The organism is Amycolatopsis sp. DSM 110486 (assembly GCF_019468465.1).
Classification (GTDB): domain Bacteria; phylum Actinomycetota; class Actinomycetes; order Mycobacteriales; family Pseudonocardiaceae; genus Amycolatopsis.
On record NZ_CP080519.1, the window covers coordinates 7185704 to 7413128 of the forward strand.

Annotated in this window: 215 protein-coding genes, 1 tRNA gene and 1 pseudogene (2 of these 217 cut by a window edge); 114 read left to right on the plus strand and 103 right to left on the minus strand. The window is 71.0% G+C overall.

The genetic code is table 11. The features are described from left to right. Window positions 1-168, plus strand: partial view of a helix-turn-helix domain-containing protein gene (locus tag K1T34_RS34855; RefSeq protein WP_220238970.1) — the end only. Its footprint begins 282 nt before the window's first position; the window shows 168 of its 450 coding nt (coding positions 283-450); its start codon lies beyond the left edge, outside the window; its stop codon occupies window positions 166-168. A 19-nt stretch (window positions 169-187) separates the two neighbouring features. Here the strand turns inward: K1T34_RS34855 and K1T34_RS34860 are convergent, their stop codons facing one another. Further along, complete coding sequence (locus tag K1T34_RS34860; protein ID WP_220238971.1) at window positions 188-1576, minus strand: SdrD B-like domain-containing protein; 1389 nt, start codon at window positions 1574-1576, stop codon at window positions 188-190. A 245-nt stretch (window positions 1577-1821) separates the two neighbouring features. Between K1T34_RS34860 and boxC the strand changes: the two genes are divergently transcribed. From boxC to fdxA, 4 genes are read left to right on the plus strand one after another with little or no spacing between them, the layout of a single operon-like run. Next, the gene (gene boxC / locus K1T34_RS34865; protein ID WP_220238972.1) at window positions 1822-3531 is read left to right on the plus strand and encodes a 2,3-epoxybenzoyl-CoA dihydrolase; all 1710 of its coding nucleotides are present in this window, start codon (window positions 1822-1824) and stop codon (window positions 3529-3531) included. A 2-nt stretch (window positions 3532-3533) separates the two neighbouring features. Next, a complete protein-coding gene (boxB, locus tag K1T34_RS34870) occupies window positions 3534-4955 on the plus strand; it encodes a benzoyl-CoA 2,3-epoxidase subunit BoxB (RefSeq protein WP_220238973.1) in 1422 nt (473 codons plus the stop codon). 22 nt (window positions 4956-4977) lie between these two features. Continuing rightward, window positions 4978-5985: an NAD(P)/FAD-dependent oxidoreductase gene (locus K1T34_RS34875; protein ID WP_220238974.1), complete on the plus strand. Its 1008-nt coding sequence runs from the start codon at window positions 4978-4980 to the stop codon at window positions 5983-5985. A 21-nt stretch (window positions 5986-6006) separates the two neighbouring features. Continuing rightward, entirely contained in the window at window positions 6007-6348 is a 342-nt protein-coding gene (fdxA, locus tag K1T34_RS34880) for a ferredoxin (protein WP_220238975.1), read from the plus strand. A gap of 1 nt (window position 6349) precedes the next feature. Here fdxA and K1T34_RS34885 read toward each other — a convergent pair whose 3' ends face one another. Together K1T34_RS34885 and K1T34_RS34890 are read right to left on the minus strand one after the other, a co-directional pair. Further along, on the minus strand, window positions 6350-7195 hold the full coding sequence (locus K1T34_RS34885) for a PaaX family transcriptional regulator C-terminal domain-containing protein (protein WP_370643443.1): 846 nt from the start codon (window positions 7193-7195) through the stop codon (window positions 6350-6352). A 162-nt stretch (window positions 7196-7357) separates the two neighbouring features. Beyond that, complete coding sequence (locus tag K1T34_RS34890) at window positions 7358-8209, minus strand: sigma-70 family RNA polymerase sigma factor (protein ID WP_220238976.1); 852 nt, start codon at window positions 8207-8209, stop codon at window positions 7358-7360. 180 nt (window positions 8210-8389) lie between these two features. On the opposite strand from K1T34_RS34890, the gene K1T34_RS34895 reads away from it, so the two are divergent. The 4 genes from K1T34_RS34895 to glgC all read left to right on the plus strand — a co-directional run bounded on the left by K1T34_RS34895 (window position 8390) and on the right by glgC (window position 12323). Continuing rightward, complete coding sequence (locus K1T34_RS34895; RefSeq protein WP_220247567.1) at window positions 8390-9175, plus strand: putative protein N(5)-glutamine methyltransferase; 786 nt, start codon at window positions 8390-8392, stop codon at window positions 9173-9175. A 61-nt stretch (window positions 9176-9236) separates the two neighbouring features. Next, window positions 9237-9881 carry a hypothetical protein gene (locus tag K1T34_RS34900; RefSeq protein ID WP_220238977.1) on the plus strand — a complete coding sequence of 215 codons (645 nt, stop codon included), beginning with the start codon at window positions 9237-9239 and terminating at the stop codon, window positions 9879-9881. Between the two features lie 70 nt (window positions 9882-9951). Then, the gene (gene glgA, locus K1T34_RS34905) at window positions 9952-11109 is read left to right on the plus strand and encodes a glycogen synthase (RefSeq protein WP_220238978.1); all 1158 of its coding nucleotides are present in this window, start codon (window positions 9952-9954) and stop codon (window positions 11107-11109) included. Next, the gene (gene glgC, locus K1T34_RS34910) at window positions 11106-12323 is read left to right on the plus strand and encodes a glucose-1-phosphate adenylyltransferase (protein WP_220238979.1); all 1218 of its coding nucleotides are present in this window, start codon (window positions 11106-11108) and stop codon (window positions 12321-12323) included. The genes glgA and glgC overlap by 4 nt, the downstream gene beginning before the upstream one ends. Here glgC and K1T34_RS34915 read toward each other — a convergent pair. Both K1T34_RS34915 and K1T34_RS34920 read right to left on the minus strand, forming a co-directional pair. Then, on the minus strand, window positions 12320-13399 hold the full coding sequence (locus K1T34_RS34915) for an LLM class flavin-dependent oxidoreductase (protein ID WP_220238980.1): 1080 nt from the start codon (window positions 13397-13399) through the stop codon (window positions 12320-12322). The two genes, glgC and K1T34_RS34915, sit on opposite strands and share 4 nt — an antisense overlap. Window positions 13400-13465: 66 nt before the next feature. After that, window positions 13466-13774 (minus strand): hypothetical protein, encoded by a 309-nt coding sequence (locus tag K1T34_RS34920; protein WP_220247880.1) that lies wholly within the window; start codon window positions 13772-13774, stop codon window positions 13466-13468. 218 nt (window positions 13775-13992) lie between these two features. On the opposite strand from K1T34_RS34920, the gene K1T34_RS34925 reads away from it, so the two are divergent. Next, window positions 13993-14772: an SGNH/GDSL hydrolase family protein gene (locus K1T34_RS34925; RefSeq protein WP_255637769.1), complete on the plus strand. Its 780-nt coding sequence runs from the start codon at window positions 13993-13995 to the stop codon at window positions 14770-14772. Window positions 14773-14779: 7 nt separating this feature from the next. Here the strand turns inward: K1T34_RS34925 and K1T34_RS34930 are convergent, their stop codons facing one another. Next, a complete protein-coding gene (locus K1T34_RS34930) occupies window positions 14780-15586 on the minus strand; it encodes an SAM-dependent methyltransferase (protein WP_255637770.1) in 807 nt (268 codons plus the stop codon). Window positions 15587-15779: 193 nt separating this feature from the next. Between K1T34_RS34930 and K1T34_RS34935 the strand changes: the two genes are divergently transcribed. Continuing rightward, a complete protein-coding gene (locus K1T34_RS34935; RefSeq protein WP_220238981.1) occupies window positions 15780-16514 on the plus strand; it encodes a GntR family transcriptional regulator in 735 nt (244 codons plus the stop codon). After that, on the plus strand, window positions 16511-17257 hold the full coding sequence (locus K1T34_RS34940) for a sulfite exporter TauE/SafE family protein (RefSeq protein WP_220238982.1): 747 nt from the start codon (window positions 16511-16513) through the stop codon (window positions 17255-17257). The genes K1T34_RS34935 and K1T34_RS34940 overlap by 4 nt, the downstream gene beginning before the upstream one ends. A 52-nt stretch (window positions 17258-17309) precedes the next feature. Here K1T34_RS34940 and K1T34_RS34945 read toward each other — a convergent pair whose 3' ends face one another. Genes K1T34_RS34945 through K1T34_RS34975 form a run of 7 tightly spaced genes read right to left on the minus strand, consistent with a single transcriptional unit; the run spans window position 17310 to window position 27646 of the window. Continuing rightward, window positions 17310-19172, minus strand: coding sequence for a sialidase family protein (locus K1T34_RS34945; RefSeq protein WP_220238983.1), 1863 nt, complete (start codon window positions 19170-19172; stop codon window positions 17310-17312). Window positions 19173-19191: 19 nt separating this feature from the next. Beyond that, window positions 19192-21198, minus strand: coding sequence for a beta-galactosidase (locus tag K1T34_RS34950; RefSeq protein WP_220238984.1), 2007 nt, complete (start codon window positions 21196-21198; stop codon window positions 19192-19194). Then, the gene (locus tag K1T34_RS34955; protein WP_220238985.1) at window positions 21199-22128 is read right to left on the minus strand and encodes a dihydrodipicolinate synthase family protein; all 930 of its coding nucleotides are present in this window, start codon (window positions 22126-22128) and stop codon (window positions 21199-21201) included. Continuing rightward, on the minus strand, window positions 22125-23090 hold the full coding sequence (locus K1T34_RS34960) for an ABC transporter ATP-binding protein (protein WP_220238986.1): 966 nt from the start codon (window positions 23088-23090) through the stop codon (window positions 22125-22127). Before K1T34_RS34960 ends, K1T34_RS34955 begins: the two co-directional genes overlap by 4 nt. Beyond that, a complete protein-coding gene (locus K1T34_RS34965; protein ID WP_220238987.1) occupies window positions 23087-25054 on the minus strand; it encodes a dipeptide/oligopeptide/nickel ABC transporter permease/ATP-binding protein in 1968 nt (655 codons plus the stop codon). Before K1T34_RS34965 ends, K1T34_RS34960 begins: the two co-directional genes overlap by 4 nt. Further along, window positions 25054-26013 carry an ABC transporter permease gene (locus tag K1T34_RS34970; protein WP_220238988.1) on the minus strand — a complete coding sequence of 320 codons (960 nt, stop codon included), beginning with the start codon at window positions 26011-26013 and terminating at the stop codon, window positions 25054-25056. The genes K1T34_RS34965 and K1T34_RS34970 overlap by 1 nt, the downstream gene beginning before the upstream one ends. Before the next feature lie 19 nt (window positions 26014-26032). Continuing rightward, window positions 26033-27646 carry an ABC transporter substrate-binding protein gene (locus K1T34_RS34975; protein ID WP_220238989.1) on the minus strand — a complete coding sequence of 538 codons (1614 nt, stop codon included), beginning with the start codon at window positions 27644-27646 and terminating at the stop codon, window positions 26033-26035. Between the two features lie 225 nt (window positions 27647-27871). Between K1T34_RS34975 and K1T34_RS34980 the strand changes: the two genes are divergently transcribed. The 5 genes from K1T34_RS34980 (at window position 27872) to K1T34_RS35000 (ending at window position 31941) form a co-directional block, all read left to right on the plus strand. Next, entirely contained in the window at window positions 27872-28609 is a 738-nt protein-coding gene (locus K1T34_RS34980) for a FadR/GntR family transcriptional regulator (RefSeq protein ID WP_220238990.1), read from the plus strand. 136 nt (window positions 28610-28745) lie between these two features. Then, window positions 28746-29297, plus strand: a complete 552-nt coding sequence (locus tag K1T34_RS34985; protein ID WP_255637772.1) for a GNAT family N-acetyltransferase — start codon at window positions 28746-28748, stop codon at window positions 29295-29297. 40 nt (window positions 29298-29337) lie between these two features. Next, on the plus strand, window positions 29338-30327 hold the full coding sequence (locus K1T34_RS34990) for a hypothetical protein (RefSeq protein ID WP_220238991.1): 990 nt from the start codon (window positions 29338-29340) through the stop codon (window positions 30325-30327). Between the two features lie 38 nt (window positions 30328-30365). Further along, window positions 30366-31073, plus strand: a complete 708-nt coding sequence (locus K1T34_RS34995; RefSeq protein ID WP_220238992.1) for a histidine phosphatase family protein — start codon at window positions 30366-30368, stop codon at window positions 31071-31073. Between the two features lie 73 nt (window positions 31074-31146). Continuing rightward, entirely contained in the window at window positions 31147-31941 is a 795-nt protein-coding gene (locus tag K1T34_RS35000) for an SDR family NAD(P)-dependent oxidoreductase (RefSeq protein ID WP_220238993.1), read from the plus strand. A 7-nt stretch (window positions 31942-31948) separates the two neighbouring features. On the opposite strand, the gene K1T34_RS35005 is transcribed toward K1T34_RS35000, so the two are convergent. Next, complete coding sequence (locus K1T34_RS35005) at window positions 31949-32176, minus strand: three-helix bundle dimerization domain-containing protein (RefSeq protein WP_220238994.1); 228 nt, start codon at window positions 32174-32176, stop codon at window positions 31949-31951. A 175-nt stretch (window positions 32177-32351) separates the two neighbouring features. Between K1T34_RS35005 and K1T34_RS35010 the strand changes: the two genes are divergently transcribed. Together K1T34_RS35010 and K1T34_RS35015 are read left to right on the plus strand one after the other, a co-directional pair. After that, complete coding sequence (locus K1T34_RS35010; RefSeq protein WP_220238995.1) at window positions 32352-33086, plus strand: sugar phosphate isomerase/epimerase; 735 nt, start codon at window positions 32352-32354, stop codon at window positions 33084-33086. Beyond that, window positions 33083-34186: a Gfo/Idh/MocA family protein gene (locus tag K1T34_RS35015; RefSeq protein ID WP_220238996.1), complete on the plus strand. Its 1104-nt coding sequence runs from the start codon at window positions 33083-33085 to the stop codon at window positions 34184-34186. The genes K1T34_RS35010 and K1T34_RS35015 overlap by 4 nt, the downstream gene beginning before the upstream one ends. Window positions 34187-34241: 55 nt before the next feature. Here the strand turns inward: K1T34_RS35015 and K1T34_RS35020 are convergent, their stop codons facing one another. Further along, complete coding sequence (locus K1T34_RS35020) at window positions 34242-34835, minus strand: TetR/AcrR family transcriptional regulator (protein WP_220238997.1); 594 nt, start codon at window positions 34833-34835, stop codon at window positions 34242-34244. Between the two features lie 384 nt (window positions 34836-35219). On the opposite strand from K1T34_RS35020, the gene K1T34_RS35025 reads away from it, so the two are divergent. Beyond that, entirely contained in the window at window positions 35220-36416 is a 1197-nt protein-coding gene (locus tag K1T34_RS35025; protein WP_220238998.1) for an MFS transporter, read from the plus strand. Between the two features lie 6 nt (window positions 36417-36422). Here the strand turns inward: K1T34_RS35025 and K1T34_RS35030 are convergent, their stop codons facing one another. The 3 genes from K1T34_RS35030 to K1T34_RS35040 are packed head-to-tail and all read right to left on the minus strand — an operon-like array spanning window position 36423 to window position 39039. Beyond that, window positions 36423-36914 carry a GerMN domain-containing protein gene (locus K1T34_RS35030; protein WP_220238999.1) on the minus strand — a complete coding sequence of 164 codons (492 nt, stop codon included), beginning with the start codon at window positions 36912-36914 and terminating at the stop codon, window positions 36423-36425. Beyond that, window positions 36911-38347, minus strand: coding sequence for a HAMP domain-containing sensor histidine kinase (locus K1T34_RS35035; RefSeq protein WP_220239000.1), 1437 nt, complete (start codon window positions 38345-38347; stop codon window positions 36911-36913). Before K1T34_RS35035 ends, K1T34_RS35030 begins: the two co-directional genes overlap by 4 nt. After that, window positions 38344-39039 carry a response regulator transcription factor gene (locus tag K1T34_RS35040; RefSeq protein WP_220239001.1) on the minus strand — a complete coding sequence of 232 codons (696 nt, stop codon included), beginning with the start codon at window positions 39037-39039 and terminating at the stop codon, window positions 38344-38346. Before K1T34_RS35040 ends, K1T34_RS35035 begins: the two co-directional genes overlap by 4 nt. Window positions 39040-39262: 223 nt before the next feature. On the opposite strand from K1T34_RS35040, the gene K1T34_RS35045 reads away from it, so the two are divergent. Further along, window positions 39263-39802, plus strand: coding sequence for a D-alanyl-D-alanine carboxypeptidase (locus K1T34_RS35045; RefSeq protein WP_220239002.1), 540 nt, complete (start codon window positions 39263-39265; stop codon window positions 39800-39802). On the opposite strand, the gene K1T34_RS35050 is transcribed toward K1T34_RS35045, so the two are convergent. Then, a complete protein-coding gene (locus tag K1T34_RS35050) occupies window positions 39786-40277 on the minus strand; it encodes an emopamil-binding family protein (protein WP_220239003.1) in 492 nt (163 codons plus the stop codon). The genes K1T34_RS35045 and K1T34_RS35050 overlap by 17 nt on opposite strands. A 53-nt stretch (window positions 40278-40330) precedes the next feature. On the opposite strand from K1T34_RS35050, the gene K1T34_RS35055 reads away from it, so the two are divergent. Continuing rightward, entirely contained in the window at window positions 40331-41143 is an 813-nt protein-coding gene (locus K1T34_RS35055) for a DUF1295 domain-containing protein (RefSeq protein WP_220239004.1), read from the plus strand. 890 nt (window positions 41144-42033) lie between these two features. Here K1T34_RS35055 and K1T34_RS35060 read toward each other — a convergent pair. The 3 genes from K1T34_RS35060 to K1T34_RS35070 form a co-directional block, all read right to left on the minus strand. Next, window positions 42034-42558 carry a DUF6069 family protein gene (locus tag K1T34_RS35060; protein WP_220239005.1) on the minus strand — a complete coding sequence of 175 codons (525 nt, stop codon included), beginning with the start codon at window positions 42556-42558 and terminating at the stop codon, window positions 42034-42036. A 44-nt stretch (window positions 42559-42602) separates the two neighbouring features. Next, on the minus strand, window positions 42603-43193 hold the full coding sequence (locus K1T34_RS35065) for an HdeD family acid-resistance protein (RefSeq protein ID WP_220239006.1): 591 nt from the start codon (window positions 43191-43193) through the stop codon (window positions 42603-42605). A 109-nt stretch (window positions 43194-43302) separates the two neighbouring features. Continuing rightward, on the minus strand, window positions 43303-44439 hold the full coding sequence (locus K1T34_RS35070; protein ID WP_220239007.1) for a cytochrome P450: 1137 nt from the start codon (window positions 44437-44439) through the stop codon (window positions 43303-43305). A gap of 91 nt (window positions 44440-44530) precedes the next feature. On the opposite strand from K1T34_RS35070, the gene K1T34_RS35075 reads away from it, so the two are divergent. After that, on the plus strand, window positions 44531-45583 hold the full coding sequence (locus K1T34_RS35075; RefSeq protein ID WP_220239008.1) for a TetR/AcrR family transcriptional regulator: 1053 nt from the start codon (window positions 44531-44533) through the stop codon (window positions 45581-45583). Window positions 45584-45642: 59 nt separating this feature from the next. On the opposite strand, the gene K1T34_RS35080 is transcribed toward K1T34_RS35075, so the two are convergent. From K1T34_RS35080 to K1T34_RS35095, 4 genes are all read right to left on the minus strand, one after another. Next, window positions 45643-48939 (minus strand): S8 family serine peptidase, encoded by a 3297-nt coding sequence (locus K1T34_RS35080; protein WP_255637773.1) that lies wholly within the window; start codon window positions 48937-48939, stop codon window positions 45643-45645. A gap of 355 nt (window positions 48940-49294) precedes the next feature. Beyond that, on the minus strand, window positions 49295-50515 hold the full coding sequence (locus K1T34_RS35085) for an MFS transporter (protein WP_220239010.1): 1221 nt from the start codon (window positions 50513-50515) through the stop codon (window positions 49295-49297). Further along, a complete protein-coding gene (locus tag K1T34_RS35090; RefSeq protein WP_220239011.1) occupies window positions 50512-51156 on the minus strand; it encodes a GntR family transcriptional regulator in 645 nt (214 codons plus the stop codon). Before K1T34_RS35090 ends, K1T34_RS35085 begins: the two co-directional genes overlap by 4 nt. A gap of 55 nt (window positions 51157-51211) precedes the next feature. After that, the gene (locus tag K1T34_RS35095; RefSeq protein WP_220239012.1) at window positions 51212-53542 is read right to left on the minus strand and encodes a glycoside hydrolase family 2 protein; all 2331 of its coding nucleotides are present in this window, start codon (window positions 53540-53542) and stop codon (window positions 51212-51214) included. A 265-nt stretch (window positions 53543-53807) separates the two neighbouring features. On the opposite strand from K1T34_RS35095, the gene K1T34_RS35100 reads away from it, so the two are divergent. The 6 genes from K1T34_RS35100 to K1T34_RS35125 all read left to right on the plus strand — a co-directional run bounded on the left by K1T34_RS35100 (window position 53808) and on the right by K1T34_RS35125 (window position 62428). Further along, entirely contained in the window at window positions 53808-57863 is a 4056-nt protein-coding gene (locus K1T34_RS35100) for a carboxypeptidase regulatory-like domain-containing protein (protein ID WP_220239013.1), read from the plus strand. 95 nt (window positions 57864-57958) lie between these two features. Further along, window positions 57959-59122 carry an FAD-binding oxidoreductase gene (locus K1T34_RS35105; RefSeq protein ID WP_220239014.1) on the plus strand — a complete coding sequence of 388 codons (1164 nt, stop codon included), beginning with the start codon at window positions 57959-57961 and terminating at the stop codon, window positions 59120-59122. Then, window positions 59119-59397, plus strand: a complete 279-nt coding sequence (locus K1T34_RS35110) for a (2Fe-2S)-binding protein (protein WP_220239015.1) — start codon at window positions 59119-59121, stop codon at window positions 59395-59397. The genes K1T34_RS35105 and K1T34_RS35110 overlap by 4 nt, the downstream gene beginning before the upstream one ends. Next, complete coding sequence (locus K1T34_RS35115) at window positions 59381-60760, plus strand: FAD/NAD(P)-binding oxidoreductase (protein ID WP_220239016.1); 1380 nt, start codon at window positions 59381-59383, stop codon at window positions 60758-60760. Before K1T34_RS35110 ends, K1T34_RS35115 begins: the two co-directional genes overlap by 17 nt. Then, on the plus strand, window positions 60753-62018 hold the full coding sequence (locus K1T34_RS35120) for an aconitase X catalytic domain-containing protein (RefSeq protein ID WP_255637774.1): 1266 nt from the start codon (window positions 60753-60755) through the stop codon (window positions 62016-62018). The genes K1T34_RS35115 and K1T34_RS35120 overlap by 8 nt, the downstream gene beginning before the upstream one ends. After that, window positions 62006-62428: an aconitase X swivel domain-containing protein gene (locus tag K1T34_RS35125; RefSeq protein ID WP_220239017.1), complete on the plus strand. Its 423-nt coding sequence runs from the start codon at window positions 62006-62008 to the stop codon at window positions 62426-62428. The genes K1T34_RS35120 and K1T34_RS35125 overlap by 13 nt, the downstream gene beginning before the upstream one ends. Here K1T34_RS35125 and K1T34_RS35130 read toward each other — a convergent pair. The 4 genes from K1T34_RS35130 to K1T34_RS35145 form a co-directional block, all read right to left on the minus strand. After that, a complete protein-coding gene (locus K1T34_RS35130; RefSeq protein WP_220239018.1) occupies window positions 62388-63260 on the minus strand; it encodes a helix-turn-helix domain-containing protein in 873 nt (290 codons plus the stop codon). The two genes, K1T34_RS35125 and K1T34_RS35130, sit on opposite strands and share 41 nt — an antisense overlap. Before the next feature lie 10 nt (window positions 63261-63270). Further along, on the minus strand, window positions 63271-64251 hold the full coding sequence (locus tag K1T34_RS35135; protein ID WP_220239019.1) for a zinc-binding dehydrogenase: 981 nt from the start codon (window positions 64249-64251) through the stop codon (window positions 63271-63273). Between the two features lie 143 nt (window positions 64252-64394). Further along, entirely contained in the window at window positions 64395-65621 is a 1227-nt protein-coding gene (locus K1T34_RS35140; RefSeq protein ID WP_220239020.1) for an amidohydrolase family protein, read from the minus strand. A 28-nt stretch (window positions 65622-65649) separates the two neighbouring features. Next, entirely contained in the window at window positions 65650-67056 is a 1407-nt protein-coding gene (locus K1T34_RS35145) for an MFS transporter (protein ID WP_220239021.1), read from the minus strand. A 137-nt stretch (window positions 67057-67193) separates the two neighbouring features. On the opposite strand from K1T34_RS35145, the gene K1T34_RS35150 reads away from it, so the two are divergent. Genes K1T34_RS35150 through K1T34_RS35165 form a run of 4 tightly spaced genes read left to right on the plus strand, consistent with a single transcriptional unit; the run spans window position 67194 to window position 70671 of the window. Then, window positions 67194-68102, plus strand: coding sequence for a dihydrodipicolinate synthase family protein (locus K1T34_RS35150; RefSeq protein ID WP_220239022.1), 909 nt, complete (start codon window positions 67194-67196; stop codon window positions 68100-68102). Between the two features lie 3 nt (window positions 68103-68105). Continuing rightward, a complete protein-coding gene (locus tag K1T34_RS35155) occupies window positions 68106-69107 on the plus strand; it encodes a proline racemase family protein (RefSeq protein WP_220239023.1) in 1002 nt (333 codons plus the stop codon). After that, window positions 69104-70000, plus strand: a complete 897-nt coding sequence (locus K1T34_RS35160) for an ornithine cyclodeaminase family protein (RefSeq protein WP_255637775.1) — start codon at window positions 69104-69106, stop codon at window positions 69998-70000. The genes K1T34_RS35155 and K1T34_RS35160 overlap by 4 nt, the downstream gene beginning before the upstream one ends. Next, window positions 69997-70671, plus strand: a complete 675-nt coding sequence (locus K1T34_RS35165; protein ID WP_255637776.1) for a GntR family transcriptional regulator — start codon at window positions 69997-69999, stop codon at window positions 70669-70671. Before K1T34_RS35160 ends, K1T34_RS35165 begins: the two co-directional genes overlap by 4 nt. 109 nt (window positions 70672-70780) lie before the next feature. On the opposite strand, the gene K1T34_RS35170 is transcribed toward K1T34_RS35165, so the two are convergent. Next, entirely contained in the window at window positions 70781-71677 is an 897-nt protein-coding gene (locus tag K1T34_RS35170; protein ID WP_255637777.1) for an oxaloacetate decarboxylase, read from the minus strand. A gap of 103 nt (window positions 71678-71780) precedes the next feature. On the opposite strand from K1T34_RS35170, the gene K1T34_RS35175 reads away from it, so the two are divergent. The 4 genes from K1T34_RS35175 to K1T34_RS35190 all read left to right on the plus strand — a co-directional run bounded on the left by K1T34_RS35175 (window position 71781) and on the right by K1T34_RS35190 (window position 77172). Beyond that, window positions 71781-72446 (plus strand): GntR family transcriptional regulator, encoded by a 666-nt coding sequence (locus K1T34_RS35175; RefSeq protein ID WP_220239025.1) that lies wholly within the window; start codon window positions 71781-71783, stop codon window positions 72444-72446. A 143-nt stretch (window positions 72447-72589) separates the two neighbouring features. Further along, entirely contained in the window at window positions 72590-74680 is a 2091-nt protein-coding gene (locus tag K1T34_RS35180) for a hydantoinase/oxoprolinase family protein (protein ID WP_220247574.1), read from the plus strand. 3 nt (window positions 74681-74683) lie between these two features. Further along, window positions 74684-76561, plus strand: a complete 1878-nt coding sequence (locus K1T34_RS35185; RefSeq protein WP_220239026.1) for a hydantoinase B/oxoprolinase family protein — start codon at window positions 74684-74686, stop codon at window positions 76559-76561. Beyond that, window positions 76558-77172: an isochorismatase family protein gene (locus K1T34_RS35190; RefSeq protein WP_220239027.1), complete on the plus strand. Its 615-nt coding sequence runs from the start codon at window positions 76558-76560 to the stop codon at window positions 77170-77172. Before K1T34_RS35185 ends, K1T34_RS35190 begins: the two co-directional genes overlap by 4 nt. 66 nt (window positions 77173-77238) lie before the next feature. Here the strand turns inward: K1T34_RS35190 and K1T34_RS35195 are convergent, their stop codons facing one another. The 6 genes from K1T34_RS35195 to K1T34_RS35220 form a co-directional block, all read right to left on the minus strand. After that, on the minus strand, window positions 77239-77433 hold the full coding sequence (locus K1T34_RS35195) for an antitoxin (protein WP_220239028.1): 195 nt from the start codon (window positions 77431-77433) through the stop codon (window positions 77239-77241). Between the two features lie 114 nt (window positions 77434-77547). Next, the gene (locus tag K1T34_RS35200; protein WP_220239029.1) at window positions 77548-77847 is read right to left on the minus strand and encodes a putative quinol monooxygenase; all 300 of its coding nucleotides are present in this window, start codon (window positions 77845-77847) and stop codon (window positions 77548-77550) included. Window positions 77848-77896: 49 nt separating this feature from the next. Beyond that, window positions 77897-78163, minus strand: a complete 267-nt coding sequence (locus K1T34_RS35205; protein WP_220239030.1) for a hypothetical protein — start codon at window positions 78161-78163, stop codon at window positions 77897-77899. Between the two features lie 94 nt (window positions 78164-78257). Next, a complete protein-coding gene (locus K1T34_RS35210) occupies window positions 78258-78491 on the minus strand; it encodes a non-oxidative hydroxyarylic acid decarboxylases subunit D (RefSeq protein ID WP_220239031.1) in 234 nt (77 codons plus the stop codon). 23 nt (window positions 78492-78514) lie between these two features. Further along, on the minus strand, window positions 78515-79936 hold the full coding sequence (locus tag K1T34_RS35215) for a non-oxidative hydroxyarylic acid decarboxylases subunit C (protein ID WP_220239032.1): 1422 nt from the start codon (window positions 79934-79936) through the stop codon (window positions 78515-78517). Beyond that, window positions 79906-80511, minus strand: coding sequence for a non-oxidative hydroxyarylic acid decarboxylases subunit B (locus K1T34_RS35220; protein ID WP_220239033.1), 606 nt, complete (start codon window positions 80509-80511; stop codon window positions 79906-79908). The genes K1T34_RS35215 and K1T34_RS35220 overlap by 31 nt, the downstream gene beginning before the upstream one ends. Window positions 80512-80589: 78 nt before the next feature. Here K1T34_RS35220 and K1T34_RS35225 point away from each other — a divergent pair, with 78 nt between their 5' ends. Continuing rightward, window positions 80590-80997: a MarR family winged helix-turn-helix transcriptional regulator gene (locus K1T34_RS35225; RefSeq protein WP_220239034.1), complete on the plus strand. Its 408-nt coding sequence runs from the start codon at window positions 80590-80592 to the stop codon at window positions 80995-80997. Between the two features lie 45 nt (window positions 80998-81042). Beyond that, entirely contained in the window at window positions 81043-82137 is a 1095-nt protein-coding gene (locus K1T34_RS35230; RefSeq protein ID WP_220239035.1) for a CaiB/BaiF CoA-transferase family protein, read from the plus strand. Here the strand turns inward: K1T34_RS35230 and K1T34_RS35235 are convergent. After that, a complete protein-coding gene (locus tag K1T34_RS35235) occupies window positions 82115-82339 on the minus strand; it encodes a hypothetical protein (protein ID WP_220239036.1) in 225 nt (74 codons plus the stop codon). The two genes, K1T34_RS35230 and K1T34_RS35235, sit on opposite strands and share 23 nt — an antisense overlap. A 476-nt stretch (window positions 82340-82815) precedes the next feature. Here K1T34_RS35235 and K1T34_RS35240 point away from each other — a divergent pair, with 476 nt between their 5' ends. Then, window positions 82816-83085: a hypothetical protein gene (locus K1T34_RS35240; RefSeq protein WP_220239037.1), complete on the plus strand. Its 270-nt coding sequence runs from the start codon at window positions 82816-82818 to the stop codon at window positions 83083-83085. Between the two features lie 229 nt (window positions 83086-83314). On the opposite strand, the gene K1T34_RS35245 is transcribed toward K1T34_RS35240, so the two are convergent. Continuing rightward, window positions 83315-84250: a LysR family transcriptional regulator gene (locus K1T34_RS35245; RefSeq protein ID WP_220239038.1), complete on the minus strand. Its 936-nt coding sequence runs from the start codon at window positions 84248-84250 to the stop codon at window positions 83315-83317. Between the two features lie 192 nt (window positions 84251-84442). Between K1T34_RS35245 and K1T34_RS35250 the strand changes: the two genes are divergently transcribed. Beyond that, entirely contained in the window at window positions 84443-85687 is a 1245-nt protein-coding gene (locus K1T34_RS35250; protein WP_220239039.1) for an MFS transporter, read from the plus strand. A 10-nt stretch (window positions 85688-85697) separates the two neighbouring features. Next, on the plus strand, window positions 85698-86090 hold the full coding sequence (locus K1T34_RS35255) for a PPOX class F420-dependent oxidoreductase (protein WP_220239040.1): 393 nt from the start codon (window positions 85698-85700) through the stop codon (window positions 86088-86090). A 3-nt stretch (window positions 86091-86093) separates the two neighbouring features. Here K1T34_RS35255 and K1T34_RS35260 read toward each other — a convergent pair whose 3' ends face one another. The 14 genes from K1T34_RS35260 to K1T34_RS35325 form a co-directional block, all read right to left on the minus strand. Further along, the gene (locus K1T34_RS35260; protein ID WP_220239041.1) at window positions 86094-87311 is read right to left on the minus strand and encodes a cytochrome P450; all 1218 of its coding nucleotides are present in this window, start codon (window positions 87309-87311) and stop codon (window positions 86094-86096) included. 248 nt (window positions 87312-87559) lie between these two features. Beyond that, on the minus strand, window positions 87560-89119 hold the full coding sequence (locus K1T34_RS35265; protein ID WP_220239042.1) for a metallophosphoesterase family protein: 1560 nt from the start codon (window positions 89117-89119) through the stop codon (window positions 87560-87562). Window positions 89120-89291: 172 nt separating this feature from the next. Continuing rightward, window positions 89292-89828, minus strand: coding sequence for an HD domain-containing protein (locus tag K1T34_RS35270; protein WP_220239043.1), 537 nt, complete (start codon window positions 89826-89828; stop codon window positions 89292-89294). Beyond that, window positions 89825-90646 carry an inositol monophosphatase family protein gene (locus K1T34_RS35275; RefSeq protein WP_220239044.1) on the minus strand — a complete coding sequence of 274 codons (822 nt, stop codon included), beginning with the start codon at window positions 90644-90646 and terminating at the stop codon, window positions 89825-89827. Before K1T34_RS35275 ends, K1T34_RS35270 begins: the two co-directional genes overlap by 4 nt. A gap of 76 nt (window positions 90647-90722) precedes the next feature. Continuing rightward, entirely contained in the window at window positions 90723-91928 is a 1206-nt protein-coding gene (locus K1T34_RS35280; protein WP_220239045.1) for an alpha-D-ribose 1-methylphosphonate 5-triphosphate diphosphatase, read from the minus strand. Between the two features lie 34 nt (window positions 91929-91962). Beyond that, window positions 91963-92700, minus strand: coding sequence for an ATP-binding cassette domain-containing protein (locus K1T34_RS35285; protein ID WP_220239046.1), 738 nt, complete (start codon window positions 92698-92700; stop codon window positions 91963-91965). A gap of 5 nt (window positions 92701-92705) precedes the next feature. Beyond that, entirely contained in the window at window positions 92706-94523 is a 1818-nt protein-coding gene (locus K1T34_RS35290; protein WP_220239047.1) for an alpha-D-ribose 1-methylphosphonate 5-phosphate C-P-lyase PhnJ, read from the minus strand. Then, a complete protein-coding gene (locus tag K1T34_RS35295; protein WP_220239049.1) occupies window positions 94523-95632 on the minus strand; it encodes a carbon-phosphorus lyase complex subunit PhnI in 1110 nt (369 codons plus the stop codon). Before K1T34_RS35295 ends, K1T34_RS35290 begins: the two co-directional genes overlap by 1 nt. Next, entirely contained in the window at window positions 95632-96225 is a 594-nt protein-coding gene (gene phnH / locus K1T34_RS35300; RefSeq protein WP_220239050.1) for a phosphonate C-P lyase system protein PhnH, read from the minus strand. Before phnH ends, K1T34_RS35295 begins: the two co-directional genes overlap by 1 nt. Then, window positions 96222-96656: a phosphonate C-P lyase system protein PhnG gene (gene phnG, locus K1T34_RS35305; protein ID WP_220239051.1), complete on the minus strand. Its 435-nt coding sequence runs from the start codon at window positions 96654-96656 to the stop codon at window positions 96222-96224. Before phnG ends, phnH begins: the two co-directional genes overlap by 4 nt. Further along, window positions 96649-97398, minus strand: a complete 750-nt coding sequence (locus tag K1T34_RS35310) for a GntR family transcriptional regulator (protein ID WP_255637778.1) — start codon at window positions 97396-97398, stop codon at window positions 96649-96651. Before K1T34_RS35310 ends, phnG begins: the two co-directional genes overlap by 8 nt. A 98-nt stretch (window positions 97399-97496) precedes the next feature. Then, window positions 97497-99143, minus strand: a complete 1647-nt coding sequence (gene phnE, locus K1T34_RS35315; RefSeq protein ID WP_220239053.1) for a phosphonate ABC transporter, permease protein PhnE — start codon at window positions 99141-99143, stop codon at window positions 97497-97499. Then, window positions 99140-99928: a phosphonate ABC transporter ATP-binding protein gene (gene phnC, locus K1T34_RS35320; protein ID WP_220239054.1), complete on the minus strand. Its 789-nt coding sequence runs from the start codon at window positions 99926-99928 to the stop codon at window positions 99140-99142. Before phnC ends, phnE begins: the two co-directional genes overlap by 4 nt. Then, complete coding sequence (locus K1T34_RS35325; RefSeq protein WP_220239055.1) at window positions 99925-100884, minus strand: phosphate/phosphite/phosphonate ABC transporter substrate-binding protein; 960 nt, start codon at window positions 100882-100884, stop codon at window positions 99925-99927. Before K1T34_RS35325 ends, phnC begins: the two co-directional genes overlap by 4 nt. Window positions 100885-101435: 551 nt before the next feature. Here K1T34_RS35325 and eno point away from each other — a divergent pair. The 3 genes from eno to K1T34_RS35340 all read left to right on the plus strand — a co-directional run bounded on the left by eno (window position 101436) and on the right by K1T34_RS35340 (window position 104274). Continuing rightward, window positions 101436-102713, plus strand: a complete 1278-nt coding sequence (gene eno / locus K1T34_RS35330) for a phosphopyruvate hydratase (RefSeq protein WP_220239056.1) — start codon at window positions 101436-101438, stop codon at window positions 102711-102713. A 139-nt stretch (window positions 102714-102852) separates the two neighbouring features. After that, entirely contained in the window at window positions 102853-103368 is a 516-nt protein-coding gene (locus tag K1T34_RS35335) for a PadR family transcriptional regulator (RefSeq protein ID WP_220239057.1), read from the plus strand. A gap of 6 nt (window positions 103369-103374) precedes the next feature. Then, window positions 103375-104274 carry a LysR family transcriptional regulator gene (locus K1T34_RS35340; RefSeq protein ID WP_220239058.1) on the plus strand — a complete coding sequence of 300 codons (900 nt, stop codon included), beginning with the start codon at window positions 103375-103377 and terminating at the stop codon, window positions 104272-104274. Window positions 104275-104289: 15 nt separating this feature from the next. Here K1T34_RS35340 and K1T34_RS35345 read toward each other — a convergent pair whose 3' ends face one another. Both K1T34_RS35345 and K1T34_RS35350 read right to left on the minus strand, forming a co-directional pair. Beyond that, on the minus strand, window positions 104290-105033 hold the full coding sequence (locus tag K1T34_RS35345; protein WP_255637779.1) for a trypsin-like serine protease: 744 nt from the start codon (window positions 105031-105033) through the stop codon (window positions 104290-104292). 211 nt (window positions 105034-105244) lie between these two features. Continuing rightward, window positions 105245-106495 (minus strand): hypothetical protein, encoded by a 1251-nt coding sequence (locus K1T34_RS35350; RefSeq protein WP_255637780.1) that lies wholly within the window; start codon window positions 106493-106495, stop codon window positions 105245-105247. Window positions 106496-106782: 287 nt separating this feature from the next. Between K1T34_RS35350 and K1T34_RS35355 the strand changes: the two genes are divergently transcribed. The 4 genes from K1T34_RS35355 to K1T34_RS35370 are packed head-to-tail and all read left to right on the plus strand — an operon-like array spanning window position 106783 to window position 112494. After that, the gene (locus K1T34_RS35355; protein WP_220239060.1) at window positions 106783-107727 is read left to right on the plus strand and encodes an ABC transporter permease; all 945 of its coding nucleotides are present in this window, start codon (window positions 106783-106785) and stop codon (window positions 107725-107727) included. After that, window positions 107727-108596 carry an ABC transporter permease gene (locus K1T34_RS35360; protein WP_220239062.1) on the plus strand — a complete coding sequence of 290 codons (870 nt, stop codon included), beginning with the start codon at window positions 107727-107729 and terminating at the stop codon, window positions 108594-108596. The genes K1T34_RS35355 and K1T34_RS35360 overlap by 1 nt, the downstream gene beginning before the upstream one ends. A gap of 5 nt (window positions 108597-108601) precedes the next feature. Continuing rightward, entirely contained in the window at window positions 108602-110665 is a 2064-nt protein-coding gene (locus K1T34_RS35365) for an ABC transporter ATP-binding protein (RefSeq protein ID WP_220239064.1), read from the plus strand. After that, on the plus strand, window positions 110662-112494 hold the full coding sequence (locus K1T34_RS35370; protein WP_220239065.1) for an ABC transporter substrate-binding protein: 1833 nt from the start codon (window positions 110662-110664) through the stop codon (window positions 112492-112494). Before K1T34_RS35365 ends, K1T34_RS35370 begins: the two co-directional genes overlap by 4 nt. Window positions 112495-112573: 79 nt before the next feature. Here the strand turns inward: K1T34_RS35370 and K1T34_RS35375 are convergent, their stop codons facing one another. Next, window positions 112574-112774 (minus strand): hypothetical protein, encoded by a 201-nt coding sequence (locus K1T34_RS35375; RefSeq protein ID WP_220239066.1) that lies wholly within the window; start codon window positions 112772-112774, stop codon window positions 112574-112576. Between the two features lie 466 nt (window positions 112775-113240). Between K1T34_RS35375 and K1T34_RS35380 the strand changes: the two genes are divergently transcribed. From K1T34_RS35380 to K1T34_RS54770, 3 genes are all read left to right on the plus strand, one after another. Next, window positions 113241-114329, plus strand: a complete 1089-nt coding sequence (locus K1T34_RS35380; protein WP_220239067.1) for an MFS transporter — start codon at window positions 113241-113243, stop codon at window positions 114327-114329. Between the two features lie 68 nt (window positions 114330-114397). Next, entirely contained in the window at window positions 114398-114754 is a 357-nt protein-coding gene (locus tag K1T34_RS35385) for a YrdB family protein (RefSeq protein ID WP_220239068.1), read from the plus strand. Window positions 114755-114903: 149 nt separating this feature from the next. Further along, a complete protein-coding gene (locus tag K1T34_RS54770) occupies window positions 114904-115851 on the plus strand; it encodes a cold-shock protein (protein ID WP_220239069.1) in 948 nt (315 codons plus the stop codon). 228 nt (window positions 115852-116079) lie between these two features. On the opposite strand, the gene K1T34_RS35395 is transcribed toward K1T34_RS54770, so the two are convergent. From K1T34_RS35395 to K1T34_RS35420, 6 genes are all read right to left on the minus strand, one after another. After that, a protein-coding gene (locus K1T34_RS35395; RefSeq protein WP_370643449.1) for an IS5 family transposase occupies window positions 116080-116921 on the minus strand; the annotation gives its coding sequence in 2 pieces (ribosomal slippage) (window positions 116080-116585 and window positions 116585-116921; 843 coding nt in all). A 70-nt stretch (window positions 116922-116991) separates the two neighbouring features. Further along, complete coding sequence (locus tag K1T34_RS35400; RefSeq protein ID WP_220239071.1) at window positions 116992-117378, minus strand: Imm1 family immunity protein; 387 nt, start codon at window positions 117376-117378, stop codon at window positions 116992-116994. A 97-nt stretch (window positions 117379-117475) separates the two neighbouring features. Continuing rightward, complete coding sequence (locus K1T34_RS35405; protein ID WP_220239072.1) at window positions 117476-118705, minus strand: RNA polymerase sigma factor; 1230 nt, start codon at window positions 118703-118705, stop codon at window positions 117476-117478. Then, entirely contained in the window at window positions 118705-119100 is a 396-nt protein-coding gene (locus K1T34_RS35410; RefSeq protein WP_220239073.1) for a YciI family protein, read from the minus strand. Before K1T34_RS35410 ends, K1T34_RS35405 begins: the two co-directional genes overlap by 1 nt. An 86-nt stretch (window positions 119101-119186) precedes the next feature. Then, window positions 119187-119660, minus strand: a complete 474-nt coding sequence (locus K1T34_RS35415) for a DUF664 domain-containing protein (protein ID WP_220239074.1) — start codon at window positions 119658-119660, stop codon at window positions 119187-119189. Between the two features lie 47 nt (window positions 119661-119707). Next, on the minus strand, window positions 119708-120574 hold the full coding sequence (locus K1T34_RS35420; protein WP_220239075.1) for an oxidoreductase: 867 nt from the start codon (window positions 120572-120574) through the stop codon (window positions 119708-119710). A gap of 165 nt (window positions 120575-120739) precedes the next feature. On the opposite strand from K1T34_RS35420, the gene K1T34_RS35425 reads away from it, so the two are divergent. The 3 genes from K1T34_RS35425 to K1T34_RS35435 all read left to right on the plus strand — a co-directional run bounded on the left by K1T34_RS35425 (window position 120740) and on the right by K1T34_RS35435 (window position 122507). After that, window positions 120740-121546, plus strand: coding sequence for a helix-turn-helix transcriptional regulator (locus K1T34_RS35425; protein WP_255637783.1), 807 nt, complete (start codon window positions 120740-120742; stop codon window positions 121544-121546). Between the two features lie 69 nt (window positions 121547-121615). After that, entirely contained in the window at window positions 121616-121945 is a 330-nt protein-coding gene (locus K1T34_RS35430) for a hypothetical protein (protein ID WP_220239077.1), read from the plus strand. 118 nt (window positions 121946-122063) lie between these two features. After that, entirely contained in the window at window positions 122064-122507 is a 444-nt protein-coding gene (locus K1T34_RS35435) for a nuclear transport factor 2 family protein (RefSeq protein WP_220239078.1), read from the plus strand. Between the two features lie 2 nt (window positions 122508-122509). Here the strand turns inward: K1T34_RS35435 and K1T34_RS35440 are convergent, their stop codons facing one another. The 4 genes from K1T34_RS35440 to K1T34_RS35455 are packed head-to-tail and all read right to left on the minus strand — an operon-like array spanning window position 122510 to window position 126400. Further along, window positions 122510-123502 (minus strand): LLM class flavin-dependent oxidoreductase, encoded by a 993-nt coding sequence (locus K1T34_RS35440; protein WP_220239079.1) that lies wholly within the window; start codon window positions 123500-123502, stop codon window positions 122510-122512. A gap of 48 nt (window positions 123503-123550) precedes the next feature. Next, window positions 123551-124795 (minus strand): MFS transporter, encoded by a 1245-nt coding sequence (locus tag K1T34_RS35445; RefSeq protein WP_220239080.1) that lies wholly within the window; start codon window positions 124793-124795, stop codon window positions 123551-123553. Window positions 124796-124798: 3 nt separating this feature from the next. Further along, window positions 124799-125575: a GntR family transcriptional regulator gene (locus K1T34_RS35450; protein ID WP_220239081.1), complete on the minus strand. Its 777-nt coding sequence runs from the start codon at window positions 125573-125575 to the stop codon at window positions 124799-124801. 3 nt (window positions 125576-125578) lie between these two features. Next, window positions 125579-126400: a creatininase family protein gene (locus K1T34_RS35455; RefSeq protein WP_220239082.1), complete on the minus strand. Its 822-nt coding sequence runs from the start codon at window positions 126398-126400 to the stop codon at window positions 125579-125581. Between the two features lie 93 nt (window positions 126401-126493). Between K1T34_RS35455 and K1T34_RS35460 the strand changes: the two genes are divergently transcribed. From K1T34_RS35460 to K1T34_RS35480, 5 genes are all read left to right on the plus strand, one after another. Next, window positions 126494-127726 carry an NRAMP family divalent metal transporter gene (locus K1T34_RS35460; protein ID WP_220239083.1) on the plus strand — a complete coding sequence of 411 codons (1233 nt, stop codon included), beginning with the start codon at window positions 126494-126496 and terminating at the stop codon, window positions 127724-127726. Between the two features lie 28 nt (window positions 127727-127754). Further along, window positions 127755-128519 (plus strand): putative hydro-lyase, encoded by a 765-nt coding sequence (locus tag K1T34_RS35465; RefSeq protein WP_220247576.1) that lies wholly within the window; start codon window positions 127755-127757, stop codon window positions 128517-128519. 82 nt (window positions 128520-128601) lie between these two features. After that, window positions 128602-130539, plus strand: a complete 1938-nt coding sequence (locus K1T34_RS35470; RefSeq protein WP_220239084.1) for a prolyl oligopeptidase family serine peptidase — start codon at window positions 128602-128604, stop codon at window positions 130537-130539. Between the two features lie 221 nt (window positions 130540-130760). Further along, window positions 130761-132113 carry an MFS transporter gene (locus K1T34_RS35475; protein WP_220239085.1) on the plus strand — a complete coding sequence of 451 codons (1353 nt, stop codon included), beginning with the start codon at window positions 130761-130763 and terminating at the stop codon, window positions 132111-132113. Further along, window positions 132110-132874: an N-acyl homoserine lactonase family protein gene (locus K1T34_RS35480; protein WP_220239086.1), complete on the plus strand. Its 765-nt coding sequence runs from the start codon at window positions 132110-132112 to the stop codon at window positions 132872-132874. The genes K1T34_RS35475 and K1T34_RS35480 overlap by 4 nt, the downstream gene beginning before the upstream one ends. Window positions 132875-132879: 5 nt before the next feature. On the opposite strand, the gene K1T34_RS35485 is transcribed toward K1T34_RS35480, so the two are convergent. Then, the gene (locus K1T34_RS35485) at window positions 132880-133536 is read right to left on the minus strand and encodes a TetR/AcrR family transcriptional regulator (RefSeq protein WP_220239087.1); all 657 of its coding nucleotides are present in this window, start codon (window positions 133534-133536) and stop codon (window positions 132880-132882) included. Between the two features lie 157 nt (window positions 133537-133693). On the opposite strand from K1T34_RS35485, the gene K1T34_RS35490 reads away from it, so the two are divergent. Both K1T34_RS35490 and K1T34_RS35495 read left to right on the plus strand, forming a co-directional pair. Further along, window positions 133694-134563, plus strand: a complete 870-nt coding sequence (locus K1T34_RS35490) for a shikimate dehydrogenase (RefSeq protein WP_370643852.1) — start codon at window positions 133694-133696, stop codon at window positions 134561-134563. Next, window positions 134550-136361: a bifunctional sugar phosphate isomerase/epimerase/4-hydroxyphenylpyruvate dioxygenase family protein gene (locus tag K1T34_RS35495; RefSeq protein ID WP_220239088.1), complete on the plus strand. Its 1812-nt coding sequence runs from the start codon at window positions 134550-134552 to the stop codon at window positions 136359-136361. The genes K1T34_RS35490 and K1T34_RS35495 overlap by 14 nt, the downstream gene beginning before the upstream one ends. A 6-nt stretch (window positions 136362-136367) precedes the next feature. Here the strand turns inward: K1T34_RS35495 and K1T34_RS35500 are convergent, their stop codons facing one another. After that, a complete protein-coding gene (locus K1T34_RS35500; RefSeq protein ID WP_220239089.1) occupies window positions 136368-137540 on the minus strand; it encodes a citrate/2-methylcitrate synthase in 1173 nt (390 codons plus the stop codon). Between the two features lie 193 nt (window positions 137541-137733). On the opposite strand from K1T34_RS35500, the gene K1T34_RS35505 reads away from it, so the two are divergent. The 6 genes from K1T34_RS35505 (at window position 137734) to K1T34_RS35530 (ending at window position 143675) form a co-directional block, all read left to right on the plus strand. Beyond that, on the plus strand, window positions 137734-138804 hold the full coding sequence (locus tag K1T34_RS35505) for an isocitrate/isopropylmalate dehydrogenase family protein (RefSeq protein ID WP_255637786.1): 1071 nt from the start codon (window positions 137734-137736) through the stop codon (window positions 138802-138804). Window positions 138805-138838: 34 nt separating this feature from the next. After that, complete coding sequence (locus tag K1T34_RS35510; protein ID WP_220239091.1) at window positions 138839-140170, plus strand: MFS transporter; 1332 nt, start codon at window positions 138839-138841, stop codon at window positions 140168-140170. Beyond that, window positions 140167-140910: an MBL fold metallo-hydrolase gene (locus K1T34_RS35515; RefSeq protein WP_220239092.1), complete on the plus strand. Its 744-nt coding sequence runs from the start codon at window positions 140167-140169 to the stop codon at window positions 140908-140910. The genes K1T34_RS35510 and K1T34_RS35515 overlap by 4 nt, the downstream gene beginning before the upstream one ends. Continuing rightward, window positions 140907-141944: an Ldh family oxidoreductase gene (locus K1T34_RS35520; RefSeq protein WP_220239093.1), complete on the plus strand. Its 1038-nt coding sequence runs from the start codon at window positions 140907-140909 to the stop codon at window positions 141942-141944. Before K1T34_RS35515 ends, K1T34_RS35520 begins: the two co-directional genes overlap by 4 nt. 5 nt (window positions 141945-141949) lie before the next feature. After that, the gene (locus K1T34_RS35525) at window positions 141950-142783 is read left to right on the plus strand and encodes an amidohydrolase (protein ID WP_220239094.1); all 834 of its coding nucleotides are present in this window, start codon (window positions 141950-141952) and stop codon (window positions 142781-142783) included. A 94-nt stretch (window positions 142784-142877) separates the two neighbouring features. After that, complete coding sequence (locus K1T34_RS35530) at window positions 142878-143675, plus strand: thioesterase family protein (protein WP_220239095.1); 798 nt, start codon at window positions 142878-142880, stop codon at window positions 143673-143675. 112 nt (window positions 143676-143787) lie between these two features. Here K1T34_RS35530 and K1T34_RS35535 read toward each other — a convergent pair whose 3' ends face one another. From K1T34_RS35535 to K1T34_RS35545, 3 genes are read right to left on the minus strand one after another with little or no spacing between them, the layout of a single operon-like run. Continuing rightward, window positions 143788-144975: an NAD(P)/FAD-dependent oxidoreductase gene (locus K1T34_RS35535; protein WP_220239096.1), complete on the minus strand. Its 1188-nt coding sequence runs from the start codon at window positions 144973-144975 to the stop codon at window positions 143788-143790. 17 nt (window positions 144976-144992) lie between these two features. Next, window positions 144993-145928 (minus strand): alpha/beta fold hydrolase, encoded by a 936-nt coding sequence (locus K1T34_RS35540; RefSeq protein ID WP_220239097.1) that lies wholly within the window; start codon window positions 145926-145928, stop codon window positions 144993-144995. Window positions 145929-145942: 14 nt separating this feature from the next. Continuing rightward, window positions 145943-146902: an ABC transporter substrate-binding protein gene (locus K1T34_RS35545; RefSeq protein ID WP_220239098.1), complete on the minus strand. Its 960-nt coding sequence runs from the start codon at window positions 146900-146902 to the stop codon at window positions 145943-145945. A 234-nt stretch (window positions 146903-147136) separates the two neighbouring features. On the opposite strand from K1T34_RS35545, the gene K1T34_RS35550 reads away from it, so the two are divergent. The 3 genes from K1T34_RS35550 to K1T34_RS35560 are packed head-to-tail and all read left to right on the plus strand — an operon-like array spanning window position 147137 to window position 149482. Continuing rightward, window positions 147137-147964: an ABC transporter ATP-binding protein gene (locus K1T34_RS35550; protein ID WP_255637787.1), complete on the plus strand. Its 828-nt coding sequence runs from the start codon at window positions 147137-147139 to the stop codon at window positions 147962-147964. Further along, window positions 147961-148728: an ABC transporter permease gene (locus K1T34_RS35555; RefSeq protein ID WP_220239100.1), complete on the plus strand. Its 768-nt coding sequence runs from the start codon at window positions 147961-147963 to the stop codon at window positions 148726-148728. The genes K1T34_RS35550 and K1T34_RS35555 overlap by 4 nt, the downstream gene beginning before the upstream one ends. Beyond that, a complete protein-coding gene (locus K1T34_RS35560; protein WP_220239101.1) occupies window positions 148718-149482 on the plus strand; it encodes an ABC transporter permease in 765 nt (254 codons plus the stop codon). Before K1T34_RS35555 ends, K1T34_RS35560 begins: the two co-directional genes overlap by 11 nt. 77 nt (window positions 149483-149559) lie before the next feature. Here the strand turns inward: K1T34_RS35560 and K1T34_RS35565 are convergent, their stop codons facing one another. Further along, window positions 149560-150111 (minus strand): MarR family winged helix-turn-helix transcriptional regulator, encoded by a 552-nt coding sequence (locus K1T34_RS35565; RefSeq protein WP_220239102.1) that lies wholly within the window; start codon window positions 150109-150111, stop codon window positions 149560-149562. A gap of 64 nt (window positions 150112-150175) precedes the next feature. After that, entirely contained in the window at window positions 150176-150712 is a 537-nt protein-coding gene (locus tag K1T34_RS35570) for a MarR family winged helix-turn-helix transcriptional regulator (RefSeq protein ID WP_220239103.1), read from the minus strand. Between the two features lie 121 nt (window positions 150713-150833). Between K1T34_RS35570 and K1T34_RS35575 the strand changes: the two genes are divergently transcribed. Both K1T34_RS35575 and K1T34_RS35580 read left to right on the plus strand, forming a co-directional pair. Beyond that, window positions 150834-151397, plus strand: a complete 564-nt coding sequence (locus K1T34_RS35575) for a flavin reductase family protein (protein ID WP_220239104.1) — start codon at window positions 150834-150836, stop codon at window positions 151395-151397. Beyond that, window positions 151394-152872, plus strand: a complete 1479-nt coding sequence (locus K1T34_RS35580) for a 4-hydroxyphenylacetate 3-hydroxylase family protein (protein ID WP_220239105.1) — start codon at window positions 151394-151396, stop codon at window positions 152870-152872. The genes K1T34_RS35575 and K1T34_RS35580 overlap by 4 nt, the downstream gene beginning before the upstream one ends. A 178-nt stretch (window positions 152873-153050) precedes the next feature. On the opposite strand, the gene K1T34_RS35585 is transcribed toward K1T34_RS35580, so the two are convergent. Genes K1T34_RS35585 through K1T34_RS35605 form a run of 5 tightly spaced genes read right to left on the minus strand, consistent with a single transcriptional unit; the run spans window position 153051 to window position 157194 of the window. Then, entirely contained in the window at window positions 153051-153398 is a 348-nt protein-coding gene (locus tag K1T34_RS35585; protein ID WP_220239106.1) for a cupin domain-containing protein, read from the minus strand. Between the two features lie 28 nt (window positions 153399-153426). Next, window positions 153427-154065: a DUF2848 family protein gene (locus K1T34_RS35590; protein ID WP_220239107.1), complete on the minus strand. Its 639-nt coding sequence runs from the start codon at window positions 154063-154065 to the stop codon at window positions 153427-153429. Next, window positions 154062-154871 carry a carbon-nitrogen family hydrolase gene (locus tag K1T34_RS35595; protein ID WP_220239108.1) on the minus strand — a complete coding sequence of 270 codons (810 nt, stop codon included), beginning with the start codon at window positions 154869-154871 and terminating at the stop codon, window positions 154062-154064. Before K1T34_RS35595 ends, K1T34_RS35590 begins: the two co-directional genes overlap by 4 nt. Next, window positions 154868-155803, minus strand: a complete 936-nt coding sequence (locus K1T34_RS35600) for an ABC transporter substrate-binding protein (RefSeq protein WP_220239109.1) — start codon at window positions 155801-155803, stop codon at window positions 154868-154870. The genes K1T34_RS35595 and K1T34_RS35600 overlap by 4 nt, the downstream gene beginning before the upstream one ends. A gap of 32 nt (window positions 155804-155835) precedes the next feature. Continuing rightward, on the minus strand, window positions 155836-157194 hold the full coding sequence (locus K1T34_RS35605; protein WP_220239110.1) for an MFS transporter: 1359 nt from the start codon (window positions 157192-157194) through the stop codon (window positions 155836-155838). 355 nt (window positions 157195-157549) lie between these two features. Between K1T34_RS35605 and K1T34_RS35610 the strand changes: the two genes are divergently transcribed. Further along, window positions 157550-159091, plus strand: a complete 1542-nt coding sequence (locus K1T34_RS35610) for a UbiD family decarboxylase (protein ID WP_220239111.1) — start codon at window positions 157550-157552, stop codon at window positions 159089-159091. Between the two features lie 39 nt (window positions 159092-159130). Here K1T34_RS35610 and K1T34_RS35615 read toward each other — a convergent pair whose 3' ends face one another. After that, a complete protein-coding gene (locus K1T34_RS35615) occupies window positions 159131-159424 on the minus strand; it encodes a putative quinol monooxygenase (RefSeq protein WP_220239112.1) in 294 nt (97 codons plus the stop codon). A gap of 366 nt (window positions 159425-159790) precedes the next feature. On the opposite strand from K1T34_RS35615, the gene K1T34_RS35620 reads away from it, so the two are divergent. Next, window positions 159791-163078 carry an error-prone DNA polymerase gene (locus tag K1T34_RS35620; RefSeq protein ID WP_220247578.1) on the plus strand — a complete coding sequence of 1096 codons (3288 nt, stop codon included), beginning with the start codon at window positions 159791-159793 and terminating at the stop codon, window positions 163076-163078. Window positions 163079-163092: 14 nt separating this feature from the next. Here K1T34_RS35620 and K1T34_RS35625 read toward each other — a convergent pair whose 3' ends face one another. Further along, window positions 163093-164007: a M20/M25/M40 family metallo-hydrolase gene (locus tag K1T34_RS35625; protein WP_255637789.1), complete on the minus strand. Its 915-nt coding sequence runs from the start codon at window positions 164005-164007 to the stop codon at window positions 163093-163095. Between the two features lie 258 nt (window positions 164008-164265). Continuing rightward, complete coding sequence (locus K1T34_RS35630) at window positions 164266-164931, minus strand: nitroreductase (RefSeq protein ID WP_220239113.1); 666 nt, start codon at window positions 164929-164931, stop codon at window positions 164266-164268. 127 nt (window positions 164932-165058) lie between these two features. Between K1T34_RS35630 and K1T34_RS35635 the strand changes: the two genes are divergently transcribed. Further along, window positions 165059-165361, plus strand: coding sequence for a hypothetical protein (locus tag K1T34_RS35635; protein WP_220239114.1), 303 nt, complete (start codon window positions 165059-165061; stop codon window positions 165359-165361). A gap of 6 nt (window positions 165362-165367) precedes the next feature. Here K1T34_RS35635 and K1T34_RS35640 read toward each other — a convergent pair whose 3' ends face one another. Together K1T34_RS35640 and K1T34_RS35645 are read right to left on the minus strand one after the other, a co-directional pair. Beyond that, window positions 165368-166759 carry an MmgE/PrpD family protein gene (locus tag K1T34_RS35640; RefSeq protein WP_220239115.1) on the minus strand — a complete coding sequence of 464 codons (1392 nt, stop codon included), beginning with the start codon at window positions 166757-166759 and terminating at the stop codon, window positions 165368-165370. Between the two features lie 52 nt (window positions 166760-166811). Then, window positions 166812-167543, minus strand: coding sequence for a FadR/GntR family transcriptional regulator (locus tag K1T34_RS35645; protein ID WP_220239116.1), 732 nt, complete (start codon window positions 167541-167543; stop codon window positions 166812-166814). A gap of 170 nt (window positions 167544-167713) precedes the next feature. Here K1T34_RS35645 and K1T34_RS35650 point away from each other — a divergent pair, with 170 nt between their 5' ends. The 7 genes from K1T34_RS35650 to K1T34_RS35680 are packed head-to-tail and all read left to right on the plus strand — an operon-like array spanning window position 167714 to window position 176581. Beyond that, window positions 167714-168238, plus strand: coding sequence for a MaoC family dehydratase (locus tag K1T34_RS35650; RefSeq protein WP_354872803.1), 525 nt, complete (start codon window positions 167714-167716; stop codon window positions 168236-168238). Next, the gene (locus K1T34_RS35655; protein ID WP_220239118.1) at window positions 168235-169467 is read left to right on the plus strand and encodes a CaiB/BaiF CoA-transferase family protein; all 1233 of its coding nucleotides are present in this window, start codon (window positions 168235-168237) and stop codon (window positions 169465-169467) included. The genes K1T34_RS35650 and K1T34_RS35655 overlap by 4 nt, the downstream gene beginning before the upstream one ends. After that, a complete protein-coding gene (locus K1T34_RS35660; RefSeq protein ID WP_220239119.1) occupies window positions 169452-170618 on the plus strand; it encodes an acyl-CoA dehydrogenase family protein in 1167 nt (388 codons plus the stop codon). Before K1T34_RS35655 ends, K1T34_RS35660 begins: the two co-directional genes overlap by 16 nt. Then, window positions 170612-171466 (plus strand): CoA ester lyase, encoded by an 855-nt coding sequence (locus K1T34_RS35665; RefSeq protein ID WP_220239120.1) that lies wholly within the window; start codon window positions 170612-170614, stop codon window positions 171464-171466. Before K1T34_RS35660 ends, K1T34_RS35665 begins: the two co-directional genes overlap by 7 nt. Next, on the plus strand, window positions 171463-173574 hold the full coding sequence (locus tag K1T34_RS35670; RefSeq protein ID WP_220239121.1) for a hydantoinase/oxoprolinase family protein: 2112 nt from the start codon (window positions 171463-171465) through the stop codon (window positions 173572-173574). Before K1T34_RS35665 ends, K1T34_RS35670 begins: the two co-directional genes overlap by 4 nt. Next, on the plus strand, window positions 173571-175385 hold the full coding sequence (locus K1T34_RS35675; RefSeq protein WP_220239122.1) for a hydantoinase B/oxoprolinase family protein: 1815 nt from the start codon (window positions 173571-173573) through the stop codon (window positions 175383-175385). Before K1T34_RS35670 ends, K1T34_RS35675 begins: the two co-directional genes overlap by 4 nt. A 2-nt stretch (window positions 175386-175387) precedes the next feature. Continuing rightward, window positions 175388-176581, plus strand: a complete 1194-nt coding sequence (locus K1T34_RS35680; protein ID WP_220239123.1) for an amidase — start codon at window positions 175388-175390, stop codon at window positions 176579-176581. 181 nt (window positions 176582-176762) lie between these two features. Here K1T34_RS35680 and K1T34_RS35685 read toward each other — a convergent pair whose 3' ends face one another. Beyond that, window positions 176763-177053, minus strand: coding sequence for a hypothetical protein (locus K1T34_RS35685; RefSeq protein ID WP_220239124.1), 291 nt, complete (start codon window positions 177051-177053; stop codon window positions 176763-176765). 122 nt (window positions 177054-177175) lie between these two features. Between K1T34_RS35685 and K1T34_RS35690 the strand changes: the two genes are divergently transcribed. Then, entirely contained in the window at window positions 177176-177571 is a 396-nt protein-coding gene (locus K1T34_RS35690; protein WP_220239125.1) for a hypothetical protein, read from the plus strand. On the opposite strand, the gene K1T34_RS35695 is transcribed toward K1T34_RS35690, so the two are convergent. The 3 genes and pseudogenes from K1T34_RS35695 to K1T34_RS35705 all read right to left on the minus strand — a co-directional run bounded on the left by K1T34_RS35695 (window position 177572) and on the right by K1T34_RS35705 (window position 181130). Continuing rightward, window positions 177572-179191 carry an ABC-F family ATP-binding cassette domain-containing protein gene (locus tag K1T34_RS35695; protein WP_220239126.1) on the minus strand — a complete coding sequence of 540 codons (1620 nt, stop codon included), beginning with the start codon at window positions 179189-179191 and terminating at the stop codon, window positions 177572-177574. Between the two features lie 87 nt (window positions 179192-179278). Beyond that, window positions 179279-180312 (minus strand): annotated as a pseudogene (locus tag K1T34_RS35700) (catalase); the annotation flags it as partial. Window positions 180313-180467: 155 nt separating this feature from the next. Next, window positions 180468-181130 carry a FadR/GntR family transcriptional regulator gene (locus tag K1T34_RS35705; RefSeq protein WP_220239127.1) on the minus strand — a complete coding sequence of 221 codons (663 nt, stop codon included), beginning with the start codon at window positions 181128-181130 and terminating at the stop codon, window positions 180468-180470. 148 nt (window positions 181131-181278) lie between these two features. Between K1T34_RS35705 and K1T34_RS35710 the strand changes: the two genes are divergently transcribed. The 3 genes from K1T34_RS35710 to K1T34_RS35720 are packed head-to-tail and all read left to right on the plus strand — an operon-like array spanning window position 181279 to window position 184268. Next, window positions 181279-182214 carry a fumarylacetoacetate hydrolase family protein gene (locus K1T34_RS35710; RefSeq protein ID WP_220239128.1) on the plus strand — a complete coding sequence of 312 codons (936 nt, stop codon included), beginning with the start codon at window positions 181279-181281 and terminating at the stop codon, window positions 182212-182214. Window positions 182215-182236: 22 nt separating this feature from the next. After that, entirely contained in the window at window positions 182237-182998 is a 762-nt protein-coding gene (locus K1T34_RS35715) for an alpha/beta fold hydrolase (protein ID WP_220239129.1), read from the plus strand. 40 nt (window positions 182999-183038) lie between these two features. Beyond that, entirely contained in the window at window positions 183039-184268 is a 1230-nt protein-coding gene (locus K1T34_RS35720) for an amidohydrolase family protein (protein WP_255637790.1), read from the plus strand. A 48-nt stretch (window positions 184269-184316) separates the two neighbouring features. Here the strand turns inward: K1T34_RS35720 and K1T34_RS35725 are convergent, their stop codons facing one another. Both K1T34_RS35725 and K1T34_RS35730 read right to left on the minus strand, forming a co-directional pair. Next, the gene (locus K1T34_RS35725; protein ID WP_220239130.1) at window positions 184317-185375 is read right to left on the minus strand and encodes a phenylacetaldoxime dehydratase family protein; all 1059 of its coding nucleotides are present in this window, start codon (window positions 185373-185375) and stop codon (window positions 184317-184319) included. A gap of 240 nt (window positions 185376-185615) precedes the next feature. Beyond that, window positions 185616-186323, minus strand: a complete 708-nt coding sequence (locus K1T34_RS35730; protein WP_220239131.1) for an SDR family oxidoreductase — start codon at window positions 186321-186323, stop codon at window positions 185616-185618. Between the two features lie 82 nt (window positions 186324-186405). Between K1T34_RS35730 and K1T34_RS35735 the strand changes: the two genes are divergently transcribed. Then, window positions 186406-186867: a helix-turn-helix domain-containing protein gene (locus K1T34_RS35735; RefSeq protein WP_255637791.1), complete on the plus strand. Its 462-nt coding sequence runs from the start codon at window positions 186406-186408 to the stop codon at window positions 186865-186867. A 4-nt stretch (window positions 186868-186871) separates the two neighbouring features. Here the strand turns inward: K1T34_RS35735 and K1T34_RS35740 are convergent, their stop codons facing one another. From K1T34_RS35740 to K1T34_RS35755, 4 genes are all read right to left on the minus strand, one after another. Then, window positions 186872-187750 carry an SDR family oxidoreductase gene (locus K1T34_RS35740; RefSeq protein WP_220239132.1) on the minus strand — a complete coding sequence of 293 codons (879 nt, stop codon included), beginning with the start codon at window positions 187748-187750 and terminating at the stop codon, window positions 186872-186874. 78 nt (window positions 187751-187828) lie between these two features. Beyond that, a complete protein-coding gene (locus tag K1T34_RS35745) occupies window positions 187829-188314 on the minus strand; it encodes a hypothetical protein (RefSeq protein WP_220239133.1) in 486 nt (161 codons plus the stop codon). Window positions 188315-188409: 95 nt separating this feature from the next. After that, window positions 188410-189624, minus strand: a complete 1215-nt coding sequence (locus K1T34_RS35750; RefSeq protein WP_255637792.1) for an alginate lyase family protein — start codon at window positions 189622-189624, stop codon at window positions 188410-188412. A gap of 138 nt (window positions 189625-189762) precedes the next feature. Next, on the minus strand, window positions 189763-190251 hold the full coding sequence (locus tag K1T34_RS35755; RefSeq protein WP_220239134.1) for a MarR family winged helix-turn-helix transcriptional regulator: 489 nt from the start codon (window positions 190249-190251) through the stop codon (window positions 189763-189765). 120 nt (window positions 190252-190371) lie between these two features. Here K1T34_RS35755 and K1T34_RS35760 point away from each other — a divergent pair, with 120 nt between their 5' ends. Continuing rightward, window positions 190372-191112, plus strand: a complete 741-nt coding sequence (locus K1T34_RS35760; RefSeq protein WP_220239135.1) for an SDR family NAD(P)-dependent oxidoreductase — start codon at window positions 190372-190374, stop codon at window positions 191110-191112. Next, window positions 191109-191981, plus strand: coding sequence for a TIGR03620 family F420-dependent LLM class oxidoreductase (locus K1T34_RS35765; protein ID WP_220239136.1), 873 nt, complete (start codon window positions 191109-191111; stop codon window positions 191979-191981). The genes K1T34_RS35760 and K1T34_RS35765 overlap by 4 nt, the downstream gene beginning before the upstream one ends. Here K1T34_RS35765 and K1T34_RS35770 read toward each other — a convergent pair. Beyond that, window positions 191966-193021 carry an alkene reductase gene (locus K1T34_RS35770; RefSeq protein WP_255637794.1) on the minus strand — a complete coding sequence of 352 codons (1056 nt, stop codon included), beginning with the start codon at window positions 193019-193021 and terminating at the stop codon, window positions 191966-191968. The genes K1T34_RS35765 and K1T34_RS35770 overlap by 16 nt on opposite strands. A 118-nt stretch (window positions 193022-193139) precedes the next feature. On the opposite strand from K1T34_RS35770, the gene K1T34_RS35775 reads away from it, so the two are divergent. The 4 genes from K1T34_RS35775 (at window position 193140) to K1T34_RS35790 (ending at window position 196877) form a co-directional block, all read left to right on the plus strand. Then, window positions 193140-193769 (plus strand): transcriptional regulator, encoded by a 630-nt coding sequence (locus tag K1T34_RS35775; RefSeq protein WP_220239138.1) that lies wholly within the window; start codon window positions 193140-193142, stop codon window positions 193767-193769. Further along, window positions 193753-194886: an aminotransferase class I/II-fold pyridoxal phosphate-dependent enzyme gene (locus K1T34_RS35780; RefSeq protein ID WP_220239139.1), complete on the plus strand. Its 1134-nt coding sequence runs from the start codon at window positions 193753-193755 to the stop codon at window positions 194884-194886. Before K1T34_RS35775 ends, K1T34_RS35780 begins: the two co-directional genes overlap by 17 nt. Continuing rightward, window positions 194883-195815, plus strand: coding sequence for an ornithine cyclodeaminase family protein (locus tag K1T34_RS35785; RefSeq protein ID WP_220239140.1), 933 nt, complete (start codon window positions 194883-194885; stop codon window positions 195813-195815). The genes K1T34_RS35780 and K1T34_RS35785 overlap by 4 nt, the downstream gene beginning before the upstream one ends. A gap of 108 nt (window positions 195816-195923) precedes the next feature. Beyond that, window positions 195924-196877 carry an alpha/beta hydrolase gene (locus K1T34_RS35790; RefSeq protein WP_220239141.1) on the plus strand — a complete coding sequence of 318 codons (954 nt, stop codon included), beginning with the start codon at window positions 195924-195926 and terminating at the stop codon, window positions 196875-196877. An 86-nt stretch (window positions 196878-196963) separates the two neighbouring features. Here K1T34_RS35790 and K1T34_RS35795 read toward each other — a convergent pair whose 3' ends face one another. The 6 genes from K1T34_RS35795 to K1T34_RS35820 all read right to left on the minus strand — a co-directional run bounded on the left by K1T34_RS35795 (window position 196964) and on the right by K1T34_RS35820 (window position 200922). Next, window positions 196964-197266 carry a helix-turn-helix domain-containing protein gene (locus K1T34_RS35795; RefSeq protein ID WP_220239142.1) on the minus strand — a complete coding sequence of 101 codons (303 nt, stop codon included), beginning with the start codon at window positions 197264-197266 and terminating at the stop codon, window positions 196964-196966. Beyond that, the gene (locus K1T34_RS35800; protein WP_220239143.1) at window positions 197239-198528 is read right to left on the minus strand and encodes a hypothetical protein; all 1290 of its coding nucleotides are present in this window, start codon (window positions 198526-198528) and stop codon (window positions 197239-197241) included. Before K1T34_RS35800 ends, K1T34_RS35795 begins: the two co-directional genes overlap by 28 nt. Window positions 198529-198582: 54 nt before the next feature. After that, the gene (locus tag K1T34_RS35805) at window positions 198583-199038 is read right to left on the minus strand and encodes an HNH endonuclease (protein ID WP_220239144.1); all 456 of its coding nucleotides are present in this window, start codon (window positions 199036-199038) and stop codon (window positions 198583-198585) included. Window positions 199039-199073: 35 nt separating this feature from the next. Next, window positions 199074-199147 (minus strand) — tRNA-Cys (locus K1T34_RS35810). Between the two features lie 439 nt (window positions 199148-199586). Then, the gene (locus K1T34_RS35815; RefSeq protein ID WP_220239145.1) at window positions 199587-199952 is read right to left on the minus strand and encodes a hypothetical protein; all 366 of its coding nucleotides are present in this window, start codon (window positions 199950-199952) and stop codon (window positions 199587-199589) included. 115 nt (window positions 199953-200067) lie between these two features. After that, window positions 200068-200922: a LysR family transcriptional regulator gene (locus K1T34_RS35820; RefSeq protein WP_220239146.1), complete on the minus strand. Its 855-nt coding sequence runs from the start codon at window positions 200920-200922 to the stop codon at window positions 200068-200070. A 69-nt stretch (window positions 200923-200991) separates the two neighbouring features. On the opposite strand from K1T34_RS35820, the gene K1T34_RS35825 reads away from it, so the two are divergent. Beyond that, entirely contained in the window at window positions 200992-201990 is a 999-nt protein-coding gene (locus tag K1T34_RS35825; protein WP_255637795.1) for a DMT family transporter, read from the plus strand. Continuing rightward, entirely contained in the window at window positions 201875-202885 is a 1011-nt protein-coding gene (locus K1T34_RS35830; protein ID WP_255638816.1) for an FUSC family protein, read from the plus strand. Before K1T34_RS35825 ends, K1T34_RS35830 begins: the two co-directional genes overlap by 116 nt. Here K1T34_RS35830 and K1T34_RS35835 read toward each other — a convergent pair. Together K1T34_RS35835 and K1T34_RS35840 are read right to left on the minus strand one after the other, a co-directional pair. After that, window positions 202882-203298 (minus strand): Fur family transcriptional regulator, encoded by a 417-nt coding sequence (locus K1T34_RS35835; protein WP_220239148.1) that lies wholly within the window; start codon window positions 203296-203298, stop codon window positions 202882-202884. The two genes, K1T34_RS35830 and K1T34_RS35835, sit on opposite strands and share 4 nt — an antisense overlap. Before the next feature lie 76 nt (window positions 203299-203374). Continuing rightward, entirely contained in the window at window positions 203375-204208 is an 834-nt protein-coding gene (locus K1T34_RS35840; RefSeq protein ID WP_255637796.1) for an IclR family transcriptional regulator C-terminal domain-containing protein, read from the minus strand. A gap of 248 nt (window positions 204209-204456) precedes the next feature. Here K1T34_RS35840 and K1T34_RS35845 point away from each other — a divergent pair, with 248 nt between their 5' ends. The 14 genes from K1T34_RS35845 (at window position 204457) to K1T34_RS35910 (ending at window position 222490) form a co-directional block, all read left to right on the plus strand. After that, a complete protein-coding gene (locus tag K1T34_RS35845) occupies window positions 204457-206571 on the plus strand; it encodes an acetate--CoA ligase family protein (protein WP_220239149.1) in 2115 nt (704 codons plus the stop codon). 154 nt (window positions 206572-206725) lie between these two features. Next, the gene (locus K1T34_RS35850) at window positions 206726-207712 is read left to right on the plus strand and encodes a cyclase family protein (RefSeq protein ID WP_220239150.1); all 987 of its coding nucleotides are present in this window, start codon (window positions 206726-206728) and stop codon (window positions 207710-207712) included. A 29-nt stretch (window positions 207713-207741) separates the two neighbouring features. Continuing rightward, window positions 207742-208527 (plus strand): ABC transporter ATP-binding protein, encoded by a 786-nt coding sequence (locus K1T34_RS35855; RefSeq protein ID WP_220239151.1) that lies wholly within the window; start codon window positions 207742-207744, stop codon window positions 208525-208527. A gap of 63 nt (window positions 208528-208590) precedes the next feature. After that, the gene (locus K1T34_RS35860) at window positions 208591-209403 is read left to right on the plus strand and encodes an ABC transporter permease (protein WP_220239152.1); all 813 of its coding nucleotides are present in this window, start codon (window positions 208591-208593) and stop codon (window positions 209401-209403) included. 54 nt (window positions 209404-209457) lie between these two features. Continuing rightward, complete coding sequence (locus K1T34_RS35865; protein WP_220239153.1) at window positions 209458-210618, plus strand: ABC transporter substrate-binding protein; 1161 nt, start codon at window positions 209458-209460, stop codon at window positions 210616-210618. An 84-nt stretch (window positions 210619-210702) separates the two neighbouring features. After that, window positions 210703-211863, plus strand: a complete 1161-nt coding sequence (locus tag K1T34_RS35870) for an ABC transporter substrate-binding protein (protein WP_220239154.1) — start codon at window positions 210703-210705, stop codon at window positions 211861-211863. Continuing rightward, window positions 211860-213473 carry a thiamine pyrophosphate-binding protein gene (locus K1T34_RS35875; protein WP_220239155.1) on the plus strand — a complete coding sequence of 538 codons (1614 nt, stop codon included), beginning with the start codon at window positions 211860-211862 and terminating at the stop codon, window positions 213471-213473. The genes K1T34_RS35870 and K1T34_RS35875 overlap by 4 nt, the downstream gene beginning before the upstream one ends. A gap of 99 nt (window positions 213474-213572) precedes the next feature. Beyond that, window positions 213573-214439 carry a hypothetical protein gene (locus K1T34_RS35880; RefSeq protein WP_220239156.1) on the plus strand — a complete coding sequence of 289 codons (867 nt, stop codon included), beginning with the start codon at window positions 213573-213575 and terminating at the stop codon, window positions 214437-214439. Further along, the gene (locus K1T34_RS35885) at window positions 214436-215248 is read left to right on the plus strand and encodes a DeoR/GlpR family DNA-binding transcription regulator (RefSeq protein ID WP_220239157.1); all 813 of its coding nucleotides are present in this window, start codon (window positions 214436-214438) and stop codon (window positions 215246-215248) included. The genes K1T34_RS35880 and K1T34_RS35885 overlap by 4 nt, the downstream gene beginning before the upstream one ends. Then, a complete protein-coding gene (locus K1T34_RS35890; protein ID WP_220239158.1) occupies window positions 215245-216312 on the plus strand; it encodes a tartrate dehydrogenase in 1068 nt (355 codons plus the stop codon). The genes K1T34_RS35885 and K1T34_RS35890 overlap by 4 nt, the downstream gene beginning before the upstream one ends. Window positions 216313-216341: 29 nt before the next feature. Further along, window positions 216342-217757, plus strand: a complete 1416-nt coding sequence (locus K1T34_RS35895; RefSeq protein ID WP_220239159.1) for an aldehyde dehydrogenase family protein — start codon at window positions 216342-216344, stop codon at window positions 217755-217757. A 29-nt stretch (window positions 217758-217786) separates the two neighbouring features. Then, complete coding sequence (locus K1T34_RS54515) at window positions 217787-219907, plus strand: acetate--CoA ligase family protein (protein ID WP_220239160.1); 2121 nt, start codon at window positions 217787-217789, stop codon at window positions 219905-219907. Next, window positions 219907-221598 carry a CoA-transferase gene (locus tag K1T34_RS35905; protein ID WP_220239161.1) on the plus strand — a complete coding sequence of 564 codons (1692 nt, stop codon included), beginning with the start codon at window positions 219907-219909 and terminating at the stop codon, window positions 221596-221598. The genes K1T34_RS54515 and K1T34_RS35905 overlap by 1 nt, the downstream gene beginning before the upstream one ends. Window positions 221599-221659: 61 nt before the next feature. Further along, window positions 221660-222490: an enoyl-CoA hydratase-related protein gene (locus tag K1T34_RS35910; RefSeq protein ID WP_220239162.1), complete on the plus strand. Its 831-nt coding sequence runs from the start codon at window positions 221660-221662 to the stop codon at window positions 222488-222490. A gap of 47 nt (window positions 222491-222537) precedes the next feature. On the opposite strand, the gene K1T34_RS35915 is transcribed toward K1T34_RS35910, so the two are convergent. After that, the gene (locus K1T34_RS35915; RefSeq protein WP_220239163.1) at window positions 222538-223284 is read right to left on the minus strand and encodes an SDR family NAD(P)-dependent oxidoreductase; all 747 of its coding nucleotides are present in this window, start codon (window positions 223282-223284) and stop codon (window positions 222538-222540) included. Between the two features lie 208 nt (window positions 223285-223492). Here K1T34_RS35915 and K1T34_RS35920 point away from each other — a divergent pair, with 208 nt between their 5' ends. The 4 genes in view from K1T34_RS35920 to K1T34_RS35935 are tightly spaced (at most 28 nt apart) and all read left to right on the plus strand, a layout consistent with a single transcriptional unit that may run on beyond the window. Beyond that, the gene (locus K1T34_RS35920; RefSeq protein ID WP_255638818.1) at window positions 223493-224680 is read left to right on the plus strand and encodes an ABC transporter substrate-binding protein; all 1188 of its coding nucleotides are present in this window, start codon (window positions 223493-223495) and stop codon (window positions 224678-224680) included. A 28-nt stretch (window positions 224681-224708) separates the two neighbouring features. Next, complete coding sequence (locus K1T34_RS35925) at window positions 224709-225587, plus strand: branched-chain amino acid ABC transporter permease (RefSeq protein ID WP_220239165.1); 879 nt, start codon at window positions 224709-224711, stop codon at window positions 225585-225587. A gap of 23 nt (window positions 225588-225610) precedes the next feature. After that, window positions 225611-227320 carry a branched-chain amino acid ABC transporter ATP-binding protein/permease gene (locus tag K1T34_RS35930; RefSeq protein WP_220239166.1) on the plus strand — a complete coding sequence of 570 codons (1710 nt, stop codon included), beginning with the start codon at window positions 225611-225613 and terminating at the stop codon, window positions 227318-227320. After that, on the plus strand, window positions 227307-227425 hold the 5' end (the start) of the coding sequence (locus tag K1T34_RS35935) for an ABC transporter ATP-binding protein (RefSeq protein ID WP_220239167.1). 586 nt of this gene lie beyond the right edge of the window; only the first 119 of its 705 coding nucleotides appear in the window; the start codon lies at window positions 227307-227309; the stop codon falls past the right edge of the window. Before K1T34_RS35930 ends, K1T34_RS35935 begins: the two co-directional genes overlap by 14 nt.

A 227425-nucleotide genomic window follows, 5' to 3' on the forward strand; every position in this document is an offset into this window, starting at 1 on the left:
ATCCTCATGCGCTGGGGCGACGACCACCTGCCGACCCCCGACGGCCCCCCGCTCGTGCTGCGCCACTCCTGCGGCGAACCCGTCGCGCCGCGCCTGTCCTGCACCCACTGCGGCGACGAGATCACCACGGCGAACGTGACGCCCGAACCGGGCCCGGGCTACCACTGACCCAGGCCCGGTCGGGAGCTCAGCCGCGGGTGAAGATCTGGGACCACTCCCAGCCGCAGCTCTGGCACGTTCCGGCCTGGACCTGGAAGCTGCCCGCGTAGGCCGGAACCCAGCCGTCAGCCACCTTCAGGAAGTAGCGGCCGGCGGGCACGGACCCGAACGAGACGTGGCCGTCGGCGTCGGTGGTCCCCGTCGCGGTGGTCTGGCCCGACAGGATGTCCACCAGGCTCACGGCGGTGTCCGCGATCGCTTCGCCGGGATCTTGGGTGGAATTCGTGTTGTCGTCGTGGTAGATCCAGCCGCTGGTGGTGCCCAGTGCACCCGGTACTCGCGCCCACAGCCGAACTTCCGGGTTGCTGTCGGGGTTTCCGAGTTCGGGACCGAAGTCGCAGTCGACGGCGAACCCGCCGTACTGGTCCGCGAGAGGCGGAACGGTGCCGGTCTCGGTGAAGGTCCGGGTCTCACCGGGTGCGAACGTCAGCGAGGCCGGATACACGAGGTCGGTCCACGATTGCCAACCCGTGAGCTGGTACTGGCTGCCGCCGATGCGGTCACAGTTCCCGCTGATCCCGGACAACGGCTGGGATCCGGTATTGGTCAGCGTGAAGGTCACCTGCGCCTGGTCGCCAGGTGCATAGGCGTCGCGATCCACCGACGCGCTCGCCGTGAGCTGGTCCGACAGCGGCCGTACCGCGCGCAGCTCGACGTTCTGGTCGCCGCCGGCGACGTCGATGCCGCCGTTGGGGTCGGCGAGCAGCCAGCCGTCGGGCAATGTCGTCGAGAACAGTTGGTAGTAGCGCGCGGGCAGGTCGGCGAAGGTGAAGCTGCCATCATCGCCCGTCACGGTGTCGAGCGTGGTGTCGCCGTAAATCCTCACCGGTGCTGCGGCGAGCCCCTCACCCGGGTCGAACGTGCCGTTGCCGTTGCCGTCGCCGTAAACGACACCGTGTACGGAGCCCGTGGTGGTAGTCGGGTCGACGAACGGCACGCTCAGGTGCGCGGACTGCACATCCCACGAAGCGATGCTGCTGCTGGTGATGTCGAACTCCGGCGAAGCGCCGCCCCAGCTGTAGACGGTCGCGGTGACCGCGAGGGTTCGGGTCTCGCCCGGGGCGAGTGTCGTGCCGGGGTAGCCGAAGTCGCCCCAGCTGTTCACTGACGCGTAGGAGCCCGCCATCTGGTCGGTGTAGAGGGTGATTGCTGTCAGCGGGTCGGCCGAGCCGTTGTGCACGGTCACCGTGATCGGGAACGGCTTTCCGACCAGGTGCACGCCCTCGTCGACGGAAGCCGTGATCACCAGCTTCGCCGGGTCGGCCGAGGCCGTGGGCGTCACGAGGGCACCGAGGGTCAGCGCGGCGGTCAGTCCGGCGAGCAGCCGGAAGACCCCGCGCGGGGATCTGAGGATCAAGAAGGTTTCCCCCTGGAAACAAGGCCGTCCGTGGGCGTCCCCCGACGCACGCTTGCCGGGCCGGCGTGGTTGCGCAGTTGCGACTGCGATCAAGGGAGAAAGTAGCGCCGCCGGGGAGGGTCGGGCCAGGGGATTTGCCCGGACGGAGCAGCGTCACCCAACGCGAGATCTTCTACAGAAGCTTGACGAATATGGCGAGTTGTGTAGAAACTACTCCCCCGACCCCGAGTGAGGAGGCGTTCGCCATGACGGTTGTCGCGCAGGGTGGTGAGGTGGAGGTCCCCGTCGCGCAAGAAGGCGTGAGTTTCGACCGGCGGCCGGAGGGGTATCGGCATTGGCGGCTGCGCGTCGACGGGGCCGTGGCGTGGCTGGAGCTCGACGTGGCCGAGGACGGGGGGCTGGTGCCCGGCTACGAGCTCAAGCTGAACTCCTACGACCTCGGTGTGGACATCGAGCTTTACGACGCCACGCAACGACTTCGCTTCGAGCACCCGCGGGTCCGGACGGTCGTGGTGACGAGCGGCAAGGACGGTGTGTTCTGCGCCGGCGCGAACATCCGGATGCTGGCGGCGTCGGAGCACGCGTGGAAGGTGAACTTCTGCAAGTTCACCAACGAGACGCGCAACGGCATGGAGGACGCGACCGAGAACTCCGGCCAGACGTACCTCGCGGCCGTGAACGGGGCGTGCGCGGGCGGCGGGTACGAGCTGGCTCTCGCGTGTGACAAAATCATCCTCATCGACGACAATTCGTCGACTGTCGCGTTGCCCGAGGTGCCGCTGCTGGGCGTGCTGCCCGGCACGGGCGGGCTTACGCGAGTGGTCGACAAGCGCGGCGTGCGCAAGGACCGCGCCGACGTGTTCGCCACGCGAAGTGACGGTGTGAAAGGGAAGACGGCCGTCGACTGGAAGCTCGTCGACGAGCTGGCTCCGCGCCGCGAATTCCTCCGGACAGTCGAGAAGCGGGCGCTGGAGCTGGCGGAGAACAGCACACGGCCCGCCGACGCCCACGGCATCGAACTGACGCCGCTCGACCGCAGCGCGACGGAGTCGGGCCTGACCTACCCGCACGTCACCGCCGTGTTCGACCGCCCGGCCGGCACCGTCGAGATCACCGTGCACGGACCGGAAGCAGCAGCGCCCGAGACCACCCGGGAGATCCACGAGCAGGGCGCCGAAAACTGGCTGCTGGCCGTCACCCGCGAGCTCGACGACCTCATCCTCCGCCTGCGCACCAACGAATCGAGCCTCGGCACCTGGCTTCTGCGCACGAGCGGCGACGCCGAAAAGGTCTTGGCCCACGAGCGCGCCGCCCTCGGCCGATCCGGCGAAGACTGGCTGTGCAACGAAATCCGCCACTACACCAAGCGCGTCCTCAAGCGGCTCGACGTCACCAGCCGCAGTCTCATCGCGCTCATCGAGCCGGGCAGCTGCTTCGCCGGCGTGCTGCTGGAGCTCGCGCTGGCTGCCGACCGCCAGTACATTCTGGACGGTCCGCCCCTCGACAATGAGCACAGCCTCCAACGCGCCGCGATCACCTTGTCGGAAGCCAACTTCGGCACCTTCCCCATGGGCAACGGCCTCTCCCGCCTGGAATCCCGCTTCTACGGCGAACAAGACCACCTCGACTGGCTCCGCAAGGAGCTGGGCAGCGCGCTGACGCCCCAGGAGACCGTCGAGCTCGGCCTCGTCACCGACGCCCCCGACGACATCGACTGGGAAGACGAGATCCGCATCGTCGTGGAGGGTCGCGCGGCGCTGAGCCCCGACTCCCTCACGGGCATGGAAGCGAACCACCGGTTCGTCGGCCCCGAAACTCTGGAGACGAAGATCTTCGGCCGCCTCACCGCGTGGCAGAACTGGATCTTCACCCGCCCGAACGCCTCGGGCCCCGAAGGCGCGTTGCGCCGCTACGGCACGGGCCAGAAGGCGGCCTTCGACCGGAAGCGAGTCTGACCGTGCCCGAGAAGATCGACTACTCCAGCAAGATCCCCAACAACGTCGGCCTCGCCGACGACCGTCGGCTGCAGCGCGCGCTGGAGGGCTGGCAGCCTAAGTTCCTCAACTGGTGGGGCGAGATGGGCCCGACCCTGGAGACGCAGGGCGTGTACCTGCGCACCGCCGTGAGCGTGGGCCGCGAGGGCTGGGCCCACTTCGGGCACGTCAACGTCCCGGACTACCGCTGGGGCATCTTCCTCGCCGAGCGCGACCCCGACCGGCGCATCGCGTTCGGCGAGCACGCGGGAAACGAGGTGTGGCAGCAGGTTCCGGGGGAGTATCGCGCGGATCTGCAACGCCTGATCGTGATCCAGGGTGACACGGAACCGGCGTCGGTCGAGCAGCAGCGGCTGCTGGGCCTCACCGCGCCCAGCCTGTACGACCTGCGGAACCTGTTCCAGGTCAACGTCGAAGAAGGCCGCCACCTCTGGGCCATGGTCTACCTGCTGCACGCCTACTTCGGCCGCGAAGGCCGGGAGGAAGCCGAGGGCCTGCTGTTCCGCAACTCCGGCAGCCCCGACACGCCGCGCATCCTCGGCGCGTTCAACGAGGAAACTGCCGACTGGCTCGCGTTCTACATGTTCACCTACTTCACCGACCGCGACGGCAAATACCAGCTCGGCACGCTCAAGGAATCTTCCTTCGACCCGCTCTCGCGCACCTGCGAGTTCATGCTGAAGGAGGAAGCGCACCACATGTTCGTCGGCACCACCGGCATCGACCGTGTGGTGACCCGCAGCGCCGAGCTGATCCGCGAGCACGACACGCTCGACATTGCGCCGGCCGGCGGCATCCCGCTCGACATCATCCAGCGCTACCTCAACTTCCACTACACCGTCTCGCTCGACCTGTTCGGCAGTGAAACCTCGACCAACGCGGCGAACTACTACACCGCCGGCCTCAAGGGCCGCTGGCACGAGACGCGCCGCAAGGACGACCACCAGCTCACCGGTGACAGCACGTTCCTCGACCGCCCGCGCGCCGACGGCACGTGGGACACCGAAGAAGTGCAGACGCTGCTCGCGCTCAACCTCGACCTGCGCGGCGAGTACATCGCCGACTGCCGAAACGGCCTCAACCGCTGGAACAAGATCGTCGCCGACGCGGGCATCGACTTCCGCTTCGCCTTGCCGCACCCGGGGTTCAACCGCCAGGTCGGCCTCAACGCCGGGCACCACATCACGCCCGACGGCACCATCGTCGACGAGGCCACGTGGGAAGCCAACCGCCGCAACTGGCTGCCGACGGCCGAGGACCTCGCGTTCGTCCGCTCGCTCATGCACCCCGTGTACGAGCGCGGGAAGATCGCGAGCTGGGTCGCGCCGCCGGGCAACGGGATCAACGGTCAGCCGTTCGAGTACGAGTACGTCCACCTTCCCTGAGGCACCCACCGAGGAGCGCAGAATGTCCACTCCGGACACTCCGCCAGTCGTCAGCGCCGACGTGCTCGTGGTCGGGGCCGGACCCACCGGCCTCTACGCCGCCTACTACGCCGGCTTCCGCGGCCTGTCGGTCGCCGTCGTCGACTCGCTGCCCGAGCCGGGCGGGCAGATCATCGCGATGTACCCGGAGAAGCAGATCTTCGACGTCGCCGGGTTCCCGTCCGTCCGCGGGCGCGACCTGGTCGAGCGCCTGCTGGAGCAGGCCGCGCCGTTCGGGCCGCGGTACCTGCTCGGCAACCGCGCCGACGTGCTGGAGCGCGGCCCGGGCACGTTCGCCGTGACCACGCACCTCGGCACGCGGATCGAGGCGCGCGCGGTGATCGTGACCGGCGGCATCGGCACCTTCACCCCGCGCCCGCTCGTCCCGGCGGCCGCGTTCGAGGGCAACGGCCTGGCCTACTTCGTGCGCCACCTCGACGACTACGCGGGCACCGACGTGGTGATCGTCGGCGGCGGTGACTCGGCGTTCGACTGGGCCCTCGCGCTTCACCCGGTCGCGAAGTCGGTGAAGCTCGTGCACCGGCGCGAAACCTTTCGCGCACATCCGGCGACCGTCGCGGCGGTGCGGGAGCTCGGCGTGGAGCTGGTCGTCAACGCGGAAGTCTCGCGGGTGCTCGGCGGGCAGGAAGTCGCCGGCGTCGAGCTCAAGAGCGGTGAAGGCGCGCGGACGCTGCGGTGCGGGCGGATCGTCGCCGCACTGGGGTTCACCGCCAACCTCGGGCCGCTGCTGCGGTGGGGCATCGACGTCGAGAACCGGCGCCACATCCCGGTCGACGCGGCCATGACCACCTCCGTCCCCGGCATCTTCGCCGCGGGCGACATCAACGACTACCCCGGCAAAGTGCGGCTCATCGCCGTCGGCTTCGGCGAAGCCGCGACGGCCGTGAACAACGCCGCGCACCACCTCGACCCCGCCGCGCCGGTGTTCCCCGGCCACTCCACCGACGAGCGCGTCCCCGCTCGCGTCTGAAAACCGTTGGGAGAGAAGAACATGCCGTACGTCATCGCCGAACCGTGCATCGACATCACCGACCGCTCCTGCATGGAGGAGTGCCCCGTCGACTGCATCTACGAAGGCGAGCGCAAGCTCTACATCAACCCGTACGAGTGCATCGACTGCGGCAACTGCGAACCCGCCTGCCCGGTCGAGGCGATCTCGCAGGACCGGCACGTACCCGACGAGTACGCCGTCTTCGCCGAGGACAACCGCCGCTTCTTCACCGAAGCGTTGCCCGGCCGCGACGCGCCCATCGGCCAGCCCGGCGGCGCGATGTCGTTCGGCCCGGCCGGCGCGGACACGGCGCTGGTCGCGGAGTACGACCCGCGCGCCTGAGCTAGCCGCCGTTCTCGACGAAAGAGTCCCAGTGCTGCTGTGCCTCGTCGCGCCATTCGGCGTGGCGGGTGTGGAACAGCTCGGCCGCCTGCGTGCCGCTCCAGCGGTCGGGCAGGAGGTTTCGCGGCAGGTCGGGGTCGAGGAACGGGAAGCGGCGCCACTCGTGCACCAGGCGGGTCTGCGCGAGGAGCACGGCCTCGCCCGAGCGCGGCGCGAGGCCGGTGAACTCGTCGATGAAGCGCTCGTAGTGGTGTTCGAGCTCGCGCAGGTCCCAGGCACGGGCGACCATCTGCTGTTCGTCGCCGATCTCGGCGTAGCTCGCGACGAACGACATGGCCTGCCCGCCGTCGGTGAGTTCCGCGACGAGCCGGGCGGCCTCGGGTTCCGCGCCGACGTTCGGGCTGATCCACACGCCCGGCGCGGGCGAGCCGAAGCCCGCCCAGCTCAGCCGGGTGCGCATGCGGTGGCGCAGGTCGCGCTGGGATTCGGGCACCGACACGAGCAGCACCAGCCACCTGCGGTCCCACTCGCCGGTCTGCCGGCCGAAGCCGTAGATCCGCTCGGCGCCTTCGCTCAGCAGGCGGCGTCCCGGCGGGGTCAGCAGCCAGCGCACGCGTCGGCCCGCTCGCTCGGACTTCAGCCAGCCCTCGCCGGAAGCGCGGGCGAGCGCCTGGCGGGCGGACTTCTCCTCGACCTTGAACAACGCGAGGGCATCGACCAGCGACGACGTCCAGACCGGCTCCTGGCGAGGCAGCACGTACTCGCCGAGCACTGTCATGAGCAGCGACCGCGCACTGGTGTGCGCCAGTTCGCGCCGCCGTGTGACGGTGGGCCGGGTGGCCGCCACCTGCGGATCACCGCCTTCCGGGAGAAAAACTGGTACAAGCGTCTGCTCAGATTACCCGGTTGACGGTGCCCGAGTACGCGACCCGGGGGAGAACGGTTGCTCTCCTCGCAAGGCCTCCTGCCTGAACTTCCCCGGACGTTTTCGCATCGATCGCCGCGCGATTCAGAGCATTGAGATTTCCAGTTCCGCCAGCCGCTCCGGCTCGGTGACGATGTCGACCTCGGTGATCACGCCGCCCGCGATCGTGAACGCCATCGCCACCCGCAGCCGGCCCAGCGGCGCCGCGATGATGCCCGGCCGGCCGCCGACAAGCGCGGGCCGCGAGACGGCAGCGCGGTCGGCGAACCGGCCGGCGCCCGCGGCGATGTTCTCGGCCCCGCGCACGAGCTTGGCGACGTCGCCGTCGGCGCGCAGCACGGCGTCCGGATCGAGCAGGGCCACGAGCGCGGCGAAGTCGCCGCCGCGCGAAGCCGCGAGGAACGCGCAGACGACCTCGCGCTTGCGGGCCAGGTCCGCTTCGGCCCCGGCCGGAGTGCCGCGGACGCGGCGGCGCGCCCGGCTCGCGAGCTGGCGCGCGGCGGCCGGGGCGCGGTCGACGATCGGGGCGACCTCGTCGAACGACAGGCCGAAGATGTCGTGCAGCACGAACGCCAGGCGCTCGGCGGGTGAGAGCGTGTCGAGGACGACGAGCAGCGCCAGGCCGACCGAGTCGGCCATCACGGCCTCGGTTTCGGGGTCGGTGGTGTCGGCGCCGTCCGGGAGCTGCTCGCCGACGGGCTCCTCGCGGCGGGACTGCCGGGAGCGCAGCACGTCGAGGCAGACCCGGCTGACGACCGTGGTGAGCCAGCCGCCGAGATTGGTCACGGCGGCGGAGTCGGCACGGCTGAGCCGCAACCAGGCCTCTTGGACGGCGTCGTCGGCTTCGGCCAGGGAGCCGAGCATGCGGTAGGCGACCGCCCTGAGGTGGGTGCGATGGGTTTCGAACTGCTCGGCCAGCTCGTTCACGGTCGACATCCTCCTCCGGGTGGGGTGGTCGTCAGGTTGACGTCCGGGGGAGGACAGATGTGACCGGGCGGTCGCTGGCGCGGGGACGGCACGCCGGACGGACGAGGGTCACTAGTGTGGAGGCTTCGGATCGGGGTGGGGAGCGGCCCGGTCGGGTTCTTCGTGCGGTGGAAAGGCTTTTGATTGTCTGTGGCCGGGGATGTCGAGTCGGTGGTCGCGCGGTTGAGGGCGGCGGGTTGTGTGTTCGCCGAGGAGGAGGCGCGCGTGCTCGGCGAGGCGGCGGCGGGGGACGCCGCGACACTGGAGACGTTGGTGCGGCGGCGCGTCGAGGGGGAGCCGCTGGAGTACGTGGTCGGCTGGGCGGAGTTCGCCGGGCGGCGGTTCGCGGTGGCCGAGGGCGTGTTCGTGCCGCGGCACCGCACGGAGCTGCTCGTGCGGCTGGCGGCGGGGTTCGCGCGGCCGGGCGGGGTGGTGCTCGACCTGTGCTGCGGGTCCGGCGCGCTCGGGGCGACGGTGGCGGCCGAGGTACCCGGTGTCGAACTCCACGCAGCGGATGTCGATCCGGTCGCGGTGCGGTGTGCGCGTTCGAACATCGACGGTGAGGTTTACGAAGGTGACCTGTTCGAACCCGTACCCGAGCGGTTGCGGGGCCGCGTCGAGGTGCTGATTTCGAACGTGCCGTACGTGCCCAGTGGCGAGGTCGAGCTGCTGCCGCCGGAGGCGCGGGAGCACGAGCCGCTCGTGGCGCTGGACGGGGGAGCCGACGGGCTCGACGTGCTGCGGCGCGTGGTCGCGGAGGCACCGCAGTGGCTGGCGCCCGGTGGCCGCGTGCTGTTCGAGACGAGCGAGCGGCAGGCGGAGTCGGCCGTCGCGGCGTTGGGGCAGGTGGGGCTGCGCGCGTGGGTCGAGAAGTCGGAAGACCTCGGGGCGACGGTGGTCGTCGGCGAGCGGAAGCCGTTGCTGCACAAGGAGTAATCGTGGTTCGCCGAGCGGCGGCCCGGGTAGTTGGCCGGGACCGCGAGAGTGAGGGGCCCCGATGAAGGTCTACGCCGACCGCCCGGTCCGCCGCACCGCGCAGGTGCTCAGCGACGTGTTCGCGGTCGGGCTGCTCGCGTTCGCGGTGTGGCTGGCCGTGCGCGTGTACGACGAGGTCATGCGCCTGCGCGCGCCGGGCGACGGGCTCGTCGACGCGGGTTCGGGGCTGCGCGCCTCGTTCGACGCGGCCGCAGACAAGGCCGGCCAGGTGCCGTTGATCGGCCACCCGCTCGCCGACGCGCTGCACTCCGGCTCGGCCGCGGGCACCGAACTCGCCGACGCGGGCCGTTGGCAGATCACGGCCGTCGAAGACCTCGCGTGGTGGCTCGCGGTGCTGGTCGTCTCCGTGCCGCTGGTGTTCCTGCTGGTCTCGTGGCTGCCGCTGCGGTGGCGCTTCACGCGCGGCGCGACGGCCGCGGCCCGGCTGCGCCGCCAGGGCGCCGAAGGACTCGACCTGCTCGCCCTGCGCGCGCTCGTCACGCGGCCCCTGCCGCGCAAGGTCCGGGCCGGTGACCTCACCACGGGCTGGCGCGAACACGATCCCGACGTCGTCGCCGAACTCGCCGCCCGCGAACTGGCCCACCACGGGCTGCGGTTGCCCGCTGTCGAACGCGTCGGCCCGGTCACCGGGACGAGAACTCGATGAGTCGATCACGACACGGATTGGTCGCTTCCCCGTACTGCACTTCCCGGCCCGTGCCGTTTAGGGTCGGGGCATGAAGGTCGGCCTGCTCACCCGGGAGTACCCGCCGGACGTCTATGGCGGAGCGGGGGTGCACGTCGAGTTCCTCGCCCGCGAACTGCGGTCGCTGGTCGACCTGGACGTGCACTGCTGGGGACCGGACCGAGACGACGGAGCCCACGGCCACCGCGACCTCCACGGTTACTCCCAGACCGCGTTCGCGACCATGGACATCGCCGTGTCGATGGCCGACGCGCTGGTCGGGCACGACCTCGCCCACAGCCACACCTGGTACGCGAACCTCGGTGGCCACCTCGCGAAGCTCGCCCACGGCATGCCGCACGTGATCACCGCGCACTCGCTCGAACCGCTGCGCCCGTGGAAGGCCGAGCAGCTCGGCGGCGGCTACCGCGTGTCCTCGTGGATCGAGAAGGACGCGTACGAGGCGGCCGACGCGATCATCGCCGTGAGCGCGGGCATGCGCGAAGACGTGCTCACCGCGTACCCGGCGGTCGACCCGGCGCGGGTGCACGTGGTGCACAACGGCATCGACACCACGCTCTACCGGCCCGACCCGGGCCGTGATGTGCTGGCCAAGCACGGCATCGACCCGGACCGGCCGTACGCGCTGTTCGTCGGGCGCATCACGCGGCAGAAGGGCGTGCCGCACCTCGTGCGCGCCGGCTCCGAGCTCGCCGAGGACGTGCAGCTGGTGCTCTGCGCCGGCGGCGCCGACACCCCGGAGCTCGACGCCGAGTTCCGCGGTCTCGTCGCCGAGCTGCAGGAGAAGCGCACCGGCGTGCACTGGATCCCCGAGATGCTGCCGCGTCCCGAGGTCGTGCAGCTGCTGACGCACGCGACGGTGTTCGTCTGCCCGTCGGTGTACGAGCCGCTGGGCATCGTGAACCTCGAGGCGATGGCGTGCGGCACGGCGGTGGTGGCCAGTGACGTCGGCGGGATCCCCGAGGTCGTCGACGACGGCGCGACGGGACTGCTCGTGCACTACGACGAGAACGACACCGCGGCGTTCGAAGCGGGGCTGGCGCGGCGGATCAACGAGCTGGTCGCGGATCCCGCCCGGGCCGCCGCACTGGGTCTGGCCGGGCGCGACCGCGCCGTGGGAGAGTTCGGCTGGGCGGCGATCGCCGCGAGGACGGTCGCGATCTACGAGGCGTGCGGGAGGGTTTCGTGATCGACGGATCGGATGTCCTGGGGATCGTGCTGGCCGGTGGCGAAGGCAAGCGGCTCATGCCGCTCACGGCCGACCGGGCCAAACCCGCGGTGCCCTTCGGCGGGGTGCACCGCCTGATCGACTTCGTGCTCTCGAACCTCGTCCACGGCGGAATCCGGCGGATCTGCGTGCTCACGCAGTACAAGTCGCACTCGCTCGACCGCCACATCTCCACCACGTGGCGGCTCTCGTCGCTGACCGGCGAGTACGTGACGCCGGTGCCCGCGCAGCAGCGGCTGGGCCCGCGGTGGTTCCAGGGCAGCGCCGACGCGATCCACCAGAGCCTCAACCTGGTCTACGACGAGTCGCCCGCCTACATCGCCGTGTTCGGCGCCGACAACATCTACCGCATGGACCCGCGCCAGATGATCGACGAGCACATCGCGTCGGGCGCCGGCGTGACCGTGGCGGGGATCCGCGTGCCGCGCGCGGAGGCGAGCGCGTTCGGCGTGATCCAGACCGGCGACGGCACGAAGATCGACGCGTTCCTCGAGAAGCCCGCGGACCCGCCCGGTCTCCCGGACTCGCCCGACGAGGCGTACGTGTCGATGGGCAACTACGTGTTCACCACGCAGGTGATGCTCGACGCGCTGCACGCGGACTCGAGGAACGTCGGGTCCAAACACGACATGGGCCGCGACATCATCCCCGCGCTCGTGGACAAGGGTCAGGCGGCCGTCTACGACTTCAGCGGCAACGTCGTCCCCGGCGAGAGCGAGCGCGACCACGGGTACTGGCGCGACGTCGGGACCATCGACAGCTACTACGACGCCCACACCGACCTGATCTCGACGTACCCGATCTTCAACCTCTACAACCGCAAGTGGCCGATCCTCTCCTACCCGGGCCAGCGCGCCGCGGCGAAGTTCGTGGAGGGCGGCAGCGCCGGGCAGTCGATCATCAGCAACGGCTGCATCATCTCCGGCGCGCAGGTCGTGGATTCCGTGCTCTCGCCGGACGTCGTCGTCGAAAACGGCGCGGTCGTCCAGGGCTCGGTGATCCTGGACGGCGCCCGCGTGGGCCGCGGCGCCGTGGTGCGCCGGGCCATCCTCGACAAGAACGTGGTCGTCCCGCCGGGCGCCCACATCGGCGTCGACCTGGCCCGCGACCGCGAGCACTACCACGTGAGCTCGGGCGGGATCGTGGTGCTGGGCAAGGGAGAATCGGCGATCTAGCTCCGGCGCGCCGCGGCCACCAGGGACTGGTGCGTCGGGGCGTCCGGGACGTTCGCCGGGCAGTTCTTGGCGAACTCCGCACGCAGCACCGGGACCACTTGCTCGCCGAGGATGTCGATCTGCTCCAGCACTGCCTTGTGCGGCAGGCCCATGCCGTCGACGGCGAAGAGCTGGCGCTGGTAGTCGCCGGCGTAGTCGCGGAACGCGAGGGTGCGCTCGATGACCTGCTGTGGGCTGCCGACCGACAGCGGGGTCTGGTCCATCGTGTCCTCGAGCGACGGGCCGCCGCCGTAGATGGGGGAGTGGTCGAAGTACGGGCGGAACTCGCGGATCGCGTCCTGGGAGTTCGGGCGCATGAAGGTCTGCCCGCCGAGGCCGACGATGGCGTCGGCGGCCGTGCCGTGGCCGTAGTGCTCGAAGCGGGTGCGGTAGAGCTCGATCATCCGCCGCGTGTGGTCGGCGGGCCAAAAGATGTTGTTGTGGAAGAAACCGTCGCCGTAGTAGGCGGCCTGTTCGGCGATCTGCGGGCTGCGGATGGAGCCGTGCCAGACGAACGGCGGCACGCCGTCGAGCGGGCGCGGGGTGGAGGTGAAGCCTTGCAGCGGGGTGCGGAACTTGCCTTCCCAGTCCACCGGCTCCTCGCGCCAGAGCCGGCGCAGCAGGGCGTAGTTCTCCACCGCGAGCGCGATCCCGTCGCGGATGTCCTTGCCGAACCACGGGTACACGGGCCCGGTGTTGCCGCGGCCCATCATGAGGTCGACACGGCCGTCGGCGAGGTGCTGGAGCATCGCGTAGTCCTCGGCGAGCTTCACCGGGTCGTTGGTGGTGATGAGCGTCGTGGAGGTCGAAAGCAGGATGCGGCTGGTCTGCGCGGCGATGAACCCGAGCACGGTCGTGGGCGACGAGGGCACGAACGGCGGGTTGTGGTGCTCACCCATCGCGAACACGTCGAGCCCGGCCTGTTCCGCGCGCACGGCGGTCTCGACCATTCGCTTGAGCCGCTCGTGCTCGCTGGGAGTCCGCCCCGACACCGGGTCGCGCGCCACGTCGCCCACCGTGAAGATCCCGAACTGCATGACGCCTCCCGCTCCCGAAGTTGATGCATCAACTGAACCGGGAGCGGGAGGCGGGTATTCCGTCCGTCAGTGCTTGCGCTTCTCGGCGTCGTCCTGCAGGTCGAACTGCTCCTTGCGGACGTCACCCTTCACGGTTTCCTCGCCGCGGGTGCCCGAGCCGGCGTCGGCCACCGAGCGCCCTTCACGAGCCATCGCCGCGTCCTGCGTGCTGCGGCCGGCCGCAGTGTCCATTTTGTCCCGACCAGCGTTCACATCCGGTGCGGTGCGCGGCATCGGCAGGCCGTAGTGGCGGTACAGGTCGGCGCTCTCCGTGGACGACAGGTGCCCGTCGGCGTCGATCCGCGGCGCCTCCGACTTTTCGCTGCTGATCTCCACCGTCGGACGTGTCGTCGATCACGGCAACTCTCCGTTGTGCCGGTGGGTTACCCCGGAAAGAAAACGTTTAGTGCACTTCGTTGGGGTAACGCGCGGGCACAGTGGCTGCCCGAACGATCGCGGACCGCAGCCGAACCTCACCTGATCAGGTAACAACTGTCCGGTGTGGAGCGATTGAGGCGCAGACGCTCCCGTTCCCCTGAAAGGTCCCCTCGAAGATGCGCAAAGCCACCTTCGCCAGACTCGGCGCAGTGCTGACCCTGATCGGCCTCGGTATCGGCATGTCCACGGTGGTCACCTCCGCCGACGCCGCCCAGGAAAGCACCTGGTGTACCCGCAAGGACAACGTCGCCATCGTCGGCACCTCGGCCGACACGGGTTACGGCACCACCGGCTACCAGTCCACCACGGACACCTGGTTCCCCACCACCTACGGCTGGACGACCAAGTTCGCCAACGACGTCCACTCCGAGTGGCAGACGAACGTGCAGAACTACTCGCACAACGGTGCCCTCGCCGCCGACTACCTGACCGGCGGCCGCTGGGCGGGCACCACCGGCGCGATCGCCGACATGGCCGCCAAGCAGCCCGACCTGGTCCTCGTCGACCTCGGCGGCAACGACCTGTGGGCGCAGAACGACCCGGCCAAGTTCCAGGCTGACCTGAACAACGTCATCGACGGCATCCGCGCCGCGCGGCCGGGCGTCGACATCCTCATGTCGATCTACGCCCAGCTCAAGTGGACGCCGAACCCGTACGGCGGCAACACCCAGAAGTACACCTGGGACCAGTACGCGTCGGTGATCTACCAGACGGCGGTCGCGAAGGGCACGGCGCTCGTGGACCTGCGCCAGTACATCCCGCCGGCCGGCTCGGCGAACCTGCCCAACCCCAGCCCGTGGACGTCGGACAACATCCACCTCAACGACGCGGGCAACCTCGCCGAGTACGGCATGTGGTGGGGCTGGACCGCGAGCCTGGGCAGCATCTGCGGCTGAGGTTCCGCTAAACGGTCGCGTGGGCCAGCACGAACAGCTCCGCGGGACGCAGGGCGTCGGGGCGCGGCCACACGTCGTGGTCGCGCTGGTGGACGTGCCGGACGGTGCCGAAGCCGTTGTCCCGCAGCAGGTCAGTGAGCTCGCCGGGGGAGAAGTGGCTGCGCCAGGGTTCGCCGGCTCGCTCGGCGACCTGGGAGACGGCGTCGGCGTAGTGCGCGCCGGCGTCGTCCCGCAGCTGCGCGGGGAGCACGTAGTCGGCGACGAGCTGCGTGCCCGGGGCGAGGCCGGCGACGGCGCGCAGCGTGCGGGTGATGGCGGCTTCGGTGAGGTACATCGTGACGCCGAGCCAGCTGACGAGCGTCGGGCGGGCGAGGTCGAAGCCGTGCTTGACGAGGGCTTCGACGAGGTCGCCGGTCGCGAGGTCCAGCGGGACGAAGGTGCGGTTCGCGGGTTCGGGGAGGTCCGCGTTCGTCAGCTGCGCGAGTTTCCACTCCTGCGTCCGCGGGAGGTCCACTTCGAACACGTGGGTGTGCGGCGCGCGGTAGGCGGAGGTGTCGAGGCCGGCGCCGAGGACCACGCTCTGGGTCGCTCGCTGTGCTTCGGCGTAGCGGCTGCGGCAGAGCACCTGGGTGCGGCCGCCCGCGAGGATCGGGTCTTCGCGGTGGTCGCGGTGGTAGGCGAGGAGCTGGTCGCCGTAGTCGCCGAGCAGGGGCGCGGCGAGCTCGTCGGTGAAGATCCTGGGCTCGGCGTCGACGATCAGGTGCGCGGCGCGAGCGGCAGCCGCGGTGAGGGCCGTGAAGCTGGGTTCGGTCACGGGGACGACCCTAGCCCGCAATTGTGCAAGGATAGCACAGATAGATCTTTTTCGCAAGTGCCACTGGGTTGCGATCCGGCGGCGGTGGCGGAACCCGGCGATCTGGGACCTTTTCCGCTGGTCACCGGGTTTACGCAGGTCAGGGTGGGTGGCGTAACCCTGGCGTAATGCGGATCCGGGTACGGTCGCGCAGGTGGAAACTTCGTCGCCCCGGCCCCGCGCCGAGCGGGCCCGGCAGGTCGCCGACGTCCTGCGCCAGCGCATCACCGCGGGCGCCTTCGACGACGGCCCGCTGCCCGACGAGCACGCTCTCGGCACCCAGTTCGGCGCAACGCGCAACGCCGTGCGCGAGGCCCTCGGCCTGCTTCGCGCCGAAGGCCTCGTGGAGCGGCGCCAGGGCGTCGGAACGCTTGTGGTGCACCCGAAGTACGGCCACGGCCTCGACCGGCTCGCCGGCCTCGCCGAGGCCCTCGACGGCTACGGCGACGTCGTGAACGAGGTCCGTTCCGTCGGCATCGTCACGCCCCCGCCGGCGATCGCCGAACGGCTCGGGCTGGTTCCCGGCGCGCCCGCCGTCCACCTGGAACGCCTGCGCCGCCTCGGCGGAGCGCCGCTCTCGCTGGACACCACCTACCTGACCGCCGACATCGGCGTCCCGCTGCTCGACCACGACCTCGCGGGCCGCGACCTGTTCGCCCTCATCGAGGAAACCAGCGGCCGCCGCCTCGGCCGGGCCGACGTCGTGGTCCACGCCGTGACCGCCGGCCCCGACACCGCTGCGTTGCTGGGCATCGCGCCCGGCACGGCCGTCTTCGCCCTCGACCGCCTGACGCACCTCGACGACGGCCGCCCCGTGGACGCCGAAACCCTCCACATCCGCGCCGACCGGCTCACTTTGCGCGCGACGCTGCACCGCGGGCCGGCATGACGAGCGTGACCACCGATGTTCTGCTCGCACTTTTCGGCCTGGTGGGCGGGATCGGCATCACGGCGATCGGGCCCGGGGGTGTGCTGCCGACGATCGCGTTGTTCCTGTTGACGCCGCTCGCGCCGGCGCAGGTGGCGGGGACGGCGATCGTCACGCATGTGGCGACGGGGGTGGCCGGGAGTGCGGCGTATGTGCGGTCCGGGCAGTTGCGGGAGCGGCACACGAGGAGGGTCGCGGGGCTGCTGGCGGGGGTCGCGGTGGTGGGGACGCCGGTCGGCGTTTTGCTGAACTCGCTGGTGTCCGCGCGGTGGTTCGGGGTGGTGCTCGGGGTGTTCGCCGTCGTGGTGGCGGCGTTGGTGGTGTTGCGGCGGCCGGTGGCAGGGCGGGAGCCGGCGACGGGCTCGATCCTCGCGATCGGGGCCGGGGTGGCGGTCGCGGCGGGGCTGGTAGGGGTGGGTGGGCCCATGCTGACCGTGCCGGTGCTCGTGGTGGTGGGGTTGCCGATGCTGGAGGCGCTCGCGGCGGCACAGGTGCAGTCGGTGGTGATCGCGACGGCCGGGGCGGTCGGGTATCTCCTGCCTGGCTCCATCGACTGGCGGCTGGCGGCCGTCGTCGGGGTGCCGGAACTGGCGGGGGTGGTCATCGGCTGGAAGATCGCGCACGCGTTGCCGACGAAACGGCTGCGGATCGCGCTCGTCGTCGCGTTGGTGGCCGTGGCGCCCTACCTGGTGCTGCACGGCTGAAGGGCACCTTGAGAGAAGTCCCTCAAGGTGTCCTTCAACCAAGAAAACAAACTCATCGCACCCGGTCGAACGGCAGCTGCACCACCGGACCCGGCCACACCGGCCGGCCGGCCGCGACGGCGTCCACTTCGGACTCCGGCAGTGCCCGGCGGTAGAGCCGCGCGTCGTCGAGGGAGCCGGCGAAGTGCATGGCGCCGTCGAGGCGTTCGCCCAGCTGGAGCTGGAACGAGACGGTCTCGCTGACCGAACCGGGCGAGTCCGGGCCGGACGCGGCGAGCACGCCGTCGACCCAGATCTCGAGCTGGCCGCCGGTGCGTTCGAGGGCGAGGTGGTGCCGCTGCTGGTCGTCGTAGGCCTGCGTGGTGGTCACCGACTTGCTGCCCGCCGCGGTCGTCATCATGGCGATGAGCCGGTGCGACGCGGGTTCACCGCGCAGCCACAGCTGCGGTGCCGTGGTGCCCATGCCGCCGAGCCACAGCAACGCCTGCGGGTCCTTGGAAGCGCCGTAGTTGAACGACGTCGTGAAGGTGAAGTCACCCGACCCGGGCAGCTGGGTGGGCGAGAAAGGCACCCGCACGAAGTCGTCGACGCCGTCGAGCTGCAGCGCGCCGTGGGACGCCGAAGCGCCGCCGAGCACGTACGCGACGGCGCCCGGCCGGGAGACGTCCGGGGTCGTCGGGCCGGCGGAACGCTGCCACCCCAGGTAGTTCTCGTCGAAGCGCGCGAAGCGGATCTCGTCGCGGGCGTCGACCGCGCCGCCCTCGTACATCAGGCCGATCTTCGCGTCGCGCTCAGCCGGGCCGCTCAGCTGAACGAGGTCGGAGTAGCCGGACCAGTCGCCAGTCACCCGGGTGCCCTGCTCGGCGTCCTCCCAGGTGCGGCCGTTGTCGTAGGACGAGCGGATCATCATCCAGCGCCGCCGGTCGGTGTCCGACGGCGAGGCGAACAGGATCCGCTCCCCGCCCGGACGCTGCAGGCGCAGCAGGGAACCCTGCACCATCGGCGTCACCAGGTCGGGGATGGTGGTGAAGTGCCTGCTGAACGTCTGGCCACCGTCGCGGCTCAGGGCGTAGTCGCGGTTGCCGACGTCGGTACCGCCCTGTTCGCGGCCGCCGGCGTAGATCGTGCCGTCCGGCAGTTCGACGACGCTGACCTCGGAAGGCTTCTGCGCATACGTGCCGCCCACCGGGTGCGGGTAGCTGTCGACGGCGCCGACGTGCCAGCTGCGCCCGGAGTCGTCGCTGTAGATCAGGGCGGCGTAGTTCTCGATGGAATTGGTGCCGTCACTGCGTTCCGCGTTCACGCCGAACACCAGCCGGCCCGCGTGGCGGCCCTTCGTGAGCTGGATGCCGTGCACCGGACCCGAGGCGTACCACGAGTCCCACGCCGGCAGCTTCGCTTGCGCGCTGATGTCCACCGGCGCCGACCACGTCAGGCCGTCGTCGTCGCTGTACTGCGAGTGCGGCGTCCGCGGACACGGCACATCGCAGGCCTTGTCGTCGTCGCGGCCCTTGTTGTACGTGGTGATCAACACGATCCGGCCCGTTCGACTGTCCACAATGGGCACCGGATTGCCGTGCGTGTCACCACCGCCGGGGTTGACGACCTGCAGCGGCGACCACGTCTGCCCGCCGTCGGTGGAGCGCTTGAGCACGAGGTCGATGTCGCCGGTGTCGCCGCAGTTGTCGCGCCGGCCCTCGGCGAAGGCGAGCAGGGTGCCGTGCGTGCTGCGGACGATGGCGGGAATGCGGAAACAGGCATAGCCGGTCTCCTGGTGCGGGTTGAAGAGCACCTGCTGGTCGAACTGCGGAACCGCGAGCTGCGATTGGACGGGCGCCGCCTGTGCGGCTGCCGGTACGAACACGCCGGACACCAGCACCGCGAACGCGAGTGCCCAGCGGATGATCGGTCTCATGTCCCGTTCTTCCCTTCGGCTAAGTGAAACTCCCCAGTAGAACGGCCACCCCACGCGGGGCCAGGAGCGCCGCTTCCGTCGGACGGCCGGGATCGGTGAGCAGATCGGGCGCGGGCGAGGGCAGCGTGACCGTGACCGCCTCGGCGCCGTGGTTGAGCAGGAACAGGTACTGGCTGTCTTCACCGCGCCGCACCACGGCCTGGACGCCCTCGGGCAGGCCGGGCAGCACGGGCGAAACCCCGGCCTCGGCGGTGATCCGGTCGAACAACGCGCGCATCGCGGCGGCGTCGGGCCGGGTGGCGAGGTACCAGGCGACGCCGGCGCCGAAGGCGTTCCGCGTCACGGCCGGGCGGCCCGCGAGCTCCCCTGGGCCGAAGGTCGCCACCACGGCCGCGCCCTCGGTCTCCACCCACTCCGACCAGACGGTGGCGGAAGCCTTCTTGGGGGAAGCGCTGTCGAGCGACAGCCCGATCGAGCCGCCCTCGGGCAGCGGCCAGAACTCGTCGACCCTCAGGCCCAGCACGGCACGCAACGGTGCCGGGTACCCGCCCAGGTACGCGCGGTCGTTCTCGTCGACGATGCCGGAGAAGAACGACACCACCAGGTGCCCGCCACCGGCCACATAGGACCGAAGGTTCTCCGCGACGCCGGCGTCCATCAGATACAGGTTCGGCACCACCACGAGCTTGTACCCGGACAGTTCCCGGGTCGGGCGCACGACGTCACACGTCACGTTGGCATCGAAGAGCGGCGCGTAGTGGGCCAGGTGCGCGTCGAGCTGCCGCAGGTCGTCCGACGGGTGCGAGTCGAGCTCGAGGGCCCACCAGCTGTTCCAGTCGTGCAGGATCGCGACGTCGGCTTTCACCCGGCTGCCCGCGAGCTGCGGCACCGACGCCAGTTCACGGCCGAGGTCGGCCACTTCGCGGTAAGTGCGCGTGTCCCGCCCGCCGTGCGGCACCATCGCGGAGTGGAACTTCTCGGCGCCGCCGGCCGTCTGGCGCCACTGGAAGAACAGCACGGCGTCGGCCCCGCGTGCCACGGCCTGCCAGCTGCCCAGCCGCATCGAGCCCGGCGGTTTGGGGCCGTTGCGCGTGCGCCAGTTCACCGCGCTCGGCGCCTGCTCCAGCAGCAGCCACGGCTGTCCGTCCTTGGTGGACCGAACGAGGTCGTACGCGAACGCTGCTTCGACGTGCCCGCGCGGATCGTAGGGATCGGGATAGGAGTCGAGGCTCACCACGTCTTCGTGCGGCGTCCAGGAATGCCAGTCGAGCGCTTTCTGCACCAGGCCCACGAAGTTGGTCGTCACCGGCACGTCCGGCGTCACCCGCGAGAGCACCTCGCGCTCGGTGAGGTAGCAGCCGAGCGACGCGTCGGAGGAGAAGCGGTGGTAGTCCAGCTGCTGCGCGGGGTTCGGGAACGTCGGTGCCACGCGCGGCGGCTCGATCTCGGCCCAGTCGTCGTAACGCTGCGACCAGAACGTGGTGCTCCATGCCGCGTTGAGCGCCTCGACGCTCTGGTATCGCTCGCGCAGCCAGTCGCGGAACGCGGCGGCCGAGACCTCGCAGTAGCACGCGCGGATGTGGCAGCCGAACTCGTTGCCGATGTGCCACATCTTCAGCGCCGGGTGCCCGGCGTAGCGCGTGGCCACCTGCTCGACCAGCCGCGCCGCGTGCTCGCGGTACACCGGGCTCGACGGGCAGAACTGCTGTCGTGCCCCCGCCGAAAGCCGGGTCCCGTCCACGCGCACCGGCAGGATCTCGGGATACCGGTGGGAAAGCCACGGCGGCGGTGATGCCGTCATGGTGGCCAGGCACGCGTCCACACCACCGGCCGCGAGCTTGTCCAGCACCGTGTCGAACCAGCCGAAGTCGTACTCGCCCGGCCGCGGTTCCACCTGCGCCCACGAGAAGATCCCGACCGTGACCATCGAGACGGACGCCTCGGCCATGAGCTTCAAGTCCTCGTCCCACACCTCGGGGGACCAGTGCTCCGGGTTGTAGTCGCCGCCGTAGTAGACGCGGTCCATCTAGAGCAGCCCCGCTTCCGCCAGTTTCTCCTTGATGCGAAGCAGCTCGTCGGCGTTGAGCGGCAGCTGCGGCGGCGCCATCACGGCGTTGTCGATGAACCCGCGCATCTTCATCGACGCCTTGAACGCACCCAGCGCCGCCGAGCCGCGCCCCATCCGGCTCGGCGGCGCGACGTCGGTGATGGTGAACAGCGAGAGCAAGCGGTCCTGCTCGCGCCGGGCCGCGTGGGGGTTGCCGGAGCGGACGTGGTCGTAGATCAGCACGTAGCCGACCGGGTCGACGTTACCGAGCCCGGGCACCGCGCCGTCCGCGCCCAGTGCGAGCGCGGAGTCCACGAGCAGCTCCGAGCCGGTGAACACGGCGAAGGTGTCGAGGCCGCGTTCGCGCCGCTCCTTGAGCATGAAACGGAAGCCGGCCTCGTCGCCGCTGGAGTCTTTCAGACCGGCGATCACGCCGTCGGCCGCGAGGCTCAGCACGAGCTCGCGGTCGAGCTTCGTGTGCACGGCCACCGGGATGTCGTAGGCGAAGATCGGCAGCGCCGTCTTCTCGTGCAGCAGCCGGAAGTGGCGGTCGATCTCGGCCACGTGCGTGCGGGTGTAGTACGGCGCGGTGACCACGATGGCGTCGGCGCCCGCCTCCTCGGCGGTCTTGACGTGTTCGGCCACGCGCAAGGTCGTCATGTCGATACAGCCGGCCAGCACCGGCACGCGGCCGGCGACCTGGTCCACGGCCGTCTCGATCGTCACGCGGCGCTGCGCGTCGGGCAGGAAGGCGACCTCGCTGGACGAGCCGAGCACGAAGATGCCGTGGACGCCGGCGTCGAGCTGGAACTCGACGTGGCGCCGCAGCGACTCGGTGTCCACGGTGAAGTCGTCGTTGAACGGCGTGCACAGCGGGGGGATGATGCCGGCGAACTTCGTCGCGGTCATGAGGCGTTCACTCCGGTGGTGATCTCTGGGTGGATGCAGCGGTAGCTGTGCCCGGCGGCCTCGGTGAGCGGCGGCAGGGCGAGAGCGCACTCGTCGGTGGCCTTCGGGCAGCGGGTGTGGAACGCGCAGCCGCTCGGCGGCGCGGTCGCCGAGGGCACGGGTCCACTGAGGACGATCGGTTCGACCGGGTGCAGCAGGCTCGGCGTGGCCGAGAACAGCGCCCGTGTGTACGGGTGCCGCGCTTCGCCGGGCAGGTCCTCGGCGGCGGCCTCTTCGACGATCCGGCCGAGGTACATCGTCACGATCCGGTCGCTCATGCGCCGCACGGTCTGGATGTCGTGTGAAACGAAGACCATCGCGAGGCCGAGCCGCTCTCGCAGGTTGATGAGCAGGTTGAGGATCTGGGCGCGCACCGACACGTCGAGTGCCGACGTCGGTTCGTCGGCCACGAGCAGCGCCGGCCGCAGCGCCAGCGCCCGCGCGATGGCCACGCGTTGACGTTGCCCGCCCGAAAGCTGCGCCGGCAACGCGTCGGCGACGCTGCTCGGCAGCCCGACCAGGCCCATCAGCTCCCGCACGCGCTCGACGCGTTCGGCGGGCGTGTCCACGTGGTGCACGTCGAGCGGGTCGCGCAGGATCTTCGCGACGGGTAGGCGCCGGTTGAGCGCCGTGGCCGGGTCCTGGAAGACCAAACCGACCTGCCGGCCGAGCTCGGCCGGGCGCATCCCCGACAGCGGTTTGCCGCCGTAGCGGACGGTGCCGTGTGTCGGTGTCTGCAGCCCGACGAGCACCTTGGCGAGCGTGGACTTGCCGCAGCCGGACTCGCCGACCACGCCCACCGTCTCGCCCGCGGCGATCTCCAGGTTCGCGTCGGTGAGCGCGTAGACGTTGTCGCGCCCGAACAGGCTCGCCGCGCGGACGCGGTGCACCACGTGCACGCCGTCGACTTCGACGAGGGTCATACCTGCGCTCCTTCCACGACAGCCGGGGTCGTGCGTTCGGCGGGGTAGTGGCAGGCGACGAGGTGCCCGTTGCCCTCGCGCTCGGGGGCCACCTCGAAGCAGTGGCCGCGCGCGGCCGGGCAGCGGTCGGCGAACCGGCAGCCGGGCGGGAAGTCCGCCGGGGCGGGCACGACGCCCTTGATCTGGGTCAGCGTGGCCTCGTTCTCCTCCAGCGACAGCACGGCCGACAGCAGCCCGCGCGTGTAGTGGTGCCGCGGCGAGCCCACGACCTCGGCCGTGGCGCCCGTCTCGGCCACCTGCCCGCCGTACATCACCACCACGCGGTCGGCGACGTCGGAGACCAGTGCCAGGTCGTGCGACACCAGGATGAGCGCGAAGCCGAGCTCTTCCTGCAGGCGCAGCAACAGTTTGATGATCTGCGCCTGCACGGTCACGTCGAGCGCCGTGGTCGGCTCGTCGGCCACGATCAGCTGGGGGCTGCGCGACAGGGCCATGGCGATCAGCACGCGCTGGCGTTGCCCGCCGGACAGCTCGTGCGGGTAGGACCGCAGCGTGCGGCCGGGATCCAGGTTCACCAGCTTTAGCAGCTCCTGCGGCGTGCGAGTGCCGCCACGGCGGGTGAACTGCTTGAGCTGCGCGCGGATCGTCATTGCCGGGTTCAGGGAGCTCAGCGCGTCCTGGTAGATCATCGAGATGTCGTGGCCGAGGTGGCGCCGGCGCGGGCCCGCCTTCATGGTGAGCAGGTCCTCGCCCTCGAACAGAACCTCGCCTGAGAGCCGCGCGGCCGCCGGCTGCAGGCCCATGATCGACAGCGCGGTGAGCGACTTGCCGCAGCCCGACTCGCCGATCAGCCCCAGCACCTCGCCCGACCGCACGGTGAAGGACACGCCGTCGACTACGTTCACGCCGTTGTGGCGGTCGGGGAAGCTGATTGCGAGGTCCTTCACCTCCAGCACGGCCCTGCGCCCGGTGAGATCACGTGCCTTCGCCGCCAGCCGTTCCCCGGCTTCGAGCAGGCCCGCGAGCGGCAGCACCGGCGCGGTGTTCTCGGCCGCCTTCTCCGCCTCGATCTTCTTGGCGACCTCGCCGGCTTTCGCGTTGCGGGCAGAAGGCGCGGCCCACGCGTCGGAGATGCCTTCGGACAGGATGTTGAGCGCCAGCACCGTGATCAGGATCAGCAAGCCGGGGAACAGCGTGGCCCACCAGCCGCCGGTCAGCACGAGGTCCTTGCCGTCCGAGAGCACGGAACCCCACGACGGGTTCGGCGGCTGGATGCCCGCGCCGATGAACGACAGCGACGCCTCGAACACGATCGCGTCGGCCACCGTCACCGTGCAGTACACGAGGATCGGCGCAGCGCAGTTGACCGCGACGTGCCGGGCGAGGATGAACAGCCGTTTGGCGCCGATCACGCGCTCGGCGTCCACGTAGTCCTCGCCGTACTGCGCGAGCACGTTGGCCCGCACCACCCGCGCGACCGGGGCCATGTTGAGGAACCCGATCGCGAGGATCAGCACGAGGATGCCGCGGCCGAACACGGCCACCAGCACCGCGGCGAGCGCGATGCCGGGGAACGCCATGATCACGTCCATCACGCGCATCACCACGGCGTCGGTCCTGCGCCCGGACGTCGCGGCGAACGAGCCGATCACCACGCCCGCGATGAGCGCGAGCACCGTGGCGCCGAGGCCGATCGCGAGCGACCAGCGCGTGCCGGCCACCAGGCGCGAGAAGATGTCGCGGCCCGACTGGTCGGTGCCGAACCAGTGCTCGGCGCTCGGGCCGCCCGTGTCGGTGCTCAGGGCGTCGGGGTTGTGCGTGGCCAGCAGCGTGCCGAAGATCGCGACCAGCGCGAGCACCACGAGCAGGCTCAGCGCGAGCCAGGACGTGGGCGGGAGTTTCCGGAACCGCACGCCGGGCCGCGAGAGCCGGTCGGTGAGGTTCGCGTGCAGGACGGGGCGCATCAGGAGTGGCTCCGCAGTCTCGGGTTGGCGATGAGGTAGAGCACGTCGACGATGAGGTTCACGAGCACGAAGCCCACGGCGATGGTGATCACGAAGCCCTGGACCTTCGCCGTGTCGCCGTCCTGCACGGCCTGGATCATGTTCTGGCCCATGCCGGGTAGCGCGAACATCGTCTCGATCACCACCGCGCCGCCGAGCAGGTAGCCGACGCGCAGGCCGAGCACGGTGAGCGGGTTGACCAGCGCGTTGCGCAGCACGTTGCGGCCCACCACGACCACGGGCGGCAGGCCGCCGCCGCGGGCCGTGCGCACGTAGTCCTTGTCCAGCTCCTCGACCATCGACGTGCGGATCACGCGCGTGAGCTGCGCGGCGACCGGCAGTGACAGCGAGATCGCCGGCAGCGTGAGCGAGTTGAGCCAGCCCGAGACCGAGTCGGCCGGGCTCACGTAACCGCTGGTGGGGAACAGGCCCTTGCCCACGGCGAGCCACTGCACCAGCAGCAGCGCGATCCAGAACGCCGGCGCCGCGACGCCCGCCAGCGTGACCACCCGGATCAGGTGGTCGGGCCAGCGGCCGCGGAACAGCGCCGACGTCACGCCGAGCACGACCGACAGCACGAGCGCGATGACCAGGCCGAACAGCGTGAGCTGCACGGTGAGCGGGAGCGCCGTCGCGATGGTCTGGCCCACCGGCTCCTTGGTGATCACACTGGTGCCGAAGTCGCCTTGCAGCAGGTGCCACACGAAGTGCACGTACTGCAGGGGCAGGGAATCGAGCAGCCCGTTGGCCTGGCGGAACTGGTCGAGCTGCGCCTCGGTCGCGTTCGCCCCGTTGAACGCGGCGAGCGCCGGGTCCACGGGGGAGAACTGCATCACGATGAACACGAACAGGATCACGCCGAGCAGCAGCGGGATCAGGGCGAGGATGCGAGAGGCCAGCATCCGCACGACGACGATCACGGTGGGTGGTCCTCCCGCGTCAGACCGGCTTGGCCTGGTTGAGGTAGATGCCGGGGTAGCCCTGCGCGTGCACGCCGGTGATCGCCTTCGGGTCCCATGCCGTGCCGAGCTGGGTGAACACGATCGGGTAGATCACGGCCTGCTCGGAGATCAGGTCCAGCAGCTGCTTGTACAGCCCGTTGCGCTTGGTCTCGTCCGGCTCCGCGGCCGCCTGGTCCTGCAGCCCGAGCAGGGCCTGGGTGTCGGCGTTGTTCCAGCGCGCGTACTTCGTCATCATCAGCGACTGCGCGTCGTAGTAGTAGCGGATGAGCAGGTCGGGGTCGTTGCCGAACTGCATCGGGTTGTTCGTGGTGGACACCACCTGGAAGTCGTTGCCGTTGTCCAGCTTGGAGAACAGCGCCTTGGTGTCCTGGGAGTCCAAAGTGGTCTCGACGCCGATCGCGTCCCAGCCCTCCTTGATCACCTTCACGCAGTCGAGCACCAGCGAGGTGTTGGTGGTGGACAAGGAGATCTTCAGGTTGCTGACGCCGGCCTCGGCCAGCAGCTGCTTCGCCTTCGCCGGGTCGTAGGCGAAGCTCTGCGACGCCGGCTGCGACTGCGGCAGCTTCGGATTGATGAACGACGTGCCCGCGGTGCCGGTGCCGCGCAGGCCGATGTCGATCATCTTCTTCTTGTCGATGGCGTAGTGCAGCGCCTGGCGCACGCGCTTGTCGCCGAAGGGTGCGTGGGCGGTGTTGAACATCAGGTACAGGTTGTTGCCGCCGTCGGCGAACTCGACGGTGCGCCCGGCCTTGCGCAGCTGGTCGGCGTTGGCGGCGGGAATGTTCTCCACGATCTGTGCATCGGGCTTCGCGCCGGAGATCGCGGCCACGCGCGGGGCGGAGTCCACAATGGACTTCCATAGCATCTTCTGGTACGCGGCGGGGCGGGGACCGTTGTAGTCGGCGAACTTCTCGAACGAGGTGTGCGACAGCGGCGCCTGCTCGGTGACCTTGTACGGGCCGGAACCCACGACCTTGCCGCCGACGGCGAGCGGCCAGTTGTTCTCGTACACGTGCTTCGGGAGGATCTTGCAGATCTGGATCCGCTGCAGCGCGTACGGGAAGGGGAACTTCAGCACGAACTCGACGGTGTGGTCGTCGACCTTCCTGACTTCTTTCAGCCACTGGGCGAAGAAGCTGTGGATCAGCACGTTCTCCTTCGCGTCCAGGGCGCGGGCGTAGGTGAACACCACGTCGTCGGCGGTCACGGGCTGGCCGTCGTGCCACTTGGCGCCGTCGCGCAGCTCGAACTTGATGCTGGTGCCGCTCACGTCGGCCGGCAGTGCCTTCGCGAGGCCGGGGAACGGGGCGCGCGTGACGGGGTCGCCTTCGACGAGCGATTCGTAGCTGTGCAGGATGGCGGCCATGGAGAACGCCGAGGCGGTCTGTAACGGGTCCCAGGACTGGTTGTTGCCGTAGCCGATCACTGCGGTGAGGGAATCGGTGGAGCTGCCCGTCTTGTTCGTCGACGCGGGGCCGCCGCACGCGGCCAGCGTCGAGGAGAAGGCGGCGGTGGCGCCCACGAGGCCCGCGTAGCGCAGCAGCGTGCGCCGGTCGAACGCGGGGCCGGTCCCCATGGCGGTTCGGGACATCGATGTCTCCTGACTGTGTGTTTCGCCCACCAGAAGTCATGAGAAGTAGGACGTGGGACGTCCTATGACTTCGCCGAACCCTAGAACTCAGCCGGGTACCGGTCAAGGGGACGGCGCGTTTTCGCCACCGGGCCGGGATCTACCGGGGATTCGATGAGGTATGACGTAGGATGTCCTCCGATGGCGACGTGCCAGCGAACGAAAGAAACATCCGGGGAGACTGTTTTGGCGCGCCCGCAACGCAGTGAAGAGATCACCAAGCGGATCATCGACCTGATCATCGACCGCGACCTCCCACCGGGCGCGCCGATGCCCACCGAACTCAGCCTGATGGAAGACATCGGCGTGAGCCGCAACTCGATCCGGGAGGCGATCAAGGCGCTGCAGGCGCTCGGCATCGTCGAGATCCGCCACGGCTACGGCACCTTCGTCGGCTCGGCCGGCTCCGAGGCCCTGCAGACGTGGCTGCTGTTCCGCACGCGCACCCGCGGCGCCAGCGACGCCGGGCGCCTGCGCGACCTGCTCGAGGTCCGCGAGATGATCGAGACGGAGCTGACCCGGCGGGTCGCGTCGGAGCACCGCCCCGAGCTGATCGCCGAGCTGGAGGCCTGCGTCGCGCGGATGCGCCGCAAGGGGCCGGATGCCGCGGTCGCAGACCGGGAGTTCCACGACCTCATCTGCGCGGAAGCAGGCTTCGACCTGGCGAGAGAACTCACAGGGCTGTTCTGGGACGTCTACCGCGCGGCCGAGGGCGAGCTCGGCGGACCGGTGTCCTCGGCGGCGAGCACGGCGAAGCGGCACCAGGTGATCGTCGACGCCCTGGTCTCGCGCGACGGCGACGCCGCGGCGGAGGCCGTGCACCGGCACTTCGACGAGGTGCGCAAGCGCGCGAAGGCCGGCCGTTACGGCGGGTTCGGCGAGGCGCGGCCGGCCGAGGCGGATTCCGCGGCGGCGACTTCGTAGCGCGGTTCGCGGCGGTGCCATGGCGTCCGCTGGGTGCTCACGCACCTCGTCGAGAGTCCGGCCGGCACGCCGACATCCTTCCGGAACTGATCGACGGCGCGACCGGGCGTTGATCGGTTCGTAGACTGGGCGGCCGATGAGGAGGTGCGCCCTGGACGCAGTCGAGGTCGAGATGCTGCCGCAGTCCGCCGCGGCCGACGAGGTGCCGGCAGCCGAGGTCGCCGCACTGGTGAACGCCGTCTACTCGACCGCCGAGGCCGGCCTGTGGGCGGGCGACGCGGACCGGACGAGCGCGGCCGAGGTGGCCGGGCTCGTCGCGGCCGGCGAGATCGCCGTGGCGCGCCAGGCGGGCCACGTGGTCGGTTGCGTGCGCGTGCGGACGGTCGCCGACGGCGTGGGCGAGTTCGGCCTGCTGGCCGCCGCGCCGCAGCAGCAGGGCGCGGGCATCGGGCGTGAGCTGGTGCGGTTCGCCGAAGACCGCTGCCGTGCGCTGGGCCGGCGGCGGATGCAGCTCGAGCTGCTGGTGCCGCGGTCGTTCACGCACCCGTCGAAGGAGTTCCTCGCCGCCTGGTACACGCGGCTGGGCTACCGCATCGAGGAGAAGTCGACGATCGAGGAGGCCCACCCGCACCTCGCGCCGCTGCTGGCGACGCAGTGCGACTTCCTCGTGTACCGCAAGGACCTCTGAACGCTTCGTCGTGACACGTTGTGTGGCCTTCGGACACTTCGTGGGGACGCTGCCGCAGTTCGCGGACGCGGGAGAGGCGTTTCGGTGGCAGCGCGGCGAGCTCGCGGGGCAGTTGCGCCGGATCAGTGGCGGTGAGACGGGCAAGCGCTTGCAGTGGTTCGTGCCCGTGGTCAAGGAGCTCAAGAGCTCCGGCGCGGTGCGGGTGGTCAAGGACGGTGACTGGACCGGCTACGACGACACCGACCGCCTCGTGGCCCGGCGGCTGGAGCCCGGGCAGATTCCGTTGCACATCGCGGACGACGCGCTGGCGGAGTTCGAGCTGCTGCGTGCTTCCGGCACTCCCGCGACGGCGGAGGAGCCGTTGCAGGTGGGCGTGCCGGGGTACCTCGACATGGCGTTGTTCATCTTCGGTCCGCTCGGGGTGTTCAAGCACGCGCGCGCGTTCCTGCGGGCCGCGGACGCGCAGATCTCGCGGGTGCGGGCCGCGGAGGGCGACCGGGTGGTGTTCCAGCTGGAGCTGCCGCTCGCGTTGATCGCCGTGACCGCCGCGCCGCCGCCGCTGCGCCGGCTGGTCGCCGAGCTGATGGCGTTCCTGGTGACCCGCCCGGCGGCCCGGGCGCCGGAGGGCACGCGGTTCGGCGTGCACCTGTGCTTCGGCGACCTCGGCCACCGCGCTCTGCGGCAGCCTCGCTCGGCCGCGCCGATGGTGGCTCTCGCCAACGCGGTGGTGCGGCGCCGGCCCGCCGGCCGTCCGCTGGACTTCGTGCACCTGCCGATGTCCGGCGGTGACGAGCCGCCGCCGACCTCCGCCGCGTTCTACGCGCCGCTGCGCCGCCTGCGTGCGGGATCGGCCGTCGTGGTCGCGCGGATCGCGCACGAGCGGCAGGACGAGCAGGCCCAGCTGACGGTGCGCGACCACGTCGAGACGGCGCTGGGCCGGCTGGTGGACCTCGCCACGTCGTGCGGCCTGGGACGGCGCTCGCCCGCGGAGGCGGAGGGAGCCGTGGCCCGGATGCGGTCGTTGCTGTGAGGGTGTGACCACGCGTCCGTCCGGGGTATTGAGGACCTGTGACGACACGACTGGACTGGGTCGGCCTGCTGCGCCACGGGCAGAGCACCGGCAACGTCGCGCGCGAGGCCGCCGAGGCCGCGGGCCGCGAGGTCATCGACATCGCCGAGCGCGACGCCGACGTGCCGCTGAGCGAGCTGGGCCTGCGCCAAGCGCGGGCGGCGGGGGAGTGGCTCGCGGGTGAGCCGCCGCAGCTCGTGGTGGCCTCGCCTTACCGGCGCGCCCTGGACACGGCCCGCGTCGCCCTCGACGTGGCCGCCGCCGGGGGCGTGGAGGTCCCCGGCGGCCTGCGCGCCGACGAGCGCCTGCGCGACCGCGAACTCGGCGTCCTCGACCTGCTCACCAGCCGCGGCGTCGCCGAACGTTGGCCCGACGAACTACGCCGCAAGCAGCGCCTCGGCAAGTTCTACTACCGTCCACCCGGCGGCGAGTCCTGGGCTGACGTCGTCCTGCGCGTTCGCTCGCTGCTCGCCGACCTGAGCGCCGAGACACCGGGCCTGCGCGTGCTGTTCGTGGCGCACGAGGTGACGGTGTTCGCACTGCGCTACGTGCTGGAAGGCGTGCCCGAGCCGGACCTCCTGGCCGCAGCCGCCCGCACCGACATCCCCAACGCGTCGGTCAGCACCTGGGAACGCGGCCACGACGGCGGCTTCCGGATGACGGTTGCGCAGGACGTCGGGCACCTCGTCGACGTGCCGCTGGTGTGAGTGACACCCAGCGAGCGCGTGCCCGGCGCGGGATGATGGCACACCAAGATCATCGGCAACCGGAAGGGAAATCATGAAGCTCGACCTCGACGGCAGGACGGCGCTCGTCACCGGGTCCACGCAGGGGATCGGCGCGGCGATCGCCGCGGGGCTCGCGAAGGCGGGTGCGCGCGTGGTGGTGAACGGGCGCGGCGACGCGGGCGTCGCGCAGGCGATCGGGGAGCTCGAGAACCAGGTGCCGGGGGGCGAGTTCGTGGCCGGGGCCGGCGACGTGACCACCGACGAAGGCGCGCGCCAAGTCCTCGACCGTGCGGGGCGCGTCGACGTCCTCGTGAACAACCTCGGCATCTTCGGCGCGCAGGAGCCGCTGGAGATCACCGACGACGAGTGGCGGCGCTACTTCGAGGTCAACGTGCTCGCGGCCGTGCGGCTGACGCGCCTGACGCTGCCCGCGATGACCGAGCAGGGCTGGGGCCGCGTGCTCAACATCGCGAGCGACTCGGCCGTCGTGATCCCCGCCGAGATGATCCACTACGGCATGTCGAAGACGGCGCTGCTGGGCGTGTCGCGCGGCTTCGCCAAAGCGGCGGCGGGGACGGGCGTCACGGTCAACTCCGTGATCGCCGGTCCCACGCACACCGGAGGCGTCGAGGACTTCGTTTACCAGCTCGTGGACGAGAACCTGCCGTGGGAGCAGGCGCAACGGGAGTTCATGAAGACCCACCGCCCCCAGTCGTTGCTGCAGCGGCTGATCGAGCCGGAGGAGATCGCGAACCTCGTGGTGTACCTGAGCTCACCGCTCGCCTCCGCCACCACCGGCGGCGCCCTCCGCGTCGACGGCGGCTACGTCGACTCGATCCTTCCGTAAGGCCCCGTCAGCGCCCTCGGGGCTCACCGAGCCGGTCGCGCACCTGGCGCTCGACGAGCACGGGCAGGAAGCTGCGCACGCCGGCGTCGTCGAAGTGCTGCCGCTGTGCGGTGATCGTGCGGTTGATCTCGGGTTCGCGCGCGCTGCCGTACTCGTCGACGAGCCGTGACTTCAGCGCGGAGAAGCTCTCCTCTTCGCCCTTCACCATCAAGTCGTCCATGCCCTGGTGGGTCATCGCGTCCCTTTCCGTGGTTTCGGCCCTTCCTGACTGCTGCCCGCCACGGGCCCTCCTCAAACGGCGGGCGAACGTGTGGACCTGTCGCAAACGCCTGGTGTCAATTTCGACCACCTGGTAGAAATTCAGGCGACGCGGCGCCCCTGGCGCCGAACCGCGAAGCCAAGGAGCTGGAATGGGCAAGCCTTCCGTGCAGCTGTACTCGGTCCGCGACGCGTTCGCGGCCGACCCGGCGGACACCCTGCGGCGCCTCGCCGCGATCGGGTTCACCCAGGTCGAGCCGTACGGTGTCGTCGAGAACGTGGCCGCGCTCGGCGCCGGTCTGCCGGCCAACGGGCTGACCGCCCCGACGGCCCACGCGAAGCTCATCGGCGAGGACCAGCACGCCGTGTTCGCCGCGGCGAAGCAGCTCGGCATCGCCGTGGTCATCGACCCGCTCGTGAAGCCCGAGCAGTGGCAGAACGCCGCGGACATCACGGCCACCGCGGAAGCGCTCAACGCCGCCGCGAAGGTCGCCGAGGAGCACGGCGTGCAGGTCGGCTACCACAACCACTGGTGGGAGCTGGAGTCGCGGATCGACGGCCGCCACGCGTTCGAGGTGTTCGCCGACCAGCTCGACCCGGCCGTCGCGCTGGAGGTCGACGCCTACTGGGCCACGGCGGGCGGGGCGAACGCGCCCGAGCTGCTCGCCCGGCTCGGCTCCCGGGTGCACGCCATCCACGTGAAGGACGGCGCGCTCGCCACCGACGCGGCCGGTCAGGTCCCGGCGGGCCAGGGCAGCGTCCCGCTCCCCGAGGTTCTCGCCGCGGCGCCCGACGCGTTGCGCGTGGTGGAGTTCGACCGTTACGACGGCGACATCTTCGAAGGCATCGCCGCCAGCTTCGCTTACCTCACCGAGGGCGCGAAGTGACCAGCGGCCCCGTCGGCGTCGGCCTGATCGGCGCGGGGGTCATCAGCGACACCTACCTCGAGAACCTCACGGGCTTCCCCGACGTGCGGGTGCTCTCCGTCGCCGACCTGGATGTGGCCCGCGCGCAGGCGCAGGCGGCGAAACACGGTGTGCCGCACGGGGAAACCGTCGCGGAGCTGCTGGCGAACCCCGAGATCGAGCTGGTCGTGAACCTCACGATCCCGGCCGCGCACGTCGAGGTCGGCCTCGCGGCGCTGGAGGCGGGCAAGAGCGTGTGGGCAGAGAAACCGCTCGCGCTCGACCGCCAGACGGGCCGCAAACTGCTCGATCGCGCGCGGGAGAAGGGTTTGCGCGTGGCGAGCGCGCCGGACACCGTGCTCGGCGCCGGCCTGCAGACGGCACGGCGCGCGATCGAGGCCGGCCGCATCGGCGAACCGCGCACGGCGCTGGCGCTGTTCCAGACGCCGGGACCGGAGAGCTGGCACCCGGCGCCGGAGTTCCTGTTCCAGCACGGCGGCGGCCCGCTGCTGGACATGGGGCCGTACTACCTCACGCAGCTCGTGCAGCTGTTCGGCCCGATCCGCAAGGTGACCGGCGCCGGCGGCCGCGCGCGGGACACGCGCGTGATCGGCTCGGGTCCGCGCGCCGGCACGGAGTTCGCGGTGACCGTGCCGACCACGGTGACCGCGCTCGTCGAGTTCACCCGCGGCGGCAGCGCGCAGATCGTGCTGAGCTTCGATTCCGCCTTGGCGCGCACGGGTTTCGTCGAGGTGTCGGGCGCGCTCGGCACCGCGGTACTGCCGGACCCGAACCGCTTCGACGGCCCGACGAAGCTGCACCTGCTGGGTGCCGCCGAGCCGGAAGCGCTTGCGCCGCAAGGACACGCCGCCTCGCGCGGCACGGGCGCGCTGGAGCTCGCCCGCGCGATCCGGGCCGGGGTGCCGGAACGCGCGTCGGGGGAGCTGGCCTACCACGTGCTCGACGCGATGCTCGCCATCGACGAGTCGATCACACGCGGCCAGTCCGTTGAGGTGGCCAGCACCGTCGAGGTCCCGCCCGCCCTGCCGGGCGGCTGGGACCCCTACGCCCGCACGCTCTAGCGGGCCGGCGGTCCGTGAAGGGCACTTCGGGGGAGGTGCCCTTCACGGACCATGGTCAGTCCTCGAGGGGCACGGTCAGCAAGGTGTGCAGGTAGAACCGCAAGGAGCCGACGAGGTCGACGTCGCCGGGGGTGGTGAGCCATTGGACCTGCAGCCCGTCCATGAGCGCGATGAACGTGAGCGCCGCGAAGTCCGGGTCCACGCCCTCGCGAAGCTCGCCCGTCGTGGCCAGCAGCCGGAACGAGCCGATCACGCTTTCGCGCGCCTGCCGGTAGTGCTCCACGAAGTACTCGTGCGCCGGATGGTCGGGCGCCACGGCCTCGGCCGCCAGCCGCGAGTACAGGTCGACGATGCCCGGGTGGCGCACGTTGTGCTCGGCCAGCGCGACGAAGTGCCGCAGCACCTCCAGCCCGGGCGGCACAGTCAGCTGCTCGCGCTCGGAGTCCTCGGCGTCACGGCGTTCGAGCACGGCGGCGAGCAGCGCTTCCTTGGTGGGGAAGTAGTACAACAGCCCGGCGTGGCTGATGCCGACACGCTTCGCGATCTCCCGCAGCGACGAACCGTGGTAGCCGGCCTCGCCGTACACCACGGCGGCCGCGGAAATGATGTCCTCGCGGCGGATCCGGCCCTTCAGGTAACCCCCGGTCACGGGAGCGTGCTCGGTTCGGCGGGTCGCATGCTGCAATTCTGCCCCGGCTCCGCCGGGGCGGCGAGATCGCCTCTGAGCCGGCTTCCGGATGGGGCGGTCGGATCGGCCGGGGGCCGATCGCACCGCCCCATCCGGAAGCCGGCGCGATCTCGCGCTGTGGTCGCCTCGGCAGGTGCGCGACCAGGGCGAGTGGGCAGGTGGTGGGTGAGCAGGGGTGCGCGAGCCGGGGGTGATCGAGCAGGTGGTGCGCGAGCCGGGGTGAGTGGGCAGGGGCGAGTGAGCAAGTTCGATCGTTTGGCGTGATCGTTCGAACAAAAGGATTGTGCGTTGCCGAGGTCGCTGTGCGACCATGCGAGTGCCGAACCCGAGGAGGATCCGACTGCGATGACCGAATCGTCCCCGTCTGCAGGGTTGCCGCGCGGTGCGCGCGTCGCGACGTGGAGCTTCTTCGCGCTCAACGGGTTCGCCGTCGGCATGTGGGTGGTCCACATCCCGGTCGTCGAGCGCGCCACGGGCATCTCGCACACCACGCTCGGCGCGCTCCTGCTGGTGCTCGGCGGCGCGGCCTTCGTCGGGATGCAGGTGTCCGGCCCGCTCGCCGACCGCTTCGGCCACCGCCGCGTGGTGCCCGCGGCCGGCGTGCTGCTGGGCTTCGCGCTCTTCCTGCCCGGGCTGGCCACCAGCTGGTGGGCGCTCGGGCTTTCTCTGGTGGTCTTCGGTTTCTTCAACGGCTCCCTCGACGTGGCGATGAACGCCCAGGCCGTGGTCGTCGAACGCGCCTATCCGCGTCCGATCATGGCGGCGTTCCACGCGATGTGGTCGATCGGTGGCGCGCTCGCCGCCGTGGTCGGGGCGGCGGTGCTGGGCACGGGCATTCCCACGGCCGTCACGCTCGGCGCCACCGGCGCGTTGTGCGTCGTCGCTTCGCTGGCCGCGGGTCGGCTCCTGCTCGACTCCGGTCGTCCCGAGCCCGTCGAAACCGGCCCCGCGCCGGTCACACCGAGCCGGACCCCCTCGCGCGTGGTCTGGCTGCTCGGCGCGCTCGCGTTCGCGCTGATGCTCGCCGAGGGCGTCGCGAACGACTGGGCCGCGCTGCACCTGCAGGACGTGCTGGGTACGTCGGCGAGCACCGCCGCGCTCGCGTACGGCTCCTTCGCCGTGGCGATGACCGTCGGCCGCTTCGCCACCGACCGGGTCGCCGCGCTGGCCGGGCCGGTCGCGGTGGTGCGGTACGGCTCGGCGCTCGCGGCCGTCGGCCTCGCCACCGCGTCGCTGTCGCCCTGGGTGCCGCTCGCGCTGGTCGGCTGGGCGATCTTCGGCCTGGGTCTCGCGGGCGGCGTGCCGCAGCTGTTCACCGCGGCCGGCAACCTCGACACGCGGGCGTCGGGTGCGCTGATGGCGCGGGTCGTCGGACTCGGCTACGTCGGGCTGCTCGCCGGCCCCGCCCTCATCGGCGGGCTCACGCGGTGGATGCCGCTGAACGTCGCGTTCGCCGTGCCGTTCGCGCTCTGCGTGGCCGCGGTGGTGGCGGCGCCGGTGATCGCGCCGCGGCAGGTCCGCGAACCGGCCGAAGTCGGCTGACGGCGCTCAGCCGCAGCGTTCGCCACTGCGGACGTTGCCCCCGCCGACGAGCGTGAACACGCTGCCGTCCGGGGCGTCACGCAGGTGCAGCGTGCACACGATCTGCGACACGGCCAAGGAAGACAGCGCCTGCACGTCGGTGGCCAGCTGCACGGTGACTTCCGATGCGGAGATCATCACGGCGGCCGGCAGGGCGGTCTGCGGGACCTCGGTGGTGAAGCCGGACGCCTTCTCTGTGGACGTCGGACCTTGTACCAGCGCGTCGATCAGCGCGGAATCGGTCTGGTCCAGACCGGGGCGCTGGACCCGGACGACCGCGCCGTCGGCCACGAGGTAGATCGAGCTGATCGCCGGCGTGCCCGGCGCGGTGGACGGCGGGCCGCTCGGCGCCTCGTCGCCGGAGATCGCGCCGCTCGGCTGCACACCGCACGCGGTGGCGGCCAGCGCGACCAGCACGAGTGCCACGTACCCGAACGACCTGGTGGCGCGCCGGATCACGCCTCACCGCCCGGGTTCAGCGGGAGCCGCAGCGTGAAGATCGCACCGCCTTGCGGACGGTTGGCGGCGGTGAGCTCGCCGCCGTGCAGCTTGGCGTTCTCCCACGCGATCGCGAGCCCGAGTCCGCTGCCCTCGGAGCGGCTGCGCGCGGTGTCGGCCTTGTAGAAGCGGTCGAACACGTGGGGGAGCACCTCCTCTTTCAGCCCCGGGCCCTCGTCGGTGACCTCGATGATGAGCGATTCCTCCGCCGTGCTCAACCTCAGCCGGACGGGCGGCGCTCCGTGGCGCAGCGCGTTGCCGACGAGGTTCGCGACGACCACGTCGAGCCGGCGCGGGTCGAGCCGCGCGCGGACACCCGGCGGCAGCTCCGTGGCCACCTCGCCGACCCAGCCGCGGGCGCGCAGGGTGACGCCGATCGCCTCGGCGACGTCCACCTCGTCGAGCGCGAGCGACGCGGACCCGGAGTCGAAGCGGGTGACCTCGATGAGGTCGTTGACCAGCCGCGTGAGGTTGTGGGTCTCCTGGCTCACCAGCCGCACCGCGCGCCCGGCGATCTCGGGCAGGCCGGCGACCTCGGACTCCAGCACCTCGGTGACCGCGGTCATCGCGGCGAGCGGGGTGCGCAGCTCGTGGGACACGTCGGCGACGAACCGCCGCGCGTCCGACTCCATCCGTTCCAGCTCGCCGACGTGGTGCTGCAGCGACTCCGCGGTGGTGTTGAACGTCTTGCCGACCTCGGCGAGCTCGTCGGTGCCGTGGATGGTCAGGCGCGTGTCCAGGTCGCCTTCGCCGAGGCGGTGCGCCGCGCGACGCAGCTCGCGCACCGGCCCGAGCACGCTGCGGGCGGCCGCGAGCGCCAGCAGCAGCGCCAGGACCACCGCGCCGGTGCCGGTCAGCCACGCGCTGCGGGCCAGCGTGGCGATGCTCTCGCTCTCGGCGTCCAAGGGCTGCAGCACGAAGACCTCGATCCCGGACGGAACCGTCTCGTGTGACCTGCTGGTCGTGAGCCGCAGCTGAGTGCCGATCAGCAGCCGGGTTTCGCCGCCGACGTCCACGCGCTGCCAGGCGATCGAGCCCCGCCCGACGATCTCCTTGACCTCGTCCGTGATCACGGACGCGGGCAGATCACCGCCGGAGACGCCGCCGGCGGTCACGAGCGCGTTGCCGGTCCGTCCGGCGATCTCGCCGGCGACTTGGTCGAGCTGGCCCTCCGACGGCTGGTCCACGGGCAGCGGGTAGAGCAGCTGGATGCGGCTGCTCAGCTCCCGCACCGCGTTGTCCTGCGTGTTCGTCAGGATGGTGTTGCGCGCCGTCCGGTACCCGAACCCGGCGACGGCGATGGTCGTGAGCACGCTCAGCAGCACGAACGCGAGCAGCAGCCGCGTGCGCAGGCCCCAGCCGGGCCAGAGCTTCCGGAACCGGGCGCCGGTCACAGCGGCCCGAAGCGGTACCCGAAACCGCGCAGGGTCTGCACGTACACCGGGGCCGCGGCGTCGTCCTCGATCTTCGCGCGCAGCCGCTGCACGCACGCGTCGACGAGCCGCGAATCACCGAGGTAACCCTGGTCCCACACGGATTCCAGCAGCTGCTGGCGGCTGAGCACCCGGCCCGGCGACGCGGACAGCTCCAGCAGCAGCCGCATCTCCGTGGGCGCGAGGCTGACAGGCCGGCCGTGCTTGCTCACGACGAGCCCGTCGCGGTCGATGGTGAGGTCGCCGTGGCGCTCGACCTCGGGTTTCGGCGTGCCCGCCTGGCGCTGCTCGCCGCCGGTGCGCCGCAGCACGGCCTTGATCCGGGCCTCGAGCACGCGCGGCTGGGCGGGCTTCACCACGTAGTCGTCGGCCCCGGCCTCGAGCCCGGCGACCACGTCGATGTCGTCGTTGCGCGCGGTGAGCATGATGATCGGCAGGTCACCGGTCGCGCGGATGCGCCGGCACACCTCGAACCCGTCCATCCCGGGCAGCATCAGGTCGAGCACGACGACATCGGCCGGGCCCGCGCTCAGCCGCGCGAGCCCTTCCTCGCCGCTTTCCACCGCGTCGACGGTGTGACCCTGGTAGGTCAGGGCGATCTGCAGGCCGTCTCGCACGGCCTGGTCGTCTTCGATCAACAGCACCCGGGGCATGTCTCCCACTATCGCAGCGCACTTCCGGGCCCGCCCGTCCGGATTCCCCGGACAGTCCACAGCGGACACCTCCCGAGAGGATCCGCGTCCGGTCTCATCGCGGGGTGCGCGGAATGTCATGGTTGCGTAACAGCCTCGCCCGTGCGGAGCTGTTACAAAACTGTCGGGGTCCGCGTACACGACTTCGACCGTCGGCGCACACGGGGCCGCGACCGTGGACACCATGACCGAACTGCTCCGCTCCCGTGCCTACGCCGTGGCTACCCGGTTGGTGGCCGTGCTGCTGCTGCCGGTGGCTTTCGTGCGTTCGCCCCACCACGCCCGCCGGCTCGCCTGCCAGTGGGCGCTCGCGCTGCGCTACCCGGCGGAGGACCTCGCGGGCCTCACGGCCGCGGCGCGCGAGGCGTTCGTGGCGGCGCGCACCGACGCGTTCTGGCGCGACGGGCAGCTGATCGGCCTCACCTCCGGCCACCGCGACGCCGCCCGGCAGCACGCGATGTTCACCGCCGAGGTCCGGCGCACGGGTTCCGCGTGGGCGGCCCGCCGGCTCGTGCTGCCGCCCGAGCAGTCGGCCCACGTCGGCGGCTTCGCGCTCGACGTGCGGCCCACGGAAGGCGCGCAGTGGCTGGAACGCCACGGCGCGGCGTACCACCTGCACCGCCGCTACGACAACGAGTGGTGGCACTTCGAGTACCACGCCGACACGCTGCCGATCCGCCTGCCGCACCCGGGCGCGGCCGTATTGGTCAGAACCGCCGGGTGAACGGCATCGGCTTGCGCATGCGGATCAGCAGGAGCAGGGGCACGAGCACGTACCAGATGTTGAAGGCCAGGAACTTGACCGGGTTGCCCGTGCGCATCGCCGGGTCGCCGAAGAACTCCACACCGAACACGACGACGCCGGTGAGCGTGACGATCATCGTCGCGTAGATCACGGCGAACAGCTGGATCCAGTTCTTGCCGGCGAGCAGGCACACGACGAGCACGACGTAGAACGGCATGTACACGAACGCCGAGAGCCCCGTGACGATCCGCATCCAGTCCGGCGGGTGCATGAAGAGGATGTCGGCGTCGTGGGCGTACCAGTAGTTGGAGTTCACGAAGAAGTTGTCCGACGGGCCCGAGAAGTCGACGCCCACGGTCGGCAGCAGGTCGCTGATGAGCGAGGTGATCGTGAACGCGGCGAACACGATCGCGAAGAAGATGTCGATCCCGCGTCGGCGCAGCGGCAGGTTCATAGGATGATCCTAAGCGGGCGGCTCGGGCGGTACTCGGGCAGTAGAGTGCGGGCATGAACGCGTTCCAGGTCTGCCTCTGCGTCTTCGCGGGCGTCTGCGCCCTGTGCTGGGTGCTCTCGGTGATCACGCGCGAGTACTCGTGGGTGGACCGGATCTGGTCCCTGGTGCCCGTGGCGTACGTCGCGATCTTCGCCGCCTTCGCAGGCTTCGCCGACGCGCGCCTCGACGTGATGTTCGTCTTGGTGCTTCTCTGGGGTTTGCGCCTCACCTTCAACTTCGCCCGCAAGGGCGGCTACGCCCGCGGCGGCGAGGACTACCGCTGGGTGGTGCTGCGCGGGAAGATGGCGCCCTGGCAGTTTCAGGTCTTCAACTTCTTCTTCATCACGATCTACCAGAACGCCATTCTGCTGCTGATCGCGCTGCCGGCGTGGACGGTTTTGGAGTATCGGTCGCCGTTCGGTGTGGGTGATGTGATCGTGGCGGTGATCTTCGTCGCGTGCCTGGCGGGGGAGACGGTCGCGGATCAGCAGCAGTGGAACTTCCACCAGTGGAAGAAGCGCGAGCAGGACGCCGGGCGGGTGCCTTCGCCGCGATTCCTGCAGAGTGGTCTGTTCCGCTTCTCGCGGCACCCGAACTTCTTCTTCGAGCAGGCCCAGTGGTGGCTGGTGTTCGTGTTCGGCGCCGTGGCCTTCGGCGGAATCCCCTGGACGATCGCGGGCGCGGTCCTGCTGACGCTGCTGTTCGTGGGATCGACGATCTTCACGGAGACCATCACGCGGGGGCGGTACCCGGAGTACGCGGAATATCAGCAGCGGACTTCGGCTGTTGTGCCGTGGATTCCTCGGAGCCGGGTTCCGGTGGGCTGAGTTTCACGCGCTTCGTCGGGAGCATCGCACTTCGCGTTCTTGCAACTGGTCGCGGTCGGCAGGGTTTCAGGTAGAGCTCGTTGATCCGCCGTTCGGTGGCGCAGTGCCGGATGGCGTGTTCGCGGAGCCGCAGTTCCGCACCCTTGGTCGCCAGGTCGTGCTCGGCGGTCTGCCGCCGCGGTGCCGTGAGTACCGGCGCCAAGGCGCCGCCGGTGCCGACCTCGGTCGTTCTGACGGTGTGGATGCCGTCGAGTCGAGCGCGATCGGCGTCTGTGCGAGTGGCCGCGTTTCCGGAAACGGGAGGCTCAGGCGAATGACGCCGTGACGAATGTCCTCAGTAGACACTCACGCCGTAAACGAAACCGCCAACCCGCCACCACCCGTTTGTGGTGCGCCCACAGGGCGGACCGTCACCTGCGGCTGGTTCCGGTCAGGAGCCCGGCGCGGCGGAGTGGTGGGCCGAGAGGAAGGTCGCGGCGAAGGCAGCGGCGTAACCGAAGAAGGCGGCGTCCCCACCACAGTGAACGTTGCGGTGGCCACGCGGCCGTCGGTGCAGGGGAAGGTGGCCGTGTAGGTGCCGGGGCGGGTGGTGGCGGTGCCGGTGCCGCCGGCGCGGCCCCAGTTGCCGCCGGTGGTCCACTTGAGTGGGGCGGCGAAGCCGGGCGAGGTGACGGGGCCGGAGGGGCTGCAGCCGTTGCCTTGGGCGGCATACGTTTCCGCGTGCATTTCGCCGCCTGGCGCCACTTCCGAGGGCCACAGGGACCAGCCGACGTCACCTGGTGCCGTGAGAGATGCGCTCAACAGGGCCGCGCCCGTGAGAAATTCCGTGAACATGTCGTCCTCCCCGAGACTGTGTGCGGAACACGTTCGGGGAGGACGGGTGGTTGCCTCTAGCGGTCGTAGAAGTTCGACGGTGGTTCGTTCCACTGCTGCGTCGGGGCGTCAGGGCGCGGGGAGCGCTTGCGCCGGTGCAAAGTGCGTGCGTTGGCCGCCATGCTGTTCACCACGATGGCGATCACCAAGCCGATCACGAGGTTGATCGCGGCCGTCGCGTATTTGGCGCTCGTTTCGACCGTCAACGTCAGCGGCAGGACCACCGCGATGAGCGTCACGAGCACCATGATCCAGCCGAAGAACTGGCTGGGCGCGGGCGTCGCGACGCTCAGCAGGTGCATGAGGCCCGTGGCGAGCAGGGCGGCAAAAGCGGCGGCGAGCGCATACGCGGTGGTGCTGGCGCTGCCCCACGCGCCCTCGCCTTTGGGGGCGAGCACGGGGACGTCGAAGATGCCGCGGGCGATGAGCAGGCCGACGATGGCGACGAGCGCCGCCACCACCGCCGTGGCGACGCCGCCCGCCCACAGCCGCGCCGCGTCGATGCCGGGTCGGGCGTCCTGGTCGTACGGGTTCTGCGCCATCACGGATCCCTCCGTCAACGAAGCTGTCCCACTCGATTGTCGTCCTAAGCGGGCTCGTTCGCCTGGTCGAGTTTCGCGACGCGCCGCAAGCGGAAGGACAGGACGACGAGCATGATCCCGTACAGCAACGCGTAGATGCCCACGAGCAAGGCGATTCCGAACGCCCCCGCGATCGGGTGGATCAGCACCAGCACCCCCGCGATCACGGACACCGCGCCGGCCACGATGAGGAACGCCTCGCCCGTGATCTGCTTGCGCAGGCGGATCGCGGCGACGATCTCGGCGACGCCCGTGACCACCGCCCACGCCCCGACGAGCGTCGCCAGCACGAGGATGGTCGCGCCGGGCCACACCAGCGCGATCACCCCCGCGACGAGCCCGAGCAGACCCAGCAACGCGTACGCGAACCGGTGCGCGCCGTCGCCCGGGCGGAACGCCTGCATGAACGCACCCACAGCGTCCACGAGCGCGTAAATACCGAAAACGAGTGCCAGCGCCAGCACGGTGACGCCCGGCCAGATCAGCGCGATCACGCCGAACACCACCGCCAGCACACCGCGCACGAGAACCAGCGGCCACGTCTGCCGCGGGTCCATCACGAGACCACCGACCCCAGCAGAGATGTGTGCGGACATGCTTGCCTCCCGAGCACGATGCTGACCTGGGAAAACGTTAGCAGCGCAGGAAGATCCAAGCACCGCTTCGTTGTTCACCCGATCGGTGACGAAGTGTCCGAAGAGGACGTCAGAAGCTCACCGGCAGCCCGGCGAGCCGCCACGTGCCGGGGTCGGGCGCGCGCCGCACGTCGCCCAGGCTCAGCGCGGGAAAGCGCTCCAGCAACCCCCGCAACGCCACCTCCGCCTCCACGCGCGCGAGCGCCGCACCGAGGCAGAAGTGCGGGCCGTACGCGAACCCGAGGTGCCCGCCCTCTGTCCGCCGCACGTCGAGGCGGTCGGGATCGGTGAACACGCGCGGGTCGCGGTTCGCCGACGCGATCGCGGCCGACACGGGCTCGCCGGCCCGGATCGCCACGCCGTGCAGGGAAAGGTCCTCGGTGGCCTGCCGGGGAATCGTCAGCAGCTGAGGTCCGCACCACCGCATCAGCTCCTCGATCGCCGTCGGCCACAGTCCGGGTTCCGCGCGCAGCACGGCGAGCTGGTCCGGATGGGTGAGCAGGGCCTCGACGGCGTTGGCGACGAAGTTCGCCGGCGTCTGCCCCGCGAGCACGAGCTGCCAGACGAGGGTCACGAGCTCGGGTTCGGTGAGGCCTTCGGTCCCGGCCAGCAGTTCGAGGAACTCGCTCGCCGGCGGCGTGGTGAGGCCGCGCGCGCCGTCGATGATGCCGGGCACCGCGGCGGCGAAGCTCTCGCCCGAGCCGGCGACCACGTTCTGGCCGTAGCTGTGCCAGCGCGGCCGATCCGCCTCGGGCACGCCGACGAGCTCGCAGATCACCTCCATCGGCAACGGCTGCGCGAACCCGGTCAGCAGGTCGGCGCGCTCGGCGGGGAGGCCGTCGAGCAGCTCGTCGACGATCGGCTCGATCCGCGGCCGGAAGTCCGCCGCACGGCGCGCCGTGAACGCGGGGGAGACGAGGCCGCGCAGCCGCCGGTGCTCCGCGCCTTCCATCTCCTGCATCGTCCGCAGGTACGGCCGGCAGTGCTCGGGCACGTCGAGCGCCTGGTAGCTGCCCGGGCCGAGCGCGAAGCGCGGGTCGGTGAGCATCGCCCGCGCGTCGGCGAGGCGGGTGACGACCCACAGCGGGCCGAAGCCGGGGCCGACGAGCTTGGCCACGGGGCCGTGCTCGCGGGCGGCGCCGTAGACGGCGAACGGGTCGCGGTGGACCGCGGGGTCGGTCAGGTCGATCTCGGGGACGTCGGTCACGGGCACTCCTCATTCTGGATGGTGAAATCAGATGGTCTCATCATATGTACCCGAGCGCTATCGTGACCAGCAAGGGAGCACGAGGAGGACGATGGCCCGGCTGACCAGAGCGGAGGCTCAGGAGCTCAACCGCGCGAAGGTGCTCGTCGCCGCGCGCGACGAGTTCACCGAGCGCGGCTTCCGCGAAGCGAAGATCGACGTGATCGCCGAACGCGCCGAGCTCACCCGCGGCGCCGTCTACTCGAACTTCCCCGGCAAACGCGCGCTGTACTTCGCCGTGCTCGCGGAGGAGGCCGAGCGCGTCGCCGCCGAGCCCCCGGCTTCGGACCCCGCCCTCACGACCGCGGAGGCCCTGGGCGCCCTCGCCCGCGCCTGGGTCTCCCGCCTGCCGCTCGCCACCGACCGCGGCCCACGTCTCGGCGTGGACCTGGGGCCGGAGATCCTCGCCGACGAGCTCACCCACCGCCCGTACGCCCAGCTCTTGCGCTTCGAAGCCGTGGTCCTCGGCCTGGCCCTCGAACGGCTCGCCCCGTCCGCGGGCCGCCTCGTCCGCGTCGCCGAACTCGCGCTGACCACGTTGCACGGCGCCACCGGCCTCGCCGCGGCCGCGCCGGGCTTCGGCGAACCGTTCAACGTCGTGCGCGCGTGCGAAGCCCTGCCCGCCCTGGGGCTGGCCGACACGTGGCCCGCGGTCCCGCCGATCGTGGCGCACGCGCAGCCGGTGGACGAACCTTGGGTTCCGCCCGCGGCCTTCGACTCACTGCGGTCGCGGCCGGCCGAGCTGTCCGGTGACGGCGTCGTCGCGATCCTCGGCCTGCACCGGCTTTCCGCCGCGGAGGAGGCCGTCCGCGCCGCACCTGCGGACGCTGCTGTGACAGTCGCCGTGGTGACGGGTTCGGCGCCGGAGCTGGCGCCGTTGACGCACCTCGCGCTGGCGGAGCTGCGTGGTCACCTGCGCCGGGCTTTCCCGGCTTCGGCGTGGCCGCGCCTGCAGGTGCTGCGCGACGACTCCGGCGCGATCGCGTCGGCGGCCGGGGTTTCGGCGGTGAGCGATGCGACCGAAACGGCCGTGCGTATCACCTCGAGCCGCGTCGTGCGTCGCGCCGAAGGCTTCGGCGCCTGCCACGCCGCGGCGACGGGCTGAAAGAAAACCGGGCCGCCAGTCCGAAAAGGACTGACGGCCCGGTCGTCCGGAAATGACACTCAGCCGATCTTGTAGCTGTACGGCAGCGTCGCGATCACTTCACCGGTGCCGACCTGCGGGAGGCCCGTCACGCCGGTCGGGAGGGTCGGCACGGTCACCAGGTTGAGGTGACCGGTCACCGACGCGCCGCGCTTGCCCGAGGGCGTGATCGTCACGGTGACGGTCACCGTCTGGCCCGGCTGGACGAGCAGCGGCGTGCCGCCCGTGCCGTTGGGGTCGACGGACTGGTCGTACGGGTCGCCGGTGGACGAGCTCACCGCGGCGTCGAAGCCCGCCGTCTTGATCGACGCCGTGTAAGACGCGTGACCGGCCGGGGCGCCCGACGGGCCGAACGGGCCCATCTCCTGGACGCTGGCGAACCAGATGCCCTTCGTGACGTAGCCCTGCTTCTCGCCGATCGTCGCGACGGACACCGTGCTGCCGGCCTGCGCGGCCTTCAGGTCACCGAGCACGTCGATGCCCGCGGCCGAGCCCTGCAGCTCCACCTGAGCCGGCACCGACGACGACGTCGCGACGGTGAACTTGCTCGTGTCCGGCGGGATCGAGTAGATCGGCGCGTTGGCGCCGACCTCGGGCAGATCGACGTCGGTCGAGCCCTGGATGGGCTGCGGCTGCAGGGTCTGCTGCGCGTTGGTCCGCGCGTCCACGCCGATCGCGATCGGCTCGACGCCCGTGTTGCGCACCGTCACCGGCACCTTGACGGCCTGGCCGGCGGCCAGCTTCTTCGAGGCCGAGTTCGGCAGCGCGGGAGCGCTCACCACGACCTGGTCGAAGCCCACCGTGCCGGTGAACGGCTGGTCGATCTGCTTGCCCGTCACCGGGTTCTGCACCACGACCACGAAGTGCCAGCGGCCCGCCAGCGGGTTCGCGTCCGTGAGCTGCAACGTGGTGCCCTGCGACAGCTGGTTCGCGGAGCTGAGGAACACGTTGCTGTTCACGTCGGCGAGCTCACCGTTCGGGTCCACGAGCACACCGTCGATGACGGTGCCCGGGTCCTGCAGCTTCACCGCGACGTCGAGGTCCTTCTTGCCCTTGGGCACGTCGAACTCGTACGAGAACGTCTGCGCCGGCGAGACGGCCCGCGCGTTGCCGCCCGTGATCGTGCCGCCGAAGGAACCCTTGCCGTTCTTGGTCGGGACCAGTGCGCGCAGCACGGCGGACACGGTGGTCTGGTGGCCGTCGGAGCTGCCGAACGTGATCGAGTAGTCCGCGTCGCCGCCCGTCGCAGGGGTCTGCAGCGAAACCTTGACCGGCTTGGTCTGGCCCGGCTTCAGCGTCAGTACGCCCGGCGAGACCTGGCCGTACGGAATCGCCCGCTGAGTGGAGGTGGCGAGCTGGATGTTGCCGGTGTAGCCGGTCGGGCCACCCGCCGAGTACAGCACCGCGGTCCACGTGCCCGCGACCGGGCGCGTGACGTCCACGTTGGCGTAGTTCGCCGTGGCCGCGCCACCCTGCGGACGGCTGTTGGCCACGAACGTGCCGTCCGGCGCCAGCAGCGACACGCGCACGACCGGGGTCACCGACTGGCCGTTCACGGTCTTCGGGCTGCCCTGCCACGCCATCCGCGCGAGCAGGCGCTGCGCACCGGCGGGCACGGAGAACGTGACCTTCTTGTACGCCCAGTCCGTGCCGTTGTAGTACGGGAACGTCGGCAGCTTCGTCGAGTCGAACGCGGTGGTCTGCGTCTGCGCCGAAAGCGGCGCGAGCGAGCGCGTGCCCGCCGTGACCGTCAGCGGCTTGGTGCCGACGTTGGTCACGTTGACCGTGGCCTTCTGCGTGCTGCCCGGCGCGCCTTCCAGCGTGAGCTGGTCGGCGGACAGGGCGATGTTCGACGAGACACCCGCCGGGGCACCGGAAGTGCCGGGCGAGGTCAGTGCCGCCTCCACGGCCGCGCGCGCGTCGAGCAGGCCGGAGCCCTGCTCGTCGGCGGGCAGGCCGAGGTCACGCGTGGTGCCGGTGATGAACTGCTTCACCTGCGCGGGCGTCGGCGACGCGCCGTGGTGCGTGCCGCGGTAGGCCTGGATCACCAGCGCGGCGACACCCGCGGTGAGCGGGGCCGACTCGCTGGTGCCACCGAAGGATTCGAGGTCCGTCGGCTGCGGCACGGTCTGGAAGTTGCGGCATTCGGCATACGCGGGCGCGCAGTCGGCCCAGTTGCCCTCACCCGGGGCGACCAGGTCGATGGTGCGCCCGTTCTGCGTGATGCCCGACGACGACAGCGCGGAGATGTTGTCGCTCGTCCACTTCCCGTTGGAGAACGGGAAAGCCGCGTAGGTGGTCTGCGCGTAGAGCCGGTTGTCCGTGGTCGCGCCGGCGGAGATCACCAGCGGGTCGGTGGCCGGGCTGCCGATGGTCGACGTGATGCCCGCGTCGCCGCTGGAGGCGGTGACGGTGACGCCCGCGGCCACGGCCTCGTCGTTGAACACCTGGAACAGGTTGCGCGAGCTCGCGTCCGGGTACTGGTTCAGACCCAGCGACTCGTTGATCACGTCGACGTGGTCCACGGTCACCGCGTAGTCGATCGCCTGCAGCACCGCGGAGTTCGTGGCGGTGGAGCCGAACACGTTGAGCCCCACCAGGCTCGCGCCCGGCGAAACGCCCTTCACCACGATGTTGCAGCCCGCGGGCAGCGGGTGCTTCTCGTTCACGAACTTCGACAGGTCGTGCACCACCACGCCCTGCGCGGCGATGGACGACGCGTCGCCGAACGCCTCGGCGCCCGAGTCGGTCGTGGCGGGACCGTCGCCGGAGAAGTCCTGGTAGTCGGAGAAGACGTGCGAACCGTCGGGACGGATGAAGTCCGCGTAGTTCGGGTCCATGTTGTCCGCGAGGAACGCGACCTTCACGCCCGAGCCGTCGGCGAGGTCCGAAGCGGCCTTGGACCCGTCGGTGCTGTACGCGTGGATCGAGGTCAGCGCCTCGGGCTCCAGCAACGGCTTCGCCGGGTCGGTCGGGCAGATCGCGTTCGGGTCCTGGTTCTGCGCCGTGCCGCCACCGGCCTTGGGCGCGCCGGCGTCCGCGTTCTTGCCCGCGGGGTTCGCGTCGGGCAGCGTTACTTTGCTGTCCGGCAGCACCTGTGCCACGGCCGGGTCGGCCGCCAGCTGCGCTGCCTGGTCCGGCGTCACCGTGGCGGAGAACGCGTTGCCCAGCGCGAAGTGCTTGACCTTGGCCGGCGCCGTGCCGGCCAGCTTGGCCAGCACCGACTCCTGCTGCTGGGTCGCCTTGGCCCGCCGGGTTCCCGAAGCCGCCTTGGTGGCCGGCGCGTCGGGCAGCTGGTCCTTGAGGACCACGATCACCGATTGCGGTGCGCTGCTCGCCTGAGCGGTGGGCGCGGCGACGGCGGCCTGACTGCCGAGCTGGGTGACCCCGGCCAGTGCCAGACCGCCTGTCGCGGCTATTACGAGCGCGCGAACGGATCGCGAGGAACGCCGCATGTGCAGCTCCCACTTCCTTCTCGAAGGGTTCGAAAGTTACCGGCCCCGACGAAATCGAGCACAGTCGTGCCGGCCCGATTTCCCATGCCGGAGAACTATTTCGCGCACATCGACGATCCACAAGCGACAATAGTGGTGAAGAAATCGACGCAAATGGGACACCATTTCCGGAATGCCCGGAATCGCTGTCCCATTTGTCGGTGAAGCGAATTCCCGCTCAGGTCACAGGAAGGTGACTACGGGAGTTTCGGGCAACGGTCAGTGTCCCCGCGAACGCCACCACGGCGAGGCATCCGAGCAACATCGGGTAGCTCGCGAACCCGCTGAGCGCCGCGAGCAGCGATGGCAACAGGAAGCCGATGTAGGCCAGCGCGTAGTAGACCCCGGTCAGCTGGGCGATTTCCTCGGGCCGCGCGAGCCGTTGCAGCTCCAGCAGTCCGGACACCACGACGATGCCGTACGCGGTCCCGAGCACCACGGCCGTGAGCAGCGCGAGCCACGGCGAACGCAGATCCGCGGCGACGGCGGCGAGGACCAGACCAGTGCACATCACGGCCATTCCGGTGAGCACCGCGCGGGCGCTGGTGGTCCGGTCCACGCGTTTGGCGATCGGCTGGATCCCGACGCCCGCGCCGATCGCGCACACCGTCAGCAGCGTTGAGTAGGCGAGTGACCACGAACCGAGTTTGTCCTGCACGAGTTGCGGCATGATCGCGTACGCGACGCCGCACGAGCCGAAGATCCACGGCGCCATCGGCAGGATGATCCGGCGAAACCGCGGGTGCCGGGTCGTCACGGGCAGCCGGCTCAGCGCCGGCTTGCGGCTTTCGAGGCCGAGCGTTTCCGGGCTGCGCGGGATGAACGGCAGGGCGAGCAGCGCCAGTCCGATGTGGACCGCGAAGGGCAGCACCATCGGCCACGGCCCCCACTGCGCCAGCACCCCGGCCGCGCCGGGTCCGATGCCGAGCCCGAGCGTGAGGCACAGGGCCGCGCGCCGGGTGCCGAGGTCGGCCGCGCCGCGCGGGTCGGCGTCGGCGAGCTCCTTGATCCACGTGGAGCCCACGGCCATCGCGGCCGCCACGGCCACGCCGGTCAGGAACCGGCCCGCGGCGATCCAGCCGGCGCCTTCCGGGCCGAGCGCGATGAGCACGCTCGCGAGCAGCGACAGCACGGTGCCGGCGAGCATCACGGGCCGGCGACCGTAGCGATTGGACAGTCCACCCGAGAGCAGCAAGCCGGGCACCAGCCCGACCACGTACGCGCCCAGCAGCGCGTCGACGGTGAAGGTGGAGTAGCCGGCTTCCTTGTACATCACCAGGAGCGGCGTGAACTGGTTGCCGCCCCAGCCGACCACGAACACCGCCGCGGCGGCGCCGAACCAGGCCGGGCGCGCGGTGGCAGCCTGGGGGAGCGGGGTGCTTTCGGCTGTGGCGGTCATCGGCGGTGCACCAGGTCCAGATGGGCGCGCAGCGCCGGGCCGAACGCGTCGCCGTCGGCGCGCTCGATGATGCCGAGCAGGTCCTCGTGTTCACGCAGCACCACGGGCAGCACATCCGGGATCGGGCGCAGGGCGTGCACGTTCATCCGGCGCTGCCGGTCGGCGAGCGTGGCGTAGAAGTCGAGCAGCAACGCGTTGCCGCCGGCCGCGACGATGGTGCGGTGGAACAGTTCGTCGGCTTCGGCGAACCCGTGCAGGTCACCGGATTCGGCGTGGCCGCGCTGGGTGTCCAGCACCCCGCGCAGCTGCCCCAGCGCGTCCGGGATGAGGTCGGGCCGGCGCACGAGGCGGCGCACGGCCGCGCCCTCCACGGCCTCCCGCGCGTCGAGCACGTCCTCGGCCTCGCCAGGCGGCACGGGCACCACCACGGCGCCGCGCTTCGGGATCAGGTTGAGGAACCCCTCGACCTGCAGGCGCAGGAACGCCTCGCGCACGGGCGTGCGGCTCACCCCGAGCCGCTCGGCGATCTCCCCTTCGCTGAACAGGTGCCCACCGGGGAGTTCGCCCGTGAGGACGAGCTCCTTCGTGAGCCGGTACGCGCGGTCGGCAGCGCCGGGCGCGGTGTACTTGGCAGGTGTCACGCCAACGAAGCTAGCATGCGTCCAAGCTTGTATCTAACGACTTGTGACCTGGGGCTCACTCGATCCAGCGCAGCACGGGAGCCGACGTCAGCGCACCCGGCTGGAGCGTGGCCCCGGTCTCGATGGTGAACGTCGCCGACTCGCCGGGCAGCAGCGTCACGAGGGCGAAGTCCACGGTCGCGTCGGCGGCGAGGCGGTCGGGGAACAGGCAGACGTCGCGCATGAGCGTGTCGGCGATGACGGTGACCTCGTAGCCGCCGTCGAAGCCGGTGACGGACTGCGTGAACTCGGCCTGGGGGTAGGCGATGTCCTTGTCTTCGGCGAAGAACCAGAACGCGCGCTCGTCGCCGGCGTCGGCCACGAGGAACTCGCGCGCCGGGTCGCCGGCCGCGAACTCGGGTCCCAGCGCGGTGCCGGGCGCGACCGGGGCCGACGCCAGCTCCTCGCCGGTCACGGACATCCGCCGCACGTCGACCGTCTCCGGCGCGAAGCCGAGCGCGAAGACCGTGAGGCCTTCGGGGCGCGGCTGGATCGTGAGCAGTTCGTCGGCGTAGACCTCGCGCAGCGTGTACCACAGCGGCTTCGGCCGGCCGGCGCCGTCGACCGCGGCCCACGACGTGACGGGCCAGCAGTCGTTGAGCTGCCACACGATCGCGCCCATGCAGCGCGGCGCGTGCGAGCGGTAGTGCTCCACGGCCAGGCGGATCGCGCGCGCCTGGTTGACCTGGTTGAGGAAGTGCCAGTCGTCGAACGTCTTCGGCTCGGCGAAGTGCGGGGCGAGCCCACGGGCGAGCTTTCCGTTGCCGTCGAAGGCTTTCTGGTGGTGCAGCACACCGGGGGAGTCGGCGGCGAGCGGCTCGTCGTGCACGGCCTCGGTGAGCGTCGCGAACGTCGGCGGCGCCTGCCAGCCGAACTCGGACACGAACCGCGGCACGGTGTCGCGGTAGCCGAGGTAGTCACGCTCGTTCCACATGTCCCACACGTGCTGGCAGCCGTAGTCGGGGTCCAGCGCGTCGCGCTCCGGCGAGAGCGCCCACGGGCTGCCCGGCACGTACGGCCGCGTCGGGTCCAGCTCGCCGACGACCGTCGGCAGCAGCTTCTCGTAGAACGTCGCGCCCCACGGCTGCCCGGCGAGGCGCTCCTGCCAGTCCCAGTGGAACCAGCCGAGGTAGTTTTCGTTGTTGCCGCACCACAGCACCAGCGACGGGTGCGGCGCGAGGCGGACCACGTTCTCGCGCGCCTCGGCCTCGACCTCGTCGGCCAGCACGTCCTCGGGATACGGCATGCAGGCGAACAGGAAGTCCTGCCACACGAGCACGCCTTCGCGGTCGCACTCGGCGTAGAACTCGTCGCTTTCGAAGATCCCGCCGCCCCACACGCGCAGGAGGTCGATGTTCACGTCCTTCGCCTGCTCGATGCGGCGGGCGTAGCGCTGCGCGTCGACGCGGTGGGGGAAGCAGTCGTCGGGGATCCAGTTGGCGCCGCGGACGAACAGCGGCGTGCCGTTGACCGACAGGGTGAACGCGCCGTCGGTGGTGTCGAGCGCGACGGTGCGGAAGCCGATCTCGCGGGTCCAGGTGTCGAGCACGGTGCCGTCGGCGGCCTCGAGGGTCACCTCCAGCGGGTACAGCGGCTGCTCGCCGAGCGTGTGCGGCCACCAGAGCTCAGGCGACGGCACGCGCGCGGTGTCGCCGGCCGCCTCGACGCCGGCCACGCGGATGCGCACGGTGCCTTCGCCCTCGACCTCGGTGTGGACGGTGACCACGCCGTCGGTGCCGTCGACCGTGATCACCGGCCGGACCGACGCGAGCCGGCCGGTGGTGACCTCGAGGCGCGCCGGGCGCCAGAGGCCGGCGGTGACGAGCGACGGGCCCCAGTCCCAGCCGAAGTTGCAGGCCATCTTGCGGATGAAGTTCGACGGCTCGCCGTCGTTGGTGCGCGGCAGCGGGTGGGCCTCGGCGCGTGCACGGGCGTAGCGCACGGCGGAGGCGAAGGTGACCGACAGCTCGTTGCCCTCGGGCCGCAGCTCACCGGCCGGGAAGCGGTAGGAGCGGTGCATGTTCTCGGTCTCGCCGAGCACGCGGCCGTTGAGCTCGATCTTGGCGACGGTGTCGAGGCCGTCGAACGCGAGCGCGGCCGCGCCAGGGGCGTCCGGACGGTCGAACTCGGTCTCGTAGCGCCAGTCCGTGAGCCCGATCCACTGCACGAGGTCCTCGTTGCGGTCGAGGTACGGGTCGGGGATCAGTCCGGCGGCGAGCAGGTCGGTGTGCACCGAGCCGGGTACGGTCGCCGGAACCCCGGCGCGCAGCGTCTCCACGAGCTCGGCGGGCACCTCGCCCAGGTCGCCGGTCGCCCGCACCGTCCACCGCGTCAGGTCCATCCGCATGCCTCGCCGTCCTCTCTCCGGGCCCGTTCGCGCGATCATGCCCTGTCTCGTCGTTGTCCACCGTCACGAGGGACCGCGAACGCGCTGCTCCTTATGGTCTGAACCATTGGTCTCTTCGCCGCGCGGAGGTCCCGGACACCGGGAAAACCCTGATCCTGTCTGGCTTTCTGTCCGTTCGGACGTGATCGTTCACGCCGGGAGCGCTGACAGAATCCGCGACGTCGGGTGAGCAGCCGACCGCGGTTCGTCAGCGAAAGGGACGCGCATGTCGTTCGCCAAAGCGGCACTGAAGATCCTCCTCACGTTCCTCCTGGCGGTGGTCGCGTTCACCGTGGTGCCCGCCGCGGCTCAGGGCGCGCCGGCCGCCGCTGTAGCGCCGGTGGCGCCGGTCGTCGGGCGCAAGGCGTGCCCGGAACAGCCGAAACCCGGTGAGGTCACGTGCTTCGCGCTGTTCCGCGGCGACGCGCACGGGATGCAGCGCGCCGCGGCGCCGCAGGGCTACGGCCCGGCGGACCTCGCCGGCGCGTACGAGCTCCCGACGGCCACGGGCGGCGACGGGATGACGGTCGCGATCGTCGACGCCTACGACACTCCCGACGCGGAAGCGGAGATGGGCGTGTACCGCGCGCAGTTCGGCCTGCCCCCGTGCACGGTCGCGAACGGCTGCTTCACGCGCGTGGACCAGCGCGGCGGCCAGGACTTCCCGGCCGGGAACACGGGCTGGCAGCAGGAGACGATGCTCGACCTCGACATGGTCTCGGCCGTCTGCCCGCGCTGCCACATCCTGCTCGTCGAGGCCGACGACTCGTTGGTGCCGAACATGGGCGCCGCGGTGAACCAAGCCGTCGCGATGGGCGCGAAGTTCGTGTCCAACAGCTACGGCGCCGACGAGGACCCAGCCGAGCTCGACCTCGACGAGGCCTACTACGACCACCCCGGCGTCGTGGTCACCGCGAGCTCGGGCGACTACGGCTACGGGCCGCAGTTCCCCGCCGCCTCGCCGCACGTGACGTCGGTCGGCGGCACCTCGCTCTACCGCGACGCGAACGCCCGCGGCTGGCGTGAGACGGTGTGGTCCGGCACCGGCAGCGGCTGTTCCGCGTACGAGCAGAAGCCTCCGGCGCAGACGGATTCCGGCTGTGCCAACCGGACCATCGCCGACGTCTCGGCGGTCGCGGACCTCGCCACCGGCGTCGCGGTGTTCGTGCACGGCGCGTGGGGTCTCGCGGGTGGCACGAGCGCGTCGTCGCCGATCGTCGCGGCGGCCTACGCGCTGGCCGGCACTCCCGCGGCGGGCACCTACCCGAACGCGCTGCCGTACCGCTCCGGCGCGACCTTCAACGACGTCACCGAAGGCGCCAACGGCACCTGCGCCCCGGCGTACCTCTGCACGGCCGGCCCCGGCTTCGACGGGCCGACGGGCCTGGGCACGCCGCGCGGGATCTCGGCCTTCACGCCCGGCGCGACCGGCCTCGTCTCCGGCACGGTCCGTGACGCCGCGGGCGCGCCGCTGGCCGGTGCGCAGGTGAAGGCGGGTGACCTCGCCACGACGGTGGACGCCGAGGGCCACTACACGCTGGGCGTGCCCGTGGGCACCTACGCCGTGACCGCGGGCAAGTTCTCCTACCGCGACACCACTGTCGACGGCGTGACCGTCGAGGCCGGCAAAACCGCGACCGCCGACTTCACGCTGGCGTCCGTGCCTTCCGTGCAGCTGAGCGGGACCGTGCGCGACGGCAGTGGCCACGGCTGGCCGGTGGCCGCGCACGTCCAGGTCGCCGGGCAGTCGACCACGACCGTGCGGACGGATCCGCTCACCGGGCGGTACTCGATGACCGTGCCCGAGGACGCGACCTACTCCGTGCAGGTCGACCCGGACTACCCCGGATACCTGCCCGGCTCCGCTTCTGTGCCGGTCGGCGACACCGCCGCCACGCACGACGCTGTCGTGACCGTCGACCCCGTGACCTGCGGCGCGCCCGGCTACGCCAACCGCTTCACGGGCGACACGCAGGACTTCGAGGCGCCCTCGACGTGGCAGGTGGTGAACAACCTCGGCGACGGCGCGGCCACGTGGGCGTTCGACAACCCCGCCGGCCGCGACAACTACACCGGCGGCAGCGGCGCGTTCGCCACCGTGGACAGCAACTCGATCGGCGGCGACCAGGACACGTCGCTGGTCAGCCCCGTCGTCGACCTGAGCGGCACGGCGAACCCGACCGTGCGGTTCGCCAGCGACTACCAGGGCACGCAGGGTCAGCAGGCGGCCGTGGACTTCACGACCGACGGCGGCGCCACCTGGACCACCGTGTGGCAGCACGGCAGCGACACCTTGGCCGGGCCGTCGACGCAGGTCGTGCCGCTGCCGGGCGCGGCGGGCAAGAAGGCCGTGCAGGTCCGCTTCCACTACCGCGACCAGCTGTTCGGCTTCTGGTGGCAGGTCGACGACGTGCTGATCGGCGACCACGCGTGCGACGTCGTGCCCGGTGGGCTCGTCAGCGGCACGGTGCACGACCACGTGACCGGCGCCGCGCTCGGCGGGGCGTCGGTGGACAGCGTCGACCGGCCCGGCGAGGGGGCGACGACGCAGGCCGACGGTTCGTACTGGTTCTTCTCCAGCGTCACCGGCAGCCACCCGGTCACCGCGTCGGCCACGAACTTCGTGCCGGGCACGCAGAAGACCGTGGTGGCGCCCGACGCCGCGACCCCGGCCGACTTCCTGCTCGACGCCGGCCAGCTCGAGGTGACCAGCGCGGCCGTGAGCAAAACCGTGGCGTGGCAAGGGACGGCGACCGCGAACGTCAAGGTGCGCAACACCGGCACGGCACCCGTGGACGTGCGGCTGAACCCGTCGTCCGGCGCGTTCACCCCGGCCGTGGTGCACTCGGCGCCGCTGCAGCGGATCAAGGGCGACTTCAGCACGGGACCGTTGCTGGGACACGTGAAGCAGGCCGCGCCCGCCGAGACCCTGGCGGCCGGTGACGCGTGGCAGACCGTGGCCGACTACCCGACGAAGATCATGGACAACGGCGTGGCGACCGTGAACGGGAAGGTGTACTCCTTCACCGGCCTCAACGGCGCGGAGCTGACGACCAAGAACTTCGTCTACGACCCGGGCACGCTCGCGTGGACGCCGATCGCCGACCTCGCGACTCCGCGGGAAACCCCCGCGGTGGCGGCTGTCGGCACGAAGATCTACGTGACCGGCGGCTGGGCCGACGGCAGCATCCCCGTGACGAACACCGACATCTACGACACCGTCACCGACACGTGGACCACGGGCGCGCCGATGCCCACGGCCACCTCCGCGATGGGCGTCGCAGTGGCCGGCGGGCGGATCTACGTGGTCGGCGGCTGCGACGGCGGCAACTGCGGTGTCACGCGGGTGCAGGTCTACGACCCGGCCGTGGACAAGTGGTCGGCGGGCCCGGCGCTGCCCGCGCCGATCGGCTGGACCAACTGCGGCACCATCGCGGGCTCGATCTATTGCGCCGGCGGTGTCAGCGGCCTGGACAACCTGAAGACCGCGTACAAGCTCGACGTCGAGAAGGGCAAGTGGTCGCGCGTCGCCGACCTGCCGGTGCAGATGTGGGGCTCGGCCTCGACCGTCGCGAATGGACAGTTGCTGCTCTCGGGCGGCATCGCCGACGGTGAGCTCACCAACGCCGGCTACGCGTACGACCCGGCGTCCAACCAGTGGTCGGCGCTGCCGAACTCGAACGAGACGCTGTTCCGCGGCGGCAGCACTTGCGGGTTCTACCGCATCGGCGGCTCGGCGAACGCGAGCTTCAACCCGACCAGTCACGACCTGCTGCTGCCGGGTTACGGCGAATGCGGGGAGTACGTGTCGATCCCGTGGCTGTCGACCACGCCGTCGGTGACCACGATCGCGCCGGGCAAGACGACGACCTTCACGGTGACACTCGACGCGAACGTCTCGGCGATCACGCAGCCGGGCACGTACACGGCGCAGCTGGTCGTCGGGGCGCAGGTGCCGAAGGCGGTGGCCGCGATCCCCGTGTCGTTCACGGTGAAGCCGCCGGCCACCTGGAGCAAGCTGACCGGCACCGTCACGGGCGCGCACTGCGGGGCGACGGCCGGTCCGCTCGCCGCGGTGACCGTGCAGGTCGACAGCTGGGCGGCGAGCTACACGCTCAAGACCGACGCCTCGGGCCACTACACGCTGTGGCTCGACCGCCGGAACAACCCGCTCACGCTCATCGCGGCACGCGACGGCTGGCAGCCGCAGACGCGCAGCGTCAAACTGGTCAAGGGACAGGCGGTGACCGCGGACTTCGTCCTCAAGCCGGCCGGCTGCTGAGCTTCGGCGGCGGGGCCGGGGTGACGGCCGGTCCCGCCGCCGGGGTGTGGGGAACAGCACGTCCCGACGTTGTGCAATGTGACATACTACTGGCCATGGTGGCGACGGGAAGGTCCCCCGACGTGGTCGTCGTGGGCGCCGGAGTGGTCGGGGCGGCGTGCGCTTACTACTGCGCGGCCGCGGGCCTGCGCGTCGCGGTGCTCGACCGCGGCGGTGTCGCCGGCGGGACGACCAGCGGCGGCGAGGGCAACATCCTCGTGTCGGACAAGGAGCTCGGGCCGGAGCTCGACCTGGCGCTGCTGTCGATCCGGCTGTGGGCCCGGCTGGGGGAGGAGCTCGGACCCGCTTCGCTGGAGCTGGAACACAAGGGTGGCGTGGTCGTGGCGCAGTCCGCGGACGCCGCCCGGGGCTTGGCGGAGCTGGCGGCGGAGCAGCGCGCGCGGGGTGTTTCGGTCGACGACCTGACACCGGCCGAGGTCGCCGAGCTGGAGCCGAACCTGACGCCGGACGTCGCTTCCGGCGCGTATTACCCGCAGGACAAGCAGGTGCAGCCGATGCTCGCGGCTGCTTCGCTGCTGCGTCAAGCGCGTCGGCTCGGTGCCGAACTGCACCCGGGGGTCGAGGTCCGGGCGTTCCGGCGCCGGGCCGACGGTTCGGTCGGCGGGGTGCTCACGTCGGCCGGCGAGTTCTCCGCGCCGTGGGTGGTGAACGCCGCGGGCACGTGGGGCGGGGACGTCTCGAAGCTCGCGGGTGCCCCGATCCCGGTGCTGCCGCGGCGCGGGTTCGTGCTGGTCACCGAACCGCTGCCGCGCGTGATCCGGCACAAGGTCTACACGGCCGACTACGTCGCCAACGTCTCGAGCGGCGACGCCGGGCTGGAAACTTCGGTGGTCGTCGAGGGCACGCAGGCCGGCACGGTGCTCATCGGTGCGAGCCGTGAACGCGTCGGGTTCGACCGGCAGTTCTCGCTGCCCGTGGTGCGCAAGCTGGCGGCACAGGCGATCGGTGTTTTCCCGTTCCTCGCCGACGTTTCCCTGCTGCGCAGCTACCTCGGCTTCCGGCCGTACTGCCCGGACCACCTCCCGGTGATCGGCGAGGATCCGCGGCTGCCGGGGTTGGTGCACGCGTGTGGTCACGAAGGGGCGGGTATCGGTTTGGCCGCGGCGACGGGACACCTGATCGCGCAGGTGGCGACGGGTGTGGAGCCGGAGCTGGACTTGACGCCGTTCCGGGCGGACCGGTTCGAGGAGGTCGCGTGAGCGAGCGCGTGAAGTTTTCCTTCCGGGGCCAGGAGATCGTGGCGGAAGCCGGGCAGAGCGTGGGCGCCGCGTTGATCGCCGCCGGCCACCGGTCCTGGCGGACGACGCGCCGCGATGGCGCGCCGCGCGGGGTGTTCTGCGGGATCGGCGTGTGTTTCGACTGCCTGGTCGTCGTGAACGGCAAGCCGGGGCGGCGCGCGTGCCTGACCGAGGTGCTGCCGGGTGACGTCATCGAACCGCAGGAAGGAGCGGGCCGTGGTGAGCTTTCCTGCTGAGGCGGCGGAGATCGCGGTCCTCGGGGCCGGCCCGGCCGGGCTCGCCGCGGCGGTGACAGCCGCGTCGGCCGGCGCGCGAGTGACGCTGGTCGACGCCGGCGCGCGCGTGGGCGGGCAGTTCTGGCGTCACTGCGAAGGCGACGAAGGTGTGGGCCACCACGACTGGCCGACGCTCGTGCGGCTGCGCACGGGACTGTCCCGAGTGGACGTTCGAGCGCGGCACGCGATCTGGCACGTCGAGCGTACGGACAGCGGCTTCACGGTGCACACCGACCGCGGTGAGGTCTCCAGCCGTACGGTGATCGTGGCGACGGGCGCGTACGACCGGCAGGTGCCGTTTCCCGGCTGGACGCTGCCGGGCGTCTACACCGCCGGTGGTGTGCAGGCGCTGCTCAAGGGCCACGGCGTGCGCGCGGGGAGCCGGGTCGTGGTGGCGGGGACGGGTCCGTTCCTGCTGCCCGTCGCCGCCGGGCTGGTCGAGGCGAGCGCCGAGGTGGCGGGGGTGTTCGAGGCCGGTTCGCCCGCCGGGTTCGCCCGGTCGCCGCTGTCCGTACTGGCCAACGCCGGCAAGCTCGCCGAAGGCGCCGGGTACCTGAAAACGCTGCTGCGCCAACGAGTTCCGTACCGCACGCGCACCGCGGTCGTCGCCGCCCAGGGCACGGACGGGGTCGAGAGCGTGACGGTCGCGTCGCTCGATCGGCAGTGGCGGATCGTGGCGGGCAGCGAGCGGACGGTCGCGTGCGACACCGTCGCCGTCGGCTACGGCTTCACGCCCCAGCTGGAGCTCCCGTTGCAGCTGGGCTGCGAAACCCGCCTCGGCGCGGACGGCAGTCTCGTCGCCGTCGCCGACGACCAGCAGCGCGCCACCACGCCTGGTGTCTACCTCGCCGGTGAGGTTTGCGGAGTCGGCGGATCGGCGCTGTCGCTGGTGGAGGGTGAGCTGGCCGGCCTGCACGCGGCACTCACCACGGTAGGCGCCGAGCCGAACCGGGACACCGTCGCGCGCTTGCTGCGGCAGCGAAAGTCGTTGCGCGCCTTCGCGAACGCGATGCACGCGGCCCACCCCGTGCGACCCGGGTGGCAGACGTGGCTCGACACCGGGACACAGGTGTGCCGCTGCGAAGAGGTGTCCGTCGGCACCGTTCGCAGCGCGGTCAAGGACTTGGGCGCCACGGACGCGCGGACGGTGAAGCTGCTCGCCCGGCCGGGGATGGGTCTGTGCCAGGGCCGAGTCTGCGGCTATGCGACGGCCTGCCTCGTCGCCGCCGAATGCGGCCGTGAACCGACGGCCGCCGACCTCGCCGGGGTCGCGGCGCGGCCGATCGCCCAGCCCGTGACGCTCGGGGACCTCGCGCGTGGCTGACCTCGAACTGTCCGAAGAGGACAACGCGATGCTCGCCGGCGAGCACGGCGAGGCGGCGACACTGTGCCTGCGCATGGTCATCGCGCTCGCGCAGGTCCGGGGCGCCACGCGGCTGCTGACGGTCGAGTCCGCCCACGTCGACGGCTGCCTCTACCACGGCCAGGCCGGCCTGGACTTCGTCGAACGGCTGGGAGAGCTCGGCGGCCGCGTCGCCGTGCCGACCACGCTCAACGTCGGCTCCCTCGACCTGCGCCACCCCGACCTCGTGCGCGCCGATGCCGAAACGACCGCCAACGCGCGCCGCCTGATGGCTGGTTACACCGCGCTGGGCTGCGCGCCGACGTGGACCTGCGCGCCGTACCAGCTCACGCACCGCCCGGCGTTCGGCACGCACGTGGCGTGGGCGGAGTCCAACGCGATCGTGTTCGCCAACTCCGTGCTCGGCGCCCGCACCGACCGCTACGGCGATTTCCTCGACATCGGCGCCGCCATCACCGGCCGCGTGCCCGACGCGGGCCTGCACCGGGACGACAACCGCCGCGCGACGATCCGGCTCGACTGCGCGGCCCTGTCCCGGCGGCTGCTCGGCGAGGACGCGGCGTGGGGCGTGCTCGGCCACCTCGCGGGCCGGCTCGCGGGCAGCGGGGTGCCGGTGCTGACCGGCGTGCCCTCGACCGTCACGGAGGACCAGCTGAAGGCGTTCGGCGCCGCCGCGGCGTCGAGTGGGGGAGTGGGGCTGTTCCACGTAGTCGGCGTGACGCCGGAGGCGCCGGATCTCGCGGCCGTCGCGTCGCCGAACCTCGTGACGCACGCGGTGGACGCGGACCAGGTGCGCGCCATCCGCGACGAGCTGACCACCGCCCACGGCACGGACCTCGACGCGCTGTGCCTGGGCACGCCGCACTTCTCGCTCACGGAGTTCGAGCGCCTGGCCGCTCTGCTCGCAGACGGCGGGCCGTTCCACCACGCCGTGCGCGCCTACGTGACCACGAGCCGCGCCGTGCTCGCGGAAGCCGATCGGCTCGGTTACGCGGAAACCGTGCGCTCCGCCGGGGCGCGCATCGTCGTCGACACCTGCACCTACATCACGCCGATCCTCGACGCCGGCCTGCGCACGGCGATGACGAACTCCGGCAAATGGGCGTGGTACGCGCCCGGCAACATCGGCGTGGACGTGGCCCTCGGCTCGCTCGCCGAATGCGTCGCGTCGGCGCGGGCCGGCCGGATCGTGCGGGACGAGGCGCTGTGGGCGAGCTGACCGGACGCACCGTGTTCCCCGGCGAAGCCACCGGCGAGCCGCTCGTGCTCGACGCGCCCCTGTCGTTCTGGGGCGGCACGGACCTGTCCGGCCGCATCGTCGACGAACACCACCCCCAGCGCGGCGCCACCCTCACCGGCCGCGTCCTCGTGCTGCCGCGGGCGCGTGGCTCCAGCTCTTCGTCGTCGGTCCTGGCCGAGCAGATCCGCAGCGGCACCGCGCCCGCCGCCCTCGTCCTCACCGAACCCGACGCCATCCTCATGCTCGGCGCCTGGGTCGCGGCCGAGCTGTACGACCTGCGGTTGCCGATCGTCGTTCTCACCTCGCAGGACTACGCGCGGCTCGCGGTCTGTCGCGGCGCGGTGGACGTCAGTGCGGGTCCGGAAACCGCGACGATCCGACTCGGCTGATGGACGCCGTGCGGAGGTGACGCACCGCGGCTTCCGACGCCGAGCCCGGTTCCGCTGTGTAGAGCGTGAGGAACTGGTCCGCGTCGTCCAGCACGCCGAGCAGTTCGTACGTCAGGGTGAACCGGCCCGCCACCGGATGGTTGAAGCTCTTGGCTCCGTAGGTGTGCTGGTGCACGTCGTGGTCGGCCCACCGGTCGCGGAAGTCCTCGCTCGTGGCCGACAGGTCCCTGATCAGGTCCGCCAGCAGCGGGTCGGCGGGGTAGCGGCCCTGGTAGAGGCGCAGGTGCGCGACGGCCTCGGTCGCGCTGCCCGCCCAGTCCACCAGCACGCTGCGCGCCGCCGGGTCGGTGAAGAGGAACCGCACCATGTTGCGTGACGGTCCGGGCAGGGCTTCCCAGTCCGTGTACAGCGCGCGGGCCGGCCGGTTCGCGGCGAGCACGTCCATCCGGCGGCCGAGGACCATCGCCGGGAGCGGCTCGTGGGCATCGAGGATCCGGTGCACCGACGGCCGCACCCGCTGGGGCGGAACCGAGCGCCGCGCCGGGCGAGTGCTCCCGGGGCGCACCAGCGCGAACAGGTGCGCCCGCTCCGTGGCGTTCAGCCGCAGCGCGCGGGCCACCGCGTCGAGCACCGAATCGGACGGGTTGATCCGGCGGCCGCGCTCCAGCCGCACGTAGTAGTCCACGTTCACCCCGGCCAGCCGCGCGACCTCCTCGCGCCGCAGGCCGGGGACACGGCGAACGCCGGCACCCGGACCCAGCCCGGCCTCGGCCGGGGTGACCCGGGCGCGGCGCGAGCGCAGGAACTCGCTCAGCTCGTCGTCCCGCTCCATGCGCCCGAGCCTAGAGCGAAGCGAGAACCAGCCGCCCGCTTACCTCCCGGGCGTCGATCCGCCGGTGCGCTTCGCGGGCCTCGGCGAACGGCAGCGTCGTCACGGGCAGGCTGATCTTCCCCTCGGTGAACAGTGGCAGCACCGCCCGCGCCGCAGGCACGGCCGGTGAGGTGTCGGCGGCCAGGTAGCCGCCCACGTTGAACCCGACGACGCCGATGTTGCCGCCCCACACCGCATTCGAGTCGAGCGCTGCGCCGTGCTCACCGCCCGCGTTGCCGACCGCGAGCAGCCGGCCCATCGGAGCGAGCATGCCGACCGAGGCCCGCCGCACGTCGCCGCCCACCGGATCGACGATCACGGTGAACCGCTCGTCTCCCAGCGCCTCGGTGAACTCACCGGAGAGGACCACCCGGTCGAACCCGAGCGCGAGCGCCGCGTCGATTTGCTCGGCCCGGCGCACGGTGCCGACCACCTCGTTCGCCCCGAGCAGCCGCGCCACCTCGGGGTAGACCGACGACAGTCCGCCGAGCGCGCCGTGCACCAGCACCTTGCTGCCGACCGGCGGGCGCACCGCCTCGGTGAGGGACAGGTACGCCGTGACCGTGTTCGCGAACCCTGCGACGGCCTGTTCGCGGCTCACACCCGTGCCCGCCAGCGGCACCACCAGGTCGGCGGGCGCGACGGTGACCTCCGCGTATCCGCCCATCCGCGGCAGGGTCAGCGTCGCCACCTCGTCGCCGACAGCGAACCGGTCGACGCCCGGGCCCACGGCGCGCACGGTGCCCGCCACCTCGAGCCCGGGCACCACCGGTGGTCGTGGCGCGTAGTCGTAGTCGGCCAGTTCGCCGCGACGGATGATCGCATCGACCAGCCCGACGGCCGAGTGGGACACGGTGATACTGAGTTCACCAGGCCCCGGGACGGGCTCGGGGACCTCGGCCGGCTCGATGACGCCGGGGTCGCCGTACGCGGTGATGAACATGGCCTTCATGGGTGCGTTCCTCCTGGTGTGGCTGGGATCCACGACCGAGGCTAATGACGCGCGAGGCCCGATCCGGCGCCCAGAGGGGACCTGTCAGGCCCCCTCTGGCCCGGAATTCCACGGCCCGGTCCGGACCAGGCCCGAACCGTCGGTCAGCGCTGGACGCGCACCACCCCGTCCTGCACCACGGCCGCGAGCCCGGTCGACGGGTTCGCCAGCACGTCGAGGTCCTCCAACGGGTTCGCCCGCGCGAGCACGACGTCACCCCGGGCGCCGGGCGCGAGTGTGCCCACCGTGCCGACCTGGCGCAGCAGCTCGGCCGCGACCGTGGTGGCCGAGCGCAGCACCGCGGCCGGCTTCTGCACCTTGGCGCGCAATGCGAACTCCTCCGACTGCCGTGCCTGCATCGCGCCCAGCAGGTCACTGCCGTAGGCGATGCGGACACCGGCGGAGTCGGCGAGCTGCAACGCCTGGTAGCCGTTTTCCGTCACCCGCACGACCTTTTCGTACTGCTCCGCCGTGAAACCGAGCTCGCGGCTCTGCTCCAGCAAGGCCTGGTAGGTGATCAGCGTGGGCACGTAGAACGCGTCGTGGGCGAGGAACAGGTCGACCGACGTCGCGTCGAGGAGGTTGCCGTGTTCGATCGTGCGGACGCCGAGGCGCAGCCCGCGGTTCACGGCGTCGGCGGTGTAGGCATGGCCCGCCGTGTAGAGGTTCGCCGCGGCCGCCTCCTCGACGATCGCAGTCACCTCCTCGTCGGAGAACTGCAGGGAATCCACGCGGTCGGTCGGGCTCGCGCAGCCGCCGGACAGCATGATCTTCAGGTGGTACGCGCCGCGGCGGATCTCGTCGCGCGCGGCGCGGCGAACCTCATCGACGCCGTCGCACACCCGGCCGAGCACCGGGATCGCGTAGTGCTGGTCGTGCACGTCGCGCCCCGCCGGCCGCAGGTCACCGTGCCCGCCGGTCTGGGACAGGGCCTTGCCGCCGAAGAAGATGCGCGGACCGGTGAACAGGCCTTCGGCCACGGCGGCGGCGATCCCGAAGTCCGCGCCCCCGACATCGCGGACGCTCGTGAAGCCGCGCGCCAGCATGTCCTTCAGCAGGTGCGATGCCTGCGCGGCCACGTACGCGGGCGACTCGTCGGCCACCGTGCCGAGCGCCGCGCTCACGGCGTTCACGTGCACGTGGCAGTCGATGAGCCCCGGCACGGCGAACAGCCCCGTGCCGTCCAGCTCGCCGGCCCCGACCGGACCGCCGGGATCGGCTTCGACAGCCGTGATCCGGCCGCCGGTGATGCGGACGACCTGCTCGCCGGTCACCTGCTCGGACTCGGGATCGACGACACTGACCTGCCGGACGCTGAGGTCGGCGGACATGCGGGCACCTCCAGAGGGTTCGCGGGGTTCAGCCACGTCCGATCGTCTCCTGCCCGATCGTTTCGAGCGAGCGGCCGGTGGTGCGCTGGCCGAACACGGCCACCACCCCGGCGCCGATCACGAGCAGGACCAGCAGCATGGTGAACACACCGCCGAACCCGACGTTGCTGTAGGAGAAACCGATCACGATCGGCGCGATGATGCCGCCGATCCGCCCGACCGCCGACGCGACGCCGAGGCCGGTGGTGCGGATCATCGTCGGATAGATCTCGGACGTGTAGGAGTACTCGAGCGCCGCGTTGCCGTTCATGAAGAACGACAGCACGATGCCCCAGATCAGGATCTGCGTGCTGTTGCCCGCGAAGGCCAGCCCCAGAGCGCCGAGCGCACCGCCCGCCAGGTAGATCACGATCGTCCACTTGCGCTCGATGCGCTCGCTCACGAACGCGGCCGAGTAGTAGCCGGGGATCTGCGCGAGGTAGATGAGGATGGAGAACAGGAAGCTCTTCGAGATGTCGAAGCCCTGCTTCACCAGCAGCGACGGGATCCAGGTGAAGAAGCCGTAGTAGGTGAAGATGGCGACGAACCAGTAGACCCACGACGTGATCGTGGTCTTGCGCAACCCGGTCGACACCAGCGCGCGCAGGTTCGACGCGATCGTGCCCGAGGACACCTGCACGTCTTCGTCCTGTGTGGACGGTACCGGGGGCGGCAGCGGGCCGACGCGGGCGCTCACCTGGCGCTCGATGTCGGAGACCACCAGCTCGGCCTCTGCGACCCGGCCGTGGACGTGCAGGAACCGCGGCGACTCCGGCAGCGAGCGGCGCCACCACAGCAGCATCACGATCGGCACGGCCGTGAGCACCTGGACCCAGCGCCAGCCGTGAGGCACGTCGCTGACCACGAAGTAACCGAGCAGGCTCGCGAACACGTAGCCGAACGCGAAGAACCCGGCCAGGGAACCGATGTAGCGCCCGCGCACGCGCGAGGGCACGAACTCCGACAGGTAGGGCGCGATGATCGCGCTCTCCGCGCCGGTGCCCATGCCCGCCACGACACGCGCGACGAACAGCACCGCGAAGTTCGGCGCGGCGGCCGCGACGAGGCTCGCGGCCGCGTAGAGGATGAGCGCGCTGACCATCACCGCGCGCCGGCCGATCTTGTCGCCGAGCACCCCGGCGCCGAACGCGCCGAAGAGGAATCCGATCAGCAGGCTGCTGCCCAGGATGCCGGTGGCTCCGCTGGACAGCCCCCATTCGGCGGTGACGGAGGGGAGGATGAAGGCGACGATCGCGCCATCCATCGCGTCGAAGGTGTAGCCGAGGCCGCCCGCGAAGAGAAGCTTGTAGTGGAACCGGGAGATCGGCAGGCGTTCGAGCCGGGCCGCCAGCACGTGCGACGTGAGCTTCGGGGGCGCGCCGGTCGTTTCTGACATGGAGCCTCCCACGATGGGGGACGAGGTCAGGCCACTGTACAATGTCACATGACACATGGCACGATGAATTTCCGACCGAGTTTCGGGCTCGGCTCCGGTCGACGGCGCTGAGTAACATCGACTTCGTGGAGGGCTTGATGACGGGGCGCGAAAAGCCGTGGCACGGCGTGCTGGTGGCGGCGGCACTCCCCTTGCGGGAGACCGAACCGGGTGCGCTGACGGTCGATTTCGACGCGTACGCCGAGCACGTCGCGTGGCTGGCCGAGAGCGGTTGTGACGGGGTCACGCCCAACGGTTCGCTGGGGGAGTACCAGACGCTGAGCGTCGAAGAGCGCACGCGAGTGGTCCGCACGGCCGTCGAAGCGGCGCCCGAGGGCTTCACGGTGATGCCGGGTGTCGCGGCGTACGGCGCGACGGAAGCGCGGCGCTGGGCCGAGAGCGCGGCGGAGGCGGGCTGCCCCGCGGTGATGCTGCTGCCGCCCAACTCCTACCGGGCCGACGAGCGCGCGGTGGTCGAGCACTACCGCGAGGTCGCGAAGGCGGGCGTGCCGATCGTCGCGTACAACAACCCGTTCGACACCAAGGTCGACCTCGTGCCGGAGCTGCTGGCCGAGTTGCACGCCGAGGGCCTGATCGTGGGCGTGAAGGAGTTCTCGGGCGACGTGCGGCGGCCGTACCGGATCGCCGAGCTGGCACCGGAGCTCGACGTGCTGTGCGGCGCCGACGACGTACTGCTGGAGCTGGCGATCGCCGGTGCGCCCGGCTGGGTCGCGGGTTACCCCAACGCGTTCCCGAAGGCCACCAGCGAGCTGTGGGCCGCCGCGTCGGCCGGCGACCTGGACAAGGCCGTTCCGCTCTACCGGCTGCTGCACCCGTTGCTGCGCTGGGATTCGCTCACGGAGTTCGTGCAGGCGATCAAGCTGAGCATGGACATCGCGGGCCGCTACGGCGGGCCGTGCCGTCCGCCGCGGGTGCCGCTCACGCCCGAGCAGGAGAAGGCCGTCCGCCAGGCCACCGAACGAGCGCTCGAGGAAGGGCTTTCCTAGACCATGCGTGCCAAGCGGCTGTTCCACGCGGTCGACTCCCACACCGAGGGGATGCCGACCCGCGTGATCACGGGTGGGGTCGGCGTCGTGCCAGGTGCCACGATGTTCGAGCGACGGCAGTACTTCGTCGAGCACCTCGACCACATCCGGCAGCTGCTGATGAACGAGCCGCGCGGGCATTCGGCGATGAGCGGCGCGATCCTGCAGCCGCCGACGCGTCCGGACGCCGATTGGGGCGTGCTGTTCATCGAGGTGTCGGGCTGCCTGCCGATGTGCGGGCACGGCACCATCGGCGTCGCGACGGTGCTGGTCGAGACGGGCATGGTCGAGGTCGTCGAGCCGGTCACCACGATCCGGCTCGACACCCCGGCCGGGCTCGTCATCGCCGAGGTCGCGGTCGAGGACGGCGCGGCGCGGTCGGTGACGATCCGCAACGTGCCGTCGTTCTCGGTCGGCCTCGACCGCAAGGTGGCCGTGCCGGGGCTCGGCCGGGTGCGCTACGACCTGGCTTTCGGCGGCAACTTCTACGCGATCGTCGAGCTCGAGGAGCTCGGGCTTCCCTTCGATCACGCGGAGAAGCAGAAGCTGCTTGACGCGGGACTGTCCATCATGGACGCGATCAACTCCCAGGATCTGCCCGTGCACCCGGAGAATCCCGCGATTTCCGGGTGCCACCACGTGTATCTCGCCGCGCCCGGTTCCGACGCGCGGGTTTCGCGCCACGCCATGGCCATCCACCCGGGCTGGTTCGACCGTTCGCCGTGCGGCACCGGCACGAGCGCGCGGATGGCGCAGCTGCACGCGCGCGGCGAGCTGGCGCTGCACACTGACTTCCGAAACGAGTCGTTCATCGGCACGCACTTCATCGGCCGGCTGGTGGAGGAGACGACGGTGGGCACGGTGGGCGCCGTCGTCCCGACCATCACCGGCCGGGCGTGGCTTACCGGCACGGCGCAGTACTTCCTCGACCCCGACGACCCGTTCCCGGCGGGGTTCGAACTGTGATCGAGGTACTGGCCGCGCGGCCGTCGATGCCCGCGGCGATCGCGGCGTTGCGTGCCGCGTTGGCCGACGGCCTCGACCCTTCGGCGGACCCGGCCCGGGCCGTCGTTCCGGTGCCGAGCGGGCAGTTCCTGCTGATGCCGGCGTTCTGGGGATCGTTCGCCGGGGTGAAGGTGGCGACGGTAGCGCCCGGAAATCCCGCCCGTGACCTGCCGCGGATCCAGGGCGAGTATCTGCTGCTGGACGGGGCGACGTTGACGCCGCTGGCCTTGCTCGACGGGGTCGCGGTGACGTCTGTGCGGACGGCGGCGGTGTCGGCGCTGGCCGTGGACTGCCTGGCGGCGCCGGACGCGTCGCGGCTGGTGGTGTTCGGGACCGGACCGCAGGCGGCGAGCCACCTCGAGGCGCTGCGGGAGGTCCGGCCGGTGCGCGACGTCGTGGTGGTGGGGCGTTCGGCCGCGCGCACTGAGGCTTTCGCGATGGCTTGGGGCGCGCGGGTCGGCACCGCGGCGGACGTGGCTTCGGCGGACCTGGTGGCGTGCTGCACTACTTCGTCGACGCCCTTGTTCGACGGCGCCTTGGTTCCGGACGGGGCGACGGTGGTGGCGGTCGGTTCGCACGAACCGCACATCCGCGAGGTCGATGCCGGGCTGATGGGCCGCGCCACGGTGGTCGTCGAAGCGGTGGACACCGCCCTGCGGGAGGCCGGCGACGTCGTCCTGGCGGTTTCCGAAGGGACACTGGCGCCGGACGCGCTGGTGCCGCTGTCCGATGTGGTCCGCGGGACGGCGCTGCCCCAGCCGGGGCCCCGGCTGTTCAAGAGCGTGGGAATGGCGTGGGAGGATCTGGTGGTCGCCGCCACCACCTACGAGGCCGCCCGGGGAGAGTCACGTTGACCAGCCAGGAGCACCTCACGCTGACGCTGCCCACCTTCGGCGTCCAGCGGAACCTGCGCGACCAGATCACGCAGACGCTGCGCGCCGCCGTCATCTCCGGCGAGCTGCGCCCCGGCGTGGTGTACTCGGCGCCCAGCCTCGCCACGCAGTTCGGCGTCTCCGCGACGCCCGTGCGCGAGGCGATGCTCGACCTCGTCAAAGAGGGCTTGATCGACACGGTGCGCAACAAGGGTTTCCGCGTCACCGAACCGTCCGAAAAGGACCTCGACGACCTCAGTGAGCTGCGTGCCCTCATCGAGGTGCCCACCGTCCGTCGGCTCGCCGAGACGGGCGTCGACCCCGCCGTGATCGCCGAGCTGCGCCCGCTGGCCACCGGCATCGAACACGCGGCCGCCGCGCACGACCTCATCGCCCACGTCGCCACGGACATGCAGTTCCACCTGCGTCTGCTCGAACAGGCGGGCAACCCGCACCTGGTCGAGACCGTCCGCTCCCTGCGCTCCCGCTCCCGCATCTACGGCCTCCGCAGCCTCGCCGACCGCGACGAGCTCGTCCCTTCGTCCCACGAACACGCGGAACTCCTGGACCTCATCGAAGCCCGCGACGCGGACGGCGCGGAAGCCTTGATGAGAAGCCACATCCGGCACGTGCGGGGGATTTGGGCCGAGTGAACGTCAGTACCGCCAGGTGATGGCGTCCGGGCCGACGGGCTCGAGGTGACCGGTACCCACCTGGACACGTTCGAGCCCGGCAAGCCCGGTCACCGCACGGAAACCCTGATCACTCCCCGGAAAACCGCTGCTCCAGCTCATTCACCTCGGGCAGCCCGATGAGCGTCGTGAACTCGTCGAACGTCGGCACGCCCGGCAGGGCGGCCGTGGGGGTGCCGTCGCGGTGGATGACGTCCAGCAGGGAGCGGATGCCGGCCGTCGCGGCGAGCAGGGTGCCGATCGGGTAGAGCACGAGGGAGAAGCCGAGTTCCGTGATGCGCGAGAGCGGCAGCGGCGGCGTCCGGCCGCCTTCGGCCCAGTTGAACACCAAGGGCGCCACGCCGCGCAGCTCCGTGGCCACGCGCTCGATGCTCTCCTCGCTCGTCGGCGCTTCCACGAACAGCACGTCGGCGCCCGCGTCGGCGTAGGCCTTGGCGCGGCCGAGGGCGTCGTCGAGACCGTGGACGGCGGCGGCGTCCGTGCGGGCGATGAGGACGAAGTCCGGGTCGCGCCGGGCGGCGGCGGCCGCGGCGATCTTGCCGACCATCTCCTCGCGCGAGATCACGGCCTTGCCCGACATGTGGCCGCACTTCTTCGGCATCACCTGGTCTTCGAGGTGGATCGCCGCGACGCCGGCCTGTTCATACGCCCGGACGGTGCGCACCACGTTGATCGCGTTGCCGTAGCCGGTGTCGGCGTCCGCGATCACGGGCACGTCGACCGCCGAGACGATGCGCGTCGCGTTGTCGATCATCTCCGCGGCGGAGAGCAGGCCGACGTCAGGGCGTCCGATGAGCGACGCGGTGGTGCCGAAGCCCGTCATGTACACGACGTCGAACCCGGCCTGCTCCACCAGCCGGGCCGAAAGCGCGTCGTACGCCCCGGGCGCGACCAGCGGCGGGCCCGCGGCCAGCAGCTCGCGCAGGCGCTTGCGCGGGGTTCCGGCGGTACCGAGCAGATTTCCCACGGAATTCCTCCTTGTATACATCCAGAGCAAAACTACGCCCAACGTCTTGCGTCGAACAAGACTCCAGCCTAGATTGCACACAATCTGCGAGACGAGGTGACGGGTGACACAAACAGCGACCTCAACCACGCGCACGGTGGACGCCCTGCGCGAGCTCATCCTGCGAGGCGACTTCCCAGCCGGTTCGCGGCTCGGTGAGGTCGAGCTGGCCGTCCGGCTCGGCGTGAGCCGGACCCCGGTCCGCGAGGCGCTGACCCGCCTCGCAGCCGAAGGACTCGTGGAGCTCGTCCCCAACCGCGGGGCCCGCGTGAGTCAGTGGAGCGTCGAAGAGCTGGAAGGGATCTTCGACCTGCGCACGCAGCTTGAACCCCAGCTCACCGCGCTCGCCGCCCCGAACGCGAGCGACGCGGACCTCGCGGCGCTCGACGAGCTCGCCGCGCACATGGTGGAGGTCGGACACCCCGGACCCGGGCAGGACCTCGACGCGCTGGTGCCCCTCAACCGCGAGTTCCACGCCAAGCTCGTGGCGCTCGCCGGGCACCCGGCGCTCGCCGGAGCGCTCGCGACCGCCGTCCACGCGCCGGTCGTGCTGCGCAACTTCCACACCTACGACGAACAGTCCCTGCGGCGCAGCCTCGCGCACCACGTCGAGATCGTCGCCGCCCTGCGCGCCGGCGACCCCGACTGGGCACGGGCAGTGATGACCGCCCACATCCGCAACGCCCGCACCGTGATGGTCCGGGCCGCCAAAGATCAGGAGAACCGTTGACTCATCTCCTCGGCCACACCACGACGGCCAGCTCGTCCCCCCAACAGCAACCACAGCGCGAGATCGCGCCGGCGTCTCGCTCAGGCGGTGCGATCGGCCCCCGGCCGATCCGACCGCCTGAGCGAGACGCCGGCTCCCAGGCGATCTCGCACGCCTCGGCGGAGCCGAGGCCAAATTACAGACTCGGTGTCGACGTCGGCGGCACCTTTACCGACGTGCTGCTGGTCGAGGAGACGACCGGCGGCACCTGGCGGGCGAAGACCCCGTCCACCCCCGCGGACCAGTCGGTCGGCGTCCGCAACGGCATCGCGAAGGTGTGCGCCGACGCGGGCATCGCGCTGAGCGAGGTCGCGCAGGTGCTGCACGGCACGACCGTGGCCACCAACGCCATCCTCGAAGGCAAGGGTGCCCGCGTGGGGCTCGTGACCACGCGCGGGTTCCGCCAGGTGCTGCAGATCGCGCGCTCCTACGTCCCGGGCGGGCTCGCCGGCTGGATCATCTGGCCAAAGCCGGAACCCTTGGCGGCGCTGGAGAACACCGTCGAGGTCGACGAGCGCATCGCCAGCGACGGCGGGGTGATCCGCCAGCTCGACGAGGCCGACGTGCGGGCCCAGCTGGAGAAGCTGCGCGGCCGCGGGATCCAGGCGCTCGCTGTGTCGCTGATCAACTCCTTCGCCGACTCCGCGCACGAGCGCCGCGTGGCCCGGATCGCCGCCGAAGTGCTGCCCGGCGTGCCGGTGTCGCTGTCGTCGGACGTGCTGCCCGAGCTGCGCGAGTACGAGCGCACGGTCACCACCGTCGCCAACGGCTACGTGCAGCCGCAGGTGAAGAAGTACGTCGAGACGCTGGCGAGTGAGCTCGCCGGCAGCGGCGTGGCCGGCGAGCTGGCCATCCTGCGCAGCGACGGTGGCCTTTCGGGGGCCGACGCCGCTGTCGCCGCCCCCGTGACGATGCTGCTGTCCGGCCCCGCCGGCGGCGTGACCGGCGCGGTGTGGGTGGCCGAGCAGTGCGGCCACCGCGACCTCATCACGTTCGACATGGGCGGCACGTCCACCGACGTCGCGCTCGTGCAGGACCTCAACCCGCGCATCGGCCGCGAGACGCAGGTCGGTGACCTCACCGTTCGGGCGTCCAGTGTGGACGTTCGTACGGTCGGCGCCGGCGGCGGATCCATCGCCCACGTACCGGAACTGACGAAGGCGCTGCGCGTCGGCCCGCAGTCGGCGGGTGCCGACCCCGGCCCCGCCGCGTACGGCAAGGGCGGCACGGAGCCGACGGTGACCGACGCCAACGTGGTCCTCGGCTACCTGCCCGCACAGCTGGCCGGCGGCGAGATCACGCTCGACGTCGAAGCCGCCCGCACGGCCGTCGCCAAGGTGGCCGGCGCGATGGGCCTGCCGAGCGTCGAGGCCGCGGCGGCCGGGATCATCGACATCGTCAACGAGAACATGCTCGGTGGCCTGCGGCTCGTCTCAGTGCAGCAGGGTTTCGACCCGCGCGACTTCGCGCTCGTCGCGTTCGGCGGCGCGGGTCCCTTGCACGCCAACGCCCTCGGCAAGCTCACCGGCGCGTGGCCCGTGATCGTGCCGCCGTCACCCGGCGTGCTGTGCGCGCTCGGCGACGCGACCACGAGCCTGCGGGACGTGTCGGCCCGCACCGTACTGCGCCGCTTCGCCGACCTCACCGGCGCCGAGCTCGTGCAGATCCTGCGCGAGCTGGGCGACGAGGCCGGTGGCCGGCTCGTGGAGCAGGGGCTCGACCGCGCCGACCAGACGCTCGGTTTCCAGGTCGACGTGCGCTACCACGGCCAGGGTTTCGAGATCCCGGTCGAGGTCGACCCGGCGTCGCTGGACACCCCCGACACCGCGCTCGACCTGCTGGCCAAGCACTTCGACGCCGAGCACGACCGGCTGTTCTCCTTCCTGCTCAACGTGGACCACGAGCTGGTCAACGCCCGCGCCACCGTCACCGGCCCGCGCCCGTCGGTGGCGGCCGTGACGCTGGCCGAGGGCACCGGCGACCCGGTGGCCGCGCTGGTGGACACGCACCCGATCCACGTGTCGGGCAAACAGCTCGAGGCGAAGGTCTACGACCGCGCGAAGCTCCTGGCCGGTGACGTCGTCGCCGGGCCCGCGATCGTGACCGAAATGGACTCCACGACCCTCGTGCTGCCCGAGCACGCCGCCACCGTGCACGCGTCGGGCAGCCTGCTGATCACCCCGCTGGAGGGCTGAACCTTGGCTGAGATCATCGAGACCGCCACCGGTGCGATCACCAGGTCCGAAGTGGACCCGGTCACCCTCGACCTCATCGAGAACGGGCTGCGCAACGCCCGTTACGAGATGGACGAGGTGCTCTTCCGCACCGCGCTGTCGCCCGGCATCCGCGAGCAGCACGACGAGTTCCCGCTCATCGGCGACCCGAGCGGCAAGATGGTGGTCGGCCAGTTCGGACTGTCCATCCCGGACTTCCTCGAGGGCTTCGACGACACCATCGAAGAGGGCGACGTGCTCATGACGTCGGACCCGTACGCGTGCGGGGCGGCGATCAGCCACGCCAACGACTGGCTGATCGTGATGCCGATCTACCACGAGGGCCGGCTCGTGGGCTGGGCCTCGATGTTCGGGCACATGTCCGACGTCGGTGGCAAGACCCCGTCCTCGATGCCCACCGACGCGCGCACGATCTACGAAGAGGGCGTGGTCGTCCCGCCGTTCAAGCTCTACCGCAAGGGAAAGCTGAACGAGGACGCCCTGCGGATCATCCTCAACCAGGTCCGCATGCCGGACTGGAACCGCGCCGACCTCAATGGGCTCGTCGCCGCCTGCCGCACGGCGTCGCGCCGCGTGGTGGAGATGTGCGACCGGTTCGGCACGGCGACCTACCTGTCCGCTTTGGACGCTCTGCTGCAGCGCAACTACGACGCGATGAAGATCCTGCTGCAGACGGTGTTCGAAGACGGCAGGACGATCAGCTTCACCGACTACATCTGCGACGACGGTGTGGGTTTCGGCCCCTACGAGCTGAAACTTTCCCTCACCCGCACCGGCGAGAAGGTGCACCTGGACTTCACGGGCAGCTCGCCGCAGGCCGCGGGGCCGATCAACTACTACATCAACGAGAACCTCACCCGGATGTTCTTCGGGATCTACATGATCACCGTGGCCGACCCGCAGATCCTGTGGAACGACGGGTTCTACCCGCTGGTCGACGTGACCATTCCGGACGGTTCCTACTGGAAGCCGAAACATCCCGCGTCGCTCAACGGCCGCAACCACGGCATCGGCCGCGTGTTCGACCTGTTCGGTGGCCTGCTCGGCCAGACGAACCCGGCGCTGCTCAACGCGGCGGGCTTCTCGTCCAGCCCGCACTTCATGTACTCCGGCAACTACTCGAGCGGTGAGCGCAAGGGCGAGTGGTTCCAGCTGTACTCGATCGGCTTCGGCGGCATCCCCGGCCGGCCGCTGGGCGACGGGCCCGACGGGCACTCGCTGTGGCCGAGCTTCGTCAACATCCCTTGTGAGTACCTGGAGTCCTACTACCCGCTGCGCATCGAACGCTGGGAGACCGTCGCCGACACCGGCGGCGCGGGCCTGCACCGCGGCGGCAACGGCGTGGACGTGACGTACGTGTTCGAGGAGCCCGGCACGATCGCGATCCACGACGACCGCTGGCTCACCTACCCGTGGGGCGTCAACGGCGGCGCACCCGGCGCTCGCGGGACCAAGTGGATCGACCGCGCGGACGGCACGAAGGAAGTGCTGCCCAGCAAGTGCCACGACGTTCCGGTGCACACCGGCGACGTGCTGCACTTCGTCACGTGGGGTGGCGGCGGCTGGGGCGACCCGCTGGAGCGCGACCCCGCGCTGGTGGGCCTGGAGGTCGAACGCGGTCTCGTGACGCCGGACGGCGCCCGCGGCTACGGTGTGGTCGTGGCGGCGGACGGCACTGTGGACACCGACGCGACGAAGACGTTGCGCGATCAGCTGCGCGCGTCGCGGCCGGCGGAGCTGCCCGTGTTCGACATGGGTCCGCCGATCGAGGAGCTGCTGGCCAACTGCGAGGCGGAGACCGGCCTGCCGGCGCCGCAGCGCCCGGTCTGGTCGGCGACATGAACGGGCCGCACGGGTCCGCGTTCTCCGGCCGGCTCGGCTGGGGAGCGCGGCCCGCGCTGCTCGTGATCGACCTCGTGCGCGCGTACACCGAGCCCGGCGGGCCGTTCGAGCTTCCCAGCCCAGGGCCTGCGGTCGAGGCGACCCGCGCGTTGCTCGAGGCCGCCCGCACGGCCGGACACCCGGTCGTGTGGACGTCGGTGGCCTACACGCGCGGCCTCGCCGACGGCGGGCTGTTCGTGGAGAAAGTCCCGGCGCTCAAGGCATTCGAGGCAGGTGCCGAGGGCGGCTGGGGCGAGATCGGCCCGCTGAAGCCCGAGCCGGGGGAAGTCGTGGTGGTCAAGCAGTACGCGTCGGCGTTCTTCGGCACCTCGCTGGCGTCCACTTTGCACGCGTCCGGTGTGGACACTCTGGTCGTCACCGGGGTCTCGACGTCCGGGTGCGTGCGAGCGTCCGCAATGGACGCGCTGAACCACGGGTTCCGGCCCCAAGTCGTGCGGCAGGCGTGCGCGGACCGAACGGAAGCCGTGCACGACAACAATCTGGTGGACCTCGACGCGAAGTATGCCGACGTCGTGGACCTCGACGAAGCGTTGGAGAACCTCAGGAAATAACCACGAGGGGCCTCCCCGGCCGGCTCGGGATACCGGCGGGGAGACCCCTCTTTGGTGCGGCCGCGACTACTTCTGCTGCTCGTCGCCGCCGAAGCGTTCCTTCAGCTTGTCGGCACCCTTCTGGATCTGGTCGCCGTGCTTGCCGCCGGTCTTTTCGTCGGCGACGTCGGCGGCCTTGTCCACGCCCTGGTCGACCTTGTCCGGGTGCTGGCCCGCGAACTCCTGCAGCTTCTCCTTGGCCTTGTCGAACATGCCGGCCATCTCTCGCTCCCTTCCGTCGTGCCGAATTCCGGTGAACGTTTCGAGGAGTACCCAGCAGCTCACCGGGTCAGCCTCATTGTCCCCTCATCGGGTGAGATGGGAGCGGGAGGTTTTTCAGTTGAAGCGGCCGGCTCCGTCGATGTAGGACACCTTGTCGACGGTGATCCCGCCCTCGAGCAGCTCGTCGGCCCGCGCGACCAGGCCGCGCAGCGCGTCGTTGCCACTGTGGACCTTCAACGCGTCGAGGTCGGCGAACATCTCGTAGAAGACGAACTCGTCCTCACGCTTGTTCAGCAGGTAGAGCAGGGTGCCCTCTTCCTGCCGAGCCGCGTCGACGAGCCCGCGCAGCAGCTGCTCCACCTCCGCCTCCTTGCCCGCTTTGGGACGGATGTAGGCGATCTGCGCGACTGTCATTCCTGACCTCCAAGACGAGGGTGTTCCCGGCTCTCCCAACCTACTGGGTTCAGGGTGCGACGGTGCTGTGGTGTTGGAAGGGCCATTGCGCCACCGGACGCGCGAGCAGCTCCTCCGGCGGGTCGGGCAGCCGCGGGGGAACGGCGTTCCAGCGCGCGATGACCACAACGCGGTCCTGTCCGCCCAGGTAGACGTCGGCACCGGCGAAATGCTCCGTGGCCGTGAGTTCCGGCACGGCGGTGGCCTCGACCCAGGACAGCAGGTCTTGCTGGCGGCCCGGCGCTGCGCGGACTTCCCACATCAGTGTGTCGCTCATGGCCGCGACTCTACTGTGCCGATCGTTACCAATCCGACCGCAGCCACGGCCGAATGGCTTCGCAGCAACGGCTACGTGCCGCGTGGGGGTCGACCTACTTTGGCCGGATCAGTAACGGCGGCACCGCGGGCACGTCAGTGGCGGCGGCGATGTCCTGCGCGGTCAGGCGGAACGCTTCGGGGTAGTGCGCACGCTGGGTGCGGCGGGCCGGTTCCGTGCTGCGCCAGGTGTAGCGGCAGCGCGCGCACTGGTGGACGGTCCACACCCCGGCGACGGGGGAGTCGGCGAGCTTCGCGACATCGGGGTGGTCACAACGGGGGCAGGTCACGGGCGAGGCTCCTTCCGGGGCGGTCATCGGGCGGCCAGCTTGCGCAGTTTGTCCACCCACGCGGCGGTTTCCGGCAGGTCCTTCACCGGCTGGCTGAAGTGGCCGCGCTCGTCCGGGGCGACGGGGGTGGTCGCGTCGATGATCATCTTGTGGGTGATGCCCGCCGGGTCGGCCGCCGGATCGAGGGCGACCACGGGCAGGTTCGGCAGCACCAGCACGTCGCCGGCGGGGTTGACCTTCGTGGACACCGCCCACATGACCCGGGGCAGGTCGAACGGGTCGACGTCCTCGTCGACCACGATCACGGTCTTCAGGTACCCGAGGCCGTGCGGCGTGGTCATGGCGCGCATGCCGACGGTTTTCGCGAAGCCGCCGTAGCGCGACTTCGTGGAGATGATCGCCAGCAGGCCGTGGGTGTACATGGCGTTCACCGCCCGCACCTCGGGGAACTCCGCCGTGAGCTGCTGGTGGACCGGCACGCAGGTGTTGGCGGCCATGAGGAAGTCGATCTCGGTCCACGGCATCCCGAGGTAGAGCGACTCGAACACCGGGTGCGTGCGGTAGGAGATCCGGTCGATCCGGATCACGGGCATGCTGCGCCCGCCGGAGTAGTGGCCGGTGAACTCGCCGAACGGGCCCTCCAGCTCGCGGCGCCGGCCGACGATCACGCCCTCCAGCACCACTTCCGCGCCCCACGGCACGTCGAGGCCGGTCAGCGGCGCGGCGGTGACGGGGGCGGGGGCACCGCGCAGGGCGCCGGCCAGCTCGTACTCGTTCTGGTCGTAGGCCAGGGGAGTGGCGGCGACGATGGGGATCACCGGGTCGTTGCCCAGCGCGATCGCCACCGGCAGGTCCTCGCCCGCGCGCTCGGCCTTGGCCAGCTGGAGCGCGATGTCGTGCATCGGCACGGGCTGGATGCCCAGCTCGGCGGGGCCTTTCACCTGCAGGCGGTAGATGCCGACGTTCTGCTTGCCGTCGTTGCCGGGGTCCTCGGGATCGCGCGAGACGACGGCGGCCTTGTCGAGGTAGAAGCCGCCGTCGCCGTCGTTGAGGCGGAACAGGGGCAGCACGGAGAACAGGTCGACGTCGTCGCCTTCGAGCACGTTTTCGGCCCACGGCGGGTCTTCGCGGCGCTCCACGGGCACGGGGAAGGTCTCCCAGCGGCGGATGAACTCGGCGACCTGGTCCTTCACGCCCGTGTCGGCGGGCAGACCCAGCGCGAGCGCGTGGTTGGCCCAGGAACCGTGGACGTTGAGGGCGACCCGGGCGTCGGTGAAGCCTTCGAGGTTGTCGAAATACAACGCGGGGGCGGCGTCGCCGAGCTTCGGCGCGGCGTTGGCGGCCGCGGCGAGGTCGGGCTCGGGGGAGACCTGCTCGGTCACCCGGACCAGCTGGCCTTCTTTGTCGAGCGTGGTCAGGAACGACCTGAGGTCGTCGTGGGGCATGGGTCCTCCTGCGGGTTCAGCCCGGTCCAGCGGCGGGCCGCGGGCGCGGACAGGCCGAACTGGTCGAGCACGCGCGCGACGACGTGGTCGAGCACGTCGTCGAGCGACTGCGGGTGGTTGTAGAAGGCCGGCATCGGCGGCACCATGACCGCGCCCATGCGGGTGAGCGCGAGCATGTTCTCCAGGTGGATCTCCGAAAGCGGCGTCTCGCGCGGGACCAGCACGAGCTTGCGCCGCTCCTTGAGCACCACGTCGGCGGCGCGGCCCAGTAGGCCGTCGGCGTAGCCGGTGCGGATGCCGGCGAGGGTTTTCATGCTGCACGGCACCACGATCATGCCGTCGGTGCGGAACGAGCCCGACGAGATCGAGGCCGCCTGGTCCTCGGGCGAGTGCACGACGTCGGCCAGTTCACCGACTTCGCGCGCGGACAGCGAGGTCTCCAGGTGGATGGTGGTGCGCGCCCAGCGGCTGAGCACAAGGTGCGTCTCCACGTCCGGCATCGCGCGCAGCACCTCGAGCAGCCGGATGCCGAACGGGGCGCCGGTCGCGCCCGTCATGCCGACGATCAGCCGCACGGCGGCACCTCCTCCGGGGTGTCGTTCACTGGATAAGTTCGTATACGAACCGTTCGCATTCATACTAACATGGCGATCATGACGAGCCGGATGGACGAGTCGGTCTTCCACGCGCTGCGGCGCGCGATGCAGGAGCACGGGGCCCGTTGGCAGGCGACGCTGCCGGGGCTCACGAAGCCGCAGTACGCCGTGCTGGTGGCGATCTCGGAGACGCCGGGGCTCGACCAGGCGTCGGCCGGGCAGCGGGCGGCCACGGACAAGGCGACGCTCGCGAACCTGCTGCTGCGCCTGGAAGAACGCGGGTTGATCACGCGCACCGTGGGTGCCGATCGGCGCCGCCGCGAGCTGCGGCTCACACCGGCGGGGGAGGAGCTGCTCGCCACGGCGATGCCTGTCGTCGATCGGGTGAACGAGTCGATGCTCGCGCCGCTCGACGACGAGGAACGGCGCCAGCTCGTGGCGCTGCTCACCAAATTGGCGCTGTGAGGCCCGGTAGGGTCGGGCGATCGGCACCGGAGCTGAGGAGGGCACGTGGCGGGACCGCTGAGCGGACTGAAGGTCGTGGAGCTGGCCGGGATCGGCCCGGGCCCGCACGCGTGCATGGTGCTCGCCGACCTGGGGGCCGACGTCGTGCGCGTGGAGCGTCCGTCTGGCTCGCTCGACCTCACCGGCGGCAAGGCGGACCCGTTGCTGCGCGGCCGGCGTTCCGTCGCGGCCGACCTGAAGACACCCGAAGGCCGTGACCTCGTGCTGCGGCTCGCCGCGAAGGCCGACGTGCTCGTGGAGGGCCTGCGTCCCGGCGTGACCGAACGCCTCGGCGTCGGCCCGGCCGACTGCCACGCGCTCAACCCGCGGCTGGTGTACGGCCGGATGACCGGCTGGGGCCAGGAGGGCCCGCTGGCGCAGCGCGCCGGGCACGACATCAACTACATCGGGCTCGTCGGCGTGCTCAACGCGATCGGCCGCGCGGGCGAGCGGCCGGTGCCGCCGCTCAACCTCGTGGGCGACTTCGGCGGCGGATCGATGTTCCTGCTCGTCGGCGTGCTTTCCGCGCTGTGGGAACGGGAGCGCACGGGCCTGGGCCAGGTCGTGGACGCCGCGATGGTCGACGGCACGAGCGTGCTCGCGCTGATGGTGTGGTCGTTGCGAGGCCTCGGCGTGTGGTCCGACGAGCGCGGCGTGAACCTGCTCGACGGCGGCGCGCCCTTCTACGACACCTACGTGTGCGCGGACGGCCGCTACGTCGCCGTCGGCGCACTGGAGCCGCAGTTCTACGCGGCACTGCTCGCCGGGCTCGGCCTGGAATCCGCGGATCTGCCGCCGCAGCTGGAGAAAACGAGCTGGCCGACGCTGCGGGCCGAGTTCACCAAGGCGTTCCTCTCGCGCACGCGCGACGAGTGGGCCGAGGTGTTCGGCGGCGTCGACGCGTGCGTCACCCCGGTGCTGGAGCCGGACGAGGTCGCGGCGCACCCGCACATCGCGGCGCGCGCCGGCCTGGTCGAGCTCGACGGGGTGCTGCAGCCCGCTCCCGCGCCGCGGTTTTCGCGGACGGCACCGGATCTGCCGTCTTCGCCGCCGAAGCCGGGCGCCGACACGGAAGCGGTCATCGCCGACTGGGGCGTGTGACGGGCACCGGTTCCTCGCTGCGTCGCGGGGCGAGCGCCGGCACGGCCACCGCGACCACGGCGCCGCACGCGCCGACGAAGACGAACACCGCCGGGTAGCCCAGCGACAGGGAGATCTGGCCGACCAGCAGCGGGCCGAACGCGAGCGTCTGGTTCAGCGCGGCCACGAGGCAGCCGAAGATCACGATCGCGGCGAGGGCCACTCTCCGTTGGTAGTGCGTCCAGGGGAGGTGGCCGAGCCGGGCGGGCCGCGGCACGTCAGTCCCTTTCGGACATCAGTGCGAAGCGGCCGCGGGTGGTGCCGCTTCGGTTACCGCGGTACCGCCCCGCCGAGGGTGGTGGCGGGGCGGTACCTGATCGGGCGCGGTGGGGTCACCAATCGGCGCCGGAGACCACCTCGGCGGGCGGCACGGTCTCGGCACCGAGCGCGCACGCCAGGGCGGCGAGCTCGGCGGTCTGGACGGCCGGCGGGTTCACCAGTCGGCCTTGGGGGCGAGGGAAACAGAGTTCGTCGTCACGGGACAGGCTCCTTTGCTCGATCGGCGGAAGGGGGCACGAGCGGGGAGAGGGGAAGTCTCGGAGTGGGCAGTGCCGGAGTGGGCAGTGCCGGAGTGGGAGAGGCCTCGGAAAGGGAAGTCTCCCCGTGGGAGGTTTCGGAGCGGCAGGTGGAGACAGTGGAATGGCCGCGTACGCGCCCCTTGGTGCCGCCCGCGGTCACCGGTCGGCCCCCTCGGCCGGCCGGGTCCGCCACGAGCAGCACCCCGGGATCGGGCACCGCGCCCAGACCCCGCACGGCGGCGGCCGGCGGCCGCGACGCCCCGGGACCGAGAACGAGGACGTCGCGGACGCCCTCGAGGAGTCCGTCGTCGGACCGCGGGCTGTGCCCGGGGTGCGCCATTCGCCCTGGCGCTCCGACCGGATCCGTGCGGCCGATTTCCCGGCTGCGTGAGCCCGCCATCCGGGCCGTCGGCGCGCCCTGGCCCGTGTCGCCAATTTCGCGCACGGCGGCTCGGAGCGCCTCGTCGGCGGCCCCCGGCAGGCAGCGCAGGGTTGCCGCGGAAGGGGTCGCGCACACCCACGCGGAGGACTCGGGAGTCCTCGGGTGAACGGACGTGGCGGCCATGATCACGAAGCGTAGGGAGCCGGGTGGTGGTGAACAACGCCATCGCGCGGCGGGATCATTGCACGCGGCGTAACGGTCGCGACATGCGTTTGCCGTGGGTGCGGGCGATGCGCGCGAGGGTCTGCACGCTGCCGGCGACGGTGGAGCTGCGGTGCCATGCCAGGAAGATCGTGCGGCCGGAGAACGACGGGTCGTCGATGGGGATGCGGGTGATGCGGGGGTGCTGGTGGTCGTTCATGCCCTCCGGCACCACCGACACGCCGATTCCCGCGCCGACCATGGACTCGACGACGAACAGGTCGTTGCCCTCCACCGTGATCCGCGGGACGAAGCCGGCCCGCGCGCACGCGTTGACCATGTGCGTGCGGCTGCTCGAACCCGGTTCCATGGCGACGAACGGCCGCTCGCTCACCTCCCGCAGCGACACGCGCTTGCGCCCGGCGAGGTCGTCGCCGACGGGGACGGCCAGCAGCAGCGACTCGGTGAACAGCGGCTCCACCACGAGGTCCGACTCGGTCGGCGCCACCGACGAGAAGGCGGCGTCGGCGTCGCCGCGCAGCAGCGTCTCGACGACGCCGGTGGCCGGGCTTTGCGTGCAGCGCAGGCGCAGCTCGGGCCGTTCGGCGAGCAGGTCGGCCAGTACGCCCGGCACGAACCCCAGCCCCAGCGAGTACGTGTGCGCGATCCGCAGGAGCCGTTGCGGCTCGCCGGCGTCCGCGAGCGCCGCACCGACCGCGTCGGACCGCGCGCGCAGCACGGCGTGCGCTTCGCGCACCAGCACGTGGCCCGCCGGCAGCATCCGCACGCGGCGGCCGTCCTGCTCCACGAGCCGGATCTCCAGCTTCCGCTCCAGCGCGCGGATCCCGCGCTGGACCGTCGCCACGCTCACGCCGAGCTCCACGGCGGTCTGCCCGAAGTGCTCGGTGTCGGCGAAGCTCAGCAGCAGCTCCAGGTCCGCGAAAGTGACCTTGCCGGCGCGTCCGTCGTCCACCCGTCCGATTATCCGCCGAGGGTCGAGGTGACGGATGTCGCTGCGAATGTCACCTTTCCGGCCTGGTCGTGCGGGATGTCGTTCCACCAGCCGCGATGCAAGTGCCGGATGGCGCGAGAGAGGGGTCCGAAAGTACCGTTGCCGCTGCCCCGATGGTCATTTCGGCGGCCCGGTCCCGCTATCGTCATCCGGATGCGGGGGCTGGGGGCGGATTTCCGACGGTTGTGGTGGGCGTTCACCGCGAGCGAGACGGGTTCGGCCATCGGCTACGGCGCGATGCCCCTCGTGGCGGTGCTGATCCTGCACGCGTCCGCCGCAGAGGTGTCCCTGCTCGCCGCGATCCCCGGCCTCGCCGGCGCGCTGATCTCCCTGCCGATCGGCGGGTTCGTGGAGTTCCGGCGGAAACGGCCGGTGATGATCACCGCCGACGTCGTGCGGTTCGTCGCCCTCGCGAGCGTGCCGGTGGCGATCGGGCTCGGCGCGGTGTCGCTGGCTCAGCTGTACGTGGTCGGTGTCGTGCAGACGGTCGCGCTCGTCGCCTTCACCGCTGCCAGCGGAGCGCACCTACGGGCACTGGTCACCGCGCGCCAGCGCGCCGAAGCCGCCAGCCGCTTCGAAGCCGCGAGTTGGACGGTGAACTCCGCCGGGCCACCCGTCGGCGGAGTGCTGGTCTCCCTGACCGGCCCGGCCGTGACGATGCTGGTCGACGCCGTCTCCTACCTCGCGTCCGCACTGGGCGTGCGCTCGCTGCGCAGCCCCGAGCCACCGCCGCCCGCGCGCACCACGTCGGCGCACGTCGGTCGCGACCTGCTCGAGGGCTGGCGCTACCTGCTGCACAGCCGCGAACTCGCGCTTCTGTTCGGCAACGCGCTGCTCTTCGGCTCCGCCGTGCTCGCCATCTCGCCGCTGGAGACCGTGTTCATGCTCGACGACCTGGGCTTCCGTCCGTGGCAGTACGGCCTCGTCATCGGCCTGCCCTGCCTGGGCGGCGTCCTGGGTGCCCGCCTCGCACCCCGCCTGGCGGCGCGCTTCGGCACGCGCCGGGTGCTGGTCTGGGCCGGGATCGCCCGCACGCCATGGGTGTTGGCCATCCCGTTCGTGGGGCCCGGCCTCGGCGGCGTGCTCGCGTTCCTGGCGATCGACACCCTGCTGCTGCTCGGCGCCGGGGTGTTCAACCCGCTGTTCAGCGCCCACCGCATGACGTTGACGCGCGAGGACATGATGGCGCGAGTCCTCGCCGGCTGGTCCGCCGGCAGCCGCCTGGTCCGGCCGCTGTTCATCGTCGCCGCGGGCCTCCTCGCGAGCGCCACGGACGTCCGGGTCGCGATCGCCGCCGCGGGTGTCCTTTGTGTCCTCAGTGTCCCGTTGCTCCTGGTCCCCGGAACCCGCGAAACCAGCACGGAACCTGACTCGATTACCCCCGCGACCGGCGGCTAGCGTGAGACCCATGGATCTCCCCGCCGGTCTTCTCGCTCTGCTGGAACAGCCGAGCCTCTGCTTCATCGCCACGACCATGCCCGACGGCTCGCCGCAGCTGACGCAGACGTGGGTGGACACCGACGGCAAGCACATCCTCGTCAACACGGTCGAGGGTTTCCGCAAGGTGCGCAACATCGAGCGCGACCCGCGGGTGGCGCTGAACATCGCGGACGCGACGCACCCGTTCCGCTACTTCACCGTCCGCGGGCGCGTGCTGGAGGCGACCACCGAAGGCGCCGCCGAGCACATCGACAAGCTCGCGCTCCGCTACACCGGGCAGCCCTACGCGTGGTACGGCGGGCGCGACCAGGTGCGGCTGTTGCTGCGTATCGAGGCCGAGCACATCGGGTCGATGGGCTGAAGCTCAGAACAGCCGCACCGGCAAGGACTCGTGCCCGTTGGTGATGAACGACGCCAGCGGGCGCAAGTCCTCGGCGGGAACGGCCAGCGCCAGCTCCGGAAACCGCGCGAACAGCGCGGGCAGCGCGATTTCTGCCTCCATCCGAGCCAGCGGCGCGCCCAGGCAGTAGTGCGCGCCGTGGCCGAACGCCAGCGACGACTTGTTCGCCCGCGTCACATCGAAAACCCCGGCGTCGGGGCCGTGGCACGCTTCATCGCGCCCGGACGGGCCGAACGAGGCCAGGATCGGGTCCCCGGCGTGGATCGTGGTGCCGGCGACGTCGATGTCGGCCAGGGCGTAGCGCAGGGGCAGGTGGGAGACGGGCGACTGCCAGCGCAGGCTTTCGTCGATCACGTCGGACCAGCCGCGGTCGCCGTCGAGCACGAGGCGCAGCTGCGCGGGGTGCGTGAGCAGCGCGGCCACGGACTGGTCGAGGAGATTGACCGTGGTCTCGTGCCCGGCCGTGATCACCAGCATCAGCGAGTCGAGCAGTTCCGCGTCTGTCAGGGCGGAGCCGTCGTCGTCGCGCGCGGAGATGAGGACGGTGGCCAGGTCGTCGCCGGGCTCGGCTCGGCGCGTCTCCACGAGGTCGCCCAGCAGTTCGTACAGCCGCGCGACGTTGGCGGTCGCCTCCTCAGCCGTGGCCGACGTCGCGAACAGTCCCGCCACGCCCTCGCGCAACCCCGGCCGTGACTCCTCCGGCACGCCCACGAGCCGGCAGATCACCTCGATCGGCAGCGAGTAGCAGTAGTTCTCGCGCAGGTCGGTGTGCGCGGGCCCGGCGGCGAGGCCGTCGAGCAGGTCCGCGGTGAGCTCCTCGATCCGCGGCCGCATGCCCTCGATGCGCCGCGGTGCGAACGCCTGCGACACCAGCGAACGCAGCCGGCGGTGCTCGCTGCCGTAGGCGGTGAACATGTTCTGCACCGAAACCCAGATGTGCAGCGGCCAGTCTTCGGGGATCTCGCCGGCGCGGTAGGCGGGCCAGTGCCGCCGCGGGTCCTTGGACACGCGCGGGTCGGTGAGCAGCTGTTTCAACACTGCGGGGCTCGTGACCGCCCACGCCGGCACGCCACCCGGCAACTCGACCGGCGTCAGCGGCCCGCGTTCGCGCAGCCGCGCGCCTTCGCCGTGCACGTCGCGCGCGGCGGGGTCGAGCACGAAGGGAGTCGCGGTGTGGTCCATCGGCAGGCGCTCCTCGCTGGCCGGTGTGTCCACAGAGGACGGTTGTCCTCGCCGAGCACCGGTGCCGGGAACCGTAGCGCGCGACCCACCCGAACCGTCCCCCGGGAAGGGGTCCGGATGATCATTCAGGGTGAAGACCGTCAAGAGGGGTTGACGCGCCCCGAACGCGCGCCCCGGACGCGCCCTGGACGCGGAAAAGGGCGCCACCCCGGCCCACCCGGATGGCGCCCCGCCCTCGGAGATTCCGCTCAGCCGTCGGAGCGGCGGCGGTGCAGCGAGAACTTCTCGAACACCGAAAGCTCGCCGTGCGGCTTGTTCACGTTGTAGTAGGTCACGTGCATGGTCGTCGTGTCGCCGCGGTGGCGGCCCGGGTCCACGGTGAAGGACGCGAAACCGTAGGGGTGCTCCTCGTCGCGGACCGCGCTCCACACGGCCTGCTCCTTGACGTAGGTCGACACGCGCTTGCCCGTGCCCGGGTCGGCCTTCGCGGAGACGGCGGTGATGACCTTGCCTGTGCCGTCCTTGAAGAAGCTGCCGTTGGTCGTGCCGGAGACCCCGCCGCCGCCGAGGATCATGTGCACGGTGCCGTGCGAGGCGTCGATGTTGTCGGTCGCCGTCGAGACCGGGTTCGGCGTGAGCGTCTCGCTGCCGGAGACCACGCCGTGCACGGCCAGCGAGCGCTCGTAGTCGTGCTCGTGCCCGCACAGCACCAGGTCCACCCCGTACTGGTCGAACAGCGGTCCGTACTTCTCGCGCAGGCCGAGGTCGGCGCCGTTGGCGTCCGACGTGCTGATCATGACCTGGTGCATCGCGACGACGATCCAGTCGATGTCGTTCGACGCGCGGGCCGCGGCCAGCTCCTTCTTCAGCCACGCGAGCTGGCGGCCGCCGGAGTAACCGCTGATGTAGACGTCGCCCCCGTCCTGCAGGGCGTTGTCGTCGTTCTGCAGCACGATCACGCGCACCGAACCGGCGGTGAAGCTGTACCAGAGGCCGGCCAGCTCGCGGTCGGTCTCGGTCGAGGGCAACTGGAAGTAGGCCTGGTACGCGCCGAGGCCGATCTCGCCGTTGAGCTTCTCGATCTCGTGGTTGCCCGCGGCGGGCATCCACGGCCGGTAGCGCGCGGAGCGGGTGTTGTTGGTGAAGAAGTTGTTCCACGTGCGCACGCGGTCGACATCGAGGTTCGCGTAGCAGAGGTCGCCGTTGAGCAGGTGGAACAGCGGCGCGACCGTCTCGATACCGGTGACGATGTCCTTGGTCGCCGGCGTGGAGTTGGCGTCGAGGCCCACGGCGCCCGCGGCGTTCCAGGTGACCTGCGGCGCCGACTGGTCGCCGAAGCTGGTGAACGTGAAGGCCGAGCGGCCGCTCGGGGCGGTGCGGAAGGTGGCCGCGTCGGGCGTCGCGCCGTCGTGCTGCGCGGCGTAGATGTACTCGGTGCCCGGGCGCAGGTGGTCGAGCAGCGCGTGGTGCACCCACACGGTGCGGCCGGACGTGCCGTCGACGTACGTGCGCGTGTCGGCCTGCGCCACGGCGCCGAAGCCGCCGTCGAGCGTCCCGTACAGCACGCGCGGCTTGCGCACGGAGGCTTCGGTGATCCACGAGACCACCATCTGGCGCGCGGGGTCGCGGCCGAAGGTGAGGTGCAGGCCCTGCACCGGCGTGGTGCCGGAGCCGACCTGCGGCACGAACGCGGCGCTCTGCGGCGCGGCGGCGGCCACTCCGGTGCCCAGCAGGGGCACTGCGGCGCCCGCGCCCAGCAGGCCCAGAGCCCCCCGGCGGCTTACGGTGTGTTTGCTGGTCTCGGACATGACCCTCCTCGGCTTCGGCCAGGAGAACCTAGGCGCGCAGGCCGACGCGGTGATGAACGAGACCTGTCAGCCGCGTGAAGTGTCTCCGAGCGCGGGTGTCCGCTCTGGGCCGGACGGTCCAATCAGGACACCCGCGCACCGGAACTTTTCGGGCATAGGCGGCGAAACCGCGTCAGCGGCTCGCGAGGAACCGGTCGTACGCGGCGACCACATCGGCGGTCGCCAGCGCCGGGCCGTCCGGGTCCTTGGCGTCGTCGTCCCAGCGGCGGACGAGCACGGCCTCCTCGGCGTTCGGGTGGGACGCGAACTCGGCGACCTCCTGGGCCGTCATCGGGCCGCCCTGGACCTTCAGCGACGCGACGGACGCGGGGCTGAGGTGGTCGTGGTACTCGGCGTCGGTGGCGACGAGGTAGCGCTTGGCCGGCACGTGCTGCGCGATGATCCACGCGGCGCGCTCGCCGAGATGGCGGCGGGCGAACTCGGCGCCGGACAGCTCGTGCGGCAGGCCCGGCCACTCCTCGCGGACGGCCCGGGCGCGGCCGATGTCGTGCAGCGTCGCGGCGAGGACGAGCTCGTCGTCGCCGCCGTGCTGCTTGGCGAACCAGCCGGCTTGCAGCGCGTGGGTGCGCTGGTCCACGGCCTCGCCGCCGTAGGGCAGGCCGGCGAGACCGTCGACGAGCTCGGCCAGCGCTTCTCGGGTGAGGGTCACGGCTTCTCCTTCAGCGTGCTCACGAGCTCTTCCGCGAGCTCGCGGGTGGCGGCGACGACACCGGACCAGCGGCGCGTCAGGTCGGGGTCGATCTCCAGCGGACGGCCGTTCACGTCGAGCACGGCGCCGCCGGCGGCGGGGACCATCACCATCGCCGCGGCGAGGTCCATGATCCGGTGGGTGTCGGAGCCCGCGTCGGCGAACGCGTCGGTGGAGCCCTCGGCGACCAGGGCCGCCTCGAGGCAACTGGTGGACAGGATCCGCACGCGCGAGGCGCGCTTGGCCACGCGCCACCACGCGTCGTCGTCGGGGCCGTGGGGGCGCAGCAGGCTCACGGCCGCGCCGTCGAGTTCGCGGCGGCCCGTGGTGCGATACGGCGTCGGCCGGCCGGCGACGGCGTGCCAGCAGCGGCCGGTGTCGAGCCAGCAGGTCAGGGCCTCGGTCGCGACCCCGTCCACGGCCACGACCCCGGCGAACGCCGAGAGCGGCACGCCGGCGGCCGCGTTGGCGGTGCCGTCGACCGGGTCGACCACGAGCGTCACCGACGAACCGTGGTCGATCACGCCGATCTCTTCGCTCAGCAGGTTCACGCGGTGGGAGTCCACGACCTCGGCGACGGCGGTGTCGACGAGGATGTCCAGTCGCATCGTCGGCGTCCCGTCGGCGCCGATCTGCACCTTCTCCGCCAGCTCCGCGCGGGTGTGCTTCGCGCGGGCTGCCGCGAACGCGGCGACGGCCGCGCGGGTGGCGTCGGCGAGGGCGGGGTGCGTGCCCTCGGGGATCACGGGCTCGGGCACGGGCCATCCGATGAAACTCATGCGCGCACCTCGCTGCGCTCGGCGCCGCGGCTGAGCCGCGAAGCGCTGTGTCGATTCGATTCCCTCGCGAGCGCGGTCATGCCTTGCTCACCAGGGTGGTGTGGACGACCGGCCACCGCGGGCCCGCCGCGATGAGGGCCAGGTCGGCGCGCCGGCCGGGTTCGAGCCGGCCGCGGTCGTCGAGCCCCGCGACGGCCGCGGGACCGCTCGTGACGAGCCCGATGGCTTCGGACAGGGTCACGAGGCCGTCGTCGACGAGCGCGAACGCCGCCGCGAGCAGGCCCGAGGGCAGGTAGTCCGACGCGAGCGCCGTCACCAGGCCCAGCGCGACGAGGTCGCGGCCCGACGCGTTGCCGTTGTGCGAGCCGCCGCGCAGCACGTTCGGCGCGCCCATCACCACGGGCAGGCCGCGTTCACGAGCCTCGCGCGCCGCCTCGACGGTGGTCGGGAACTCGGCCACGGAACCGCCGCGTTCCACCAGCTCGCCGATTTCCTGCGCCGACGCCGGATCGTGGCCCAGCAGGCGGATCCGGCCCGCGCGGGCCTGCTCGCCGAGCCACGCCATCGCGTCCTCGCGCACGCCGAGCCGGCCGTCGCGCTCGGAGATCAGGTTGGTCACGTGCTCCGCCGCTTCCTGCTCCGACAGCCCGCGCACGCCCATGAGGTAACGCTCGTAGTAGCTGCGGTCGGCGTACTGGCCCTGACCCGGCGTGTGGTCCTCGTGCGACACGAGCGGCGCGACACCGGCGTCCGAGGCCTCGGCGATCCGGCTCTGCAGCGCCTGGAGACCTTCGGGGGAGCGGACGTCGAGCCGGTAGAGGATCCGGTGGTCCACCAGGTTCGCCGAGCGCTCGTCCACCGCGTGGCACACGTCGTGGGCGCGCTCGACCGTGCGGGCCAGCCCGCGGCCGTGGCTCTGCTCGAACCCGGCGCCGTGGAACGCGGTCGTCACCGCCGCCGCGCGCAGCTTGCCCTCGAACGACAGCAGCGCGAACTCCATCGGCAGCTCGGCGCCGGGCCGCGGCAGGCGTTCCTTCTCCAACCCGTCGCTGTGCACGTCGACCAAACCGGGGATGCACAGCAGGCCCTGACCGTCCACATCGGCCTCGACGCCCGGCGCGTGCGGCTCCACGGCGGCGACCACGCCGTCGCGCACCGCCACCAGCGCGTCGTCGAGCACGTGGTCCGGCAGCACCGCGCGCACGTGCCCGAGCACGTAGTCCGCGGGCGGCGCGCCGAGCGTCCACTGATCGGTTCGGGCCTCGAACACTTCGGTAGTCATGCCGCCTCCGCGGTAGTGAGAACGTCGGCAGTGGTCATGCCACTTCCTCCAGGATTTCGTCAGGAGCACCGTCGCGAGCGATGCGGCCGTCGCTCATCAGCACGACGCGGGAAGCCAGGCGCCGCATGGCGTCGAGGTCGTGGAACACCGCCAGCACGGCCACGCCTCGCGCGGTGAGCGAGGCGATGAGCTCCAGGGCGGACTCGCGGTTGGCCGGGTCCAGAGCGGACACCGGTTCGTCGAGCAGCAGCAGGCGCGGCGGCCGGACGGTGCCCGCGGCGAGGTTCACGCGCTGGCGTTCGCCACCCGAGAGCACCGAACAGTCGACGTCCCACAGCGCCTCGTCGAGGTTGAGCCGCTTCAGCGCTTCGGCGGCGGCTTCCCGCGCCTCGGCGCGGTCCACGCCGCGCCGCCGGGCCGTGGCGGTCACGACTTCGAGCGGTCCGGTACGCGGGGGAGCGGCCAGGAACTGGGACACGTAACCGAATTCGCGGCCGCGCACCCGGGCCATCGCACGGTCGGGCAGCTCCGTCAGCTCGAGCTCGGTGCCGTCGGCGGTGCGCAGCCCGACCGAGCCGGAGTCGGGCAGGTAGGTGCGGTTCACGCAGCGCAGCAGCGACGACTTGCCGGCACCGCTGGGCCCGGCGAGCGCCACGTGCTCGCCGGCGCGCACGTCGAGGTCCACGCCGTGCAGCGAGTGCACGGTGCGGCCGTCGATCGTGTGCAGCGTGAACGACTTGCGCAGGCCGCGCAAGGACAGGACGGGGGACACGGGGGTCACCTCCGGGCCGCGGCGACGAGCCGCTGGGTGTAGGGGTGGTGGGGGTCGTGGAAGAGCTGGTCGGTCAGGCCGCGCTCGACCACGCGGCCGAGCTGCATCACGAGCGTGCGGTCGGTGAGCGCGTCGATCACGGAGAAGTCGTGGCTCACGACCACGGCCGCGATGTCGCGTTCGGACAGCAGGCCGCGCAGCAGGTCGAGCACACCGGCGGCCACCGACGCGTCGAGCCCGGTGGTCGGCTCGTCGAGCAGCACCACCGGCGGCTCGGTGGCCAGGGCCTTGGCGATCTGCACGCGCTGGCGCATGCCGCCCGAGAACGTCCCCACGGGATCGTCCATCCGCGACAGCGGCACCTCGACGCGGTCGAGCAGCTCGGCCGCGCGCCGGCGGATGTCGTGGTAGCCACGCCAGCCCGCCGCCGTGAGGCGCTCGGCGATGTTGCCGCCCGCGCTGACCCGCAGGTCGAGCCCGTCGGCGGGGTTCTGGTGCACCACGGCCATCGAGTCCACGCGCAGGCCGCGCCGCTGCGCGTCCGGCAGCGTCATCAGGTCCGTGCGGCCACCGTCGACAGTGGCCAGCCGGACCTCGCCGGCGGTGGCGCGCTCGTCGCCGATCACGCACGCCAGCACGGTCGACTTGCCCGAACCCGACTCGCCGATCACGCCCAGTGCCTCGCCCGGCGCGACGTCGAAGGACACGTCCCACGCCGCCACGATCGCGCCGGTCGCGGGGCTGACGGCAGTGCCGTGTTCCGGCCCGGTGCCGGGCACCGCGTCCGCGCCGCCCGCGCCGTGGACCTTGCCGATGCCGGTGACCTTCAGTGCCCACTCGGGTGCGTCCGCGGCGATCTCGCGCCGCGGCATCTCGCGGTGCTCCGCCGTCACGGTGGCTCGGGCGCGCCGGCCCGGGTCCGGCAGCAGGTTCAGCGGCGCGCGGTGGTAGTGGGCGCTCACGTCGGCGTCGCCGGCGCGCACCCGGGCGCACCACTCGGTGTCGCTGCAGGCGTAGGCGCCGCTCGTGCCGGCGGCGACGAGGAACGAATCGTCGCGACCGCACAGCTTGCACACCGCGCCCGGTGTGTACTCGACCTCGAACGGCACGTCGTCGAAGGTCAGGGGCGTCACGTCGGTGTTCGGCGGCACGGCGTAGATGCGCTTCTCGCGGCCCGCGCCGAAGAGGTTCAGCTGCGGTGACTGGTGCAGCCGCGGCACGTCCCAGCGCGGGATCGGCGTCGTGGCCATCACGTACCGGCCGCCGACCAGCACGGGGTAGCCGGTGGTGCGGGTGATCATGCCGTTGCGGACGATGTCCTCGTACAGGCTCACCCACATCGCCGAGTAGTCGCCCTCGGCGTGCATCCGGCCGCACTCGGCCATGGACTTCTCGACGCCGCGCAACGGTTCAGGCACCGGCACCTGGTACACGAGCACATCGCCTTCCGACAACGCCTCCTCGGGTACGCGGTGTCGCGTTTGGACGATCGTCGCCTCGCGCGTGTCGGCCGTCTCGGTCGCCCCGGTGGTGGCGGCGATCATCCGGCGCAGGTTGGTGGCGTTCACGCCGGCGTCGTCGCCCTGGTCGATCACCTTCACGGTGTCCTGCGTGCCGACGACGGCGAGCGTCACCTGCAGGCCGCCCGAGCCCCAGCCGCGGGCCACCGGCATCTCGCGGGAGCCGAAGGGCACCTGGTAGCCGGGCACGCACACCGCGGTCAGCGCCGCGCGGCGCACCTCGCGTTTGCCGCCCTCGTCGAGGATCCCCGCGGGTTCGGCGACCGCCTCGAGGTCGGTGAGCAGCTGTTCGGTCGTGCTCATCAGCATTCTCCTCCGAAGGGCTCGCTTTGCCGGGGCGCCGGCCCTTCACCGGCCGCGGCCTGCAGAGCCCGCTTGCGTTCCACCATCGAGCGGAACGTGACGTAGTGCGGGAGCTTGAGGTGCTCCAGGAAACCGCCGGAGTCGAGCCCGTCGGTGGTCAGCAGCAGCAGTTGTTCGAGCGGGCCGGACTTGCCGAAGCGGCGGTTGGCGATGTCGAGGTTCGCCATCGCGATGGCCTTGCGCTCGTTGTGGCCGAAGCACAGGCCGTAGCCCACATCGAAGCGGCTGCGGTCTTCTTCGGCGCCGTTGAGATCCTCGATGGCCTCGGCCTCGGTCACCCGGAAGTCGCCGACGGACACGGGGTTCCCGGTGTGCGGGTGCTTTACGCGCAGTGGCAGCCGGCCGTGGCGGACCTCGCCGAGCGTGACCTCGTGGAGGTTGCCGTCGGGTCCGAGGATCGAGCGGTACCACAATGACACCAGCGCGCCCGTCTCCGCGCGCGCCATGGCGGCCAGCGCGGCCGAGCGCGGGGCCGGCGGCCGGGCGGGCTTGCGGGTGAGGTCGAACGGCTCGGCGTCCTCGGCCTCGCCGCGGTGATCCACGGCCAGGTCGAGCTCGCGCAGCAGGTCGAGGAACCGCCGCGGCCGGCGCTGCTCGTCGGTGCGCGGCTTCGGAGCGCCCGCCACGTGCTCGTCGGCCTCCGGTGCGTCGGCCGGCTTTTCGAGCAGCCGCCCGGTGTAGTCGGTGGTACGGCCCAGCAGCTGCGGGCCGTCCGGCTCGCGGAACGCGGGCACGATCCGGCGCAGGATCAGCATTTCGTCCGGGTCCACCGGCTCGCCCACGGCCAGGCGCGGCAGCGTGGAGCGGTAGGCGCGCAGCAGGTGCGACGCCTCCAGCGGGTCGCCTTCGGCCTGGCGGAACGCCGCGGCGGCGGTGTCCTCGTCGAACAGGCCGGCCTCGCCCATCACGCGGTCGACCGCGAGCCGGAACCGCGCGACGATCTGCTCGGTGTCGGCCCACGCCACCGGCGCGTGGTCGCGGGCGCGGCGCACCAGGTCTTCGGCCGCGAGGATGGCTTCGAGCCCGCCCCGGGCTCCCGAGTACCCCATCAGTCCTCCTCGAAAATCGTGGTGGTGCGCGGCAGGCCGACGACGCGGCCGTCGTCCGTCACCAGCAGCACGTCGATCCCCGCCGGGTAGCCGGCCACGGCTTCGGCGCGCGCGGCGACGAAGCCCTTCGGCAGGCCGCGCGGGGCCAGGGTCAGTTCGCCGGGCACACCCGGGCCGGAGATTCGCCAGCGGCGCTCGCCGCCGTCCACATCGGACACGGCGAGGGCGGCCAGCGTGGCGTCCTCCGGGGCCGGCGCGGTGCCGCGGCACAGGCGCGTGATCTCGTCCGTGGTCACCGGGCGCACGGCGGCGACCAGGCGGGCCAGCTCGAGCGGCCGGATCGGCGCGGAGGTCGCCAGCGCGACGGCGTCGGCCCACTTCGTGCTTTCTTCCAGCACGCAGACGCCGGTGCCGAGGTCGGCGAGTGCGAGCACCGGCAGCACCGCGGGATCCGTGCCGCGCACCAGATCCTGTGGCAGGTCCTGCGGCGCGCCCGGACGGGAAAGCGCTTCCAACACGGTGCGGAACACCTGCTGCGACTCCGCGGGGCGCAGGACCGCGGCAGGCGCGGTGGCGTTGGCGGTGGCGATCACGTCAGCTCCTCGAACTCGACCACGGTCGGGGCCAGTTCGGCCCATTCGCGTTCTTCCCGCTCGACGAGGCGGCGCGCGACCTCGCGGCACAGTTCGTCCACTTCGGACGCGTGTGCCCGGCCGGCCTCGACCTCGGCGTCGAGCACCGCGGCGGCGAGCACAGCCGCGCGGTCGTCGCCCAGGCGCATCGCCCAGCCGCGATGGCCGGCGAGCTCCACCTCGGCGCGGCACGCGAGCACGTCGCCGAGCAGGAACCGTTCACCGGCAACGGGTTCACGAACCTGGGTCTGCACGCAGCCGACCTCCGGCGCGAGCAGCACCCGCACGTCGGCGCCGTCGGCGAGACAGGCGTCGGCGAGCGCCCGCAGTTCGCCGGGTTGGGCTTCGGCCAGCAGGCCGCAGCGCTCCTCCCGGCCCAAGGGGTCAGTCACCCTGTTCTCCTTCACGTTTCGCGGGGAAGGCCGGGTCTTCCAGCTCCACCACCACGCGGACGGCGTCCATGCGCGTCCACGCGCTGCTGGTCATGAGGACCCGGCCGGATTCGGCGTCCCGGTTGACGCTTTCGATGCACCACACCGGGACCCTGGCCTCGATCTGCAGGCCGCGCAGCACCTCGGCGGGCGGGATGTCCACGCTCGCCCGGAACCACGCGCGCACCGGCTGCACGCCGCCCAGCTGCCGCAGCACCAGGTCCACCGACTCCACGCTGTGCAGCGCGAGGTCGAGGTTCGGGGCCACGTCGACCGGGATCAGCTCCTCGGTCCAGGAGGCGAGCAGGTCGTCGATGTAGAAGTGGCGGATCACCCGGTGCACGGGCGAGCCCACCGGCCGCTCGAGCTGCCGGGCGGCCGCCTCGCAGGCCTCGACGCGTTCCACGCCCTTGATCTGCGAACGCGGCGTGGCACCGGCCGCCGCCACCGTGGCGTGCCAGGACGGCGGCCGGCTGTGCGAGATCACGTAGTCGATGCGCCGGCTCACGAACGTGCCGGCACCCTGCACTCGGCGCACGAGCAGCCGCCGCTCCAGCTCCTGCAGGGCCGAACGGGCGGCCGCCCGGCCGACCCCGAAGCGGGTGGCGAGCTCCGGCTCGCTCGCCACCCGCGTCCCGGGTGCGTAGGCCACCAGCTCGGTGGCCAGCTGGTCGGCGATGTCGAGGTACCTCGTCGAGGTCATGTCACCCACAGTGCTCGCCGGGCTTGTCCGGACAACTGCGCCGTGGCCAACGCTCGCACGCCCGAAGGTGAACATCAGCGACAGTTGTCGGCGGCGGCTCAGCGCACGACGTGCCGGAGCCAGACCGCGAGCAGTTCCACGAGCAGTACCGTGGCGAACACCAGCAGCAGGACGGTCGTGACCACGCCGAACTCGATCACCCGGGAAGCGCTGAGCAGGTCGAAGCCGATCCCGCCCGCCCCGACGATGCCCAGCAGCGTCGCCGAGCGGATGTTCGTGTCGAGCTGGTAGAGCACGTGGGCCACGAACGCGGGGGCCGCCTGCGGCAGCGTGCCCGTGAAGAACACCTGCCACGGCCCCGCCCCAGTAGCCCGGATCGCCTGCTCGACGCCCGGGTCGACCTCCTCGAGCGAGTCGGCCACGAGCTTGCCCAGCAGCCCGACCGCGCCCACGGCGAGCGCGAGCGTGCCTGCCACCGCGCCGAGCCCGGTGATCACCACGAACACGATCGCGAGCACCAGCTCCGGGATGCCGCGGATCAGCACCACGATCAGCCGGAACGTGCGCGCGACCCACGCGGCCGGCGCGACGTTGCGCGCGGCCAGCGACCCGATCGGCACCGCCAGCACCGCCCCGAGCACCGTGGCGCCCAGCGCGATCTGCACGGTGACCCACAGGTCGTCGAGCAGCTGCCCGAAGATCCCGGCCGTCTCGGGCGGCCAGAACAGCCCGGCCGTCTGCCCGAGATTGCCCAGCGCGCCGAAGAACTGCGCCGGGTCGAGGTCGGCACCCCACGCGGACGCCGCGATCACCAGCACGGTCACCAGCGCGTAGGCGGCCTGGCGGACCCGGCGGAACGTCCACCCGGGACTGACCTGGTTCCCGCGCTGCACGGGGATCGCCACGGTCTTGCGGGTGTCCTGCCCGCGCAGCAGCGCGCGGCGGATGGCGCCCGAGAGCAGCTCCACCGCCACGCACAGCAGCAGCACCACCAGTGCGAGAGCCATTCCGCGCGGGTAGTCGAGCTGCTGGAACGCCGTGGCGATCGCGTACCCGAGCCCGTCGACGCCGACGAACCCGAGCACCACCGAGACCCGCAGGTTGATGTCCAGCCGGTGCAGCGCGGTCGCCACGAACGCCGGCAGCACCTGCGGGAGCACGCCGGTCACGAGCTCCTGGAACGTCCCGGCGCCGCCCGCCCGCACGGCCGAGCGGGTGCCTTCGTCGATCTGCTCGACCGCGTCGGCGTACATCTTGGCGACCATGCCGACCGAGTGCAGGCCCATGGCCAGCACCCCGGTCATGGCGCCGAGGCCGAAGATGCGGAAGAACACGATGGCGAGCACCACGTCGGGCACGGCCCGGGCCAGCACGATGAGCGTGCGGGCCCCGACGCGCACCGTGCGGTGCGGCGTCGTGTTCACGGCCGCGAGGATCGCCAGCGGCACGCTGATGATCACCGACAGCAACGTCGCGGACACGACGATCGCCAGCGTTTTCCCGCACAGCTCCAGCAGCTCGCCCACGGGCGGGAAGTCGAGCGGGAACATCCGGCCGGCGAAGTCGACGGCGTTGTCGGCGCTGTCGACGAACGTGGCCACGTTGATCTTCAGGTCCGCCACCGCCCACACGCCGACGGCGACGATCGCGGCGAGGACGAGCCACGCCGCCGTGCCACCGGCGCGGGGCCGGGCGAGGGTCCGCTGCGCCACGCGGGCGGTGGACAGCGGCGGCGCGGCGGTCATCCGACGGCCGCGGGCACGGGCAGCGGGGCCGCGGCCACCTTGGCGTACAGGCCCATGGCCGCGTCCCGATCCAGCCCGGCGACCGGGGTGTCGAGCACCGCCTGGCCGCCGCGCAGGCCGACCACCCGGTCGCCCCAGCTCAGCGCCAGGTCGACCTGGTGCAGGCTGCACAGCACCGTGAGCTTCTGCTCGGCCCCGATCTCCCGGATCAGGGCCATGACCTGAGCCGACGACTCAGGGTCGAGCGAGGCCACCGGCTCGTCGGCGAGCAGGATCTCCGGCCGCTGCATCAGCGCCCGCGCCACGGCGACGCGCTGCTGCTGGCCTCCTGAGAGCGTGTCGGCCCGCTGGAACGCGCGGTCGAGCAGCCCCACCCGTTCGAGGTGGCCCAGCGCCTCGATCCGGACGGACTTCGGATAGGTGAACAGGCCCAGCCGCGGCCCGCGCAGGCGCCCGAGGGCACCCGCGCAGACGTTCTCCAGCACCGTGAGGCTGCCGATGAGGTGGAACTGCTGGAACACGAACCCGATCCGCCGGCGCAGGCGCCGCAGTTCACTGCCGCGGGCCTTGCCGACGTCGGTGCCGAGTACCGTGACCGAGCCGCCGGTGGGCCGCTGCAGCCCGTCGACGTGGCGCAGCAGCGTGGATTTGCCGGAGCCCGAGAGCCCGAGCAGCACCACGACCTCACCCTGGTGGACCTTCAGCGAAACCTCGTCCAGCGCCCGGACTTCGGGCCCGAAGTGCTTGCTGACACCTTCGAAGACGATGACCGGTTCGTCGGTCACGACGCGGTGCACTGCTTGTCCTTGGTGGTCGCGCAGACCTTGCGGACACCGGCGTAGAACGCGTCGTCGACCTTCGCGTAGCCCCAGTCGCCGGCGTCGTCGACCGCCTTGCAGGCGGTGGAGCAGAAGCCGTTGGCGGTGAGGTAGTCGACGTTGGCCTTGTTCTGGAACACGTCGGTGATCTTCGCCTTGAGGTCGGCGGAGAGGTCGTCGTCCACCGCGACCGGCGAGCCGGCGATGATGTCGGACTTCCAGACGGTGTTGATGTCGCCCTGCTTCAGCTGGCCCTTGTCGATCAGGATCTTGTCGACCATGACGTCCTCGGCGAAGCCGGCATCGCACTGGCCGCTGTTGACGGCGAGCACGGACGCGTCGTGGCCACCGGTCATCACCGGAGTGATGTCCTTGACCGGGTCGATGCCGGCCTGCAGCAGCGCGGCCTTCGGGTACAGGTAGCCCGAGGTCGAAGCGGGGTCTACGAAGCAGATCTTCTTGCCCTTGAAGTCGGCGATGCTCTTGATCGGCGAGCCCGCCTTGGTGATGCCGTAGGACTTGTAGCCGGGCGTCTCACCCTTGGTGGTGATCCCGGCGGCGATCGGGGTGGCCTTCACGCCGCTGTTCTTGGCGAGCACGTAGGAGAGCGGGCCGTAGTTGGCGATGTCGACCTTGCCGCTGCGCTGCGCCTCGATCACCGCGGCGTAGTCGGTGGCCGGCTGGAACTTGATCTTCTTGCCGGTCTCCTTCTCCAGGAGGTTGATCACCGGCTGGAAGGACTGCTGGAGGCTCTGCGCGTTTTCGGACGGAACCGCCGAGAAGACGAGCTCATCGGGGTTACGACCGCCACCATCGGCTGCGTTGCCGGTGTTCGTCGCCGCGCTCTGGCCGCACGCGGCCAGGAGGAAGGCGGCGGCCACGCCGAGGACGGCCGCGGCCGTGCGTCGGGGGAGACGGGACATCGGGGACTCTCCTTTTTTTCGCCCGGGTAGGGCGGCAGGTGTTGACGTCCCGAGAGTCGTTCCGGCCGATGCAGGTGAGGAGAAGCCGTGGTTACGCTTCGCAGAACTCCGCGCGTAAGTTGTCGTAACCCGGTCGGAGGAGTGCGCAGTGGTGACCGGTGCCTCGCCCGCGTGTGGATCAAGGGCGCCAGCTGTGAAGATCTTGGCAGGGCCCGTAATGGCTTCGTGACTTCGGGTTCGGCGGGACTTGGTGAGCGTGTTACGCAGAGCGACGCTTTCGGGGTACTCCTCGACCATGGCTCCCGGCTCGCCCGGACGCCAGATGTCCGTTGTGGACTCTCCGTGAACTGTGCGGCTCGAGCCGGGGCGCAAGAGCCTCCTCGTTCGTCCCCCTGAGCGGAACGGCGCCACCTCGTCGCCGAACTTTCAGGATCGATTCAGCGGATTTCTGCTAGCCTCCCCGTGATTCGCGGCTCACCGTGGTGCCGCCTGCCGCCGCAGTGCCCACGGTCTCGTCGACGAGCGCTCCGGCCGAACCTCCGAGGAGCGACATGACAAGCATCGTCCGGGTCAAGGGCCGCGAGGTGCTGGACAGCCGCGGGAACCCGACGGTCGAGGTCGATGTGGAGCTGGCCGACGGGTCGCGCGGGCGCGCGGCCGTGCCGTCGGGGGCGTCCACGGGCACGCGCGAGGCCGTGGAGCTGCGTGACGGCGACAAGTCCCGCTACCACGGCAAGGGCGTGCGCAAGGCCGTCGACGCGGTGAACGGCGAGATCGCCGAGGCCGTGACCGGGCTCGAAGCCGAGGCACAGGCCGACGTCGACCGTTCGCTGATCGCGCTCGACGGCACCGCGAACAAGGCTCGCCTCGGCGCCAACGCGACGCTCGGGGTGTCGCTGGCCGTGGTGAAGGCCGCCGCGGCCGCGAACCACCTGCCGCTTTACCGCTACGTCGGCGGGGTCTACGCGCATCTGCTGCCGATGCCGATGATGAACATCATCAACGGCGGCGCCCACGCCGACAACCCGATCGACTTCCAGGAGTTCATGATCGGCCCGGTCGGCGCCGAGACGTTCGCCGACGCCGTGCGCATGGGCTCCGAGGTCTTCCACACGCTGCGCAAGTCGCTGCACGAGGCCGGCCACAACACCAACGTCGGCGACGAAGGCGGCTTCGCGCCGCAGCTCGGCTCGGCCGACGAGGCGCTCGAGTTCGTGGTGCGCGCGATCGAGCAGACCGGCTACACGCCGGGCGAGGACATCGCGTTGCTGCTCGACCCGGCGGCGTCGGAGTTCTACACCGGCGAGGTCTACGACTACACCGGCGAAGGCCGCAAGCGCAGCATCGAAGAACACGTGGCCTACCTCGAAGACCTCACGCGGCGCTTCCCCATCGTGTCCATCGAGGACGGTCTGGCGCAGGACGACTACACCGGCTGGAAGCAGCTCACCGACACCATCGGCGACCGCGTGCAGCTCGTGGGCGACGACCTGTTCTGCACCAACGTCGAGATCCTCAAGGACGGTATCGAGCGCGGCATCGCGAACTCGATCCTCATCAAGGTCAACCAGATCGGCACCCTCACCGAGACGCTCGCCGCCGTCGAGACCGCGCACAAGGCCGGCTACTCCGCGGTCATGTCGCACCGCTCGGGCGAGACCGAGGACACCACGATCGCCGACCTCGCCGTGGCCACCAACTGCGGCCAGATCAAGACCGGCTCCCTCTCGCGCTCCGACCGCACCGCGAAGTACAACCAGCTCCTGCGCATCGAGGAGGAGCTCGGCACCGAGGCCCGGTACGCGGGGCGCGCCACGCTGCGCGGCTGAGCCGAAAACAGCGCCAGGCGAGCGGCGGCCCGGCCCGATCTTCCACGACTAGTATCACCGAGACTACTCACGAGCTACAGTGTCGGACGTGGAAGACGGAGCCGGGTTGTCCGCTGGGTTGTCACTGAGCGAGTGGATCGTGCTCTGCCTGATAACAGAGTCCCCGACGCACGGTTTCGCCCTCGTGCGGCTCACGTCGGAGGCCGGCGAGGTCGGTCGCGTCTGGCGGCTGCCGAAACCCGTCGTCTACCGCGCTGTGGACCGCTTGCTGGCCCGCGGGTTCGTGGTGGGCGCGGGCACCGAACCCGGCGACTCCGGCCCGCCGCGTGCGCTCGTGCAGGCCACGCCCGAAGGCCACGCGGCCGTGGGCGAGTGGCTCGCCCGGCCGGCCCGGCACGTGCGTGACGTGCGCTCGGAGCTGCTGGTGAAGCTCGCGTTGCTGGAACGACGCGGGGCCGACCCGGCGCCGTTGCTCGGCGAGCAGCGGCGGGTGCTGGACCGGATCGTCGACGGGCTCGAGAAGCAGCAGGGCTCCTCCGACGGGTTCGACATCGTGCTGCTCACCTTCCGGCTCGAGAACGCGCGGGCGGCCGTCGCGTTCGTGGACGCGACCCTCGGCGGGCGGGCACCGCAGTACGCCGTCACGGGCGAGTAGGCGCCTGTGCTGGACGTCAGGCGCCTGCGGATCCTCGTCGCGGTGGTCGAAGGGGGTTCGTTCACCGCGGCCGCGCACCGGCTGCAGCTCACGCAGTCGGCGGTCTCGCAGCAGATGTCGGTGATCGAGCGAGAGGTCGGCATGTCGCTGCTCAAACGGCTGCCGCGCGGGGTCGAGCTGACCCCGGCGGGCGAGGTGCTTGCCGCGCACGCGAAGAGCCTGTTCGGCGAGCTCTCGGCCATCGAGCAGGAGGTGCGCTCGTTCGGCACCGACCCGGCGGAGCTGCGGATCGAGGCGTTCGCGACCGCGGGGGTCGAGCTGCTGCCGCCGGTGGTGAAGGCGTTCCGCGAACTGCACCCCGGCGTGCGCCTGCGCCTGTCGGCCACCCACGGCGACGACGCGTTCAGCCGGCTGCGCGAGGGCGCCGCGCACGTGGTCCTCGTGTGGGGCTACGACTTCGCGCCGCAGCCCGTGGACCGCGGGCTGCACCACGTGGCTCTGCCCGATGACCCGCTGCACGTCGTGCTGCCGCTGGACCACCCGCTCGTCGACGCGGAAGAGGTGGCGCTGGCCGACCTGTCCGGGGAGCAGTGGGTGACGCGTACGCACCGCGCGCCGTACGAGCAGGCGTACGAGACGATGTGCCGCATCGCCGGGTTCGAACCGCAGATCACCTTCCGCGCGGCGGATTACCAGTCGCTGCAAGGGCTCGTGGCCGCGGGCATGGGTGTGAGCCTCGTGCCGCGGCTGTCGTTGGCGGCGCACCGCAAGGATCTCGCCGACCGTCCGCTGGCGGGTCGCGGGTTCGCCCGGCGCGTCACGGCGGCGACGCTGCCCGAGGCGCCGCGGTCGAAGCCGGTCGCGGATTTCCTCGAGGTGCTGCGCTCGTCGGCCGGCGCCGCGTAGGTCTACTGTGGACTGTCAGTGGCCGCGGGTCTGCCGGGCGATCGCGCCGGCGAACGTGGTCACGCGCGTGTAGACGCCGGGCTTGCCGGGTTTCGCGCAGCCGTCGCCGAAGGACACGATCCCGACGAGTGTGTCGCCGATGACGAGCGGGCCGCCGGAGTCGCCCTTGCACGCGTCGATGCCGCCTTGCTGGTACCCGGCGCACACCATGCTCGCCGGATCGTAGGAGTCGTAGGCCTGCTTGCACGTCGAGTCGCTGACCATCGGCACCACGGCGCCGCGCAGGTAGTCGGAGCGTTCGCCGCCGTCGGCGACGCGGCCCCAGCCGAGCACGGTGGCCTTCGTGCCCGGGGTGTACACATCGGTGTCGCGGGCCACCGTCGCCGCGCGGCCGGGCAGGCGGCCGCGCACGGTCAGCACCGCGATGTCGTGGCCCTCTTCGGCCTTCTCGAAGTCCGGGTGCACCCACGCTTTCGTGACGGCGAGCGTGCTGCCCTCGTTCGTGCGCTTGTCCTCCCGGCCGACGACGACGCGGATGTCCTTCGTGGCCACCGCTTCGGCGCAGTGGGCCGAGGTCGCGACCGTCGAGCTGCTCACGATCACGCCGCCGCAGAACTGCGTGCCGGCGTCGTCCACGAGGTACACCGCGTACGGGTAGTCGGCCAGCGATGCCTTTTCCCCGCCCACGATCGCGCCTTGCGCGGCCGCTTCCGGGCCGGTGACCACAGTGGTCACCACTGCCGCACCGAACACCGCCATACTGAAGAACGCTGCGGCGAGTACCGCGTTCGGATGTCTTCCGAGCAGTCGTGTCCTCGGCATGAAAACCCCCTCGGCGCAAAGAAAACGATGGCAGACACGATAGCTGGGCCGACGGGAAACCGGTGTCGCTGAACCGGGTGGAAAAAACGTTGCGGGTCAAGGTGAACGGTCCGGCGGAGTGTCCCCGCCGGACCGTTCACCGCCGAATTCAGGAGCAGAGCGGGGCGACGGGGAGGTCGGACCCGGTCTTCACGTAGGCGTCGGAGATGAAGTTGTCCGGGCCGATGCGGTCCCAGATCGTGCTGGTGCCGAACGTTCCGGTCACCGAAGAACCGTTGACGTAGCACTCGATGTTGACCTTGGCGTAGTTCGCCGCGAGACCCTTGACGGCGGCCGTGGTGCTCGCGGTGGCGCGCACGTTCATCGGGTCGCCGGCGGTGCTCACGACCCCGGTGGCGGCGGCCGAACCGGTCCACAAATAGGTCACCTTCACGTTGCCGTTGTCGGCGAGCCCGAGCCCGGAGTTGAACACGCCGTCGGCGAGGTCGATGCCGGCCGGGTTGCCCACGGTGTAGCCGAGGTCGTCCTTACCGCCGTTGTAGTGGTTGTGGTAGGCGGCATACGCCTCCGGCTGGCCCTGCGGCAGGTCCTTGTACTCCGAGCGGACCGAGGCCGGGTTCCAGTAGTCGTCCTTGGTGTTCCACGGGCCGACGTCCCACACCGGCGCGTACTCACAGCGGCTGCCGTCGGTGCGGCACACCTTCACCGTGTAGTTCCCGGTGCCCTTGGGCGAGGTCGCCTTCCCCGAGGGCAGCGCGACGAAGTGGTCGTTGGCCGTGATCACGTGGCCGTTGGCGGTGGTGTGGCCGGTGAGGCCTTCGCGCGTGGCGTAGATCGTGTAGGTCAGCGGGGTCGTGGCCGCGAGCGCGTTGGCCTGCGGGGCCAGCGTGCCGTCGAGGTCGACCTCGCGCACGGTCGGGCGCACGCCGTCGGTGGTGCTCGACAGCGAGATCCGCGCCTGCACCACGCTCACCGCGCGGCCGAAGGTCGCGGCCTGCGCGCCGGCCGGCGTCCACTCGGTCCAGTCGTCGGCGCCGGTGCGGCCGCGCACGTCGATCTGCACGTCGGTGCCCTTCGGCAGGTCCGCGGCGACCTTCGTCGTCACGCGGTTCACCGGCGAGGCGAGCTGCCGCGCGGCGGAGACCAGGTAGCCCTGGCTGCCGGCGGTGAGCAGATCCGTTCTGTGCCAAGCGGAATCCTTCAGCGTCAGCGCTCCGCCCGCCGCCTCGACGTTGACGTCGTCACCGTCGACATGGGACAGATCGGCGCGCCAGGACCCGGCCGGCGCGGCGCTCGCGGGCGCCGCCAGCGCCACCCCGCTCGTGGTGACCGCGCCCGCGGCCAGGACTGCCGCGACCACGCGGCGGGCAGTTGTCTTCCCGACTGTCTTCCCCAGCACGACACTCAGCTCCTTCACTCGTCCGTCGCGAACGGTGAGGAGTCTGTGCGCGTTCCGTACACGATCCGTACAACGCGGAGGCGGGGTCGTGTATCACAGTGTGCCCCGGATTGTCCGGTTTGCCGATCATCTACATCGGACACTTCGGGAGCGGTAGCGCCGAAAGTAGGAAGATCACCAGGTGGGACACCAGCACGTCAGTTTCCGTGGACACCGTGGACAGGTGAGCCGTTGCCGGTGTAGGTCTATGCACCAGGCAAGTACTGGAACGATCACGGGGACGGTTGATGGCGGGGTACCTGGCGCGCCGCGTCCTGCAGTCGGTCGTGGTGGTCGTGCTGGTCGCGGTGCTCACCTTCGTGCTGCTGCAGCTGCTGCCCGGCGGACCGGCCCGCGCGATCCTGGGGCCGAAGGCCACGCAGCTGCAGATCCGGACCTTCCTCCACGACAACGGCTACGACCGTCCGTTGATCACGCAGTTCCTCACCTGGGCCGGGCGCGTGCTCCACGGTGACCTCGGCTACTCGTACAAGCTCAACCAGCCGGTGACCGACGTGATCGCCGATCACCTGCCCAAGACGATCCTGCTCATGACACTGTCCACTTTGGTCGCTCTCGTCGTGGCGGTGCCGCTGGGCGTGTACCAGGCGCGCAAGCGCAACACGCTGGGCGACTACGTGGCCACGGGCCTGTCGTTCGCGTTCTACTCGATGCCGAGCTTCTTCCTCGGCGAGATCCTCGTGCTGCTGTTCGCGGTGCAGCTGCAGTGGTTCTCCCCGCTCGGGCCGAGCGGTGACTCACTGGGCGAGATCCTGTCGCAGGCACCCGCGCTCGTGCTGCCCGTGGTCACGCTGGCGCTGATCACCATCGCGTCGTTCAGCCGCTACGCGCGCTCGTCGGTGATGGAGAACCTGAGCCAGGACTACGTGCGCACCGCGCTCGCGGGTGGGGCGAGCGAGGGCAAGGTGCTCACGCGGCACGTGCTGCGCAACTCGCTCATCCCGATCGTCACGCTGCTGGGGCTGTCGCTGCCGCAGCTGTTCGCGGGCGCGCTCATCACCGAGCAGGTGTTCAACTACCCGGGCATGGGCTTCACGTTCATCCAGGGTGCCCAGGTGCACGACTACCCGGTGCTGCTGGGGATCGGGCTCGTCGTCGCGCTCGCGACGGTGGCCGGCTCCCTGCTCGCGGACATCGGCTACGCCGTGCTCGACCCGAGGGTGAAGTACTGATGACCGACCAAGCGGCACCCCCGAGATCGACGGCGCGGGCGACCCTGCGGGCCTTCCTGGAGAACCGCCTGGCGGTCGCGGGGCTCGTGCTGATCGTTCTGTTCGTGCTGTTCTGCTTCTTCGGCCCGCTCGTCTACCACACCGAGCAGATCGCGACGAACCTCGCGGGCGCCAACCAGCCGCCGGGCGCGGGTCACCCGCTGGGCACCGACGACGTGGGCTACGACGAGCTCGGCCGGCTCATGGTCGGGGGCCAGTCGTCGCTCGAGATCGGCGTCGCGGCCGCGGTGCTCGCGACCATGTTCGGCACGTTCTGGGGCGCCATCGCGGGCTACGTCGGCGGGTTCGTCGACACGGTGATGATGCGGATCGTCGACACGCTGCTGGCCATCCCCACGCTGTTCCTGCTGCTGATCCTCGCCGCGATCTTCACGCCGACGCTGGGACTGCTGATCCTGGTGGTGTCGTTCGGCGCGTGGCTGAGTCCCGCCCGGCTCGTGCGCGGCGAGACGCTTTCCCTGCGCACCCGCGAGTACGTGCAGGCCGTGCGGATGATGGGCGGCGGCGGGAAACGCGTGGTGCTGCGCCACATCATGCCCAACGCGATCGGCACCATCGTGGTCAACGCGACCTTCCAGGTGGCCGACGCGATCCTGCTCGTGGCGGCGTTGAGCTACCTCGGCCTCGGCATCGCGCCGCCGCACGCCGACTGGGGCAACATGCTGTCCAACGGCACCGAGTTCGTGCAGAACGGCTACTGGTGGATGATCCTGCCGCCCGGCATCGCGATCATGCTCGTGGTCGTGGCGTTCAACCTGCTCGGCGACGCCCTGCGCGACGCGCTCGAAGTGCGGCTGCGGAGGCGCTGAACCCCATGAACCCCGTGCTGCGCCTGGAAGACCTGCACACCACCATCGACGTCCGCGACGGCATGGTGCACCCCGTCGACGGCGTGACGCTCGAAGTCGGCCGCGGCGAGCTGCTCGGGCTCGTCGGCGAGTCCGGCTGCGGCAAGACGATGACGGCCCTGTCGATCCTGCGGCTGCTCCCGTCCGGCGGGCGCATCGCGTCGGGGCGGATCCTGCTCGGCGAAGACGACGTCGCGGCCATGACCCCCGCCGAGCTGCGGGAGGTCCGCGGCAAGCGCATCGGCACGGTGTTCCAGGATCCGATGACCTCGCTCAACCCGTCGCTGCCCATCGGGCGCCAGGTGAGCGAACCGCTGGAGCTGCACTCGACGCTCTCTCGACGGGAGCTGCACGAGCGCGCCGTCGCGATGCTGGAGCTGGTGGGGCTGCCGGACGCGCGCAAGCGGTCCGAGGACTACCCGCACCAGCTCTCCGGCGGCATGCGCCAGCGCGTGATGATCGCCCGCGCGCTGGTGTGCGAGCCGGAGCTGCTCATCGCCGACGAGCCGACCACCGCGCTCGACGTGACCGTGCAGCACCAGATCCTGGAGCTGATCGACGACCTGCGCCGGCGCCTCGGCATGGCCGTGATCCTCGTGACGCACGACCTCGGCGTGGTCGCGGGCCGCGCCGACCGCGTCGCCGTGATGTACGCGGGGAAGATCGCCGAGCTCACGGACACGCGCCGGCTGTTCGGCAACCCGCGCCACCCATACACCGAGGCGTTGTTCGAGGCGCTGCCGGAGAACTCGGCGGAGTCGGGGGAGAAGCTCTACAGCATCCCCGGCCTGCCGCCGGATCTGCGTGAGCCGCCGGCCGGGTGCCGCTTCGCGCCGCGCTGCCGCTACGCGACCGACGAGTGCGTCGAGAAGGAGCCGGAGCTGCGCGCCGACGTGGCCGGGCACGAGTACGCGTGTTTCCACCCGGTCGGTTCGGCCGGCGTCGAGGAGCCGTCGGCCGTCGTCCGCGTGCACGAACGGGCGGGCGCGCCGGCCTCGGAGCCGACGGCGGGCGCGCCGCTCCTGGAAGTCGAGAACCTGGTGAAGGACTTCCCCGTCACCAAGGGCGCGGTGCTGCGGCGGCGCACTGGCACGGTGTCTGCGGTGGCCGGCGTGAGCTTCTCCGTGGCGGCGGGGGAGACCTTCGGCCTGGTCGGGGAATCGGGCTGCGGCAAGACGACCGTGGGCCGGGCCGTCGTCGGCCTTGATGAGCCGACGTCGGGCCACATCCGGATCGGCGGCACGGAGCTGACTTCCTTGCGCGGGGCCGAATTGCGGCAGCGCCACCGCGACACGCACCTGGTGTTCCAGGACCCGTACGCCTCACTCGACCCGCGCATGCGCGTCGGCGCGATCCTGGCCGAACCGCTGGAGATCCACGGCGCCGGCACACGGGCGCAGCGCAGCCGGCGGGTCCGTGAGCTGCTGGGCGAGGTGGGCCTGCCCGCCGACGCCGCGCAGCGGTACCCGCACGAGTTCTCCGGCGGGCAGCGCCAGCGCGTCGGGCTTGCGCGGGCGCTGGCGCTGGAGCCGAAGCTGATCGTGGCCGACGAGCCGGTGTCGGCGCTGGACGTGTCCGTGCAGGCGCAGATCCTGAACCTGATGAACGACCTGCGCGAGCGCCACGGGCTCACGTACGTGTTCATCTCCCACGACCTGTCCGTGGTGCGGTACCTGGCGCAGCGCATCGGCGTGATGTACCTCGGCAAGCTCGTGGAGACCGGTCCGGCCGCCGAGGTGCACGGTCACCCGCGGCACCCGTACACGCGCGGGCTGATCGACACCGTGCCGGTGGCGGACCCGTGGGCGGCCCGGCAGAGCGGCGGCGTCTCGGGCGAGCTGCCGTCGGCGATCTCGCCACCGTCCGGCTGCCGGTTCCGCACGCGGTGCCCGTTCGCGCAGGAGGTCTGCGCTGCCGAGGAGCCCGTGCTGCGGCCCTTCGGCGCCGGGCACGAGGCGGCCTGCCACTTCCCGCTCGACGCCGCTCGTGAGCACGACGCGACGAAGGTCTACCAAGGAGAGAACGGATGAGACTGCGCAAGGCACTCGTGGCGCCGGTGGTGGTGCTGGCCGCGGCCGCGCTCGCCACCGCGTGCAGCGGCGGGAGCTCGTCTTCCGGCGGCGGCACCCCGACCGAAGGCGGCACGGCCGTGTTCGCCGAATCGCCGGGCGCCCAGCCGAACTGGATCTTCCCGTTCGTGGACTCGGCGCACAACAGCGGTTACGCCACGGGCGACCTGCAGCAGCTGATGTACCGCGAGCTGTACTGGTTCGGCGACGCCGATGGCAGCACCGGGGTCAACACGCGCAAGAGCCTCGCCGACCCGCCCGTGTTCAGCGACAACAACACGAAGGTGGTGATCAACGTCAAGCCGTACAAGTGGTCCAACGGCGAGACGGTGAACGCCAAGGACGTGGTGTTCTGGATGAACATGATGTTCGCGGAGAAGGCCAACTGGTACGGCTACGTACCCGGCCAGTTCCCGGACAACGTGAAGTCCGCGACCGCGACCGGGCCGCAGCAGGTGACGCTGCAGCTCACCGACTCGTACTCGCCGACGTGGTTCACCGGCCAGGAGCTCGCGCAGATCGCGCCGCTGCCGATGGCGTGGGACAAGACCTCCGACTCCGCGGCGGCGGGCAGCGGCGGCTGCGCGGACGACCGCGCGAAGTGCGACGCGGTGTACAAGTACCTGTTCACCAAGAGCAAGGACCTCTCGACCTACGCGACGGATCCGTTGTGGCAGGTCGTGGACGGGCCGTGGCACCTCACGTCGTTCGACGCCGAGGGGAACATCAGCTACGACCCGAACCCCTCCTACAGCGGGCCGGACAAGCCGCACCTCGCGCACTACAAGATGCAGCCGTTCACGAGCACCAGCGCGGAGTTCAACACGATGCGCAGCGGCCGGACCATCTCGGTCGGTGGCGTGCAGGGCGCGGATCTGCCGCAGAAGAAGGCGAACGAGAAGCTGCCGGCGACTAACCCGTTGCAGGCCAACTACAACCTCGTGCCCGCCGCGGCGTGGGGCTGGAGCTCGACGATCCTGAACATGGACAACCCGAAGTTCGGGGCCGTGTTCAAGCAGCTCTACGTCCGGCAGGCGTTCCAGCAGACCCTGGACCAGGTGACGGACGTGAACGTCGCCTACCGCGGCTACGCCACCGTGACCACCGGCCCGGTGCCGATCAACCCGGACAATTCCTACGTGACCGACGCCGAACGCGGCGCGGGCCCGTACCCGTTCGACAAGGCGAAGGCGAAGGCCCTGCTGACGTCGCACGGCTGGACCCTGCAGAACGGCGCCATGACGTGCACGGCGCCAGGCAGCGCCCCGAACCAGTGCGGCGCCGGCGTGGCGGCGGGCACCCGGCTGGAGCTGACTTTGCAGTACTCCACCGGCAATCCCGCGTACGGGCGGATCATGCAGCAGTGGAAGTCGGACGCCGCCGAGGCGGGCATCGTGTTCGACCTGAAGGGCCAGGAGTTCAACGCGGTGCTGAGCGACGTCAGCGACTGCCACGGCTCCGGCCCCGCGTGCGACTGGCAGATGGGCTACTTCGGGTACCAGCAGTACAACGCCGTGCCCACCGGTGACCAGCTGCTGCTCCCCGGCTCCACCGGCAACATCGGCAACTACGACGACCCGCAGCTGGACAAGCTCATCGAGGCCACGCTGCACAGCGACGACAAGAACGCCTTCGCCGCCTACGAGGACTACGCGACGAAGACCCTGCCGGGCCAGATCAACATGCCCCTGCGCGGCGCGACGGAGGTCGTCGCGAAGGACCTCGGCGGCGTCTCGTTCCCGGCCGTGCAGACGGCGCGCAGCCCTGAGGAGTGGTACTTCACCAAGTAGGTTTTCTTTTCCGGGGCCGCCCTTTTCTCTGGGGCGGCCCCTTTTTCGTGCCGTTGTGCCTTTGGTTTCCTCGCATGGTTCAGTCGTCGTCTCTTCGCCCCAGCCGCAGCAGCTCGAACACGAAGATCCACGTCAGCATCCCCACCAGCAGGCTCCCGCCCAGCCAGCTCCACCACGTGGCCGCCGACCACCACAGGCTCGCCACCAGGAACCCCAGCCCGGCGACGATGCCCAGGCCCGCCATCTGGACCGTGCGAATCCCGGTCCTTCGGTCGTTCATGGCGGAGAAGATTACTGAGACCCACGGTAGAGCGACGCCGCCGAACGAAGGACACGATCTCGGCTCGCTGCTCCGTTCGAGCGCTACCCATCGTGACCACTGCCCGGAACTACCACCGAGGGTGGCCCTTGGCCTCTTGGCAGGTGATTTTTCCGGCCCACGGCCGTTTCGGGACCGCGAATCCCGCGCAGGCCTGCGCGGTCGGGCAGCTCCGGTGGAAAACCGTTCGGCACCACCACGCGGCGCTGCTACCGTGCGCGCCGTGGGGAGTCCTGAGGCCAACAGAGTGGCGCCACCGGTCGAGCGGTGGCGTTGCGGGGTCTGTGTTCCTTGGCCGCAGTGTTCCCTGGTGGCTGTGTTGCCTGGGGGCTGTGTTCCCTAGTGGCTCAGGCCAGGCGCTCCGATCGACCGTGCCTTCTTTCACCGTCCGAACAGGACGGTCACGTCGATCTCGGGAGTGTCTGTCTTGCGTGTTTTGCCGTATCTGCTCGCCCTGGCCGTGTTCGCCCAGGGAACGTCGGAGTTCATGGTGTCGGGCCTGGTGCCCGAGGTCGCGCGGGACCTGGGGGTTTCCGTGGCCGCGGCGGGGTCGCTGACAGCGGTGTTCGCCGTGGGGATGCTGCTCGGGGCACCGGTGCTGGCGGTCGCGGGGCGGGGATGGCCGCGGCGGGGCGCGTTGCTGGGGTATCTCGGGGTGTTCGTCGCGGTGCACGTGGCGGGGGCGCTGGCGCCCGGGTTCGGGATCCTGCTCGTCACGCGGCTGGTGGCCGCGCTGGCGACGGCCGGGTTTCTCGCCGTCGCGCTGACGGTGGCGGCCGATGCCGCGCCCGGGGCCGAGGGGAGGGCGACCGCCGTGGTGCTGACCGGGACCACACTGGCGTGCATCGCCGGGGTGCCGGCGGGCGCCGTGCTCGGGCAGGTGTGGGGGTGGCGCTCGGCGTTCTGGGCGGTCGCGCTCGTGTCCGTGCCCGCGTTCGCCGCCATCGCGCGGTGGGCGCCTGCGACGGAGACCGCGAGCGTGCCCGTCAAAGCCGAGTTCGCGGTGGTGAAGCGGCCGCGGGTGCTGGCCGCGCTCGGCAGGGGCGCGCTCGTGAACGGCGCCACCTTCGCCGTCTTCACCTATCTCGCCCCGCTTGCGACCTCGCAAGCCGAAGGCCGGCTCCCCGCCCTCCTCGCGTTGTTCGGCATCGGCGCCGCCGCCGGGGTCGCGCTCGCCGGTCGGCGTCCCGCTACGCGAAAGACGCAGGTGGCGCTCGCCGTCGGCTGGCTCGCCCTCGCGCTCGGCGCGGGGAACGCGACAGTGCTGTTCGTCCTCGTTCCGCTGCAAGCGCTGCTGTCGTTCGCCGTCGGGTCCACCGCCGTCGCGCAGGTGCTCCGCGCCGCCCCGGACGCGCCGGCGCTCAGGGGCGCGTTCGCCACCGCCGCGCTCAACGTCGGCGCTGCCGCCGGGCCGTGGCTCGCGGCCTCCCTCATCGGCACCGGTTATCGCGCGCCGGTGTGGCTCGCCGCCGTCCTCGCGACCGCCGCCCTGACAATCCGAGAGCAGTGCTCTTGACAACGCGAACCCGGCGGGTGAACACTGCTCCCAACAGCGAGCACTGCTCTCACTTCAAGGAGGCGACCGTGATCGAGTCCGTGTGGCGCTGGGGAAACCTGGGTCTGGCTTTCCTGCTGGAGCTGGCCGCGATCGTCGCGCTGGGGTACTGGGGGTTCCATGCGGGGGAGTCCACCGCGGGCAAGCTGCTGCTCGGCCTGGGCGCGCCCGCGGTGGGCATCGGCCTGTGGGCCCTGTTCGCCGCGCCGACCGCGAAACTGCACACGCCGCTGCTCTACGCGCTCACCGTCGTCGTGGTGATCGGTGGCGCCGGCGTGGGTCTGTGGTTCTCGGGATTGCGGACGCTCGGGCTCCTGCTGCCCGCCCTGTTCGTCGCGAACCTCGCCGTGGTGAAGCTGATGCACCTCGACGCGGCGACGGCCTAAGACCTGGTCTCAAAACTCGGCGTGTCGCTAGGTGAACCAACGGCCCGCCCCTGGCTCCGCACCGCCCGCCTGTGGGCCCGGCCCGACGGACCGGAGGTCTGTCAGAGAGACTGGGGGCCAGTGCCCGCCCTCTCGACCTGGAGCCTTTGATGCCGCAAGGGACCGTCCGTTGGTTCGACGCCGAACGGGGTTTCGGCTTCCTCGCGCCTGAAGACGGCTCGCCGGACGTGTTCGTGCACGCCTCCGAGATCGTCGGGGACGGCGGCGCGAAAATGCTCCGCGAGGGTCAGGCCGTCGTGTTCGAGGTCGGCGAGAACGACCGCGGGCCCCAGGCGCTGCGCGTTCGCGTCACCGCCGATGCGGCCACCGGCAGCGCCGTGGGCCTGCTCGGCACCGTCAACTGGTACGAGCCGGGCAAGGGGTACGGCTTCGCGTCGCCGGACGGCGGCGGCGCCGACATCTTCGTGCACAGCTCCGCCATCGTGACCGGCGGCGTGGTCACCGAGGGGCAGCGGGTGGCCTTCCTGATCGTCGAAGGCGAGCGCGGCCCGCAGGCCGGGCACGTGATCCCGCTGGGAGCAGGGGCCGGCTCACCCGCTGCGGCCGGTATCGCGGACGGTGCCGACGGCACGGTGGCCTGGTACGACGAGGACAAGGGCTTCGGCTTCATCAACCCCGACTCCGGCGCCGGGGACGTCTTCGTTCACGCCCGGGCCCTGGCCGAGGGGCTGACGTGGCTCGCGGAGGGCGATCGCGTCGCCTACGAGGTGGCTAGTGGAGACAAGGGCCCGCAGGCCCGCGACGTGCACCTGGTCCGGGGCACCGAGCCCCAGACGGCGCCGCAGCGGTCGGCACCTGCCGCGGCCGCAGGGCCGGCGGCGCGGGACGTGCCCGTACGAGGCGGCGAGGGCGTCGTCGCGCGCTACGACGGCGACCGCGGCTTCGGCTTCATCACCCCGGACGCAGGCGGCGACGATCTCTTCGCCCACGTGTCCGTGATCATGGGGTCGGAGCCGCTGCAGAAGGGTGACCGGGTCCGGTACGCGGTGCGTCAGAGCGACCGGGGCCCGCAGGCCGACCGCATCGAACGCCTCTGAAGAGGCGGCCCCACCGATGGCTGATCACTTCCCGACGAGAGTGCTCGTTCATCCCCGTCGATGGTGCCGTCAGCAACGCGGCTGCAGCCTCCTCCAGGAGATCGATCTCCCTCGTGGTGACGGGGGCCCGTGCCGACCCGAGGACCTGCTCCGCGCTCAGAAGCTCACCAGTCACCCCCACCCAACGACACAGAGCTACCGATGTATCCCAACGAGTGAATGGATGCGTTAGACCTGGTCGCAGAGCTCGATCTTTATGAGCCGGCGGACGTTGATCACGGTGCAGGCCAGCGTGAGTAGCGCCAGCGTGGTGCGTTCGGTCCGGTCGTAGCGCAGCCCGAGGCGTTTGAACCGCAGCAGCCAGGAGATGGTGCGTTCGACGACCCAGCGGACCCGGCCGAGGCGGGACTTGTCCTCAATCCCGCGCCGGGCGATACGGACCTTGATACCGCGGCGGGTCAGGTAGCGGCGGCAGCGGCGGTAGTCGTAGCCCTTGTCGGCGTGCAGCTTGTCCGGTCGGCATCGTGGCCGGCCCGCCCGGCCGTGGTGGCCGCGCACGGTCGGGTTCGTGTCCAGCAGCGGCTCGAACAGCATGCTGTCGTGGGTGTTTGCCGCCGACAACATGATGTGCAGCGGTAGCCCGTTCGCGTCGCACAGAACGTGGTACTTGGAGCCGGCTTTACCCCGGTCAGTGGGGCTGCGGCCGGTCAGCTCGCCCCCCTTTTCGACCGCACCGACACCGCGTCGATGCAGCCTCTGGTCCAGTCGAGCTCGTCGATGTTGGACAGCTCGTCGAGCACGAGCTGGTGCAGCCGGTCCCACACGCCGGCGTCCTGCCACTCACGTAACCGCCGCCACGCGGTGTGCCCGGAACCGCATCCGAGCTGCTCGGGTAGGTCTCGCCAGCGGCAGCCGGTGTCGAGCACGAACAAGATCCCCTCTAGCGCGGCACGGTCATCGATCCGGGGCCGCCCACCCGGACCGCGCGGCGCTGGTCGGGACGGGATCAGGGGTTCGATCAGTTCCCAGAGCCGGTCTTCGACCCGCCGCTGCTGCGTCGTCTTCGCCACGACCGCCCACGATCGACGACCAGGACCGGCAGGTTACGCAGTGACACACCCTTAAGTTTTGAGACCAGGTCTAAGGCAGCTTCCAGGCGACGCACTCCGGCCGGACCCGGGTCTGGGCGAACTCCCGCACTGCGCGGAGCACGAGCTCGGCCGGCACCTCGTTGCCCTCGGGCTGCGGGAAGTGGCCGCCCTGCAGGCTGAAGTAGTCGGCGGACGCGGCGCCGTCGCCGTCGGCGGGCAGGTGCGCGGCGCCGTGTTCCTGCCACACCAGGGCGCCGCGCTCACCGCGCAGGCCGACGACGAGGTGGGGTGTCCCAGGGCCCTGACCGGCGTAGATCCACCAGACGACCCCCGCGTTGGCCGACGGCGGCACAGCTGCCTGCAGCGCGGCGAGCACCGTCTCGGCGGGCACGCTCGTGATGTCGTACCCCGTCCGCCGATCACCCGTGGTGGCCATGGTCCGCTCCGCTTCCAGTGAGGATCGGTGCTGATCCTACTGGGCCACGGTGTGAGAACGAAGTGTGGAACATCAACTCACTGTCCGAAGAGGACAGTCAGGGGCCCTCCGCCCGCAGCCGCGCGGCGCGAACCGTGAGGTAGCGGCGTTCCGGGGCGTTCGTGGTGCGCGCCGCGGCGGCCTCGTAGCAGCCGATCGCGGCCGCGGTTTCGCCCGCGCGTTCCAGCAGGTGAGCGCGCACGGCGTCGAGACGATAGTGGCCGGCGAGCCGCTCGTCGAGCGTCGCGAGCAGGTCCAGACCGGTGGTGGGCCCGTGGACCATCGCGGTCGCGATCGCGCGGTTCAGCGTGACCATCGGGTTGTCCGCCAGTGTTTCAAGCCGCTGGTAGAGCGCCAGGATGCGCGGCCAGTCCGTGTCCTGCGCGCGCAACGCGATGTCGTGGCTCGCCGCGATCGCCGCCTGCAGCCCGTATTCACCGGCGGGCCCGTCGGAAAGCGCCGCGGTGGCGAGCGAGACGCCTTCCCTGATCGACGACCGGTCCCACAACGCACGGTCCTGGTCCTCCAGCGGCACCAGGTCACCGTCGGGCCCGGTCCGCGCGGGACGCCGCGCGTCGGTGAGCAGCATGAGGGCCAGCAGGCCCGTGACCTCGCCGCTGCTTTGAGGCAACACCGTGGGCAGCACCCGCTGCACCAGGCGCGCGAGCCGGATCGCCTCGCCCGAGAGCTCCGTGCGGTGCAGGCTGGCTCCGGCGCTGCTGGTGTAGCCCTCGTTGAACACCAGGTAGAGCACGTGCAGCACCGATTTCAGCCGCGCCGCGCGTTCGTCGCCGGCCGGCAGCCGGAACGGCACACCCGACGCCTTGATCTTCCCCTTCGCCCGGCTGATCCGCTGCGCCATCGTCGCCTCGGGCACGAGGAACGCGCCCGCGATCTCCGCCGTCGTCAGGCCGCCGACGGCCCGGAGCGTGAGCGCGATGGCCGAAGCCGACGTCAAGGCGGGGTGACAGCACAGGAACAGCAGGGTGAGCGTGTCGTCCTCGTCCGGGACCTCGGCGCCGCCCGGCTCGGCGGACACCGCCAGCTCACGCCGCGCGCGGGCTTCGTCGCTGCGGTACGCGTCGGTCAGCCGCCGCGCCGCCGCCTGGATCAGCCAGCCGCGCGGGTTGTCCGGCACGCCGTCGCCGGGCCAGTGCAGCGCCGCGGCGAGCAGCGCCTCCTGCACGGCGTCCTCGGCGGCGTCGAAGTCGCCGAACCGCCGGGCCAGCACGCCGAGGACCTGCGGCGCGAGCGTGCGCAGCAGGTCCTCGACGCGGTCGGCCGTCATCAGGCCGGCGCGCTCATCACTTGGCGGACCTCGATCGGCTGGCGGATCGGCGTGCCCCCGAGCCCGGGCGCCGCCGAGAGCCGCGCCGCGATCTCGAGCGCCCGCTCCTCCGAGTCGACGTCGATGATCCGGTACCCCGCGAGCAGCTCCTTGCTCTCGGTGAACGGCCCGTCGGTCACCACGGTCCCACCGGCACCGCCGGACACGACCTTCTTCGCCGCCTCCGGCCCGGCCAGCCCCTGCGCGTCCACCAGCTCGCCCTTGTCGGCGAGCTCCTCGTTGAGCGCCCGCTGGAACGCGATGTGCGCGCGGATGTCGTCGGGGGACCACTCGGTCATCGGCACGTCGCAGGCCTCGCCGCCCGAGTACGTCTGCATCACCATGTACTTCGTCATCGTGGCTCCTCCGCCCTTCCGGCGTGCCGCGCGTCGGCACGCTCACTGTAAGGACGGAGCCGCTCCCGTGTCCTCTACACAGCGCTCTACCCGGTTTTCTCCACGCGCCCGAGCAGCACGTCGCGGGTGAGGTCGAGGTGGCCGCGGTGCTGGGCCAGCTCCTCGTACACGTGCAGCAGCGCCACGCCCTGAGTCGCACCGATCGGGGTGTCGCGGTACTTCGGCGGGACCTCGCCCTTCGGCGGCGCCTCCGGGGCGCACCCGGCGACATCGGCGCCGAACCGCTCCCGGAGGGCCCGCATCCGCTCCACCAGCGGCGCGACGGGTCCCGCCGCCTCGAACTCCGCCGCCCGGTCGCGCGCCACGTCGCGGCCGGCCACGACCTGGCCGCCCCAGAACGCCATCACCCCGAGGCAGTGCGTGACGATCGCGTACGGCGAGTTCGTCCCGGCCGCCTCGGGGCGCGCGTTCACGAGCTCGTCGCCGAGCTCGGTGAGTGTGGCCGCCATCCCGTCGAGTGCGCGGTCGACGAGGTACAGGTATCCGTCCGTGGTGATCACGCCGGTGAGCGTAGCCCCGCGATCGCATCTGGATCCACTGTGGACTTTCAGGCGCCGATGGCGTCCAGCTCCGCCACCGCTTCGGCCGGCAGCACGAGGTCGGCCGCCGCGATGTTCTCGCGCAGGTGCCCGCGCGACGACGTGCCGGGGATCAGCACGGTCGTGGCGGAGCGCTGCAGCAGCCACGCGAGCGCGACCTGCTGCGGCGACGCGTCGAGGTTCGCGGCGACCTTGGCCAGCGTCTCCGACTGCAGCGGGCTGAAACCGCCGAGCGGGAAGAACGACGCGAACGCGATGTTCTCCGCGGCGCAGCGCGCCACCAGGGCGTCGTCGTCGCGGGTGACCAGGTTGTACAGGTTCTGCACGGTGACCACGGGCGCGATGGCCTGCGCCTCGGTGAGCTGCGCGCTGGAGACGCCGCTGAGCCCGAGGTGGCGGATCAGGCCCTGCTCGCGCAGCTCGGCCAGCGCGCCGAACTCGTCGCTGAGCGGGGTGTCGTCCGTGCCCTCGTGGGCGCCGACGCGCAGGTTCACCACGTCGAGCCCGTCGAGGCCGAGGTGCTGCAGGTTCTCGCGTACCTGCGCCTTGAGGTCTTCCGGCTCCAGCGACGGGATCCAGGCGCCGTCGGGGCCGCGGCGCGCGCCGACCTTCGTGACGATGTGCACGTCGGCGGGATAGGGGTGCAGCGCTTCCTTGATGAGCTCGTTGGTCACGGCCGGGCCGTAGAAGTCGCTGGTGTCGATGTGGGTGATGCCGCGCTCGACCGCTTCGCGCAGCACGGCGATCGCCTCGTCGTGGTCCTTGGGGGAACCGAAGACGCCGGGGCCGGCCAGCTGCATGGCGCCGTAGCCCATGCGGCTGAGGGTGAGGTCGTCGGCGAGGGTGAGGGTGCCGCCGGGAACGCTGTCGGCCATGGTCGGATGCCTTTCCTGCTGGGTTTTCCGGACGGTTGTCCCGCCCGTGTTCCACGATGCGCCCGCGGGCCGGGGATGGGACGGCCCCTGCGTTCCTGGGAGTGGCGGAGCCTGGGAGTGGCAGGGCCAGGTTTTCCGGCGCCGGCCGCGGTTACCTTCGCCGGTGTGGACACGACGAACGCGCTGGGCGAATTCCTCCGCGCCCGGCGCGAACTGGTTCGCCCGGAGGTCGCGGGGCTGCCCGGCGGGACCGGTCGCCGCGTCGCCGGGCTGCGCCGCGAGGAGGTGGCGATCCTTGCCGGCATCAGCTCCGACTACTACCTGCGGCTCGAGCAGGGCCGTGACCGCAACCCGTCGGAACAGGTGCTGCGCGCGCTCGCCGGTGTGCTCCAGCTGGATGGCGACGCGATCGCGCACCTGCTGAGCCTGAGCCGCCCGACGCGCCGGAAGAGCCCGCCCCGGCGCCTGCCGCCCGGCGTCGACCGGTTGGTGGACTGCGTGACCGACACGCCCGCGTATATCCAGGACAAGCTCACGAACGTGCTCGCCGCCAACCCGCCGGCCACCGCGTTGTCCCCGAACTACCGGCCGGGCGTGAACCTGCTGCGCGCGGTCTTCCTCGACCCCGCGGAACGCGCGCTGCGCCGCGACTGGACGGAGGCGACGGCCGAGGGCGTGGCGACGCTGCGCGCCCGCGTCGGCCCGGACGTCGACGACCCGCGGCTGCGGGAACTCGTCGGCGAGCTTTCCGTGCGCAGCGCGAGGTTCCGGCAGCTGTGGGGCCGCCACGACGTGCGCCCGAGAGCCGGCCGCGTGCACCGCTTGACGCACCCTTCGATCGGTGACTTCAAGCTGCGGTCGACGAAGCTCACCGTCGACGGCACGGACGCCGTGACGCTCGTCCTGTTCCAGGCCGACCCGGGCAGCCGCAGCGCCGAGCTGCTCGGGCTGCTCGGCAGTCTCGCCGCGTGAGTGGCCCTGTCGCTCCCAGGAAAACGTCGGCTTACCCGGGTGGCCCGTGCACTTGCCGAAACTGGAGGCATGACTCTTTCGATCGGATTCATCGGCCTTGGCGACCAAGGCGCCCCGCTGGCCACGGCCATCGCCGAAGCGGGTTTCCCGCTCGACGTGGACCTCCCGTCGCTCGTCGCCGTCCTGAAGAACGGCAGCGTGGGCAGCTTCACCCTCTCCGCCCTCGGCGAGGCCATCACCGCGGAGAAAGCGGAGCACCTCAGCAAGGTCGAACTCCTGGACATGGACCTCTTCGCCGCGGCCATGGCGGAACGCAACGCCCCGGCCGACGCGGTGACAGCCCGGGCCGTCGCCGGGGCTTCCGGCCTGGTGGAGCTGATGCGGACGCTGACGAAGTAGCGTCGGGGGGGCGGCCGGTTCACCGGATCGAGGGAAGCCGCGGCGGCCGAAACTGTCGGTGCCGGGTCCTACCGTTCTCGGCTACGGGACCCACCCGGATCGAGAACAGGACAGCCCCATGACCGTGGAACACCTCGAAGACTTCGCCGCTCTCGACCCGTTTTTCGGTGTCGTCCAGCAAGGCCTCGCCGGCCTCGCCGAGGGCGAGCACTTCTTCGACCTGCTCGCCGAAGATCTCGTCACCGAGTTCGTCGTCACCGTCCCCGGCTACCCGAAAAGGGTCGAAGGCCGCGCGGCGCTGGCCGAGCTCTACCGTGGCTACGGCGACGCCATCGTGCTCGACGGAGCCGGCGACCTGGCCGTGCACCACGACCGCGAGAAGTCCGTGGTCACCCTCGAGTACTCGGTGCGCGGCCGGATCGTCGAAACCGGCCGGCCGTACGAGAACCGCTTCGTCTCCATCGTCACCGTCGCGGACGGCAAGGTCGTGCACTGGCGCGACTACCTCGACTCGCTGGCCGTGGTGCAGGCGTTGGGCGAAGCGGTTCCCGTGCGGGACTGAAACTAGCCGGCGGCCAGGCGGGGACCGATCACGTCGGCGAACGCGGCGACGTCGGCCTCCGGCAGGTCGTAGCCGCTTTCGGCCGTGTGCGACGGGAAGAAGAACACGTGCTCCACGCCGGATTCCTCGCGCGCCTGCAGGAGCCGCTCCGCGCAGTACTCGGCGGGCCCGAAGAGCCCGAACGCGTCGCTGATCTCCTTGGCCTGCGCGGAGGTGAACGCGGTGGGGTCGTGGTCCTCGGGGATGTCGAGACCGGCCGCGCGCAGCCACCGCAGGTTGGCCGTGCTCGGGTAGTTGAGGAACGGCTTGTCGGGCCGGAAGTAGCGCCGCACCCACTCGCGCGCGGTGTCGAACGGCTCGATCGCCGTGGGCACGATGAGGATCTCCTGCACCGACTCCGGCGCCCGGCCAGCCCGCAGGGCACCCGCGCGCACGTGCGAGCGCGCCGCCTCGATGCTGTCCGGGTGCAGGCCCGCGAGCATCACCACGCCGTCGGCGACCTCGCCGGCCAGCTCCAGCATCTTCGGCCCGGCGGCGAGCACGAAGATCCCGGGCGCGGGCTTGGCGACGTTGTTCATCTTGATCTCGTGACCGTCCACAGTGGCCGTTTCACCGGCCACGAGCTTGCGGATGGCCGTGACCGCCTCGCCGAGCTGCTCACGCCGCCCCTGCGGGCGGCCCGCCTTCTCGACGGAGAGGAACCCCGGCGCGAGCGTGAGCAGCACGCGGCCCGGGCCGATCTCGGCGAGCGAGTTCGCGATCGCCGCGAGCACGAGCGGGTGGCGCGTCACCGTGTTGGTGGTGGCCGGGTACAGCTGCAGCTTCGACGTCGCCGCCGCGGCCAGCGTCAGGGCGGAGTAGACGTCGCGGCCCGAGTGGTGGTGGTCGTGCACGCCGACGCCGTTGAACCCGGCCTCTTCACACGACACGATGAACTTCGTCAGCTCGGGCAGCGGGCGGCCGACGGGAACCCGGATGTCGACCTTCACGGTCATGGGTGGTCCTTTCTTCCAGCGAGAAGCACTCAGTCCGGCGAGAAGCACTCAGTCCGGCAGGGGTTTGCCCTTGGTCTCGGGCAGGAACTGCACGGCGAGAATGCCGAGCAGGTAGATCGGGGCGAAGATCGCGGCGGCGTGGCCGAATCCGCCCACGGCCGAGGCCAGCGGGCCGATCAGCACGGCGCCGGCCATGGCCAGGTACCGCGAACCGCTGAACACCACGCTGATCGCCGTCGCGCGGATCGACGTGGAGAACAGCTCCGGCGTGTGCACGGTGTACCAGCTGTACACGCCGCCGGTGAGGAACCCGGCGATGAGCTGGAGCCACGTGGCGGTCGCCGCGTCGTGCACCAGCAGGAACACGATGGGCACGATCGCCACGCACCCGGCGAAGTACACCTGGACCGAGAGCTTGCGGCCCCAGCTCTCGGCCAGGAACCCGAGCAGGACGCAGCCCACGATCTCGCCGAGGTTGTACAGCGCCCCGGCCCAGCCCGTGTAGAACGCGACGCGCTTCGGATCGTCGACGAGTCCGCCGACGAAGCTGGGCAGGAACGAGCTCACCGCCCACCAGCCGCCGGTGATCGCGATCGAAACCGCCAGCGCGCCCAGGAAATTGCGCCGCACGCCGGGCGCCAGCAGCTCACCCAGCCCGACTTTTCGCTTGCGTTGCGCCGCCCATCGCGGGGATTCGGGGATGCTGCGGCGCACCAGCAGCACCACCACGAGCGGAATCACCCCGAACAGGTACATCCAGCGCCACGACAGCCCGAGCGTCGAGCCGAGCAGCACCCACAGGCCCGACACGAGCACGCCGCCGACGGAGAACCCCGCCTGCAGCAAGCCGGCGCCCCGGGCGCGCCACCGCTCCGGCCACACCTCCTGCAGCAGCGAAGTGCCCACACCCCACTCGGCGCCGATCCCGAGCCCGGTGAGGAACCGCGTGAGCCCGAAGATCCACCAGTTCCCGGACAACGCCGAGCACGCCGTGAAGACGCTGTACACGGCGACGGCCACGATCATGGTCCGCCGCCGGCCCAGCCGGTCGCCGAGCACGCCGCCGACGATCCCGCCCGTGGCCCAGCCCGCGAGCGTGATGGCGACCAGGTAACCCTGGTACGTCGTGAGGTGCGGCAGCTGGTCGTGCGGCAGCAGCTCGGTGAGCGTCGGCCGCGCGGTGATCAGCAGCACGAACGTGTCGTAGCCGTCGGCGACCCAGAACACCAGGGTCAGCGCCAGCACGCCCCACGCCTTGCGGTCGAGCCGCGGTGGGTTGGCCAGTGTGGTCATCTCTCACTCATCGAGGTAGGTCCGGATCACGGAGAAACGCAGGTATTCGTCGTTGACGTGCGCGACCGTGACGGCCACGGGCAGCTCGTCGGCCCGGATGTGAGTGTGGCGCAACCGAAGCAACGGCTGCGTCGCCGGGATCTTCAGCGCCGCGGCCACGTCCGGCGGTGGCAGCACCGGCCGGACCTCGGCCACGGAGTAGCACACCGGCGGGCCGAGGTGGCGCTCCACGAACTCGAACGTCGACTGCGCGGGCTCCAGCGCCCGCGCGTCCTCGCCGAGCAGCCGCACCGGGAAGTGGTCGACGCTGTGCACCGCGGGCTCACCCGCGGCGGCGAAGACGCGCTCGATCCGCAGCGCCTGCTCGCCGGCCGGGATCTCCAGCGACGCGGCCATGTCCGCCTCGAGCGCCGCCACCCGCTGGTCGGCCGTGCTCACCGACGCCTCGTGACCGGCTTTCGCGAGCAGGTCCATGAACGCGCCCGCCTCGGCGAGGTTGGCGCCGAGGCCCAGCGCGTGGCGGTTGATGAACGTGCCGTGGCCGTGCAGCCGGCGGATCCGCCCCTCCTTCTGCAGCGACTGCAGCGCCGAACGCAGCGTCGCCCGGCTCACGCCGAGCGCGGACGAGAGCTCCGCCTCCGACGGCAGCCGCAGCCGGCCCGCCTCGCCGAGGCGGGTGATCACCTCGCGCAGCCGGTCCTTGACCTGCCGGTACGCGTCGGACGTGATCGCCGTGAGGTCGGCCGGCAGAGCGGGTTCGGGGTGGATCCGCGTGACCACGGGTCAGTCCTCGCGGTGGCCGATGGGACCGTTGTACGTGCGCAGCCAGTCGACCAGCTCGCCCAGGCGCCCGACGATGTGGTCGTGGTAGCGCTTGCCCTTGTCCTCCGAGAGGCCCTTCGACGAGCTGAACGAGCCGGTCGGGGTGAACGCGCGCTGCTCGTCGCCGGACCAGATGATTTCGACGCCGTCGGGCGCCGGGCCGAACAGGTCGTTGCCGACGAAGCCGCCGAAGACCGCGTCGAAGTCGACGGAGGCGTCGGTGAGCCGGTCGGTGCGGATCTTGCCCGGGTAGCGGTAGTGCACGTGGGAGAGCTCGAGCTCACCGGCGTGGTGCTCGTTGGTCTCCTTGATCGTCGGCGAGGCCGACCGCGCGAGGTGCAGCGGGTCCGCGACGGCGAAGAGCACCTCGGGCAGCTCCTCGTCGTGCAGCACGCGCACGGCGCTGTTGAGCGCGGGCAGGTTCGAGCCCTTGTGCCCGTTGAGCAGGATGATGCGCGTGAAGCCGTGGCGCGCGAGGCTGCGGGCGACGTCGCGGATCAGCAGCGTCAGCGTGTCCGGGCGCACCGTGATGGTGCCGGGGAACGCGCCGTGGTGCGACGAGTCGCCGTACCAGATGGGGGGCGCGACCAGCACGCCCTTGCGCTCGGCCACGTCCTCGGCCAACGTGATGGCCACGTACGAGTCGACTCCCAGCACACCGGCCGGGCCGTGCTGCTCGGTGCTGCCGATCGGCACGATCACGATCCGCTCGTGCTCCAGGTACGAGCTCACTTCTTCCCAGGTCAGGTCCTGGATCCAAACCGAAGGCAGGGTGTCCGCCACGGGTACCTCCCAGATGGTGAAACAGGTCGTAAGACGTCAGACGTCTAACTTAAGCTGCGTGGCAACCCCCGCCAATCGGGACCAAGGAGTGGGATGGACAGCGTGACCAGTACCGACGACCGGCAGGCCCGGCCGGGCAGGCTGCGCGTGCCGCCGCTGTTCGGCGCGGCACTGCTGATGGCCATGAGCGCGGCGGGACCGGGGTTCATCACCCAGACCGCCTCGTTCACCGTGCTCTACGGGGCCTCGTTCGCGTTCGCGGTGGTGGTCTCGATGATCATCGACGTCGCCGTGCAGCTCAACGTATGGCGCATCCTCGGCATCTCGGGGCAGCGCGCGCAGGACATCGCGAGCAAGGTGTTCCCGGGCGCCGGCCAGGTGCTCACGGTGTTCGTGGTGCTGGGCGCGGTCGTGTTCAACATCGGAAACATCGCCGGCACCGGCCTCGGCCTGCACAACCTGCTGGGCATCGACCCGCGGATCGGCGCGGCCATCAGCGGCATCCTCACCATCGCGATCTTCCTGGTCCGCTCGGTGCTCACGGCAGTGGACCGCGTGATGGTGGTGCTCGGGCTCGTGAAGATCGCGCTGATCATCGCGCTGGTCGTGGCCACGGCGCCGCCGGTGGGCCAGGCCGCCGTGGGCACCGTCGACCCGAAGGGCCTGCCGTTCCTGCCCATCCTCACGCTGATCGGCGGCACCGTCGGCGGGTTCATCACCTACTCCGGCGCGCACCGGCTGATCGACGCCGGCATCACCGGTGTGGCGAACCTCAAGCGCATCAACCGCGGCGCGTGGACCGGCATCCTCGTGGCCTGCGTGCTGCGGATCGTGCTGTTCCTCGGCTTCTTCGGCGTGGTCGCGACCGGCGCGACGCTGGCGAACAAGAACGACGCCGCGGGCTCGGCGTTCCTCTCCGCGTTCGGCACGGTGGGGCTGCACCTGTTCGGCCTGGTGTTCTGGGCCGCCGGGATGACGAGCGTGATCGGCAACTCCTACACCACCGCCACGTTCCTGCAGTCCTACGTCAAGCCCGTGCGCACGCACTTCAACCGCGCCGTGATCGTGCTGATCGGCCTCGCGACGATCATCTTCATCGCCGCGGGTCAGACGCCGCAGTCGATGCTGGTGTTCGCGGGCGCGATCAACGGGCTCGTGCTGCCCATCGGCCTGGCCATCATCCTGTGGGTGGCGCTGCGCCGCCGCGACCTGATCGCGGGCTACCGCTACCCGAAGGTGCTGCTCGGCGTCGGCATCGCCGCCTGGCTGTTCACCGCGTACGCCGCCGTGGAATCCCTGACCTCACTCGGTTCGATCTTCTCCTGAGGAGTTGCTGATGACTGTCACCCCCGCTCTGAGCCCGGCCGAATCCCGCGAAGCCTTCCGCGGCGGCCTGCGCGTGCCGACCGCAGGCTGGGCGCCGGGCTACGCCCAGGCCAACATGATCATCGTGCCGCGCGAATACGCCTACGACGCGCTCCTGTTCGGCCAGCGCAACCCCAAGCCGTGCCCGATCATCGGCGTCACCGACACCGGCAGCCCCCACACCGACCTCGCGCCGGGTGCCGACCTGCGCACCGACGTCGGCGCCTACCGCGTCTGGCGCGACGGCGAGCTGGTCGACGAGCCGGACGACGTGCTGGAGTACTGGAACGACGACCTCGTCACGTTCCTCATCGGCTGCAGCTACACGTTCGAGACGCCCATGGTCGCCGCGGGCATCGAGGTTCGCCACATCAGCAAGGGCCAGAACGTCTCGATGTACAAGACTTCCCGCGAGTGCGCCCCCGCGGGCCGCCTGAGCGGTCCCATGGTCGTCTCGATGCGCCCGATCGCCGCAGACCGCGTCGCCGACGCCGTGCGCATCTCCGGCCAGTTCCCGTCCGTGCACGGCGCGCCGGTCCACATCGGAGCGCCCGAAGCCCTCGGTATCGAGGACCTGTCGAAGCCGGACTTCGGTGACCCGGTGGAGATCCGCGAGGGCGAGGTGCCGGTGTTCTGGGCGTGCGGCGTGACCCCGCAGGCCGCGATCATGCGGTCGAAGCCGCCGTTCGCGATCACGCACGCGCCGGGGTACATGTTCGTCACGGACGTGCCGGACTACACGTACGCCGTGTGAGCCGGGGGCCGATCCGGCACTGCCGCGGGGCAACGGGTGCAACGCGGCCCCCGGCGTGCGGGAGATCGGCTAGCGTGGCGCCGTGCAGATCTCCGAGTTCGGTTCCTGGGCCACGCCGTTCACCGCCGACCTGATCACGCAGAGCGCCGTGCGCGTCACGGATGTGCGCGCCGACGGGCGGGCCGTGGTGTGGTCGGAGGCGAGGCCTGCGGAGGGTGGGCGGGTGCAGCTCGTGCGGCGGGAAGCCGACGGGAGCACCGCCGACCTGCTGCCGGACGGGTTCGGGGCGCGGACGTCGGTACACGAGTACGGCGGGGCCGACTGGTGGGTGCGCGACGGCGTGGTGTGGTTCGCCAACTGGGCCGATCAGCGGCTGTACCGCCTCGACCGCGACGGCGAGCCGGAAGCCGTCACCCCCGAGCCCGAGGTCCCGCGCGGCGATCGGTACGCCGACGGCGACCTGACCGCCGACGGGACGCGCCTGGCCGTGGTGCGGGAGCACCACCCGAAAACGAGCCGGGGCGCGGCCGACGTGCGCAACGAGATCGTGCTGCTCACCGAAGGAGCCGAGCCCGAGGTGCTCGTGTCCGGCCCGGACTTCGTCGCGAGCCCGCGCTTCTCGCCCGACGCGGGGAAGCTCGCGTGGGTCGCGTGGGACCACCCGAACATGCCGTGGGACTCGACCGAGCTGCGCGTGCGCGACCTGGCCACCGGCGAGGAGACCGTGGTCGCGGGCGGGCCGGGGGAGTCGGTGTCCGAGCCGCGGTGGCACGCCGATGGCACGCTGTACTTCCTGTCCGACCGCACCGGCTGGTGGAACCTCTACCGGCTCGGCGAGAGCGGCACCGTCGAGCCGGTGGTCGTGCTCGACGCCGAGATCGGCGTGCCGGCCTGGGGCCTGGGCACGGGCCGGTACGTGGTGCTGGCCGACCACCGCGTGGTGTTCGCCCGCTGGTCCGGCGGCATCGACGGGCTCGCCCTCGCGAGCCCGGACGGCACCGTGACCGACCTCGACACCCCGTTCACCGCGATCAGCGTGCTGCGCCCGTCCGGCGGCGACGAGCTGCTCCTCATCGCCGGCTCGCCCACCGCCGAGCCGAGCGTGTACACGCTGACCGCCGAGGGCAAGGTCGCCACCGTGCGAGAACCCCGCGACACCGGGATCGGCGCCGAGTACGTGTCCGCGCCCGAGGCGATCGACTTCCCGTCGGGCGAGCGCGTGTCCCACGCGTTGTTCTACCCGCCCGCGAACCCGGACTTCGAGGGTCCCGCGGGGTCGAAGCCGCCGGTCGTCGTGGTCGTCCACGGTGGACCGACGTCGCACGCGGTTCCCGTGCTGTCGCCGGCGATCCAGTACTGGACCAGCCGCGGGTTCGGTGTCGTGGACGTGAACTACGCCGGCTCCACCGGCTTCGGCCGCGCCTACCGCGAGGAACTCCACGGCACGTGGGGAATCCTCGACGTCGCCGACTGCATCGCGGCCGTACGCTGGCTCGCCGCCGAAGGCCGCGTCGACGGTGACAAGCTCCTCATCCGGGGCGGCTCGGCCGGCGGATACACCGTGCTGGCCGCCCTTTCGCGTGCGGACACGCCCTTCGCCGCCGGCACCGATCTCTTCGGCGTCGCCGACCTCCAGGCATTGGCGGCCGACACGCACAAGTTCGAGAGCCGCTACCTCGACCGCCTGATCGGCCCGTATCCCGAGCTGCGCGACGTGTACCTCGACCGCTCGCCGATCCAGCACGTCGACGCCTTCACCCAGCCTCTGCTCGTGCTGCAGGGCGCCGACGACCCCGTCGTGCCGCCCAACCAGTCGGAGCTCATCGTCGACGCCCTGCGCTCGCGCAAGGTGCCCGTCGCCTACCTCCTCTTCGAAGGCGAGCAGCACGGCTTCCGCCGCGCGGAGAACATCCGCCGGGCCCTCGACGCGGAGCTGAGCTTCTACAGCCAGATCCTCGGCTTCGACCTCCCCGAGGGCGAGGCCATCGAGCCGGTCGAGGTGGAGAACCTCCGGCCGTAGCACACCCGACCGGCCGGAAACCCCTGACCACCATGGGTTTCCGGTGCGTTTCGCGCACTCTCCACACAGGATCGCTCCGCGGTCCGTCGCGCCCGGACGGAGTCGATCTTGTGTCGAAACTCGTCCTTGACAACCTCGGGTGCGCCCTTCACTCTCTCTAATTAACCGCACGGTACATTAGCCGTCGGGCGAGGCAACGGTGCACCGCAGAGGAGACAAAAGTGAACGGTCGAGGAGATCGAGCGGCGCCCGCCGCGGGCCGGCCCGCGAAAGCGGCGCTCGCCGCCTGGATCGGCAGCGCGCTCGAGTACTACGACTTCTTCATCTACGGCACCGCGGCCGCGCTGGTCTTCGGCAAGATCTTCTTCCCGGCGTCCTCACCGGCCGCGGGCACGCTGCTGGCCTTGTCGACGTTCGGCGTCGGCTACGTCACGCGTCCCCTCGGCGCGCTGCTGCTCGGCCACCTGGGCGACCGGTTCGGCCGCAAACGCGTGCTCATCGCGACGCTGCTGCTCATGGGTCTGTCCACAGTGCTCGTCGGCTGCCTGCCCAGCTACGAAGCGCTCGGCGTCGCGTCGCCGGTGCTGCTCGTCGTTTTGCGGCTGCTGCAAGGGCTTTCCGCCGGCGGCGAGCAGGCCAGCGCCAACTCGATGAGCCTGGAGCACGCGCCGGAACACCGCCGCGCGTACTACACGAGCTTCACCCTCAGCGGCACCCAAGCCGGCCAGATCGTGGCCACGGCGGTGTTCCTGCCCGTCGCCGCGCTGCCGCAGGACGCGCTGTTGTCGTGGGGCTGGCGCGTGCCGTTCTGGCTCAGCGCCGTGATGGTCGCGGTCGGGTACTTCATTCGCCGATCGGTGGAGGAGACGCCGGTGTTCCGCGAGGAGGTCGCCGCCGGCGAGGTCGTCCGGCTGCCGCTCGCCGTGCTGCTGCGCGACCACTGGGCCGACGTCCTGCGTGTGATCGTCGCCGCGCTCATCGCCTCCGTCAGCACGATCTTCACCGTCTACGCGTTGAGCTACGCCGTGAACACGGTGGGGCTGAGCAAAACGCCGATGCTGTGGGTCGGCGTGCTCGCCAACGTCGCGGCCGTGATCTCGATTCCGCTGTGGGCCAAGCTGTCCGACCGCAAGGGCCGCAGGAAGATCTTCATCGCGGGCTCGCTGGGCTGCGCGGTGCTCATCTTCGGCTACCTCGGCGCGATCGCCGCCGGCAGCTACGTGTGGATCTTCGTGCTCGGCATCGGCATGTTCGGCATCGTCTACACCGCGACGAGCGCCATCTGGCCCTCGTTCTACGGCGAGATGTTCCCGGCCCGCGTGCGCCTGTCGGGCACCGCGATCGGCACGCAGATCGGCTTCGCCATCAGCGGTTTCCTGCCGAGCGTGGCAGCGGCCGTCGCCGGTGACGGGCGGGGCGCGTGGCTCGGCGTCGCGATCTTCACCGCGGGTCTGTGCGTGGTCAACGCGATCGCCGTGGCCACCGGCCGCGAGACCTACCGCGTCCCGACCGCGTTGCTCGGCCTGAAGAACGCGCCGGCGCGGCAGGCGAGTGAGGTCGGCGTCCAGAAGTGAGCACGTTCGAGGTCCACGCCCTGTGCTACGCCCGGCGCGACGGCGTCCGCGGAGACCACTTCCTGGGCTACCGCAAGGATTCCACCGAGCCGCACCCGACGGCGTACTACGTGTGGCTCGCCGTCTCACCGGAGCACACGGTGCTCGTCGACGCCGGGATGCACCCGCGGCGCGCGGCGGAAGTGCCCGGGCTGGAGTACACCGACCCGCTGGCTGTGCTCGCGGAGTTCGGCGTCGAGCCCGAAGGCGTGGACCACGTGGTGCTCACCCACTTGCACTACGACCACGCCGGCCGGGCGAGCGCCTTCCCGGACGCGACCTGCGTCGTGCAGCAGTCCGAAATGGACTACTGGACCGGGCCGTGGGCCACGCGCATCACGCGCGAACACTGGCTGCTGGACGAGGTCGAGCTGCACCGGCTCCGGGCCCACGACCGCCTGCGGCTCGTCGACGGTGACGCCGACGTCGTTCCCGGTCTCAGCGTCCACCTCGTCGGCGGGCACACCGCCGGCACGCAGGTGGTGCGGATCGCCACCGCGGCCGGCCCGGTCGTGGTCGCCTCCGACGCCAGCCACTTCTACGAGAACCTCGAGGCCGACCTCCCCGCGCCGTTGCTGCACTCGACCACCGGGGTGTATGGCGGGTTCGACCGCATCCGGGAGCTGGCCGGGGCGTCGGGGATCTTCCTGCCGGGCCACGATCCGCGCGTGCTCGACCGCTACCCGACCCACCCGTCCGGCCGGATCGCGAGGATCGCGTGAGGGCCTCAGCTCGCGGTCAGGTAGCTCACGAGCAGGTCGCCGAGCATGCGCCGGTGGTGCTCGCGCGTGGCCGGGTCGAGCAGGTCGCGGCCGAAGATCGCGTTGAACGTGTAGCGGTTCGCGGTGCGGAACACGCAGAACGCGCTGATGGCCATGTGCACGTCGAGCGCGTCCACGTCCTCGCGGAAGAGCCCGGCCGCGCGGCCGCGTTCGAGAATGCGGGTGAGCACGTCGAGCGCCGGGTTGGCGAGCGTCGACAATGTGGTGGAACGCGCGATGTGCTCGGCGCGGTGGATGTTCTCGATGCTCACCAGCCGCACGAAGCCGGGGTGGGACTCGTGGTGGTCGAAGGTGAGCTCGGCGAGCTGGCGGATCGCGTCGACCGGGTCGAGGTGGTCGACGTCGAGCTCCTGCTCCAGCGAGCGGATCACCGTGTAGGCCCGCTCCAGCACCGTGACGAAGAGCTGGTCCTTGCTGGTGAAGTAGTAGTAGATCATCCGCTTGGTGGTGCGGGTCTTCGCCGCGATTTCCTCCACACGGGCGCCGTCGTAGCCCTTCTCGGCGAACTCCGCGGCGGCGACGTCGAGGATCTCGGCCCTGGTCCGCTCCGCGTCGCGGGTGCGGTCTTTCCCGGCGGCGTCTTCCGGCGACGGTGCGGCCACGGACGTCCCTTCTCCCTCCGGACGGATCTCGTCCCACTGTAGGCCGCTTCGCCGCGAACCCGCCCGGCACCACCGGCTCGTCGAAAGGAAACCTGTGTACCCAGCCACGGTCGTGGACGCGGTCCGCGAGCACGCCCGCCGCTCCGGCCCGGGCACCGTGCTCGCCGGGCTCGTCGGTTCGGGCATCGGCCCGTCGCTGAGCCCGCCGCTGCACGAGGCCGAGGCGCGCCGGCTCGGCGTGCGGCTCGCCTACGGCCGCTTCGACCTCGACGACTGGGGCCTGCCCGCGAACGCCGCGGGCGAGGTGGTGGCGGCCGCGCGTGCCGCGGGCTACGCCGGGCTCAACGTGACGCACCCGTGCAAGCAGGTCGTGCTGGACTACCTCGACGAGCTGTCGGCCGACGCCGCCGCGCTCGCCGCCGTGAACACCGTGGTGTTCCGCGAAGGCACGGCGGCCGGGCACAACACCGACTGGTCCGGCTTCGCGCGTGGTCTCGAAACGGGGCTGCCGGGCGTGCCGCTGGGCTCCGTCGTGCTGCTGGGCGCGGGCGGTGCCGGAGCGGCCGTCGCCCACGGCCTGCTCACGCTCGGCGCGGGCCGCGTGCGCGTGCTCGACCTGGACCCCGCGCGGGCCGAGGCGCTCGCCGCGGCACTGCAAGCGCGCTTCGGTGCGGAGCGGGCTTCGGCCGGCGGCTCGGTGGCGTCGGCCCTGGCCACCGCTGACGGTCTGGTCCACGCCACTCCCGTCGGCATGGCCGCGCACCCGGGCCTGCCGCTGCCGGCCGAGCTGCTGGACCCGCGGCTGTGGGTCGCGGAGGTCGTGTACCGGCCGCTGGAGACGGAGCTCGTGCGCGTCGCCTCCGAACGCGGCTGCCGCGTGCTCGACGGCGGCCGGATGGCCGTGTTCCAGGCCGCCGACGCGCTCGCGTTGTTCACCGGCGCCGAACCCGACGCCGCCCGCATGCGGCGGCACTTCGACCGCCTCGCCGCCCCAGGGGAAAGGGAACCCGCCGATGTCCTCGACTGAAGTGCAGACTGAGTTCCGTCGCGCGATCGCCACCGTCTGCCTGTCCGGCACGCTCGAGGACAAGCTGACCGCCGCCGCGGCCGCCGGGTTCGACGGCGTGGAGATCTTCGAGAGCGACCTCCTCGCCTCGCCGTGGTCGCCGAAGCAGGTGCGCGAGCACTGCGCGGACCTCGGCCTGTCGGTGGACCTCTACCAGCCGTTCCGCGACTTCGAGGCCGTGGCTCCCGCCGTGCTCGCGGCGAACCTGCGCCGCGCGGAGCTCAAGTTCGACGTGATGGAGCAGCTCGGCGCGGACACGATGCTCGTGTGCTCCTCGGTGTCCCCGGACGCGGTGGACGACGACGATCTCGCCGCCGAGCAGCTGCACACGCTGGCCGAGCGCGCCGCCGCGCGTGGGTTGCGGATCGCGTACGAAGCCCTGGCGTGGGGCCGGTTCGTGAACTCCTACGAGCACTCGTGGCGGATCGTGCGCCGCGCCGCGCACCCCGCGCTCGGGCTGTGCCTCGACAGCTTCCACATCCTGTCCAGGGGCAGTGATCCCGCCGCGATCCGGACGATCCCGGGGGAGAAGCTGTTCTTCCTCCAGCTGGCCGACGCGCCGCGGCTGGAGATGGACGTGCTGCAGTGGAGCCGCCACCACCGGCTCTTCCCGGGCCAGGGCGCGTTCGACCTCACGGCCTTCACCGGCCACGTGCGTGCGGCCGGTTACGACGGGCCGCTGTCGCTGGAGGTGTTCAACGACGTGTTCCGCCAGGCCGACCCCGGCCCGGCCGCCGTCGACGCCATGCGATCGCTGCTGGCGCTGGAGGAATCGCTCGGCACGACGACGTTGCCGGCCGCACCAGCGTTGAGCGGGCACGCGTTCACGGAGATCGCCACGGCCGGTGCCGAGGTCGGGCAGGCGTTGGCGGCACTCGGTTTCGCGCACGTCGGGCAGCACCGGACCAAACCCGTTGCACTGTGGCAGCAGGGCGAAGCGCGGATCCTCGTGAACTCCTCCGCCGCGGCCGAGGAGACCGCCTCCGTGGCCGCGCTGGGGGTGGAGAGCGCGGACCCGGTGACCTCGGCGGACCGTGCGCAGCGGCTGCTCGCGCCGGTGCTGCCGCGCACGCACAGCGCGGGAGAGGCCGATCTGTCCGCGGTCGCCGCGCCCGACGGCACCTCGGTGTTCTTCTGCCGCACCGGTCCCGGCGACAGCTGGCTCGACGATTTCGCCGCCGTGGCGGGAAAAACCGTCGACGCCGGAGTGACGGGTGTGGACCACGTGTCGCTGACGCAGCCGTTCGACCACTTCGACGAGGCCGCGCTGTTCTACCGCGCGGTGCTCGGCCTCGAACCGGATCCGGTCACGGAGTTCGCCGCGCCGTTCGGTCTGGTGCGCAGCCGCACGGTCAGCGGCGGCACCGTGCGCATCGCCCTGGACTCCGCCCTGCTGCGCCGCGGCGACTGGGCCCCGGGCGTGCGCGAACCGCAGCACATCGCCTTCACGACGGCCGACGCGCTCGCCAGCGCCCGCGCGATGCGCGCCCTCGGCGCCCCACTCCTGCCGATCCCCGGCAACTACTACGACGACCTCGACGCCCGCTTGGCCCCGCCGCCGGACCTGCTCGACGCCCTGCGCGCCCACTCGATCCTCTACGACCGCGACGAACACGGCGTCCTGCTGCACTTCTTCACCGAAATTCTCGGCGGGCGCGTGTTCTTCGAGGTCCTGCAACGCCTCGACGGCTACGCGGGCTACGGCGCCGTCAACGCGCCCGTCCGCATGGCCGCCCACCGCCGCAGCCGCCTCGCCTGAGTGTCCTCACCTGCCGGTGTAGGTCTCCAGCGAGTGCGCGATCCACCCCGCCGTGCGGGCGATCACGAACACCGCCTCACCGGCGCCCTCGGCCATGCCGTGCACGAAACACAAGGCACCCAACGCGAACTCGACGTTCGGCTCGAGATCGCGCCGGCGGCGGACGAGGTCTATGGCGGCCTCGACGATCGCGAGCCGTTCGGGGTCCGCGGGCGCCTCGGCGAGCAGGCGCAGCAGCTCCGACGCGCGGGGATCGGCACTGCGGTACCGCGGCTGCCCGAAGCCGGACAGCCGGTCGCCGCGCAGGAGGCGTTGTTCGAGCACCCGCGAAACCGAGGCGGGCGAAGCGATATCACCCAGCCACGCCTGCACGGCGAGTGACGAACCACCGCCCAGCAACAGTCCACTCGCGACACTCATGCCCGCGAGCACGGCCGAGTACGGGTCCGCCGCCTTGGCCGCGGCCTCGCGTACGGCACGCGTCGACGGGCCGAGGCCGTGGTCGGCCAGCAGGACCAGCGCGGCCGAGAGCACCGCGATCCGTTCCGGCGTCGCGGGTTCCGCTGTCAGCCGGCCCCACAGCCGCTCCGCAATGGGCCGGCCGCGCTCGCACACCGCGCCCGGCTGCGGCAGCGACTCCACGAACGCGGGCGCCATCGTGCGCGCCGCCGAGAGTACCGACGGCACGGACAGGTCGTAGCGGAACGAGTCGCGCGCGCCGAGCAGCGTCGCGGTGACCTTGAGCCGGTCGAGCGGCAGGCTGTCGGCCGGCATGGTGTCCTGCAGCCGGCGGATGGCGGAGACCAGCTCCGGTTCGAGGTCGCGCGCGGGCGCTACGTCGGGCTGCTCCCACAGCAGCTCGGCCACCTCTTCGTACGACGCCGTGCGCGCCAGCTCCACGGCGTCACGCTCGCGGTAGAGCAACGTGTCACCGTCGAGGCGCGCGACCTGGCTGGTGTCGGACGAGACCGCCGGCTCGTCGTCGTGCAGGAGCGTGCGCGTGCCCTTGCGCTGCCCGAAGCCCTCGACCTCGCTGCGCGAGAGCCAGCTGCGCCGGTCGCGGGGGAGCCGGTGGCGCTTCAGCAGGCCACGGCTGATGTAGGCGTACACCGTGCTCTGCTTGACCCCGAGGACGTCGGCTGCCTCGGCGATCGACAGCACCTCAGTGTCGGTGCTCACGACTGGTGACCCCTCCTCTTCCGGCAATCTCGTGCCGCGTTGACGATTCGCGGCGAGTCTAGTGACCACTGATGCTTGTCACGGAACAGAAACATCGGGTTGACAACGGATTCCGGACAGGCCTACGGTCTCGTCGTTCTCGTCAATGTTGACTCTCAATGTTGATTGTATTGATTTTCGAGGTGGAGTGCCAGTGCAGGTTCATGACATCGCCGTCATTCGCGGGGACGGGATCGGTCCCGAGCTGGTCGACGCCGCGCTCACCGTGCTGGGCGCGGTCACGGCCAAGAGCGGCTTCGAGCTTCACTACACCGATGTCGACGCCGGTGCCGACACCTACCGCCGAACCGGCGTGGCCTGCTCGCCCGAAGACCTCGACTACCTGCGCACCGCCGTCGCGGCCACGCTCAAAGGCCCGGTCGGCCTGCCCGACGTGCGGTTCCCGGACGGCACCGAGGCCGGCCTGCTCGGCGGCATCCTGCGGATCGGGCTCGACGCGTACGCCAACGTCCGCCCCGCGCTGCTGCTGCCCGGCGTCACGTCGGCGCTGGGCGGGGTGAAGGCCGGCGGCATCGACTACGTCATCGTCCGCGAGAACACCGAAGGCCTCTACGCCTCACGCGGCAAGGGCGTCGGCAACCGCTGGGCCGTGTCCGACACGCTCATGACCACCCGCGAGGGCACGCTGCGCATCTGCCGTCGCGCGTTCGAGCTCGCGGCGGCCCGCGGCGGCGCGCCCAACGACGGCAAACACCGCGTGACCTGCGTGGACAAGAGCAACGTGCTGCGCAGCCACGCGCTGTTCCGCGAGATCTTCTTCGAGGTCGCCGCCGGCTTCCCCGACGTCGAGACCGAGGTCCTCTACGCCGACGCCGCGGCCCAGGCCCTGGTGCTGCGTCCCGGCGACTTCGACGTGCTGGTGATGGAGAACTTCCTCGGCGACGTGCTCAGCGACCTCGGCGGCGCGACCGTCGGCGGCATCTCGCTGTGCGGCTCCGGAAACATCGGCGACGTCAGCGCGTACTTCGAGCCCATCCACGGCAGCGCGCCCTCGATCGCCGGCAAGGGCCTCGCGAACCCGATCGGGCAGATCCTCGCCGCCGCGATGATGCTCGACCACCTGCACCACGTCGCCGAGGGTGACCTCGTGCGCGCGGCCGTCGCCGGCGCGCTCGGGGCCGGCGACATCGGCATCCGCCCCGACGGCTCGGCGACGGGCGGCCCGACGGCCGTCGCCGAAGCGGTCGCGGCCCGGCTCACCTGACTCCTTTCCCGATGAAGAGAACGGAACACCCGTCATGAACACGGAGCTCGAGTTCACCGGCGCCCGCCGGCGCCGCATCATCATCGCGGCCTCCGCGGGCAACTTCGCCGAGTGGTACGACTGGGGCGTCTACGGCGTGGTCGCCACGATCATCGCCGCGAAGTTCTTCCCCGGCAACGATCCCGCCGTGGCGCTGCTCAACACCTACGCCGTGTTCGCGCTCGGCTACATCGCCCGCCCCATCGGCGGCATCTTCTTCGGCTGGATCGGCGACAAGTACGGCCGCCGCCGCGCGCTGTCGATCTCGATCCTGTTCACGTGCTTCGGCACCGCGCTCATGGGTGTGCTGCCCACCTATGCGCAGATCGGCCTCCTGGCACCGGTGCTGCTGCTCGTGTGTCGCCTCGCGCAGTCGATGGGCGCGGGCGGCGAGTACGCGAGCGCGATCAGCTTCGTGTTCGAGCACAGCCCGGCCGCGAAGCGCGCCCGCAACGTGAGCACGCTGATCGCCACCACGTTCATCGGGATCCTTTGTGGATCGCTGCTCGCGCGGGTGTTCTCGAGCATCCTCACGAAGGACGAGTACCAGACGTTCGGCTGGCGCATCCTGTTCCTCGTCGGCCTGCCACTGGCCGCGTTCGGCGTGTACCTGCGCTCGAAGGTCGAGGAGAGCCCGGAGTTCGAGCTGCTGGTCAAGGCGCGCGAGAAGGCGAAGGCCGCCGCCACTCCGCTGCGCGATGCCCTGCGCCTGCACTGGGTGCCGATCGTCATCTTCATCGTCTGCACCGCGAGCTACGCGCTGCTGAGCACCACCATCACGTCGTTCCTCACCACGTTCCTCATCAACGTCGGCAAGCTCGACAGCACCGAGGCCTACAACGCGACGATCGTGAGCAACGTGCTCGTCATCGCCGGCACGCTCGTGATGGGCCCGGTGGCGGACAAAATCGGGCTGCGCAAGGCGTTGAGCCTGACCGGGCTCGTGGTCGCGATCCTCGCGGTGCCGTCGCTGGCGCTCGCCGCGGGTGGCGGGGTCGGCGCGTTCACCGGCGGCGCGCTCATCGGTGCCTGCAAGGGGCTGCTCGCACTGCCGGCGCTGCTCGCGATCAGCCAGATCTTCCCGACGGCCGTGCGCGTCACGGCGGGGGCGCTCGCCTACAACGTGGCGCAGGCCGTGTTCGGCGGCACCGGCCCGATCATCGGCGTGTGGCTCAACGACGTGACCGGCGGCCCGTACGGCCTCGGTGTGTACCTGGCCGTGCTCGGCCTGGTGACGGCGATCGTCGCGTTCCGCGCGCGGCGTACGTTCGACCACGACGAGGCCGTGGTCCCCGTTGCCGACGTGGTTTCCCCGGAGGCGCGGTGAACATCCTTCCGCTGACCCAGGGTTATCCCGGCAAGAGCACCCAGCACGGCGGGCTCGGCTGGAGCAGCGTCACCCTCGTGCGCCACGGCGAGCGGCTGATCCTGGCCGACACGGGCTCGTTCGGAATGCGCTCTCTGCTCGCGCAGCGGCTGGCGGGCCACGGCGTGGATCCGGGCGAGGTCACCGACATCCTGCTCACGCACGCGCACTACGACCACGCCGCGAACTACCTGCTCTTCCCGTCGGCCACCGTGTGGGTGGGCGCGGCGGAGCTGGAATGGGCGGCGGGGCGCGAGCCGGGGTTCGACCCGTTGCCCGAGCTGTACGCCGCCGATCTGGCGAGCAACCCGCGGACGCGGCGGGTGAGCGAAGACGGCGAGATCTTCCCCGGCGTCGAGGCGTTCGCCGCGGCCGGGCACACGCCGGGCTCGCTCGTGTTCCGGGTGGCCGGTTCCGTGCTGTTCAGCGGCGACGCCGCGAAGAACCGCGCGGAGCTGCTGGGCGGCGATGTCGACATGACGCTCGACCGCGACGCGAGCCGCGCGTCCGTACACAAGATCCTCACCCTGTGGCGGGAACACCCGGACACGCTGCTCGTGCCGGGCCACGACGTGCCGATGCTGTGGCACGACCGTCCTGTTTACACGGACACCCGGCGAGCCGGGATCCGTTCGTGGTTCGGCGAAGACCTCGCCGCGACCACCGAGTTCGACCTGACCGAAGGAGAAGACCACCGATGACCGGCGACACCCAGATCACCGCCGAGGACCTGCGCGGGCTGGCGGCCCGCGCGCTGGCGGGAAACGGGATGTCCGAAGAGGACTCCGCGCGCGTCGCCGACGTGCTGGTGCTCGCCGACCTCTTCGGCATCCGCACACACGGCGTCGCGCGGATCCCGCAGTACCTCGACCGCGCGCGCCTCGGCGGCGTCGACCTGCACGCGAAGGTGGCGGTGGACCAGGTCGCGCCGGCGCTGTCGCGAGTGGACGGTGCCAACGGCATCGGGCCGCTGGTCGGCTCGCACGCGCTGGACGCGGCGCTGGCCTCGGCCCGGGCGACCGGCCTGGGGGCGGCCTTTGTGCGTGGCAGCAACCACTTCGGACCAGTGATGCCGTACCTGTTCCGCGCGGCGGAGCAGGGGTTCGCGGCGATCATCGCGAGCAACGCGACCACCACGATCGCCCCGTGGGGCGGCCGTGAGGCGCGGCTGGGCAACAACCCGCTCGGCATCGGCGTGCCCACGCCCGGCGGTGACCCGGTGCTGCTGGACATCGCGATGAGCGTGGCGGCGCGCGCGAAGATCCGCGCGGCCGCGGCGGCGGAGGAGTCCATACCGGACACCTGGGCCACCGACCGCGACGGCAAGCCGACGACGGATCCCGCGGCCGCGTTGGACGGGTTCCTGCAGCCGCTGGGCGGGCACAAGGGTTACGGCCTGTCGGTGATGGTCGACCTGTTCGCCGGCGTGCTCTCCGGTGCCGGGTACCTCACGCGCATCAGCTCGTGGAGCGTCGATCCGGAGCGGCCGCAGAACCTGGGCCACGTGTTCTTCCTGATCGACGCGTCGAAGCTCGTGCCCGGTGCCGAGCTGGCGTCCCGGATGGACGATTTCGCCGGCATCCTGCACACCACGCCGCCCGCGGACCCGACGCAGCCCGTGCGGCTGCCGGGTGAGTTCGAGCTCGCGCGCTACCACCGGCAGCTGCGCGACGGCGTGCCGGTCGACGACGGCGTGCTGGCCCGGCTGTCCGAGTTCGCGGGCGCCGTGCGGTGACGAGGGTGCCCTCCGGTTCGTGCGACTGTCACGTGCACGTCTTCGACCCGCGGTTCCCCTACGCCGGGGACCGGGCCTACACGCCCGGCCCGGCGAGCGGCGAGCAGCTGGACGAGCTGCACTGGCGGCTCGGCGTGAGCCGGGCGGTGCTCGTGCAGCCGAGCCCGTACGGCACGGACAACTCGTGCCTGCTCGCGCAGCTGCGCGTCCGGGGTGACCGGGCGCGCGGTGTCGTGGTGTTCGACCCCGCCGCGCCGGCGCCACTGGGGGAGTGGCACGCCCTGGGGGTGCGCGGGGCGCGGGTGAACCTGGCGACGTTCGCGGTCGACGATCCGGCCGTGGCCCTCGCGCCGCTGCGCGCGACCGCGGCGGCCATCGCGGACCTCGGCTGGCACCTGCAGGTGTTCACGGAGCTGTCCGTGGTCGCGGCGCTGGCCGACGACCTCGCGCGGCTGCCGGTGCCGGTCGTCCTCGACCATTTCGCGCTCGCTTCTCCCGACCTCGGTCAGCCCGGGTTGCCCGAGCTGACCGACCTCCTGCGATCCGGTGCGGCGTACGTCAAGCTCTCTGCGCCGCACCGGATTTCCACTGCTCTCGACCACGCGGACGTCGCGCCGCTGGCTCGCGCGTTGGCGGCCGCCGCTCCGGACCGGTTGCTGTGGGGCACGGACTGGCCCCACACCGGTGGCCGGCCGCGCACTCCGGGCAACCGCCTGAGCGTCGAGCCGTTCGAGCCGATCGACGACGCACGGGCGTTGGCCCGGCTTCTCGAATGGACCGGCCCGGACGTGGGCCGAAGGATCCTGGTCGACAACCCGGTCGGGCTGTACGGGTTCTGACGGGCGTGGTGTCCGTCTCACTCGACGGGCACGCAGGGACCGGGCGAGCTAAGTTGCGCGGAACAACCCTCTGCCCGGCGAGGAGGCGGTCCTGGTGAGCACGACGACCTTCGCCGCGGTGTCCGCCGTCAAACGGCGGTCGCCCGGCGGTTTCGACGCGGACATCAGCCCGCAGTGGACGATCGGCGGCAAGCCCAACGGCGGTTACCTGCTGGCGCTGATCGCGCGCGCCGCCGTCACCGAGCGCGAGCACTTCGACGTGCTCGCCGCCAGCGCCCACTACCTGCGCTCACCCGACCCGGGCCCGGCCGAGGTCGAGATCGAGACGCTGCGCACCGGCCGCAACTCGAGCCAGGTGCGCGGCCGGCTGGTGCAGGAGGGCAAGACGGCCGTCGAGGCCCTGTTCACCGTCGGCACGCTGGCCGACGGCGAACCGTACTGGCAGGACGGTCTGCCCGATCCGCGGCTCGAGGTGGACTCCCCGTTCCGCGTCCCGGGCGCCACGCCGTCCGGGCTGCCGGTGTCGATCATGGACGAGATCGAGGTCCGCCTGGACACCACCAGCGCGCGGGTGTTCACCGCGGGCCCCTCCGGCGGCGGCGAGCTCGTCGGCCGCCTCGCGTTGCCGGGCGACGAACCGTTCGACCCGGTGAGCCTGCTGTTCGCCGTCGACGCGTTCCCGCCGGCCACCTTCGACATCTCGGCCAGCGGCTGGGTGCCGACCCTCGAGCTCACGGCCTACGTCCGTGCCCGCCCGGCCCCCGGCCCGCTCCGCGTGCTCCACCGCGCCCACCTGATCACCGACGGCCGCGTCGACGAGTCCTGCCACATCTGGGACAGCACCGGCAAACTGGTCGCCCAGGGCACCCAGCTCGCCGGCATCCGCCTCTAGCACCGCCCCCCAATATGGCGTTGGTACTCAACGCACCCGATGTGGCGTTCGGTGCGTTGAACGCACCGAACGCCACATCGGGGCGTTTGGGGAGGGGGGAGAGAGCAGGGCGTCAGCCGAGGGAAGCAGCCCTGGCCACGCTGTTGAGCAGCGACGAGTTCATCAGGAACTTCAGCTCCAGCTCCGGATCGTCGCCCAGTGCGGCGAGTTCGGAGAGCCGCTCCTTGCGCCGCACGGGATCCTTCTCTTCGAGCCGGCGCTTGTTGGTCACGGTCTGCTGCTGCACGAACTCGATGTTCACGGTGCGCCGCCGCACGGTGTAGCGGTCGAGCACGGATTCGTCGCGGCTGCCGGCGAACTCGTGCAGCGAAGAGGCCAGCTCCACGGCGTCGTGGATGCCGCAGTTGAGGCCCAGCCCGCCGATGGGGTTGTTCACGTGGGCGGCGTCGCCCGCGAGGAACACGCGCCCGGCGCGGAAGTCCTTCGCCACGCGCTGGTGCACGTTGTACAGCTTGCGGTGCACCAGCTCATCGGCCGGGTTGCCCGACAGCGCGAGTCCCGCCAGCCGGGCCCGCGCACCCTCGTCACCGACGGCTTCCTCGTCGGATTCGCCCACCGTGGTGGGGAAAACGGCGCGCCAGCGGCCCTTGCCGTCGTCACCCGCGACCTTGAACAAGTTGACCCACTCCCGCGGGTCGGCCCAGTAGTTGCGGTAGCTGCAGTCCAGTTCGGACTGGAAGTCGAACAGCGTGGTGAGCACCAGGAACCGCTCGGGCCAGGTGTAGCCCTCGAACTCGATCCCGAGCGCCTTGCGTACGGTACTGCGCCCACCGTCGGACCCGAGCACGAAGTCGGCTTCGATCGGGCCGTCCGCGGTGTGCACGGTGGCCGAGTCCGCCGTCTGCGTCACGCCGGTCACCGGCTGTCCGAACCGGACGTCCACTCCGGACAGCCGTTCCAGCACCATGTTCACGATCTTGTGCTGCTCGATCTGGACCACGAACGGGTAAGGCGTCGCGTCGCGCAGCACGTCGTGGTCCAGCCGGGTGATCATCGACCGCTCCGGCCGGTCCCAGAAGTCGAAGTACCGCGCGACGAGCCCGCGCTCCACCACGTCGTCCATCAGGCCCAGCTCACCGAGCATCGCGAGGGTGGACGGGTGCACGGTCGCCGCGCGCGGTGCGTCCTCCACTCCCTGCTCGGCTTCCAGCAGCGTCACGTCGAACCCCCGCCGGGCGGCGGCCAGCGCGAACACCGCGCCGACCGGACCCGCGCCCACGACCACAACACGCTGTCCCATGGTGTTCCAATCCCCTTTCAGTCGAGTTTCGCGAGCCAGCCGGCCACGGTGTCCACCAGCGACTCGCCCGAGCCGTCGAAGCGGTGCCCCTCCGTGCCTTCCGGCGAGGGCAGCGACACCGACGTGACCGACGGCGAGATGCCCTGCTCCAGCGCCGCCTCCAGCCAGCCGGGCTCGAAGTCGTGGATCACGGTGTCGTGCTGGTCGCGCACCATGAGGATCGGGTTCGGCACGCGGGTGATCCACTCGACGCTGCGCGCGCCCGCGGTGCCCGTGCGCCGGTAGGTGAGGAAGTGCTGCGCCGTCACCGCAACCGAGCGCCCGCCGAGCCACGACATCTGCGTGGACAGCGTGCGGCCGAAGTCGCCGGCCTGCGCGGCCGCCACGGCCTCCTCGGTCAACGCGCGGTAGGCGGCCTCGTCGTTGATGAGCAGGTGGCGCGACTTCCACGGCAGGTCCGCGAACATCCCGGTCAGCGCGATGCCCGCGGTCTCCGGGTGCCAGTGCGTGGCCGCGAAGTACGAAACCTGCGACGTGCCCAGGCTGTGCCCGTGCAGCACGATCTTCGAGTAGCCCAGCGAACGCGCGGTCCAGTACGCGGCCTCGATGTCGCGCACGGTCGCGTAGAAGTTGTCGGTGTTCACGGCGTCGCCCGACTGGCGGGTGTTGATCGCGAGCACCGGCACGCCGCGGCCGCTGAGGCCCAGCGCCAGCGTGCGCACCGGCAGGCTGCCGATGCTGCCGCCGCTGCCGTGCACGCTCAGCACGAGCGGTGCGTCGGGCAGCGGCTCGGCCGGCACCAGGTGCGCGGCCGGGCCGGAACGTCCGTCGAGCGAGGTGATCTCGTAGTACTGCAACGACACGCCGTCGGGCGCGTGGAAGTCGAGCAGGGATTCCGGTGTCTCCGCGGGCCGGTAGGTGACCGCCGCGGCCGTTCTGTCCTCAGTGGACACTTGTCGTGCTCCCGTCACTTCGAACCGGTGTAGACGAGCTTGCTGTAGTCGACCGTGCCGCCGAAGCCGCCGAACTGCTTCATCGCGTCACCCCAGATCTTCAGGTCGTCCTGCGAGACCTCGGTGGTGAACTCGCCCAGCGGCGACTTCTTGGCCTGCTCGGGCGTGACCTTGGTGTACGCGGCCAGGGCGGTGTACGCCTTGTCGTTGTTGGCCTTGATCCACTGCGCCGCGTCCTGCAGCGCCGCCTTGAACCCGTCGGCGAGCTGGGGGTTCGCCGCGGTCCAGTCCTTCGACGCGATCCAGTACGTGCCGCCGAGGTAGTTCGCGCTCAGCGCCCGTTCCGGGTCGCCGAGACTGCGCATCCCGGCCTGCTTGCCGACGGTGATGAAGGGGTTGATCACCTCGACGGCGTCGACCTGGCCGGCCTTCAGCTCGTCGATCATGTTCGGCGTCGGCACCTGCACGAACTGCTCGGCCGCGGGGTCCACGCCGTTCTTCGACAGCCACGCCTTCGTGGAGATGTTGATGTTGCCGGTGAGCGTCGGCGAGCCGATGCGCTTGCCCTTCAGCTGTTTCACGTCGGTGATGTCCGGGCGCACGAAGATCTGCACGCTCTGGTCCTGCGGCGAGTCGCCGTTGTTGCCCGACACGGCCACGAGCGGCACCCCCGAGGAGGACGCGCGCAGCATGATCGGCGCGACGCTGAACCCGAGGTCGTACTGCTTGCCCAACAGCGACGGCACCAGCGTGATGTCGTTGAGGGTCGTCGTCTTGACGTCCTTGATGCCGTGCTTGGTGAAGAAACCCTGTTGCTGGGCGACGACAACCGCGAGCGAGTCGTTGGTGTTGTTCAGTGCCACGCGGATCGTGCCGTCGCTCGACGCGGAGTCACCGGAGCTGCTGCAGCCGGACACGGCCAGCGCGCCTGCGAGCAGTGCGGTGACCAGCGTGGTGATGCGGGTGCCCCTCATGACGCCTCCGTGGGAGTGGGGGGGATGGGGATCGGGGAGATGTTCACTATCCGAAGTAGTTGAGCAGAGACAGTAACTCAAGTTAGCTAATCTCTCAACGGTCCAGCTCAGGACGTTGGTAACGGCCTTGTTAAGCCTGGATCGCAGACCAAAAAGCACTACTCAAGTCATTGACGTGTGGAAGGTTAGGCGCCCATCATGGCCAACGCCAGCCCTGAAGGAGGTCCCGATCCCGTGACCGTAGAAGCCACCGCGCCGGCCACCGAGACGGCGGATGCGTTTTCCTGTTCGAAGCTCTTCGTCGAGTACCGCACGCGCAACAAGGTGCTGCGGGTGCTCGAGGATGTCGGTTTTTCCTGTGCCCAAGGGGAGTTCCTCAGCATTCTCGGGCCGTCCGGCACCGGGAAGACGACCCTGCTGCGGATCCTCGCCGGGCTCCTCGTCCCGGGCGAGGGCTCGTCCGTGCGGTTCCGCGGGAAGGAGATCACCGGTCCGCCCGCCGGCGTCGGCATCGTGTTCCAGAACTACGCCGCGTCGCTGCTGCAATGGCGCACGGTGGAGCGCAACGTCGCGCTGGGCCTGGAAGGCCGCACGAGCAAGGCCGAACGCGACGAACGCGTCCGCGAGGCGCTCGAGCTGGTCGGCCTCGCCGACCGCGGCAAGGACTACCCGTGGCAGCTCTCGGGCGGCATGCAGCAGCGCGTGCAGATCGCGCGCTCGCTCGTGATGCGCCCCGAGGTGCTGCTGATGGACGAGCCCTTCGGCGCGCTCGACGCGATGACCAAGGCGCAGCTGCAAGACGAGCTGCTCAAGGTCGCCGAGGTCACCGGCGCGACGGTCGTGTTCGTGACCCACGACATCGACGAGGCCGTGTATCTGTCCGACCGCGTGCTCGTGCTCGCGGGCCGTCCGGCCACGGTCGGGCGCGAGCTGCGCATCGACCTGCCGCGCCCGCGCGACCAGGTGGCCACGAAGGAGCTCCCGGCCTACCTCGCCGCTCGGCACCGCGTGTACGAGGCGCTCAAAGCCGAGTCCGAGGCGCACGATGCGGGGGCCGAATGAGGCGCCTGATCGGGTTCGCGGTGCCGGTGGCCGTGATCCTGCTGTGGCAGCTGGTGAAGTCGGCCGGGCTGCTGCCGTACGACAACGTCCCGGCACCGTCGGACATCTGGTCGTCCACAGTGGATCTCGCGTCGTCCGGTGAGCTGATGACGAACACCGGGCACACGCTCGCCGCCTGCCTCGGCGGCTGGGCGCTGGGCTCCGCGCTGGGTCTGTTGCTGGGGTTGCTGCTCGGGCTCGTCCGTCCCGCGTGGACCTACGGCATGGCCTCGGTGGAGGTGCTGCGCGCGCTGCCCGCGATCTCGTTCGTGCCGATCGTGGTGATCCTGCTGGCGCAGACCGTGGAGATGGAGATCGTGATCGCCGCGTGGGTCGCGATCTGGCCCGTGGCGATCAGCACGATCGACGGCGTGCGCGGCGTGAACCCGGTGCACCAGGACCTCGCGCGCACCCTCGGTCTCTCGCCGGTGGCGAAGGTCGTGAAGTTCGCGCTGCCCACGGCGTTGCCGAAGATCATCGTGGCTCTGCGGCTGAGCCTTTCGGCCGCGCTGGTGCTGGCCATCGTCGCCGAGATCGTCGGCGACCCCGAGGGCATCGGCTACGCGCTGGTGCAATCGCAGCAGTCGCTGCGCCCGGCGGCGATGTTCTCCTACATCCTGCTCACCGGCGTGCTCGGCATCGTGCTCAACTTCATTCTCGTGTGGACACTCCGGTTCGTGCCGGGTGCCCGTCAAGCCGCCGGGGGAGCCGACGATGCCGCGTAAAACCCGCAAGTCCGGGGTCGCGCCCCTGCGGGGCCTGTTGCCGCTGGCGCTGCTGCTCGTGCTGTGGCAGGTGATCGGCGACAGCGCGAGCACGTTCTTCCCGCCTCCGGCGAAGTGGTTCAGCCAGACGTGGGAGCTCACGTCCGGCGGCGCGCTGGTCGACGGACTGCTCGCCACGCTCGAGACGTTCGTGATCTCGTTGCTGGCCGCGACCGTGCTCGGCGCGGTGCTGGGCCTGCTGATCGGCCATGTCCCGCTGGCGGAACGGCTGCTCGGCCCGATTCTCGAGTACTTCCGGTTCCTGCCGGGGGTCGCGCTCGTGCCGCTCGCCGTGCTGCTCGTGGGCTACACCGAGTCGATGAAGCTCTACGTGGTGGTCTTCGGTGCCCTGTGGCCCGTGCTGCTGCAGGTGCGCCAGTCGGCGAAGGCGGCCGACGTGATCCTCTCCGACGTGGCCTCGACGCTGCGGCTCGGGAAGTTCGCGGCGTTCCGCAAGATCCACCTGCCCGCGATCGTGCCGGGACTGCTGCTGGGCGTGAAGATCGCGGCGCCGCTCACGTTGGTGCTGGTGCTCGTGGTCGAGATCAGCACACAGGTGTCCGGGCTGGGCAAGCTCATGGAGACCGCGCAGCAGAACTTCCAGTCGGCCCAGGTCTACGGGCTCGTGGTCGTGGTCGGGCTGGTGGCGCTCGTGATCAACATGCTCGTGTCGGGGATCGAGGGGTTCCTGCTGCGGTACCGCCCGCAGAACTGAACAAGACCAAGGGGCTCCGGTCCGGTGTGGACGCACCCGGGCCGGGGCCCCTTTCCACGTTCGGGCCTTCGGCGATCTCAGTGGTGGTGCGCGTGCGCGTGGTGCCCGGCGGCGGTGAGCAGCAGCGCCAGCCGGGGGTCGGAGTCCAGTCCCAGGTAGAACGAGAACGTGGCCAGCGCGCCGAACTTGCCCTCGTCGGTGAGCTGGCGCTGGAAGTGGTTCACGTGGTGGTGCACGGCGTTGTCGATGGTGCGCAGCACCTCGATGCCGGCCTCCGACGCGTGCACGGCGATGACCCGGCGGTCGTCGGGGATGCGGGCGCGGTGCACGAGCCCCTTCTCCTCGAGCTGGCGGATCAGGCGCGACGCGAGCGCGGGCGCGATGTCGAGGCGGTCGGCGACCTTGTTCACCGGCAGCGGGTCCTCGGCGCCGAAGATCTGCAGCAGCGCCTGGTGCTGAAGCGGCTGCAGCCCACCCGCGATGGCCTGCTCGTCGAGCAGCCGCAGGATCTTCCGCAGCACGAACCGCGCGTGGGCGATCGCCTTGACGTGGTTGGCGAAGTCGAGGTCGCTCGACGCGACCGCGCCCTTGCCCCACAGGGCGAGTAGCTCCGCGGTCCCGTCCTCCACCGTGTTCGCCCCCCTCAAAGACATCATCAAGTCAATGACCTGAGGACACTATATCAGGAAGAGGTCAGGAATCGACGGCCGCGCGGATGGCTTCGGCGATCGCCGACTGCGGGTCGAGGCCCACGTAGAACGCGAAGATCGACAGCGCCGACAGGCGTTCGTCCTCGTTCAACTGGTGCTGCAGGAACGCGACGCTGTGGTGCACCTCGTTGTCGATCTCCGCGAGCTTCTCCGCGCCCGCGGTGGTCGCCACGACGTTGGTCGCGCGGCGGTCGCTCTCCGACGCCTCGCGCGTGACCAGGCCCAGCTCTTCGAGCCGGCGCACCATGCGGGAGGCGAACGCGGCGGCCACGTCGAGCCTGGCCGCCAGTGTGCTCACGGTGATGCCGAGGGCCTCGTTGGACCCGTACACCTGCAGGAGTGCCTGGTGCAACAGGGGTTCCAGGCCGTGGGTCTTCGCCTGCTCGTCGACGATCCGCAGCACGCGGCGCGTGACGTAGCGGGCGTCGGCGATGTTCTTCACGTACGCCTGGAACTCGCGGCTGCGCTTGGCGTCGCCGATGTCGGCCCACTTGGTGTAGGCGCGCATTGCGTCGTTCATGGGGTGGAGTTTCCTCTCGGACGAGCGCGGCGGCGAGCGAACCCGGCGATCATACGTCGCACCGATTTAGTTGACTAAAGTAAGGTATTCTTGTTAGCCTTCTGGCCCAGGAGGTCCCCCCATGGCTCTGCATCCCGCGGACAGTGATCCGAGCGGATTCAAGGCAGCTCTCGGCTCGTTCGCCGCGAGCGTCAACGTCATCACCCTCTCGGACGCGACCGGTCGCCCGCTCGGCATGACCGCCACCGCGTTCTCGTCGGTGTCGGTCGATCCGCTCATGATCCTCGTCTGTGTCAACCGTTCCACCCGCACCTACGAGCGCATCGCCGAAACCCGCCGGTTCGGCGTGAACATCCTCGGCTCGCCGGCGCGCGAGATCTCGGACCACTGCGCCCGCCCGGGCGCCGACAAGGCCCTGCCCGAGGAATGGCTCACCCGCCGCGAGGGCTGGCACAGCCCTGCCCTCTCCGGCGCTCTCGCGTTCCTGGACTGCGAAATCGACCAGGACGTGCACGCGGGCACGCACGCCGTGCTCATCGCCACCGTCGGCGGCATCGGGCTCAGCTCGGCGCTGCCGCACCACGAACCGCTCCTGCACTTCCGCGGCCGCTACCGGCAGTTGCAGGCAGGAGTCCACCACCCGCGGCCCCGGCCGCTACCGATCGCACTGGAGGAAACGGCGTGACGCGTTCCGGCAAGGACTACGTCGAAGGACTGCGCGACAACCGGCGGGTGTTCGTCGACGGCGAATACGTCTCCGACGTCGCCGCGCACCCCGCGTTCAAGGGGGCCGTCGAGTCCATCGCGCGCGTGTACGACGTCGCGCACGACCCGGCCAACGCCGCGGAGATGACGTTCCCGTCCCCGACCACCGGCGCCCCGGTGAACCTGTCGTACCTCATCCCGCGCGGCGAGGACGACCTGCGCCGCCGCCGTGTCGCGCTGCGCAAGACGGCCGAGGCGACCTTCGGCCTCATGGGCCGCGGGCCCGAGCACGTCGCGGGCTTCCTGGCCGGCTGGGCGGGCCGCTCCGACGTCTTCGCGGCGGGCGAGCAGCGCTTCGCCGACAACGTCACGAAGTTCTACGAGTACGTGCGCGACAACGACTTGTACTGCTCGTACGCGATCGTGCCGCCGCAGATCGACCGCAGCAAGCCGGCGCACCAGCAGGCCGACCCGCACCTCTACGCGGGCGTCAAGGAGGAGCGCGAGGACGGCATCGTCATCGCCGGCGCGCAGATGCTCGGCACGGGCGCGGCGATCTCCGACTACCTCATCCTCAGCTGCATCGTGCCGCTGCAGCCGGGTGACGAGGACCAGGCGATCTCCGTCGCCGTCCCGATCGGCGCCGAGGGCCTGAAGATCTACTCGCGGCGCAGCTACGCCGAAGCCGCCACGAGCGTGTACGACTACCCGCTCGCCACGCGCTTCGACGAGACCGACTCGCTGATCGTCTTCGACGACGTCTTCGTGCCGTGGGACAAGGTGTTCGTGTTCCGCGACCGCCAGATCACGAGCGACCAGTGGAGCCGCACGCCGGCGCACCTGCTGGGCAACAACCAGGCCCAGATCCGCTTCTCCGTGAAGCTGGACCTGCTGGCGGGCCTGGCGTTGCGAGTGGCGCGCATGAACGGCTCGGACAAGTTCCCGCCGGTGCGCGGCGTGCTCGGCGAACTGGCCGCCCACGCGGCCATGGTGTCCGGCCTCGTCTACGCGCAGGAGCAGAACTGCGAGCTCGACGAGAAGGGCGTGGCCTGGCCCGGGCGCGAGGAGTGCTACGCGACCATGACGCTGCAGTCGGACTTCTACCCGAAGCTGCTGCACCTGGTGCGTGACCTCGTCGGCGGTGGCGTGATCCAGCTGCCGTCCTCGGCCGCCGACTTCGAGAACCCCGAGGCGCGCGCCGACTTCGAGCGGTACGTGCAGTCGCCGGGGCACCCGACCGTCGAGCGTGTGAAGCTGCTCAAGCTCGTGTGGGACCTCGTCGGCTCGGAGTTCGCGAGCCGCCACCAGCAGTACGAGATGTTCTACGCGGGCGCGCCCTTCCTCGTGAAGTCGCGCATGAGCCAGATCTACGACTTCTCCCGCGCGGAGGCCCTCGTGGACGGCGCGCTGGCCGGCTACGACCTCAGTGGCCGCACGGAGACCGTGCAGGCCTGAGCGAAGCACACAGACAGCGGGTCGCCCGGCGGGATGCCGGGCGACCCGTTTCCATGCCCGCGCAACGATGATGCTCGCTGGACAGCGAAGACGTGGACGCCGAAGACGTGGACCGCGAAGACGAGAAAGGGCGCCCGGCCGGGACCGGGCGCCCTTTCTCATGTCCGCTGTGGACGGTTCAGCTCGCGCGGTAGCGCACCTCGAACGTCAGGCAGCCTTCCTCGCTCGTCCACGGGCCGTGCTCCATGCCCGGCGGGCGGCAGGCGTAGTCGCCGGCCGAGAAGGTCTTGCCGAGGCGCGTGTCGTGGAACGAGCCTTCGAGGATGTAGACCTCTTCCCAGAAGTCGTGCACCTGCACGCCGTTCGGCGTGGTGTCCGTGCCGGGCTCGAAACGCAGGATGCGCGTCGCGACGCCACTGTCGCCGTCGGCGGCGAGGATACGTTCGGTCAGCTGCGGCACGACGCCCGCGCAGGGCGTGAACTCCACCGTCTTGGCGGGGAAGAACTCGTGTTCCGGTTTGGCCATGGGGTTTTCTCTCTCCAGGTACGAGGGGTCAGGACACCGAGTAGGCGTGGGTGAGCTCGGGGCCGCCGGGCAGGGCCAGCGACAGCGTCCAGGCCTTCCCGGGCACGAACTTGCCGTCGAGCAGCGTCAGGGTGCCGCAGAACATCACCAGGTCTCGCTCGGCCGAGCCGCCGAGCAGGTCCAGCACGTCGGTGGGGATGCGCAGTGCGCTGAGCGGGCCGTGCTGGTAACGCACGCCGTCCACAGTGGATTCGGCGACGATCGCGTCCCAGTCGGGGTTGTCGACCGGGATCACGGTGGTGCCCAGCGGCTTGGGGCAGGCCGCCTTCGAGTCCTTGACGCTGGAGGTCTCGATGTCGCGGTCGGTGTGGTCGGAGCCCACCGTGAGGTAGAGCTTGCCGCCCGCGCGCACGAGCACCGGCTCGACCTCGCCGGAGGTGTTGGTGCCGTCGACGGAGATGGCCGCGGCCTGCGTCGCCAGCGCCGCGTCGAGCTCGTAGAACGCCGGGACGGAGTCGGGCGGCGGCACGCCGATGGCGGCGAGCTCGTCGATGTGGTGCTTCACGGCGGCCTCGTCGCGGCCGGTGTAGCCCGCGACCACGAGGTCGAAGTCGGCGACCGCGACGGTTTCGCCCGTCCCGGCCACGGTGAAGGTGAGTGCGGTCATGCGTGCGCTCCTCGGATGGTCAGTTCGCGATAGCTGGGAAGCCGGTCGTCGAGCACGGGGAACTGCTCGCGCGTGGCGGGGACGACGCCGGGATCGACGTCGCACCAGGTGATCCCCTCTTCGGTGCCGGCTTCGGCGAGCACGGTGCCCCACGGGTCGACGACGCGGCTGTGCCCGCCGAGCTCGACCCCGCCCTGGGTGCCGGTGGCGTTGCACGCCACCACGAGCACCTGGTCCTCCACGGCTCGCGCCGTGGTGAACAGGCGCCAGTGCGCGAGCCGCGCCGCGGGCCAGGCGGCCGGCACGATCACGATCTCCGCACCGGCGTCGACGAGGCAGCGCCACAGCTCGGGGAAGCGCAGGTCGTAACACGTGGTGCCGGCGACCGCGCCGAACGGCGTGGCCACCGCGGACACGTGGTCACCGGGCTTGAGCAGCTGTGCTTCCTTCGACTCGTAGCCGAACACGTGCACCTTGCTGTAGCTGTGCACGAGCTCGCCGGCCGGGTCGAACAGCACGGCGGTGTTGCGCAGGGCGCCGTCGGGCAGGCGCTCGACGAAACTGCCGCCGTGCAGGTACGAGCCGGTTTCGCGGGCGAGCTCACCGAGCCGCGCCAACGACGGTCCGTCGGCCGGTTCGGCGTCGCGGGCATAGTCGTCGAAGGCGAAGTACCCGGTGGCCCACAGCTCGGGCAGCACGATCAGATCGGCCGAGGCCGCCGAGCGGACGAGCCCGGCCACCCGGTCGAACCGGGCGGCGACGGGCTCGTCCTCAGGGCTGCCGATCTGGACGAGAGCGATCTTCACGAGGCCGGCCACAGGTCGCGAGCGCCCGCGGCGACGATGTCGTCGTAGGACAGCTCGCGGTCGGTGAGCCCGGTCGCGCGGGCGAACCCGGCGAGCCCGGCCACGGCCTCGGCGGAGATCGCCGGGTCGTAGAACGGCCCGTCCCGCTCGATCAGGCCGGCGATGAGGCCGGCCTCCATCTCCGGGAACAGCGCGGTGCCCACCTTCGTGGCCAGCGAGGGGTCCCGGACCAGCTCGCGCTGGGCCCGCAGCACGCCGCGGGTGACGGCCGCCGCCTCCTCGGGGCGGTCGGCGGCCGTGCGGTCCGTGGTCATCAGGGCGGGGAAGGTGTACAGCGAGTGGGCGGAGCCGTCGCGGCGGGCGTCCACCACGACCTTGCCGACACCGCGCTGCACGGCGACCTCGGTGCCCATCCCGTTGGCCCAGAAGGCGTCGATCTTGCCTTCGGACAGGGCCTTGGCGGCGGTGACGCCGAACGAGACGTCACCGGCCACCCCCGCGACGGGGGCGATGGTCACGTTCGCACCCTTCAGGTCCACGCCCTCGGCGTCGAGCAGGCGGTGCAGGCCGAGATCCGGGCCGGGCGCGGCACCGATGCGGACGTCGTGGAGCTTGGCGAGCGTCTCGCGGGTGATGTCGAGATCGGGCCGCACCACGAGGAACCAGTACATGTTCTGCGCGAGCGCGGCCAGCAGCTTCTGCCCGCCCCAGGTGGGGTCGGCGTAGAGCGGGGCGTGGGCGCACCCGGCGAGGTAGTCGATCCGCCCCTCGCGAAGGGCGATTGCTGCGTCGGTGACGGGGAACAGGAGTTCCAGCTCCACGTCGAGACCCTCGTCGCGAAGGTATCCGAGCTCCACGGCCGCGATGGCGGGGAAGTAGGAGTTCGAGACGAGATCGGGCACGGCAAGGCGCATGGTTGCCTTCCTGATCAAGAAATTAACGGTACTCAAGTAATGTACTTAGCTTAGTATTTTGGGTCAAGCTGGCGCGCCACGGGAGCCGGTTCCGGCTTTTTGACGGCCCGTAGTACCACCACGGTGATCGAGCACAGCACCGCCGGCACCGCGAAGACCAGGAAGTACACCGGGAAGGGCAGCGAAGCGGCGAGCAGGTAACCGCCGATGAGCGGGCCCAGGAGCCCGCCGAGGCGGCCGATGCCCAGCGCCCAGCCCAGACCCGTCGCGCGGGCTTCCGGACCGTAGGTGCCCATCACGAGCGTGTGCACCACGTTCTGGCCGCCGATGATGAACGCGCCGGCCAGTGCGTTGAGCAGGTAGAGCGCGACCACGGAGCTCGCGAAGCCGAACAGCACCAGGCACACCCCGCCGGCCGCGAACGCGATGGCGAGTGCCACGTACTGGTTCATGCGGTCGAGCATCCAGCCGAGGATGAACCCGCCGATCGTGGCCGCGGCGGCCTGCTCGATCGCGTAGGAGTAGCTGCTGACCAGCGACAGGCCGTGCTTCACCAGCAGCGACACCATCCAGAAGTCGAGCGCGTAGACCACGAACTGCAGGAACAGATACAGGAGCGAGATCGTGAGCGTGGAGTTGCGGTAGCGCGGCGTCCACAGCGTGCGCAGCTGGATCTTGCCGTTCTCGGTGCGCGGGCCCGTGAAGAACGTGGCCGGGTCGGCGGCCTGCGCGGTGGGCCAGATCGCCGGGTAGACCTTCTTGACGGTGGCGAGGGCTTCCTCGTACCGGCTGCGCGTGGCGAGGAACTGCGGCGTCTCGGGCACGAACCACGCGATCAGGGCGGCGACGACCAGGGCCGCGTAGGAGATGTGGAACAGCGGGCGCCAGCCGAAGCTCGGCACCAGCAGCGTCGCGGCCACGGCCGCGACCACGAAGCCGAACGTGAAGCAGCCGGCTGACGCGGCGATCATCCGGCCGCGCTTGCGCACGGGCACGTATTCGCCGAGCATCGCGATCGTCGCGGGCAGCACGCCGCCCATGCCGATGGCGGCGCAGAACCGCAGTATCGCGAACTGCGTGTAGTCGCCGGCGAACCCGGCCGTGCCCATGAAAACCGCGAATACGGACACGCCCAGCACGAGCATGCGCTTGCGGCCGAAGCGGTCGCCGAGCGCGCCGAGACCGACGGCGCCGATGAACAGGCCGACGAACGTGATCGACGCGAGCAACCCCGCCTGGACGGGGGAGATGTGCCACTCGGCGACGATCTTGGGCAGCCCGTAGGCCAGGGCCTGCAGGTCGTAGCCGTCGAAGATCACCGCGGCGCCGCCGATGGCGGCGATCGCGAGGACCTTGGGGGACAATGGGGTCTCGGTGAGGCAGTGGTCGAACGTGGCAGCGGGTCGCATCCGCGCTCCTCGGCCCGGGCGGCACCCAGCACCACGACACTCGTCGACGAGTGCGGGCGGGGGACGGGTGCCGCGGGTTGATGGGGGGATTTATTTAACTTTAGTACCTGACTTGACAGCCATAAATGATGCGGGAGACGATAGGTCGCGCCCGGTGCCGTGTCAACGCCGGACCGCGAGGGCGGTCAGGATGATGTGGACTCGGACCGGGCCGGAGACCCTTGCTGGCAAGGAGAATCGTGATCGTGCCGTGTCCGGGCCCGTGCGGTTTCGTGGTGCGGCACGCGTTTGTTAACGGCCTCTGTAACAAGGAGTCCGTGAGTTCTTCCCGTCGACGAAAGAGGAACCGACAGCCGTGAACGACTACCCCTACGGTGACCTCCGGGAGTACCTGGCCGAGCTGGACCGCCGCGGGCTGCTGGTGCGCGTGAGCCGGCCCGTCGACAAGGACACCGAGCTGGTTCCGTTGGTGCGCCTGCAGTTCCGCGGGCTGCCGGAGGCCGAGCGCAAGGCGTTCCTCTTCGAGAACGTGACCGACGGGTCCGGCCGGCGCTACGACGGCACCGTGGTGATGGGGGCGTTCGCGTCCTCGCGCGCGGTGTACACCACGGCGCTGGCCGCGAAGCCCGACGAGGTGGCCGCGCGCTGGGCCGCGGCGCTCGCGAACCCCGTGGAGCCGGTGGTAGTCGAGACCGGACCGTGCAAGGAGAACGTCCTCTCGGGACAGTCCCTGCTGGACGCCGGCGGCGTCGACGGGTTCCCGCACCCGATTTCGACGCCCGGCTTCGACCCGGCGCCGTTCCTCACCGCGCCGTACTGGGTCACCAAGGACCCGGAGGACGGCACGTACAACGTCGGCATCTACCGCGGCATGGTGAAGGGCCCGGACCGCATCGGGCTGCAGATGGACACGCCCACGCAGCACATCGCGATCCACCTCGCCAAGGCACGGCGCCTCGGCAAGAAGCTCGAGGCCGCGATCGTGCTCGGCGCGGTGCCCGCGGTCGGGTTCGCCGGGGCGCAGAAGATCCCGTTCGGCGTCAGCGAGTACGCCGTGGCCGGCGGCCTGATGGGCCGCCCGCTCGAGGTGGTGCGCTGCGAGACCGTGGACCTCGAGGTGCCCGCGCACGCGGAGATCGTGCTCGAAGGCGAGATCGACCCGGAGCACCTGGAGCCGGAGGGTCCCTTCGGTGAGGCGAGCGGCTACATGGGCCCGCAGACGACGTCGCCGGTGTTCCGCGTCCGCTGCATCACCCACCGCACGGCGCCGGTGGTGCAGGCGTTCATCAGCGAGTTCCCGCCCAGCGAGTCGACGTTGATGCGCAAGATCGCCTTCGAGAACGTGTACCTGCGGTTCCTCAAGCAGGCGTGCAACATCAACGCGGTGCAGCGCTTCGTCACGCACGAGAGCGGCACGTGCAACATGTTCTTCGTGATCCAGCTGAAGAACCCGACGCCCGGCCAGGCGCGCCAAGCGCTGTACGCCGCGTCCGGGTACGAGGCGTCGATGGGCAAGACGATCGTCGCCGTGGACGACGACGTCGACCCCGAGGACCTCAGCGCCGTGGTGTGGGCGATGAGCTTCCGCATGCAGCCCGCGCGCGACGTCACGATCCTGCCGGGCAAGCTGCCGCGCCTCGACCCGTCGGCCGCCGAGGACGGCAGCCTGTCCTCGGCGCTGCTCATCGACGCCACGCGCAAGCGCCCGTACCCGCCGACCTCGTTGCCGGCCAAGGAGTTCATGGACCGGGCGCAGGACCTGTGGCAGGAGCTCGGCCTGCCGGAGCTGTCGCTGGCCGAACCGTGGCACGGTTACGAGCTCGGCGAATGGTCCGACGCCGACCGGCACCGGGCAGCCGAAGCGGTGCAGGGGCGTTACGCCTCGACCGAGGAGTGACGCTGTGTCCACAGTGGGCCTTCGCGGTCCACTGTGGACTTACTCGGCGACGTCGAAGAGCTCCACGGCCCGGTCGTCCAGCAGAGGCACGATGCCGTCGAGGACGAGCCGCTTGAAGTGCTCCGTCTCGCGGTGCTCGGCGAACGCCTCCCGCGAGACGTAGCGCTCCAGCAGCACCACCGACCGCGGGTCGTCGAACGAGCGGTAGACGTCGAACGCCAGGTTGCCCGGCTCGGTCCGCGCCGCCTTCGCCAGCTGCGGCACCAGCGCGGCGACCTCGTCTTCCTTGCCGGCGGACACGGTGTAGCGGGCGATCACCTGGAGCTGGGGCATGCTCGGTCTCCTCGCGGTCTGGTGTAGTGCTGGCTTCAGTTCCGGAGCGGACTGTAGTCGAGGTGCGGGCTGCGCGGCCCGGTTCTGTGGTCTGCCTCGCGTCCTCGATATTGGAGCCGCCTACAAATTTCGAGCCGAGGTGCGGCTCCGATCGTGGACGGGAAATCCGGCACCACGAACCTGGCGTCGCACCCGGGGGACCGGTCCCCCTCGAGCGTCGAGGTATGGTGCTAATCGAACACCTGTTCCCATCCCGGGTTCGGGTCCGGACACGCTGTCTCCCCGCGGCGGTTTCACGCGAGTGAGGGCAGTGCGGTGGACCAGCAGGACCAGCAACACCGGCGAGGCGGCTTCAACAACCCCCTCATGCGGTGGTCGGAGCTGGAGCGGATCGCGGCGGGGCGGGCGCCCGTGCGGGGCGACGGCGGGGACTCGCCGGCGTGGTCGCGCAAGCGGGAGGGGTACCGGGCGCCCGAGCGGTTGCGGCCGTGGGCGGACGTGGAGGCGGACGGACGGCGGGTGCCGTACGCGGAGCTGCACCTCCATTCGTACTTCTCTTTCCTCGACGGCGTCGCGTCGCCGGAGGCGCTCGTCGAGGAGGCGGTGCGGCTGGGGCTCGACGCGCTGGTGCTCACCGACCACGACGGGATGTACGGCGCCGTCCGGTTCGCCGAGGCCGCGCGCGAGATCGGGGTGCGCACGGGCTACGGCGCGGAGCTGTCGCTGGGCCTGCCGGCGCCGCAGGGCGGGGTGGCCGACCCCGTCGGCACCCACCTGCAGGTGATCGCGCGCGACCTCAAGGGGTACGGGCGCCTGTGCTCAGTCATCTCGCGCGGGCAGCTGGCGGGGGAGAAGGGCCGTCCGGTACTCGCGCTCGACGACGTCGCCGACGAGCTGCGCGGCCACGTCCTCGTGCTCAGCGGCTGCCGCAAGGGTGCGGTCCGCAGCGCGCTCGCGCGGGGCGACGACGCGGGGGCGGCCGCGGCGCTGCGGACGCTGGCCGAGCGGTTCGGCCGGGAGAACGTGGCCGTCGAGCTGCTGGAGGAAGGCTTGCCGCTCGACGCCGTGCACAACGATCGCCTCGCCGAGCTGGCGCGGGAGCTGCGGCTGCCGACGGTGGCGTCGAACAACGTCCACTACGCGCGGCCCGAGCAGGCCCGCCACGCCGCGGCCGTCGCGGCGATCCGGGCGCGGCGGTCCGTCGACGAGCTGGAGGGCTGGCTACCTCCCGACGGCACGGCGTTCCTGCGCAGCGGCGCGGAACAGGCCGGCCGCTTCGCGCGGTACCCGGGCGCGGTGCAGCGGGCCGCGCTGCTGGGGGTGGAATGCGCGTTCGACCTCGCTTTGGTGGCTCCGAAACTGCCACCGTTCGCCGTGCCCGAGGGGTTCGCCGACGAGGACGACTACCTGCGCCACCTGACGTTCGAGGGCGCCGCCGTGCGCTACGGCGGCCGCGCGGACAACCCCAAGGCCTACGCCCAGCTCGACCACGAGCTCGCGGTGATCCGGCAGCTCGGGTTCCCCGGCTACTTCCTCGTGGTGTGGGACATTGTCAGATTCTGTCGGGAAACGAACATCCTCGCGCAGGGCCGGGGTTCGGCCGCGAACTCCGCGGTGTGCTTCGCGTTGCAGATCAGCCACGCCGACCCCGTGAAGTGGGGGTTGTTGTTCGAACGTTTTCTCGCCCCGGAACGCGACGGCCCGCCGGACATCGACGTCGACATCGAGTCCGACCGGCGCGAGGAGGTGATCCAGTACGTCTACGCCAAACATGGTCGTTTTCACGCGGCGCAGGTTGCGAATGTCATCACTTATCGTTCGCGTTCCGCCATCCGCGACGCCGCCAAGGCGCTCGGGTACTCCACCGGCCAGCAGGACGCGTTCGGCAAGCGGGTGGACCGCTGGTCGTCCGTCGCCAGTGGCTCGACGCCGGGGGAGCAGGGCCACGAGATCCCCGACGACGTGCTGGAGTGCGCCACCTGGCTGGAGGACACGCCACGGCACCTGGGTGTGCACTCGGGTGGCATGGTGATCGCGAAGACGCCGGTGTCGGAGATCGTGCCGGTGGAGTGGGCGACGGCGGCCGACCGCAGCGTGCTGCAGTGGGACAAGGACGACTGCGCCGCGATCGGGCTCACGAAGTTCGACCTGCTGGGCCTCGGCATGCTGTCCGCGCTGCACTACATGATCGACCTCGTCGCCGAGCACCACGACGTCCACATCGGACTGCACGACCTCGACCTCGCAGACCCGGCCGTGTACGACATGCTGTGCGAGGCCGACGCGGTCGGGGTGTTCCAGGTGGAGTCCCGCGCGCAGCTCGGCACGCTGCCCCGCCTGCGGCCACGGAAGTTCTACGACCTCGTGGTGGAGGTCGCGCTCATCAGGCCGGGGCCGATCCAGGGCGGTTCGGTGCACCCCTACATCCGGCGCCGGCGAGGCGAGGAGGAGTGGTCGCACGCGCATCCGTTGCTGGCGCCGGCTTTGGAGCGAACCCTCGGCGTGCCCCTGTTCCAGGAACAGGTGATGCAGATGGCGCGCGACGTCGCGTCGTTCACCGCGGCCGAGGCCGACCAGCTGCGCCGGGCCATGGGGGCCAAGCGCTCCAGTGAGAAGATGCGGCGGCTGGCGGGTCGCTTTTTCGAGGGCGCCGCGGCCAACGGCCTGCCGGCCGACCTCGCCGCCCGGATCTTCGAGCAGATCCACGCCTTCTCCGGCTACGGTTTCCCCGAGGCGCACTCGATGTCGTTCGCGCTGCTCGTGTACGCGTCGGCGTGGTTCAAGCGCTACTACCCGGCCGCCTTCTGCGCCGGCCTGCTGCGCGCGCAGCCCATGGGTTTCTACAGCCCGCAGTCGCTCGTCGCCGACGCGCGCCACCACGGCGTCGTCACGCGCTCGCCGGACCTCAACCTCTCCCTGCCGCACGCGACGCTGGAGTCCTGTTCGGACAGTACTGGCGGCGTCGCGATCCGGCTGGGGCTCGCCGGCATCCGCTCGGTGGGCCAGGACGTGGCCGACCGCGTCGTCGCCGAGCGCGACGCCGCCGGCCCGTTCGCGTCCATCGGCGACCTGACCGAACGCGTCCAGCTCGCCCGCCCGGTCGTCGAATCCCTCGCCACGGCAGGCGTTTTCGGCGACCGCCGCTCGGCGTTGTGGGCCGCCGGCCCCGCCTCTGCCACGCGGTCCGACCACCTGCCCGGCCTGTCGCTCGGCCACCACGCGCCCCCGCTACCCGGCATGACGGCGTTCGAACTGGCCACCGCCGATCTGTGGGCCACGGGCATCACGCCGGACCGCCACCCCGTCTCGTTCCTGCGCACCCACCTCGACACCCTGGGCGCCCTCCCGGCCGCGTCGCTCCTGTCGGTCCCCGACGGCACCCGCATCCGCGTCGGCGGCGCCGTCACCCACAAACAACGCCCCGCCACCGCGGGGGGCATCACGTTCCTCAACCTGGAGGACGAAACGGGCATGATCAACGTCATCGTTTCCGTCGGCGTGTGGCGCCGCAACCGCCGCCTGCTGCAGAACCACTCGGTGATCCTGGTGCGCGGCATTGCCCAGGTGGGCCAGGGCACGGTCTCGGTGGTGGCGGACCATCTGGCGGCCCTGGACCTGAAGTCCCTGGCCTTGAAGTCCAGGGACTTCAGGTGAGGCTTCGGTTCGCCTCACCTGAGTATTGGCGCGTCCGTGGTCGCGAAGTGGGCGACCGTCCCGGCGAGAGCGGAGAGGTAGTGGCTCAGGACCACGCGGTTGACGTTGTCGAGACGGTCGCAGGCCTGGTGGTAGCACGGGTCGTACCGTTCGTCGGCCGCCCCGCCCCAGGCCTGGGCCTGCGCCGTGGACTTTTCCTTGTGGTCGCCGTTTTCCGCGCCACCGGAAGGAATGGCGGCGTCGATGAACGCCGATTCGTCGTCGCCGACGAACTTGATGATCTCCGGTCGCACCCCCGTCTTCGCCAGCTGGCCGGCGAGGACGGCGGCGACGGTGGCCGAGCCGGGCGGGCCGGTGGCGGACTCGTCGTCGCCCACCCCGCCCTGGGCGAAGTAGCCGCCGTTGGGCGAGGCCACCATGTCCACGTTCAGGTAGAGCATGATCTTGTCGCGATCGTCGGCGGAAAGGCCGCGCACGTAGGCTTTCGAGCCTTGGGAACCATCCTCTTCGGAGCCGAAGAACGTGAACCGGACCGCGTTGCGCAGCTGCGCGGAGGGCCCCAGGCGGCTCGCGATCTCCAGCAGGGTCGCGACGCCGGAGCCGTTGTCGACGATGCCCGGGCCGTCGTTCACCGAGTCCAGGTGCGCCCCGATCACCACCACGTGGTCCGGGTCGCCGGTGCGGGTCTGCGTGACGACGTTGCGCACCGTGGCCCCCTCGCGACCGCGCCTCCCGGGCGCCTCGTAGGTCGGCGTGCTCACGTCGTAGCCGGAGGCGCGGAGGGTGGCGGCGACGTAGTCGACGCTCGCGTCGTAACCGGGCCCCGGCGAAGCCCGATTGCCCCCGTTCTCGTCGGCGATCTTCTGCAGCGCCGCGAGGTGGACGACGGCTCCGGCGTCGGTGACCGAGCTCTTCAGCTGCTGAGCCACCGGGCCGTCCACCGCCGAGACATCCGGTTCCGGCGGCGCCTGGGCGGGGGACGAACAGCCCGCGGCCACGACACCCGCGATCAGTGCGAGGGTAAGTCTTCTACGGAGCCGGGCTCGTTTCAGTGACCGAATCACCGTCGCTCCTCGTCCGGCTCTCAATCCGAGCCAGTCTTGTGGACGTGTCTCTTCCGAGCGCCATCGTCGCGAACCCGCGCGGCTGCGGCACCACACGGCGAAGGTGAGATTGTTGCCGCCGCCTCACCCTTCGACGAACGTCACCGTCTCCTCGAGCGGCGCCCGGCCCGTGCGGCCGAGGTCGACGGACGTGTCTTCGCGGCCGATGGACATCCCGCAGAACAGGATGAGGTCCTCCGGCGGCGAGACGATCTCGGCCACGGTCCTGGGGAACTTCGCCCACGCCATCTGCGGGCAGCTGTGCAGGCCTTCGGCGCGCAGCAGCAGCATGACGGTCTGCAGGTACATCCCGGCGTCGGACCACTGGGGCCGGCCCAGGGTGGGGTCGAGGTAGCAGAACAGGGCGGCCGGGGCGCCGAAGCAGTCCCAGTTCGCCGCGGCGGCGCGCTGGCTCGCCTCGACGTCCTCGCGGGAGATGCCGAGCGCGCCGTAGCGCTGCTTGCCGAACGCGGCGCGACGCTCGGCATACGGCGACTTCAGCGTGGCCGGGTACTGCTCGTACTGGGCCTCGTCCCACGGGTCCCCGGCCGCGATCCGCTCGCCGGCGCGCTTCTTCAGCTCCGCCAGCGGCGCCCCCGTCACCACATACACGCGCCACGGCTGCAGGTTCGACCCGGACGGCGCCGCCGCGGCCGCCGCCAGCACCCGCCGAAGCACCTCCGGTGCCACCGGCTCGTCCGTGAACCCGCGCACGGCCCGCCGGCTCGTGACTGCCTCGTAGACGTCCATGACCCTGCCTCCCCGTCCCAGATTGGTATCTAGTGAGATAGTATCAGTCAACACTATCTGGGAGGCGGTCTCTGACCGTGCGCGGACGCTTACGCGATCACCGCGATGTGCCGGTCATACTGTGCTCGTGAGCGACTATTCGTGGCCGGAGCACGGCGACCGCCTGGCGGAGCGGGCGCGCCTCACGTGGGATGTCGCTGTCGTGCGACTGCCCGTCGGTGCCCGGATCACCGGCTCGGTCATCGCGCGTCAGCCCTTCGGCGTGTTTTTCGCGGTCGACGAGGTGCCGGGCGCCCTCGGGCTGGCCGAAGTCACCGCTCTTCCCGGCGGTGGTGAGCTTCCGCTTCTTTCTGCCCGCGTCACTGGCGAAGTGCTCGGGCACCGGCACGAAAACCACCAGATTTACGCCCGAGTCACCCGCGTGGACTGACCGCCCTCACGCCACCCGAGAGCAAGCCTCCCCGAACTCCAGCGCCGTGGTCGTGTCGTCGGTGCCCAGGGCCAAAACGGCGGAGCGAACCCGCGCGGCAGTGGCCTCGTCGACGACCAGGGCCATGTTCGCCGCGTACTTGGCCGAGATGTCCTCGACGGACAGTGGCCGCTCGGCATGACCGCGGTTCACGTGCTCGCGCCGGAACAACCGGCGGCCGTCCCGCAGTGTTACCTCCACCGCGGCCGAATAGGCCTCCGGAAACCGCGATTCCGGGTCGTCCGCGAAGTCCACCCGGTCGGCGACCGCGTGGATGGCGGGGTCGGCGAGTGAGTCCTCCGTGAACTCCGCCAAGGTGAGGCGGCCGCGGGTCAGGCAGGCGCCCGCGATGTACGGCACGCTGAACTTCGCGTCGTACAGGTCGCGAGGGCGGCGTTTGCGTTCCGCGGGCTCGAAGACGGCCGCCGCGGCGGTGGGGTGGATGAGGCAGCGGATGTGCTCGACGTCGTCGGCCGTGAAACCCTCGTCCGCGCGCAGGGTCAGCAACGCGTCGGCGAAGCCGTGGCTGAAGTGGCAGCTCGGGTACGGCTTCACACCCGTCGTGAGCAGTTCCCAGCGGGAGCCGAGGTCAGCGGTCAGCGCGTCGGGGTCCCAGGCTCGACTACCCAGGTGCGTGGCATAGAGCCCGTACCGGCCCTCGTAAACCCGGCCCGGCCCCGGCCAGCCCGCGCGGGCGAACGCCGCCGCCGTCAGACCCGAAGCCGCGGCCCAGCCCGGGTGCAGGCGTTTCGTCCACGCGCCGTCTTCCAGGAACTCCAGGATCCCCGACGCCATCGAGCCCACGATTTCCTGCGCGCCCGCGATCCCGGCGGCGTCGAGGCCACCGAGCTTCGCCGCGGCCACCGCGGAGCCGAACGCGCCGGCGACGCCGGTCGGGTGGAAGCCCGCGTCGTGAAACCCGCCGTGCGCCGCCAGCCCCACGCGGGCGCTCACCTCGATCGCCAGCACGTATGCCACCAGCAGCTCCCGCGTCGTCCGCCCGGCCGCGATCGCGGCGGCCAGCGAAGCGGGCAACGCCGACGCCGACACGTGCACGATCGAGCCGATGTGCGTGTCGTCGAAGTCGTGGCCGTGTACGAGGATCCCGCCCAGCATTGCGGCGTCGCGCGCCGGCAGGCGGTCGCCGACGGCGAGCACGGGCTGGTCACCGGAGCCGAGCAGTGTGAACGCCTCGCGGGCCCGGTGTGCGAACGGTTCGTCCGCGGCGCAGAACGCGAGCCCCACCGCGTCGAGCGCGAGGTGGCGCGCCTGCTCGACGACGGCGGTGGGCAGGTCTTCGAACCGGATGCCGGCGGCGAACTCCCCGAGCCGGCCGGCGAGCGTGGTGGTCGGGTGCATGCCCAGCAGTGTGCAGGGCCCGCCACGCCACCGCAAGGCATATGTCGGACGTTTAGTCTTCCATCTTTTCGTACAACGGCCGCAGGCTGTGCAAGTGCTCGCGCGTGAGCCGCTCGGCCGCGTCGGCGTCGCCGTCGGCCACGGCGCGGTGGATGTCGACGTGGTCGGCATCGACCTGGTCCCACACCTCACGCGGGACGCGGTCGCGGTGCAGCCGGCCACGCAGCACGTCGTTGATCGGGCGGCACATCAGGTGCAGCAGCGGGTTGCCGGTGATGGCGACCAGCGTCGTGTGGAAGTCCCAGTGCACGACGAACCCGCTCGACGGGGCCAGCGCCGACGTGCTCGCCGTCGCCCCCGCCAATGTCTCCAGTCCCGCGGCATCGGCCCGCGAAGCCGCCAGCCGCGCGGCCAGCGGCTCGAGGATCAGCCGCGCCTCGAGCAGGTTTTCCACGCTCATGCCCTGCGCGTTCACCAGCAGCCCCAGCGCACCGCCCAGGTTCTCGGCGACGCTCAGCGCGTCCGGGCTCGACACGAACGTCCCGCCGGTCGCGCCGCGGGTGGTGTCCACCAGGTGCTGGCTCGCGAGCAGTCGCAGCGCCTCGCGCACGGTGCTGCGGCTGACCCCGAACAGCCGGGCCAGCTCGGCCTCGTTGGGCAGCCGCGTGCCGGCGGTCAGCTCCCCGGTGAGGATCTGGTCCTTGAGCTGGTCGGCCACCTGGCGGTACGCGGCCTGAACCCGGCGCACCCGCAGGCCGGCCTGCGTGCCGGCGGTCTCGCTCATCGGTTCCCCCTCGGTTCGAAAAGCTTGGTCCCCGAAGCGTAGGACATCGGGAACGAGTGCGGCACCAGCTGCGCGATTTAAATGTCTGAGGTATTGCCAACTGCAGGTCCGATGCGCATACTTCAGCGCAGATTCCCACCCGCCGACTCCCCGGAGGTGCCGTTTTGACGGTGCACGACGGCCGGCAAGGGCGCTACTACGAGGACTTCGCCGTGGGCGACGTCTACCGCCACCCGCTGGGTCGCACGATCAGCGAAGCGGACAACACGTGGTTCACCTTGCTCACCATGAACACCCACCCCGCGCACTTCGACGCGCACTACGCCGAGCGCACGCCGTTCGGCCGGATCCTGGTCAACTCGGGGCTCACGATCGCGATGCTGCTGGGCCAGAGCGTCTCCGACATCAGCCAGCGGGCGATTGCGAACCTCGCGATGACCGACGTGCGGCTGACACACCCGGTTTTCATCGGCGACACGCTCTACGGCGAGTCGATCTGCACCGCGAAGCGCGAGTCGGCCTCGAAGCCGTACGCGGGGCTCGTGTCCGTGCACACCCGCGGGCTCAACGGCGACGGCGACGAATGCCTGTCGTTCGACCGCACTGTGCTGGTGTACAAGCGATCCGAGGCCGGTGCCATCGACTCGTTCCCCGCCGCGAAGACCGGCCCGCTGACGCTGGGGGACCGCGCATGACCCGCCCCCTGCCGCTCGCCGACGTCCGGGTGCTCGCCGTGGAGCAGTACGGCGCCGGCCCGTTCGGCTCCGTGCATCTGGCCGACCTCGGCGCCGAGATCGTGAAGATCGAGGACCCCGGCACCGGCGGCGACGTCGGCCGCCACACCCCGCCCTACGCAGAGGACGGCGATTCGCTCTTCTTCGAGGCCTTCAACCGCAACAAGCGGTCCGTGGTCCTCGATCTCACCGACCCCGCGGGCCGCGAGGTCTTCGAGGAGCTCGTGAAGGTCAGCGACGCCGTGTACTCCAACCTGCGCGGCGACGTGCCGGCCAAGATGCGCATCCGCTACGAGGACCTCAAGCACCTCAACCCGGCCATCGTCTGCTGCTCGCTCTCGGGCTACGGCATGACCGGCCCGCGTAGCGCCCAGCCCGGGTACGACTACCTGCTGCAGGGCCTCGCCGGCTGGATGTCCGTGACGGGTGAGCCGGACGGCCCGCCCACCAAGTCGGGACTGTCCATGGTGGACTACACCGGCGGGATCGTGGCCGCGCTCTCGATGGTCACAGCCATCCATGCCGCCCGCCGCGACGGCGTCGGCACCGACTGCGACGTGAGCCTCTACGACACCGCGGTCGGCATGCTCACCTACCTCGCGACCTGGCACCTCAACCGCGGCTTCGAACCCGGGCGCACGCACCACTCCGCGCACCCGAGCCTCGTGCCGTTCCAGAACTTCGAGACGGCCGACTCGTGGGTCGTCATCGGCTGCGCGAAGCAGAAGTTCTGGGACCGTCTCGTGACGGCAGTCGGCTCCCCGGCGTGGGCCGCCGACGAACGGTTCTCGACTCCCGCCGGCCGCTACGCGAACTCGGCGGAATGCCTGGGGCACCTGGAGAAGGAGCTCCTCACGCGCACGACGGCCGAGTGGCTGTCCGTGCTCGAACCCGCCGGTGTGCCGTGTGCGCCGATCAACACCATCCCGCAGGCTTTGGTGGAAGAACACACCGTGGCCCGCGGTCTTTTGGTGACAACCGAACACCCGAGGTTCGGTTCCGTACACCAGGTCGCCTCGCCGGTGCGGGTCGGGGAACCACGACAAGACCACCACCGCGCGCCGTTGCTGGGCGAACACACCGCCGCGGTGCTCGGCGAGCTGCTCGGCACGTCCGAAGCGGACTACCAAGCGCTCGCGAGCCGGGGCGCTTTCGGAACGGACAGGAGCGCGTCGTGGATTTCACGCTGAGCCCCGACCAGGAGCAGTTCCGCACGATCCTGCGCGGCTTCGTCGACGCGGAGATCGTGCCCGTCGCCCGCGACTGGGAACACGAAGGCCGCTACCCGGCCGAGATCGTGGCGAAGATGGCCGACCTCGGCCTGTTCGGGCTGATGATCCCCGACGAGTACGGCGGTGGCGAGGCCGACTTCGTCTCGTTCACCCTGATGTTCGAGGAGATCTCGCGCGGCTGGATGGGCATCGCGGGCATCCTGGGCAGCCACTCGCTCGCGTGCTGGATGCTCGCCCACCACGGCACCGCCGAGCAGAAGCAGCGCTACCTGCCCGAGCTCGCCACGGGGCAGCGCCGCACCGGCATCGCGCTCACCGAGCCCGACGCCGGCACCGACCTGCAGGGCATCCGCACCACCGCCACCCGCGACGGCGACAGCTACGTGGTCAGCGGAACCAAGATGTGGATCACCAACGCCCGCCACGCCGACCCGTTGCCTGTGCTCGTGAAAACCGACCGCACGACGACACCGGCGCACAAGGGCATGAGCGTGCTGCTCGTCGACGCGGACTCACCGGGTTTCCAGGTCACGCGCGACATCCCGAAGCTCGGCTACAAGGGCACCGAATCGTGCGAGGTCGTGCTCGACGAGGTCCGGGTGCCGGCGGCGAACCTGCTCGGCGGCGTTGAAGGACGCGGGTTGCAGCAGGTGCTCTCGGCGCTGGAGGTCGGCCGCCTCAACATCGCCGGCCGCAGCCTCGGCATCGCCCAGCGCGCCTACGACGAGGCCCTCGCGTACTCCTCGCAGCGCAAGGCGTTCGGCAAGCCGATCGCCGAGTTCCAGGCCACGCAGATCCGCATCGCGGAGATGGCGACGCAGCTGCAGGCCGCGCGGCTGCTCACCTACTGGTCGGCGTCCTCTTTGGACCGCGGCGAACGCTCTGACCTGCAGACGGGTATGGCCAAGCTGTTCGCTTCGGAGGTCGCCCTGCAGGCCGCGCAGGACTCCATGCGGGTGCACGGTGGTTATTCCTACTCCACGGAGTTCGAAATCGAACGCCTCTACCGCGACTCGATCCTCATGACGATCGGCGAGGGCACCAGCGACGTGATGCGCACCGTCATCGCGAAGTCGCTCATCGCGGGGAAGGGCCGGGTCGGATGGTGACCCGCAGCGGGCTCTTCTGCCCAGGCGACCGCCCCGACCGCCTCACGAAGGCGGCCGCGGTGGCCGACGTGGTGATCGCCGACCTGGAGGACGCCGTTGTGCCGCAAGCGAAAGCCGCCGCCCGGACGGCGGTCGCCGCGTGGCTGCGGGAACGGCCGGACCTCGCGCCGCGGACGTGGGTGCGGATCAACAACGACCAGCACCTCGAAGCCGACCTCGACGCCGTCACCAAGCTGGGCATCGCCGGTGTCGTCCTGCCGAAAGCCGAGCTCGCGGGCATCGCCGAAGTCACCGCCCGCACCGACGCCGCCGTCTTCGCCCTGGTGGAGACGGCGAACGGACTGCAAGAGCTGCCCGACCTCGCCCGCCACCCGGCCGTGACGCGGCTCGGGCTGGGCGAGTACGACCTCGCCGCGGAGCTCGGCACCGCCGCCCCCAGCCGCACCGAAAACACCGGACCGCTCGCCTGGGCGCGGGCCCAGGTCGTGGTGGCCTCGGCCGCGGCCGGCCTCGCCCCACCACCCGCCGCCGTCAGCGCGGAACTCGACGACCCCGCCGGGTTCCGCGCCGACACCCTGGCGCAGCAGCGCGCCGGGTTCTTCGGCCGCCTGTGCGTCCACCCCGCCCAGGTCGCCCTCACCCACGAGGTCCTCGTCCCCACCACCGAGGAAGTCACGCACGCGCGGGAAGTCCTGCGTGCTCTGGAAAACGCAGAGAACACCGAGAAAACCGGGGTCGCCGTCGTCGCGGGACGGATGGTCGACGCGGCCGTCGTCCGCCGTGCCCGCCGCGTGCTCGCCCTGGCCGAAGCAGCCGCCGATCAGCTGATCAAGGAGGACCAGCAGTGAAACGCATCGGAGTCGACGTCGGTGGCACGTTCACCGACCTGATGTACTGGGACGAGGACGGTGCCGTCGCGGTGCACAAGGTCCCGTCCACCCCGCACGATCCGGCAGTGGCCACCATGGACGGGGTACGGCAGCTGAGCGAGCGCCTCGGCATCGCGGTGTCGGACCTGGACCAGTTCCTGCACGGCACCACCGTCGCCACGAATATCGTGCTGGAGCACAACGGTGCGGACGTCGGTCTCATCACCACCGAGGGTTTCCGCGACATCCTGCACATCGCCCGCAAGAAGCGGCCGCTGAACTACTCGTCCTACCAGGATCTGCCGTGGCAGAAGTGGCAGCTCGTGCGCCGCCGCAACCGCCGCGTGGTCCCCGAGCGCGTCGACTCCTCCGGCGCGGTCCTCGTGCCGCTCGACGAGGACGCCGTGCGCGAGCAGGTCCGCGTGCTGCGCGACAACGGCGTGGAGGCCATCGCCGTGTGCTTCCTGCACTCCTACCGCAACCCCGCCCACGAGCAGGCGGTGAAGCGGATCATCGAGCAGGAGTACCCCGACGTCTTCGTCTCGCTCTCCAGCGAGGTCGCGCCGCAGTACCGCGAGTACGAGCGTTTTTCCACCACGGCGCTCAACGCGTTCGTCGGCCCCAAGGTCTCGCGCTACGTCGACAACCTGGCGAACACGACTCGCGCGGCCGGCGTGCGAGGCGAGGTCGGCCTTATGACGTCGGCCGGCGGCCTGATCACCGCGCGCGGCGCCGTGGACAACCCGGTGCTGCTGCTCACCAGCGGTGTCGTCGCCGGGCTGCTCGGAGGCTGCGCGATCGGCGAGGCCTCGGGCTACCCGAGCGTGATCACGCTCGACGTCGGCGGCACCTCGGCCGACATCGGCGTGGCCCCCGACGGCAAGCTGCGCATGAAACACCTGCTCGACACACGGATCGGCGATTACCACGCCATGGTTCCGATGGCCGAGGTCGACACCATCGGCGCGGGCGGCGGCTCGATCGCGTTCATCGACGAGGGCGGCATGTTCCGCGTCGGCCCGCGCAGCGCCGGCGCGACGCCCGGGCCCGCGTGTTACGGCCGCGGCGGCACCGAGCCCACGAGCACCGACGCCATGGTCGCGCTGGGCTGGCTGCGCGCCGACAGCTTCCTGTCCGGCACGATGGAGGTCGAACCGCAGCTCGCGGTGAAGGCGATCGACGAGCACATCGCCGAGAAGCTCGGCACGTCCGTGAGCCACGCCGCCATCGGCATCTTCCAGATCGCGGCCCACGCGATGACCGAGGCGATCAGCTTGCACTCGGTGCGCAAGGGCTACGACCCGCGCGACTTCTCACTCGTCGCCGAGGGCGGCGCCGGGCCGCTGTACGCGTGGCACATCGCCGAGCAGCTCGGCATCCCGCGTGTGATCGTGCCGCACCACCCCGGCATCGCGTCGGCGATGGGCCTGCTGGCCACCGACATCCGCAGCGAGACCCCGGCGACGGTGTGGACCTCCTCGGCCGACCCCGACACCGACCGCATCACCGCGGAGTTCGACCGGCTCACCGCGCACGCTGTGGAGCAGCTCGGCGCCGACGGCCTCGCGCCCGAGGACGTGGTGATCGAGCGCAGCCTCGACTGCCGCTACATCGGCCAGGGTTACGAGCTGCGCGTGCCCGCGCCGTCCGGCGAGATCGACGCGGATTGGGTGGCCAGGGCGGCGGCCGCGTTCCACGATGTTCACGAACGAACATATCTGCAGCGGTTCGACGACAAACCCGTTCATCTGGTGAACGTGCGCGTGACCGCCGTCGGCAAGGTCGGGCACGTGCCGCTGGCCGACGTCGAGGCGGGCGGCACTGACCCGTCGGCCGCCGTGAAGACCACCACCGACGCGGTGTTCTGGTCCGGCGCGGGGGAGGTCACGCCGTTTCCCACCAAGGTCTACGACCGCGCGCTGCTCAAGGCCGGCAACGTGCTCGAAGGTCCCGCGATCGTCGAGCAGTTCGACTCCACGACCATCATCGGCCCCAATCAGCGCGCCACCGTCGACCGCGTGGGCCACCTCGTCATCGACACCGCCGTGGCCCAGCCCGGCCGAGCCATCGAAGGAGGCCAGCGGTGACCGCTCTGGACCCCGCCGGCGTTTCGCTCGCCGGAGTCGCCCCCGGCGACTTCACGACCGTCGACGTCGACCCGATCACCCTGCGCGTGATCGGCGGCGCGCTCAACTCCATCGCCAAGGAGATGGCCCAGATCCTCTACCGGATGGCGTATTCCAGCCTCATCCGAGAGTCGGAGGACCTCGGCGCCGGCATCTTCGACGCCAACGGGCGCGAGCTGTGCGAATCGGACTCCACGCCGATGCACTGCGGCTCGATCCCCGCCTACATCCGCGGGATCAACCGAAAGCTCGCCGGCACCTACCGGCCCGGTGACGTGGTGCTGCACAATCACCCGTACCACGGCGCTGCGCACTCGCCGGACTACGGGATCATGATCCCGATCTTCTTCGGTGGCAAGCACATCGGCTTCGCGGGCTGCACCGGGCACGTGTCCGACATCGGCGGCAACTTCCCCGGCCTGTGCATGGACGTGGTCGACGTCTGGGCCGAGGGCAAGCTCATGGACGCCGTGAAGATCTACGACGGCGGCGTGCGCAACGAGGCCCTCATCCAGCACATCCTCGACAACGTGCGCACCCCGGAGCAGAACGCTGGCGACCTCGAAGCACTCATCGCGTGCGCGCGGCTGGGGGAGAAGCGGTTCCTCGAGCTGCTGGAGCGCTACGGCCTCGACGTGGTGATGTCCGCGGCCGACAAGTGGATGGACTACTCCGAGGACATGCTGCGCCGCCGCATCCAGGAGATCCCCGACGGCAGCTACGAAGCCCCGCTGTCCTTTTTGGACGACGATGGCAAGAACCGGGACGTCCCGCTCAAGGTCGCGGTGACGGTGAAGGTAGAGGGCAGCGACATCGTCGTCGACCTCACCGGTTCCCACGAGCAGGTGCCGACGGCGTTCAACGTTCCGTTCGAGGGTTCGGTGCTGCCGACCGTCGCCTCCGCCGTGCGCACGCTGCTGCTCGACGAGGCGCTCACCGAGGAGTTCGTGCCGCAGAACGACGGCTGCTTCCGCCCCGCGAAGGCGTACGCGCCGGAGGGCACGCTGTTCAACCCGAACTTCCCGGCGTCGTGCTTCGCGCGGTTCTCGCAGATCAACCGGATCTTCGACTCGATCAACCTGGCGCTGGCCGACGTGCTGCCGGACCGGGCCGTCGCGGGTTCGTCGGCGGCGCTGTGCGCGATCGCGTACTCCGGCCTGGCCGCGGACGGTCAGTCGTACTGGGTCTATATCGAGATCAACGAGGGCTCCTACGGCGCGCGCAACGGGAAGGACGGCCTCGACTGCGTCGATGCGCTGATGGCCAACACTCGCAACAACCCCATCGAGGAGCTCGAGCTCAACCACGCGATGCTCGCCGAGCGTTACGAGCTGCGCGACGAGCCGCCCGCGCCCGGCCGGTACCGCGGGGGCATCGGCAGCATCCGCAAGTGGAAGATGCTCACCGACACGTTCATCGGCTCGGAGGCGGACAACCGCACCGACCCGCCGCGGGGTCTCGCGGGCGGGCACGACGGCGTCGCGGGGTCGTTCGTGCGCAACGCGGGCACCGCGCGTGAGGAACTGCTGTACTCCAAGGTGACGCAGGAAAAGTGCGCCGCGGGCGACACGCTGGAGATCAAGCTGCCCTCCGGCGGCGGCTACGGCGACCCGTTCGAGCGGGACGCGCGGGACGTGCGCGAGGACGTGCTCGACGACTACCTCTCGGCCGCCGACGCCCGCGAGCACTACGGCGTGGTGCTCGACGCGCGCACACTGGCGCTGGACGAGGAGGCGACGGCCCGCGTGCGTGGGCAGCGGACGGGAGGCTGACGGTGGAGACCCGGCTCGAGCTCGCGCGGCGGCTGCGCGCCCTCATCACCGTGCTCCCGGGCCCCGCCGGCGGCATGACTGCGACGGTGAAGGACAACATCGACGTCGCGGGCGTGCCGACCACCGCCGGTTCCGCGTCCTTCGCCACCGGCCCGGCCGAGGCCGACGCCGACGTCGTGCGGTCGCTGCGCGAGGCCGGGTTCGCCTTGGTGGGCAAGAACAACCTGGCGGAGTTCGCGATGGGCGCGACCGGCCGCAACGCCGCGTTCGGCGACTGCCTCAACGCGTGGGACCCGGCGCGCATCGCCGGCGGGTCCAGCAGCGGCTCGGCGGTGGCCGTCGCGGCGGGGCTGTCGGACGTGTCGCTGGGCACCGATACCGGCGGTTCGGGCCGGATTCCCGCGTCGGTGAACGGGGTGGTGGGCGTACGGCCGACGCTCGGCCGGGTCTCCCTCCGCGGCGTGCTGCCGGTGAGCCCGTCGTTCGACACGGTGACGCCGATGGCGCGCGACGTCCGCACGGCCGCGGCGGTGCTGGCGGCGCTCGACGGAGGGGGCTCGCGGCCGGTCCACGCGCTGCTCGGGTCGGGTGTCCTGCCGCGGATCGGCGTGGCGGGCGGGTTCTTCGCCGTCGGCGTCGATCCCGGCGTGGCGGAGGTGGTGCGGGCGGCCGTCGAGGTGTTCCGCGGGCTCGGCGCACAGGTGGTGCCGGTGGAGGTGCCGTCGGCCGCGCAGGCGCAGGCGCGGATGCTCGACGTGATGTACCCGGAGGCCGCGGCCGTGCACGCGGCTCGGCTGCGGGACGCGCCGGAGAGCATCGACCCCGACGTCCGGCGGCGGCTCCTGCTCGGGCTCGAGGTGCCTCCGGCGCGGACGGCGGCGGCGCGCGAGTGGCTCACCGGGTTCCACGCGCGGGTGGACGCGGTGTTCACCGAGGTCGACGTGGTCCTGACCCCGACGATCCCCGTGGACGTGCCGCTGCGCGAGGGCGTGGACCTCGCGGCGTCGACGCGGGAGATCGCCCGGTTCACCTACGCGTGGTCGGCGTACGGCGGGCCGTCGCTGAGCGTGCCGGGCGGGCTGCATCCGGCGTCCGGCATGCCGGTGGGCGTGCAGCTGAGCGCGGCGCCGTGGCGGGAAGACGTGCTGCTGGGAGCGGCTGCGGCCTTCGAGGGGGCGCGCAGCCCGTTGCGGTGACGCAGGCGTCCACTGTGGCCGGTGGTGGACTTTTCGCGGAATCGATGTTTACGGGGTGGTAATGGCGTCTATCCGCTTCCCATGGCGTCGGCGGCAGGGCCCGGCTGCCGAGGCTCCAGGTCTCGCCGGTTGAGTATTACAGCCGGCGAGACCGCGCCTGGGGGCGTCTGCGCGGTTCGATTCAGCGCACGCGAGTCCGCCGCTTGCGCCTGCGGTGGGCGGCGAGCGCGGCGAGCACCCGCGTCAGCCCGCGCCTGCGCACGACGAAGATCACGGACTCGGGCTGCCTGGCCGGTTTGTCCGCTGGTTGGTCCACCGTTTTGTCCACCGTTTTGTCCACTTGGTGGAACCGCGCCAGCCCCTCCCGGAACGCCTCCGCGTCGCCGCCCGCGTCGGGGTGGTGGGTGCGCACGAACTCCCGGTAAGCGGCCTTTTCCGCGGCTGACCAGGTGCTTCGTGGCTTGTCGGGCACCCGCTCACCTCCGGTCGTCCGTCCCAGCATATGGCCGCGTCTTAACTCGGACGGTTGAACCCTGCAGGCTCTGGGTACCTGCACTGCGCTCGATCATCGCCCGACAGGGGAGGGGCACCACCATGACGGAGGATTCGCGGCCGCCCGGCGCCGCCACGGCCGTGTTCAACGGCCCGGACACCGCGGAGGCCGCACGGGTCACGCTGAGGGCCATGCTGGCCCACGTGCCCGCCCCCGTGGTCGGCGACGCCGCGCAGCTCATGGACGAACTCGTCACCGACGCCACCCGCGACGGCGCCTCCTTCCGCGCCCTGCGCCTCGGCCTGGCCGCCCACCCGCCCCGCCTGCGCATCGACGTCGAACGCGACGAACCCGACGAGCCCAGCGTCACCGCGATGTCCCCGGAACGCGTCGAAGGCCGCTTCCTCCTGGAGGAACTCGCGTCGACCTGGTGGTCCCACACCCTGGGCTCGATCTCGGTGACGCGCGCGGAGCTGGCTCTGCCGCTGCCGCGCTGATCAGCGAGCCCGTTCCACCCGCCGTTCGTCCCACACGGGTTCCGCGGTTTCGCGCACCACGCCGTCGGAGCCGAAGACCAGGTAGCGGTCGAAGCTGCGCGCGAACCAGCGGTCGTGGGTGACCGCGAGGACGGTGCCTTCGTAGGCCTCCAACCCCGCCTGCAGGGCTTCGGCCGATTCGAGGTCGAGGTTGTCCGTCGGCTCGTCCAGGAGCAGGGCGGTGGCGCCGCCGAGTTCCAGGAGCAGGATCTGGAAGCGGGCCTGCTGGCCGCCCGACAGGCGGTCGAACGGCTGGTCACCCTGGCGTTCGAGCTCGTAGCGCCGCAGCACGGCCATGGCGCCGCCGCGGTCCTTGGCGTGGGTGGTCCAGAGGATGTCGACCAGGGTGCGGCCGGTGAGCTCCGGGTGGGCGTGCGTCTGGGCGAAGTGGCCGGGCACCACGCGGGCGCCGGTCTTCCACAGGCCTGTGTGCGCGACGTCGCCGCCCGCGAGCAGGCGCAGGAAGTGTGACTTGCCGGAGCCGTTGGAGCCGAGCACGGCCACGCGTTCGCCGAAGAAGATCTCCAGCGAGAACGGCTTCATCAGACCCGTGAGCTCCAGGTTTTCGCACGTCACGGCGCGCAGGCCGGTGCGTCCGCCGCGCAGCCGCATGCGGATGTCCTGCCGACGCGGCGGCTCCGGAGGCGGGCCGGCCTCCTCGAACTTGCGCAGCCGGGTCTTCGCGGCTTTGTAGCGGGACGCCATCTCGTCGCTGCGGGCGGCGTACTGCTGCATGTCGAGCACGAGCTTCTTGAGCTGCGCGTACTTCTCGGCCCAGCGTCGCTTCAGCTCTTCGTAGCGGGCGAAGCGATCGTCGCGCGCCTCGTGGTAGGTGGCGAACCCGCCGCCGTGCACCCACGCGTCGCTGCCGGCCGGCCCGGGCTCCACGCTCACGATCTTCTTCGCCGCCCGCGCGAGCAGCTCCCGGTCGTGCGAGACGAACAGCACCGTCTTGCGCGTCTCCGCCAGGCGCGCCTCGAGCCAGCGTTTGCCGGGCACGTCGAGGTAGTTGTCGGGCTCGTCGAGCAGCAGCACCTCGTCCGGGCCGCGCAGCAGCGCCTCCAGCACGAGCCGCTTCTGCTCGCCCCCGCTCAACGTGCGCACGAGCCGCCACTGCGCCTTCTCGTATGGCACGCCGAGCGCGGCCGTGGTGCACACGTCCCAGGTCGTCTCCGACTCGTAGCCGCGCACCTCCGCCCAGTCGCTCAACGCCTGCGCGTACTTCATCTGCGCGGCCTCGTCGTCGACGGTCAGCAGCCGCTCCTCGGCCGTGTCCACGGCTGCCGCGGCGGTGCGGATGCGGTCGGGCGACACCGACACGAACAGGTCTCGCACGGTGCGCTCGTCGCGGACCGAGCCGACGAACTGGCCCATCACGCCCAGCCCGCCGGACACCGTCACCGTGCCGCCGTGCGGCTTCAGCTCACCGGAGAGCAGGCGCAGCAGCGTCGTCTTCCCGGCGCCGTTGGGGCCGACCAGCGCGACGACGGCACCGTCGGAGACCCGGAACGACACATCACCGAGCAGTGGCCGCCCGTCGGGCAGCGAGTAGTCGAGGTGCGCGACCTCCAGGTGACCCATGGACGCGCACTCTACCGGCGGGCCCGGTGGACGCCGTCAGATTTTCCGCCGGGCCCCGTGACCGTGACCAGTCCGAAGTGGACGGACTCACGCCTTCCGCTGCATGTCACTGCGGGCCGGGTTGCCCTGCTCCGCCGCCTTGGGGTCCTTCTCGTCGGCCTTCGCGCGCACACCGGACTCGATGCGGTCGCCGAGGTTCTTGTCCACGTTGTGCCAATATTCGAACGCCCGTTGCACCACCGGCTCACTCACCCCGTTCAGCAAGTGACCGACGACGTTGGAAACCGATCGTTCCCGCTCCGCGTCGTCGAGGACCTCGCGCACCATCGTGCCCGCCTGGCCCCAGTCGTCGTCCTCAGAGTGGTCGACGTAGGCCGAGCGCGTGATCTCGCCGTCGGTGTGCCAGCCGGCCGGGGTGCCGTAGCGCTCGACGTCGGCGCTCGGGCCGCCCTTCGAGTTCGGCGCGTACACCGGGTCGAACACCTTGGTGTAGCGCATCGCGCCGTCCTTGCTGTAGCTGTGCACCGGCGACTTCGACGCGTTCACCGGCAGCTGCTTGTAGTTCGGCCCGATGCGGTAGCGGTGCGCGTCGGCGTAGGCGAACAGCCGGCCCAGCAGCATCCGGTCGGGGCTCGGCCCGATGCCGGGCACGAGGTTGCTGGGCTCGAACGCCGCCTGTTCGATCTCCGCGTGGTGGTCGGTGGGGTTGCGGTCGAGCGTCATGCGGCCGACCTCGATCAGCGGGTAGTCGCCGTGCGGCCACACCTGAAGAACTCCATGCCCTGATCGGTTGTGAAGTGCTATTTCACCCAGAACCGTTCGCCTTGTTCGTTCACCCACAGATAAGTGTGCGAACTGTAACCGTTCATGTGCCGCCACGTGCGCGGAATACCGCGGTCGCCCATCAGCCACGTCACCTGGTGCGCCGATTCGGGGGACAGCGTCCAGAAGTCCCACTGCATGTCGTGGTCGCGCAGGTTGTTGTCCGCCCGGCGTTTCTGCGAACGGATGAAGTGCTGGAACTTCAACGGGTCTTTCACGAAGAACACCGGCGTGTTGTTGCCGACCATTGTCGTACACGCCTTCGCTCGCTCGCCGGCCACCGTGGAGAACCGTGCCACCATTGCGCCATCTCCTCGTGGTGGGATTCGAACACGAGGCGGGTACCCGGCGAACACGGGCTCACACGTGGGAACTCCGTCAGGTGGGAACTCCGTCACGTGGGAACTCAGTCAGGTGGAAGCTCGATCAGGCGGAAGCTCAGGCAGGCGAGAGCTCAGTCGCGCCCCAGCAGGGTGTCGGCCACGTGTTGGAGATGGCGCCGCATGTGTTCGCCGGCGCTCACGGGATCCCGGTCGCGCAGTGCTTCGACGATCAACGTGTGTTCGTCGTGGTAACACGAACGTAGCTCCGGTGTGGACGTTCGCCGCTTGAGGCTGCCCCACACCGGCAGTGAGCGCGCGGTGTTCATCACGTCGAACATGTTCATCAGCAACCCGTTGTGGGCCGCGACGGCGATCGCGCGGTGCAACCCGGCGTCGGCGCGCTCGAAGCCTTCGAAGTCGCCGGCCGCGGCGGCCGCGCCGAGCGCGACCGCGATCCGGTCGAGGTCCGCCTGCGTGGCCACCCGTGCGGCGAGTGTCGCGACCTGCGGTTCGAGCAGCTGGCGCACCTGCATGATCTCGGCCGGGCTCGTGTCGGCGGGGGCGGGCTCGACGTGCTGCGCCGCGATGTCGGTGAGGAACGTGCCGCGCCCGACGTGCCGGATCACGAGCCCGTCGCGCTCCAGTGAATCCAGTGCGCGCCGCACGGCACTGCGCGGCGCGGAAAGCCGCTGCACGAGGTCGCGCTCGGTGGGCAGCTTGGCGCCCGGGCCGAGGCTGCCGTCGGCCGCGCCTTCGTCGAGCAGCGCGCGCAGGGCGTGTTCCACCGTGGTCATGGGCGCACTCTACCGGACGACTTGAGACCAATCGAGACCAATGAGTGAAGCGATGGCCAGAACAAGTCCTGCATATCGACAACGGATGCCGAGACGCGTACGGTCGATCACGTCCGCATTGGTTCATATTGGTACAGATTGGTCTCACATGAAGCTGGTGACCTTCTCCGCCGGGAACTCCACCGGGGACGCCGACCGCGTCGGGGTCGTGACCGGCGAAAGCGAGGTCCGGGACGTCACCGATCTCGTGCCGGGCGGAACGCTCCTCGGCGCCGTCGAACGCTGGGGCGAGGTCGGGACCATCCTCACCGACCAGGCCGCGGACCGCACGCCGGTACCCCTCGCCGACGTGCGGCTCCGCCCGCCGTTCCCCGCTCCACGGCGCAACATCTTCTGCGTCGGCAAGAACTACCGCGAGCATGCCGCGGAGTTCGGCCGCAGCGGCTACGACAGCCCGGACCGCTCGGAAGACCTGCCTGCCCGGCCGATCCTGTTCTCCAAGGCCACCACGGCCGTGATCGGCCCCGGCGACGACATCGACCCGCACGCCGGCCTCACCTCCGAGCTCGACTACGAGGGTGAACTCGCAGTGATCATCGGCCGCGGCGGCCGCGGGATCACCCGCGAAGCCGCGGCGGCGCACGTCTGGGGCTACACGATCCTCGACGACGTGACGGCCCGCGACCTGCAGCGCGACCACCGCCAGTGGCTGCTCGGCAAGTCGCTCGACACGCACTGCCCGATGGGCCCGTACGCGGTGACCGCCGACGAGATCCCCGACGTGACCGCGCTGGAGCTCGAAACCTCCGTCAACGGCGAACGCCGCCAGCACGCCCGGGTCAAGGACCTCATCTTCGACATCCCCGAGCTGATCGCCACCCTCTCGGCCGGCATCACCCTGCTGCCCGGCGACGTCATCGCCACCGGCACACCCGCAGGCGTCGGCATCGGCTTCGACCCGCCGAAGTTCCTGGCGAGCGGCGACATCGTGGAGGTGACCATCACCGGCCTCGGCGTGCTGCGCAACAGTGTCGCCTCAGCCCGTGTCGCCTCAGCCCCTCTCGCCTCAGCCCCGCTCGCCTGAACCCGTACCGAAAGGAGCCCGCATGAAGATCAACGGAACGGACCTCGCGGTCGAGGTCGAGGGCAGCGGTCCCGCCGTGCTGATGGTGCACGGCCTCGGCGGCACCGGCAACTTCTACCAGGTCCAGGCCGGCGCGCTGGCAGCGAGCCACCAGGTGATCCGCGTCGACTCCGCGGGTGCCGGGCGCTCCGGCCTGCGTGCGGGCATCGGCATCGAGTCGCACGCCGACGACCTGGCCGCGGTGCTCGACCAGGTCGGCGTCGCGTCGGCGGCCGTGGTCGGGCACTCGATGGGCACGCTCGTCGCTCGCAGCTTCGCGGCCCGCCACCGGGACAAGGTGACCGCGCTGGCGCTGCTCGGCGCCGTCGCGGAGCCGCCCGAGGCCGGGCGCCAGGCCCAGCACGACCGCGCGGCCCTGCTGCGCGCGGAAGGCACTGCGGCCGTGGCGCCGGCCGTCGTCGCCAACGCGCTGTCGGAAGCCACCCGCCGCGACAAGCCCGAGGTGGCGGCGTTCGTGCGGGAGCTCGTGATGCGCCAGGACGCCGAAGGCTACGCACGCAACTGTGAGGCGCTCGCCGCCGCGACCGACCCCGGGCCGGTCGACCCCGCGTTGCCGCTGCTGCTGATCACCGGCGCCGACGACAAGGTCGGCCCACCCGCCGTGAGCGAGGCGCTCGCCGCCGCCCACGGCGGCGCGAACGTGGAGGTGCTGCCGGGCGTCGGTCACTGGACCGCGCTCGAAGCCGCCGCCGACGTCACCTCGATGCTGCTGAAGTTCCTTTAACCACACCGTTTTCGCGCCTCAACGACGAGGAGGAACCACCGTGCCGCTCACCGCCGACAAGACCCTGTTCCGCGATGTTTCCATTCTGGACTCCACGGGCGCGCTGCCCTACCGGGGCGACGTGCTGGTGGACCACGACCGCATCACCGCCGTCGGCGCCGTCGACCCGGCCGCCGCCCAGGGCTCGCGGGTGGTCGAGGGCCGCGGCCGCACGCTGATGTCCGGGCTGTGCGACGCCCACACCCACTTCACCTGGAACAACAGCGCCGACCTCGACGGGCTGGCCGCTCTGCCGGTGGAGGAGCACCTGCTGTTCGCCGTGGAGTCGGCCAAGTCCTATCTGGACTCCGGCTACACGATGTGCCTGGGTGCCGCGTCGGCGAAGGACCGGCTCGACGTCGTGTGCCGCGACGCGATCAACGCCGGGCGGATCCCCGGCCCGCGTTACCTCGCCAACGGACCCGAGATCGCCGTGACGGGCGGGGAGCTCGTGAAGGGCATCACCTGGTTCGCCGACGGCCCCGACGAGATGCGCAAGGCCGTGCGCCGCCTCGTCGAGATCGGCGTCGACCAGATCAAGCTGTCGATGACCGGCGAGGAGATCACCGGCACGCAGCGCGCCGAGGACACCTACATGTCCGACGAGGAGGTGGCGATGGCCGTCACCGAGGCACACCGGCGGGGCAAGCGGGTGTGCGCCCACGCGCGCAGCGCCGAGAGCGTGAAGATGTGCGTGCGCCACGGCGTCGACATCGTCTACCACGCCAGCTTCACCGACCCCGAGGGCATGGATCTGCTGGAGCAGGCCAAAGACTGGGTGTTCGTGGCGCCGGGCGTCAACTGGCTCGTCGCGACGCTCTACGAAGCCGCCGACTTCGGGTTCCCGCAGGCGGCGGCCGAAGCCGTCGGCTACAAGCGCGAGCTGGAAAAGGCGACGGCGGCGATGATCGAGATGCACCGGCGCGGCATCCGCGTGCTGCCCGGCGGTGACTACGGCTTCGCCTGGACCCCGCACGGCACCTACGCGCGCGACCTGCAGCACTTCGTCGAGCGCTTCGAGTTCACGCCGATGGAGGCCATCCTCGCCGCTACCGCGCAGGGCGGCGAGATCATGCTGCGCGGCGACGAGCTCGGCAAGGTCCAGCCCGGGTACCTCGCCGACCTGCTGCTCGTGGACGGCGACCCGCTCGCCGACATCACCGTGTTGCAGGACAAGGAAAAGCTCCACGCGATCATGAAGGACGGCCGGTTCCACAAAGACCCGGCCTGACCGCGTCCGCGGTGCGCCGCCCGGCCGGGGGCGGCGCACCGGGAGCTCTCACCGGACCGCGCGCAGCAGGCCCGTGCGGTCGTGGCAGCCGAGGTAGCGGAACTCCTGTTCGTCGGCGTCGGTCACAGTGACCTCGTGGTAGAGCCGCAGCCGCGCCGCAGGCCCCATCGCCGACAGGTACTTCATGGCGGCGCGGAAGATCGCGACGTGCGTCGGGTGCGATTCGGCCCACGCCTCGAGGTCGGCCAGGCTGTGCCACCAGCTCATCCCGTAGCTCTTGTCCGTGTCGGCACCGGTTTCGTCGGTGACGCGCACGTAGCGGTTGGCGTAGCAGCCGATGGCGAGTCCGTCGTCGCGCAGGAACTCCATGCCGGCTCGCAGCACGGGTTCCACGTCGCCGAGGTACATGCCGCGTTCGTCGCCCGCGGTCTCGGTCCACTCCTGGCCGGAGCGGATGAGGCACAGGTTTCCCTGCGGCCGCACGGTGATCACGCCCGTCTCCGAATTGGTCTCCGCGGTCGGCCGGGTGCCGGGTTCGAGCAGGTCGGTCTGCGCGATCGGCAGCCGGTCGCGGGCACCGCCCCAGTAGCCGTGTTCGTGGATCTCGCCACTGAGCTTGCCGGCGGCCACGGACACGCCTTCGGTGCGGTCGCTGGAGAACAGCGTCTCGAACCGCCGCACGGTGGGGCGCACGACCTCGCTGAAGAACCCGGCGTCGGGGGACCGGTGCTGCGGGCCGGTCCACGCTTCACGGGCCTTCGCCCAGCGGTCGTGCTCGGCGGGGTCGGTCCAGTAGAACGTGGTGAGCACGGACGTGTAGCCGGCTTCGTCGACGAACCGCGCACGGTCGTGGTGGTCGGGCGCGTGCTCGCCCGAGCGTGCGGAATCGAGCGCTGCGAGTGCGGCGACCACCACGGGCGGTGGCTCCGGTGTTCGGTACTGAACACCGAGGTACGCCATCACCACCTGGTCGACGGCGGGGTCGAAGCGCGCGGAGAACGACGGGTAGGGCGGGTGGAAGCTGTCCGGCGTGCGGCGCGGGTGGACCCGGTCGACGCGCAAGTGTTCGGCGATCGAGGATTCCACGGCGTCACCCCGCCGTTTCATGGTGGGTCATGGTGGCCTCCGAGGAACGTGGTGCCGGTTGTTGCCGACCGAACGTAGGCACGGGGGCCACCTGTGACTTGCTTCACAGCGCACCGGGAGTTGCTGCACAGCGCACGTGCGATTCCGAACGTTCGATTTCGAACACCTCGAACATCACACGCTCCACAGTGGACTCAGGGCGCGGACTTGCAACATGACTCAAGGCGCGGACTCACCACCACGGGCTCGCGTCCGGTCGCCTCACACCGTCGCGGTCAGCTCCGGGTACAGCGCCTCCACTGGACCGGACAGGTTTTCCTTGATGTCCCGCGACGTCTTGTCGGCCAGAACCTCGAGCGCGCCCGCTTCCAGTCCGTCGTAGATCGCCGCCACGATGTCGCGCGGGTCTTCCTTCTCGACGGTCAGCGCCTGGGTCATCGGCGTGTCCGTGTAGCCGAGGTGCGCACCCAGCACGTGGGTCTTCTGGCCGGCGAGGTCGAGCCGCAGTGAGTTGGTGATCTGCCACAGCGCGGCCTTGCTCGACGAGTACGCGCCCGACTTGGCCAGCCAGCTCAGCGCCGAGTGGATGTCGACGAGGGCGCCGCCGCCGTTGCCCGCCAGCACGGGCGCGAACGCCTGCGCGACGGCGAGCGCGCCGAAGACGTTCGTCTCGTACATCGCGCGCACCTCGGCCAGCGGCACGGTGAGCAGGCTCTGCCGCCCGCTGACGCCCGCGTTGTTCACCACCACCGTGGTGTCCGGGGCAGCCGCGGCCGCGGCGGCGACCGAGGCCTCGTCGGTGACGTCGAGGGCGAGTGGCACCACGCGCTCGTCGTCCCACTGGCGCGGCGTGCGCGCCGTCGCGTACACGCGTCGCGCCCCGCGCTCCAGCGCCTGGTTGACGAACTCGATGCCGAGCCCGCCGTTGGCCCCGGTGACCAGGACAACCGCACCCTGCAGATCGGTCATGACTTCCTCCGGCTTCTCTTGCTTGGTAATTCCAAGTTAGCAAGCTGACTCCGAAATGCCAAGTGTGACGTACGATGGAGTTATGAAGGCCATGGCGATCCCGACCAACAGCCGCTGCTCGATCGCGCGCAGCCTGGAGGTGCTCGGGCAGAAGTGGAGCCTGCTGATCGTTCGCGAGGCGTTCCGCGGGCGGACCCGCTTCGCCGAGTTCCAGAAGATCGGCGTGCCGACGGATCTCCTCACGTCCCGGCTGGAATCCTTGGTCGAAGCCGGAATCCTCGCGCGGCGGCCGTACCGGGAGCCGGGGCAGCGGGCCCGCGTCGAGTATGTGCTCACCCCGGTCGGGGAAGACCTGCTGCCGGTGCTGGCCGCGCTGTCGGAGTGGGGCGATGAGTACCTCCCGACCGGCCACGGCCCGGCGACGATCTACGTCGACACGACCGACGACCGGCCCGTGCATCTGGCCTTCGTCGACGAAGACGGTCACGTCGTCGACCCGGCGAAGGTCGCCTACCGCCGCGGACCGGGGGCTCTCGAAGACTGACGCGTCAGGCGCGGTCGGCGAGCACGTCGTCGGCGTCGGTGCTCAGCGCCAGGTCGCGCTGGGCGGTGAGCGCTTCGAGGTGTTGCCGCCACGCCGTGGTGATGGCCTCGTAGGCCGCGGCGCCGAACACGAGCCGCCGGGGCGCGGGCGTGGTGCTCGCGGAGGTGATGATCGCGCGGGCCATCTTCGCCGGATCGCCCGCGACGGCGTGGCGCAGCGTGGTTTCGTCCATCCCGCCCGCGAGCGCGCCGCGCACCTGGCCGAGCACGCCGTCCTCGTAGGCGGGCAGCGGTTCGGCCTGCGCGATGTTGGCGTTGAACGCCGTGCGCGTGCCGCCCGGGGCGATCAGCGTCACCGAAATCCCGAATGCCGCCAGTTCCACCGCCGCCGACTCGAAGAAGCCCTCGACGCCGAACTTCGACGCGTTGTACACACTCATGCCCGGGTCGGGCACGTGGCCGCCGGAACTGGACATCTGGATGACCCGCCCGCCGCCCTGCGCGCGCAGCCACGGCGTGACCGCGCGCGTGAGGTGAATCGGTCCGAGCAGGTTCACGGCGAGCTGCCGGTTCAGCAGCTCGTCCGACAGCTCCTCGGCGGCGCCCAGCGCACCGAACCCGGCGGCGGAGAACACGACGTCGATGCGGCCGAGCTCGGTGAAGGCCTGCTCGACCGTCGAGTGGACGGTCTGGGGGTCGGTGACGTCCAGCTCGGCGGTCCACAGCCGATCGCCGTGCCGGCGCGCGAGCTCCTTCAACGCCGGGCTCAGGTCGCGGCTCGTGGCGGCGACGCGGTGGCCGCCGGCCAGCAGCTGGGCGGTGACCTCGAGCCCGAAGCCGGAGCCGGCGCCGGTGATGAGCCAGGTCTGGGTGGGAGCAGGCACGACGGAGTCCTTTCGGTAGGCGCCTGCCAATGTAGTCGTCGACAACAATATGGTCAACGGCTACATTGGCCCGTGAACTCAGTCGAAGCGGGAATCGTCACCCCAGATCTTGTCCTGGGACGATTCACTCGACGGCGACACGCGGATCACGGCCCCGGTGGCATCGATGTCCAGCACGGTGACGGTGATCCGGTTGGCCAGGCTTACATAGCCCTCGCCGCGGAAATGGCCCTTGATGTCGGGCAGTTCGGTGCGGTCGATGGCGAAGTCCAGCCGGTCCGGAGCCGACTGCGTGAGCGTCAGCCGGCGCGTGGCGAACCGCGCGTCGAGCGGCACGGTCACCGAACCGTGGATGAGCACGTCACACGAACCGTCGCGGCACGCGGTGAGGTCGGACCCGTCTTTCGCGACCAAGGTGTGCGACGTCGTCGTGGTGGGCTCGGCCGGGACCGTCGAGACAGACGGCGGCGCCACGATCGGCTCGGGCGGCGGCGGAGGTGGCTGGGGCGGCGTCGAACAGCCCGCCGCGAGCAGCACGAACGAGCAGGCGAGCGCTTTTCTCATGCGTTCTTGGTAGCACCTCGCCGGGCCGGCGCGGCGGGGGTTCGCGGATTCCGGGGTCGCCGCGCTCGGTACGGCGGCCCCGGAACCGAATCCGGTCAGGCCGGGTTGTCGCCGTGGGTCAGGGTTTCCCACGAGACGAACAAGTTGTTGCTGCCCTGGGGACGGTGGCTCGTGGTGTAGGCCTGGGTGTTGGTCATGGCGATGCCGAGGCGGTTGTGCAGCGCGTTGTACCCGACCTCGGTCACGGGGCCGAGGCCGCGCTTGACCGTGCCGCCGCAGAGCCACGACGGTGCAGCGGTGAGCTCGTATTTCGTCTGGAAGCCCAGCGCCTGGCGCAACCGCTCGCCGATGTCGGTGCCGTAGAGGTCCTGGCCCTGGATGCGCGAGGTCTCGGCCACCTCCGCGATCGCGGCGATGCCGTAGCCGGTGTGGACGAAGTCGCGGCAGGTCTCCTGGGTGAGACCGTCGACGAAGGTGGACTGGCCCTGCCAGTAGCCGACGATCTGGTCGCGGGTGTTCAGGCCGCTGCCGGGCACGGTCTTCGGGAGCGCGCCGTCGGAGCTGAGGTAGATGAACGCGGGTACGCGGTTGCGGTAAATCGACATGCCGCGGTCGTAGATCGTCTTGTCCTCGAGGAACACGCCGATGCCGACGATGGCCTCGGCGATGCTGAGCTCCCAGTTGCCGGTGCGCCCGTCGCTGCCCTGGATCTCGTTGTAGTAGACGTTGCGCAGCATCGTGGCGAACCGCCCGGAGTTGGGCCAGGTCCCGTAGGCGTACTTGATGATCTCCGCCGCGCGCGGCCACGTCGAGGCCGACCAGGCGGTCTGCAGGTGCGCGTTGTCGCTGGTGTGGTCCTTGATGGTGGCCGACCACGCGTCCATGATCTGGATGGCCTTGTTCGCGTAGCGCGCGTCGCCGGTCACGTACCAGGCCAGGGACTGCGTGTAGGCGGCGATCGCGTCTTCGCGCTCGTCGGTGCAGCCGTTGTTGGGCATCGAGCTGGGCCCGCAGTCGACCACGGCGCGCGGGTGCGGCGTGTAGGACAACGACGCGTACTTCGAGCCCATCATCGAGTCGTACGCCTGTTTCTGTGGCTGCGTGCCGGCCTGCACTCGCTGGCGCATGGTGTCCAGCTGGGCCCGGCTGACCAGCACGCCGGGGTGCGTGAAGGTGGCCGGCGCGGTCGGTGCCGCAGGTGCGGCCGGCTGGGCGGAGGCCGCCGGACCGGTGGCGATCACCACGGCGGTGGCGGCCGCGGCCGCCAGGCAACGAACGAACTTCCGGTGCATGAGCTGCCCTTCGTCCACGACTTTGAGAACAGGGCGCAGGCTGGCGGACCGTGCGTGAAAGGTGAATTTACTTCACCCCCGTTGGTCTGGTCCACCGAGCGCGAAAACCCGTGTTCCACTGGCAGGGACGGCTTTTTCCTTGCGGCAGCGGCAGTCTCACGGCGGGGGCAGCGTGCCGCGCTCCAGGATGTTGGCGTAGATGTTCTCCATCGCCTCGGTCAGCGGGGTGAGCAGCTCGGCGGGCAGGCCGTCGAAGAAGAGGCCGCGCACCAGGTCGACGTGGCCCGGCGCCGCCTTCTCCAGCAGCTCGCGGCCCTGCGCGGTCAAGGTGACCTCGGTGGCGCGCCGGTCGGTGCTCGAGGTGCGCGCGTCGACGAGCCCGCGCGTCGCCATGCGGCGCACGTGGTGGCCGGTGCGGCTGCGTTCCCAGCCGATCTGGTTGGCCAGCGCGGTCATCTGCATCCGCTCGCCGGGGGCGTTCGCGAGTGCGGTGAGCACGTCGTAGTCCGGCATGGACAGGTCGCTGTCGGTTTGCAGCTGCCGGTTGATCTCGTAGCTCAGCCGCAGCTGGACGCGGATGTAGGCGAGCCAGGCGCGCTGCTGTCGCGCGTCGAGCCAGGGGTCGTCTTTGCCTTTAGGTGACATGTCCCGTAATCTGTCGTAGTGGTCGGCGGTGGAGCGAGCAGGCCCCATTGTCCCGCGCAGACCGGCCGAGCGGAACGACCACGGCTGGGCCGGGTGAGTACACGGACGGGAAACACGGTTATGAACGCACTACAGGGGAAGACCGCCGTCGTCACGGGCGGCTCGAGCGGCATCGGGCTCGCGACGGCCCGGCGGTTCGCGGACGAGGGCGCGCGCGTCTTCGTGACGGGACGGCGCAAGGACGTGCTTGACGCGGCCGTCGCGGAGATCGGCGGCGACGTGACCGGGGTCCAGGTGGACAGTTCCGACCTGGCCGACCTCGACCGGCTCTACGACACCGTTGGCGGGCCGATCGACGTGCTGTTCGCCAACGCGGGCGGCGGCGAGTTCTCGACGCTGGAGCAGGTCACCGAGAAGCACTTCGACGACACCTTCGCCACCAACGTGAAGGGCACGCTGTTCACGGTCCAGAAAGCGCTTCCTTCGCTGGTGGACGGCGCTTCGGTGATCTTGACCGCCTCCACCGCGGGCACGAAGGGCAACGATGCTTTCGGCGTGTACGCCGCGTCGAAGGCGGCCGTCCGCTCGTTCGCGCGGACCTGGGCGAAAGAGCTGAGCGGTCGCAGGATCCGCGTCAACTCGGTGAGCCCGGGACCGGTCGACACACCGGGGATCAGCGGGCTCGCGAGCGCCGATTTCGGCGAGGAGCAGCTGAAGGCGGCGCTGGTGAGCTCTGTCCCCTTGGGACGGATGGGCCGGCCCGAGGAGATCGCGTCGGTGGCGCTGTTCCTCGCGACGGACGCCAGCAGCTTCGTCACCGGGGTGGAGCTCTTCGCCGACGGCGGGGCGAACCAGGTATGACCCTCGACATCGGCCGCGTCGGGGTCTGGAGCGTCGAGCTGCGCACGGCCGCGCCGGGCGAGATCGCCGACGCGGCGGCCGAGCTCGACGAGCTGGGCTTCGGCGCGCTCTGGATCCCCGGTTTGGGTGGCGGCGACATCGTGGGAGACCTCGAGCGGCTGCTCGAGGTGACCCGAGGGCTCACGGTCGCGCCGGCGGTGTCGAGCATCTGGCGTCACCCGGCGAAGGAACTTGCCGCGGGCCACGCGCGGCTCACGGGCGCCTACGGCGACCGGGTGCTGCTCGGTCTCGGCGTGAGTGACCCGGGCACCGCCGCCGAGCACGGCCACGAGTATCGGCCGCTGCACGACATGGCCGCGTACCTCGACGAGCTTGACGCCGAGCCGGAGCCGGTGGCGGCGGAGCGGCTGATCCTCGCGGCGATGGGGCCGAAGATGGTCGGTCTGGCGCGGCGGCGGGCCGGCGGGACGCACCCGTTCCTCGTCGCACCGGACTACTCGGCGACGGCGCGCGGACTGCTCGGTGCCGGGCCGTTGCTCGCGCCGTACCAGGCCGTGACCCTGGAGCGGGACCCGGCGAAGGCACGGGCGGCCGGCCGGGGTTTCCTCGCCGGGTTCTTCGGGGCGCCTGCCTACCGCAAGAGCCTGCTGGCGCAGGGGTTCACGGAAGCCGATCTTGCCGAGGGCGGCAGCGACCGGCTCGTGGACAGCGTCCTCGCCTGGGGCGACATCGACGCGATCGGCAAGCGCGTGGCGGAACACCTCCAGACGGGCGCGGACCACGTGGCCCTTCACGTCGTGGGCGGCGGTGACGGTATGCCGATGCCGCAGTGGCGCGAGCTCGCCGGGCTGGGTCAGAGCGCCGGATAGTCCGTGTAGCCCTCGGCGCCGCCGCCGTAGAACGTGGCGGGGTCGGGGGAGTTGAGGGCCGCGCCGGTCTGCAGCCGGGCGACGACGTCGGGGTTGGCCAGCGCCAGGCGGCCGAGGGTGACGAGGTCGGCGAGGCCGTTTTCGACGTCGGCGGCGCGTTCCCGGACGGTGGCGCCAGGGCGGGTCAGCAGCAGCGGGCCGGGGAACGCGGTGCGCAGCTCGGCCAGGAGCGCGTCGTCGCCGTGGTGGGTGACGTGGAGGAAGGCGAGGTCGAGGCGGGCGAGGGCGCGGACCAGGTGGGAGTAGGTCGCCGGCCCGGTCTCGCCTTCGTCGATGCCGAAGCCGCGCAGGCCGGGGGAGAGGCGCACGGCCGTGCGGTCGGCGCCGATCTCCGCGGCGACGGCCTCGGTCACCTCGAGCGCGAACCGGGTGCGGCCGGCGATGGAGCCGCCGTACGCGTCGGTGCGGTGGTTGGCATTGGCCGAGAGGAACTGCTGCACGAGGAAACCGTTGGCGCCGTGGACTTCCACGCCGTCGGCGCCGGCCTCGATCGCGGCGGCGGCCGCGCGGCGGAAGTCGTCGACGGTTTTTCGGACCTCGGCGGTCGAGAGCTCGCGCGGCGGCGGGACCTGCTGGTTGCCGCTCGGGGTGTGGATGCCGACGCCCGCCGCGACGGCCGACGGCGCGACCGGCGCCCGGCCGTGCGGCGTGTTGTCGGGGTGTGCGACGCGGCCCGCGTGCATGAGCTGGACGAACAGGTGCCCGCCCGCGTCGTGCACCGCCTTGGTGACCTGCTGCCAGCCGGCGATGTGCGCGCCGGTGTGGCAGCCGTGGCTGAGCAGGAACCCCTGTCCGTCGGCCGAGGGCTGCGTGCCGCCGGTGATCAGCAGCCCGAGCGACGCTCGTTGCGCGAAGTACTCGGCGTCGAGCGGGGTGGGTGATCCGTCGGGCAGCGCGCGGTTGCGCATCATCGGCGACAGCGCCAGCCGGTGGCGCAAACGCATGCGGCCGACGTCGAGGTGACTCCAGAGATCGGGCACGCGGGTTCCTTCCGTCGGCTGCCTGACTGTCTGTACCGGATCGTACAGAACGAAGTGTACGGTTCGGTACAGTGGGTGATTGGACTCTTCGTCCACACTGGATGTAGTGTCCAGATCCATGGACGGGAGGACGGCGCGCTGGGCGCCGGTGTGCGAGGCGATCGTGCGCCTGCTTTCGCCGCACGCGGAGGTGGTGCTGCACGACCCGCGCACGGATTGCGTGCTCGGCATCTGGAACGCGTTCTCGGGGCGTGAACCCGGGGACCCGTCGCTGCTCGGCGAGCTCGACGGCCTGCGGCCCGCGGGGAAAGACGTCTACGGCCCGTACCCGAAGTCATTGCCCGACGGACGGCGGCTGTCGAGTGTGAGCGCCGTGGTGAGAGACGAACACGGCAACGCCGAAGTGGTGTTGTGCGTGAACGTCGACCGCACCGCGTTCGACCAGGCCGCGCAGTTGCTGTCCGGGTTCGCGGCTCCGGTGACCGGACAGCCCCAGGCGCTGTTCGAACGCGACTGGACCGAGACGCTCAACGACGTGGTGGGCGAGTTCGTTCGCGATCACGCGACCCCGGTCGAGGTGTTGACCCGCGAACAACGCCTGGTGCTTCTCGCACGTCTGGACGCCGCCGGTGTGTTCGCGCAGCGTCGATCCGTGCCCGTGGTCGCACGCGCGTTGCGCATCTCCCGTTCGGCCACCTACCAACTGCTCGCCGAGATGCGCAAGGAGCCCGATGCCGACGCTTCCTGACTTCCGCCTGGAGACGTACTTCTCCCGCTGGGAGTTCACCGCCCGCCACCACCTCACGGCGTCGGACGTGCAGACCATGACCGTCGCCGAACTGCTGGCGCTGGCCGACGACGACGGCCGCGAACGCTGGGAGACCCTCGCGCTCGGCTACACCGAGACCTACGGCCTGCCCGCGCTGCGCGAGGAGATCGCCGCGACCTACACCGACATCGGCCCCGAGCACGTGCTGTGCTTCGCCGGCGCCGAAGAAGGTCTCTACCTGGCGATGCGGACGTTGCTCGAGCCCGGAGACCACGCCGTGGTGATCACGCCGAACTACCAGGCCGCGGAGACGATTCCGCTCTCGATCGGCGAGGTGTCCGGTGTCGCGCTGCGGCCCGAGGACGGCTGGGCCCTCGACGTCGACGAGATCGAACAGCAGCTGCGGCCCACCACGCGCCTGGTGTCGGTGAACTTCCCCAACAACCCGACCGGCGCCGTGCCGGACCTCGAGACCTGGACACGGCTCGTGCGCCTGTGCGAGGAGCGCGGCGTGCTGCTGTTCAGCGACGAGGTCTACCGCGGTCTGGAGCTCGACCCGTCGGCGACGCTGCCGCAGGCCGCCGACCTGTCCGCGTCGGCGCTTTCGCTCAACGTGATGTCCAAGGCCTATGGGCTCCCGGGCCTGCGCGTGGGCTGGATCGCCTGCCGCGACCCGGAAATCCTGCGGCGGCTCGAACGGGCCAAGCACTACACGTCGATCTGCAACTCGGCGCCGAGCGAGGTGCTCGCGCTGATCGGGCTGCGCGCGCGGGACGCGATCCTGGCGCGCAACCGCGCGGTGATCGCGGAGAACGTGCCGAAGTTCAACGCGTTTTTCGAGAATTACCAAGATCTGTTCGATTGGGCACCTCCGCAGGGCGGCTGCGTGTGCTTCCCGCGCTACCTCGGCGCGGACGGCGTCGAGGCGATGTGCACCGAGCTCGTCGAGCAGCGCGGCGTGCTGCTGCTGCCGGCGAGCATCTACCGATCCGACCTCACGGCGACGCCCGAGGACCGGTTCCGCGTCGGCGTGGGCCGTCGTGGTCCGGACGAAGGGCTGGCCGCGTGGGCGGAGTTCCTGGAGGAGCGGCGATGACGCTGGACGTGGTGGGACTGCCCGAGATCGAGGCCGTGGCGACGCGGGGGCTGGTGTTCGACGCCGTGCGCGGCGCGTTGATCGCGCACGCCGAGGGCCGCGCGCAGATGCCCGCGCCGATCGCGATGTGGTTCCCCGAGGCCGAGGGCGATTGCCATGTGAAGGCCGGCTACCTCGAAGGCGCCTCGCACTTCGGCGTGAAGGTGGCGTCGGGCTTCTACCGCAACGCCGAGCGCGGCCTGCCGACCAACAGCGGCCTCATGCTGGTTTTCGACGCGTCGACCGGCGTGCCCGCCGCGGTGCTGGCCGACGAGGGCTGGCTCACGGCGTGGCGGACGGCCGCCGCCGGCGCCCTGATCACCCATGCGCTGACTCCGCCGGACGTCGACGAGGTGGCCGTGTTCGGCACGGGACTGCAGGCGCGGCTGCAGGTCGAGTGGCTCGCGGACCTGCGGCCGCTGACCCTGGTGCGGGTGTGCGGCCGGCGGCCCGAGGCCGTTCGGAAGCTGTGTGCCGAACTGGGCGAAGCCGGGCTGACGGCCGTGCCCGCGACGGCGGGGGAAGCGGCGGCCACGCCGTGCGTGATCACGGCGACGGCGTCGACGAGCCCGGTGGCGCCGGCGGAGGCGTTCGCCGCGGTGCACGTGACCGGGATCGGCACCGACCTGCCGGGCAAGGCGGAGCTGCCGGCCGGGCTGTTCGCCCGCGCCACGACGATCGCGACCGACGACCACGCGCAGTGCCTCGCGCACGGCGACTTCGGCAACGCCGTCCGGGCCGGGACCGTCGCCGATGACGCGGACATCCCCGTCGGGCTGGTCCTGCGCGACGGGGTGCGGGATCGCTCGGGCCTGACGATCGCCGACCTCACCGGCGTCGGTGTGGCCGACGCCGCGGTTGCGACGGCCGTGTTCCGGCACCTGGGCTGAACTCCGCCGCGTGGCGGGCCCGGCGCCGCGGGTCGGCGACGCGTGGCGGATGAACGCGGCGGGTGCCGGCCGGGAGGATGGACGGCACCCGCACTCCTGGAGGCCCGCATGGACTACGCGTTCGATCCCGAGATCGCCGCCGCTCTCCCGATGATCCCCGACACCGGCGACCTGAGGGACCTGGTGTCGGCGCGGGAAAAGATGAAGGAGATGACGGCCGAGCTGGTCGGCGACGTCGACGAGACCGGCGTGACCGTGCGCGACACGACCGTGCCCGGCCCCGAGGGCGCGCCCGACGTGGCTGTTCGGATCTACACACCGGACAACATCGCCTCGCCCGCGCTGCTGTTCAACGTCCATGGCGGCGGCTTCATCGTCGGTGACGTCGACACCGATCACGCGGGCGTGGTCGAGCTCGCGCGGGACCTCGGGGTGGTCGTGGTGTCGGTGGACTACCGGCTCGCGCCCGAGGCGCCGTACCCGGCGGGCCTGGAGGACTGCTACGCGGCTCTCGTGTGGTCGGTCAAGCACGCCGACGAGCTCGGCATCGACTCCGAGCGCGTGGTCATCCACGGCGTCAGCGCGGGCGGCGGCCTGTGCGCCGCGCTCGCGCTGCTGGCGCGCGACCGCGGCGGGCCGGCCATCGCGTTCCAGTTCCTCGGCATCCCGGAGATCGACGACCGCCTGCGGACGCCCAGCATGCGCCGCTTCGACGACACTCCACTGTGGAACCTCCCCAACGCCGAGCTCAGCTGGGACTGCTACCTCGGCCCGGGCGTCCGCGGCACCGACGGCGTGCCCGTCTACGCCGCGCCCTCCCGCGCGACCGACCTGGCGGGCCTCCCGCCGGCGTACATCTCGGTGATGGAGTTCGACCCGCTGCGCGACGAGGGCATCGCCTACGCGCAGGCGCTGCTGGCCGCCGGCGTGACCACCGAGCTGCACCTGTTCCCCGGCACCTTCCACGGCTCCGCCATGATCCGCCACGCGACTATCACCCGGCGCGAGGCCGCGGAGTCCGGCGCGGTGCTGGCGCGGGCGCTGGGTGTGGAGCTGGGCTGAGGTTTGTGGCGACGTGGTGTCCGGGCGACGGCCCGGGCGCCGTGTTTTCGTTGTGTGGCTTGGTTTCGGGCGCCGGCCGCGGCCGGTCAGGTGCGGTGGGCCAATCGGTGTGCCAGCAGGGCGAGCCGGGTGCGGAAGCGGCCGGCGGGGTCGTCCAGGGGCCAGCCGAGAGCGTCTTCCACATGGGCGATCCGGGTGGCGACGGAGCTGTGGTGGCGGTGTAGCACGACGGCCGCCTGGCGCAGGGAACCGGTGCGGCAGAAGGCTTCGAGCGCTTCGAGGTCGGGAGCGGCGAGCGCGTCGAGGGCGCGGACGTCGGGCTGCGCGCGCAGGTGGTCGGCGGGGATCTCGGCCAGCAGGGTCAGCGACCCGAGGTTCTCGTGGACCACGAGCGGCTCCGTCGCGGGCACGGCGAACCGCTCGGCGAGGCGAGCCTGCAGCCAGGACCGCCGCGTCTCGAGCCCGGCGACGGCATCCCCACCCCCACCCGCACACTCCTGGACGACCCACGTTCGCGAGCGCGCAGGAAAAGTGCGTTTGCCAACACCCCCACCACCGTCGCCGGCCCCTCCCGGGGCTGCACCAACACCGCCGCGACCTCCCCGACCACCGCGACGCGCGCGCCCAGCGCCGTACCCCCGCGCGCAACCAGCGCGACGGCGGCGGCGCCCGGGTCGCGCCCGTCCTCGGTCCCGACCGCGACGACCCGCAACGGCCGCCCCGCGTCCAGCCCGAGCAACACGAGCGCCCGCGACCGGTCCTCCGCCGCCGCGCGCTCACCCAGCACCAACTCCACCAGCGCCGGGTCCGCCAGGTGCGGCTGCACGACCTGCGGCGCCGGCCCCAGCACCCGCGCGGCGATGGCGAAGCGCTCCAGCACGAGATCGTCGAGCGGCCCGGGCTCGCCGTCCCGCTCGAGCCACACCTGCCCCGCCGCCTCACCCCCGAGCTCGGTCGCCACGACGCGAGGTGTTGCCGGAGCCTCGCCGCCGCGCTCGCTCTCCTGGGCGGGGGTTTTGTGGTCGCGTGTGCCGGCGAGGTCGGTTGCGTCGGGGCGGGATGCTGAGAGCGCCTGGCCGCGCAGGCCGTTCGCCGGGGTGAGTGCTTGGGCGGGGGTCTTGTGGTCGCGTGTGCCGGCGAGGCCGGTTGCGTCGGGGCGTGGTGCTGAGAGCGCCTCGCCGCGCAGGCCGTTCGCCGAGGTCTGTGCCTCGGCGGGGGTCTCGCACCCGTTGCCGAAGCCGGTCGCCACCCGACGAGGGTCTGCCGGAGCGCCGTCAGGCGTGAGTCCACCGGGTTCGGCCGCTGCTACGCGAGCTTCGTTGCCGGTCTCGCGGTCATGCCCGTCGCCGAGGTCGGCTGCCCCGGGCCGCGGTTCGGCCGGTGTCCCGCCGTCGCGCGCGGGCCCGCTCGGCTGACTCGCCACCGCGCGCGCCTCCGTCCCGACCGCACGGGTGCCGTCGAGACGGAAGCGCAAGGGTGGTTCGCCGCCGCGTTGGAGGCCGGCGACGCATTCGGCGAGGGAGGCCGTGGCGCGGACCAGGTCGGCGATCGTGGCGCGGTGGGCCACGAGCTCGTCGAAGTACGCGATCACCCGCACCGCGGCCTCGGCGTCGGAGTCGACGGCCGAGAGGCGCAACAGCAGCCCCTTCATGGGAGCCAGCCTAGCGCCGCCCGGCCGTCGCGCACAGGTGTCGCATGTGGACGGTCAGCGCAGCAGGTGCAGCTGGTCCCACGTGGGCACGTGCGGGGTGATCCGCAGCGTCAGCCCGGTCTCGGCGAGGGGCCGGTCGGCCTTGCGAGCGTTGCAGCTGCGCGCGGTGCCACCGCACGCGGCGACGGTGTTGAGCCAGCTGGTGCGCTCACCGCCGCGGGACGTCGGGATGATGTGGTCGACCGTGGTCGCGTGGCGGCCGCAGTACGCGCACGTGTGGCCGTCGCGCTGGAGCACGCCGCGGCGTGACCACCGGGGCGGGCCGGTATAGCGCCACTTCATCACCACGTAGCGCAGCAGCCGCACGACCTTCGGGCGCGGGAAGATGCCCAGGTCGGCGCCGTCGCTCTCGTGGACGACCGCGACGTGGCGCACGAGCATCCGGATCGCGTGGGGGACGGAGACGGTGTGCAGGGGCTCGTAGCCGGCGTTGAGGACCAGGACACCCATGGCGACGGGCACCTCCTTTTCGGTTTTCGCTCGGGTGGAGACCGCGACCGGAGTTGAACCGGTTTGACCCGCTTTGCAAGCGGTTCCCTGGCCGTTCGGGCACGTGGTCGGAGAGGGGTATCGGAAATCGGGGTCGGAAAATGGCGCCGGAAATGTCACGAAAAAGTCACGGAAAACGAAAAAGCCGCCCTGATCGGTCTCCCGACGGGCGGCTCCGTGCTGCGACGCGTTCTGGGTGCGTCACGGCGTGGAGCCTGGTGTCTCGGCAGCGTAAGGCAGGCGCCGAGCATCGCCCGCGATGCCGAAGCACCCCGGACAAGCCTTGCGCTCTTCGCCGCCGAACATTCTCGTCACTCCTCGGTTGGTGGTGTACCACCACATCATGACCGACCTCGCGCGACGGCGTCAACGGTGATAATTCGCCCGGCGAACGACCTCGCCGGCCCCCGGAAATGTTTCGCGGGGCCGCCCACGCGTCCACAGTGGACGGGACGGCCCCGCACCTCCCCGGCCGGCGGGTGCTCGTCACCCCGACGGCCGGAGGGAACCTACTTGCAGCGCTTGCCACCCTCGACCGACGGCCACCACGTGCCCAGGGGCGGCGCCGGCGTCTTGGTCCAGGTGATCTTCGCGCACTTGCCCTCGCTGCGGGCCTTCTTCGCGGTCACGACCAGCGCCGCGATGGCGACGCCGCACGCGAGGTTGCCCGGCGTCGGGATGTTCTTGCAGACGCGGATCGCGGGCGTGCCCTCGGAGATCAGCTTCGTGGCGCTCTTGCTGAACACCCAGCTGCACGCGAAGAACCCGCAGTCGAGATCGGTGACGGCGGGCGCCGCGGACGCGGGGACCGGCGCGACGAGCAGGCTCGCGGCCACTAGTGGTGCCGCCAGCGGAGCGGCCCGGAGATTCCTCATGAAACGCCCCTTCCTGATCGCGTTTGTCCGAAATGGAGCATCCCGCGCGAAGGCGCCGATGTCTGCCCCCGCTCGGTTCTTACGCCCGAAGGGGTGACCGTCCACTGTGGCGGTTTCAGCGGGCCCGGTAGAGCTCGCTCAGCAGCGCCACCGCGGCGTGTGTGGCCGGATGGGGGTCGTGGCCGTGCCAGATCAGCCGCACCGGAACGGGGGCCGCGTCACGCACGCGGCGGTAGGCGATGCCGTCGCGGCGGTACTGGGTCACGGTGGAATACGGTGTGACGCCGACGCAGCGGCCAGTGGCGATGGCGGCCAGCCAGTCGTCGATCTCGTGAGTGGGCTCCACGCGCGGGCGCTCCGCCTCCGGCCACAGGTCGGTGGTCGTCGTGCCGGTGCGGCGGTCGATCACCAGGACGCGCGGGCTGAGATCGGCGAGCGTGACGGTGCGACGGCGCGCCAGAGGGTCGTCGGTGGCCATGGCGCAGTAGCGGTCCTCGTGGCCGACGATCGCGTGCGCGTACTTGCGGGTGTCCACGGCGGTGCGCACCACGGCGAGGTCGCACAGCCCTTCGGCCAGCCCACCCGTCGCGGTGTTGGTGCGGACCAGCAGCAGTTCGATGTCGGGGTGGCGATCGGCCCAGCGGCGCTGGAACTCGGCCGTGTGGCGGCCCATCGCGGACCACGCGTGGCCGACGCGCAGCCGGGTGTGCCCCGTCGTGGCCTCGCGCACGAGTTCTTCGGCCTCGGCCAGCAGGTGCCGGGCGCGGGCGAGCACCTGCACACCGGCCGTCGTCGGGGTGACGCTGCGGCTCGTGCGGTGGAGAAGTCGCACGCCGAGTGCGGATTCCAACGAAAGAAGTGTGCGCGACACCGCTGCTTGGGAGACTCCGAGCTCGATCGCCGCGTCCGTAAACGTTCCCGTGTCCACGATCGCCACCAGGCACCGCAGGTGCCGTAGCTCCAGATCCATGACTCCAGCGTATGCGTGCCGCGATGAATGCATTTTGCGCATGCACGGCCGTGCCGCAGGCTCGCCGGCATGACCCAGGACAACCGCACCGGCGTGGCGTTGATGTTCGGCGGCGCGACCGCGAACCAGCTCGGCGCGGCCACAGCCGCGCTGGCGTTCCCGGTGCTCGGGCCCGCCGGCGTGGTGGCCGTGCGCCAGTGGGTGGCCGCCGTGCTGCTGCTCGCCGTGGGACGCCCGCGGCTGCGGTCGTTCACTGCCCGTCAGTGGCGCCCGGTCCTCGGGCTCGCGGCGGTGTTCGCGACGATGAACCTCTCGCTCTACTCCGCGATCGACCGGATCGGCCTCGGGCTGGCCGTGACGCTGGAGTTCCTCGGCCCGCTTGCCGTCGCGCTGGCCGGCTCGCGTCGCCGAACGGACCTGGCCTGTGCGATTGCCGCCGCCGCGGCTGTCGGAATCCTCACGCGACCCCGGCCCAGCACCGACTACCTCGGCGTCGCACTCGCGCTGGTCGCGGCCACGTGCTGGGCCTGCTACATCCTGCTCAACCGCACCGTCGGCCGCCGGCTGCCCGGCGTGCAGGGCTCCGCCGCGGCGGCGGGTGTGTCCGGTCTGCTGTACCTGCCCGTCGGGATCGTGGTGTTTTTCCACCACCGCCCCACGCCGGCGGCACTCGGGGCCGCGCTCGCGGCCGGGGTGCTGTCCTCGGCGCTGCCGTTCCTCGCCGACCTGCTGGCGCTGCGGCGAGTCCCGACGCGGTTCTTCGGGGTCTTCATGAGCGTGAACCCGGTGCTGGCCGCACTGGTGGGCGAAGTGGTGCTTCACCAGCGGCTCGACGCTCCGGCATGGGCGGCGATCGCCGTGATCGTGGCGGCCAACACGGTGGCGGCGTGTCGGGTGAAGGGCGCGAACTCGGGCGCCGTACCGTCGGTGCAGGAGGTGGCGGATGGTGCGGATGTCGGACCGCGCGTGGCCGTCGACGGTGATCCCGAGCGACGAGCACGAACGCGCGCAGGCGACCGGTGTCCTGTTCCGGCGCATGGGCTGGGTGACGGAGACGCTGACGCGTGACGAGCGCGAGGACGTCGAGCGCCAGCTCGAGTTCTGGTACAGCAGCGGCTACTGCCCCGACGCGCTGCTGATCGCGCTCAGCACCCTGCCCGACGGCACGCGCCAGCGCCCCCGCCACTCCGGCGAACGTCCCGGCGGCTTCCTGCGCTCACGGCTGGAGGGCTGGTTCAACGACGCGGCGCAGGCCGCGATGACCGAGGTCCACGAGCCGCCGCGGCGCGGGCAGTCGTTCGAGGCGTGGTTCGAGAACAACCGCCGTCAGGCCGCGGCAGAGGGCACGGGCCGCCGGCGCCCGCGCGTCACCGAGGCGGGGCAGAGCGCGCGTGATGAAGCTCGAACATTCGCGGCGTCCCGGCGCAAAGATCCGCTCGCGCGCCTGCGCGAAAGTGAACAACGCCGGGCCGCGGCGCTCGACAGCCTGCGCGTGGAGGGTGCCGCCGCACCCGTGATCCCGGCTTCCCCGCAGGAGACGCGCTCGACCCCGCGGATGGTGGCGTCGTTCGCGGCCCGCCAGTCCGTGGCGGCGAGGTCACCTCAGGTGGTGCGAATCGTCCAACGGTTGCGCGAGGAGAAACGCGGACCGTCGCCGGCCGAACTCGCCGTGCTGCGCAACGCCGTCCGCGACGCCCACCACAACGCCGGCCTCGGCACCCTCGAAGCGGCGAGCGCGCAGATCGGCGACGACACCTCGGCGCTCACCCCGGAGGGGTTGCGCGTGTTGTCGTTTCTCGACCACGCGGACGAGAGCAAGCTGCCGGTGGAGGCGATGATCCGCCTGCTCACCCTGACCGTCGACGAGACGGCGACTCCCGAGGCCACAACCCCCGAGACCACAATCCCCGAGACGGCCACCCCGGACACCGCCACTCCAGAGCCGAACCCGGAGCAGGATTAAGCCCGCGCCGCACACTCCGCGCACAGGCCCCACCACGTGACCTCGGCCTCGTCGATCGTGAACCCGGGCGCCGACGACGGGTGCAGGCACGGCGCCGAGCCCTCGGCGCACGGCACGTCCTCGATCCGGCCACAACCGCGGCACACCAGGTGGTGGTGGTTGTCGTGCCGGTCGAGCTCGAAGCGCGCGGGCGAGCCGGCCGGTTCGAGCGTGCGCAGCAGACCGACGCCGACGAGGTCGTCCAGCACGTTGTAGAGCCCTTGCCGCGACAGCCCGCCGGTGCCGGCCTCGACGGTCGCCGCGATCTCGGCGGCCGTGGTGTGCGGGTGGTCGCGCACGGCACCGAGCACCGCCCGGCGCTGGGCCGTGTTCCGCAGTCCCCTCCGCTTCAGCTGGACCGCGAAGTCATCCATGACCCGATGGTAACTTCGCACCACTCGGTGACACCGATCGAGGGACCCGGGTCACATCCGGCCCGAAACGGCCTGCTCAGGCCCCGTCCTCGTCGCCGACGCCGAACGACTGGCGCCGCCGCGCGATGGCCCGCAGGTCCGCCTCGATCTCGCCGGCGGTGCGGCGCAGCGGTTCGAGCAGCTGCCCACGCATCTCTTCTTTCGAACGCCGGGTCGAGTGCATCGAGACGTTCAGCGACGCGTACACCTGCCCGTCCTCGTGCCGCAGCGGCACGGCGATCGAGCGCAGGCCCAGGTCGAGCTCCTGGTCGACGAGCGCGTAGTCGTCGGCGCGCACGCGGTCGAGGATCGCGCCCAGCTTCGCCGGGTCCTTCACCGTGCGCGGCGTGAACGGCTGCAGCTCGACACGTTTCAAGTACTCCGCGCGCCACTCTTCGGGCTGGAACGCGAGCAGCACGCGCCCCATCGACGACGGGTGCGCCGGGATCCGGCTGCCGATCGTCACGTTGAGCGCCATGATCCGCCTTGCGGGCGTGCGGACCAGTCCGACGTAGACGATCTCGTCGTCCTCGAGCACGCACAGCGCCGCCGAGTCGTCGACCTCCGCCACCAGCTTGTCCAGGTGCGGGCGCGCGACCTCCGCGAGGCCCTGGCTCGACAGGAACGCGTTGCCGAGCTCGAGGATCCGCGGCCGCAGCCAGAACCGCTTGCCGTCGGTGTGCACGTAGCCGACCTCGGCGAGCGTGAGCAGGAAGCGGCGGGCGGCCGCGCGCGTGACGCCGGCGAGCTCGGCCACCTCGGTCAGCGTGAGCTCCGGCCCGTGCCCGTCGAACGCGCGGATCACGGCCAAGCCGCGTTCGAACGACTGGACCAGGTCGCCCTTGCTGATCGGGCCCGGTTTGTCGGCCACTGCCGGTCACCTCCTGAATCTGCTTCGACCCGAAACTCTCGCACGGTCCAGGCCACCGCCGCAGTCCGCCTCGATTCTTGACAGTCCGACGGCGGCGAGGCATGGTTTGTGCGAGCTACGGAAACTTGTTCGACCTCCGCACAAACTAGAGCACACTCAGAGACGACCCGTAAAGGGGTGTCCGTGGATCCGACGACAGAGACGTCGCTCCGGACGACCGGGACCTGCCGACCGCAGGCGGCCCGGCCGTGAGCGCCGGTCTGCGCGCGCTCTTCGGCCCGCGCTCGGTCGCCGTCGTCGGTGCGCGCGAAGCCGAAGGCAACCGCGGCGCCGCGGCCGTGCGGTTCCTGCGCAAGTTCGGTTACTCGGGCGAGGTCTTCCCGGTTCATCCCTCGGGCGAGCCGGTGGCCGGATACGCCGGTTACCGCGGCCTGGCCGACCTGCCGTGCGCGCCGGACCTGGCGATCGTCGGGGTCGGGGCCGCGCGTGTGCCGGACCTGGTGCCGCAGCTGGCCGAAGCCGGCGTCGCCGCGGCGATCCTGTGGGCGGGCGGCTTCGCCGAAACCGGGAACGCGGGCTTGCAGGAGCAGGTCACCGAACGGGCACGCGCCGCCGGGATCCGGCTGCTCGGCCCCAACTGCCTGGGAGTGGTGAACACCGCCCTCGGTTTCACCGGCACGTTCGCCTCGTGGCTGTCCGGTGTGGACACGCTCTTGCCGGGACGGATCGGGATGGTGAGCCAGAGCGGGGGCCTCGCCGCGTCGGCACACTCGTGGGCGCAGGCGGCGGGTACCGGCTTCGGGCACATGATCAGCACGGGCAACGAGGCTGACGTCGGCGCCGTCGAGGCGCTCGCGTACCTGGTCGACGACCCCGGGACCGCGGTGCTCGCGTGTTACCTCGAAGGTCTCACCGACGGCGCAGGGCTGGTCTCGGTGCTGCGGGCCGCGCGGCGTGCGGGCAAACCCGTGGTGGTGCTCAAGGGCGGACGCTCCGCGGTGAGTGCGCAGGCGATCGCCGCGCACACCGGAGCGCTCGCGGGGCAGGCGCGAATCTGGGACGCGGTGCTGGAGCAAGAAGGCGCTGTGCGGGTGACCTCGGCGCAGGAGCTCGTGGAAGTCGCGTCGTTCCTCGCCGCCCATGCCGATCGGCCGCTGCCGGGGCGCCGGGTCGTCGTGGTGAGCCACGGTGGCGGGCAAGGGATCGTGGCCGCGGACCTGTGTCACGACGCCGGGCTCGAGGTGCCGCTGCTGAGCGCGGCGACGCGCCGGCGGCTGGCGCCGTTGCTGCCGTCGATCGCGTCGAACCGCAATCCGATCGACCTGACGCCGGAGGCGTTCACGCGGGCGGAGTGGCGGGAGACGTTCCCGGAAGCGTTGCGGGTGCTGGCTTCCTGTGGCGAGGCCGATGTGGTCCTGGTGCAACTGGGTGCGATGAGCGCAGCGGCGGGGGAGGAGCTGGCGCTCGCGCTGTGCGAGGCGCACGACACCGGACCCGCGACGCTCGCGGTGCACTGCAAGGGTTTTCCGCCGACGGCCGAGGCGTTGCTGAAGGCCGAGGGGATCCACGTGTTCGCCGAGCAGGCCTCGGCGACCGTCACGTTGGGGCGAGTGGCCGCCGCTGCGCGCGACGTCGGCGCCGAGTCCGCACGGCTTGTCGCCGACGCGGTGCGGCACAGACCACGCGGTGTCCCGCACGCGGTCGACGGGCAGGTGTTCCCCGAACACGAGGTGCACCGGTTGCTGGCCGAAGCCGGGCTGCGTACTCCGCGAGGTGTCGTCGCGCCGTCGGCCGAAGATGCCGTGGCGACAGCGCGGGACATCGGGTTTCCGGTGGTGCTCAAGGTCGTTTCGCCGGAGGTCACGCATCGCGTCGACGCCGGACTTGTCCGGTTGGGACTGTCCGATGAGGACGCCGTCCGGAAGGCGCACGACGAGTTCACGGCCGCGATCGCGCGGCTGGGCCTTACCGGTGCGTCCTGTTTCGTTCAGGAACAGGCGGAGTCCGGAACCGAACTTTTCGTGTCCGTGTTCCGAGATCCCGTGTTCGGGCTCGTCGTGTCCTGTGGTGCGGGTGGTGTGCTCGCCGAGCTGCTCGACGACGTCGCGTTCGCCACCGTGCCGCTCGACGAGCGGAAAGCGTTGCGGCTGCTGGAGAAACTCCGGTTCACGCGACATCCGAAGGGGCTCGACCTCACCGTGGCCGGCAAGCCGGCGGCGGAGTTCCTGGTGGCGTTCGCGGAGTTCGCCCGGGGCCTGCCTTGGGCCCGGTTCGTGCTCGAGCTCAACCCCGTCTCCGTCACCGCGGCCGGCGCGATCGCGCTCGACGGTCTGCTGATCGTGGAGCGTTCTTCGTTGGTGTGAGCGAAAAGCCACATCGGGTCCGCCAGATGTTCGTTTCACAACAGAGATCTGTTCGAATATTGACACCGCTGCAACGCGCGCTTAACGTCGCAACCACTTCCCCGCACTTCACGGCCGCGAGTCCGCGGCTCTCCCCGGACAGGTTGGAGCACCAGTGGCGAAGGCAGACGCGATCCCGGACTACGACGACCTCCCCACCAAGGGCGGGTTGCCGTGTTCCTGGGGGCTGTGGGGCCCGGACGACAAGCTGGGCTGCCTCAACCTGATCACCGAGGAGCACGCGGCCGCAGCGGCCCAGGGCGTGCGGCGTGGCGCGGTGTTCTCGCTCAACTGGCGGATGGACCTGCCGAGCCCGGCTTTCTTCGGCCGGCCCAACCTGCGCCACGAGATCGTGAAGTCGACCACCTCCACCTCGCTCAACGACGTGCTCCACGACTGGAACACCCAGGCTTCGTCGCAGTGGGACGGATTCCGGCACGTGGAGCGCGTCGGATTCGGCAACTACAACGGGATCCCGAGCGAGGAGCACGGCGTCCACGTGTGGGCCGAGCGCGGGATCTTCGGCCACGCGGTGCTCGCCGACGTCGGCCGCTACCGCGAGCAGATGGGCCGGCCGCTGGACTACCGCACGTCCGACCCGATCGAGGTGGCCGACCTCGTGGGCGCGCTGGAGAGCCAGCAGGTGGAAGTCCACAGTGGAGACATCCTGCTGGTGCGTACCGGCTGGACGGAGTGGTACGAAAGCCTCACCGCGGACGAACGCGCCGGGATCGCCCCGATCCCGGCTCTGCGCACGCCCGGGCTGCGTCCGGTCGAGGACATGGTCCGCACGCTGTGGAACCTGCGCCTCGCTGCCGTCGCGGCGGACAACCCGGCGCTCGAGATCTGGCCGCCGGGCGCGCTGCTCGAACCCGGCGAAGAAGCCGAAGCCATCAAAGCGGATCCCGCCCGGCGCCACGAGATGATGCTGCACCCGCGGCTCATCCCCATGCTGGGCATGCCGATCGGCGAGATGTGGGACCTCGCCCGGCTCGCCGAGGACTGCGCGCGTGACCGGGTCTACCGGTTCCTGCTCGCGTCGGCCCCCATCAACCTCCTCCACGGCGCGGCCTCCCCGGCCAACGCCCTGGCCGTCAAGTGACCCCGCTGCAGACTGACGAGGACGAAGCGATGACGCTCTCCCAGACCACCGACACCCTGCCCGCGCGGATCGTCGTGGACGACCTGACCGTGACGATGCAGCTCAAGGACCGCAGCTTCGACGCGGTGCAGAACGCTTCGTTCACGATCGAACCCGGGCAGACGCTCGCCATCGTCGGCCCGTCGGGCTGCGGGAAGACGACGCTGCTCAACGTGCTGGGCGGTTTCACCGGTGCCACCACCGGCGAGGCCCTGATCGACGGCGCGCCCGTCGGTGCCCCCGACGAGCACCGGGCCACCGTGTTCCAGGCCGACGCGGTGTTCCCTTGGCTCACCGTGCGCGGCAACCTCGAGTACGGCCCGCGCATCCGCCACGCACAGGACGCGGCGTCGAAGGCTCGCACCGAACACTTCCTGCAGGTGCTCGGGCTCGAGGCGTTCGCCGACGAGTTCCCGAAGGTGCTCTCCGGTGGCATGCGCAAGCGAGTGGACATCGGGCGTGCGTATGTGAACAACCCGCGCACCATCCTGCTCGACGAGCCGTTCGGCGCGCTCGACGAGATCACCAAGGAACAGCTGCAGGACGAGCTCGTGAACCTCAGTGTGAGCGACCCCAAGACGCTGGTGTTCATCACCCACGACATCGAGGAAGCGATCTTCGTGGGCGACATGGTGGCGGTGATGACCCCGCGGCCGGGGCGCATCCGCAAGATCATCGACGTGCCGTTCGCCCGGCCGCGCCCCGAGAACGTCCGCATGGAACCCGCCTTCCAGGAGCTGCGCCGCGAGATCCAGTCGCTGCTGCGCAACGAGTGAACCCGCCGTCCCCGCCTGCCGAACACTGCCCGCCGAACAAGGCCGTTCGAGAGTGAGAATCCGATGACCCAGCTCGACACCCCGCCGGTGCGGACCGCGCGGCCGTCCGCACGGCCGCGCCGCCGCCTGGATCTGCGCATCCTCAGCGTGCTCGCCGTCGTGGTCGTGCTCGCCGCGTGGTACCTGCTCACTGACCTGCTGAAGGTCGTGCCCGACCTGTACTTCCCGTCGATCGCGTCCACGATCGAGGCGGGCAAGACGCTCGGGAGCAACCTCGCCCTGGACTTCGGGTCCACCGCGTACCGCATGCTCTTCGGCTGGGTGATCGGGTGCGCCCTCGGTGTGCTCGCCGGCCTGATCATGGCGCGCAGCCGCATCGCGTACTTCTCGGTCAACCCGCTGATCGAGATCATCCGGCCGGTGCCGCCGATCGCGCTGATCCCGTTCACGATCCTGTGGTTCGGGCTCACCGACACCCAGCGCATCGCCCTGGCCGCGCTGCCGTGTTTCATGACGCTCGCCGTGACCACAATGGAGTCGGCGAAGAACGTGAACCCGCTGTTCGTGCGGGCCGCGCAGTCGCTGGGCGCCTCGCCCAACCAGATCTACCGCACCGTGGTCCTGCGCGCGATCCTGCCGAACCTCGTGGCGTCGCTGCGGATCGCGGCCGCGCTGGCGTGGGCCGTGGTGGTGTCGGCCGAGTACCTCGGCGCGCAGAACGGCATCGGCTACCTGATCCTGCAGGCGAGCAACTCGCTCAACACGTCGGTGGTCCTCATCGGCACGGCGACGGTCACCATCGGCGCGTTCGTTTTCGATCAGATCCTGCGCCTGGTGACGAAGTTCCTCACCCGCTGGGTCGACCGGATGTCCTGATCCGCTCACCCCTCTTTCGTTCCCCACCGAATTCCGTCAGAAAGCGAACACCCGATGAGGATCAGCAAACGTCTCCGCCTCGGCGGTGTCCTGGTCGCGGCCGGGCTGCTGGCGAGCGCCCTGACCGCGTGCGCCGGCTCCAGCAGCGAAGGCGCGCCGATCGAAGGCTGTGCGAAGACCACCAACATCCAGATCGCGACCACGCCGTACCAGGACTCGCTGATCATGAGCCTGGGCAACCAGCTCGGGTGGTACAAGCAGGCCTGCCTGAACGTGACGTTCCAGAACGTGGCGCTCACGAACATCTCGAAGATCGTCGCGAGCGGACACGGCGCGCCGGTGGGCTGGCGCACGTCGTCGGAGATCAACCAGGCACAACACCTCGACTCCGACCTGATCTACCTGTACCCGTGGGACATCTGCAGCAGCTGCTCGGCGCTCATGGCCCGGCCGGGCACCGGGCTGAAGAGCTACACCGAGTTCAAGAACTCCGGCATGAGCCGGGAAGCCGCCATCGCCGCGGTGATCAACGAGCTGCACGGCAAGTCGATCGTCACGACGCTCAAGAACAGCCGCGCCGAGGTGATCCAGAGCGCGATCCAGTCGCAGGGCAAGCCGCTGGACTGGGCGAGCTACGTGGACCTCGACCCGGCGAGCGGGTACACCGCGTTCCTCTCGGGCACGGGCGACACCTACATCGCCGGCCTGCCGCAGCAGCAACCGTTGGCGGACAAGGGGTACAAGAACCTGCTGACCGGCGCGGAGCTCTCCCCGCCGCCGCTCAACGGGTTCCTCACCACCAAGACGTACTGGAATGAGAACAAGGACGCGCTGCTCTCGCTCATCCACGTCACGTTCATGGCCATCCGCTACACCGACGCCAACCGCGACGCCGTCGCCAAGTACGTGTCCGACACCTACAACAAGCAGACCGGCAGCACGCTCACGGTCGCGGACTTCAACCGCTACTGGCAGAACCTCGAGACGTACCCGGCCAACGCGGGTGACGCCCAGAAGAAGATGTTCACGCCCGGCGCCCCCGCGTACTGGCGGACGATCTGGGACGAGGACAACAACTACTTCTTCACCAACACCCACATCATCCCGGAACCGGCGCCGGCGTCGGCGTTCCTGGGCGAAGAGGTGCAGAAGGCCTACGTCGCCAAGTACGGCGCGGACGAAACGGGGTGGACGAAGCCGACCGGGAATCTGTGACAAAGGGGACAGAGTTTGTCGCTGCGTGAACGCGCGGCCGGGGGTTCGATCGATGACGCTCGAGAGCTCCAAGAAGGGTGCACCATGTCCACACGTCGGAGATTCGCCGCCGTGGCGCTGGCTGCCGTCAGCCTCTGCGCCGCGCTGACCGCCTGCCGGGGAACCGACAGCGCGTCCGGCCCGGCTATCCAGGGTTGTGCGAAAACCACCAATATCCAGATCGCCACCACGCCGTACCAGGACTCGCTGGTGATGAGCCTGGGCGACGCGCTGGGCTGGTACAAGAAGGAATGCCTCAACGTGACGTTCCAGAACGTCGCGTTCACCAACATCGCGAAGATCGTGGCCAGCGGCAAGGGTGCACCCGTCGGGTGGCGCACGGCGTCGGAGATCAACCAGGGCTACCACCTCGACAACGACCTGGCCTACCTCTACCCGTGGGACATCTTCAGCAACGGCTTCGCGCTGATGGGCCGGCCAGGCTCGGACCTCAAGACCTACGACGAGTTCGTGAAGGAAGGCAAGAGCTCGAAGGACGCGATCACCGCGGTGATCGACGAGATCCACGGCAAGTCGGTGATCACGACGCTGAACAACAGCCGCGCCGAGGTGATCCAGACGGCGCTGCAGGCCCAGGGCAAGGCGCTGGACTGGGTCAAGTACACGGACCTCGACCCGGCGAGCGGGCTCACGGCCTACCTGCGCGGTGACGGCGACACCTACATCGCCGGCATCCCGCAGCGCCAGACGCTGTCGGACCGCGGGTACAAGGTGCTCCTGGCCGGCACGAACCTGTCGCCGCCGCCGGTCAACGGCTACATCACCACCAAGTCCTACTGGAACGCCAACCAGGACGCGCTGCTGAAGCTGATCCACGTGACCTACGAGGCGATCCGCTACACCAACGCGAACCTCGACCAGGTCGCCGCCTACATCTCGAAGACCTACAACAAGCAGACCGGCTCCACGCTCACGGTCGACAACTTCAAGGCGTACTGGCAGAAACTCGAGACGTACCCGGTGAACGCGGGGGAGACGAAGGCGCAGATCTTCACCCCGGGCGGGGTCGCGTACTGGAAGACGACCTGGGACCAGGACAACCGGTACTTCTTCGACGACATCCACTCGATCCCCGGCCCGGCCCCCTACGACGGCTACCTCGGCGAGACCGTGCTGAACGCCTACATCGCCAAGTACGGCACCGACGAGAAGGGCTGGGACCAGCCGACGGGGAGCCTTTCGTGAAGGGCTTCGAAGCGATCCCCGAACTGTTGCGCCGTGGGGGCACCACGACCGTGTTCAGCATGGTCGGCAACACCAACGTGCCCTGGATCGGACACGGGTTGAAAACCGGCGCACTTCGCCTGGTGAAAACCCGACACGAGGAAACGGCCGTGAACGCGGCCGAGGGGTACAGCCGCAGCCGCGGTGAGATCCCGGTCTGCAGCGTGACGCAGGGGCCGGGCTTCGCCAACGCGCTCAACGGGCTGGTCTCGGCGACACGTACGCACGTCCCGATGTTGTTCGTCGTCGGCGAGTCGCCGGCGACGAAGGTGAAGACCACGATGAACATCGACCAGCGTGCGCTGTCTGACATCGCCGGGGCGGGTTTCCACCACGTCGCGGAGGTTTCGCAACTGGCCGGGCAGTTCGGCGCGGCGCTGGCGGCGGCCCGGTGGAACGGCTGCCCGCAGGTCGTGAGCATCGCCGACGGAGTGCTGACGGCGGAGGTCGAGTTGCCGGCGGACGAACCTGCCGAGGGCACGGCCGAGGTTGCGGACCCGGCGGCAGTCGAGTCCACTGTGGATCTGCTGGCTTCGGCGCGGCGGCCGCTGATCGTCGCGGGACAGGGTGCCTTGCTCGCCGGCTGCGAGGCCGAGCTGGCCGAGCTCGCCACGCTCACCGGGGCGCAGACGGGGACCACGTTGCGGGCCAACTGGTTCTTCGCCGGCCGCGAGGGCAACCTCGGCCTCTGCGGCAACTGGGCGCCCGCGCTGGTGCGCAAGGCACTGGCCGAGGTGGACGTGGTGTTCGCGGTCGGGGCGTCGCTGAACACGTGGACGACGGGCGACCGGCAGGTGTTCCCGGCGGCACGGTTCGTGCGGTGCGACGTGGACCCCGCCACGGTGCCGGCGGGCGCGGACCCGGAGGTTTCGCTGTTCGGTGACGCCAAAACGGTGGTGCGGGCGGTGCTCGACGCGTGGCGGGCGCGCGGGTTCACCGAGCCGAAGCCCGTCGTGGCGCGGCCGACGGTGGCCGAGGTGCAGGAGTCGGTGCGGGCGGTCGACGTCGGCCACGACCCGGCGCGCGGGCTGGACCTGCGAGAGGTGTTCACGGCGTTCGACGAGCACCTGCCGGCTGGGCGCGTGGTGGTGACCGATGCCGGACGCAGCCTGAAGACGTTGCCGACACTGGTGCGTGCGGAATCGGCCAGGCAATGGTTGATCGGCAACAGTTTCGGTTCGATCGGGCGCGGCCTCGGCATCGCGATCGGCGCGGCGGCGGCGCGGCCGGCCGATCCGGTGGTGCTGTTCTGCGGCGACGGCGGCTTCATGATGGCCGCCCAGGACCTCGACGCGGTGCGGCTCAACGGGCTGAGCCTCACCGTCGTGGTCACCAACGACGAGCAGCTCGGTGCCGAGGCCAAGTACATCGACCAGTACGACCTGCCGGCCGAGATGATCCGCCAGACCCTGCCCGACGTCGCGCACCTCGCCGCGGCGTTCGGCGGGACCGGGCGCGTGGTGCGCACCCGGGAGGAGCTGGCCGAGGCGGCGGCCGACTCCCGGCCGGGGCTCACGCTGCTCGACGTGCGCATCGATCCCGTCATCGATTGTGCGGCCGCGTTGAAGTAGCCACACCCGGGCGGGGTGCCCTGGGCGGAAACCGCCCCACGATGTTGTTTTTCGAACATCACACTGTGCGAACAGCGACGAAAACAGGAAGGAGGCCGGATGAAAGCCCCGCACACGGCTGCGGCCCGGCTGGCGAATCCGGATGGCTCCTTCACGATGGTGTCGGTCGACCACCGCGAATCGCTGCGGACGCTCATGGCCGCGGGTGCCCCCGTAGGCACCGTGTCCGACGAGCGCCTGTGCCGGTTCAAGGCCGAGGCCGTGGCCGCGCTGGCGCCCCACGCGTCGGCGGTCCTGGTCGACAGCCGTTACGGACTGGCCAACGGGCCGCGCGCCGGCATCCCGGCGGGCACGCGGTTCGTGCTCGCCGTCGACCGGCTCGTGCAGGAGCCCGGCGGCCCGGTCACCCGCGGCGAGCTGGCCGGGGAGGCCACTCCTGCCTTCCTGAGCCGCACCGGCCCCGACGCCATCAAGCTGCTCGTGCTCTTCCGCCCCGGGCACCCCGACCCGCAACGTGACGACACCGTCGCCCGCTTCCTCGACCTCGGCCGGCGCTGCGGAGTGCCGACCCTGCTCGAAGGCATGGTGCGCTGCGAACCCGCGCAGCGCGACGAAGCCATCCACGAAGCGGCCACCACCCTCTGCGCCGCCGGCCCGGATCTCTACAAAGCCGAAATCCCCGGCTACCGCAAGGGTGACGTCTCGGCCGTCGCCGGGCTTTCCACCCGGCTGACCGAAGAGCTCACCGTGCCGTGGGTTGTCCTCTCCAGCGGCATCGCCCCCGCCGACTACCCGGCCGCCGTCCTCGAAGCCTGCCGCGGCGGCGCGGCGGGGTTCCTCGCCGGCCGGGCGATCTGGCACGACGTCGTCGCCGAAAACCCGCCTGGCCCGGGCCTGCGCGCGACGGCCGCGCCCCGGCTCGCAGCGCTCGCGAAAGCCGTGCGCGAGGCGGTGAGCGCCCGGTGACCACCTCGTCCCGCCCGACCCGCGACCGCCGCGGCCGCATCATGGAGATCGTCGAGGAGCAGGGCTACTGCACCACGGCCGAGCTGTCGCGCGAGTTCGACGTCTCGGACATGACGATCCGCCGCGACGTCCAGAAGCTCGTGGCCGACGGCCGCCTCCGCAGTGTCCACGGTGGAGTGACCGCCCTGCCGCAGACCGCGTTGGCGGGCACAGACTTCCGGTCCCGCGTCGAACGCATGCGCTCGACCAAGGACGCCATCGCCGAGTTCGCCGCCCGCGACCTGCCCGACGTCGGTGCGGTCGCGCTCGACGCCGGCACCACCACCCTGGCGCTCGCGCTCGCCATCCCGCCAGACGCCCGCCTGCACGTGGTCACGCCTTCGCTCGCGGTGGCCAACACGTTGCTGGCGCACGAGTACGTGGAGATCGTGTGTCTCGGCGGTTCCCTGCACCACCAGACGCAGTCGTTCGCCGGCCCCGCGACGCTCGCCGCGATCGCGGAGCTGCGCCTGCGCCGCCTCTACCTCGCCGCCAGCGGTGTCAACGCCGACGGCGTGTACTGCGGCAACCACTTCGACGCCATGACCAAACGGGCGCTCGTGGACGTCGCCGACGAAGTGGTGCTGCTGGCCGATTCCAGCAAGTTCTCGATCTCGGCGATGGTGCGTGCCTGCACCCTCGACGACGTGGACCGGATCGTCACCGACGACGGCATCCCGGACCCCGATCACGAAGCACTCCTCGCCCACGGGGTCGAGGTCTCGATCGTCTCCCGGGCGGAAGCCCAGGGGGACAAGGAGGAAGCATGACTTCCGCGAGGAAGCGCCAGCACGACATCGCCGTCATCGCGGGTGACGGCATCGGCCTCGAGGTGGTGCCCGCCGCGCTGCGGTGCCTCGAGCTCGTTGCGAACCGGCACGACTTCACGCTCAACCTCACCGAATACCCGTGGGGTTCGGCGTATTTCCGGGCGAACGGCGCGATGATGCCCACGACCGGGCTTGACGAGCTCGCGAAGCACGACGCGATCTTCCTCGGCGCCGTCGGCGATCCGGAGATCCCCGACGTGGAAACGCTGTGGGGCCTGCTGATCCCGATCCGCCGCACGTTCGACCAGTACATCAACCTCCGTCCGGTCCGGACACTCCCCGGCATCCCGCCGCGGGTCGTCGGCGCGGGCGACGTGGACCTGGTGATCGTGCGGGAGAACGTCGAGGGTGAGTACTCGGCCGTCGGCGGGCGGATCTACGTCGGCGAGCCGCACGAGGCGGCCATGCAGGAAGCCGTGTTCACCCGCCGCGGCGTGGCCCGGGCCGCGCGGTTCGCGGCCGAGCTGGCCACGACCCGGCACAACCGGCTGACGTCCGCGACGAAGTCCAACGGGATCGTGCACACGATGCCGTTCTGGGACGAGGTCGTGGCCGACACGCTCGCCGACTACCCGGGCGTGAGCGTGGACAAGGTGCTCATCGACGCGCTGGCCGCGAAACTGGTGCTCGACCCGGCGGGCTTCGACGTGATCGTGGCGTCGAACCTGTTCGGCGACATCCTGTCCGACCTGGCCGGTGCGATCGCCGGCTCGATCGGCGTGGCTCCCAGCGGGAACCTGAACCCGGAGAAGAAACACCCGTCGATGTTCGAACCCGTCCACGGTTCGGCACCGGACATCGCGGGCCAGGGCGTGGCAAACCCCGTCGGGCAGCTGTGGGCCGGCGTGATGATGCTCGAACACCTCGGTGAGCCGGCCGCGGCGGCGGAGCTCATGGCCGCGTTCGAAGCGTGCCTCGCCGAAGGCCTGCGCACCCGCGACCTCGGGGGCACCGCGTCCACCGCGGAGTTCACCGACGGCGTCGCCGCGCGGCTGCAGGCATGACCACCACCAGGGGAGAAGAGGGGACGATCGTGCGTTCACAGGATTTGTTCATCAACGGACAGCGCGTGTCACGCGAAGCAACAGCCGAGGTTCGCAGCCCGTGGGACGGGCTGCTCGTCGGCACCTACGCGATGGGCGGCACCGAAGACGCCACCGCCGCCGTGACCGCCGCGCACCACGCGCTGGCCGAAGGACTGCCGCCGCACCGCCGGGCCGAGGTGCTCGGGGCCGCGGCGCGGCTCGTCGGCGAGCGAGCCGAGGAGTTCGCCCGGCTGTTGCTGCTCGAAGCGGGCAAGCCGATCACGGCCGCGCGCGGCGAGGTGCAGCGCGCGATCACCACGCTGCAGCTCTCGGCCGACGAGGCTCGCCGGCTTCCGAGTGAATCCGTGCAGATGGACGCTTTCCCGTCCGGTGACGGAATGTTCGCCTTCACCGTGGCCGAGCCACTGGGTGTGGTCGCGGCGATCACGCCGTTCAACTTCCCGCTGAACCTGGTCGCGCACAAGATCGGCCCCGCGCTGGCGGCCGGCTGCCCGGTGGTGCTCAAGCCGTCGGAGCGGACGCCGCTCACCGCGGGCCTGCTCGTGGAGGTCCTGGCCGACGCGGGGCTGCCCGCCGGCTGGCTGAACCTCGTGACCGGGGACCCCGCGCAGATCGTGAAGGCGTGGCAGGAGGACGAGCGCGTGGCCGTGGTCTCGTTCACCGGTTCGGCCGCCGTCGGCTGGCAGATCAAGGCCGGTTCGCCGCACAAGCACCACATCCTGGAGCTCGGCTCGAACACCGCGATGGTGGTGGACGCCGACGCCGACCTCGACCGCGCGGTCGCCGCCGCCGTGGCGTCGGGCTACGGCTTCTCCGGCCAGGCTTGTGTTTCGCTGCAACGGCTTTACGTCCACGAGGACGTGGTCGACGACGTCGTGGCCAAGCTCGGCGCGGCCGTCACGGCGCTCGCCGTGGGCGACCCGGCCGACGAGAAGACTGTGGTCGGCCCGCTGATCAGCGGCCAGGCCACCGACCGCGTCATGGAGTGGGTCCAGGGCGCCGTCAGCGAAGGCGCCCGCGTGGTCGCCGGCGGCGCGCTGCGCGACGGCGTGCTCGAACCGACCGTGGTCACGGACGTCCGGGCGGACTCGGCGCTGCTGTGCAGCGAGGTCTTCGGCCCGGTCGTCACCGTGGTGCCCGTGAAGGACGTCGCCGAGGCCATCGCCGCGGCCAACGACTCCCGCTTCGGCCTCAACACCGCGATCTTCACCAACGACCTCACCAACGCCCTGCAGTACGCCAAGAAGGCGGAAGCGGGCTCGGTCCTGGTCAACGTCGCGCCCGCGTTCCGCGCGGACCACATGCCCTACCGCGGTGTCAAGGAATCGGGCCACGGCCGCGAAGGCGTGAAGTACGCCGTGGCGTCGCTGGTCGCCGAGAAGCTCGTGATCCTCGCCGCCTGAGCGGCGGGGACGAAGGAAAGGTCAGCTCAGTGAGCGAGAACGGAGTGCGGTTCCGCGACATCCGCGGTCTGCTCGAGGCGCGCAGCGTCGCCGTGGTCGGTGCGTCCGACCGGGAAGGCAACGTCGGCGGCACGGCGATCGGGCACCTGCTGAAGTTCGGGTACACCGGTGAGATCTGGCCGGTGCACCCGTCGGCCGAGACGGTGGCGGGCCTGCCTGCCTACCGCAGTGTGGCCGACCTTCCGGGCGCGGCGGACCTCGCCATCCTCGCGGTCCCCGCGGCCCGGGCGGTCGACCTCGTCGCCGAGTGCGGCGCGGCCGGCATCCGCAACGGCGTCGTGTGGGCCGGTGGGTTCGCGGAGTCCGGGCCGGAGGGCCGCGCGCTGCAGGACCGGCTGGTCGAGGCATGCGCGGCGGTGGACTTCAACCTGTGCGGGCCCAACTGCCTGGGCCTGATCAACACGGGCACCAAGCTCACGGCCACCTACAGCTCGGGCTTGTTCGATTTCGAAACCATGCTCACGGGCACGGTGTCGATGGTGAGCCAGAGCGGCGGGATCACCGCCGCGTCGATGGCACTCGCCGCCCGCGCCGGGTGGGGATTCCGGCATGTGGTGAGTGTCGGCAACGAGGCCGTGGTGTCGGCCGCCGACTTCATCCACCACTACGCGAACGACGACGGTGTGCGCGTGATCGCGGCGTACCTCGAAGGTGTGCAGGACGGGGCGAAGCTCGTCGCCGCGTTGCGGGAAGCACACGCGGCCGCCAAACCTGTGGTGATTTTGAAGGGTGGGCGTTCGAAAGAGAGCGCCGAGGCTGCGAAATCGCACACGGCGGTGCTCGCGGGGGTGGACAAGGTGTTCAGCGCGGTGATGCGCGACTGCGGCGTGACGCTGGTGGGCTCGCTGGAAGAACTGCTCGACACGGCGTCGCTGTTCAGTTCGCTTCGTCCGGAGCAGCTCGGGGCCGGCGGGCGGATCGCCATCACCACGACCGGTGGCGGGGGCGGGGTGCTCGCGACGGACCAGTGCGTTTCGCGCGGGCTGGCCGTGCCGCGGCTGTCCGAGGCGACAGTGGGGGCGGCGGCCGCGAAGCTGACGCCGCTGGCGGCGGTGGGCAACCCGACCGACCTCACGCCGGAGTCGTTCTACCAGGCGAAGTGGCGCTCGCAGCTGCCTGAGGCGCTGGGCGCGATCGCGGCGGACGAGGGTGTGGACGGCGTGCTGTTCCTCGCCCAGGCGATGCGGCACCGGGCCGCCGAGGTGGTGGCTGCGGTCGAGGCGCTGCGCGGGGCGACGGACAAACCGGTGTGCGTGAGCTGGCCGCTCGCGCCGGACGAGGCGTTGCGGTCGCTGGCGGAGCTCGGGATCTACGCGTTCCCCGAGCACGATCGGGCGGCGCGGGCGCTGGGTCACCTCGGCCGGTACTCGCCGGCCGCCGGGGCCGCCTCGGCGGATGTCGCCGAGGTTCCGGCGGCGGTCGGGCCGGTGGTGGCCGGCTGGGTGGTTTCCGAACCGGCCGTGGTGGCGGAACACCGCGCGCGTCCGTTGCTGGCCGCCGCGGGGCTGCCGGTGGTCGAAGGGATCCACGCGCATTCGGTCGACGAGGCCGCGGAGTTCGGTTTCCCGCTGGTGCTCAAGGGCGTGACCGACGAGGTCACCCACCGCTACGCGGCCGGGCTGGTGAAACTGGGGGTGTCCGGCCGTGAAGAACTGAACACGGCGTGGAAGTCGATCACCACCCGCGCCGAGGCCGACGGCGTGTCCCTCGACGGGATGCTCGTGCAGCGCATGGCCGACGGGGACACGGAGTTCCTCGTCTCGGCGTTCACCGACGACCAGTTCGGCGTGATGGTGAGCGTCGGCGTCGGCGGCGTGCTGGCCGAGGCGCTCGACGACGTGGTGCTCATGCGGGCGCCGGTGAGCGCGGTGTCCGCGGCCGAACACATTCGCGGGCTGAAGGTGTTCGAACGTGCGCCGAAACTCACAGCCGGTGTTGATCTTCCCGCGCTGGGTGCGTTCGCCGCGAACCTCGCCGCGCTGGCGTCCGCCTTGCCGTGGCGGAAGTTCACGCTCGAGATCAACCCGGTCAAGGCGGACGGGTCGGGTGTCGTGGCGCTGGACGCGCTGCTGATCGTGGAGGCCGTGTGATGAGCGAGTCGAAGGTGCTGCCGCTGGCCGAGGCGGTCGAGAAGTTCGTGCGGCCGGGTGCGTTCCTGCACCTTGCCTACAACGGCGGCCGCCCCAACGCGGCGGTCGCGGAGATCATCCGGAAGTTCGCCGGCACCGAGCCGGGGTTCCGGATCAGCGCACAGGGGTTCGTGAACACGCAGCACGCCCTCGTCGCCGCGGGCCTGGTGAAGACGCTGACCGTGGCGTACGCGGGGGAGAACTTCCCGAGCCCGCGCCCGAACCCGGCGCTGCAACGGGCTTCGGCAGACGGGTCCGTCGAGATCGAGAACTGGTCGATCTGGACGCTCACCGCGCGGTTGATGGCCGGAGCGCTCGGGGTGCCGTTCCTGCCGGTGCGCTCGCTCGCCGGCAGCACGATGGCGCAGGAGCACGCCGGTCGCGACTACCACGAGGTCGGTCCGGACGGCGCGGTCTCGCCGGTGGTCACGGCGCTGCGGCCCGACCTGGTGCTGCTGCACGGGCTCGCCGCCGACCCCGCGGGCAACGTGATCCTGGCCCCGCCCTACGGCGAGGGCGCGTGGGGTTCGCTCGCGGCCCGCGACGGCGTGATCGCGTGCGTCGAGGAGATCGTGGACGACTCCTTCATCCGGCGGCACAACTCGCTGCCGATGATTCCCGCACACGCGGTGCGCGCGGTCTGCCACACGCCGTTCGGTTCCCATCCCTACGGGTTGCAGCCGGTGGGCCTGGAAGGCGTCAGCGGGTACGTCGAGGACGCCGAGTTCATGGACGAGCTGCGCGCGGCCGCCGCGGACCCCGAGGAGCTCGCGCGGTGGACCAAGAAGTGGATCACCGGCGTGCGCGACCACGACGCGTTCCTGGCGCGGCTCGGAGAAGACCGGCTGCGGACGCTGCGCGAGGGCCGGCCGGTCGTGTGGCCGCCTTCCCTGGCGACCGGGCCCACGGTCGAGGAGCGGATGACGCTCACGGCCGCCCGGATCGTCGGGGATCGCATCACCGTGGCGGGCCACGACGTCGCGCTGGCCGGGATCGGGTTCGCGCACCTGGCCGCGTGGGTCGCCGTCGCGCGGTTGCGGTCGGCGGGCTCCCCGGTGCAGTTGGCCGCCGAACTCGGGATGTCCGGATTCGAACCCCAGCCGGGAGATCCTTACCTTTTCGCCGGCCGGAACCTCCCGACCTGCCTGCAGCTCACCGACGTGATGACCGTGCTCGGTCGTGACATGGCGGGACCGGGCACGTCCAGCATCGCGGTGCTCGGGGCCGGACAGATCGACGCGGAGGGCAACATCAACTCCACCGTCGGCGCCGACGGCGGGTTCCTCGTCGGCTCGGGCGGCGCGAACGATGTTGCGTCGGCCGCCGACGACGTGGTCGCGGTGGTGAAGCACTCGCCGCGGCGGCTGGTCGAAACCGTGCCGTACGTGACGGTGCCCGGCCGGCGCGTGTCGGCGATCGTCACGTCGGAAGCGGTGCTGGAACGCCGGAACGGCCGTTACGAGATCACCAGCTACGTCGAGGTCCCCCGCACCGACCGGGACGCGACGCTGCGCAAGATCGTCGAACGCACCGGATTCCCGGTCACCGTCGCCGCCGACTGCCGGCCCGAGCCGCTGCCCGACGCGGCCGACCTCGAACGGCTGCGCGGCTACGACCCGCAACGCGTGTTCCTCGGCAGTGTTCCGGCCTGAGCCGCGCTCGTACCTGACCCGCGCGGAAACCGAGCCACTTCAACGAAAATCAGGAGAAACCATGGCCGAGTACGAGTCCCCGTACGATCCGTCCACCATGCCGAGCGGTCTCGAGCACGTGGTGTACGAGAAGAAGGGGCACGTTGCCTACGTCACGATCAACCGGCCCGACGTGCGCAACGCCCTGCACACCTACGCCTACCTCGAGCTGCGCCAGTGCTGGCTCGACATCGCGCGCGACCCGGAGATCTTCGTCGGCATCGTGACCGGCGCGGGCCCCGCGTTCTGCGCCGGGCGCGACATCAAGTTCCTCGCGCAGCACCAGGCCGAGGGCAAGCGCACGCCGCACGAGGACCCCAACAGCCCGGTGTTCCACTGGGGCGGCGGCGGGATGCCCGAGGACGTCGAGCTCAACAAGCCGCTGATCTCGGCGGTCAACGGGTTCGCCGTCGGCGTCGGGCTCACCCTCGCGCTGCAGTGCCAGCTGCGCGTGATGGCCGACGACGCGTGGCTCGGCGACCAGCACACCAACGTCGGGCGTCTCGGTTCCCCGCACCTGAAGTACACGGCGCTGCCGCGCGCGACGGCCGCGTACCTGACCCTCTGCAATGGACGGTTGAGCGCGCAGGACTGCTTGCAGCAGGGCATCGTCAACCGGGTGGTGCCGCAGGACAAGCTGATCGAGGCCGCCGAGGAGATCGCGGAGATGGTGTGCCGCAGCTCGCCGCTCGCGGTGCAGGCGACCGTGCAGCTCTACCGGATGTCGGCGGCTGAGCCGACGCTTTCGGCCTACGCGAAGCACTTGGACAAGGAGATCGCGGAGAGCGACGACGGCGCCGAGGGGCCGCGCGCGTTCCGCGAGAAGCGTGCTCCGAAGTGGACGGTGTCCTGACCTCCCGCCTCCCGTGCCGGGGCCAGTCCCGGCACGGGAGCCGCGCGTCAGGTGCGGGCGCGTTTGCCGCCGTCGACGACCAGCGCTTCGCCGGTCACGAAGCTCGCGTTCGCCGACAGCAGGAACGCCACGGCGTCGGCGATCTCGTCCGGCCGCGCACGGCGGCCGAGCGGGTTTCCGGCGGGAACGTCCTCCGTGGACATTCGCTGCGCGTCGATGCTGCGCATCATCCGGCCCTCGACGGCGCCGGGGCACACGGCGTTCACGCGGATCCCGCGCTCGGCGGCCTCGACGGCGGCGGCACGGGTGAGGCCGAGCACGGCGTGTTTCGACGTCACGTAGGCGACGTTGCCGGCGCCCGCGGCGAACGCGGCGCCGCTCGCGGTGTTGACCACGGCGGCGCCGTCTTCGAGGCGGGGGAGCATGTGCTTGAGACCGAGGAAAACCCCGCGCACGTTCACGGCCATCACGCGTTCGAACGCGTCGAGGTCGAAGTCGGGGATGAGGGCGCGCGGGCCTTCGATCCCGGCGTTGTTGAAGAACGCGCGGACCGGGCCGAGGCTCGCCGCGTGCTCCGCGTAGGCGGCGACCTGTGCGGGGTCGGTCACGTCGGCGGTGTGGCCCTCGGCGGTCGCGCCGTCGGCTCGCAGGGCGGCGACCGTCGCTTCGACCCGGGCGGTGTCCACGTCGACCACGAGCAGGCGGTGGCCGTCGCGGGCCAGGCGGGCGGCGGTGGCCGCCCCGAGGTCGCCCGCGCCGCCGGTGAGCACCGCGACCGGTGGTGGAGTAGTCACGTGTCCTGCCTTTCTTCGAACGGATCCCGGGTCCAGGTCATCAGAACGGTGATCGAATGGCAACAAGGAATGTTGGAACATTGACATCGTGAGCGGGTCACCCTACGTTGCGACCAGCTTGAGAGACGGAGGCACCTCGATGGGGCCACATCGGACAGCCGGGCACCGTGGAATCCGTGGGTCCCGGCGATCCTTCGGGTTGCGCGCCGTGCTCGTGCTCGGCCTGCTGGCGGCGCTCGCCGGCTGCGGCGGCGGTTCCGCACCGCCGGGAACACTGGGCGACGGTCCGATCCGGATCGGGGTCGCCGTGCCGCTCACGGGTCCGAACGCGACGGTCGGCAGCTCCGTGCGCCTCGGCGCGGAGGTCGCCGTCGCCCAGCTCAACGCCGCGGGCGGTGTGCTGGGGCACCAGCTCGAGGTCGTCACGGCCGACACGACGTCGGACCTCACGCAGAGCGTGCAGGAGGTGCGGCGGCTGATCCTGCAGGAACACGTGGACGTGCTGGTCGGACCGACCGCGTCCGGCCAGGTGTCCGCGCTGATCACCACGATCAACGCCGCCGACGTCTACAACGTGCAGGGTTCCGCCTCACCCGCCTTCGGCCCGAAGGCCGCGCCCAACAGCTTCTCGATCACCGCGAGCGCGGGCGACCAGGGCCTGGCGCAGGTCGGGTTCGCCACGAGCAAGCAGTACCGGAAGATCGCGATCCTCTCCGACACCCTCGAGTACGGCCGCCTCGGCTCGGCCGCCATCCGGGCCGCGGCGAAGCAGAACGGGATCGCCGTCACCGGCTCGGCGGAGTACCAGTCGGGCACCGCGGACATGACCTCGCAGGTGCTGAACCTGAAGAACACGAACCCGCAGGCGCTGATGGTGTTCGCGTCCAACGGCCAGGACACCGGCCGCGCGCTCAAGGCGCTGCAGGACTTGCACTGGGACGTGCCCGTGATCGGCAACTACGGCACCACGTTCACCGGGCCGGCCACTGCGATCGCCGGGCCCGACGCATACCGCAACGTCACCGCGCTCGAGTACCCCGGCTTCGGCGCCTGCTCGGCCGCGCAGGTCCCGGCGGAGACGGCGCAGTTCCGCACGCAGCTCAAGGCGTTCGACGCCAAGGCCGCGGCCACCGCGCAGACCGACCTCGCGGCCAACACCCACGACTCCGTGTTGTTGTTCGCCGCCGGTGCCGACGGTTCGAAATCGATCACCGGCAGTTCGGTCGCGAACTGGCTCGAACACCACGCTTCCGGGCTGAAGGACGGCTACGTCAACGCTCCGTTCGGCATCACTCCCGCGTCGCACTTCCTCACCTCGCACGACGCGCTCGTCGCGGTCGCGCCCGGCACGGCCGTGGTGCCCGGGGTGTTCAAGAAGGTGGCCGGATGCCGGTGACCGGGGCGCAGCTTCTCGAGAGGGAACCATGCAGGAACTAGGAATCGTCCTCGTCCGGGGTATCGGCAGCGGCGCGATCTACGCGCTCATCGCGATGTCGCTCACGATCATCTACAACACCAGCACCATCCTGAACTTCGCGCAGGGCTTCTGGGTCGTGGCCGCGGGCGGTCTCGCCGTATCCTGGCTCCCGGCGGGCGTCGGGGTGGGCGGGTACGTGCTGGGGCTGCTCGCCGTCGTCGCGGTGATCGTCGCGCTGGTGTCGGTGCAGGGGGTGGCGACGCTGCTGCCGCTGCGGGGCGGCACGAGCCAGCATTCATGGCTGGTCACGACGCTGGCGGCGTCGGTGATCATCGGCGCGCTGGTGGAGCGGACGCTGGGCAGCGACTCACTCAACATCCCCACCGTCTTCGGCAGCTTCGGTGTGTTCGGGGTGCAGACTTCGGTGCTGTACCTGGTCGCGATCGCGTTCGCGGTGGTCGTGTTCGCCGCGTTGTCGCTTTTCTACCGGCGCACCGATGCCGGCCTCGCGATGCAGGCGCTGCGGCAGGACTACGACGTCGCGCGCGCCGCCGGGATCCCCGCACGGCGGCTGCAGATCGCGTCGTTCGCGATCGCCGGGCTGATCCTCGGCCTCACCGGGTACCTGTTCGGCCCGATCCTCGCGTTGTCGAGCACGAGCGGGCTGAACCTGGTGATCGGCGGGTTCACCGTCGCGATCGTAGGCGGGCTGAGCTCGCTGCGGGGCGCGGTGCTGATCGGCCCGCTGTTCGGCATGGCGACGCAGGCCGCCACCACGTGGATCGGCGCGGACTTCCAGTCGGCGGTGGTGCTGGGGATCCTCGTGGTCGTGCTGCTCGTCGTGCCCCAGGGCCTGTTCGGCCGTCCTGCCGCGAGAAGGGTGTGAGCGTGCCTCGTCGACTGTCTTTTGTGAACTCCTCCGCCATGCGCGAGTCCGGGGTGGGTGCGGTGATCCTCGCGCTGGCCGTGCTCGTGCCCGCGCTGGGCGGCGACCCGTACTGGGCCTACGCGCTGACAATCGTGGCGATCTACTCGATCGCGTCGGCCTCGACCAACGTGCTGCGCGCGGAGTCCGGCCAATACACCTTCGGCCAGGGCGCGATCTTCGGCGCCGCCGCGTACAGCACGGCGCTCGCGACGGCGACGTACGGCTGGAACCCGGTGCTCGCGGTGCTGCTCGGGATCGCGATCGCCGGGGTGCTCGGGCTGCTGCTGGCGTTGCCGGCGTTGCGCGTGCAGGGTTACTACCTCGGGTTCGTGTCGCTGGCGGCCGCGGTGGTGTTCCCGCAGCTGCTGTACGGGTTCAGCACGTTCACGCACGCGGTGTCCGGTGTGCCGCTGACCGTGGTGCGGCCGGTCGACGCCCACAGCGGTGCGTTCCAGCCGTTCAGCCTGATCGTGCTCGCGTTGGCGATCCTGGCACTTTTCGGACACGCGGTGTTGCGTGGTTCACGGCTGGGGCGGCGGATGCGTGCGGCGGCGATCAGCCCGGAAGCGGCCCAGACGCTGCGGATCCGGCCGGGGCGGGTGCGCGTGGCGGCGTTCGTGATCGCCGCGGTCGGTGCGGGTGTCGCGGGTGCGTTGTACGCGCCGTACTTCAGCTTTGTCAGCCCGGACGCGTTCCCGGTTTCGTTCAGCGTGTTGCTGTACTTCACCGTGGTGGTCGGTGGTGACAGCACGATCATCGGACCGCTGTTCGGGTTGTTCGTGCTGTACGTGGTGCCGAACCTGCTGCTCACGAAGTTCTCCGACTACCGCGACCTGATCTACGGTGTGCTCGCGTTCGTGATCATGGCGCTGCTGCCCGACGGGCTGCTGCCACCGCTGAAACGCCTCGCGGCGCGGATCTGGAAACCGGCGCCGAAGCCGCCTGTGGACATCCCGGCGATGATCGGGCGGTTGGAGGGCGAGCGGAAACCCGGGAAGGGTCTGGAGCTCGCGGTGTCCGGGGTGACGAAGCGGTTCGGCGCGGTCGTGGCGCTGGACGGTGTCGGCTTCGAGGCCGTGGCGGGCAAGGTCCATGCGCTGATCGGTCCCAACGGGTGTGGGAAATCCACCACGCTGAACGTGATCTCCGGTCTCGTTCGTGCGGACGCGGGTGAGATTTCGCTCGACGGGGTGTCCGAAAACCACCGCCCGGCGGTGGATATCGCCACAGCGGGTGTTGCGCGGGGATTCCAGACGCCGCGGGTGTTCGACTCGCTCGACGCGTGGGACAACATCGAGCTCGGCATCCGGGAAGGTTCGGATCGGGACTACGCCTGGATCCGCGACGCGTTGCGCGGCGTGCCGGTCTCCTCGTTCACCCATTCCGAGCGTCGCTGGCTGGAGCTGCTGCGCATCTGCGTTTCGGCGCCGCGGCTCGTGTTGCTCGACGAACCGGCGGCGGGGTTGTCGCTCAACGAACGGCAGCAGCTGGTCTCGCTCATCCGCAGCCTCGTCGCGGTGAGCGGGGCGACGGTGGTGCTCGTCGAACACGATCTCCCACTGGTGTGGGGGATAGCGGACACGGTGACGGTGATGTCCGAAGGCCGGGTCCTCACGACCGGCGTGGCGGCCGAGGTGCGGGAGAGCGAGTCGATGGACGTGATCGTGGGGAGCGGCCGTGCTGCGCGTTGAAGGACTGCGGTCGGGCTACGGCTCGATGACCGTGCTGCACGGAGTGGACCTCGCCGTCGACGCGGGCGAACTGCTGCTCATCGCCGGCGCGAACGGCGCGGGCAA

What these genes read in the sequence shown, in the direction of transcription:
- boxC (WP_220238972.1), top strand. Translation starts at nt 1,822, where the DNA reads ATGACGGTTGTCGCGCAGGGTGGTGAGGTGGAGGTCCCCGTCGCGCAA.
- K1T34_RS34875 (WP_220238974.1), top strand. Translation starts at nt 4,978, where the DNA reads ATGTCCACTCCGGACACTCCGCCAGTCGTCAGCGCCGACGTGCTCGTG.
- fdxA (WP_220238975.1), top strand. Translation starts at nt 6,007, where the DNA reads ATGCCGTACGTCATCGCCGAACCGTGCATCGACATCACCGACCGCTCC.
- K1T34_RS34890 (WP_220238976.1), bottom strand. Translation starts at nt 8,209, where the DNA reads ATGTCGACCGTGAACGAGCTGGCCGAGCAGTTCGAAACCCATCGCACC.
- K1T34_RS34900 (WP_220238977.1), top strand. Translation starts at nt 9,237, where the DNA reads ATGAAGGTCTACGCCGACCGCCCGGTCCGCCGCACCGCGCAGGTGCTC.
- glgA (WP_220238978.1), top strand. Translation starts at nt 9,952, where the DNA reads ATGAAGGTCGGCCTGCTCACCCGGGAGTACCCGCCGGACGTCTATGGC.
- K1T34_RS34915 (WP_220238980.1), bottom strand. Translation starts at nt 13,399, where the DNA reads ATGCAGTTCGGGATCTTCACGGTGGGCGACGTGGCGCGCGACCCGGTG.
- K1T34_RS34925 (WP_255637769.1), top strand. Translation starts at nt 13,993, where the DNA reads ATGCGCAAAGCCACCTTCGCCAGACTCGGCGCAGTGCTGACCCTGATC.
- K1T34_RS34940 (WP_220238982.1), top strand. Translation starts at nt 16,511, where the DNA reads ATGACGAGCGTGACCACCGATGTTCTGCTCGCACTTTTCGGCCTGGTG.
- K1T34_RS34945 (WP_220238983.1), bottom strand. Translation starts at nt 19,172, where the DNA reads ATGAGACCGATCATCCGCTGGGCACTCGCGTTCGCGGTGCTGGTGTCC.
- K1T34_RS34950 (WP_220238984.1), bottom strand. Translation starts at nt 21,198, where the DNA reads ATGGACCGCGTCTACTACGGCGGCGACTACAACCCGGAGCACTGGTCC.
- K1T34_RS34955 (WP_220238985.1), bottom strand. Translation starts at nt 22,128, where the DNA reads ATGACCGCGACGAAGTTCGCCGGCATCATCCCCCCGCTGTGCACGCCG.
- K1T34_RS34960 (WP_220238986.1), bottom strand. Translation starts at nt 23,090, where the DNA reads ATGACCCTCGTCGAAGTCGACGGCGTGCACGTGGTGCACCGCGTCCGC.
- K1T34_RS34965 (WP_220238987.1), bottom strand. Translation starts at nt 25,054, where the DNA reads ATGCGCCCCGTCCTGCACGCGAACCTCACCGACCGGCTCTCGCGGCCC.
- K1T34_RS34975 (WP_220238989.1), bottom strand. Translation starts at nt 27,646, where the DNA reads ATGTCCCGAACCGCCATGGGGACCGGCCCCGCGTTCGACCGGCGCACG.
- K1T34_RS34985 (WP_255637772.1), top strand. Translation starts at nt 28,746, where the DNA reads ATGAGGAGGTGCGCCCTGGACGCAGTCGAGGTCGAGATGCTGCCGCAG.
- K1T34_RS35000 (WP_220238993.1), top strand. Translation starts at nt 31,147, where the DNA reads ATGAAGCTCGACCTCGACGGCAGGACGGCGCTCGTCACCGGGTCCACG.
- K1T34_RS35005 (WP_220238994.1), bottom strand. Translation starts at nt 32,176, where the DNA reads ATGACCCACCAGGGCATGGACGACTTGATGGTGAAGGGCGAAGAGGAG.
- K1T34_RS35010 (WP_220238995.1), top strand. Translation starts at nt 32,352, where the DNA reads ATGGGCAAGCCTTCCGTGCAGCTGTACTCGGTCCGCGACGCGTTCGCG.
- K1T34_RS35025 (WP_220238998.1), top strand. Translation starts at nt 35,220, where the DNA reads ATGACCGAATCGTCCCCGTCTGCAGGGTTGCCGCGCGGTGCGCGCGTC.
- K1T34_RS35040 (WP_220239001.1), bottom strand. Translation starts at nt 39,039, where the DNA reads ATGCCCCGGGTGCTGTTGATCGAAGACGACCAGGCCGTGCGAGACGGC.
- K1T34_RS35045 (WP_220239002.1), top strand. Translation starts at nt 39,263, where the DNA reads ATGACCGAACTGCTCCGCTCCCGTGCCTACGCCGTGGCTACCCGGTTG.
- K1T34_RS35050 (WP_220239003.1), bottom strand. Translation starts at nt 40,277, where the DNA reads ATGAACCTGCCGCTGCGCCGACGCGGGATCGACATCTTCTTCGCGATC.
- K1T34_RS35055 (WP_220239004.1), top strand. Translation starts at nt 40,331, where the DNA reads ATGAACGCGTTCCAGGTCTGCCTCTGCGTCTTCGCGGGCGTCTGCGCC.
- K1T34_RS35060 (WP_220239005.1), bottom strand. Translation starts at nt 42,558, where the DNA reads ATGGCGCAGAACCCGTACGACCAGGACGCCCGACCCGGCATCGACGCG.
- K1T34_RS35065 (WP_220239006.1), bottom strand. Translation starts at nt 43,193, where the DNA reads ATGTCCGCACACATCTCTGCTGGGGTCGGTGGTCTCGTGATGGACCCG.
- K1T34_RS35075 (WP_220239008.1), top strand. Translation starts at nt 44,531, where the DNA reads ATGGCCCGGCTGACCAGAGCGGAGGCTCAGGAGCTCAACCGCGCGAAG.
- K1T34_RS35085 (WP_220239010.1), bottom strand. Translation starts at nt 50,515, where the DNA reads ATGACCGCCACAGCCGAAAGCACCCCGCTCCCCCAGGCTGCCACCGCG.
- K1T34_RS35095 (WP_220239012.1), bottom strand. Translation starts at nt 53,542, where the DNA reads ATGCGGATGGACCTGACGCGGTGGACGGTGCGGGCGACCGGCGACCTG.
- K1T34_RS35100 (WP_220239013.1), top strand. Translation starts at nt 53,808, where the DNA reads ATGTCGTTCGCCAAAGCGGCACTGAAGATCCTCCTCACGTTCCTCCTG.
- K1T34_RS35105 (WP_220239014.1), top strand. Translation starts at nt 57,959, where the DNA reads ATGGTGGCGACGGGAAGGTCCCCCGACGTGGTCGTCGTGGGCGCCGGA.
- K1T34_RS35130 (WP_220239018.1), bottom strand. Translation starts at nt 63,260, where the DNA reads ATGGAGCGGGACGACGAGCTGAGCGAGTTCCTGCGCTCGCGCCGCGCC.
- K1T34_RS35135 (WP_220239019.1), bottom strand. Translation starts at nt 64,251, where the DNA reads ATGAAGGCCATGTTCATCACCGCGTACGGCGACCCCGGCGTCATCGAG.
- K1T34_RS35140 (WP_220239020.1), bottom strand. Translation starts at nt 65,621, where the DNA reads ATGTCCGCCGACCTCAGCGTCCGGCAGGTCAGTGTCGTCGATCCCGAG.
- K1T34_RS35145 (WP_220239021.1), bottom strand. Translation starts at nt 67,056, where the DNA reads ATGTCAGAAACGACCGGCGCGCCCCCGAAGCTCACGTCGCACGTGCTG.
- K1T34_RS35150 (WP_220239022.1), top strand. Translation starts at nt 67,194, where the DNA reads ATGACGGGGCGCGAAAAGCCGTGGCACGGCGTGCTGGTGGCGGCGGCA.
- K1T34_RS35155 (WP_220239023.1), top strand. Translation starts at nt 68,106, where the DNA reads ATGCGTGCCAAGCGGCTGTTCCACGCGGTCGACTCCCACACCGAGGGG.
- K1T34_RS35190 (WP_220239027.1), top strand. Translation starts at nt 76,558, where the DNA reads ATGAACGGGCCGCACGGGTCCGCGTTCTCCGGCCGGCTCGGCTGGGGA.
- K1T34_RS35195 (WP_220239028.1), bottom strand. Translation starts at nt 77,433, where the DNA reads ATGGCCGGCATGTTCGACAAGGCCAAGGAGAAGCTGCAGGAGTTCGCG.
- K1T34_RS35200 (WP_220239029.1), bottom strand. Translation starts at nt 77,847, where the DNA reads ATGACAGTCGCGCAGATCGCCTACATCCGTCCCAAAGCGGGCAAGGAG.
- K1T34_RS35205 (WP_220239030.1), bottom strand. Translation starts at nt 78,163, where the DNA reads ATGAGCGACACACTGATGTGGGAAGTCCGCGCAGCGCCGGGCCGCCAG.
- K1T34_RS35215 (WP_220239032.1), bottom strand. Translation starts at nt 79,936, where the DNA reads ATGCCCCACGACGACCTCAGGTCGTTCCTGACCACGCTCGACAAAGAA.
- K1T34_RS35225 (WP_220239034.1), top strand. Translation starts at nt 80,590, where the DNA reads ATGACGAGCCGGATGGACGAGTCGGTCTTCCACGCGCTGCGGCGCGCG.
- K1T34_RS35240 (WP_220239037.1), top strand. Translation starts at nt 82,816, where the DNA reads ATGGCCGCGTACGCGCCCCTTGGTGCCGCCCGCGGTCACCGGTCGGCC.
- K1T34_RS35250 (WP_220239039.1), top strand. Translation starts at nt 84,443, where the DNA reads ATGCGGGGGCTGGGGGCGGATTTCCGACGGTTGTGGTGGGCGTTCACC.
- K1T34_RS35255 (WP_220239040.1), top strand. Translation starts at nt 85,698, where the DNA reads ATGGATCTCCCCGCCGGTCTTCTCGCTCTGCTGGAACAGCCGAGCCTC.
- K1T34_RS35260 (WP_220239041.1), bottom strand. Translation starts at nt 87,311, where the DNA reads ATGGACCACACCGCGACTCCCTTCGTGCTCGACCCCGCCGCGCGCGAC.
- K1T34_RS35265 (WP_220239042.1), bottom strand. Translation starts at nt 89,119, where the DNA reads ATGTCCGAGACCAGCAAACACACCGTAAGCCGCCGGGGGGCTCTGGGC.
- K1T34_RS35275 (WP_220239044.1), bottom strand. Translation starts at nt 90,646, where the DNA reads ATGAGTTTCATCGGATGGCCCGTGCCCGAGCCCGTGATCCCCGAGGGC.
- K1T34_RS35280 (WP_220239045.1), bottom strand. Translation starts at nt 91,928, where the DNA reads ATGACTACCGAAGTGTTCGAGGCCCGAACCGATCAGTGGACGCTCGGC.
- K1T34_RS35290 (WP_220239047.1), bottom strand. Translation starts at nt 94,523, where the DNA reads ATGAGCACGACCGAACAGCTGCTCACCGACCTCGAGGCGGTCGCCGAA.
- K1T34_RS35295 (WP_220239049.1), bottom strand. Translation starts at nt 95,632, where the DNA reads ATGGGGTACTCGGGAGCCCGGGGCGGGCTCGAAGCCATCCTCGCGGCC.
- K1T34_RS35310 (WP_255637778.1), bottom strand. Translation starts at nt 97,398, where the DNA reads ATGACCTCGACGAGGTACCTCGACATCGCCGACCAGCTGGCCACCGAG.
- phnE (WP_220239053.1), bottom strand. Translation starts at nt 99,143, where the DNA reads ATGACCGCCGCGCCGCCGCTGTCCACCGCCCGCGTGGCGCAGCGGACC.
- K1T34_RS35325 (WP_220239055.1), bottom strand. Translation starts at nt 100,884, where the DNA reads ATGTCCCGTCTCCCCCGACGCACGGCCGCGGCCGTCCTCGGCGTGGCC.
- eno (WP_220239056.1), top strand. Translation starts at nt 101,436, where the DNA reads ATGACAAGCATCGTCCGGGTCAAGGGCCGCGAGGTGCTGGACAGCCGC.
- K1T34_RS35345 (WP_255637779.1), bottom strand. Translation starts at nt 105,033, where the DNA reads ATGGCGGTGTTCGGTGCGGCAGTGGTGACCACTGTGGTCACCGGCCCG.
- K1T34_RS35355 (WP_220239060.1), top strand. Translation starts at nt 106,783, where the DNA reads ATGGCGGGGTACCTGGCGCGCCGCGTCCTGCAGTCGGTCGTGGTGGTC.
- K1T34_RS35360 (WP_220239062.1), top strand. Translation starts at nt 107,727, where the DNA reads ATGACCGACCAAGCGGCACCCCCGAGATCGACGGCGCGGGCGACCCTG.
- K1T34_RS35365 (WP_220239064.1), top strand. Translation starts at nt 108,602, where the DNA reads ATGAACCCCGTGCTGCGCCTGGAAGACCTGCACACCACCATCGACGTC.
- K1T34_RS35370 (WP_220239065.1), top strand. Translation starts at nt 110,662, where the DNA reads ATGAGACTGCGCAAGGCACTCGTGGCGCCGGTGGTGGTGCTGGCCGCG.
- K1T34_RS35375 (WP_220239066.1), bottom strand. Translation starts at nt 112,774, where the DNA reads ATGAACGACCGAAGGACCGGGATTCGCACGGTCCAGATGGCGGGCCTG.
- K1T34_RS54770 (WP_220239069.1), top strand. Translation starts at nt 114,904, where the DNA reads ATGCCGCAAGGGACCGTCCGTTGGTTCGACGCCGAACGGGGTTTCGGC.
- K1T34_RS35400 (WP_220239071.1), bottom strand. Translation starts at nt 117,378, where the DNA reads ATGGCCACCACGGGTGATCGGCGGACGGGGTACGACATCACGAGCGTG.
- K1T34_RS35405 (WP_220239072.1), bottom strand. Translation starts at nt 118,705, where the DNA reads ATGACGGCCGACCGCGTCGAGGACCTGCTGCGCACGCTCGCGCCGCAG.
- K1T34_RS35410 (WP_220239073.1), bottom strand. Translation starts at nt 119,100, where the DNA reads ATGACGAAGTACATGGTGATGCAGACGTACTCGGGCGGCGAGGCCTGC.
- K1T34_RS35420 (WP_220239075.1), bottom strand. Translation starts at nt 120,574, where the DNA reads ATGGCCGACAGCGTTCCCGGCGGCACCCTCACCCTCGCCGACGACCTC.
- K1T34_RS35430 (WP_220239077.1), top strand. Translation starts at nt 121,616, where the DNA reads ATGACTCTTTCGATCGGATTCATCGGCCTTGGCGACCAAGGCGCCCCG.
- K1T34_RS35435 (WP_220239078.1), top strand. Translation starts at nt 122,064, where the DNA reads ATGACCGTGGAACACCTCGAAGACTTCGCCGCTCTCGACCCGTTTTTC.
- K1T34_RS35440 (WP_220239079.1), bottom strand. Translation starts at nt 123,502, where the DNA reads ATGACCGTGAAGGTCGACATCCGGGTTCCCGTCGGCCGCCCGCTGCCC.
- K1T34_RS35445 (WP_220239080.1), bottom strand. Translation starts at nt 124,795, where the DNA reads ATGACCACACTGGCCAACCCACCGCGGCTCGACCGCAAGGCGTGGGGC.
- K1T34_RS35460 (WP_220239083.1), top strand. Translation starts at nt 126,494, where the DNA reads ATGGACAGCGTGACCAGTACCGACGACCGGCAGGCCCGGCCGGGCAGG.
- K1T34_RS35495 (WP_220239088.1), top strand. Translation starts at nt 134,550, where the DNA reads ATGTCCTCGACTGAAGTGCAGACTGAGTTCCGTCGCGCGATCGCCACC.
- K1T34_RS35510 (WP_220239091.1), top strand. Translation starts at nt 138,839, where the DNA reads ATGAACACGGAGCTCGAGTTCACCGGCGCCCGCCGGCGCCGCATCATC.
- K1T34_RS35520 (WP_220239093.1), top strand. Translation starts at nt 140,907, where the DNA reads ATGACCGGCGACACCCAGATCACCGCCGAGGACCTGCGCGGGCTGGCG.
- K1T34_RS35535 (WP_220239096.1), bottom strand. Translation starts at nt 144,975, where the DNA reads ATGGGACAGCGTGTTGTGGTCGTGGGCGCGGGTCCGGTCGGCGCGGTG.
- K1T34_RS35545 (WP_220239098.1), bottom strand. Translation starts at nt 146,902, where the DNA reads ATGAGGGGCACCCGCATCACCACGCTGGTCACCGCACTGCTCGCAGGC.
- K1T34_RS35555 (WP_220239100.1), top strand. Translation starts at nt 147,961, where the DNA reads ATGAGGCGCCTGATCGGGTTCGCGGTGCCGGTGGCCGTGATCCTGCTG.
- K1T34_RS35560 (WP_220239101.1), top strand. Translation starts at nt 148,718, where the DNA reads ATGCCGCGTAAAACCCGCAAGTCCGGGGTCGCGCCCCTGCGGGGCCTG.
- K1T34_RS35570 (WP_220239103.1), bottom strand. Translation starts at nt 150,712, where the DNA reads ATGAACGACGCAATGCGCGCCTACACCAAGTGGGCCGACATCGGCGAC.
- K1T34_RS35575 (WP_220239104.1), top strand. Translation starts at nt 150,834, where the DNA reads ATGGCTCTGCATCCCGCGGACAGTGATCCGAGCGGATTCAAGGCAGCT.
- K1T34_RS35585 (WP_220239106.1), bottom strand. Translation starts at nt 153,398, where the DNA reads ATGGCCAAACCGGAACACGAGTTCTTCCCCGCCAAGACGGTGGAGTTC.
- K1T34_RS35590 (WP_220239107.1), bottom strand. Translation starts at nt 154,065, where the DNA reads ATGACCGCACTCACCTTCACCGTGGCCGGGACGGGCGAAACCGTCGCG.
- K1T34_RS35605 (WP_220239110.1), bottom strand. Translation starts at nt 157,194, where the DNA reads ATGCGACCCGCTGCCACGTTCGACCACTGCCTCACCGAGACCCCATTG.
- K1T34_RS35615 (WP_220239112.1), bottom strand. Translation starts at nt 159,424, where the DNA reads ATGCCCCAGCTCCAGGTGATCGCCCGCTACACCGTGTCCGCCGGCAAG.
- K1T34_RS35620 (WP_220247578.1), top strand. Translation starts at nt 159,791, where the DNA reads ATGCGGTGGTCGGAGCTGGAGCGGATCGCGGCGGGGCGGGCGCCCGTG.
- K1T34_RS35630 (WP_220239113.1), bottom strand. Translation starts at nt 164,931, where the DNA reads ATGGACGTCTACGAGGCAGTCACGAGCCGGCGGGCCGTGCGCGGGTTC.
- K1T34_RS35640 (WP_220239115.1), bottom strand. Translation starts at nt 166,759, where the DNA reads ATGCACCCGACCACCACGCTCGCCGGCCGGCTCGGGGAGTTCGCCGCC.
- K1T34_RS35645 (WP_220239116.1), bottom strand. Translation starts at nt 167,543, where the DNA reads ATGAGCGAGACCGCCGGCACGCAGGCCGGCCTGCGGGTGCGCCGGGTT.
- K1T34_RS35655 (WP_220239118.1), top strand. Translation starts at nt 168,235, where the DNA reads ATGACCCGCCCCCTGCCGCTCGCCGACGTCCGGGTGCTCGCCGTGGAG.
- K1T34_RS35665 (WP_220239120.1), top strand. Translation starts at nt 170,612, where the DNA reads ATGGTGACCCGCAGCGGGCTCTTCTGCCCAGGCGACCGCCCCGACCGC.
- K1T34_RS35690 (WP_220239125.1), top strand. Translation starts at nt 177,176, where the DNA reads ATGACGGAGGATTCGCGGCCGCCCGGCGCCGCCACGGCCGTGTTCAAC.
- K1T34_RS35695 (WP_220239126.1), bottom strand. Translation starts at nt 179,191, where the DNA reads ATGGGTCACCTGGAGGTCGCGCACCTCGACTACTCGCTGCCCGACGGG.
- K1T34_RS35705 (WP_220239127.1), bottom strand. Translation starts at nt 181,130, where the DNA reads ATGACCACGGTGGAACACGCCCTGCGCGCGCTGCTCGACGAAGGCGCG.
- K1T34_RS35710 (WP_220239128.1), top strand. Translation starts at nt 181,279, where the DNA reads ATGAAGCTGGTGACCTTCTCCGCCGGGAACTCCACCGGGGACGCCGAC.
- K1T34_RS35715 (WP_220239129.1), top strand. Translation starts at nt 182,237, where the DNA reads ATGAAGATCAACGGAACGGACCTCGCGGTCGAGGTCGAGGGCAGCGGT.
- K1T34_RS35725 (WP_220239130.1), bottom strand. Translation starts at nt 185,375, where the DNA reads ATGAAACGGCGGGGTGACGCCGTGGAATCCTCGATCGCCGAACACTTG.
- K1T34_RS35730 (WP_220239131.1), bottom strand. Translation starts at nt 186,323, where the DNA reads ATGACCGATCTGCAGGGTGCGGTTGTCCTGGTCACCGGGGCCAACGGC.
- K1T34_RS35735 (WP_255637791.1), top strand. Translation starts at nt 186,406, where the DNA reads ATGAAGGCCATGGCGATCCCGACCAACAGCCGCTGCTCGATCGCGCGC.
- K1T34_RS35745 (WP_220239133.1), bottom strand. Translation starts at nt 188,314, where the DNA reads ATGAGAAAAGCGCTCGCCTGCTCGTTCGTGCTGCTCGCGGCGGGCTGT.
- K1T34_RS35755 (WP_220239134.1), bottom strand. Translation starts at nt 190,251, where the DNA reads ATGTCACCTAAAGGCAAAGACGACCCCTGGCTCGACGCGCGACAGCAG.
- K1T34_RS35760 (WP_220239135.1), top strand. Translation starts at nt 190,372, where the DNA reads ATGAACGCACTACAGGGGAAGACCGCCGTCGTCACGGGCGGCTCGAGC.
- K1T34_RS35765 (WP_220239136.1), top strand. Translation starts at nt 191,109, where the DNA reads ATGACCCTCGACATCGGCCGCGTCGGGGTCTGGAGCGTCGAGCTGCGC.
- K1T34_RS35775 (WP_220239138.1), top strand. Translation starts at nt 193,140, where the DNA reads ATGGACGGGAGGACGGCGCGCTGGGCGCCGGTGTGCGAGGCGATCGTG.
- K1T34_RS35780 (WP_220239139.1), top strand. Translation starts at nt 193,753, where the DNA reads ATGCCGACGCTTCCTGACTTCCGCCTGGAGACGTACTTCTCCCGCTGG.
- K1T34_RS35785 (WP_220239140.1), top strand. Translation starts at nt 194,883, where the DNA reads ATGACGCTGGACGTGGTGGGACTGCCCGAGATCGAGGCCGTGGCGACG.
- K1T34_RS35790 (WP_220239141.1), top strand. Translation starts at nt 195,924, where the DNA reads ATGGACTACGCGTTCGATCCCGAGATCGCCGCCGCTCTCCCGATGATC.
- K1T34_RS35800 (WP_220239143.1), bottom strand. Translation starts at nt 198,528, where the DNA reads ATGAAGGGGCTGCTGTTGCGCCTCTCGGCCGTCGACTCCGACGCCGAG.
- K1T34_RS35805 (WP_220239144.1), bottom strand. Translation starts at nt 199,038, where the DNA reads ATGGGTGTCCTGGTCCTCAACGCCGGCTACGAGCCCCTGCACACCGTC.
- K1T34_RS35815 (WP_220239145.1), bottom strand. Translation starts at nt 199,952, where the DNA reads ATGAGGAATCTCCGGGCCGCTCCGCTGGCGGCACCACTAGTGGCCGCG.
- K1T34_RS35820 (WP_220239146.1), bottom strand. Translation starts at nt 200,922, where the DNA reads ATGGATCTGGAGCTACGGCACCTGCGGTGCCTGGTGGCGATCGTGGAC.
- K1T34_RS35825 (WP_255637795.1), top strand. Translation starts at nt 200,992, where the DNA reads ATGACCCAGGACAACCGCACCGGCGTGGCGTTGATGTTCGGCGGCGCG.
- K1T34_RS35830 (WP_255638816.1), top strand. Translation starts at nt 201,875, where the DNA reads ATGTCGGACCGCGCGTGGCCGTCGACGGTGATCCCGAGCGACGAGCAC.
- K1T34_RS35835 (WP_220239148.1), bottom strand. Translation starts at nt 203,298, where the DNA reads ATGGATGACTTCGCGGTCCAGCTGAAGCGGAGGGGACTGCGGAACACG.
- K1T34_RS35855 (WP_220239151.1), top strand. Translation starts at nt 207,742, where the DNA reads ATGACGCTCTCCCAGACCACCGACACCCTGCCCGCGCGGATCGTCGTG.
- K1T34_RS35860 (WP_220239152.1), top strand. Translation starts at nt 208,591, where the DNA reads ATGACCCAGCTCGACACCCCGCCGGTGCGGACCGCGCGGCCGTCCGCA.
- K1T34_RS35865 (WP_220239153.1), top strand. Translation starts at nt 209,458, where the DNA reads ATGAGGATCAGCAAACGTCTCCGCCTCGGCGGTGTCCTGGTCGCGGCC.
- K1T34_RS35870 (WP_220239154.1), top strand. Translation starts at nt 210,703, where the DNA reads ATGTCCACACGTCGGAGATTCGCCGCCGTGGCGCTGGCTGCCGTCAGC.
- K1T34_RS35880 (WP_220239156.1), top strand. Translation starts at nt 213,573, where the DNA reads ATGAAAGCCCCGCACACGGCTGCGGCCCGGCTGGCGAATCCGGATGGC.
- K1T34_RS35890 (WP_220239158.1), top strand. Translation starts at nt 215,245, where the DNA reads ATGACTTCCGCGAGGAAGCGCCAGCACGACATCGCCGTCATCGCGGGT.
- K1T34_RS35905 (WP_220239161.1), top strand. Translation starts at nt 219,907, where the DNA reads ATGAGCGAGTCGAAGGTGCTGCCGCTGGCCGAGGCGGTCGAGAAGTTC.
- K1T34_RS35910 (WP_220239162.1), top strand. Translation starts at nt 221,660, where the DNA reads ATGGCCGAGTACGAGTCCCCGTACGATCCGTCCACCATGCCGAGCGGT.
- K1T34_RS35925 (WP_220239165.1), top strand. Translation starts at nt 224,709, where the DNA reads ATGCAGGAACTAGGAATCGTCCTCGTCCGGGGTATCGGCAGCGGCGCG.